The following is a 164,222-nucleotide window of genomic DNA, read 5'->3' as shown; positions in this document are numbered from 1 at the left end:
GGCAAGGTTGCGCTCTACCAGCTGAGCTAGTGTCGCATAAGTTAATCGCTAATGCGCTTAACTGTAATGTGGTTGCGGGAGCCGGATTTGAACCGACGACCTTCGGGTTATGAGCCCGACGAGCTACCAAGCTGCTCCATCCCGCGTCCGGATGCATCAATTAAGTTGATGAGTCTCTAATTTGGAGCGACACACGAGGTTCCCGATCTTCAAGGCTTAGGCGTGACCTCAACCTTGGCAAGGATTGCACTCTGCCAGAATGCTCTTCATGTTTCACTTTCAAAATGGAGCGACACACGAGGTTCGAACTCGTGACCTCAACCTTGGCAAGGTTGCGCTCTACCAGCTGAGCTAGTGTCGCATCATGGAAAGGTCTTTCACCTTCCGATTACCGTTTTCACGTTAATCTACAAATTGGAGCGACACACGAGGTTCGAACTCGTGACCTCAACCTTGGCAAGGTTGCGCTCTACCAGCTGAGCTAGTGTCGCATCACGGAAAGGTCTTTCACCTTTCGATTACCGCTTTCGCGTTAATCTACAAATTGGAGCGACACACGAGGTTCGAACTCGTGACCTCAACCTTGGCAAGGTTGCGCTCTACCAGCTGAGCTAGTGTCGCATTCTGAAAACGTCTTTCGCCGTTCAGGGCTGCGAATTATAAGAGCATTTTTTTGTGATGCAAGTCCTTAATGCAAAATTACGAAACTTTTTATTCAACTGCTGTAAAAGCACACAAATTTGCAAAAAAATTGGCTCTTATGTCCCTGAAAAGTTAGACAAACGTGATCAGTTTATCTGGCTAGATGTTAATAATTGTTTTTCGGTAGTACTGCAGCTCGGCAATTGACTCGCGAATATCGTCTAATGCTAAGTGGCTTCCTGACTTAGAAAAACCATCTAATACTTCAGGTTTCCAACGACGAGCTAGCTCTTTAAGCGTACTGACATCTACATAGCGGTAGTGGAAGTACTCTTCTAATTCAGGCATGTGCTTGTATAGGAAACGGCGGTCTTGGCCAATGCTGTTACCACAAATCGGCGATTTACCTTTTGGTACCCACTTTTCAAGAAACGCGATCGTCTGTTCGATAGCGTCTTGCTCAGTGATGGTACTTTCTTGAATTCGCTTCACCAGGCCACTGCCAGTGTGCGTCGTTGTGCACCATTCGTCCATTTTGTCTAATTCACTCTGAGGTTGGTGAATAGCCAAAACAGGTCCTTCAGCAAGGATGTTAAGCTCACTATCAGTCACGATAGTCGCAATTTCAATGATTTTATGAGTTTCAGGATCCAGTCCCGTCATCTCTAGATCTACCCAAATTAGGTTCTGATCGCTAAAGGACATAAGGCGTCGCCTATTTGTTTATGTTTAAAAGAGGTACTATACCCAAATAACTATACTCAAACTAGCTTTAGGGCCATCGAAATCAAATGGCACCAGCAACAGTAGTTTGAGTTCCCAATCATCAAGTTAGATGTGTTAAGTGAAAAATTGTGGCTAAGAAAAAGAAGTTAACTAAAGGTCAGGTGCGTCGCGTACGTAGCAACCAGAACAAGCGACTCAAGAAAGAAGACTCAATCCAATGGGATGAGAACATGCTTGGTAGTACTAAAAGCGGACTCGTGATTACGCGCTTTGGTCAACATGCTGATATCGAAGATCTTGAAACAAACGAAGTTCATCGTTGTAACTTACGCCGTAGTATCGAGACTTTAGTTTCTGGTGACCGAGTGACTTGGCGTGCAGGCCTAGAATCGATGGCTGGTATTTCAGGCGTTGTGGAAGCCGTTGAGCCAAGAACCTCAATGCTGACTCGCCCAGATTACTACGACGGTCTAAAGCCTGTTGCGGCCAACGTAGACCAAATGGTTATCGTGTCTGCTGTACTTCCAGAGCTATCACTTAATATTATCGACCGTTACTTGATTGCTTCAGAAACAGTAAAAATCGCACCGCTTGTGGTACTCAACAAGGTCGATCTACTGACTGAAGAGCAAATCGCTGAGTATCAAGAGACACTGAAGATTTACGAAAAGATCGGCTACAAAGTGATGTTCGTGAGTAAAAAGTCTGGCTACGGTATCAAAGAGCTCGAAGCTGAACTCAAAGGGCGTATCAACATCTTTGTTGGTCAATCTGGTGTAGGTAAATCCAGCCTAGTGAATGCGCTAATGCCGACACTTGACATCGAAGAGGGTGAAGTTTCTGAAAACTCAGGTCTTGGTCAGCACACCACCACAGCAGCTCGATTGTACCACTTCCCTTCAGGCGGCGACCTAATCGATTCACCTGGAGTTCGTGAATTTGGTCTATGGCACTTAGAAGCCGATGAAATCACTGAAGCCTTCGTTGAGTTCAAGCCTTACCTTGGCGGCTGTAAGTTCCGTGACTGTAAACACAATGACGATCCAGGCTGCATCCTGCGTGAAGCCGTTGAAGATGGCAAAATCAGTCGACTGCGCTTCGAAAACTACCACCGCATCATTGAAAGCATGGTCAATAACAAAGACAACCGTCAGTATTCACGAAACAAAAAAGCGGATCTTTAATCGCGTTTTTGTGAACAAATATGTGCATTTACTGACAACTGGCGCGAATTTAAGTAACATCTCGCGCCCTAAATCGTCATCGACAGATTGAATTGAAAAACACATAGCATTGGAAAATTAATACAATGGATAAGATTAAAGTTGGATTGCAGTACTGGATTCCACAACATGGACTAACTCGTCTAGTCGGCAAACTGGCGTCTGCTAAAGCGGGCGGCTTAACGACAGCGATCATCAATTGGTTCATCAAACAATACAAAGTAAACATGGATGAAGCGCTACATAGCGATCCAAAACACTTTAAAACATTCAATGAGTTCTTCGTACGTGAACTAAAAGACGGCATGCGCCCTATCGCTGAAGGTGACTCTGTTATCGTTCATCCAGCCGATGCTCGCGTAAGCCAATTTGGTCCAATTACTGACGGCCAACTGATTCAAGCGAAAGGCCACAACTACTCTGCACGTGAACTGCTAGGTGGTGACGCTGGTCTTGCTGAAGAGTTTAAAGATGGTGAATTCGCAACGCTTTATCTATCTCCAAGTGATTACCATCGCGTACACATGCCATGTGACGGTACACTGCGTCAGATGATCTACGTTCCAGGTGATCTTTTCTCTGTAAACCCGCTCACGGCAGAGAACGTTCCAAACCTATTCGCACGTAACGAGCGCGTGGTGTGTATCTTCGATACGGAATTTGGCCCAATGGCACAAATATTAGTTGGTGCGACTATCGTAGGTAGCATCGAGCAAGTATGGGCTGGCACAATCACTCCACCTCGTGGCAACTCGGTTTACAAGTGGGATTACCCAGCACAAGGTGACAAAGCAATCATCTTGAAGAAAGGCGAAGAAATGGGTCGCTTTAAACTGGGCTCAACCGTGATCAACTTATTTGCGAAAGATGCAATCAAGTTCGACGACACGATGCAAAATGGTGAGAAAACGGTTCTTGGTACGCCTTATGCGCACATCGCAGGTAACGAAGTTGAGACCGAAACTGTTGATTCAGTAGAGAACACAGCCCAACTTTGACATTTTAAGTACTCTGACGAAGTAGGCTCTGCTAACAGTCGAGCCTAGTTTATTGGGAACAGGGTGGAGAGAGAAAGAGCAACTTGTATTATAAGTTGCTCTTTTAAATTAATTTTCATCGCGTGTTTTATTTAAATCGATACACCGACACATTAAACTAGAATCGGTAGTAAGCTGCTACATACCCTGAGCCTAACGTAACATCCGCATCTCGGTAGTAATCATCTTCAAGCGTGAAGCCATCAGCCTCAATGGCAGCACGAAAAGTCATCGAAGGATAAAAGTCTGGCGTATAGTCGACACCGAACCCGAGGCGTAGAGCAGAACCACTATCTTCCCAAACCTTTGTTGACTGGTTTAATGTAAGCGCGGATAAACCAATAATACCAAACGGTCTGATACCGTTATCGAATGTATAACCGAGGTTCGCGGCAACTGAAAATGAAGTGGCTTTATCCCAACGATAACCTTTGACAGTGCTCAAACCTTTGCCTTTCACAGTGGCCTCCCTGAAATCCACCTTTCCATACGAAGTGTACTGGGCTTCTAGAGTGACGATGCGGTTAAATTGGTACCCACCGATAATCTTATATGTTGCGCCACTCTCATCAATAGTACTCTCATTAACATGATCGATGTCGGCTCCAGTTGTACCCAAACCAGCTCCTAAATAGAAGCCAGAAACATTATCGTTAGCATGCGCATCTGCCACCAATGACATTGCGACTAGACCGCTGCAAATTAAAACTTTGTTCATAATAACAACCTATAAATTAAACATTCTTAGTAAATTTTTCTTCGAGTATCAATCACACTTATGCCAAATTCAGTTTCCCTACGGTTTGTGTGACATTCTCTGCACCATTGTAAATTTCGTCCATTACTGCGGATATCTGAGTAATTCTATCTTTAACCTCATCCGTAATTTTGGCTACCTCCTCCATTGACTGCATAACATCTGCTGTTAATGCATTATTTTTCAATACCACACTTTCTATCTCACCCGTTGATTGCGCAGTCCTCGCCGCAAGCTGCCTTACCTCATCAGCCACAACAGCAAAACCTCGACCACTATCTCCTGCTCTCGCCGCCTCTATTGCAGCATTGAGAGCTAAAAGGTTAGTTTGTTCTGCGATAGCTTTAATGGTTCCGACAATTTCAGCGATGTCACTTGAACGTTGGTTAAGTTCGCTTGTTTGTATAACCGCTTGATTGACCTGAGAGCTAATAGAGTGTGAAACTTGCACACTGCTATCCAATAGCAGGATGCCTTCCTTGGCTATTTGTGCGGTTTCAACTGCAGTACTGTGAGCCACTTCTGACGCTCTTGAAACAGCGTCATTCCGCTCCACTTGATCGCTAACATCAGTAGCAAACTTAATCACTTTAAGGACACTGCCATCTTCTGATAATATTGGGTTGTAAGATGCCTCAAGCCACAGTGTTTGCCCGAATTTTGTCTTACGTTGGAATCTACCTACTTTTGGGTGACCATTACGTAAATCCCCCCAAAAAGTCACGAGTTCAGAATGGATTTCTTCAGGACAAAAAACCTTATGGTGTTGACCTTTAACTTCATCAAGATGATAACCAACCGTTGATAAAAAATTATCATTTGCAGTGATAACCTTCCCCTGCGGCGTGAATTCAATAGTTGCGAGTGAGCGGTCTAAAGCGTCGAGTATGCTGAGGCGAGATGTACTTTGTTGATGCTTCAGGGTCACATCACTGGCGATTTTCATAACTTTCACCACATTGCCACTTTTTACTACCGGGAAATATGTCGCTTCTAACCATACTTCATGGCCATCTTTATGCTTTCGTCTGAATCGTCCTTGCTTCTCCTGCCCACTAGCTAAATCTTTCCAAAAATTTTTATAATCGGGGCTGTTAGAAACCTCAGGAAAGCAAACATTCGAATGGTGCTTGCCCTGAACTTCATCAAGTGTATAACCAAGAATATCCAGTAATAACGTGTTTGCATTGAGAATATAACCATCAGGTGAAAACTCGATGATTGGAATGAATTTAGTAATAGCGCCAATTTGGCTAGATGTAACTTCCAACCTTTCCGACAAGTCTTTTATCTTCTTACTCTTACTTCCGAACATTTGTATGCCTTCTTCCATTAAAAAAAGTACAACTGACGATAAAACAATATTAGAAAGCTATTTATTACATAAAAAAAAAGCACACCTATAGGGGTATGCTTAATGCAATAAATAGGGGATGCATATAAGGTGTAAAATCTTTTTATATAAAGGTATTTAACAGATTTACAAAGTAATGGTAACACCCATCCAACGTATGAATTGAAATAGTTGGCTCGATATTCAGTGTTGTACCGCAAATCTAGCCAACAACCACAGATATTGACCAAAGAACACCAATCCCATAAACAAACGCAAGGATGAAACTATCATTTAAAACAAAAAGTGACCCTTTCATCGTTTGAAACTTACCTCCATCTGAAGATAGACTGTAGTTAACTTCTCTTATTAACAAATAACCTAAGACAAATGACTCATAGGCAACTTTATCAATATAAAATCTAAGAATTTAAACATTGACCAAAAACAAAACAGTTGCCGAAACCTTAAACAACTTTTTGATTTTCCAACCCGTCTCCAAGTACCAAAAAACCAGATAACTTACTCTATTTGAAGATATTTTATTCATAGGGTCTTTGTACATGCCTAAACTCAATATTGGCGTTCTGGTCAAGCTGTTGATTTGTTTTGCGATTCCCTTGGGCGTGTTATTCATGCCAATAGATTCAATACCTATCGATGACATGACGCTGATTCAACACCGCCTGCTAGCGATATTTCTACTTGCTGCCCTTCTTTGGGTACTTGAACCCGTACCGGTTTTCGCCACCTCGATATTGATCATTGCACTTGAACTGGTGATGATTTCCGACAAAGGCCTGCACCTATTTAGAAATCCACCAGCGGGACACGATCTCGGTGAGTTAATTCAATATACCGACATATTCGGTGCATTTTCATCACCAATCATCATTCTATTCATGGGTGGCTTTGCTCTCGCAATCTCAGCATCTAAGTACGAACTCGATAACAACCTAGCTCGAGTGCTGCTGAAACCATTCGGTACAGAACCGCGCTTCATCATGCTTGGCTTAATGCTGATCACCGCCGTGTTCTCAATGTTTATGTCGAATACCGCAACCACGGTCATGATGCTAGCTCTGCTTGGCCCTATCGTGGCTTCTGCACCAAAAGGCGATATGGGGATCAAAGCACTCGTATTGTGTATTCCGATTGCCGCTAATACTGGTGGTATCGCAACACCAATCGGGACGCCTCCCAATGCCATCGCACTACAATACCTAACCGGTGAAAACACCATCGACTTTCTCAGTTGGATGATGATGGGCTTACCCTTTGTTATCATCCAGCTCACCATAGCTTGGTTCCTTCTTCAGAAAATCTTCCCTTCCACCCAAAAAAACATGGTGCTTAAACTCGATGGGCAATTCAGAAAGAGCTGGCGAGCGATCGTGGTTTACGTCACCTTTGCCGCCACCATCTTGTTGTGGATGACCACCAAGCTGCATGGTATGAACACCTATGTGGTCTCTATCATTCCATTAGCGGTCTTCACCTTGACGGGCATCATGGGCAAAGAAGAACTCAAGCTGATTAACTGGGATGTGTTGTGGCTAGTCGCCGGTGGTATTGCGATTGGTATCGGCTTAGATAAAACAGGCTTAGCGTCTGCATTGGCACATGCGATCGACTATGAGTCGCTGTCCCCTGCAGCCGTAGTCATCACGCTATCGATCGTGTGCTGGTTAATGGCGAACTTCATGTCGAACACCGCGACGGCCAACTTGCTAATGCCAATAGCCGCGGCAATTGGCGCTTCTATGGAGAGCTTGGCAACAATTGGGGGCTTACAAGGGTTATTGGTTGTAGTTGCCTTCTCAGCATCACTCGGCATGATTCTTCCGGTATCAACGCCACCGAATTCACTGGCTTACTCAACCGGGCTTATCGAAAGCAAAGACATGGCGAAAATGGGGATGATCCTGGGTCTTGTCGGCTTGCTGTTGGTCTACCTAGCCCTGTTTATCATCACCTAGTAGACGCTAACCCTCCCTTTTGATTCTCTAGGGCGCTAAATTTACATTTAGCGCCACATTTAAATAAGCAGCAAATAACTGATACTAAAGTCAATTGTGAAAATGTGACTCTACTTCATTATTTATAAAAAAGCAGAATAGATATATTCAGTTTTTTGATATTAAACACATTTATTATCCTTCAGACAACGACACTATTCGGCCAACAAAGACACACCCATTTCCCCACTCAGCACGTCGCTACCAATAAGGTTTTGTCTAAAAAGAGGAGTGCACCTTGAGACACACAATCAAATTTAAAATTCAAATGGCAATTACAATTATCATTGCCACTGTGAGTGGCGCTCAAGCTTGGATATCAGTAAATCAGCTCACTCAAGAGACGGAAGTCGCGATCAATCAAGAAATGAAGAATGTAAGCGTAGGGATAAACAACTACATTGCAGATTGGATCTCGACTCGAAGTAATATGATGTTGGCCAATGAGCCGACCATAGCAAATAACAGTAACTCTGACCGTGAGCTATTATTGACTAAACAAGCTGGTCAATTCCTATCGGTTTATGCGGGATTTAGCGATGGTACGATCGCGTATGGTGATAAAACGGAAAGCTGGCCAGCAGACTACGACCCTCGTACCCGCCCTTGGTACAAGGATGCCAACGCCGCATCAGACCTGATCATTACTGAACCGTATCAAGATTTCGATGGCAGTATCGTCATCAGCTTTGCGAAAGCTTTCAGTGGCCAAAAGCAGGGCGTACTGGCTGCGGACTTAACCGTGACGAGCATTATCGATACAGTACTTAACGTAAAACTGGATAACGATGGCTTCGCCTTCTTAGTAGATGGTAACAACAACATCGTTGCGTACAGCGATGAAACGTTAAGTCAAAAGCCACTCACAAGTTTAAATCCAGAGCTGACCGCAAACCGAGTGTCACAACTGGTTCAAAACCAAACTATTACTCCATTAGCTTGGCCTGGTTTAGGTGAGCAGTTGATTTACATAGCTAAAGTTCCGAACACCGATTGGTCTCTAGGCATTGTTATCGATAAAGATCTAGCGTTCTCTGCAGTCACTGACGCAATTCAATTTATTACAATTACCTCACTGGTTTTGTATATCGTGATTTCAATCGTCAGCACCATGGTCATAACTCGATTGCTTTACCCATTACAAACCTTGTCAGAAGCGCTAACCCAACTTGCTCAAGGTAGAGGTGACCTTACTCAACGTATCGATATCACCCGCATGGATGAGATAGGTAAGCTTGCCGAGCTTGTAAACCAATTCTTAAGTCAAATGCAGAGCATGCTGAAAGGCGTCGTTGAGCACAGCCATGATTTAAACAACCATGCAGAGAAAGCCAACCAACTTGCGGCTCAGTCTTCGATGCGAGTAGAAAATCAACAAAACGATATAACCCAAATTGCGACTGCGATTCATGAGATGTCAGCAACCGCTGCAGAAGTCGCGAGTCATGCAGAATTGACCGCATCCGCTTCTCAGGCCTCTGCATCCGCCTGTAATGACGGCCAAAACGTAATTCAACAAAACCGCGATGCGATTACTGGCCTTGCAACTCAAGTGGAAGACGCGGCCAATGTGATCCGAGAGCTGGAAAACAACGCGCAAAGCATCAATCAGATCTTATCGACCATTCAAGGCATTGCTGAACAAACCAACCTATTGGCATTGAATGCAGCCATCGAAGCGGCACGTGCAGGTGAACAAGGTCGCGGATTTGCGGTTGTCGCCGATGAAGTTCGCGTGCTAAGCCAAAGAACCTATGGCTCAACAGAAGAGATCCGTGTGATGATCGATACCTTGCAGAAGAACACTGAACATGCGGTGGATAGCATGACCACCAGCACTCAGCTCGCAGAAAACAGTGTTGGCTTCGCAGAGCAAGCGCACGATAGCCTATCTAAAATCACGCAAGCCATCAGTGAAATCAACGACATGGCACTACAGATAGCCAGCGCAGCCGAAGAGCAACGAGCAGTCAGTGAAGACATCAGTCGTAATACACAAGGGATCAAAGATGCCTCTGACGACCTCGCTCAACAAGCAGAAAACAGCCGTAATAGCTCAAATGAGATGAGTAGCGCTGCTGAGTCGATGCGTCGAGATGTGGAGCGCTTTAAGGTATAAAGCCTCGCAACTCAAACAAGCGAACGGATACTTAGAGCAAACCTATCACTGAAAAGCAAAGCGGTGCATTTATTAAGAATCGCTTTGTTCTCAGTTCGGTTTGATGCATATTGATGAGCTAATTTATCCCAGACAGAAGGACTGTTAATCGATGGGGTTTGAATGGTTGGCTCTCGCCGCTGCTTTTCTTTGGGCTATCGCAAGCCTAATGTCCGTAAAGCCTGCTCAACACTTAGGTTCTTTTGCCTATAGCCGATGGCGCATGGGCTGCACTGCGGTCATCTTATCAAGCATGGCTTGGTTTACTGGTGGCTGGACAACCGTCGAAACAGAGCTAGTCACGCCAATGATGCTGTCTGGTCTGATTGGAATCTTCATTGGTGATACCGCTCTATTTGCCTGTTTGAACCGAATGGGTCCGCGTCAAGCTGGCTTACTGTTCTCTTGTCACGCCGTGTTCTCTGCAATTCTCGGTTATTTCCTGTTTAGTGAAAGCATGACCTCTGGCGAGCTTGTTGGCTCGGCCTTGGTGTTTAGTGGCGTATTAACTGCGATCTTCTTTGGTCGTCGAGGCCAAGCCAACAACCAGCTTGAAACCATCAAGGGCACCGTGTGGATTGGTGTTGCTCTGGGCATCACGGCCGCCATCTGCCAAGCATTGGGCGGTATTATTGCCAAACCTGTGATGCAAACTAGCATCGACCCGGTAGCTGCCTCTGCAATTCGAATGATCACCGCCTTTGTCGCCCACTCCGTATTTCGTTTAACGGGCGCTAAGCTTTCTCGCGCACTGAATCCGATGAATGGTCAAATATTCGCGATTACTGCAGTGAACGGTTTTCTTGCGATGGCAGTGGGTATGACGCTGATCCTATATGCACTGCAGGAAGGAAATGTCGGCATGGTTGCTCTACTCTCTTCAACCACACCTATCATGTTGCTGCCAATTCTATGGCTGTACACCAAGCAAAGACCAAACGCCTATGCTTGGATCGGTGCCATTGTTGCCGTCGTTGGCACTGGTATTCTTGTCAGCTAGTTGATCTGCTCGCTAACTTCTACTAGCTAACTAACATTAAGAACGTGGGAATGGGAAAGCGGTCACGTCGTCGATATGGTCGTAACCTAAAGCCAGCATGATTAGCCTATCGATACCCAATGCAACACCCGCACAGTCTGGTAGGCCCGCTTTTAGCGCCTCAATCAAATGATGGTCAATCGGTTGAGGCGATAAGCCCATCTCGATACGCTTAGCATTGTCATCTTCAAAGCGCTGCAATTGCTCTTGCGGGTTATCTAACTCATTAAAGCCATTTGCCAACTCGATGCCTTTGAAGTACACCTCAAAACGGTCAGCCACTCTCGAGTCGTTTGGATTAATTTTAGCCAGTGCCGCTTGAGACGCAGGGAAATCATAAACGAATGCTGGCACGGTTTGGCCAATTTTAGGTTCTACACCAATGCTAAACAGTAACTGCAGCAAAGTATCCCTGTCTTGTTCAGGGTCAGCAATATCGCCCAAACCTAATGTACCAGCACAAACCTTTAGCGCTTCCATTGAACCTTCTAATGGACACACACCCAGCACTTCAAGAAACGCGTTTTGGTAAGTCATTCGTTCAGCCGCCCGAGAATTCAGCACCAGCTGCAACAAGTCATCCATCTCATCCATCAACTGATGGTGGTCGAAACCAACACGATACCACTCCAACATCATAAACTCAGGGTTATGGTAACGGCCGTTCTCTTCGTTGCGGAATGCCTTAGCTATCTGATAAATACAGCCGCTTCCTGCCGCCAAAAGACGTTTCATATGGAACTCAGGGCTGGTCATGAAGAACAGCTTTTGCCCACCCGCATACCCTGGCCCTACAAACTCAGTTTTGAAAGTATGTAAGTGCACATCTGTCACAGTGGCATGGCTCATGGCTGGGGTATCCACCTCCAACACATCACGCTCAAAAAAGAAATCGCGGATCTGACGAATCAGTAAAGCACGTTGTTTTAACTGCTTGATCGGCGCAGCTGGCTGCCAGTTAGCTTGGTTCATGATTTTAGAATTACTCACTGAAATAACTGGATCGAAAGATACCGTTTGTTTAGCCAAAAATCATCTCTTCTTAAACTCGACCTACCACACTGAGATTGATAATTAGCGTCAATAGCAATTAACAACATCAACAACAATGCACTCAATATCGATACATTTATCGACACGTTTCTTAACTTTTCGCAACGAGCAAACTCTTGCTGTGATTAGCATCACATAACCTAGAATTTCTATGCCTCCACATGCATTACCGAAGCAAAAACCTAATTAAATCAATATTTGAAATTACACCCTCTCATACACTGAATCTACCACTTAAGGCTTAGAGGTGATAATCGGTTGATGCCGTTTACTGCGCTCTAAATAGGCTTTTAATAATAACAAGCGGAAGACTCCGCATCACACTGGAGAATAACTGTGAAGACAATTACCACAGATATCGCAGTCATCGGCGCAGGCGGCGCTGGTCTTCGTACTGCTATTGCGGCAGCTGAAGCGAATCCTGATTTGGAAGTAGCACTGATATCTAAAGTTTACCCAATGCGTTCGCACACGGTAGCAGCAGAAGGCGGTTCAGCAGCGGTAATTAAAGACGAAGATAGCCTAGACAACCACTTCAACGATACTGTTGGCGGTGGCGACTGGCTATGTGAACAGGATGTTGTTGAATACTTTGTTGAAAACGCGACTCGCGAAATGATCCAAATGGAACAATGGGGCTGCCCATGGAGTCGTAAAGAAAACGGTGAAGTAAACGTACGCCGATTCGGCGGTATGAAGGTAGAAAGAACGTGGTTCGCAGCGGATAAAACTGGCTTCCACATGCTTCATACTCTGTTCCAGACTTCGATGAAGTACGACCAAATCAAACGATTTGACGAGTACTTTGTGGTGGATTTGATCGTTGAAGAAGGCGAAGTACAAGGCCTTATCGCGATTCATATGTCTGAAGGGGAGCTTGTTACCATCAAAGCAAAATCGGTTGTTCTAGCAACGGGTGGCGCAGGTCGTGTTTACCACTGTAATACTAACGGTGGCATCGTAACTGGCGACGGTATGGCAATGGCTTATCGTCACGGTGTGCCACTGCGTGACATGGAGTTCGTTCAATACCACCCAACAGGCCTACCGGGCACTGGCATCTTGATGACCGAAGGTTGTCGTGGTGAAGGCGGTATCATCGTCAACAAGAACGGCTACCGTTACCTACAAGATTACGGCATGGGCCCTGAAACACCAGTGGGCGAGCCGAAAAACAAATACATGGAACTGGGTCCTCGTGACAAAGTTTCTCAAGCCTTCTGGCACGAGCAGCAGAAAGGCAACACAATCAAGCACCCGCTTGGTGATGTAGTACACCTTGACCTTCGCCACCTTGGTGAAGAGTATCTGCAAGAGCGTCTGCCGTTCATCTGTGAGCTAGCAAAAGCGTACGTGAACGTTGACCCAGCAAAAGAGCCAATCCCAATCCGCCCGACTGTTCACTACACCATGGGTGGTATCGAAACTAACGGTACTTGTGAAACTCGCATCAAAGGCCTATTCGCGGTTGGTGAATGTGCGTCAGTTGGCCTACACGGTGCAAACCGCCTAGGTTCAAACTCTCTGGCTGAGTTCGTGGTATTTGGCCGCGTTGCTGGTGAACATGCTGTGAAACGCGCAGCAGAGTTCAAAGGCTGGAATGAAGAATCTATCGCTAAGCAAGTCAAGGCGGTTGAAGATCGCATCGCAGCGCTGATGAACCAAGAAGGCGACGAAAACTGGGCTGATATCCGCACTGAAATGGGTCACACCATGGAAGCGGGTTGTGGTATCTACCGTCAAGAAGACTTGATGCAAGAGACTATCAACAAGATCACTGAACTGAAAGCGCGCTACAAGAAGATCAGCATCAAAGACAAAGGCAAGGTGTTCAACACTGACCTACTTTACGCTATCGAAGTCGGTTACGGCCTAGAAGTCGCAGAAGCGATGGTTCACTCAGCGATCCTTCGTAAAGAATCTCGCGGTGCACACCAACGTCTAGACGACAACTGCACAGAGCGTGATGACGTGAACTTCCTAAAACACTCACTCTCTTTCTTCAATGAAGATGCAGCACCAACCATCGATTACAGCGACGTTAAGATCACCAAGTCTCAACCAAAAGCACGTCTGTACGGTGAAGCAGCAGAGAAAGCCGCGGCCGCTGAAAAAGCTGCTGCAGCGAATGTCGCTCAAGATGAGAAGCGTGAAGAGGAGAAAGCGTAATGTCAGCGAATCGTATCCAAAAAGTAGACATTCTGCGCTACGACCCAGAGAAAGATGCAGAACCTTACATGCAGACTTTCGAAGTACCTTTCGATGAGACCATGTCGGTACTAGACGCGATTGGTTACATCAAAGACCACCAAGACAAAGACCTTTCATACCGTTGGTCTTGTCGTATGGCGATCTGTGGTTCTTGCGGCATCATGGTTGATGGCGTGCCTAAGCTAGCGTGTAAGAGCTTCTTACGTGACTACCCGAACGGCCTGACCATCGAGCCTTTAGCTAACTTCCCAATCGAGAAAGATTTGATTGTCGACATGACGCCGTTCATCGAGCGCCTTGAAGCTATCAAGCCTTACATCATTGGTAACGACCGTAAGCCTGAAGACGGCACTAACCTACAAACACCTGAGCAAATGGCTAAGTACAAACAGTTCGCTGGTTGTATCAACTGTGGCCTTTGCTACGCAGCGTGTCCTCAATTCGGTCTAAACCCAGAGTTCATTGGCCCTGCAGCACTCACGCTAGCTCACCGTTACAACCTAGATAGCCGTGACAACGGTAAAGATGAGCGTATGAAGCTTATCAATGGTGAAAACGGCGCTTGGGGCTGTACGTTTGTTGGTTACTGTTCTGAAGTATGTCCGAAGAAAGTAGACCCAGCAGCGGCGGTTAACCAAGGTAAAGTTGAGTCTTCAATGGACTTCGTTATCTCGATGTTCAAACCTGACGGTACATCTGTTAGCAAGAACCAAGTAAAAACTGCAGAGGAGGCATAAGATGAGCAATCGTAAGCCTTATGTTCGTGAGATGAAGAGAACGTGGTGGAGCAACCATCCGTTCTACCGCTTCTACATGCTACGTGAAGCAACTGTACTGCCTTTGATTCTGTTCACTGTATTCCTAACCTTTGGCTTGGGTGCGCTAGTGAAAGGCCCTGAAGCGTGGGCTAGTTGGTTGAGCTTTATGGCTAACCCTATCGTTGTCGGTATTAATATTTTGGCACTGCTAGGTAGCTTAATGCACGCTCAAACCTTCTTCAGCATGATGCCTCAAGTAATGCCAATCCGCCTGAAAGGCAAATTGGTTGATAAAAGAATCATCGTACTGACTCAATGGGCAGCGGTGGCTTTTATTTCTTTAATCGTTCTTGTTGTGGTGTAAGGAGCTTTCGTTATGAACACAAACTACAAAGTTAAGCCTATTAACCACAACCCTCAACGCTCTGATGAGCCAATTTGGTGGGGCCTATTCGGCGCTGGCGGTACTTGGTTCGCGATGATCACGCCAATCACGATTCTAGTGCTGGGGATCTTAGTGCCAATGGGCATCATCGATGCAGAAGCCATGAGCTACGAACGTGTGTCTGAATTTGCCACCAGCATTATCGGGGCACTATTCATCATCGGCACGCTAGCACTACCAATGTGGCACGCTATGCACCGTCTTCACCACGGCATGCACGACCTGAAGTTCCACGTCGGCGTTGCTGGTAAAGTGGGCTGCTACTTCTTTGCAGGCCTAATCAGCGCATTGTCTATTATTTTCATCTTTATGATCTAAAAGCAGATTCGGGATTCGAGTAATCGAGATGCGAAAAGCTTAAAAGCGAAAGCAGAGCTAGGTTATCCAGCTCTGCTTTTTTTGTTTTTCGTATCTCGCACCTCGTTTACGCGCACCTGACCTTTCCGCTCTTCGTATCCCGTATACTCGCATCTACCTCACAGCTTCATCGATTGCGATGAATAAGAGTACACGAACTAACGCACCACCGACCTCTTACAAAGACTTACACTCCTTCATTACACTAAGTGATACCGTTGCAACAAATAATACAAACAAATCACTCAATACCCATTCAATTAAATTAGTGAATATTATGAAGCCTATCTTTTTAGCATTACTTACCCTGGCCGTGGCGGGTTGTAATGGCTCATCTAGCAGCAACTCTTCGACTTCGACATCGACATCATCAGCAAAACCAAAGTCATTAGTCACCGTTTATTCATCTGTAGATAACTGCTCAACAGCAGCCGATGTACCAAACTGTAGCTTCGAGAAAGGCATTTACGTATTAAAAGCGAATTCAATCGTAACGGATGTACAGCACCAGCGTGTAATAAGCCAAGTAAAGAACTTCACGACATGGGCAAGTGAAGACGTTCAAAAGCAGTTGAACAAGAAAAGCCTAATCATTGGGGTCATGGAGACAGAACCTGATGGCTCTACAGCCGCTGACCAATTTGTTATTGCGCTTAGCCAAGCGAAGGATATTGTGGATGGTGTTGAGTTGGTGTATACCGATCTTAGCGGACAAGATGAGACAAAAAAGCCGAGGACATATCAAAAGCTGATGCAGCTTTTCGATTACTACGTTGATGATAACCAAAACAACCAGTTAGGATCTGATCTGAGTAACGCATACGATGCATTCCGATCTGCACTTGCTCATCAGGATGGTGTGGCTGCTGTCGCTGGTATGGAGTCACTACATTTCAACGAATGTAATTACGGAAATGGCAAACTAACAACTCAGCGAGTACTGGGGACACCAAACCCTTGTATAGAGGATGGCAAAACAACCGATGATGACGGAAATGACATTTCCAATGGCAAGATTGACCCTATACATGGAGGTACTAATCTAAACTTGAACCCAGGCTCACTACTTGGTTTAATTTACGAATACAAAGTTTCTCCAAAGTTGAGTGAAGGTGCTTCTGAACTGGTCGGTTCAAAAGGTACTAATTTCAAAATCGCTGGAGAAATCGGTTCTGGTAAATTAGATAGTGATCCAAGCTCTGTATATGTCTCTTGGGCTAACCCTGCATTCATACCATTAAGTAACTACCTAGAAAAATATTTTTTTACCAACAAATAACTGGCTAATTTAAAAGATAAAATAACAAAGCTGGCATTGGTGCCAGAAGTTTAAGTACGTCTAACCACTCTTGCCCAGATTCGGGTAAACCAGTCCCGAAGAGCTTAAAATCGAAAAGACTAGAAGCAGAGCGAGATTATCTTGTTCTGCTTTTTTGTTGCCATTATATGCGCTTACAAAGTGCAATTTCATCGGCTTACATAGCTCAAAATTATTAGTAACAATATCATTAATATAAATACAACAATGTCATTTGGCAGATGACGATCATGCTTTCATACAAGACATTACCGATAAAAAAGAGGCTGATAACTCAGTATCAGCCTCTTTGCTTTTCTAAATCACGGGGCACTTAGAGCTTTGGGTTACCCATGTTCTTATTGCTGTGTAACCTTCTTGGTTTGGTCCATTAACCCCAACGCTCCGAAGCCCGTAATGACATCGAGGTTGGTTTTCAAACCCGTTTCGTCACTGCCGCCGATGTAGTTTTGTGGCATCTGCACTTGGAAGTTCTGCAGGTTGTTATAGAGCGAGTTAGCGACCTCACGGTTCAGCTCGGCCAGATACACCTCGCGGTTGGCGCCTAGCGCGGCATATTTCGCTTTCAACACTTCCGCTTCCGCTCGACCTTTTTCAAGAATCGCTCTTGCTTCAAATTCAGCAGACAATGCATTGGCCTTTTGAATCGCCAAATTGGCTTCTGCGGTTGCCAGTTCCTTCTCTTTTTCAACTTCAGCTAATCGCTTAGTCTTCTCGACTTCGACAATTTCACGTTCAGCAATTTGACGAGCTATTTCCACTTCTTTCTGCTGGGAAATAATCGCTAACTCTTTGCCTCGCTGCGCGTCTTGGACTTCTCGAGTACGCTGAATCTCTTTACGGAGTTGCTCGGTCTCAGCTTGCGCTTTTGATGTTTCTTGCTCCTGAATCGCACGAATACGGTCGGCCACCAAACGCTTCTTATCCGCCAGTAACTGATCAAGTTGCTTCTCTGGCTGCGGATCACCAATCGTGACCTGGGTTACTTGAATGCCGTATTGTGATAGCGGATTGTCCTGACGGATAGGCTGACCCGTGTTATCCACCACCGGCACGGTCTTCCAAACCAGTTGATTGGTTCGTTGCAATTGATTCGAGTTCGATTGATTGACACCAACCGGCGCAAGATCTAACTCTTCCACTTCAACCTGACGACGTTCCGTCAGGTAAATGCCCTCGCGTAGCTGATCACCCAATTTAGATTTGAATTGGTTTAAGCCACCTTGGAAGAACTCCTCGCCCGTGTATTGAGTCGCCGTAATCACTGTCACATTACGCGCATTTTTAACTAACAACGCATCGATCAAATTACTGTTGTTGCGAAACTCCTTATGCATCTTTTCCACTGCCTTCGGGTCATTGCTGAGCTTAAAGCGGAATGTCACCGGAATCTCACCAATGTACGTATCAGCAAAACGCACCTGCACCGGATCTAACCTTTGATAAAAATCTTCCCCTTTGCTGTTGCCAAAAGAGACTGTAATCACCTGATCATACTGGGTTATCTTGGATAAAAACGGCATTCGAAAATGAATACCGGGCTCGGTAAAGACATCCAACTCACCAGTAATATTGTTTTGATGCACGTAGCTGTAACCGGCATCGGTCATCAAAACTGAGCTATTAATTGTTAAGCCTAAAGCCAGCAGTGGTACGCCGAATACTGCCGCTTTCAGCCCTTTATGTAGTAACTGACGTCGTTCTTCTATTTTCAAACCTCTTCCTAAGCCTCGATTTTCCATGTCATTCTCCTTTAGGGTTGTCATTGAGTTAAATCGAAATAAATCAAACTAATATGCAACTCGCTGACCACGAGAAATAATGTATCAAATTGTTACAATTCGGAACAATCGAAAGATTCATCAAATAAATAAGGTTTTATCGAACAATAAAAATAACCTCTACATTCACAAGCTTTGAATTTATGAACTTTGGCTGTTCAGAACGGTAGGAAAATTGAAGCGGTGATCAAAAGGAAAGACCGACACTACTTAGGAATAGAAAGGAGAAAAGTTACACTTTCCAAAGAACGGACTATTGATTGCTCAAGGCGCCATTTATGCGTTGATAGAGAGAAGCACCTATACTGTTAGATGCTAAATCGCGTTTGAGGATATCATTATGAGAATTGTTTCACTTGCCTGTATTCTGGCTCTATCTTTACCAACCACAGCCTTGGCTGTCGATGTCACGAAACTGGCAGAATCTGTAGACAAGGAAAAAGCCACTGAATCTGTTGATGTAGAAGAATTGAAATCATCGGTTGATGGGACCGACATTGATTATCAAAAAGCTTATGAAGCTATCGATAAAGAAAAGGCGAAAGAAGCCGTCGATGTCGATAAAGCAAAGGCAGCTCTGCTTGAATAACAATGCTAATCAGAGATAAAACAAGCAAAAGCAACCCCAGTGTTAGCACGCTTTATTCGCTGATATACGAGCGTGCTAACGCAGGAGTTATCTCATAATAACGAAATATCGGCGTACCCTACTTTTTATCCGTCACTCGCGTCATACCACTCAGAGTTTTTATCAGTTCAAACGTACACTCGCCCCTTCCTCTCATATCGGCCAAAACCCCAAAGATGACACCGAACATGAGCGTTCATAAATTGATAGTAAGATCACAAAAAGCCATTGAAACATCTTTTCCTGGTGAGTGGATATGAAGGTTAGGAACACGATCCCAGTCACTAATATGTAGCAAACCAGTGATATTTTTGCGATTGCCATAATCTCAACATATTGTTGAATTTGAAGTTATTTACAAATGAGATAGTATCCATTTTTTTCATACAAGTGGTCTCCTCATGCACCAACTAGATACAGCCTTAAATAATAAAAGCGGGCGCTGGACACAGCACGATACTCAATGGGTATTGAGTTTATTTGGTACAGCTGTCGGCGCTGGTATTCTCTTCTTACCGATCAACCTAGGCCTCAGTGGTTTCGTTCCATTGCTCATCATGGCAACCTTAGCGTTCCCTATGACTTTCTTAGCGCACCGTGGCTTTACTCGGTTCGTTCTATCTTCCAGCCAAAAAGACGCAGACTTTACCGATGTCGTTGCTGAGCACTTTGGAGCCACTGCGGGACAAATCATTTCACTGCTGTACTTTTTGTCTATCTTCCCGATTTTATTAATTTATGGTGTCGGATTAACAAATACCGTCGATAGCTTTATGGTTAACCAAGCTGGACTAGAGTCACTGCCACGACCTTTTCTGTCAGGAGCCTTAGTGACAGGGTTAATCGCAGTGATGATCGCTGGCGAGAAGATTATACTTCGTACACTCTCGTTGATGGTTTATCCCCTAGTCGCGATTCTGCTATTTTTGTCCGTATACTTGATTCCAAGCTGGCAAGCTCCTGAACTGACAATGCCTTCATTATCTTCTTTGGGCAGCACGCTTTGGCTATCTACGCCAGTAGTGATCTTCTCATTCAGTCATTTAGCAGCACTCTCTTCTTTTGCCCACGCTCAACGCAGCCATTACGATGACAGCGCAAGAGTAAAATCAGAGCACATCTTACAACGCACCAGCATCATGCTGATCCTGTTTGTGATGCTGTTTGTATTTTCTTGTGTTCTGACACTGTCTCCTGAACAGCTAGCACAAGCGAAGGAACAAAACGTGTCGATTCTGTCTTATCTGGCCAACGTTAAAGACAACCCGTTTATTGCGACACTTGGCCCGATTGTGGCTTTCCTAGCAATAACATCATCATTTATTGGCCACTTCTTGGGCGCGAGAGAAAGCATGGTCGGGATGCTAACCAAAAGTACATCCCTATCCACACCTTTGGCTCATAAAGTGACAATAATCTCGCTGTTTGCATCGATCTGGGTGGTAGCGATAGTCAACCCAAGCATTTTAGGGATGATGGAAGCCTTGTCTGGGCCTGTAATTGCGATGATCTTGTTCGTTATGCCTATGGTGGCCGTGTATAAGGTAGAGGCATTACGCCGCTATAGAAAGGATTTATCCTGCATCTTCGTCTTGTTGGTGGGTGTCGTCGCTGTAAGCGCTTTAGTGTTTAGCTTAGTTAAGCCATAGCGGGTTAGGGACTAAAAGCAGATACGGGATTCGAGTAAACGAGTATCGAAGAGCTTAAGAGCGAAAAGACTAAAAGCAGAACAATACCATTTTGTTCTGCTTTTTTTGTTTTTCGTATCTCGTATACTCGCATCTGCCCTTCAGCTCTTCGTATCCCGTATCTCGTTTACGCGCATCTGCTTTTTAAATGCAAAAAAGGCCGCATAAGCGACCTTTTTCATTTCATTGAACCACCTTAAATCAAGGTGAGCACAATCAAATTACTTTACACGACCAACGTATTCGCCAGTACGAGTATCTACTCTTACAACTTCACCGATAGCGATGAATAGAGGTACGCGAACTACCGCGCCAGTTGCTAGAGTTGCAGGTTTGCCACCAGTACCCTGTGTGTCGCCTTTTAGGCCAGGATCTGTATCAGTTACTTCGATCTCAACAAAGTTTGGTGGAGTTACTGTGATAGGGTTATCATTCCACAACGTTAGAGTACATACGTCGTTTTCAACTAGCCATTTAGCTGTGTCGCCAACTGCTTTTACTTCAGCCGCGATTTGCTCGAATGTCTCGTTGTTCATGAAGTGGTAGAATTCGCCATCGCTGTATAGGTAGCCTAGTTCAACGTCTACAACGTCAGCTAGTTCTACTGTGTCGCCTGACTTAAATGTTTTCTCTAACACTTTGCCTGACAGCAGTTTACGAAGTTTTACACGGTTAAACGCTTGGCCTTTACCCGGCTTAACGTATTCATTTTCGATAATTGAGCAAGGCTCGTTATCCATCATGAATTTTAAACCGCCTTTGAATTCATTGGTGCTTACTGACGCCATGATTTCCTCTTACACATCTTTGAGTTGATTTCAATGCCGCATATCATAACCCGAAAAGTCGAATCTGTTGAGCAAAACTGGCTCAAACAACTATCGAATGCGATCTCAGACCCGACAAAACTCCTTGAAGCATTGGAAATAGACCCAACACCATGGCAAGCAGGCTTTGCGGCACGCAACCTATTTTCGTTGCGAGTACCGTTAAGCTTTGTCGAGCGAATGGAAAAAGGCAACCCGCATGACCCGCTATTACGCCAGGTTTTGCCATTGAGCGAAGAGTTCGAAGTTCATGAAGGCTACTCGGCCGATCCACTAGAAGAGCAAGACAACGCGATCCCGGGTTTATTGCATAAATACAAAAGTCGCGCCTTGATGATAGTAAAAGGTGGCTGTGCGGTTAACTGCCGTTATTGCTTTCGACGCCACTTCCCGTATCAAGACAACAAGGGCTCAAAGTCGGTGTGGCAAACCAGCCTCGATTATGTCGCTCAACACTCTGAGATTAACGAGGTCATCCTTTCGGGTGGCGACCCACTGATGGCCAAAGACAGCGAAATCGAGTGGCTGATTCACGCTATCGAACAGATACCACATGTGAAAACCGTGCGTATTCATAGCCGTTTACCCGTCGTGATCCCAGCTCGTATCACTGACGAGCTGTGCCAAATCTTATCTAAGACTCGCCTCAATGTAGTGATGGTAAGCCATATTAATCATGCCAATGAAATCAATGTAGAGCTTAAACAAGCCTTCCATAAATTGAAGCTTAGTGGCGCGATGCTACTTAACCAAGGCGTGATGTTGAAAGGCGTGAACGACAGTGCTGACGCATTAAAAGCACTCAGTGAGAAGCTATTCAACGCTGGCATTCTACCGTATTACATGCACGTACTGGATAAGGTTCAAGGTGCCGCTCACTTCTATATCTCAGATGAAGAGGCGAAACATCACTTTAAGGGATTAATCTCTGAGGTTTCTGGCTACCTTGTACCTAAATTAACTCGTGAAATTGGCGGACGCAGCAGCAAGACACCACTCGACCTCCATATTGAGTGATAACGCACAATATTGAATAGTAGAACAGAAAAAAGGGCCAGCAACATCCGTTGATGGCCCTTTTAAGCAGAATAAAACAATAACCTTTGGCTACTGGCTACGAACAATACGCGATCAAACACATCATAAGAAGTAACGAATACCGAGCCCAAAAGCAATGTCTGCTGAGTTATCCATGTTGATAATGTTTTCAATCATACTGGCTTCTAGCATGGCGTTGCCAAGATTCAAACGATAGCCCAGAACCACTTCATTAGAGGCTTCAGAGAACGCCCCCTCATCTTCCAACAAACCTTGGTACCAGTGATATTCAACGAGCACTTCATGAAAATAGCCAAATTTGTAGCCATATCCAAAGGCGACCGCTCCGGTAAAATCGCGGATTTCAGTGCCTATCAACGCACTATTGTTGTCATTGTGCGTGACGCCAGCGCTTGCAAAAAATGAACTCGCCCCTCGGGCAAGGCTGTAATTCAACTGTACAGCTTGCTCAAAAGCACTTTTTTTGAATGGACCGCTGTCGACATTTTTGTAATAAACGCTTCCCCCGATGGCAAGTGCACTCGTATTCGAAGAAAAAAGCTGGTACTGAGTGTACCAATGCAAGGCTTTCGCTAACGCTTCCCCCTCGAAATCATCAATCGATACACCGTATTCATCACTGGATATATGGAATTGGTGTTTACCTGCTTCATCACGTCCGTTTTGTCCAATACCGAAAAAACTGTGGAAGTCCATGGTCAATGAGTCTAGGTGATTATTGGCCGCATAGGTGTATTGATATTTCACTTCGGTTTGCAATTGAGGGTTAACCTGCCAGTTCGCACCGACGAAAATATGATTCTGATAATAATCAAGGTCTGCCGTATCAGAACTTGCCCAAACACTCGCCATCGTGCCCGATGCAAACAGCTCTACGCCATGGTTCCCCACCGGAAAAGCTGAACGTAGCTCCGTGGTCAAATGAGTCGACTGCTCGGGAGATTGAGCATAAGTACGAAGCGGGGTGGGAGGTTGAGCTGCGATAGCCGAGAGTGAAGTAAAAGTCATTGTAGTCAGAAGCAACATCGATGAGACTTTATTAGGGATAATCTTAACCATTACACAACATCCTATAGTTATTAATTTAATGATAATTCAATAAATTAAATGCCTCTAGAAAATGTTGGACTTTCGAGCTTATTTTTGGGGCCTTAACAGTATTTCCACGCCAAGCGTGATAGCGATGCATAATATAACAATATCAATAACTTAGAAAATCATTCAAAGCAGTGACACCCTTGATACTCAAAGGAAAGATAGACAGCCAACGCGCTGATAGCTTACTGAAAAGAGCATGCCCAAAAGCCATCCCTATTTTGCTCTCACTGATCGCTCACGCCCCTCTTAGCCGTAGAATTGATAATGTTTACATGTCCCTTTTATCCATTGCGGGATCAACAAAGTTAATCGAGAAGACAACAAATATTTGTTCGATCGTCAGGCTGATTATCAGCATACTCGGCTCTATTCTAAATTTTTAGGAGGGGTGATATGTCACAATTTATAGAACAAACTTTAAACCTTGCCCCCTTTAGCTGGGCAGGGCTAGCTGTGTGTATGCTGTGTGGTTCGTTAATCGGTATCGAGCGACAAACACGCGGCAAACCAGTAGGTATCAGAACCTCGATTCTGATCATCAGCGGTACCTATTTCTTCCTTACCATGGCGATTAGCCTATCTCCAAACACACTCGATCAGGCTCGTGTACTTGGCCAGATCATTACTGGTGTTGGTTTCCTGGGTGCGGGTGTGATGATGACACTCGATGGCAAAATTCATGGTGTGACTTCAGCAGCCATCATTTGGGTATTAGCAGCATTGGGTATGATGATAGCGCTTGGTCACCTTTCACAATCGGTAATGATCACGCTGTTGGCATTAGCAATTTTACTGGGTGTTGATAAGGTGGAAAACAGTTTCCAAAGCCTACGTCGTGGTGTTCACCAGAAATGGATGAGAAAAGGCCGTGTGAAAAAATAAAGCTACACTCAGTTACCTATAAGGACGACTGCAAAGACGAAGAAGCCTAGTCATGCGACTAGGCTTTTTTGTACATCAATGAACGTGGATACACAGTTGATTTGTGCCCAAGGACTTTGCAATGCCCAGTTGTTTGTTTGAAGAACGGACACTCTGATTTTTCCATAGGTGTCCGATACTTTCGAACTTATGTAAAGAGTAGAGCACTGCTCCCCCAGAAACCGAAATAGCCACTTTCTCTCCTGTCGAACACTGGTAGTTCTGTAAACTAATATCGCTCTGGATTCGTTCAAATATTGAAGAAAGCAATTCTGACGACTCTCCTGCAATCGCCACCACGAACTCCCGACCATCAAATCTCGCCACGATATCGTGTTGCCTCACGCTGTTGACGATAAGTTTAGCAACGTGACAAATCACCCTATCACCAATCTCATTGCCATACCGATCGCAGATCGCCTTTAAATCATCGATTTCAAAGACACCAATCCCTAAAATTTTTCTCTCATCTTGCGCCAAAAATTGCGCTTCAAAGCCACTGCGATTGAGTAACCCTGTTAATGGATCGGTCATTGAAAGATCGTTTAAGCGGCGGTGTCTTTGCTCACGATAAAATCGCCATAGCCGCCATGCTGCAACCACATACAAGAACAAGAGTACCAATAACCCTTTGTAGTCCCTTTCCAATATGTGTAAGAAGTGCTCGCTCTTCGTTTCTTGAATGGTCAAATACAGCTGCGTATTCACCCCATCCACATACAAGGGTTGTGAAAAAGTGTAATCCAATAAGCCATATTTATTTCTGCCGCTGACACTGGTGATCTCATAGCCATGCTTCGCATTCGAAAATAAGCTAGAGGTATAGCCATCAATACCTAATACCCCTTTAAACTCACCGTTTATATAGATCCCTTTGGTTAAAGTCACCACTTTCTCACCAGTCAGGTAATCGTCGTATTGGCCAGTATAGACAACCTTATCTCTATTTTGAGATACGCCAAAGCGGATGGTATTGATCCAATAGGGCCGACGACTAACGATCGAGTCAAACGTATCGCCTTTCATATATTGGGCAATATCCGAGGGGGCCGAGATGATAAATTTATCTTTGGAAATAAAATAAATGGCAGAGACACTACTGATGGTGTTCGTAAAGTAAGCCATCGTTGGGGCAATAAACAGACGCTTGCTCGCTTCCGCATACAGCGCAGATTGAGAGTCACACATCTGAGTGGGGCCAGAGAACATAAAATCAAAAAGAGGGTCTTTCTGCCCTTCACTAATGAAATAGCAGCTATCGTCTTCCGTCTTTTTTTCATACGGAAAGGTATAAGTCTCACCATGCAATGGGTGGAGCGCTGTAATGTTGTACTCTAGCGCATTCAGTATCTGAGTGAGCTCTGTGAGTCCATGTGTTACGCCTTGATTTTCTGATCCATACTGTTTGTCTGATTCTTCCGCTGAATCAAAGAGCAACAAGCTCAAAACTACTAAAAAACTGGCGGTCAGGCCAAAGAAAGCCTTTTTAAAATCGATAGTATGGTGATTAATCAAAGCATATCAATCATCGTTGTGAATTTAGCGCACATTGTACTTATGAATTAACTTACTGCAACAATAAATATAAAACAACATGCTTATATTATTCAGCACGAGAGAGTTTGAACCTGGATCAGAAAATACAGAGTAGAAATAACGCCTAAGTAAGAAGCACTTAGGCGTTACGAATCACAGTAGTAACACTAAGCCTTACTTAGCAAAGTTCACAATTGGGAAGCACGGGAAGAAACCGTTATCGGCACAGTTGAGCAAGCCTATTTGTACACCTTCAATTTTTTTAGTTTTGTTGAAGAGACCAACTTGAACTGTTGAAGTGTCTGAAAGGTTCGCCGCACCCACATCAACCATAGTGTCGCCTTCAGAGTAGTTTACGAAACTCACGTTTGCGCCTTTTACATCGTTAGTGATGTTCACAGCGCCAAAGTTAAGGCCGGTCGTTTTACCCGTATTCCAGTTAAAGAAGCCCAACGACGCACCTTTCATCTCTTGATTCACTTTCGATGCACCAAAAATACCCAGGTTCACACCCGTTGTCGTTTGAGTCTCAGACATGCCCACAACCGCAAGGTCAAGACCTTTAACATCACTGACTTGCCCGTGTAGTACCGCCAAGCGTACGCCGCCAACACTATCAGAGTCTGGTGAGTTGTAACCATTTACCGTTGAAAACATAACAGGCGAAGAAGCGAATGCCGCTGGTGCCATTATTGCTGCCGATACGGCAAGTACTGAAAGTAGTTTTTTCATTGGGGAGTCTCCACTGACTTATTGTTAACTTGATTAATACATTATCAATCAAGCGTTTATTGTCCTTTATTCAACAGCTATCCATGTTATATCAATGTCATAACTGTACTGTTGAATATAAGACGGTAAATCAGAAAGAACAATATAAAGAAAGGGATACGATCAGAGGTAAGAGTAGCCATCGACACACATTTCGATGCATAACACTAAAGATTACCTATTACACTCGCATCTCGCTGTAGGGAATGACTATGTCAGAACATAAAAAAACGGAGACCGAAGTCTCCGTTTTCAAGGTGTTAGCATGGTTAAATAATGACGAGAGATGTGGAGATAGAAAAAGCCCCTTACCTCTTTAATAGAATCAAAGCCAAAACCACAAAGCCCACAACTATTTTTTCAAAATACCCACTACAGAATTATTCTCTACGACGATCAATGAGGTAATTCCTTTATTCTCCATTACCTCGTAAGCCTCTTGTACATGCGCTTCAGGAGATATTGAGGCTGGGTTGAGCGTAGCAATATCTTTTGCAACAAGATCAAAAGCATCTCGTCCTTTCGACTCCATCGCTCTTCGCAAATCCCCATCTGTGATAATAGCTAAAGACTCATCATTCAAATTAACCAATGTTAAGCCTAAATGGCTCGATGATATTTTATGGATGATAGATGTAAAATCGGCATTTGATGCAACACTAGGAAGGCTATCAGAGAGCATTTCATCTTGTACCTTAGACAGCAGTCTTCGACCTAAGCTTCCCCCAGGGTGGAAACGAGCGAAGTTTTCGGGTTGAAAACCACGAACGTCCATAAGGGCTACAGTCAAAGCATCCCCCATAACCAGAGTAGCTGTTGTTGAAGATGTAGGGGCAAGCTGCAAAGGGCACGCTTCTTTAGGCACAGCAATATCTAAATGACAGTGTGAGTTTACTGCTAGTGTAGAGCTTTCTCTTCCTGTAATAGCAATGATGAAGTTTCCATTATCTCGTAAGAAAGGTAATAGCTTCAAAACTTCATCCGTCTCACCTGAGTTCGAGATAGCAATAAATACATCTTCAGATTTGACCATTCCCAGATCACCATGAAAAGCTTCTCCAGGGTGCATGAAAAAGCTAGGAGTGCCAGTACTCGCAAAAGATGCAGCTATTTTTTTTCCTATAATTCCAGATTTTCCCATTCCACAGATAATGGTACGGCCCTTGGTATTAATAATAGCGTTTATAGCAACTTCAAATTCAGAGCCTAATCTCTTTGCCATATAATCCAAACCGTCAATTTCAGTCTGAATTACTTGTTTTGCGATATCAATTGAGTTAGCCATCGGTTTTTTCTTCCATTATTTTTCTAGTATTTTCATAGTCTTCAATAGTATCAATCCCATGAGGTACAGCCCCTTCAAACACTATTGCACCAATATTCATGCCATGGCTCAAGGCTCGCAATTGTTCTAGCTTTTCATAATTCTCAAGCTCATCTTCAGGATATGAACAAAATTGTTTTAGAGATGAAGCCCGATAAGCATAAATTCCGATATGTCTTTTGGCCAATGACAAATCATTTGGGGTATCACGGTTCATTGGCGATGCTGAGCGAGTAAAGTACAGTGCACGACCATTATGGCCAACAATAGCTTTGACCACATTGGGATTAACAAAATCATCAGCAGAAACCAAAGGAACGACAGCTGTTGTGATATCATATGAAGCATGTAACCGAGTAAAAGATACAATCCGTTGAATGAGTGTAGGAGGGATCATTGGTTCATCACCTTGCACATTCACGATGATAGTATCCTCACTCCAACCTTTAATGAAAGAAACTTCATTTATACGATCAGTACCAGATTGGTGCTCTGGTGAAGTTAAAACAACTTGAATATTTTCAGATTTTAATGCATCGACTATACGTTTATCATCAGTCGCAACAAAAATATCATTTGGATCAATACCAGCTTCTTTACAACGTTCGATCACATGCCACACCACTGGCTTTTCAAGCAACGTGAGTAGAGGCTTTCCTGGTAGCCTAGATGAACCATATCTTGCAGGAATTACTACTTTAACACTCATCTTTTATTGCTCCATTGTTGCTACATCATCAACGCGAATCTTATCAAGCAAAGGTTTGTAAACTTCTTTTAGTGGGAGGTTGAGTTGGTTTGTCAGTAGAAGATCGACAAACTCTCTGACCATCCCGTCTCCCCCCTTCAGGCTTGATACCCAATCAGCACTACTAATAGCTAGACTATGGGCATCAATAGGAGCGACGGCTAACCCAACTTTTTCGAAGATAGGGATATCTAGGACATCATCCCCCAAGAATGCAATTTGATCTGCTGATATTTTATATTTAGAGCAAATGTCAATCAAAGCAGGTAGTTTATTCTTACAGCCGGTAATTATTTCATCAAACCCCAATTGTTGACAGCGAGTATCTAAAGCAGCACTGGCTTTACCTGAAATAACACCAACAAGAATATTATGGCTACGTAATAACTCGATAGCTAAGCCATCTTTAACATTAAATGATTTAAAGAACTCACCGTCTTTATTGATATATATGGAGCCATCAGTCATAACACCATCAACATCAAGCAATACCATTTTTATATTTTTACAAACTAACTTATCCAACATAACTAGACCAATTTAGACTCAATAAATGCTCTTGCGATGAACGGCTTCATCGACTTCCGATAGTTCTTCCATATACTTACGTGGCAATATAGTTGAGCTATCACGCAATGCTTGTTCAAGCCCCTGAGAGCTCACATAAAACTCATGTGGTACATATTGCCGACTGATTGGGCAAAGTATGTGTTCCATACTTTTGAACATGGATTACCCTAAAAATTTGAGGGCTATGATAACACTCCTGTTGAATGTTGAGTACCCATGTATACAGTGCCACTTCATAGTCTTGTCGGAATTAATTATCAACTACGCTATTGAGAGCTTCATAGGACAATATTCAATTATTCCTATGACCTATAACAAAAAACGGAGACCGAAGTCTCCGTTTTCAATTTCACTATGAATAGCGAGGGATGATTACATCATACCACCCATGCCACCCATACCGCCCATGCCACCCATGTCAGGCATTGCTGGAGCGTCTTTTTGTGGTAGGTCTGTAACCATCGCTTCTGTTGTGATCATAAGACCAGCAACTGATGCAGCGAACTGTAGTGCAGAGCGAGTTACCTTAGTTGGATCTAGGATACCCATTGCGATCATGTCGCCGTACTCACCTGTAGCCGCATTGTAGCCGTAAGAACCTTCGCCGCCTTTCACGTTGTTCGCTACCACTGACTCTTCGTCACCTGCGTTCTTCGTGATTTGACGGATTGGCGCTTCCATTGCACGTAGCGCAACGCGGATACCAACGTTTTGCTCTTCGTTGTCGCCTTCAAGGCCAGCAACTTTAGAAGCAACGCGGATAAGTGCAACACCACCACCAGCAACTACACCTTCTTCAACTGCAGCGCGAGTTGCGTGAAGTGCGTCTTCTACGCGGTCTTTCTTCTCTTTCATCTCAACTTCAGTCGCAGCACCAACTTTGATTACTGCAACACCGCCAGCTAGCTTAGCTACGCGCTCTTGTAGTTTCTCTTTGTCGTAGTCTGAAGTTGCATCTTCGATTTGTTGACGGATTTGAGAAACGCGACCTTGGATCATTGCTTCTTCACCCGCACCATCGATGATGGTTGAGTTTTCTTTAGTGATCGTTACGCGCTTAGCTTGACCTAGGTCTTCTAGCGTTACTTTTTCTAGGTCTAGACCGATCTCTTCAGAGATAACCGTACCGCCAGTTAGGATAGCGATGTCTTGTAGCATTGCTTTACGACGGTCGCCGAAACCAGGTGCTTTAACAGCAGCAACTTTCACGATACCACGCATGTTGTTCACAACTAGAGTCGCAAGCGCTTCGCCTTCTACATCTTCAGCGATGATTAGAAGTGGACGAGATGCCTTAGCAACCGCTTCTAGAGTTGGAAGAAGTTCGCGGATGTTTGAAACTTTCTTGTCGATAAGAAGGATGAATGGGCTTTCTAGATCAACAGAACCCGCTTCTTGGTTGTTGATGAAGTAAGGAGATAGGTAACCGCGGTCAAACTGCATACCTTCAACTACGTCTAGCTCGTCTTGTAGAGCCTGACCTTCTTCAACCGTGATTACGCCATCACGACCTACTTTTTCCATCGCTTCTGCAATGATGTTACCTACTGTCGAGTCAGAGTTCGCAGAGATAGTACCTACTTGTGCGATAGCTTTAGTATCTGCACATGGAACTGAAAGTGCTTTTAGCTCTTCAACTGCTGCAACAACTGCTTTGTCGATGCCGCGCTTAAGATCCATTGGGTTCATACCAGCAGCAACGGCTTTTAGGCCTTCGTTCACGATAGCTTGAGCAAGAACAGTTGCCGTAGTCGTACCGTCACCAGCTGCGTCGTTCGCTTGTGAAGCGACTTCTTTAACCATTTGCGCGCCCATGTTTTGGAACTTGTCTTCAAGTTCGATTTCACGTGCAACAGAAACACCATCTTTAGTGATAGTTGGTGCGCCAAATGATTTGTCTAGAACAACGTTACGGCCTTTAGGACCTAGCGTTACTTTTACTGCGTCAGCCAGAACGTTTACACCTTCTAGCATTTTAACTCGTGCGTCGTTACCAAATTTAACGTCTTTAGCAGCCATCTTTATTTCCTTTAAATTCTTTATTCAGTCAGTTCAGTTTGTATAGCGCGGATTACTCAACGATCGCCATGATGTCGTTTTCAGACATGATCAGAACTTCTTTACCGTCGATTTTTTCAGACTTAGTGCCGTAGCCTTCAGCAAAGATAACAGTGTCGCCAACTTTAACGTCCAATGGTTGTACTGAGCCGTTTTCTAGGATGCGGCCTTTACCCACAGCTAGAATTACACCGCGAGTTGATTTTTCAGCGGCAGAACCAGTTAGAACGATGCCACCAGCAGATTTAGATTCAACTTCTTGGCGCTCAACGATAACTCGGTCGTGTAGAGGACGGATATTCATCGGTCTTATCTCCTGATAATTTCCATTTAATTTGATAGTTGCCACGATTGGCATAGGGTTAAAGAGTATGTTGGGGCGAAGTGAAAGATCCCAAGGGGTTAAAAGGAAAAATTGTGATCTAAGGGGCAGATAAGGGATGAGAGCAGATACGAGTAAACGGGATGCGAGATACGAAGAGCTTGAAGACTAGATACAAGTATATGAGAGACGAAAAGCAAAGAAGGCGGCACCTACTTTCTCCGCTTTTAGCTCTTCGATACTCGTTTACCCGCATCTGATCTTTAAACTTATCCCGTCATTCCAGAACTGAGGAACGAAGTGTCTGGAATCTCAAACAACACGTGGATAACTAGATAGTCGCCAGAGATTCCCTACTGCACTCGTGCCTCGCTATAGGGAATGACGTAGTACTTATTAACAACTAACCTCTCATCCCGATTACACGCATCTCGTAACAGTCCTTCCCGCTTTTCGTATCTCAAATCCCGTTACCCTCGTCTAGGCTTACCCGTCATTCCAGAACTGAGGAACGAAGTGTCTGGAATCTCAAACAACACGTGGATAACTAGATAGTCGCCAGAGATTCCCTACTGCACTCGTGCCTCGCTATAGGGAATGACGTAGTACTTATTAACAACTAACCTCTCATCCCGATTACGCGCATCTCGTAACAGCCCTTCCCGCCCTTCGTATCTCAAATCCCGTTACCCTCGTCTAGGCTTACCCGTCATTCCAGAACTGAGGAACGAAGTGTCTGGAATCTCAAACAACGCGTGGATAACTAAATAGCCGCCAGAGGTTCCCTACTACGCTCGTGCCTCGATATAAGGAATGACGAAGATTAACCTCATTACTCATTAACCTCAGATATATTTTCTTAAGCTTTTTGCATCTCGTTTACTCGAATCTCTCATCTGCTTTAGCTTTTCTTTCTTTCCAAGCCACATCTGTTTATCCTACACCTTTCGTTCCAACTGGCGTTTTACATGCAAGATAAGCACGGGCTATTAACCGCCCCCATTGCGAGTACATTACGTACCATGACCATTCCGACTATCTTCGGTATGGTCGCGATCTTGATGTTTAACTTGGTCGATACTTTCTTTATCTCACTGCTTGGCACACAAGCACTGGCTGCCGTGAGCTTTACCTTCCCAGTTACCTTCGCCATCAACTGCATCACAATGGGCATCGGTGTAGGGCTTTCCACCTGTATTGGGCGGTTACTAGGCCAAGGCTGCGCACAAAATGCCGCTCGCTTTACTTGTCATGGATTATTGCTTGCCGTGTTACTTGTTGGGTTTGCATCCACACTAGGGTTGATAACACTTGAGCCGATGTTTACCTTGTTGGGGGCAGAACCAGAGTTACTGCCACTAATATCTGAATACATGATAGTTTGGTACTTAGCCATTCCGCTGCTTGTTATTCCAATGGCAGGCAACAGCGCGATACGAGCGAGTGGCGATACCAAAACCCCCGCCAAGATCATGATGTTGGCGGGCCTGATTAACGGCATCCTCGACCCCTTGCTGATCTTCGGTTACGGGCCTTTCCCAGAACTCGGGATTCAAGGTGCCGCCATCGCCAGTGGTTTTAGTTGGTTTGGTGCGCTGTGTGGTGCACTGTATGTATTAATCAAACGAGAAAAGCTACTCGCTCCGCCCAATGCTCAAGAGGTCGTCCGCGACTGGAAACAAATCCTCACCATTGGAACACCCGCTGCACTTTCAAACGCATTAAACCCACTCGCGGGTGCCATCATTATGATGATGCTGGCCAATCAAGGAACCGAAGCCGTGGCGGCTTATGGCGCAGCTCAGCGTATTGAATCGATTCTTATCATTGTGTTGATGTCTCTGACCTCTGCTCTTACGCCTTTCATGGCGCAAAACTTTGGCGCAAACAACCCTCAACGCAGCTTTAAGGCGCTGTTTATAAGCATGCGCTTTGCCGTAATGTTCCAAGGTTTAATTTTCTTAATGATGGTGCCATTAAGCATTCCTTTAGCCGCCCTGTTCTCTCAAGAAGAGTCCGTGCGTGGCATCTTGTGGCACTACCTGTTAGTTGTGCCATTTAGTTACGGGTTCCAAGGCATTGTGATGATGCTGATAAGTGCAATGAATGCCATGCATCAACCACTCAAAGCCTTCCAATGGAGCTTCATGCGCCTATTCGTATTTACCCTGCCATTTGCCTGGGTCGGCAGCCAACTTGATGGTGTCGAAGGGCTGTTTATTGGCCTAGCACTAGGAAACATAATGGGTGGCATTTCAGGGTACTTGTTTGCGCTTCGTATAAGAGTTAAAGCGGATGCGGGGTACGAGTAATCGGGATGCGAAGAGCCTAAAAAATCAGGTGCGGGAGGCGAAAAGATTTAAGCGCTAAACAGTAGAAATGATAATAAGAACAAGTAAAGAGAATAGACCAACACCGCCTTTCAAGCGATAACATAAATCTGGGTACTAATTTACATATACCATACAAGTGTCTTATTATTGAGCCGATTCCCCTACTTTGACTGCGGATTTCAGTCATTTTTATAGTCACTTACAAGGATGTATAGGTTATATGACTCACCTTTCGTTTAAGAATAAACTCGTGTTACTGATCGTTGCGATCATCACCACAACGACACTTATCTCCTACCTCAGCGTCAACCACTTTATAAGTCATTACATTAATCAATCAGATATTAAGAACATCACCCATGTTATTGACATCACCCGCGAAAAGATCGAAGCCGAACTCAATAGCAAAGTGACGCAAGCCACCAATCTCAACTTCAGTATGATGGACATTGCGGATACCAAAGAGGCCTCTGGTTTTGCTCAAATTGTGAAAATCGTCAACGGTTACGCGTTCGATGATACGGGCAACATCAGTGAAGAAGAGGCTCAGTATTTTATTAACGCTGCTGAGACACAAACTGAGAAACTCAGTATTAGTCCAATCACTGTTAAAGACAGCACCTCATACATCACTTTCTCCATTAAAAGATTTGACGATTCTGTTGATTTTCTCACTTACGATCTAGCTGCATTGACAAAGATCATCGTTGGGCTTGCGGCAGAGGGAAGCTTCGCGGAACTGATAGGTGATGGGACTGTTATTTACAATAATACGCACGGCAGTGAATTAACGCCGATAAAGCGAAATATCTCATTCGGTAATAGCCAGTGGCAGCTCATTGGGTACATTGACCAAAGTAACATTCAAGCGAAAACAGACAAGCTAAATTGGATGATTACATTAGCGCTATTAATCACGGGTGTGACCATTATCCTGGGTAGTATTGTTTTGCTCCACTTTGCTTTTAGGCCTTTTGAGCAATTGAAGACATTAGTCGGTGACCTATCCAACGGCAACGGTGACCTAACGCAAAGGCTCAATATCGACAGCAAAGATGAGATAGGCCATATATCACAATCAATCGATCTCTTTATTGCTCAACTGCAGAAAATGTTTGTTGATGTGTCTCATTCATCTGCACATATCGACCACGCGGTTGATGAGCTTGCCAAACAGTCGCACAACAATAGTAGCACTCTAGATCAACACACCATTGAATCCGAACAAGCCATCACTGCTATTGAAGAAATGAGCGCAACGGCAGACTCTATTGCGAACAGCGCTGACGATGCCGCTAAGCTGACTGACCGCACAAATCGCTACGCAGAAGAATCGAAGCGTGCTGTTGGAAGCGCAGTACAAAGCGTCAGTGATATGGTCACACAAGCTGCCTCTATGTCTGAGACCATTGGAACAATGAACGAAGACACCAAGCAGATCAGCTCTGTGTTACAAGTGATAGGTGACATCGCAGAACAGACAAACCTGTTAGCCTTAAACGCTGCGATTGAAGCCGCTCGTGCCGGGGAGCAAGGACGTGGTTTTGCGGTCGTCGCTGACGAGGTACGTGCCCTCGCTGCTCGAACACAGCAAAGCACTTCTCAAATTAATGAAATGTTAGAGAAATTGAAGTCTACGACCGATAATGTCGTCAATGAAATGGCCTCAACGCACTCAAGTTGTCAACAAACGGTAGATCGTACTAACCAGGTCATGGACTCTTTAAACATCGTCACCGATTCTGTTGTCGAGATTAATGATCTTAACACCTTGATGGCGACATCGGCTCAAGAGCAGCGTCATGTGACTCAAGAAGTCAGCCGTAATATGAGCGCAATTCAAGAGCTCATTCGTAAGCTCAACGAAAACGCCTCGCAAACAACATCAGTCAGCGACGAACTGAAAGCCACCTCCACCGGTCTGGGTGATGTCATTTCACGGTTTAAAGTGCAATAACACGGGTGAACGACACACTAAAACGCCATCGTGACATACGATGGCGTTTTTCTTGGCGCAAATTTTTATTGGTGCAGAAAGGTGAGTGAATCAAACCTACCTAAGCTACCAGGCCGATTATTCTTAAATTGGCTGCGGAATCTCGCCCCACTCTTCATAACTTCTCATCCTGTTGACTCTAATCAAGCACTCGCTCTAAAGCTATTCTCATATCGTCTACTCGCACCTCGCATCTGCTCCTAAGCTTTTCTTATCTCGTTTACCCGTATCTCGCATCTATTCTTCAAGATCCAGATACAAAAAAACGGCCACACTCGCGTGCAGCCGCTCTGGTATTCGATGGCAGTTAAAAGTTACTTAACTAAAACATCACCTGACATTTCAGCCGGAATTTCTGTACCCGTTAGAGATAGCATTGTTGGTGCAAGGTCAGACAGTTTACCGCCTTCTTTGAACTCAACGTCTTTGTTACCTACGTAGATAAGTGGTACTGGTAGATTAGTGTGTGCAGTGTGGATGCCGCCCGTTTCTGGGTTAACCATCATTTCTGCGTTACCGTGGTCTGCTGTGATAAGCAGTTGGCCGTCAGCTTCTTGAATTGCTTCAACCACTTTACCAAGACATTCGTCTAGAGACTCTACGGCTTTCACTGCTGCATCGTAAACGCCAGTGTGACCAACCATGTCACAGTTAGGGAAGTTACAAACGATAGCGTCGTACTTGCCACCTTTGATTGCTGCAACTAACTTTTCAGTTAGCTCTGGCGCGCTCATTTCAGGCTGTAGGTCGTAAGTTGCTACTTTTGGAGAAGCAACAAGTTGACGCTCTTCACCTTCAAACTCATCTTCGATACCGCCATTGAAGAAGAAAGTCACGTGCGCGTATTTCTCTGTTTCTGAAATACGTAGCTGCGTTTTACCTTGCTTAGATAACCACTCACCGTAAGTGTTCTCTAGAGAAGCCGGTGGGAATGCACATAGCAGTGGGATATCAGCAGCGTATTGAGTCAGCATCACAAAGTCGATTGCTGGGAATACGTTACGCTCAAAACCATCGAAATCAGCAACGAATGTGCGAGTGATTTGACGAGCACGGTCGGCACGGTAGTTCATGAAGATAACCGCATCGCCATCAACGATAGCTGCAGACTCTTCGCCTTCTGCTTTAATCTCAGTCGCTTTAATGAACTCATCGTTTTCGTCACGAGCGTAAGCGGCTTCTAGGCCTGCAACTGCAGTGTCGAATGTGAACTCTGCTTTTGCTTCAGTTAACAGCTCGTATGCAGTTTGAACGCGATCCCAGTTGTTATCGCGGTCCATCGCGTAGTAACGACCAACCAAAGAAGCCACACGACCTTTGCCTAGTTTAGCGAACAGGTCTTGGAAGCGTTGTAGAGAGTTTTCAGCGCTACGTGGCGGCGTATCACGGCCATCTAGGAATGCGTGTAGGTAAATCTTCTCTGCACCACGCTCTGCTGCCATTTCAACGGCTGCGTAGATGTGATCTTCATGAGAGTGAACGCCACCTGGTGACATAAGACCCATGATGTGAACCGCTTTATCCGCTTTCACAGCTTTGTCGATAGCATTCACTAGCGCTTCAGTTTGACCGAATTCACCGTCTGCAATTGACTTAGTGATACGAGTAAGATCTTGATATACCACACGACCAGCACCGATGTTAGTGTGACCAACTTCAGAGTTACCCATTTGGCCATCCGGTAGGCCTACATCCATGCCAGAAGCAGAGATTAGCGTGTTAGGTTGGTTAGCAATAAGACCGTCTAATACTGGTGTCTTAGCGTTCGCGATAGCGTTGTCTTGGTTGTCTTCACGGTAACCGTAACCGTCAAGGATCACTAGAGCCATTGGCTTCTTAGCTGACATAGGACTGACCTCGTTCAATTCAAAATAAATCGGTATAAAAACAAATTAGCGTAATTTTACTACAGTTTACAGTCAAAACTGTAGTGGAAGATCAAGAAACGTCTCAGGTAGGCCGATCGGATGTGAAAAAAAATGTCATTTTAGGAGGGAGTAAAGTAGGGATATGAACGTTTATATCCCCACAATATAGATTCAGAAAGCTTAATAACAATAATTTGATAGCTCTTTAGTGCAGAAGGTCAACCTCAGTTTCATGCTCTTCATTCTCGTCATTTGGCTTAAGGTGACGTACCAAAGGCTGGTCTATCATTGTGGTTTTGTTAGTAAAATACTGAAAGCTAAAGTCATCCCACAATATTTGATCCAAGCTTTCCTCAATTTCTTGATTAGACGAAAGATCGATTATCATGAATACCGCCTCATATCTGAGTCATAGATCACAGTAATTATGGACAATAAACATAACGTTTTCGAAAGATTTGTGTAAAAAAACCGGCTAACAGGAGGTCATAATCTACATAACAGAATCCAATATCACCTCTAGACTCTAGGTTCGAGAAGGAACTCTTGCTTGTTTTGAGCAGCATTCCAAACCAAATCCCCAACGCCATCTGTCGGCTTAAAACCAGTTGGCGCATCAAGAAGAAGCTGACGAATCGTATCATGCTGTAGGTTGTGACAAGCGAAGTCCAAAGACTCAAGAAGCGTGTCATATTCGTTAATCGGTAAAAACACTTCTTGTGCTGTCATAATGCGCTCATGAGCGGTTGGAGATACGTTATCGCCAATCAACAACTCTTCATAGAGCTTCTCACCAGGGCGCAGACCTGAAAACTTAATCTCAATATCACCATGAGGGTTCTCTTCATTTTTAACAGAAAGCCCTGAAAGGTTAATCAAGTTTTCAGCCAGATCTGTAATTTTGACCGACTCCCCCATATCAAGAACAAATACATCGCCACCTTTGCCCATTGCACCCGCTTGAATAACCAGTTGTGCGGCTTCAGGAATGGTCATAAAGAAACGGGTGATGTCACGGTGAGTAACGGTTAATGGGCCACCAGCTTTAATTTGCTTTTTAAACAGAGGAATGACCGAACCTGAAGATCCAAGCACATTGCCAAAGCGAACCATACAGAAACGTGTGCCGTGCTCTTTTTGGTTCTCTCGCTCAGCCAAAGCTTGTAAGCCAAGCTCCGCCATACGTTTGGTGGTGCCCATCACATTGGTTGGGCGTACCGCTTTGTCTGTCGAGATCAGCACAAATGATTCAACCCCCGCCTCGATCGCAGCTTTAGCGGTATAGTAAGTACCGTAAACATTGTTGCGCACCCCCTCGACCACGTTGTACTCGACAAGCGGGACGTGCTTATAAGCGGCAGCATGATAAACCGTTTGTACACCAAATGACTGCATTGAGGTTAATAATCGATGTGGTCGTTGTACTGAACCTAGCAGCGGAACGATCTCGACTTCATAACCTTTTTCTTCTTTCACTAGGGAAAGCTCACGATCAATTTGGTACAAGCCAAACTCAGACACTTCAAAAAGCACTAATGTTTTTGGCTGTTGTTTGAGAATTTGACGACATAACTCAGAGCCAATAGAGCCGCCAGCACCGGTGACCATTACCACTTTATCTTTAATGTTAGCTTCCATCAGGGATTGCTGAGGAGTAACGGCATCACGGCCTAGCAAATCTTCAATAGGAACGTCGGTAAGCTCATCGATTTTCGCTTTGCCTGAGACAATATCCGCCATTTCTGGTACGGTTTGAATTTCTACGGGTAGTGGTGCCAACAAGTCCAACACTTGTTTACGACGAGCGCGAGAAGCACTAGGTATGGCGAGCAAGATCTTAGAGACGTCGTGCTTCTCAATCAACCCTTCCGCCTTACCTAAATCAATAACAGGCAGACCTAAAATCATTGTATTAGTCAGCGTTTTATCTTCATCAATGAACGCACGTACTCGATAGTGATCAGAAGCCCTAAGTGCGACAGCCAACTGCCGACCACCAGAACCCGCGCCGTAAATTAATACTTCCTCACGTGAATCTTTCAACGGAGACGTTGTCGCCACAAGGTTGCGAACGACCAAACGAGAGCCGCCGCACAACAAGGCTAAATACGCACAGTAAATAATAGGCACTGTGCGAGGGATTGGTTCTTGTAAGTAATAGGCAAAAACGGCCAATGATATTGCCGATAATAACGCACCAGCCGTTACTACAAACAGTGCCTGGAAAGTAAGGTAGCGAAGGACGGCACGGTAAAGCCCTGTTTTAGTGAAAATGGCTACCGTCGTTATTACTGTTAGTCCTATTAGTAATAAATTATCGCCATCAATCAGAAATTGAAAATCACCTAGCCTTGTCCACAAAGCAACATGCAGGGCAAGGACGATAAGCAATGTATCAATAGAAACGCTGATAACCCGCTTTTTAAAACGAGAAAGGTGCCATATGAAGTTTAGACGTTGCATGAATTTATTCTTATTAGTTAACACACCTATAACGACACAGGAGGTGTTGAGTTAGAGATATTGAATAAGCCTTTGTAGCGGTAGAGTTTGCACAGAGGAGGTGAACTTAGCCTTAAGTTTTCTTCCACTAATTTTTAATAGTATTTAGCGTTGGTAACTCATGGGGAAGAAAAATAAAAGCAGCTAAATAAAGAGCTTACAGTCAGGTGTATTACCTAACCAAACTGTAAGCTTTTAGTGAATAGCGCTAAGAGAGTATAGGGCTATCTAAATCACAAACACTCACACTGAGCTTCTAAAAGCACTTCTCGGATCACTTGAGCCGTTTTAGACACTTCTTCAGCCGTTAAGGTTGGGTGCACAAGGAACATCAAGCTTGTTTCGCCCAAAGTCACGGCATTGATCAATCGCTGCTCTGGTCGCCAAGGCGTATTGTCAAACGCCTTCTCTAGATACACTTCTGAGCAGCTTCCTTGATAAGCTGGAACACCACGCTCAACGATGGTTTCTACGATGCGATCTCGTGTCCACCCTTCAGCAAGGTTCTGAGGCTCGATAAACAAATAATGCTTGTACTCAGCATGCTCACTGTATTCCGGCACTTCAACTCGGCGAACCACACTAAGGTCTGCAACCGCTTCATCAATTTTTGCAGCATTCACTTGGCGCTGCGCTGTCCACGCTGGCATGCGAGAAAGCTGGATACGACCAATTACAGCTTGCATTTCTGTCATGCGCCAGTTAGTGCCGAAAGATTCGTGTAACCAACGAAAGCCCGGTGGGTGCTCGCGATTGTAAATCGCATCGAAACTTTTGCCGTGATCTTTGTACGACCACATGGTTGACCATAACGCCTTATCATTGGTTGTCACCATGCCGCCCTCGCCGCCTGTCGTCATGATCTTATCTTGACAGAAAGACCACGCACCAATATGACCAATAGTCCCTACACTACGGCCTTTGTATTTCGCGCCATGTGCTTGAGCACAATCTTCAATTACGTAGAAACCGTGCTGTTCTGACAGCGCCATAATGGCATCCATCTCTGCTGGCATACCCGCAAGGTGCACCACAATCACCGCTTTTGTTTTTGGCGTGAGCACCGCTTGTATCGATTCCGCCGTGATCGCTTGGCTATTTAGGTCTACATCCGCAAAAACAGGGGCGGCACCGGAAGTCACAATTGAGGAAGCGGAAGCAAGGAACGTTCTTGGGGTGGTAATCACTTCATCCCCCGCACCAACACCCAAAGCTTTCAATGCCACATCGAGTGCAAGTGTGCCATTACCAAGAGCAATCGCGTACTCGCAACCAGCCCACGCCGCGAACTCTTTTTCGAACTCACGACACTCGTTACCTGTCCAGTAGTTTACTTTGTTTGACAGTAGCACACGGCTCACTGCATCTGCCTCTTCTTGAGTAAAAGAGGGCCATAGAGAAAATGGTGTATTAAGCATGTTCACTTTCCAAATACTTACGCTCAGCTTTTAGTACAGCTTCGCTATCTCTTTTTTTCAATTCTTTTAGTTTGCCATCAATTACTGCGTAAACAGTCCAAGCTTTCAAGTTTTTACGAATAACAGCACCTGCACCTACCGCACATCCTTCACCAATAGTTACTCCAGGAAAGATAACACTGTTGGTACCAATTATTGCGTGACGACCAATCTCGACTTTACTAGATTTGACATTAGTGAAATCAGGATGAACTGTAGGGTTTGTTAAATATGGACCAGAAAAATCATCGCTGGCAGTAATTACACGGCAGCCTGCGCTTAAACCTGCAAAATCACCTATAACACACTCGCCACCACCAACAATTGTGGAAAAAGAAGCAATATGGACATTGCGCCCTATTTCAGTTTTTTTGCCCGCATTTATGAAGCAAAAGTCATCAACCTGGCTCTTTTCACCAAGAGATAAATTGTTTGAGCCAACTACCTTAGCTAAACTATATATTGTGCCTTTAATCATTATGAGTACCTTTAAATGCTTCTGCAGTTACATGCCCCTCGGAGGTAATACCTTCTTTGATAAAAACTTTTTTGACCGTTAGGCATAATATTTTGATATCCAGCCAAAGGTTACGGTTATCGACATACCACACATCGAGCTTAAACTTTTCTTCCCAACTGATTGCATTTCGGCCATTGATTTGAGCCCAGCCAGTTACACCAGGACGAACATCATGGCGTCTTGATTGTTCCTTACTATAAAGCGGTAGGTACTGCATGAGTAATGGACGAGGTCCCACTAAGCTCATTTCCCCTTTTAACACATTCCATAGTTCTGGAAGTTCGTCTAAGCTACTGTTTCTTAGCTTATCGCCAAAGGGAGTCATACGCTCAGAATCCGGAAGCGGATTCCCTTGTTGATCCACCGCATCCTTCATAGTCCGAAACTTCACCATTTCAAAAGGTTTTCCTTTTAAGCCCGGTCGGGTTTGACAGAATAGAACCGGAGAGCCAAGATTTTTATGAACCTTCCAAGCGACTAGAGCAATAATTGGGGATAACAGAATAAGCGCGACAAGAGACGCGAAAAAATCAAACAGTCTTTTCATCTTTTACCTCTGAGGCACGGCAATCTATCACATTCCCCCCTTCAGCATTAACGCCAGTCACCCAATCAACCCATTTATCAGCCAAAAGCGCGCGGTCAAATTGACTTTCTGCAAGTTGGCGTGCATTGGCTCCCATCAAGGTAAGGGCCTCTCTTTGATTGGCGGCTTTTTCTAAGGCATCAGCGAAAGCAATTGGGTCTTCTGGCTGAACCGCGAATCCGCATTGCGTTTGCTCAATCATTCCAGCCAACCAACCCGGGTAGTTGTTAATAACTGGTAGACCCGCAGAAATATAATCGAAAAACTTATTAGGCGATGTGCCGTAATAAAACGCAGGTATATTCGCCAGTACTTGCATGCCAACGTCTGCACTTGCCATCAAACCAGATAACTTCTGCTTATTTACAGGAGGGTGAAATACTACATTGTTCAATTCGAGCTCTTTAGCTCTTCTCTCCAATTCTGGCTTTAATTTACCTTGTCCCACTAAGGCTAGCTTAATGTCCTCTCGACCACGTTTCTGTAGCTCTACTGCGGTATTTAAAATGGCATCAAGGCCATTTGCAACCCCATGAGTTCCTGTGAAAACCGCCATCAAATCTGTTTCTTTCACACCTTCTGGGCGCCAAGGCTTAGTTGGTTGGCTGAAAATTGACAAATCACAACCATTCGGCACCATGGCTACTTTATTTTCGTCCACGCCACGCTTTTTGATGCCTTCAACAATGCCGGGCGATAAACCAATACAACGATGAGCGCTTCGGTAAGATGCCCATTCTAAAAACGACATCAAACTAAGAATGACTGGGTTTTTAATTACTCCCATTTCTTTGGGCAGTTCTGGCCATAAATCTCTCACTTCAAAGACAAATGGTTTGCCGCGCAACCAGCGAGCAAAGATACCCGGAATGCCCGCTGTCAGGGGTGTTGTGGTTGCAAACAACACATCGTATTTTTCAGTAAAGGCAAGGCCAATACTTTTCAAGGCAAATTTCACAAACGTCATGGTTCGCTTTAAAAAGCCATCTGAGTTTGAGTAAGCCAAATCAAACTCAATGATACGCATGCCATCGACGATACCTTCTCGTTTGCCAGAAACAAATGTCGAATCTAATCCAGTCTCCCCACCGCCGTAAGTACCGCAAACTATAGTCACATTATGTCCATGATGAACTAATCGCTTAGCCATCTCATAAGAACGAATTCCTATCATCCCTTTAGGGGTAGAAAAATGTTGATGGAAATATAGAACTTTCATCTAAATTACCCTACATAAATTGAGAAAATACGTTGGATTGTGCTGACCAAACAAACTCTTTTTTTGCTTCTCGCGTTACACATACATCCGAGTGAGTGAAGGCCAAAAACGCAGTTATTATATTTTCTGGTGAATTCCCTGAGTCACTTACAACAACACCACAAGATAACCTTTCAACTATATTTTTCATCGTAGGATTGTTCCCCACAATAACTGGACAACCACGCCCGATTGCCTGATATAATCTATTAGGCTCACAATATAAGGAGTTTACCTCTTTATCATCATAAAAAATCACACTAGCTTTAGCTCTTTCAATATAATCAACCAGACGTATCTGGTCGACCATGCCAACAAGAAAGAAGTAATCATCAAAATTTGAGTAAGAGCTTCTTAATTTAGAAATATATTCTGTGTCAAACCCGCCAACAACTACGCACTTAGCTTTGATCTTATTGCAAATAGCTGAAACCACGTTTGAAAAGTTCCTGGATTCATAGGCACCACTTTGCAACAAATAATACTCATCTTGACTAAGCCAACTGGCCACATCATTTTCAAGAGGCATAACTTCCTCACTGAGAAAATCTTCATCTATAAAATTACGTAGGACTTCATAGTCAAACTCTTTTTCAATTTTATTATTCAAATATAAAGCCCGCTCTTCGTTAGCGTGAATCTTTACATCAGCTAAGCTCATTGAAAACTTATATAAAGGCTGCAGGAGCTTAGAGTTTAAAAACTTTTCTGGAGGCAACTCATGTTGATCCCATACTATTTTATCAACAAGACCGAGCTTCTTTATAAAATAAAAATAAGGCACAAAAACAAACATAATCGGATCATGCAACCAAACTATTGTGTTCTTTTTTAAAGTTAAAGGAAGAACTCTAAAAAAAAGCTCAAGCATTTTCACAAACAAGAGTTTATTCCCAGGAATAAACCTTCTCGTAATTAAACTATGTTTTATATAGTTAATTCTTTCAGAGAATATAAATCCACTTCCTTTAGTGTTATCGTTTTCTACAACATTAATACAAACTTTATAACCAATTTTTTCTAAACTTAAAGCTTCTTTCCTAACTCTGTCGTCATACTTTAAACCATTACATTTTAGTAACATCAAAACATTCATATTATATAATTCCAAAATATCATTTAATTTTAGTCACATGACCATACTGATAATGTGAGCCTATATTTAGTGTTGATTTTTTTATCTCTAAATTAGATGAGTCAATCACCATGAATCCTTCATTTCTAAAAAATACACTTCTAGATAAATAAAAATCACCCAGTTTAATTGTGGCTTTTGCAGCACCAAAACTCATTTCAACATCAGCGGTAATATTATAACCATCAATGTAATCGACCAAGATACTAGATTTGTCTTTAGGGCCATTATGTTGTAGGTATGATTTATTTATATCATTTAATCTTTTGAAAGAGGAATACTCAAACGTCCCATTATCTTCAACCTCTATAGAATCAGAAAGTATAGACACTTGAAACAAATCATTATGGGAATGACACCCCATAAAATTTGTGTACTTAAAGTAAAGTTTGGCCTTAGATGTCGACATAACAATAATACCAGCATCGGGGAAATTCATCACTTTTATTAGCTTACTTCCTTCAATATAAATAAAATTTTCATTTGAAAACTCGAGAAGCGGCGTATTTAAAAAAGGTTTAGTAATATTATCTAAGTTTAATTCTGAAAAATCGATATTAGGTTTACAGGGAAACATAGATTCAAATATAGGTGAGTAGTCGTACTTAACCTCATTTTCACTGTCAAATCCAAGCCATTTTATTAGTGATTCTAACTCGGGTAAGTATCTTCTATCTTCTTTATTAATTAGTTCATTTTCTAGAGCAAGCGAAAAGATCACACCAGAATCATTATCCCCAAACATGGGGAGTTTACCATTGTATGAAAGCTCTATGTAATACACTACTGCCTTATATATTATCTTTTTTGAATCCTCACTTACAAAAACAATATCCTTATACTCTTGATTTATATTATAAATGATTAAGTAGGTGTACAGAACGCACTCTAAGGAAAGTCTGTGATAATATGAAGAACCCTCAAAACTTGAACCGTCTTGATTAAATTGCCTGCGCAACTCTCGTTCAAAGGATAGTGAAAACTTTTTAATACTCTTCAAACGACATTTAGTGGGCTTTGCAACGTATAAATAAGAGAATACACCCAAAACATTACATAGATAGTGGTTATTAGTCCTTCCCCTATAGTTTTCAAGATTATTAATCACATGATAATAACCGTGTGAAATCATTAATTTAATACTTTCTAATTCATTTCCACTTACACGATTGGATATCGTTTTCATCGAAACTAATAAATTAAAAATTCTAATTCCAACATCCATCGAATAATACCAGTTAATCCCGGTAAATGGTTTGTTACTATTATTAAAGCAAGAGACATAACTTAATAGTCCATTAAGTGAACTAATATTATTGTTTTGGTGATAATCTAATGCAAGTACAGGTAAGAAGTTAAATCTACTGACTTCCCACACTCTTTTTACATCGACACCTACTCTAGGTGGTATTTTATAATCCTTATACCACCGTTCATTTGACCATAAATATTGAGATTTATAGTCAAAAAACCAATCGTGAGGACTTTCACTAGGAGTTAAGTTATATTCCATCAAATAGAAAAACTCACCGTTTAGATAACTTGAAGCCTTACTACGTAAATCGCAACAATGGAATTCAAACTCCCCCCCCCCAGATGTATCAATACTATCAGTGAATCCACTAGATTTAGAATAAAGGTAGTCGGGGAATAATTTCCAAATTGTCTTTTTATAGAATCTGCTTAACTCTAATCTTAACCTTGGACATATCGCTTCAAAAATCCTAATGCTCATTATTCCTAAACCTAAGAGTTAGACCAACAAAAAAAAGAGAACCAACAATACCGAAATTAAAAAATGTAATGTAATTGAATGTTTGGAAAAGGCTACCATTACCTATTTCTACAATAAATACCGTCAAATATGCTGCTAATGCACAAATTACACAGTTTCCTTTATTAATATAAACTTCCATCACTTTGAAAATTAAGGCTATTATTGTACCAACAAAAAAGGTAATACCCGCAGCCCCGATATAATCAAAATTTAACATCAGGTTGCCGAAAAAATTTGTTGGTGCAGTACCAGTCATTCCTGCATCTATATTTTCAGCTTTTGCTATATAAAGATCAAAAATACGTCTAGTTTCCATAAACCTATCATATGGTAAAATCCCCCCATAATTGGGAACCGCTTTTCCCAGTAACCAATTATTTCCATCTAAATAAAACTGGGCATATGCAGATAGAACATCCATGTTTACAACAAATATCCGATTAAAAACATTAACAGGGGTGGTAAACAACCTATCCCAAACATACCCCTTATAGAAAATGACCAAACAAGATATTGCAACCACCCCAAAGAAAATAAGCATGACTAATTTAAAAAGTGATATTTTAACCTTTCTTGAAAAAACATAAGTAATAAAAATCATGATTAAAAACTGAACTATATAATATTTCTGCACAAGAAGAATAGAGGGCAAAATAGTAAAGGCAGTGACTAAAATGAATAGGTTTCTATATTTTATTTCTTTGTTTATTACGTAACATGAATATGCAATACAAGCAATTAATGGCCCCAAGAAACGAAAAGGAAAGGTAGCCAAAAACTGCCCCGAACCATAGTTGCTAGTTATATTTGTCCTGAGAAAATAAGCATTTACCATGTCACCAGACAGGGCATATTTAAGAGCTTGAAATGCGCCTGTCGAATATATATAACTAATTGTTCCCAAAATCATAAAAAGTGACAACATAGACAATAATTTATAATTAACAGTTATCATTAACTCATTTTTCACTTTCAATTGAACATTGTTAAAGACAAAAAATGGTATCGCAAATACTATATATGTAATCGATATCCAAATCACAGCCAAAACTTTTGCCTCAACTGACACGTCAATTACAGAAAGACTAGATAAAAAAATAGCACCTGGGAGAGTATGCAAACCATATGCTATTACAAAAAAAGTTGTCGGTGTGGTATAACTTAGTTTTTTAAATGTTACAGAAAATGCAAGAAAACAGAAAGATAGCAACGCTAGTAATGCGTACATAGCTTAGATCTCATATAAATAGAGTAGTTCAAAACAAAATAACTTATAAGATAAATCATACTAAAGCTTACGGCACTTCCCTTATCTAAAAACTTCAAAATAAAGCCAAGTAGGAACATTGTAGAAAGAGCCAACAGGCCAGAATAGAATAAATCTTTATACTTCAGGTGTTTTTGTAACACTTCAGAATACGGGCTTAATAATATAGAAAAGACACTTGAGGATAATAATATGAATAATGGCCACTTAACATTTTCGACATCTTTATTAATAATAAAACCTATATATGGCAGAATTAAAAATGTAAGCAAACTGAAAAAGGCTGCAATAGCTGTTATTTTCCATGTAACCTTTTTTATACCATTTATACACTCAGTATAAGATTTATTAGCCAATTCAGAAATAAAAACCTTTTTCATGGAGGCGACCATTAACATCGAAATGGTATATATATAAAAAGCCAAAGAAAAGTAGCCTTGTTCTTCGACACTAACACCAAACCTAAGAAACCATTGTGACGACTGCGACATAATGGGTATGATAATGAAGTATAAAGATAAATATGCATTATTAATAAATACCCCCTTCATCATACCAAACAAGCTTATTTCTTTCCTATTAACACTAGGAAGAAAAATAACATTAGCTAAAAGTAAAGAGAGAGCGATACTACTTAATGAACTTTCTGTTGTAAGCTGCTCCATAAAAAAAAGGAGGATGATAAAAAACAAAAAAGCTATAGACTTAAAAACCTGAGATACACCATATTTAGTGAAGTCTTGTTTTTTCTGGTAGTAGGTCCTATTAACTTCAAAAATAACCATATGCAGGCTAATTAGAATAGATATTATTATGATTTGTTTGTTATTTAAAAATACAAAAAATAATATTGCACTGATTAAATATACCCACCGATAACTAAACCTCACTATATTGTATGTATCGCTAAATACTATGTATCGATTAATAACATTGGCAAGGAATCCAGAAACAATTGCAGATAAACCTAAATAAAAACTGTAGTCTGCAAATTCATGTAGAGAAAGACTTCTAATTATGACCAAAGTTACAAGCATAGTCAAAAACTGAGCCACTACAGATGATGAGAGTACCTTTATAATATTTTTTGTCAATTTAAACTCTACATTAATGCTATTAGAGAAACAAAGGATAGCACTAAGTTATTTTAGTGCTATCGCTCTTATATTACCAAATGCCCTTAGTATCAATAATAATACCATTAGCCATCGATTTTTCTTTGAATTCCTTATGATCAACGAGGAGAACTTGAATATCAGCTTCTTTTGATGCTATTTCAAAATCTAGTAGTTCAACACTCTCAAGGCTTTTGGGAGCTGCTTTAATGTTAGGCTCAACGGCAACAACACGACCAGCATGCATTTCTGCAATCTTTTGTGTAATTGCCATTGCCGGGCTCTCACGAAGGTCATCAATATCTGGTTTAAATGCCAGACCGTAACAAGCAACTGTCACTTCACGTGCTGTTTTATCTGGGTTCGCTTGTAAGAACTCTGCAATCGCCAGTTGCACTTTGTTGATAACCCACTCAGGTTTGCCATCATTCACTTTACGTGCAGTGTGGATGATTTGTGCCTCTTCTGGTGTTTTCGATACGATAAACCAAGGATCTACCGCGATACAGTGGCCTCCTACACCAGGGCCAGGCTGTAAGATATTAATACGAGGATGACGGTTTGCTAATGAGATTAGTTCCCAAACATTAATATCCAGTTTGTCACAAATAACAGAAAGCTCGTTGGCGAATGCAATTTGAACATCACGACATGAGTTTTCTGTTAACTTTGCCATTTCAGCGGTGCGAGCATTGGTAATAACACATTCACCTTGAACAAAGGTTTTGTATAGCTCTACAGAACGCTCCGAGCAATGAGTTGACATGCCGCCAATAACACGGTCGTTTTCTACTAGCTCACGAACAACGTGACCAGGTAAAACACGCTCGGGGCAGTGTGCAACATTGATATCTGCATTTTCACCAGCAAGTTGAGGGAAAGTTAAGTCACTTCTTGCTTCAGCTAGCCATTCCGCCATTTGCTCTGTTGCACCAACGGGAGATGTCGACTCTAGAATCACTAAATCGCCTTTTTTTAGCACAGGAGCAATTGCTTTACTCGCAGCTTCAATAAACCTTAAATCGGGCTCTGGAATTTCGCCTTCAGCGCAATCTTTAAAGGGTGTGGGTACTGCAATCAAAAAAGCGTCAGCTGGCTCTGGAGTAGTCACAGCTTTTAAGTAACCTTCAGTTACTGCTGCGTGTACAATCATATCCAAATCAGGTTCTACGATGTGAATCTCACCTCGGTTAATGGTATCGACTGCGTGCTGGTTAACATCGACACCAATGACTTTTTTCTTACGGGATGCAAACATCGCTGCTGTCGGTAACCCGATGTAACCTAAGCCTACAACTGAAATTGTTTCAAAAGACATTATGATTTCCTAAAGTTTTATTTCGCTAATTCGTTCAAAATTCGTTGGCAAGCTTTGCCGTCACCGTAAGGGTTATGTGCAAAGCTCATTGTTTGATATGCGGCTTCATCGGTAAGTAACGTATGTAAACTCGTTGTAATCGTATTTACATCCGTTCCAACTAGCTTAACCGTTCCGGCATCAACTGCTTCAGGTCGCTCAGTTGTATCACGCATCACCAAAACAGGTTTACCTAAGGAAGGCGCTTCTTCTTGAATACCACCCGAGTCGGTCAAAATGATGTGCGCGCGGCTCATCAAGTAAATAAATGGTAGATACTGCTGTGGTTCGATAAGATGAATGTTATCAATACCAGCAAGAATACGATTTACTGGTTCGCGTACATTTGGGTTAAGGTGCATCGGATATAGAATTTGGGTCTCTGGATGTGCTTTTGCTGTAATAGCAAGCGACTCACAAATCCGCTCAAAGCCGCCCCCAAAACTTTCACGGCGATGGCCTGTAACCAAAATAAGTTTTTTGTTTTCATCTAAGAAAGGGAATTGAGCAGCAAGTGTTGCGTTCAGATCACTGTCTGAGTCAATTTTATCTTTTACCATCAACAACGCATCAATCACTGTATTGCCAGTAACACTAATGTCTTCTGGGTTAAAGTTCTCTTTTAATAGGTTTTCTTTAGACGTTTGCGTAGGTGCAAAATGGTATTTAGTTAACGCACCTGCTAATCGGCGATTACCCTCTTCAGGCCATGGCGAATAGATATTCCCCGTACGAAGCCCAGCTTCTACATGCCCTACAGCAACTTGCTCATAATAAGCCGCTAGGCTTGCCGCAAATGTCGTTGCAGTATCACCATGAACTAAAACCACATCAGGTTTGAATTCCTCAAGCACAGGTTTAAGCTCTAACAAAATACGGGCAGTAACTTCGTTAAGTGTTTGCCCTGATTTCATTAAATTCAAATCGTAGTCAGGTGTAATTTCAAATAACTCTAATACCTGGTCAAGCATTTCACGGTGCTGGGCAGTAACACAGCACTTTGCTTCAAAGCGCTCATCTGCCACTAACGCATGAACAAGAGGTGCCATTTTGATGGCTTCTGGGCGTGTGCCAAAAACCGTAAGAATTTTTTTCTTAGTCATTGATATGATTTCCAACCGAGAAGTGAGCCTCAGCTCTAGAGGTGTACTGAGGCATTTTTACTAATTTTGAGACAGTCGATTCTCGCCTATCCCTTGTAAACCTTGATATTGCTCACGTTCTTAAAACTGCTCCAATAGGCACCCAGAACACTATTTGTTCGCTTGAGCTTACAATGAATTCGCATTTGGGCACGCTACCGCCCTTAGGTTTGGCTCCTACAGGCAATAAATCAGGGATGTTCACCGTACTTTATGCTAATGCGGTTTTCATACGGTTTTTTGAAGGCCGAGATTGTAACAAAGTGTATGCATATTGACTAGTTTGAAATTTGAACCAAGGTCTCACCACGCATTCACCCAGCGAAAACATTGTACGTCTTGCAGGTATTGTGTCCCTATGTAGTATCGGTTTTCTTGTGCTGCGTCGCAGTAGCGCTTCTCTATGTCTATGAATATTTTGCCGTTACGGTACAAAGAAACAAAACTGGGGTTGGTGTTCACCGCCAGTAGTGCTTTGATTTCAGTGCGGGTTAAGCCTTGTGGGTAATGGCTCACCAGTAAATTTAAAAATTCACCAATTCGCCCTTCTACTCGTGCCACCTCTTTGGCCAAAAGCGTGGCTTGCTGTTCAGTGGTCAGTTTTTTTAAGCTTGTATCTTCCATGTTACGCTTTCCTCTATTTCTATTGCCTTCTCAATTATGTTGCTTGGTTTTGGTAGCTCCCTGCTTTGGTTGCGCCGAGCTTGGCTTCACTCAGTGTCATCTTTGATCTGCGCTTTCGATTGAATGAGCGCTTTAATGCGTGCTTCAAAAGGGTTGTGGGTGTTAGTACTTTGGTATTCAGCCAGAGCTTGGGCCACAGGCGTTGTGGCTGATTGGCTATGCTGGTGAGGTAAGTGGTTACTTCGCGGTTGTTCTTTCGTAAGGTTTGCTTGCGCCTGCTGCATTGGCAGTTTTCGCTTGATTGTCCTTGTCCCTTTGGTTCGCTTTATTGGTGTGAACGCTCCTTGCTTGGTTTTGGCTTTCGCACTTCTTCTTAGCCAGCCATTCACAAAGTGGCCAATGTGCTCAAACGGTTTACGTTTATCGGGGTTAATGTACAACCAGGCTTGCATGGCGTGCAGTTGTTGCAGTACGTCTAAGCTGGGGTAGGTGCTTTCTAATATGGTAAAGAACTCGTGATAAATCGGTGCACTTCCTTCTTGGGTAAGCAGGTGAATCACCGCGTCATCTGGGCTCTTGGTGTCCGAGCTTTTGGCGTTAGTGCTTGTGATCTTCGAACTGTGCGTATCCGCTGTGCTTGTATCTCCTAGTTCCACCACTGTGTTCTCTAAGGGACTCTTCTCGAGCGTGTTAGTTTTTAGGCTCAGCCCTGTTTTATGTTCTTTGTGAGAGATTATGTGTGCCAGGGGATCACTCTCCGTGTTGGATCGGTTGGCCTCCTGGTGGGTGTCGGATTGATCCGTATTAGGGTTGTGACTGGCTACTGGATCCATTACCAGTACAGTGGCGGGCTGTGAGGTGTCATGAGTTAAGTCGCGCTGTTCAATATGGCAACCTTCAGGCACACGCAGTTGGTACAAGTTGCTACGCTGGCGCCCTGAATCATCAAAGCGCTTTATCCGCTGTAAAAAACCTTGCTTTTCCAGCTCGTTAACATGTCTTGTTACGGTTCTTAGCGACACTTCGCAATATTGCGCTAAGTAATTTAATGAGGGGAAACACACGCCGCGCGCGTCGGCATTATCGGCCAATTTTAACAGTACCAATTTGCTAATTGGCGAGCCGGTTTTCAGTGGCATAAAAGAAAGAATGAGAGAAACACACATCATTAACGCTCCTTGTTATCGGTTGATTCATCAAGAGATCCATTGATAGTCAGAGCATTAACAACACTTTTTTAAGGATTGGGGGCGCAACGCCCGTGAGATAAGTTGTAAGAAAGGATGTTTAGTTAATTGGCTCGAACCAATATGCAACATCAAACCTATCAAGCAGGTGTTTTGGGAAACACCTCTCTCTTTTTATTTCCGTCTACCGAGGCAACATGGCCAGTGCAGAGTGCTGCTCTTACTCCCTCCCTTATCCGCAGTCTAACTCTCGCTGTTACTCAGATCAGAACTCGGCATATAGCGCACCACCTGCACCTTGTGGCTTCAACGCTGTTAGCTATGAGGATGTTTGTTGGGCGATAAGCCGAGCTAGCAAGCGCGAAACCCTTGGCTATTACATTACTTACCTTCGCTATGTGCGCTATCACGACGCTTACGCGAAAACAGTGGAACGTGCTTGGCTGAAACGTAGCAATTCGGAACTAAGCCAGGTAGCTGCATCCCAGCAATGGTTACAACAACATGAGGAAGCATTTTGTCACGCACTCCACCAGCAACTCATCGAACTCAATGGCCGCGATTAATGGGTCAATCTTCATCCCCTTGTTCCTTTTTGTGTCACCTTCCCGCCGGTTTGGCTTTCTCTTTTATTACCGTGCATTGCAGCGCCACGCCACCACAGCAAGACATAGGCGTGAATGACATTCGCCGCTGGCATAAAAAGAGAGGCTGGCGCGATGTGGGGTATCACTTTGTGATTCGTCGTGATGGCAAGGTAGAGCTAGGTAGGCCGCTATCGCAGACTGGCGCACATGTGAAAGGGCACAACAAAAGTAATATTGGGGTTTGTATGATCGGTGGCTGTGACGCAAAGCAGCAACCAGACGACAATTTCACGTTTTCGCAACGTAAGGCACTGTTTGGCTTGGTGGCGGCGTTGCAAGAACAGTTCTCTATTTCAGATAAAGCGGTAAAGGGCCATAAAGATTGGGGAGTAAATAAGGCGTGTCCGGTGATGAGATTAAGAGCAGATGCGAGATACGAGTAAACGAGATGCGAAAAGATTAGGAGCAGATGTGAGTGGCGCGAGAACGAGGAGCGAAGAGACTAAAAGCAGATTCCAGATACTTCGTTCCTCGCCTCTAAAGCAACAGAATGGCGGAATGACGGAGTCGTGGGATTATTAACTTAATAAAACTAGTCATCATTCCCTACAGTGAGGGACGAACGTGATAGGGAATCTAATTCAACGGATAAATGGTAGAGGAGAGGCCTCGCTAAGGTTGTCGAACTATAAGGTTAGTCAGTCAAAGGCCATACATGTGGTATATAACCATCAATGAACTAAGGAGCAGTATGACGTTGTTCGGGAGAATATTTGGAAGCCAGTCTTCCATTAGCAAAGGGTTAGATGCAATCACCAACACAGGAGATGCGATGTTTTTTACAGATGAAGAAAAGGCGAAGCACAAGCTAGCACTACTGAAAGCGTATGAACCTTTTAAATTGGTGCAACGCTACATTGTATTGTTGTTCACCATACCCTATGTCGCACTTCATGTGATGGTCATTCTAGGCTGCATGCACGGTTACGATTGGAAACCGTTGGGAGAAATGACCAATGAAGCGTTTGGTTATCCGGTGTTAGCTGCGATTGGATTGTATTTAACGGGAGGGGTGATTAAAAAATAGATGCGGGATGCGAGTAAACGAGATATCGAAAGAGCAGATGCGGGTGACGAGTATCGAGATTCGAAGAGATTAAAAGCAGATTCCAGATACTTCGTTCCTCAGTTCTGGAATGACGATTTCATTAATCGATAAACGTAATGATGAAAAAACGGGTGGCAGAGAGCAAGCAATATGAAAATCAAAGACAAAAGTATGCGAGTTTTGCTTTTAGCTCCTCCCCTTTATCACGATTGTTACTTGGCAAAAAATATTAATATAAGGGGAGGCAGGGAGGGGTTGGTTAGACACCGCTAGCATCCCCCTCTGACTCCCCCTTCTATCAACACCATTACTCACAATAGTCCAGTGTTCAAGGGGGAGAACCAAAAGCTAAGTCTTCGAATAATTTGAACTGCAGGTACGAGGGGATAAAAATAGGTACGAGTGACGTATAGCGAGACGCGAAGAGATTAAAAGCAGATTCCAGATACTTCGTTCCTCAGTTCTGGAATGACGATTTCATTAATCGATAAACGTAATGATGAAAAAACGGGTGGCAGAGAGCAAGCAATATGAAAGTCAAAGACAAAAGTATGCGAGTTTTGCTTTTAGCTCCTCCCCTTTATCACGATTGTTACTTGGCAAAAAATATTAATATAAGGGGAGGCAGGGAGGGGTTGGTTAGACACCGCTAGCATCCCCCTCTGACTCCCCCTTCTATCAACACCATTACTCACAATAGTCCAGTGTTCAAGGGGGAGAACCAAAAGCTAAGTCTTCGAATAATTTGAACTGCAGGTACGAGGGGATAAAAATAGGTACGGGTGACGTATAGCGAGACGCGAAGAGATTAAAAGCAGATTCCAGATACTTCGTTCCTCAGTTCTGGAATGACGGGGGTGGTAGCAACACCACCGTATTTTTTGAAATAGGATTGCAAGAATACTGGTACTGCTATTTAACGGTTATTTTTACGATTAGATAAAGAGATAAGATACAAGTAAACGGGATGCGAAGAGATTAAGAGCAGATGCGGGTGACGAGTATCGAGATACGAAGAGATAAAAAGATGAAGAGCGGATTCGAGTGGTGTTTTTCACTCTCGCCACTCGTATCTGCCTTTTAGCTTTTCGTTACCCGATTACTCGCATCCCGTTACCGCTCTTTATTTCTTGTCGCTCGAATACGCGTAGTTGTAGTAACCGTAGCCGTATGAGCTTGATGCTTTCTTCTCGATGGCGTTGAAGATAACGCCTTTCACTTCGATGCCTGATTGTTCGAAGCGGTTACGAGCAACGTCGATCTCTTTAAGGGTGTTTTGACCGTAACGTGCCACCATTAGTGTGGTGCCAGCAAACGCACCTACGATGCTCGGGTCGGTTACCGCTAATACTGGCGGAGTATCGACAATCACCAAATCATACTCTTTTGATGCCCACTCCATTAGCTCTGCAAAACGTGGGTGCATTAGCAGTTCCGATGGGTTTGGTGGCACTTGGCCGCGAGTAAGAATGTCTAGATTTTCTACTGGTGTTGCTTTTACTGATTGCGCAAACTCTTGTTTGTTGCTCAACACATCAGAAAGGCCGTTTTCCCATTTCACACCAAAGCTTTGCTGTAGGTAACCTTTACGCATATCGGCATCAATGATCAGCACTTTCTGGCCTGTTTTAGCCGCTACTGCCGCAAAGTTAGTCGAGATGAAAGATTTACCAATGCCTGGCGCCGGGCCAGAGATCATTAACACGTTGTTTTTGGCTTCAAGCATCGCAAAGTGCAAGCTGGTACGAAGGCCGCGCAGCGCTTCTACCGAAAGGTCTGCTGGGTTAGATTCTGCCAGCAGTGCCTGCGCGCCTTTGGTCTGTATTTTTTTCGATTTAAAGCGGTTGGTTAGCTCAATTTGTAAATCTGATTTTGGTACCGCTGCGTAAACCGGCAAACCAATTTGTTCAATTTGATCTGGGCTTTCCACACCGCGGTGGAACGCCGCTTTCACTAATACAAACGCCACACTCAACATGCCGCCTAGCAAAGTCGCTAATACTACGATCAGTGGCTTCTTTGGTTTAACGGCACGCTTATACGCTTGGGCGTCATCGAGAATACGAACATTACCTACAGTACCCGCTTTAATAATGCTCAGCTCTTGCACCTTGTTTAAAAGCTGAATGTAAATTTGTTGGTTCACTTCTACATCGCGTGTCATACGTAGCACTTCACGCTGTGTTTTCGGTAACTTTTGAATCTGCTTTTCTAAGCGAGCCTTCTCACCCAATAATGTTTTACGCTTATCAAGCAGAGATATATAAGCGGGGTGATCTTTGGTGAAGCGCTGGCTGATCTCGCTCTCTTTAAACGTCAGTTTATTCAACTGCGCTTCCAGCTCTACCATTACTTTTAGGGTAGATTGCGCTTCTAAGCCCAAATCGATCGATTCGTTCTTCTGGCGATAGTTGTTTAGCGTGTCTTCATAGCCCGTCAGCTCAGACTTGATGCCTGGCAGGTGACTTTCTAAAAATTCTAGGCTCTTTTCTGCTTCTGCTGAATTGCGCTTCACATTTTGTAAGAAGTAGATCTGACTGATGTGATTAAGGATCTCAGTGATCTGTTGTTTGTTTTCACCCTCAAAGCTCAGCTTCAAGATACCAGTCTGCTTACCTTGCTCAGACAGAGACAAGGATTTTTTCAACCATTCGATCGCTTCTAGTCGGCTTTGTTTAGCAATAGAGAATTCAAAACCGTTGTGAGATTCAAACCCAGCGACAAACAGGCTGTAGTCATCGGCCGTTGCTAACTCCCCCACTTTACCTTGTAGGATAACGCGCTCATCATCACGTACCAGTTGGTAAGTGCCTTGCTCGGCATCAACAATCTGGATGGTGTGACCATAAGCACTTGCATAACTTGGCAAGGTAAAGCGGCTGACCGCAATATGGTTGATGTCACCAGTTAAGCGTGCAAAGCCTTTACCGACGATGGGTGCGTAAATGGGTGCAGTCACCGTCGTTAGGTTAAATTTATCAACGGTTTCGCCTAAGATCATACGCGATTTGATGATCTCGACTTCGGTAGTTGCTGATGACTCCTGCGAGAATAACTCGCCCATATCGCCGACCATAGAAGAGATGCCGCCAGAGCTCTTCTCTTCAATTTGAATCAGCGCATCGGCTTTGTAGATCGGTGTTGAAAGCAGCGCAAACGCAATACCAAGCACAGCAAAGATGAATGTGGTGAGCATGATTAGCCATTTAGCATCTAATAAGATGCCAAGCAGTTTTCCTAAATCTATCTCATCAGAGTTATCTGTATGCGATGGCTGGGAGGGTTGTGTTGTCATTGGTTTGCTACTTCCTAAATTATTGCTATTCAAGAGGGTGAACGACGCACCTCTTGTCTATGATTCTGTTATTGTTGCCATTGTGACGGTTCGACGGCTCGACGCTTCGACGGTCAATGGCGTATACACGGATTAAACGCGAAACCTCAAGCTACAGCTTTTTTGCCCACGCTTGCGCAGCTTCGTCTATCAACTGATAAGCGTATTCAAATGCTTCTCGGCTTTGACGGTGCGGATCGGGAATGTCTTTCTGACCAATCCACTGACCGAACAACATGGTTTTACCGCGTGCTTCAGGTGAGATCTGAGTCAGCGCTTCTAAGTGGCCCTTCTCCATCACTAGGATCAAATCGTATTGAGCGCAAAGTTGAGGCGTCACTTGCTGTGCTTGATGGTTTTCCACATCTATACCATTTTCTGCTGCGATTAAAATCGCGGTCTCATCGGCTGGCTTACCGAGTAAACGGCTTTTTTCAGCCGCGATTCCGGCAGAGGCTATCACTTTGCCTGGAAGTAATTGTTGAAGAACGCGCTCCCCCGTAGGAGAACGGCAAATGTTGCCCACGCACACGACTAAAATTTTATTAAACATAACTGTCTCTAATTGTATTGGGCTTGTACTCCCAAGCGACTTCAATAGGCAGGATTCAAGCATCCCGAAGTGACCTGGGTATAAATATAAAAATCAGGCCGCATTTAACATGCGACCTGATTGCCATTGTCTCTTAGCCTATGGCCAAGTGCGAATACGCTCGACACCTTCAGTCAGGTTATTAAATCCGTTGATGGTCGGTAACAGTTGGCCAATTAAGCGGTTCCAACGAGTGATTGGTGCGGCCGTTACGTAAACCACATCGTAAGGTTTCAAATCAAATTCGGTGCCGATCACGAGCGCCGATGCATCGGCAATGTCTAGCTGGTAGATGTCGGCCATGCGTTCTGATTTATCATCAGAAGTACGAATCACAAACACACCGGTTGCGTCTGCCGTCAGTTCGTTAATACCACCGACATTGCTGAGCGCTTCCGTTAGGCTCATGCCAACGCGGTCCATCTTAAGCAATTTAGGCTCTTTCACTTCGCCCATCACGAAAACTTTCTGATTATCGTTACGCGGCACATGAACAATATCACCCGCTTGCAGTAGGCGGTTTTGCGTTAGATCACCACGCTGCATTAAGCCATACAGCGATAGGTTCTCTTCTACCCCGTTGCGGGTTAATGACACATTACGCCAATCGGCATCTTCTGAAAGACCACCGGAACGGTTAACCGCATCAAGTAGCGTTAATGGAATATTGGTGATCGGCTGCTGGCCCGGTTTAGACACTTCGCCAGTGATGTAGGTTTTTTTAGAACGGAACGCCGCCACGTTAACATCCACTTGCGGGCTTTCGATGTATTTAGCCAAACGTGTCGCGATGTCAGCTCGAATTTCACGAACCGTTTTTCCTGCCACTTCTACCGTACCGATGTAAGGATAGAAGATGGTGCCATCAGCATGTACCCAGTTACCGGCTTCGGTACTACTACGGTAAGAACCGGCTGGAATCGTCAACTCAGGATGATCCCAAATCGTAATATTTAAGATATCACCAACGCCGACTTTATATTCATACTTTGCGATGTCTACGTCTAACTCAGGGTTTGCTCTTGAAACCGACAGTTCGCCCGTTTGGTAAGTCGATACTGACTGTGCAGTCAGCGGGTAAACGTTCACCACTTCAGAAATATCAGACTCTTGCTGAACTTCAGAGGCCTGAATCACATTCTTGCCACCAGTAGATAGGTGACTACCTGGAGTCGTACAGCCTGCAAGTAATACAGGAAGGAGCGCCAAAAGGAGACGATTTTTATTAATCTTCATGTTAACCAAGTTCTAGAAACGGAATGTGTTGTGATACCCCAAAGGACACCCATAAGGAATTAAACGAATCATTTTATCAGTTACGCTGCATTCAAAAGAGCAAGGAGCAACACTAACTGTGACCTTGCTTCCAATTGGCATCAAAAGAATGAACCCCAAAAGACGCTACCGCCCCTTGGTACTCCGCGACACCACACTGCGTATAAAATGTATCCCCATCAATCTATGATTTATCTAGGGATTTTGAACTAAAACGTAGCAAATCGAGCGTTTACGTGACGTTTATTTAATCCGTATGCATTATCCACAAGATTGTGTTTATTATCAACCTAGTTGAATGGTTTTAAGGGGGGAAGAGCAGTAACGAGATGCGAGTAAACGGGATGCGAAAAGCTTAATAGCCCAAGAGCAGATGAGGGATGCGAGATACGAGTAAACGAAGAACTAAGAGCAAGAGCAAGAGCAAAAAAAGAGCCAACACACTTAGTGTTGGCTCTTCACTTTCTATTTCCGCTATTTAACGGCTTCTAAGTATTTTAGGTAAGCATTGCGTAAGCGCTGTCGGTTTTCATGATAGTAACTTGCACCAATGCGGTTACGGTTAAAGTACTGCCTTTCAATATTGTGTTGTAAGCCAGTATCGACACCTAAACCTGTGCTTAAATTATTATGGCTCTCACCAACACGAGTTTGCAACGCATAAACAAACTGGTCAGTACCACGTAATTGAATATAGTCAGGGCTCATATCACGCCACAATGTTAAAGGAATCGCGATAGAGAGCGTCACAAAGTCTTCCGCTTCATTGCTGCCTTCGGCTTTTGTGGTTTGGTATGAAGCATCAACTCTTACGTCGCCCAACCAGTGGCTGGTAGTCACACGCACCCCTTCATCGCCTTTCCAGAATTGGCCGGCTTGTACTTTGCCTTGCCAGTTCCAATCCGGTCTTGAGTAAGTGTAGTGGCCAATCATTGGCGTGGCATCGGCAATCGCTTTGCCTCTTGAATCGTACTTATCTTGAGGAGAAAACGTCGCGAATTCTGTTCCTAAAATATGACGGCCGCTGTTACTCGCATACTGGGTTTCGTTCACGCCACCCAAAAAGTTTCCATAAACTTGTCCGAGTGAGAATTGAGTGGTGAGGTTATAAGGCAGTTGAAATGCTTGATGGAAAAGAACCCTGTCGACTTCATTTTCAAAAGCATTATTACCCCAAATTTCGCCCTCTTCAAAGTCATCACTATTGGCTAACGGCATTAAGTGGCGAACATCCAAAGCCGCACCTTTCCAAAGTGGTGTGTACAAGTTAGTCGCCAGTGCTAATGAGTAATCAAACACACCATACTCTGTCGCGGTGTTGTGATATAGAGCCGGAGATACAATCACCTGTGTGCGGCCAAAACCAGAGCGGGTAACCTCTTCATCAAAGTTCGCTTTGGCGAAGCTCTTTTTCACATTAGATGTACGAACAAGAAGCGTTTTACAAGGCTCACCAGTTTTTACAAACTCACGGTAACAGGGTGCGCTAGTGATCACTTCCATCATCGGCATGTCGTTCACCAAGTTAAACAAGCGAATGTTTTGTTGCTGGTAGTCTTTAACGCCAAGCTCTTGAAGCATCTCTTCTCCTACATAAGAGGAGATGATACCCAGAGCCACACCCATGCCATCCACTGAGTTACGATTATAACGACGGTTTTCTAACGCGACGTTTAAACCAATATCGTCCGCAGAGATTCTCACGTTAAGGAAACCTTCATCGACCAGCGCTTTTTTAAGCTGAACCACGCCAGCGAATTTATGATGCGCTTGCTCTACTGCAATCTTGTCTTCTAGGGTTAGCTCATTCACTCGACGAGATTCAGAGAAGCCCATTAGGGGGGTTGATGCTGCTATCGACCAAATGTCGATATCGGCATTACCACTGGTGTAAAACTGGTATTGAAACGATAACTGCGTATCCAGTGGTAAGTAATGTTCTGGTGTGAACACCTTTAGGCCAGCATTAAATTGGTGGGAATCGTGCTCTGCAATCAGCTGAACAAAGTCCAGTGGCTGATACTCTAAACTAGCAAATGGCCCATTTAGAACACCATGACTAACTTCTGACTTGCCGTAACCCGCACTAAACCTTGCTGGTACAAAGTCAGGTTGGTAATCAGCAACCGCATAGTAAGTTTCAAAATTGCTGGCAGCACCACCTAAATCTTGAACACCGAGCGCCAAGTCAAACCCAGTCCACTCTTTGACAAAAGGAAGTTGGTATTTAAACGATGCAGACAAGTCACGGATGCCGTTACCACAATTTGGGTCGTAATTCGGTACATTGGTGTAAAGATGACAGTCGTAGGTTTTAGTAACAATTCGACCGGCAGCTTCAAAGCCTTCAAACAAACCAACGCTGAACAAAATATTGTCTAGCTCGCTGGTTTTTCCTTTGTAGGGTACGCCCTGACCATAGAGAAAAGAGATATCTCCGGTGTCCATCACTTGAGCATTGGGCACGATGATCGCGCCGGTATAGCTTTGGGATGACATTAAGTTATCAACAGCGTAGGCATTCGGGGCGATGGCAAATGCACTGAGGGATGCAATCAGCGCTGCGTTTTTAGAGTGACTGAGTATTTTCATTGGTATGCAATAGGTTAAAACTGTGTTCGCTAGTGGCTATGTGAAATAGTAACTATGCTCAATAATGACAGTGCTAAATAATGAGTATTACTAAATAGCGACTGCGTTTGATTGTGACGGTGTTGCTAGCAACAGCATGTAAAAAAGGCACCGACTGGTGCCTTTTTATTTCAATACTTAAATTAGCCGCCAGTACCGCCGCCGTTACTACCGCCACCAGAACCATTAGTACCGCCTGTACCGCCTGTACCACCAGTGCCGCCGTTATCTCCATCAGGATCTGGAACCGGTTCAGATGGTTTTTCTGCTGAAGGTGGAATGGTTACGTCCGCATCAGGGTTCGCAATAACATCTTCAATGAACGATGAATCTGCAGCAAGATCTAAGTAAATCTCACCGCCACCTGGTTTTTTAGGGTAATCAGGGTAGCTTTTGATCACTGCTTCGGTGATTTTAGCAGAAGCCTTAGAGATCTCAGCGGCTGATTTATCAGAGCTGACTACAAGCACATCAGACAGTACAGCCGTTGTCGCTGAAACTTGGCTCACTTCAGCTGCAGGAAGCGTCTTAATCACCTCTTCCGTATTGCGTAACAGGTCAGCCACACTGCTCACACTGCCATTGTTCAGTAAATTGCCAAGGCCAAGCGCAACAAGCACTTCACTACCCGTCGACTCATTGTAAGGTTGGCCATCTAGCTCTTTCTCAATCAGTGTTGAAAGCGGAGAAGCCGTCGCCGTTTTACCTAGTGTTGCCAAGCCTTTAGGGAACTTGTAGCTCACATTACTCATGTCTTTACCGTTAGATACATCAACGGCACCAGGCGTTTTATTGTAGGCAAACGCGCAAGTTTCAGGTGTATCAACAACCGTAGTCTCAGCTATTTTAGAAATACCTTTATAGCTTGTTGCTTCCAATAGGCCAGTTACACCGTTGTCACAGCTGAATGTGCCCTTCATACCCATAATTGCAGGGTCGTACGCCATCGTCTCATATGACGGAGCTGGAACACTGTTTGTGTTATCGCTACCACAACCACCTAGAATTGCGCCAACGACGGATAGAGCTAGAATTTTATATTTCACAATTTATCCCTAAAAATAATTAGAAAGAGTGAGACAAAGCAAGATTAAACGAGTCGATATTCACACCACCAATATCTTGATAGATTTGGTACTCTAGACCCACCTTCACTGCAGGTGTGATAGAGAACTCAGAACCGAAGGCAATTGTTGGTGCAATGCCAGAGTCGTCAGACTTAACACCTGCTCCGCTTGCTTTCCAATCATAAGCGGCCACACCAGCTTTTGCGTATAGCGCTAGGCTATCCGTCACATTGCCCGACGCTTTTAGAACAACATCAAAGCTGCTTGCTTCGTAACTGCCGCCGCCAGCCACATCTTTCAGAGCATACTCACCAAGGTAGTTATAGCCCCCTTCGATCGCTAGCGTGTCTACGATATGGTAACCAACAAATAAGCCGTAAGACGTATCTGAATCGTCGATAGACGTGCGGTTTTCGACTAACGGTCCAAAATTATCGGCCGTTACACTGCCGACTTTAGCGCCTACGTATAAGTTTTCTGCTCCGACAGCTGATGCTGATAACAACAACAACGGCGAAACCTTAGCTAACCACTGCATTTTCATATAATTATATCTTCCATATTTCAAACTAAACTGAGGCTGATTTTCCTAGCAAATCTGAGCTATAGGCAAATCATATCGATACAAATGAAGGACATATCAGTACACCTCACTTGTTAATGTATCGTGACACTTTAGCTGCACGGTTTTCCTTCACGAAAGTGACGGGGTGAAACACCGAACATCAACTAAGCGAGATATTTCGAAAGCGATATGAAAAAACACCATAAGCAAGAGAGGTAAAGCTATCCTAAAACCTCTTACTTATTAGACATCTCAAAATAAAGCACTCAGCTTAAACAACTAATTGAACAACATGATAGTTAATAACCACATTCAAGTAAATGGGTAAATCATAAACAATACCTTATAAAGCATCATATTAGAGCTCTCTAGTACGAAAAACTGTAAAAATTGGCACAGACATCATATATCGTGAGCCTTAAGCATCGCCACTCACACTCGATCACCAGTCCCTTTACCTAACACCGTTTGAATGATGTATTGAAAGTAAAGCTTAGTAGTTAAAGTCTTGAGCATACGTTGATCCCATTCCGCCAATAGCTTGGGGGCGACATATCGATATCGATGATTTGAGCCAGTCCTGTGACACCGGGCCTTACTGCCAGCACACCTCTCGACTCTCTTTCACTGAAGAGTTCTTGTTGGTTTAATAAGCCTGGAAGCTCAGTTTCCTAGCAATCTAGTTACTGATGTCCCATCATCAATGAATCAATTAGATATAAAAAAACCACTTTATGCTCTCACATAAAATGGTTTTAAACGCCCACAGACAAATTATCGAGTAGTTGTTACACCGCTTTCGTTAGAATCAACCGTTACTGCTGCCACTAGAGCCATCTTTTTCATAATGGTTCCCATTAATATACAAGTTTATATGAAAAAGGTGATTCTCCCTCCCACCCAAAAGATGCTCAGCTTAAACAACTGATTGGGCATGATGAATAATGACCACAGTCAAGTACATGTATAATTGATAAACGCTCCACGGCGATGCAAAATCATCAAGCTAGTATCATGGATAGTTAGATCTTCATTTACTATTGAAATCATAAGTAACTCAGCCTTATAGGGCGCGCACGCTATCGATGCAAAAGCTAATTTTCTTTCCTAAATACAAACCTTATAAGTACAAATGCGACACTAAAGAACCCACCAAACAAAGTGGCAAACAAAATTATCAGTACACGTTTGGGCTTGTCTTGAGTAACTGGCTGACTAACATTTTCAAGGTAGCGGAACGTTTGAAATTCAATATTTCTATCGACTTTGAAGTTAGCTAGCATTTCCAATTTAGCATTAATTTGTTGCAAACGAGGCTCTATGACACTTAGGTTTTGTACCGACTCCAAAACCTTAACTTTGGCTTGCAAACCTTTTGAACCTAAATCAATACTAAAGCGCTCTTTACCATCACCGGTTTGGATCGGTTTCTCTACCCCAGCAGCTAATGCTATGTTCATTGAGTATTTAGCTCGTGCTAATTCTACAGCAAGTTGACTTTTTGCATGAGTTTCAAGAACCTTTTTTTGCTGGGTCAACTCATTCCATTTACCGTTAATCATCGCCTGAAAATCATTAAATACGTCTTGATGTACTTTTGATTCCGTCATCAGGATGTAATCACCTAGCAAGTCGAAACTACTTTGTTTTGTCATGGCCTGAAAAGTCACATTGTAAGATGACTTTGAATTTCTTTTATCAACAGGAGATGCTTTAATTCTGTTAAACCATTCCACATACAATTTTCGTTCAGCGTCTTCAGAATTGTCAGCATTATCAATACGAGTCGTCTTAAATGCTATAAAATCTGCATTATCGTTTAAAAAAGCACGCTTGTTGTTATTAGAATTAAATGTATCCACGAAACGTTGAAACAATAGTTTGGGATCAACCAAAGTTTCTAGCTCATCACTAACTAACACAGTACCATCTTCCTGATAAACATTGAAAACAGGTTGAAGTTTAATCACTTGTTGCTGGTACGCCGAGATATCTTGAAGCTGAGCCTTAGCAACTTTTGCGCTAGAAGACCACCATTCCTGTGTTAAAAAAGCAAAACCAGTACCAACTACCGCAAACAAAGTAGTCGTCAGTATAATTATCAGTTTACTGGCCCACAGAGCTTTAAATAGCTCTCTAAAATCAACTTCATCATTTGGTGTGTACACCTGCTGGTTTTGTGGGGTATACGGCTGTGATTGAACCTGCTGCTTCACTATAAATCTCTCAAGATATCTAAATTAATGACGGTCGAATATTATCACATCAGTATACTGTTAGTACTGTTAACTTTGTAAAAACTCTTCCCATAGAAGTTGACCTTCATAACGTTTTATCTCAATCGAAGCCTTAATTACAAGACCAAATGAGATAGCAATTGCTGAAAATCAGAACATGTCAAGATCGACCTTCGCCTTCAAAATGTAACAATTAATATAACGTAAGCAGGGATATAAACCATACACCTAGAAGATACAACCATAACCACAACCGACCCATACCTATGCAAGCAGATTGATAGCTCAAAAAAACTTCCAAACGATAAAGAAAGATCACGTTGACTATTTATTCTTCTTTTATATCGAAGTCAAATGCATTAAAATCTACCCCAAATACATTATAAGGCTTACGCAGTGATCATTTCTTTCCTTGCCCTTTCTTTTCTTTTCTTCTTTTCTTTTGCAACGATTTTCATCATGCGTAAATTTGCAAAAAAAGTCGGGCTGGTTGACAAGCCAAATGCGAGAAAACTACATGATGGTGCAATCCCTTTAGTTGGAGGGCTATCAATTTGTATTTCTCTTCTCTATTTTTTATTCAACAACCCAAACATCCTACCACACACGGAACTTTACGCTGCATGTATCCTAATACTTGTTAGTGTCGGTGTTTTGGATGACAAATATGACATAAGCTTCAAACTGAGGTTTGCAGTCCAAGCTGGATTATCCGTTATCATGATGGTCGTTGGTGATATTGAACTAATTACTATCGGTGATGTATTTGGTACTGGCGATGTAATCACGCTGGGTTGGTTTGGCTTCCTTGTAACGATATTAGCGGTAGTTGGGGCCATTAATGCATTTAACATGGTAGACGGGATTGATGGTCTGCTCGGAGGTCTATCAATTGTTACTTTTGGCGGGCTCGGTATTATGCTTTACTTTGATGGACAACATAACTTAGCTTATATTTGTCTAGTCCTTGTCGTAACTATCGTTCCGTATATCTTACTTAACCTTGGCGCGTTCGGGCGTAAAAGGAAGGTATTTATGGGAGATGCTGGAAGTATGCTAATTGGTTTTACTGTCATATGGTTACTTCTACTTTCTAGCCAAAATGGAAGTAAGCCACCTCTACGCCCCGTGACTGCATTATGGTTAATTGCAATTCCTTTATTAGATATGGCCGCGATAATGATTCGTAGAATAAAAAGAGGGGACTCTCCTTTCAAGCCAGATCGCGAGCACTTACACCATATATTCCAACGCTTAGGGTTAAGTTCGACACAAACTCTAATCGTAATCAGTTCAATAGCATCTGTATTTGCAGCAATAGGTATTTCCGCTGAAATGCTTAACATTCCAGAATATGTCATGTTCTACGCTTTTGTGGCCTGCTTTGCAGTTTACCTTCTGCTATTAAGCAATATCTGGAGCATCACAGCCTATATTAGAAAGAATTTTTCAAGAAATTGATCCTAGTTTATAACAATATCTTTAATACTTTGTCTAAGGGCAGTTATCGGAATAATGAAGGACTGTCGCTTAGACTTAAGTAAAGAACCTACCAACCTAACCACTATGCCGACTATAAAAAGTAGCCTGGGCATATTAATCCTCGTAAATAGAACCGATAGGAATTAGTACAACCAAGCGCTAATTCATCTTAGTTGTCTGACCTTTTTAATTAATTAAAAATGATGAGTGATTGTAAAGTAAACCGGGTTAAGAGCTCAGTAAAAAATGAGAGATGCAATACAGCATTTTCTCATTGATATGCCTGTAGGGATTATGAATAGAAATTGACAAGGCACGATACAAGCTGTAAGGAAAAACAGCGTGTTGCGGTCGCTACAAGTCATGAGCTAAGTTTATCGAATCGTATCGATGGAAAAGTGCTTCCCCATTAACTCAAGAAAAATACAATCTTTTAGGAGTCTAACCCTCACCATTGACTGCCACTGTTATATGGTTCCCAAAAGGATTTAAAAGTAACAAAATGGTCACCCAAAACCTCTACTACCGGAAACAGTGATGTATAGAATTAAACCGTTGCTAGGAAACCGGCTAACTTTATAAAAATGATATTACATTGCTATGTAAGGCTTGTGCTGTATTCAATTGCTGATTGAAAGGTATTGTAGATTGAGCAATCTCTTTATCTAAAGTTAATAACTCAATAAAGTTTACCTAGTTTTGGTTTTCGATATTATTCAACCTCAGCCGTAGAACTTGACAGATCAACGTCCTTATTAGACGTAAAGCTATGTGGTACGCTGTTAGAACGTTCCCCCTGGACATTCCCGGGGCTTACCGTAACAACGCTAAGCGTTGCAAAATTACAGCTTACGCTGTAATTTTGGAATTGGCATCCATCCACGGGGAAGCCCGTATTTTCTGTGCTGACAGAATAAGCCACATATCTTAAAAGGACGAACGATACTTTTAATGATGACTAACCATTAGGTCTTCACATATTATCTATCAGATTATTCATGCTTTCTTACTTTCCTCATGATAAATCAATTTATTTGAAAAGTATCGACCTAACTTTATAAAAAACTTTTCAAAAGTAAAGAACACACAACTAGAAATCAATATAGAAAGAAATGTAAAGAAAAATAGCTTTGAGAAGCCACTAAACCCAGCGTAAAAAAACTCGAATCCAGGAAGTCTTCTTGAATAAAAAAGCATTTTAATAGGCATGTGGAACAAATATAATGAATAAGTAAGCGAACCTAAAATTATGAGCATTTTAGGTACTTTTAAACCTCCAAATTTCTCCCAAATCAGCATTGACATAACAATTACAGCACACCAAGGCCCTACTATTATCAACCTATTATATGGCATAGAAATCATAGTTAAATAGGACAAGCATAACAATATTAAAAATAAGCATATAGCACCGACAACATGGTTGTTTTTACTCGGTAAAACCATATAAACCTCAGCCAAGATCATACCAACAATAAAATAAAGCATCATCGGATTAGCAAGTACACCGTAAATAGATGTCAGTATTGATAGTTCAGGTAGACTTAGTTTTTCATGAGTATTTAAAGAAACAAGATCAGAAGAAAAATACTGTAATAATATTACTAGACTCACTATAGCAACAGAGCAAATAGCACTTCTATATTTACCATTTATAAGCATTGATATTGAAAATATTAGATAAAATGTAATTTCATATATCAAAGTCCAAGTAACGATTAGGAAACCATATCCATATGCAGGAGCTTGAGCTGATGAGTCAATAGGAATAAACAGCAAGCTTTTTATGAAATCAATATTATTAAAAAGATCTGATATGGAGTAACCGGAAGCAAGGCCATAAAATAACATAGCCATCCAAGCTAATGGCACTACACGGAAAAATCTTTTTATCAAAAATAGAGTTGCTACCTGTTCTTTTCTATTATCTGTCACATAAGTAATAATAAAACCAGATATGATAAAAAATATATCAACGCCTACAAACGCAAAAGAAAAAAGGTTCTTACCCATATTAGGATAAACATCGTCAACCCAGCTATAACTATGCGCCCATACAACAAGCAGCGCACATATCCCCCGAAGCATTTGTATACTATTAACTTGCTGATTGTTTCTCATACTTTCACTTTTGGTATTTTTGCTAGGATATTCGATTTGTATCCAGAGCTAGCTCATTTGAGCATGTTGAGTTAAAAATATAGGCATAAAAGTTATCAATAACTTGATCATGACAGAATTTTATATTGCCAAGTAATTTTAGAGCTTAACCAGATTAGCAGTCGCTTTTAGGAAAAAGTTTATGATAGTTACAGTGCGTTCAGGTAAATTACCAAGAAATTGGAGGAAAGTGGGTGCACAACTAAAACAAAGCAATTTCGTTTGGGCGAGTGAAGCAACTACCAAATCAAACTGTATAATGATAGGCCTTTGTGTGATAAATGCAGACACGAGAGTTTTCAACGAAGCTCTACGTGTTTATTGAAGAAAATAAAAATACTAACTTACACTTTAACCCACTTCATTTTTTCTTTATCATATACCTTCAAAACTTTTGCTGGATTACCTGCAATAACACAATAGTCTGGGTAAACTCCGCTAACAAACGAGTTAGCTCCAACAATACACTGCTCGCCTAAAACTGTTCCAGACTGTATAACAGCACCGAAACCTATAAAACAGTTTTTCCCAATGATTGTCTCTTTATAAATAGACTTTTGAGACAATACGTTCTCGCCAATAGATTGGTAGTCATTATCAAAATTATTAATAAATACATGAGGGGCTATGACTGTGCCTTCTGAAATACTGAGTTTACCACCAGAGATAATATGAGCATTTTGTCCTATGCCAACATTCTTTTCAATATTTATATATGAATCATCTCCGTGAACCTCAAATCTAGCCCCTGGAAAAATTCGAACCCACTTATCTATCGATATTTTACTCGGTTTGTACAGAAAAGTTGGCTTACCTATATATGACGGGAAGCCAACTTTTTTAAAGAACAATCGATACATAATTGCTCTTGCAATCCATATTACTTTATACAACATAAGAAAAGTTAAACCTTGGTTATCAAAAATAGGCGTAAATATGAGATACAGTGATTTTAAAAAGTGAGGTAATATACTAATTACCTCACTAATTCAGGAACTAATTATCTGCTCATAAAATCATGAATGAGATCACAAATATATTCAACATCTTCATTAGACATGGACTGATGGATAGGTAAGTTCAAAGTTGTCGCTGTCGCTTTCTCCGAGCCACTAAACTCAGGCATATTATCGTAGCTGAATAAATCAACTTTATGTAATGGCCAGTACCTAAAGGTACAGTAAACACCATTAGCCAAAAGGAATTTGGCAAGTTCATCTCGTTTTTCTGTTTGAACCCAAAAAAAGTAAAATGATGATTCATAATCGAAATCTGGCTTTGGAGGCAAAAGCAAGTCATTAATGGTGGAGAGTTTTTCTCGATATAAAGAATCAATCTCAGCTCTACGGGAGATAAAGCTCGGTACTTTATCGAGTTGCACCAACCCAATAGCAGCAGTAATGTCGTTCATTACAGCACGACGACCTGGCTTAGTGATATCAAACTCCCACCAGCCTGCTGAATTATCATCAGCTGACTTATCTAAGCCACTTTTTTCCTTTGCAGGTAAACCTAAATACAACCACTCAGATGCAGAAGTGCGATCATTTTCATCTTTAAAATAGATCATTGCACCATCGCCAGTAGTTAGTGTCTTCATTGCGTCAAAAGACCAAAATGCCATATCACCAAACGTACCACAACGTTTGCCCTTGTAACGACTGGAAATGGCACATGCAGAATCTTCGATCACTTTAATATTATGAGTACTACAAAACGACATAATATCGTCCATATCTGTTGGGTAGCCGCCATAGTGTGTAATAAAGATAGCTTTTGTATTCTCAGTCACTAAATGCTCAAAGTGTTTCAACTCGACATTCAAACTACGAGAGTCTATATCACAAAATACAATTTTTGCACCTGATTCTAATATGCTGCTAGCCACAGATGGAAATGAATTAGTTGGTACGATAATTTCGTCGTTTTGGCCAAAATCAAATATCTTTGAAGTCAAGAATATGGCCTCCGTACAACTTGTAGTACTAAGGACATGTTCTTTTGTTGAATCTAAGTGAAGGGCAAAGTTTTCTTCAAACTGTGAGGTTTTTGGGCCCTTTCCAATCCAGTTACTTTCGAATACCTTTGTCACTTCAGCTGCTTCTTCCTTTCCTAAGCAAGGCTGGAATAAATTAATTTTTCTAGTCACGTTTTTCACCATTATTATTTAGTATAACCATTAATGACATTATATATCCAATGATCTAGGTGGTTTGATTTGATTTTCTCATTGAACTCATTGTTAAATGGTGTCTCAAAAAAGCTCAAATCTACCTTAGGGTTCTTTCTATCCAATATGTATATATTATCGGGAGTATAGAAATCATACTTTGCAATTTCACTATTGGTTGTAATTAGTTTACAACCGGCTCCAAGTGACTCAAATGTCCTAGACGTTAACCCTTTTTGGCCAGGATGATTTATATCAAGAATAGCCTGCGTACAAGAGAAAACCTCAGCAATATCCGTACTTGAGATCTTAGCAAAGCTTAACTCAGATTTCTTCATGCTGAACATTGAGCGCGATGTAAATCGTCTAAAATAGTATAGGACACGACTAGGCATATACATGAACTTGTAAAATCTAACATTTCCTTTACAAAGTTCCGAAATGATTTTATATCTATCGGAGTGAACCGTACCTATAAAGGATATATCGTATTTGGTCTCTTTCCTTTCTAGAGAATAGCTTGACTCATAGAATAAAGGAAGAAATTCAACATTGTCATACCTTTGAGAATCTTCAAGATCAAAGGTTATTATACTATCTGCATAATCAAACAACTGAATAGAATCACGTTTGTTCGCTATCGAATCCCACATATAGATTACGATTTTTGAGTCTAATTTTGATCTTATTTCTTTTAAATATTCCTCTTGAATAGTCTCAGGACTAATCAACAAGATCACGTCAGGATTATACTCATCTAACTTATCGAGTACTTTACTATAGTACTTCTTAATTTTATTTTTTATTAAAAAATCGTATCGTAGCCTCAAGAGTGCTTTTGTTAAAAAATCATTCGCAGGGCGTTCATCAATAAATATTGCATCCCCTCCTTGCTTAACAATTGATTTAATTATCGCATCAGGGTAACCAAAAAAATCAGGCCCTAATATAGCAATTTTTTTATCTTTTAAATTCATGATATTAACCGAGTACTATTTTCAATTTTTTTGCAACTAACTTACTTACTGTTAAGGTATCATCTCTGTAATGACCTGGTAACAAGTAATTGTACACAAGTGAGCTTAAATACCTATCAACCATGTCATATTCAATCTTTGAGTTAATCACATTTTCGATAAAGCAATCTAAGTTATTCAGGCTTTCCACCTTAAAAACGCACGGAGCTTGATCATAATAAGAGTCACCAAGAACAATTACTTTTTTGTAATGTGATAGCGCATCCAAACCACTAGTGGAGTTGTTAACAACAACTATTTCCGCTTTTTTAAATGTATCCTCGACTGAAGCAGACTTGTCCAAGAATACATCATCAGAGCAAGATATAAAGTCATACAACTCTTTTTCATATCTCATTTTATAGAGTGGATGCTCCCTAACTAAAATTTTACTTTTGACAGGCTTGTTAGAATGAATAGTTCTAAGCATCTCAAAATGAGACGAGAAATGTGGATTGTGATGGGTAAAGTTTGCATCATGAGGCACTTGCAATATAAGTAATATATACTCAGAGTCTTTACTTATTTCTTTTATATCTTCATATTCTTTTACTGAAACCACTTTATTTAAGGAATACTCTCGATTTTCATATGGGTATACTTCATGTGTTCTAAAGAGCTTATCTATGATTTTGTCGAGCCCTCTATATATTGGGTTTCGTCTGAACTTTTTATTTTTATTAGGTTTCGAGAATTTCTTGCTGCAAGATTCATTTGATAACTGAAAATTACTTCTAAATGAACAATATGAGTTAACTCCTTGTTCATCTATAATCGTTGTTCCATAAGGCCCTTGCTCAAAATAAACAGTTTCTATATCATTTATTTTCGCCAAATCAATTATTATTCTTTCGAGCATGCGGCAATCACCGGGCATGACAACTAAATCAAATTTTTGGCTTTCAAAAACACTAGATATATAGCTGTAATAGTTACTAGCTTTTATAATTAGTTTCTCTTCTAAGGCCGGCGTTAATATCTCGCAAGATCTATTATATTTTAAATAGCTATCGTAGTCTATTTCAGTAAGAATCGGTTCATGCTTGTTAATACATGATTCAACATTTATCAAATGACAATTTTGTTTATGTACTTTACCATACAAGTAACCACTTAGATTAAAGTACCAAAATGTTGACTCTATACCTATAAGGTTTTTAAGTTCGTTTGATACTGAGGAATAAAACCTTGCATAGTCATCATAGAAACCTACAAATAACACTTTCTTCATTTTTCACTTGTCCTAAAAAACATTTAACAGTTTTCAGTAAAATATAAAATATCGAGGCCCATATTAGAATTTTAATATATGGGAATATACTATAAACCATCCATCGAGGAAAAAGAGTTATTGTTATCAATGGTATAAGCATTATTAATGTTGAATTTTTCCTAATTGATAACATTTTTCTAAACAAAAAAGAAAACAATATAACACCCAACGGACCTAAAAATAGATATGCATAAGTGGTAGTAAAACCACCATTGCCAGGAATAGGAGTATACTTCATAGCTTCTATATTGATAAATGTTTCATCTGGTGCCATTGAGGAAGGAATAAAAGCGGTTAAAAATTGTGATACAAAGCTTGTAAACCTAAAACTTGAATCAAACACGCCTTCTTTTATTAGACCTAAGTAAGCAACCGAAGCCGCTGTCACTCCACCTTGGTTGTTTGAGTATTGACCGTTTTCTTTTAAGCCAAATAATAGATAGTTTATTGTGAGAGTATATTCTGAATCTCTTACGACACCTAGTATTTGTACAGCAATCAAAGCTAATAAAACTAATCCTATCAACTTTTTTTTCGATAGCTTACTTTCGAGGAAAAAGAGATAAAATATCATCCCACACAATATGAAAGGTAACCTTTTCCCGTATAAAAGTGGCAATATCATAGAAAGGGCAATTGCAATAAATAAGAGAGATACTTCCAGCTTGCTTTTCGAATGACAATGAATGCAAGCAACCAATAGTGGGATAACAACATATTCTAGTAATATCGTACCTTCATTAAAGCTATTTTCATAGCCGACAGCTAATATTGTTCTACTAGAAATCACAGTTAAAAAATTAAAGGCAAAGGCCACCAATATTGACGCAAAAAATATATTAGCAGACTTGTTTTCATATACGCTTTTTATATTGATTGGTTTACATGTTTTCTCTGTAGTAATTAGACGCTGAAAGATCACCTGCATCAAGACGACCTGAGTAGTTAACTCAGATGTTTGGTAAGTGTCATAAATATGATAATGGATACCATAAATAAAAAAAGGAACGAGTGCCAACCAATAGGTAAATAAGAAAAGGTTAATTATAAGTAGTGAATTTTTGGACCTATATAATAATTGAATATTTGATATTATCGCTAAAGCTATAACAAATGTACTTATATCATATCCAGAGAAATGATTATAAGACAAGAGCATAATTGCAATTAAAACAAAAAATGAGTCCGTGATAGAACTAAATACAGTTTTATCTTTTATATTCATTGATTAATTCTCTAATGAGCTTCATATTAAACAAGATAGTTACAATAATTATGCAACTAATTATTGGTAGTTTAAAAACGATATCCTTGTATATGACAAACTCTTTGAGTGATATTATTTCAGATAATTTATAGCAAGCTAGGAAGGTGATAAGGTAGGTTAAAACCTTCAATAACGGTAATCCCAATGCCACTTTGAATTTTGATTTTACTATGTAGCTACTACTTAACTTTAAAAACACCAAGCTACTAATTGATGCTATTGCAGCCCCTTCACCACCAACAATAGGAATTAATACGATGTTTAATATTGCATTCAATCCAATAGCTATTGATGATATTAATATAACTGTTTTTCTTTTTTTATTCCACAATAAATATTCGGTTGGAACTCCAAATGCTGTAATAATCGTAAAACCACAAGTGAGTATTAACATCGCATAATAAATATCGACATATTCATTACCAAATATAAAAAGAATGTGCTTGCCATATACTATAAAAAATATAGATACTAATGAAGACAATAAAACTGAAATACTAACGTTCTTATTATACTTTGCAAATACCTCTGGTTTTGAAAGTTCTAATGCATTAGTTTCAGTTGATTTAATAAGAGCTAGTAATGGATAGAACGTGAATATACTCAACGAGTATGCTATATCATAAAGTGCAACATTCCTAACATCACTAAGTTGCCCTAGCATTATGGAATCTAGGTGTATCATCAAAACAGATGTCAGAGCAGTCAATCCAAATATGATAGATTCACTAACTTTATTAAAGTACCTTTTCGGTGAAATTTCATTATTCTCCGATGTAATATTCGATCTTATAACATAAAGAGAGATAATAACTAAAACTAATTGTGAAACCACATAGCCAAGGAGAATACCAATAGCGTTGGGATAAAGAAATACACAACCAATTACGATAGTGAATCTCAATATCCTCTGGATAACATTTGATATAAAAAATGATTCATTAACTTTATTTACAGCTCTTAATGCAGCATTTGAAATATTAAATGCCCCCCAAAGAGGAACCATTAGCAGTCCGAGGTAATATGTATAGTCCACCTCTAGGTTGACAAAAACACAAGAAATTAAAATTGAAAGAAAAAACAAAAAAGATATTGTTAGAAACACTTCTTCTAAAATTATTTTTTTTCCTTCTCTTTGATAAGACAGTACTAATATATTTTCTCGCCCCATCATAAATAACACTAATGCTATTGAAGCAACGTTTAAAGCATATTTAGCTTCTCCATATGCTTCAACAGTTACGGTCCGTGTAATATATACTGTTAATATTAACAATAATACACTGCCGACTATCGATGATACAAAGCCAAATAAGATGTTATTAATTTTCTTCAGCATGATGAGGCTCTATAGAAATGAAGGTATAGTAGCTTTATTTATCGAGGGTAAGACAAAAGCTTTTGAAGGTTTCTTGTAATGAGTCTTTACTTGAGATAATCGGTTTTTCTATTTTCCAATCAATATTCAAGGTCTCATCATTCCAAATGATACCACCTTCATCAGAAGGGTCATAAAAGTCTGTGCATTTATATTGAAAGTCAGCAACATCACTTAAGACACAAAAACCATGGGCGAAACCCGGCGGTACATAGAATTGAAGTTTATTATCCTCATTTAATATCACACTTTCATATTGGCCAAACGTAGGAGAATCTGGTCTCAAATCTACCGCAACATCTAAAACTTCACCACTGGTTACAGTTACGAGCTTTCCTTGGGGTTTAGTTTTCTGGAAGTGTAATCCTCGTAATACATTTTTTGTTGATCTAGATCTGTTGTCTTGAACAAAATCTAAATCGATGCCTATTTTTTTATACTTCTCACTTTGAAAAGTTTCCATAAAAAAGCCTCTATCATCACCAAACACTTTAGGCTTTATTATGATGCATCCAGCGAGACTCGTATGCGTTACTTCCATGATAGCTCCTTACTTATGCTCAGTTAATTGATATAAATATTGCCCGTATTCATTTTTTAACATCTTACTTGCTATCTTTTGTAATTGAGTATTATTAAGCCAACCATTCCGCCATGCTATTTCTTCCAAACAAGCAACTTTAAGGCCTTGGACATGCTCAATTGTTTGTACAAAAGAAGAGGCTTCGTGAAGGCTTTCATGAGTACCGGTATCTAACCAAGCAAAACCACGACCTAATAACTCTACGTTTAATGTGCCATCCTTGAGGTACATATCATTGAGAGTTGTAATTTCTAACTCTCCGCGATGAGATGGTTTGACTTGTTTTGCCATTTCAACCACTCGGTTATCGTAGAAATACAATCCTGTCACCGCATAGCTAGATTTGGGTGCGCTCGGCTTTTCTTCGATTGATATCGCTTTCATATCTTGATCAAATTCAACAACACCAAACCTTTCAGGGTCTTTAACTTGATAACCAAATACCGTCGCAACTCCTGCCTCTGTTAACTCGCGTGCGTTTTGTAACTGTTGGCTAAATGCCTGGCCATAAAATATGTTATCACCAAGAACTAAACACACACTGTCATCACCAATAAACTCTTCACCAATAATGAAAGCTTGAGCCAACCCATCAGGGCTTGGTTGAATTGCATATTCAAGGTTAATACCAAAATCAGAGCCATCACCTAGCAAACGCTTAAAACCTGCATTATCTTCTGGCGTCGTGATAATCAAAATATCTTTGATACCAGCGAGCATTAATGTAGAAATCGGGTAAAATACCATTGGCTTGTCATAAATCGGCAATAATTGTTTCGACACGCCACGTGTCAGTGGATATAAACGTGTTCCTGAACCACCTGCTAATACAATGCCTTTCATTATTTATCTCCTGCCATAACACCTAGACGCTCACGCTGATAGCTACCATCTTGTACATTTTGACACCACTTGGAGTTATCTAGATACCATTGAACCGTCTTACGAAGACCTGTCTCGAACGTCTCCTCTGGCGTCCAACCCAATTCACGTTGCATCTTAGATGAGTCAATGGCATAACGACGGTCATGACCAGGACGATCTTGAACATACGTTATTTGCTCTGAATATTTGGTCGCTTTCGGTACTAGCGTGTCAAGGATGTCACAGATAGTATTAACCACTTCAAGATTCTGTTTTTCGTTATGACCACCAATATTATAGGTCTCACCGACTTTACCCTCGGTCACGACTTTGTAGAGCGCTCGAGCATGATCTTCTACAAACAACCAGTCACGAATCTGGTCACCTTTACCGTAGATAGGAAGATCTTTTCCTTCTAAAGCATTCAAGATGACAAGTGGGATCAATTTTTCAGGGAAGTGATAGGGGCCATAGTTGTTTGAGCAATTAGTGACGATAGTCGGCAGGCCGTAAGTACGTAACCATGCACGCACTAAATGGTCACTTGATGCTTTTGAAGCAGAATAAGGGCTAGATGGCTCATAAGATGTCGTCTCCAGGAACATTGGGAGCTCAGTTCCCTCAGGGACTTCATCTGGGTGAGGAAGATCACCATAAACTTCGTCTGTAGAGATATGATGAAAGCGAAACTCTGCTTTCGCTCGATCTTCAAGATTATTCCAGTACTCGCGTGTCGCTTCCAATAACGTATATGTTCCAACTACGTTCGTTTCAATGAATGCAGCTGGGCCAGTGATTGAGCGGTCAACATGCGACTCAGCGGCTAAGTGCATTACTGCATCCGGTTTATGCTCAGCAAAAACACGGTCAAGTTCTGCACGGTTACAAATATCTACTTGTTCGAATGTATAACGTTCATTTGAATCAACATCGACAAGTGACTCTAAGTTACCTGCATAAGTGAGCTTATCAACGTTTACTACGCTATTCGATGTACTATTGATAATATGGCGAACAACTGCAGAACCGATAAAACCAGCACCGCCAGTGACTAATATCTTCACAAAAACCCCTAACCTAACTTTTTAACTCATGAACCGTGCACAGTGTAAACATCTTTACCAAGCACGCTACCGCCCATTGGTAACAAAGCGAAAACCACACTACGCATTAAAATTTAAAAATGTAAATAGGTCTATTATCTATCTAACGGAAAATATAATCAAAAAAAATCGTTAAACTTTGCTCCTGGTGCTGTTCAAAGATTCAGATCACTATGTACACAAAACTCCAAACCTCGCTATACTCCTACCTTATAATTTTCTGCCCAATAACGGATAAGAGTTCAAGACATGCAAGAGTTAGTTCCATTTGTTCAAGAGAATATGATTTTAGCCATCGTATGGATTGGCTTGGTTGTTGCCATCATTGCGAACGTAATCAAAACATCAAACGCAGCCTACAAAGAGATCACTGCGGCGCAAACCACACAACTGATTAACCGTGAGAACGGCGTTGTGGTTGATATTCGTACTAAAGATGAGTTCAAAAAGGGCCATATTACTGACGCACTTCACATTTTGCCGTCAGACATCAAATCAAATAACTTAGGTAGCCTTGAAAGCCGTAAAGCTGACCCAATCATCGTAGTATGCAAGACAGGTCAAACTGCTCAAGAAAGCGCTAACTTGCTGGTTAAAGCAGGCTTCGAAAACGTAAGCGTGCTGAAAAGTGGCCTAGTGGCTTGGAGCGAAGCTAACCTGCCTTTGGTTAAAGGTAAGAAATAGTAAAGGTAAAAAGCAAGCAGACCTAGTAAACTAACTTTCGGGTTTTGTTCAACAGATATTACGAACCAAACCTAATTTAAATTTTTAAGGACAAGAAAATGGCTGAAGCAGCACAACAAGACGCACAACAGAACTTCGCAATCCAACGTATCTTCCTAAAAGACGTATCTTTCGAAGCGCCAAACTCTCCAGACATGTTTCAAAAAGAGTGGAATCCAGATGTAAAACTGGACCTAGACACTCAAAGCCGCGAACTTGGTCAAGGTGTTTACGAAGTAATCCTACGCCTAACGGTTACTGTGAAGAACGCAGACGACACTGCATTCCTTTGTGAAGTTCAGCAAGGTGGTATCTTCTCTGCAAGCGAAATGGAAGCAGGTCAATTAGCACATTGCCTAGGCGCATTCTGCCCGAACATCCTATTCCCATACGCTCGTGAAACAATCTCTAGCCTAGTGGTTAAAGGTACGTTCCCACAACTGAACCTAGCACCTGTTAACTTCGATGCTTTGTTCATGAACTACCTACAAAACCAAGCTCAACAAGCTGAAGGCGAGCAGGCTTAAGTCTCAAAGTAGAACTTAACCCCAACGTTTCAAACGCTAGTTAACTCTTAAATGCACATCGTAACTTCTGCGATGTGCATTTTTTCTTTACACTGTACTAAGATAGAAAGCCTTCTGATTATTAGGAAGCTTTTCCTGAACTCTCCGATTTTCCTCATTATTTTTAGGTGGAAGCATGACAGATACTCGCCCGACTCACACGACAAGCGCTTTTGGTAAAGACAGCGCTTACGGCAAAGATATCGCCATGACTGTCATTGGCGCTGGTTCTTACGGGACCTCTTTAGCTATATCTCTCGCGCGTAACGGTGCAAATGTTGTTCTTTGGGGACACGACCCTGCTCATATGGCCCGCCTTGAATCAGAGCGCGCTAACAATGCATTTCTTCCTAATATTGACTTTCCAGAAAGCCTGATCATCGAATCAGACCTTGAAAAAGCAGTAACATCCAGTCGTGACCTCCTAGTCGTCGTTCCTAGTCACGTGTTTGGTATCGTTTTAAATAGTCTAAAACCTCATTTGTCAGCGAATTCTCGTATTTGCTGGGCTACGAAAGGATTGGAACCAGAAACTGGCCGACTACTTAAAGATGTCGCACACGATGTGCTTGGCGACAATTACTCTCTAGCGGTTCTATCTGGCCCTACTTTCGCCAAAGAACTAGCGATGGGTATGCCGACCGCAATTTCAGTCGCGTCACCAGATGAGACCTTCTTAGAAGAGCTTCAAGAAAAGATTCACTGTGGCAAGACATTCCGTGTATACGCAAACTCAGATTTCATTGGTATGCAGCTAGGTGGTGCAGTTAAAAACGTTATCGCGATTGGTGCTGGTATGTCGGATGGCATTGGCTTCGGTGCTAATGCGCGCACAGCGTTAATTACCCGTGGTTTAGCAGAAATGAGCCGACTGGGTGCTGCTCTTGGTGCACAACCAGAGACCTTTATGGGTATGGCGGGACTTGGCGACCTAGTACTGACATGTACCGACAACCAATCACGTAACCGTCGCTTTGGTTTAGCATTAGGTTCCGGTAAAGACGTTGACACCGCACAAGAAGAAATTGGCCAAGTGGTAGAAGGTTATCGCAACACTAAAGAAGTTTGGTTACTATCAGAACGTATGGGCGTTGAGATGCCAATTGTTGAACAAATTTATCAAGTGTTGTATCAAGGAAAAGACGCACACTTAGCTGCGCAAGATCTACTTGCTCGAGATAAGAAGTCAGAAAGATAAAGAAGCGGCTAAGAGATTCGAGTCAACGAGATGAGAACAGAGTAAAAGCAGATACGAGATTCTGCTCTTATAGTTCTTCGAAACTCTCATCTCGTCACTCGCATCTGCCCCTAAAAAATGGATGGAAAAATGAAACACTGTGAACAACAAAAAGTTTGGCAATGCATTGTAAAAGAAGCTCGACAGCAGTCTGAGCAAGAACCTATGCTTGCGAGTTTTTACCATGCCACGATTATCAACCATGAAAGCCTAGGGGCTGCACTCAGCTACATTCTTGCTAACAAGTTAAAAACGGCTTCGATGCCAGCAATGGCTGTACGTGAAGTGGTTGAGCAAGCGTTTGAAGAAGATGACTCAATCATTGATGCGGCCGCTTGTGATATCTGCGCGACAGTTACTCGAGACCCGGCTGTAGAAATGTACTCTATGCCATTGCTCTACCTTAAAGGCTACCACGCACTGCAAGGTTATCGCGTGGCCAACTGGTTATGGAAGCAAGGGCGTATTGCACTTGCCACTTACCTACAAAATCAAATCTCGGTCGCATGCCAAGTTGATATCCACCCTGCAGCGCGTATCGGCAAAGCTATCATGCTCGACCACGCAACAGGTATCGTTATCGGTGAAACTGCTGTGGTCGAAAACGACGTATCCATCCTTCAAGATGTTACTCTTGGTGGTACCGGTAAAGAAGGCGGTGATCGTCACCCTAAAATCCGTGAAGGCGTAATGATTGGTGCTGGTGCGAAAATACTCGGCAATATTGAAGTGGGTGAAGGCGCTAAGATTGGCTCTTGTTCTGTGGTACTGCAAGCTGTACCACCACATACTACAGTCGCTGGTGTTCCCGCTAAGATTGTTGGTAAACCAAAGACAGATAAGCCTTCTCTAGATATGGACCAAGGGTTCAACGGTCGCTCACAAAGCTTTATCCATGGTGATGGGATATAAAAACAGCAGTAACGAGATGCGAAGAGATTAAAAGCAAGTATGGATTCGATTCAGCGAAGTTCGAAAAATTAAGAATAGATGATTACAACTAAATGACGATAATGATGAAACATATTCGAGCTATCAGCCGAACTCTTCTTATATCAGTCAGCCTTAGTGCTGCGCTTTTACCAATATCGTCATTTGCCGCATCTCAAGGTGAATTAAAGGGTGTGTCTAGCGAGATCTCTCGCCAGCAAAAAGCCCTCTCTTCACAGCAAAAGAAGCTCGATAGTCTACAAGCGAGCCTAAAAAAACAAGAGCTATCAATAGCTGCACTGGGAAAAGCCATCCAAGACAGTAAAAAGCAGCTTAATACGGCGAATGCCAATATTGCTAGCTTAGATGCTAAGATCAAAGCTCTTACCGCTCAGAAAAAAGCTCATACCGATAAGTTGGAACAACTGATTCAAACTTACTATATGACAAGCCGCGCCAAAGCCTCATCTAACATTCTCAACACGGGCGTCGAAGAAGATCGTATCAGCCATTACTACCAACATCTTGCTAAAGCCCGTTCTGCAACAATCAAAACCATTGAACAAACACAACTTGAGTTAGAAGAAAGCCATAAACAGCGCCAACTTGAACAAGAGCAGATCGCAACTCTGTTAAAACAACAGACAACAAAACGCGACAAGTTAGCCCAGACTCAAACACAGCGTAAGAAAACCGTTGGCAGTATTAAGAAGAACATCTCAGGTGATAAAAATTACTTAGCCGAGCTGCAGCGCAATGAGACTCGCCTCAAGGCGGAGATTGCCAAAGCAGAGAAAGCCGCTCGAGAGAGACGTAATGCAGTGCCTATGGATGGCTTAGCAAAGCGTAAAGGAAAACTGCCTTGGCCAATCAAAGGAAAAGTTCTGCATAACTACGGTTCACGCCAAACCGGACAAGTTAATTGGAAGGGGATGGTGATCAATGCCAAATATGGTCAGCAGGTTAAATCAGTTTACTCAGGCACCGTTGTTTTTGCCGAGTATCTGCGTGGTTATGGCTTAGTGGTATTGCTTGATCATGGCAAAGGTGACATGACGCTTTATGGCTTTAACCAAGCACTACTCAAAAAGGAAGGCGACAAAGTGAAAGCTGGCGAGGCTATTGCACTTGCTGGAGACACCGGAGGTCAAACCCGCCCTTCCCTCTATTTTGAAATTCGTAGAAACAGCCAAGCTCAAAATCCAAAGAGTTGGTTGGTTAGGTAAAAGCAGATATGGGGTGCGAGTAACCGAGATTAGAAGTACAAATTAACTCATTGAGAAGATCTGTATTCGTATTTCTCAGACTTCGTCATTCCAGAATTGAGGTACGAAATATCTGGAATCTCATATGCTATTGCAAGCCTCAAGGATAACGAGAGATTCCCTATCGCGCTCGTCCCTCGCTGTAGGGAATGACGCCATTCTTCATATACCGCAACTCGAACCGGCTCTTCCCGGATCTTCGCATCTCGAATCTCGGTTACCCGTATCTCGCTTACCCGCATCTTTCTATTTAGAGTTCAACGCTCTGACACCATCTTCCAATAATGTCAGCTGTTCAAAACCTTGCGCGGTCGCAATCGGCTTAACGGTCGCGATCATCTGCAACATACCTTGATGAACAACCTGCTCCGTTATTTGCGCTTTTGGGGACATCGCAGACTGGTAAGCTAACCAGCCCGATGCAATCAAGTGAAGAGAGGTCACCATCGATTTCATCTCTGAATCTGTCGCTTTCAGCAAATTCAAGTCAACGAAAGCCCTCATAATATCAACAAGGTTAGTTTGCAATCTCTCTTGAACAGCCATGTAATCGAGGTGAAGTTGCTCGTCACGAGACAAGATTTCAGGAAGGTTTGCGTAGAAAAAACGGTACTTCCACATCAGAGTAAATATCGAATCTAAATAGTGTTTTAATAGCGTGAGGCTCTCTTTCTGACCTTGGATTGGGGTAAACCTTTCAAGCAATTCAGTAGAGTAGAGAGTAAAGATATCACGGACAATTTCTTGCTTGTTACGAAAGTGGTAGTAGAGGTTACCAGGGCTGATCTCGATGTGGTCAGCAATATGATTAGTCGTAATACTACGCTCACCATGCTCGTTAAAAAGCTCTAAAGCTGCGTAAACAATCTTGTCACGTGTTTTCATTATTTATTAGTATCCCTATCCGTTTAGTGGTTCAGTATATCGCCACTAAACAGATAGATCGAGCTGTTAACATCTGGTCTAATTAGCCCTAGCAAAAATAGAACCAAATCAATCACTACCAAACAGATCTCGAGTGTAAACCTTGTCTGCAACATCTGCGATCTCTTCAACCATTCTGTTAGAAACAATCACATCGGATACAGCTTTGAATTCCTCAATGTCAGAATAGACTTTCGAATTAAAGAAGTGCTCTTCTTTTAGTACCGGTTCAAACACAACCACTTCGATACCCTTAGCTTTCAAGCGCTTCATAATCCCTTGAATTGAAGAGGCACGGAAATTGTCCGAACCTGCCTTCATGATCAAACGATAAATGCCGACCACTTTAGGGGAGCGCTTGATGATTGAATCCGCGATAAAATCTTTGCGCGTACGGTTAGCATCAACAATGGCACCGACAATGTTGTTTGGTACATCCTGGTAGTTAGCTAATAGCTGCTTGGTATCTTTCGGTAGACAATAGCCACCATAACCAAACGAAGGATTGTTGTAGTGATTACCAATACGAGGATCTAAGCCCACCCCCTCAATGATCTGGCGAGAATCCAAGCCATGTGCTTCCGCGTAAGAATCAAGTTCATTGAAATATGCAACACGCATTGCTAGGTACGTATTAGAGAAAAGTTTTACGGCTTCCGCTTCCGTAGAATTGGTGAACAACACATCGATACTCTCTTTTTCAGCGCCTTCGACAAGCAGTTCTGCAAACACTTTAGCTCGATCAGAGCACTCGCCAACGATAATTCGAGAAGGGTTCAAATTATCATACAACGCTTTACCTTCGCGCAAAAACTCAGGGGAGAATATGATATTTTCGCAGTTCAGTTCTTGTTTGATCCGTTCAGTATAGCCAACAGGTACCGTTGATTTGATGACCATCACAGCTTTAGGATTTACAGCCATTACATCTTTGATAACAGACTCAACGGAGCTGGTATCAAAGTAGTTGTTTTTAGGATCATAATCGGTAGGCGTTGCAATGATGACAAACTCGGCACCTTGATACACTGATTTATCGGTCGTTGCCCTGAAGTTCAGTGCTTTATTTGCCAGAAAATGTTCTATTTCAGCATCAACAATAGGCGATTGCTTATTGTTAAGCATCGTCACTTTTTCATCGATGATATCCACCGCGATCACTTCATGATGCTGAGCTAACAACATCGCATTTGAGAGACCTACATACCCGGTACCGGCTACTGCAATCTTCATAATAATACCTATAGTTTTGAGCAATTAACTCAACAAAATTTATAACTTAGCTTGCCGTATCATACTCCGGTTGGGGAATTATTCCACTAGCCCGCCTTATCCATTCCTTGCTATACTCGTGTTAGTTTTGTATTCAAAAGAGTTAGAGAATTATGATTATCGTAACCGGTGGTGCTGGCATGATTGGCAGCAATATTGTTAAGGCGCTTAACGAAGCGGGCCACAACGATATTCTAGTCGTCGACAACTTAAAAGACGGTAAGAAGTTTAAAAACCTTGTCGACTTAGACATCACAGATTATATGGATCGTGATGACTTTCTAACTCAGGTGATGGCTGGTGATGACTTCGGCCATATTGAAGCAATCTTCCACGAAGGTGCGTGCTCTGCGACCACTGAGTGGGATGGCAAGCACATGATGCTTAACAACTATGAGTACTCAAAAGAGCTGCTTCATTACTGTGTTGAACGTGAAATTCCATTTTTATATGCTTCTTCTGCTGCGACATACGGTGAAACTGACACTTTCATTGAAGAGCGCGAATACGAAGGTGCATTGAACGTGTATGGCTACTCAAAACAACAGTTTGATAACTACGTTCGTCGCTTAACGGCTGATGCAGCAGCGCACAATGAGAGACTTTCACAAATCGTAGGCTTCAGATACTTCAATGTTTATGGACCGCGCGAACAACACAAAGGTAGCATGGCATCCGTTGCATTCCACCTGAATAATCAAATGAACGCTGGTGAAAATCCAAAACTGTTTGCAGGCAGCGAGACCTTTAAGCGCGACTTTGTTTATGTTGGCGATGTGGCAGCGGTAAATCTCTGGTTCTTAGAAAATGGCGCTTCTGGTATTTTTAACCTTGGTACCGGCAATGCAGAGTCATTTGAAGAAGTAGCAAAAGCGGTCATCAAACATCATGGCAAGGGAGAAATTGAAACCATCCCATTCCCAGACCACTTAAAAGGCGCTTATCAAGAGTTCACTCAGGCAGATTTAACGAAACTACGTAATACAGGCTGCGATATTGAATTTAAGTCTGTCGCCGATGGTGTAGCCGAATACATGAAGCTTATTAACGCATAATAAGTGAGCAAATACTAATTTAGTGATGGACTATCTTGATGGGTCCGTCACTGAAAAAATATAATCATGTCCTGAGTCGCGAGCTATTAGCCCGTTTCCCTAATAAAAATGTAGTGTATTAATGACCACACAACGCAATGACTTTGACCCAAAAGCATACAACCCTGAGTTTGAATGGGGCTTTTTAGCACCGAAGTACTGGGGTACCTGGATCGCAGTACTGCTATCTTCGTTAGTTAGCTTTTTGCCTAATAGCATTCGTTTAGCTATAGCTAAATTTATGGCTAAACAGGCCGTGAAAATCAAAAATAAAGCCAACCGTCGAGCTCGTGTAAACCTTGAGATGTGCTTTCCTGAGCAGTCAATAGAACAGCGCGAAGAAGTCCTTTATAAGTCTTACGTTACATCCATCTCATTTTTGATGGGCTTTGCATCCCTAACCCTCAAAAGCAAAGATTGGTTAGAGAGCAACACTTCAATTAATGGCCTGAGCAACCTAACCGATATTACGGATAGTGGCGAGAATGTTATCTTGTTAGTACCGCACACATGGGCTATAGATATCCCAGCAGTATTACTCGCGTCACGTAATCTCCCGGTATCTGCAATGGCGAAAGCCCAAAAAAACAAGCTCAGTGACTGGCTGATGCATCGTCAGCGCGTACAATACGGCGGCCGAGTTTATGACCGTAGCGGCGGTATAAAACCTTTTATCAAGTCTGTACGAGATGGTTACCTGGGTTATTATCTCCCAGATGAGGATCTTGGTCGCGAGCACAGCGTCTTCGTTGATTTTTTTGCTACACAAAAAGCCACTATCTCAGGACTTGGGCGCCTATCAAAACTAAGTAAAGCTAAAATTGTGCCCTTGTTTGCTCAATATGATAGTAATACTGGTCAATACACGTTGGATTTTTACCCTGCCCTGCCATTCCCAACAGGAAGCGAAGAACAGGATGCGCGTATGATGAATCAATGCATTGAAGACTACGTAAGCAAAAAACCTGAGCAATATATGTGGATCTTAAGACTGCTTAAGACTCGTCCTGAAAGCAATATTAACCCTTATACATAACATGTCAAACATGCAAAATTTAAATTTAAAAAAAATCACCGATATTATTATTTTACTTCCAATAATATGGCTATTTAGTGGCTTCCTAATAGTTCCTGGTGCCGATAAAAGTATAGTTATAATTTTTTTGATATCTATAATAGTATCTGTTGGATATTATAAACTTGATAATATAAAGAAAAATTATAAAAACCCTTATATACTAAGTCTCTTTGTGATTTCTATATTCAATGTATTATTTTATGAAACAATTGGATTTAGCTCTGGTGAGTTAAGGAGTTACTTAGCAGCTATGCTTTATCTTTTGGTATTACCTAAAGATATTTTAAATTTTAAAAATTTAAAATGGTTGTTATTGTTTGCTGCGTTCCTGTCATTTTTAATGCTGACTTATAACAGATATGGATTAGATATTGAGAGAGGAATTCGAACCGTCAACCCAATACCTTATTCGATAACTTTAACATTATATGCAATATCTGCACTATACCTATGTTTATTTAAGAAGTGTAAAATATCGATTGTGAGCTATACATTATTAGTTATGGGAATATTTATAACTGAAACCAGAGGCGCCATATTCCCACTAATAATAACATCTTCCCTTCTTGTTTTTTTATATTTAACAAATAACAAGAGTATAAAGCTGAAACACTTATTCGTTACAATCATTTCATTGTCTGTTATTTTTATGGCTTCGTTTGAAGTTATAAAAAACAGAACTGAAGTTACACTAGTTGAAATTCAGAGATTATCAGATGGTGACATGAATTCTTCGATCGGACTGCGTTTCCAATTTTGGAAAGCAGCCCAACAATTATATGCACTTAGTCCTATTTACGGATTAGGTGACTCTCATGCAGATGAGTTAAAGACATTAAATCGAAAAGGTAAAGTCTCTGATGCTGTAGCTAGATACTCGCCGACACATTACCATAACCAATATATAGATAAACTAGTGAAAACTGGGATACTAGGTTGTATATTATTACTAGCGATTCAGGTAATCCCATGCATAATATCCTTTCGTAAAAAAACAAAAACTAGAGTTCTTGTGTACACATTAACAATGTTAATCGCCTTAGCATGTTTAACTGATACACCAATGAGCCAACCTTTTTCATTGCTACCAATTTTACTACTCACTTATTTCTTGTTGAATTGTAATGAAGAGAGTGTAAATTATGATACTGAGATGAAACCTCACTAGCTAAAAACTTGTTAGGGAATGAACATTGAAATTCATCCGGTGAAAGAATTAGACTATCCATCATGTTAGATAGTTTTTCTGTATCATGATTAGGGGAGATAACATTTTCATTATCTCCTATAATTTCTCTAATACCTCCACTACAGTCAGTAGTAACTACTGGAGTATTCAGTGCAATCGCTTCGATCAATACAGTAGGAAGACCTTCAAAGTCAGAGCTTAGAACTAGACCTTCTGCTTTTTTTAAATAAGGATATGGGTTGTCTGTGAACCCTTTAAATATAACCCTATCTTGTAGACCTAAATCACTAACTAATTTTTCTGATTCTGACTTTAAACTTCCATTCCCAACAAGCAATAGCTTTACATCACTATTTTTAATTTTGGAAAATGCTTTAATCAACCGGTCATGACGCTTTTGACGGTTAAATCTTCCTATATGAATAAGATATCTAGCCTCTAGATCTTCTACTATTGAATTTGACAAAGCTTGAAGGTCAGACAACTCTGTTGGGTTATAGATAACTTGATTATCAAATGGTGAATAGAACTCCTCATTATATTCAATTTCTGCAGCTTGGGAAACGAATACTAGCGGGTGATTGCGATACAATCTATTGATATTATTTTTTATTTGAATTTTTTTAAAAAAACCTTTGCCCGATAAAAATGCTGTCTTATAGGAATTGTGTATTACGTGATGGACTTTTAGTTTACTCTCAGACATAATTTTATCAGAGAGTAACATATTACTCAGTATAAATGCATCTTGAGATATATTATTACGTATATAATCATCTACAGCTTTCGCTACATTTTTTTTATATATAAGACGCCTTAATCCTTTTTTTGACACATTACAAAAATCACTAACAAAGTGTACCCTGTATCCTTCAATATTATGCTCAACCGCTTTTTCTATAGAAACAATATGACATTCATAACCTTGATATTTTTCCATTGCTTTGTAAAGGTTAAGCACGAATTTCTCAGCACCACCACCACGTAGAGCTGATATTACAAAAACCATCTTTCTTATCAAAATAATGCCTCTAAACGTTTATTTAAGTCTAAAAAACTTTGCTTCCATTTATTATATATATCAGCCTGTATCTCAGCTTCATCATCCTTTATTAAGGTCACTCTACGGCAAAACCCTTCAAAGCCCATACCAGCGCTAGAGTAAACAGATAAGATCATAGGTGAACTTGAAGAAGAGAATACTAACAATTCCAATGGAATTTTACTTTTTATAAAATTTGACGTTGGGAATGCACTTTTGTACTTACATTCGTTTTCTCTAGGATGTACTTTAAAAGCATATGTCCAATTTTTAGCTTCAATATGCTCCACCATTCTTCGGTAAATATTGATATCATATCCCGAGTCACTCATTCCTGATATAGATATAGGTTGAGTTGCAATGATCACATCAGGAACATCAACACTCGAATTATCCAATTTAAATATTGAATATAAAAATGTATTGACGTTATTAGAATCGATAAATTCTATACGTTGTACTTTATTTTCAATCTGACTAGGTGCCAGTTCTGGCTGTAATAAGTAAATAATTTTACAACGTTTATCATCTCCAATATAACGCCGACCTTTTTTATTAGAGAAAAATCGATCTGTGAGACTTAACTCCGAGCCTGTATAATTAGATAACCCATCCTCTATAACCTCATAATAGGGAAAAGCCAAACGTATTAACCTGGAAATTCGGTTGCGGTCATTAAATAAAAATAAACGAGTTTTGTTTTTTGAAAATGGTTCACTCAATATGTCATTTTCATATAACTTTCTAGCTGTTCTTTTTTTGAAAAATTCATTCTGACAATTGGCAGCAGCAAAACATTTATGAATCATCCCTAAACTGCCTCTATATATTTCTTTAAGGCATTTTTTTCTACCTATAAATTTCACCGTAATGGTGCTAGGTAAAATAGATAAATCAAAGCTATCAGGCTCCAGACCTTGCTGGTCAGTAACAACTATTATTCGGCTTTCCTTCTCTACTTCTTTTAATGACCTCAACAAAGCAAATAGAAAGTGACGCAACGTAGAACACAAATACAGGTTCATAACTATCTACTCAACAATCTATAAAAAAATTCCAGGTGCTTTTTCACTGTTACTCGTGAGCTAAAGCTTTCATCTAGGCGCTTCTTGGCCGCTTCACTCATGGCTGTGCACTTGGCCTTGTCTTGTGCGAGCTTGTCCATAGCTTCGCCCAACGCTTTAGCGTCACCAGTTGGGACAATATAGCCCGTTTCACCATCCACAACGAGTTCTGGGGCACCGCCGGTGGTCGTAACTACAGAAGTAGTACCATTGGCCATTGCTTCGACAATGGTGCGTGGTAGTCCTTCTCCGCTGATCGATGGTTGAACTTGAAAGTCTGCCATACACATGATCGAAGGAATGTCAGTTCGGTGGCCTATGTAATGAATTCGCTCACTCATCGGGCTCGCTTTCATCTCATCAAAGTGAGGCTCATAACCGCTCCCAGCTAAAATCAGGTGGAAGTTGGGTGCCGTAATGTGTTTGGTCGCTTCGAGCAAAACGGAAATACCTTTACTTGGCCTTACGTGCGCTGCGGTAATCGCAACAACATCTTCTTCACTCAAACCAAATTCAGAACGCTCAGTTGGTGGTACTTTGTACCAATCCAATTCATGCCCTTTGTATATGGTAACAACGTTATCTTTGTTCTTCCAAACGCGCTTCACTACATCTTGTCGCACTGCTTCAGAAACACACACAATGCCATCTACACGAGGATGGAGCTGAGTTAGATAAGCACTTGGATCATGTCGATATAGCCCGCCAGTAGTACCTCGATAAACAACCAACTTAACGTCAAAACCAATACACGCAAAAGCTGCATTGGGGATTGTCTTAGAGTTAAAAGCATAGCAGATGTCGTAATTGTGCGTTTTTAACTCATGACGGATCTTTTTAATGGTATCAAAACAAATTTTACGTTTCGGGTAGCCATCGACCACTCGAATGCCGTGCTCTTCTAGCTTAGATACGTGCTCAGATTCTCCCTGAGTCATGATCGTCACTTGATGCCCTTGACGAGCTAGCTCGATAAAAATCGCAGCTTCTGGACGCAAACTGTTCCATGCATGTAAGTAAGATGCACAAACTAAAATCTTCATCTATCGGTTCCTATTTCGCTTGGTCTGTTGAACGGTTTTCAAGAATCCACAAACCGACATATTTATTGAAATTCACCTGAGCGTAAGTCATCGCCATAATGAAACCGACACTACCATCCATAAAGCCACGACGGATAATGTACACAAGGAAGAATGTCCACATCGCTCGTAGTAGAGCGAGGAATAAGCCGTGTGATTTCTTACCTTTACGGTGGTATTTTTGAGAACCAAGCCAAGCATATTGCGCCGCTTTATCTAAGCCGTGTCCATAATCTCGGTGAGTGTAATGGAGCAAGTAGCCTTTCAGGGTACCCGTCGTTCCTTGTTCCGGTACAACAGTTTCATGCACTTCATCCAAGGTATATCGAGAACCCTCTCTTTTGAAGAGCCTCAACACAGCACGAGCACTACGGCCATACTTAAGCGTTGTTCCATAGAGCGTTACTCCCCAAGGAAGTTTATAAGCGGTATGTTTGATTTGATCTTGTTTTAATAACTCAACAAGAGCCTTGCTCATTTCAGGGTCTAAAGCTTCATCCGCATCGATTGATAACACCCAATCACATGTCGCTTTATCTAGTGCTCTTTGCTTTTGCTTACCAAAGCCCGGCCAATCGGTGATGGTCACGTTGTCTGTGTATTTTTGGCATATCTCAACGGTTGCGTCCGTTGATCCGCTGTCTAACACAATTAGCTCATCGGCAATATCAACCACAGATTTTAGGCAAGTTTCAATTCGGTCTTCTTCATTCTTGGTAATAACAATGACAGACAGGGTATGTTTTCTCATTATTCAGCCCTAGAATTTCCAATAGTTTAATGATTTACGGATTTTAAAGTTACGAATCCAATTTTTTGGCTTTTTGTCCTGCCAGTCGCTTTCTAGTACATCCGTAATCGCACTCAAAACTCTAGCTGAGGATTGACCGTCCAAATATGGCGTTATTGACGGACCATAATTAGCAATGGCTTTATCTCTTGTTTCATCAGGCAGCATAGCTTGTTGAATTGCTGATTCTAACTGCTCTGCTTGGGTAATATTGATGAAGCTCGCTTGAGGATCTCGGTTATTTACCGTAACAACCGGCTTATTGAGCAACAAAAACTCCTGAAATATCGATGAGTTGTCACATACCATCACATCAGCACGATGCTGCATTTCAATCACTCGATCATTGTCGAAGAACAGAAGGTTGTCCCCTTCCAACGCCTGGTATTTTTCTCGTGTCTCTTGCTTCATTTTAGGATGCAGTGTGACTAACCATTGCCACTGGCTCAGTTTGCTTAGGCGCTTAAGCTCTTCATAAACCACTTCAGCACAGGATAAACTTGGCGAAAAAGTGGAAGCGAATAGAATTTGAGGTCTTTCAAAATGCTTGTGACTGATTTGGTAATTTAACAAGCTATCTAGCTTCAACCAGCCGGTCTCTTTGACTTGAAAGTAGCCGCGCTGTTTAGCTAATGGCGCCAATGAATTGGTTCTTTCATGGCCTTCTGTACAATACAAGTCAAATAGACCACGCTCAGGATATAAGTTCCCTCGTTTACTCTCATTCAAACCGTGAAACACTTGTACCTTCAAACCTGGGATAAAAGCAGGAACGCGATCACCGGGTACTAAAACAGCAGAAGGGTTATAGGCGACAGCTTCTGTCAAAGACACGCGCTGCTCTTGCTCTAATAAAAGATGTTCAGAAGCATCCTCACCAACGAGCAACCACTTTACGTCATGGCCAAGTTGCTTCGCGTAGTTATAAAATGGACGAAGGATAGCAAATGAGTAGTTTTGCTCGACATAGAGCAAAAAACGATAGGATTGATCGGTTTGAATAAGCGATGAGATAGAGTTCACCATTTCCGTTTGAAAGTGTCACTAAGCATTTAATTATAACGCTCTTTACTTTCGAGATTGAAGAAAATACTCTTCTGATTACTGATTTTACCCTCTGGTGTCACTGTTCTTATGCTTATACGACTTATATACACTCTTATATTGTCATTGGCCTCTCCACTGCTCCTCTATGGGCTTTATAAGAGCAAACCCGACAAACCAAGTTTCGGTAAGCGCTGGAAAGAGCATTTCGGTATTACACCGAAGATTCAAGGTAAAAGCCCGATCTGGATTCATGCGGTGTCGGTAGGTGAATCTATTGCTGCGATACCTATTATCAAGCAATTGAAGCAGCGAGCCCCAAATCAAGCCATCATCGTTACCACGACAACCAGCACAGGTGCAGAACAAATAGACAAACTTGGTGGTTTGGTCGAGCATCGCTACATGCCGATTGATTTTTCTTGGTGTGTACGAGGCTTCCTTAAATCAGTAAAACCAAAGCAGATGTTGATTATGGAAACAGAGCTTTGGCCAAACACGCTGCATTGCGTCGCGAAAGCTGGGATTCCTATTTCAGTGCTTAACGCTCGCCTTTCTGAACATTCATGCCAACGCTACGCTAAGTTCCAACCCGTATTTAACCTTCTAGCTAAAAAACTATCTCAGGTACTCTGCCAGTACCCTAGTGATGCGGAGCGTTTTGTTAGGCTAGGCCTAGATAAAGCATCTGTGCATGTGACAGGCTCTATCAAGTTTGATATTGAAGTCTCTGCTGAACAAGTTGAAAAAGGCAAAGCATTAAGGGCACAATTTGGCTCTAATCGTGATGTCTGGATTGCGGCTAGCACCCACCAAGGTGAAGACGATGTTGTTTTAGATGCTCATAAGCAACTTATAAAAGACAATCCGAATGCGCTACTGATCATCGTGCCTCGCCATCCAGAGCGATTCAACCAAGTGACAGAGCTAGCTAAGCAGCACGGCTTCAACACCGTCACTCGAACGAGTCAGCAAGTATTAACATCTGATGTTGAAGTCTATATAGCTGATACCATGGGCGAAATGTTGGTACTACTCGGCGGCGCTGATGTCTGTTTTATGGGCGGAAGCCTTGTTGGAGATAAAGTTGGAGGGCATAACTTGCTAGAGCCAGCATCCCTGAAGTTGCCTCTGCTAAATGGCCCTAGCTACTTTAATTTTAGCGAGATCACCGACAAACTGCTTGAAGCTCAAGCTGTCACTATTTGTCAAAACAGCAATGAAATTGTAGGCCAGCTAAAAGAGCTGTTCACACAGCCTAGCTTACGTAAAGATAAAGGCTTGGCGGCTTATCAAGTGGTTGAGCAGAATCGAGGAGCGTTAGATAACACCTTACAATACATTATTGATTAGGGCGTGTTGATCTTTTGAGCTGATTTTTGCAGCGAGTTGCTGGGTATTTATACAAGGCAGAGGCTTTGGTATGTAGCTAGCCTACATGATAAGCCGATAACGTAGTAGAAATGACCAGCAAACGCTGCCCGAAGGGTTCGAGCTGAGCGCCCCCGCAAAAAGCGCTTTACTCTTTGTTGAGGTAGATTTGCTTAGAATGACTAGGCTACTTCCCCCTCGCCGCGATTAAAACGCTTTTATCTCGAAGAAAATTTAACCGCAAAAGGTCAACACGCCCCAACAACCATTCGGTTTCGTTAGCCTTGGTAGCCTGTTAAAAGAGGCTCCCAATCCGACTCTTGCCATTGAATCTGGCGCTTGTTCACTTCTTTCAAGAACGAGCGCTTTAAGCGATTCAAGTTCCCTTCTTTCCAGTCATCACCCGCTTGCTGACCACACTTGTCAAAGTCAATAATCCACACCTTTTGTGAATCATCAAGCAGGATATTATGAATGTTGAGATCAGTGTGATTAACGCCAGCATCATGCATTTTACGTATCTCTTGACCAATTTTTTGATAAATGTCCGCACCTATCGGATTAGCTACCAAGACATCAACCAGATCTTTCGCATTGGGGATTCGCTCCGACATCAGATCTGCACGATAAAAGAATCCGCTTTTGGTCGCCCTCGCGGCAATCGGCTTGGGTACATTCACACCGGCATTAGCCAATACATTAAGAACATTAAGCTCCATCGCGCAGCGCGTGCTTTCCCAATCAGAAAATCGATATTGGTCTTCAACGAGTTTGCCAAATAGCCCACCACGGCGATAGTGACGCAACGCAGCTTGCAGTCCATCAAGCTGAATAAACCAGGTGGTGCCACGACCCTGTGCACTCCCTGAAATAGCTTCACGTTGCTGCCAATATTCTACCTCAAAGATCTGAACCATCTCACTCACCGGCACTTGAGCCAGAAGTTCAGAGTCATACCAAATTGTTTGGTTCTTAGTGTTAATCGTTTCCATCTATGAGGCCTTTGGGTCGCTTTTCGTCATTGCTATTTTACAACTAATGCGAGTATCTGCATAATTCTGATGTTATTCACTTTTTCGGACTCTGTATGTCACTGTTCTCAGCTGCACCTCAATCTCTTTGCATAATTCGCCTATCCGCGATTGGCGATGTTTGTCATGCTATTTCTGTGGTTCAAGCCATCCAGAAGCAGTGGCCTGAAACGAAAATTACCTGGATAACAGGGAAAATAGAAGCCATGCTGATCGGCGACCTGCCAGGTATTGAAGTCGTTATTTTCGATAAGAAACAAGGCTTCAAAGGAATGCGTGAACTATGGCGCCAATTGTCAGATCGCAAATTTGATGCGCTGCTACACATGCAAGCAGCACTCAGAGCCAGCGTCCTTTCCTGGGGAATAAAGGCGAAGTGTAAGGTAGGGTTTGGCAAAAACCGTACTCGTGAAATGCAGTCACTCTTTACTAATCGCCACCTGCCTATTTCAGACAAGTTTCATGTATTAGATAACTTTGCCGAATTTGCTCGCTACATTGGTGTGCCCTTCGATAAACCCCAATGGGATATTCCTCTAACACCGGAAGACGAACAACTAGCCATCGACACCATGGCTGGGAAACAAACCTTAGTTATCTCTCCTGCTGCAAGCAAAGATTCACGTAACTGGTTAACTGAACGATATGCCGCTATTGCCGACTATGCAGTAGAAAAAGGGATGCAAGTGGTACTGTGTGGCTCTCCTGCTCCACGAGAAGTAAACCTTGGTAAAGACATCGAAGCGCTATGCCAATCTCCAGTTATCAACTTAATTGGTAAAACTAACCTAAAACAGCTCACCGCAGTACTCAAGCATGCGACCGTGGTAATCGCACCAGATACCGGCCCAGCACATCTAGCGACGACACAGTCTACACCTGTCATCGGGTTATACGCACACAGTGATCCACGAAGAACAGGGCCCTACAATGACCTTGATATTGTGGTCAGTGTTTATCAACAGCACGTAGAGGCGCAACAAGGGAAACCGGTTAAAGATCTTCCATGGGGAACTCGAGCAAAAGGCGATGATTTAATGAAAGACATCACGCTCGACATGGTAAAGCAGACTCTCGACAAAGCCTTAAACTCTATTAAAACACCAAGCAAGGACAGCTAATATGACCACACACGTTATCTACCCAGGTACTTTCGATCCGGTAACCAATGGTCACCTCGATATTATCGTCCGTGCTGCTAGCATGTTTGATCATATCACGGTGGGAGTAGCCGCGAGCCCAAGCAAAAAGACCATGTTTAAGCTAGATGAACGAGTAGAGCTGTTGCGTGATGCTGTGTCTCACTTACCTAATGTATCTGTAGAAGGCTTTTCTGGTTTGCTTGTCGACTTTGCCAAAGAGCAGAAAGCTAACGTATTAGTACGTGGCCTAAGAACAACTATGGATTTTGAGTACGAATTTGGTCTCACTAGTATGTACCGCAAGCTCCTCCCCGGTCTTGAAAGCGTGTTCCTAACTCCTTCGGAAGAGTATGCCTTCCTATCTTCGACGATTGTTCGTGAAGTCGCGATACATGGTGGGGACATAAGTCAGTTTGTGCCACAGAAAGTTGCAGATGAAATCAAACTGAAAACAATGAAATAACCCTGTATTCAAAAACAAAAATAGCGCTCATTGAGCGCTATTTTTATTCGAAACTATCAATTAAAACCAGTCAGAAAAGAGAACAACCATTACAAAAACTCAAAGTGAGTGATAACATATCATTCTTGTATATAAACAAATACTGTTATGAAAGCATACTGCATTACTCTAAAAGGCAATAATAGCCGGCAAACTTCAACAACGTACGCTATTAATAGTGTTCTCGCTGATTTTGATTTCTTTATAGGTGTAGATGCTCGATCCGATAGGCACCCTCTATTGGCAAAAATTAAAAATAAAGCATTTTTATACAATATGGGAAGACCTCACGCGATAGGAGAGGTTGGGTGTTATGCAAGCCACTACCTTGTGTGGCAGAAATGTGTTGAACTCAATGAACCTATATTAGTCTTCGAAGATCATATTACCCTTAACGCTGATCTCTTTCGTAAGTCTTTAAATATTACTAAACAACATATCGAGAAGTGCGGTTTTATTCGCCTGCAAGATAGTAAAAACAAATTACTTTACTCAGTTGAAGAGTATGATACTCAACAACTTGTAAAATACTTAAAGGTACCTCAAGGGACTGCATGCTATGCTATAACTCCAGATGCAGCAAGAGCTTTCATTAAGCACAGTTCAACCTTCAAATACCCTGTTGATGTATTTTTGAGAAACACATGGATACATAAACAACCGATGTTCGGGGTTCGTCAAGCAGGCTTACAGCGAAGTCAGCAACCTTCAATTATAGGTGATCGTAAGCATAAAGGCAGAAAAAACTACTTTGTCGCTAGTATGAAAATCCTAAACAAAATAAAAAGCATGACACTCAATCTAGCGACTAATATTTATCACCTGCTTAGTTTAAGCATTGAATATAGACCTAAGTTAAAATGATAAAAAATAGCGCTCGTTGAGCGCTATTTTTATGACTGCAATTAGGTTTACAGTGAGTAGTAAGCTTTATACCAATCCGCGAATGCTTTGGCGCCTTCTTGGATTTTTACTTGTGGCTTGTAGCCAACCGCTTCAAACAAATCTTCAGTATCGGCGTAAGTCGCGTACACATCACCGGGTTGTATTGGCATGAAGTTCTTCTTGGCTTCGATGCCTAAAGCCGTTTCCAATGCTTCAACGTAATCCATCAATTTAACTGGGCTACCATGACCAATGTTAAACACTCGGTATGGTGCTGAGCTAGTTGCCGGTGAGCCTTGTTCTACTGTCCAATCTGGCTGTTTTGCTGGAATTCGATCTTGCACGCGAATAATACCTTCTACAATATCATCGATATAAGTGAAGTCGCGCATCATGTCGCCGTTGTTGTAAATATCGATCTCTTTACCCGCTACGATTAAATTCGCAAACTTGAACATCGCCATATCAGGGCGGCTCCAAGGGCCATAAACCGTAAAGAAGCGTAGACCTGTTGTCGGTACATCGTATAGATGAGAATAGGTATGCGCCATTAGCTCATTCGACTTCTTAGTCGCTGCGTACAATGAGATCGGATGGTCAACGCTGTCTGCCGTGTGGAATGGCATTTTCTGGTTCAAGCCATATACCGAGCTTGATGAAGCATAGACTAGGTGTTCAACCTTGTTATGACGGCAGCCTTCCAAAATAGCTAAGTGACCAACAAGGTTGCTGTCAGCATAAGCCATTGGGTTATCGATTGAGTAACGAACGCCAGCTTGTGCCGCTAAGTGAATAACGCGGTCGAATTTTTGCTGTGCGAAAAGCTCAGCGATACCCTCTCTATCAGCGAGATCAAGCTCGATAAAGGTAAGGTTTTCATGTTCGATTCGCTTAAGGCGGTCGTGTTTCAGAGAGACTTCGTAGTAGTCATTTAGGTTATCGATACCAATAACCTCATGCCCTGCCGCACATAGTCGCTCTGACACTGCAGAGCCAATAAAACCAGCAACGCCAGTTACTAAATATTTCATTCTACTATTCTCAATTCATATAATTAGTACAATTGTAGCTACTCGCTAGCCTATCGACTAGCAATAAAAAGTGAACACGAGTTCAGATTTTCTATACTTGGCACTCTTCGCAATAAAACGTATTACGTTGTCCGATTTTTAGCTCTTGAATCAGCGCTTCGCAGCTTGGGCATTTTTCACCTGCTTTACCATACACTTGCAGCTCTTGTGCGAAGTAGCCTGGTTTACCGTCAGCCTGAGAAAAATCTTTCAACGTAGTACCACCTTGCTTGATAGCCGTCGCGAGCACTTGTTTGATCTCATCGGTTAACAAGATCCATTCTGCTTTGGTTACTTTGTTTGCTGATCGTAACGGGTGGATTTTTGCAGAGAACAAAGCTTCATTAGCGTAGATATTCCCGACACCGACCACCACTTTGTTGTCCATGATGAACTGCTTAACCGCGACTTTACGCTTTTCTGCTTTTTCAGCGATATAGTCAGCGTTAAAGTCATCCGTTAACGGCTCAGGGCCAGAGCCAAGCAACACAGCGTGGACTTCATCAGGTGCTGACCACAACCAAGCACCAAAACGACGCGGATCGTTATAGCGCAGTACTTTGCCGTTAGTGAGCTTGAGATCCACGTGATCGTGCTTTGCTGCTGGGAAATCGGCATCTAATACGCGCAGTGATCCCGACATTCCAAGATGAACGATAGCAGTACCTGTATCAGTTTCAATCAACAGGTACTTAGCACGACGTGAGATCGCACGAATCACCTGCCCTTCTAGCTTTTTAAGCTCTTGTGGGATATCCCAACGTAGCTTTGGCGTACGAAAGGTCAGTGTCTTAATGGTCTCGCCGACTAAATGAGGCGAGATCCCCATGCGGCTTACTTCGACTTCGGGTAACTCAGGCATAATCTAATCGTCCGATGTTGAGGGATTGTCTTGGCTAAGACTTGGAAACAGGTAGCTCTCTTCAATAGACACCGCCAACCACTGATCATTCCAGTTTTTTAACAGCCAAAACTCAGGCAGCTGATAATAAGTAATGCGTTGCGGCTCTTCTTGGTCTTGATACCACACTTCTATGGTATGCGGAGTACTGAGCTGAGAAGCAAGGTCAGTATAGGTTTGCGAGTCAACCTTGGTGCCAACAAGTTGCTGCCAACGCTGAGCACGTTCTTGAGCGCTAATGCTTTGAGCTGGGGCGGAGCCTTTCAATTGATAGCTCCACTGACCATCTTCGAGTACCAATGACCACTTAGCGAAGTGCAACGCCTGAAGCTCGGCTCCAGGATTTAACAGGTAGGGGTAAGGACTACTAACCTGTTGCTCAGGTTCTGGCTCGATAAGATACGCTTTGATCAAAGTAGGAAGGTTGAGTACCCCAATAAAAGCGATCACGCTTAACATGAGTATGTTGTTCCACCTACGTCCACGATATCTCATCTGATTCTGCCATCTAACCTATTGAGTCTTCAGTATATCGTGAAAGTGGCGATACTTTCTATGTTGCTATTTGCACTGGTTAGATCCTTGTGAAGATTAAAAGATACGTGAGGCCACCAAATTGTAGGCATAAAAAAACCCAGCGATTAAGCTGGGTTTTTCAATTCTTTCTTCTACTGAAGAAGAGCCAAAAAAGCATCAATTACTTGATTTTCGCTTCTTTGTACATAACGTGTTGGCGAACTACTGGATCAAACTTTTTGATCTCAAATTTGCCTGGCATGTTACGCTTGTTCTTATCAGTTGTGTAGAAGTGACCAGTACCTGCAGAAGATACTAGACGAATTTTCTCACGAATGCCTTTAGCCATTGCTTAATTCCTCTTAAACGTTTTCGCCACGTGCACGAATATCAACAAGAACAGCATCGATGCCTTTCTTATCAATGATACGCATGCCTTTAGCAGTTAGACGTAGTTTAACAAAACGTTTTTCGCTCTCTACCCAGAAACGATGAGTTTGTAGGTTCGGCAGAAAACGGCGCTTAGTAGCATTGCGTGCGTGTGAACGGTTGTTACCCGTTACTGGACGCTTACCAGTTACTTGGCATACTCGGGACATGAATGTCTTCTCCAATCGTTTCAGCTCGATATCAACCTTGGTGGCCGAACCTCTCTATCAATTAAAATAGAAGGTAAAAACCGTTATGGAAAATCCATACAAGGCTATCAAAGGTCGCGCATTATACTAACTTGACACGCATTGCTCAAGACCCGAACAGATCCTTTTTGCGGATTTCGTGATCTTTTTTTGTGCAGCGCAGCTTGCTTGAGTAATCAGAGCTGATTTTAGGTCTAAAAATGTGGGCGGAATGATAGCAGATTTAACGTAGTTAACAACCTAAAATGTGATTCAAATCCATCCGCGCTCAGCAAAAGAGACAACTTCACCGTCTCCGACAACAAAATGGTCGAGAATTCGAATGTCCACCAGCGCCAAGGCATCGGTCAATCGGCGAGTTATTCGCCTGTCAGCTTGGCTCGGCTCTGCGATACCCGAAGGGTGATTATGTGCCAATATGAGGGCGGCAGCATTATGATGAAGTGCCCGTTTAACGACCTCTCTGGGGTAAACCGATGCAGCATCAATCGTCCCCTCAAACATCACTTCATCCTTTATTACCCTATTTTGATTATCAAGAAACAATATATAGAAGGCTTCTCGCTGGCGGTCGCGCAACATACTCGACAGATAAAGCTTAGTATGGCTCGGGCTGGTCAGAGCATCGCCTCGAGATAAGGTCTCCGCGAGGTAACGCTGCGTCATTTCCAGTACGGCTTGCAATTGAACATACTTCGCTTGCCCCATCCCTTTATGAGTACAAAACTCAGCTTGTGTTGCTGAAAACAGGTGTCTAAGTGAGCCAAAGTCCTTGAGCAGCTTATCTGCCAGCTCTAGAACGTTCATTCCTTGCGTGCCCGTTCGGAGAAAGATGGCTAGCAGCTCTGCATCACTCAAAGAATCAGGCCCTCGAGTAAGTAGTTTCTCTCTTGGCATTGATTCAGCTGGCATTTTATTTATCGGCATAGAAGAGCAAATCCATTGCTTATGAACATAACCCCTCAGCGTAACTAGCTAGTATCCAGAGATCCTTTAATAGAGATAAAGCCAGCCGAGTCACTAACAAAAACGTGTAATTGATAAGTTTGATAACGCCAATTTGATGAGCGTCAAGTCTGTTCAAGTTCTGCTTCTAGGCACTCATCCTTTGTTCTGATATCGTAAGTCGCAGAAAAATTAAGGAACAGAATCATGCAAACACAGGTTAATCCACTGAGTAACGCTGACCAACCAGGCCTAGCAGGGAAAAAAATTCTTCTTGGTATTAGTGGTGGTATCGCTGCTTACAAATGTGCCGAGCTAACTCGACGCTTGGTTGAACGTGGGGCACAAGTGCAGGTCGTCATGACCAATGCAGCTAAGGAGTTCATCACTCCACTGACCATGCAAGCGGTCTCGGGAAGGCCAGTGTCTGATAGTTTGCTTGATCCTGCTGCTGAAGCTTCAATGGGTCACATCGAACTCGCAAAATGGGCTGACTTAGTATTGTTAGCACCGGCGACTGCCGATCTTATTGCACGTATGACTGCAGGCATGGGCAACGACCTACTGACCACTTTAGTTTTAGCGACCGATGCGCCAGTTGCGGTATCGCCAGCAATGAACCAACAAATGTACAGCCATCCAGCCACTCAAGAGAACATCGCGACACTAAAACGTCGTGGTTGTGAGGTTTGGGGGCCAGCGTCTGGCGAACAAGCATGTGGTGATGTTGGTATGGGCCGCATGTTAGAGCCAATGCAGCTTGTACACTGCTGTGAAGACTTCTTCCAACCTAAACCACTTGCAGGTCGCTCTGTGCTTATCACTGCAGGACCAACTCGTGAGGCCATTGACCCTGTGCGTTACATCACCAACCACAGCTCAGGCAAAATGGGCTACGCGTTAGCTGAAGCCGCAGCTAAACAAGGTGCGACGGTCACGCTAGTGAGTGGTCCTGTGTCACTCGCTACTCCAGACAAAGTGACTCGCGTCGATGTCGATAGTGCTCAACAGATGTTTGATGCCGTTGCTGCTCACGCCGCTCAACACGATGTTTTCATCAGCTGCGCCGCGGTTGCTGATTACCGTCCTGAGACCATTGCAGACCAGAAACTTAAAAAAGTAGACGGTAAAGATGACATGGCGATTCACATGGTGAAAAACCCAGATATCGTCGCTTCTGTCGCAGCTATGACAGAAGGTCGTCCATTTACAGTAGGGTTTGCAGCTGAAACGCAAGATGTTGAGAAATATGCTCGCGGTAAGCTAGAGCGAAAGAACCTCGATATGATTTGTGCTAATGATGTATCTGTTGAAGGCCAAGGCTTCAATAGTAGCAGCAACGAATTGCACCTTTATTGGAAAGGTGGCGATAAATCTCTGCCATTGGATAGCAAAGGTGCGCTTGGATTCCAGATCCTTGAGCAGATCCAACAACTGCTAGAAAAGCATCACTAACTCACTGATTAGAGCAATATTGTCGGATAAATAGACAATTTTGAGCTGACAATCTGCTGACACCTCTCGATTCTGTTGACCTAGGGCTTACAAAACTAGGAAACAGAATTGAATGGTGTTTATAATCCTTCTTCACTCAATCCTCATCTTTAGGAAAGGAAGTAAATAGATGGCTGGTACTCGAAAATCAAACCGTCGTGAAGAAATCCTACAAGCTCTCGCACAAATGTTGGAATCGACCGAAGGTGCTTCTCGTATCACGACGGTAAAATTAGCCAAGCAAGTTGGCGTTTCTGAAGCAGCACTTTACCGCCACTTCCCTAGCAAAGCTCGCATGTTTGAAGGCCTTATCGAGTTTATTGAAGAAGCCTTGATGTCTCGAATCAACCGCATTCTGGATGAAGAGAAAGACACACTAGAGCGCATACGCCTAGTACTGCAACTGATCTTAGTTTTCTCAGAACGTAACCCAGGCCTGACTCGAATTTTATCTGGCCATGCTCTAATGTTTGAAAACGAGCGCCTACGTGACCGCATCAATCAACTGTTCGAACGCATTGAGACTCAACTTCGCCAAATTCTGCGAGAAAGAAAGCTTCGTGAAGGGAAATCATTCCCAGTTGACGAGAAAATCTTAGCGGCACAATTGCTCGGCCAAGTTGAAGGCAGCTTGAATCGATTCGTACGTTCTGACTTCAAATATCAACCAACAGAAAACTTCGATGCTTATTGGGCACTACTCAGCGCTCAGATTAAGTAGCAATCCAACTTTAAGTGATGGTTATGACGAAAACTTCTCCGACAAGCAGCACTGCACAACACGTTATTACTAAGCCGCCTTTTACGCTGGCACTGCTTCACCCAAAATATTGGGGAGTATGGTTCGGCTTTGGGCTGTTGGCGCTTATTGTTAACGTTCTCCCTTACCGCTTGTTATTACTGTTAGGACGCTCATTGGGCACTTTAGGCGCTCGTTATGGCAAAAAACGCGTCGCAGTCGCCACTCGCAATTTAGAACTCGCTTTCCCAGATAAGCCAGCAGATGAAGTTGCGGCTATGGTAAGCGAGAACTTTAAGAATACGGGTATGGCGCTGATCGAAACCGGCATTACTTGGTTCTGGCCAACATGGCGCTTTAAACGAATCTTAGTCGACAAAGACACCCAAATGCTACGTACGCACAAAGCCAATGGCAAAGGTGTTCTTCTCTGCTGTGTGCATGCCTTGAACTTGGAGATCACCGCACGAGCAATGGCTGTGCTCGGTATTCCTGGCCTAGGCGTGTATCGTCCACACAAAAACCCTGCTTATGAGTTCATTCAGTACCGCGGTCGTACCCAAAACGGCAACCGCCTCATTCACCGTAAAGATGTGAAGCGCATGATCCGAATCTTGCGTCAGGGTGAGATCCTTTTCTACCTACCAGATCATGATTACGGGCGTAATAAAGCGGCATTTGTACCTTTCTTCGCCGTGCCTGATGCATGTACGACGACTGGTACTAGTATTCTGGCTTATACTAGCCGCTGCGCGATTGTTCCAGGCTCTGGTTTTAGAAACGACAACGGCAAATATGAAATCATGGCCGATGAGTCCATCGAAGATAACTACCCGCAAAAAGATGAGAAAGCGGCAGCTGCTTACATGAATAGCTATCTAGAGAAAATCATCTTACGCGCGCCAGAGCAGTGGATGTGGCTGCACAAGCGTTTCAAAACCATGGAAGACCCAGAGGCTGAACGCGGCATTCGTTATAAGTAGAGTAGCCGCTATAAGTAATATTCTGAACCAAAAGAAAAGGGGCTGATGATTCATCAGCCCCTTGTGCATTCTATAGCTATAACAAATTGTATTAGATGCCGTACTGAGCGCGGTACGCTTTCACTGCTTCAAGGTGCGCTGCATCAGTCCCCTTCTCTTCAAGGAAAGTCACTAAGTCAGTCAGGCTAACGATAGAAATAATCGCACAACCAAAGTCACGTTCTACTTCTTGAATCGCAGATAGCTCGCCTTTACCTTTCTCTTGGCGGTCAATCGCAACAAGAACGCCCGCTAGATCAGCACCATTCGCTTGGATGATTTCCATCGATTCACGAATTGCAGTACCTGCAGTGATTACGTCGTCCACCAGCATGATGCGACCTTCCAGTGCGCTACCGACTAGGTTGCCACCTTCACCGTGGTCTTTTGCTTCTTTGCGGTTAAAGCAGTAAGGCGTGTCTACATCGTGGTGATCGGCCAGTGCAACAGCTGTTGTCGTTGCGATTGGGATACCTTTGTATGCAGGGCCAAACAGTACATCAAATTCAATACCAGAATCCGCCAGTGCTGCTGCGTAGAAACGACCCAAGCGCGCTAAGTCACGGCCTGTGTTAAACAATCCAGCATTGAAGAAGTAAGGGCTCTTACGGCCAGACTTTAAAGTAAACTCACCAAACTTAAGTACTTCTTTCTCTAGTGCAAATTCAATAAATTCACGTTGATATGCTTTCATGCTCATCCTCTATGTTTACTCAATAAAACTTAACTTACGCTCTGTACCACCCTTTCAGGTTTTACAGACAAAAAAATAGCCCCCAAATTGGGAGCTATTAAAATTGATTATTCTGCCAACGCCGACTTCTGCGCTTCAACAATATCGGCAATGCCCTTATTCGCCAGGGCTAAAAGCTTCATCAGCTCTTCGTGGCTGAACGGTTCGCCTTCTGCAGTACCTTGAATCTCAATCATCTTACCGTCTTCCGTCATGACAACGTTCATATCGGTATCGGCTGCTGAGTCTTCAACATACTCAAGGTCACACAGTGCTTCTGCACCAACGATACCCACTGAAACAGCCGCTACGTGGCCCTTCATTGGGTTCTTTTTCAACTTACCACTGTCTAGTAGGCTCTTGATTGCATCAGCCATTGCTACGCTTGCACCAGAGATAGACGCAGTACGTGTGCCGCCGTCTGCTTGAATAACATCACAATCAACCGTAATCATGATTTCACCCATCGCTTTAAGATCCACAACAGCACGTAGGCTACGAGCGATCAGACGTTGGATTTCCATCGTGCGACCACCTTGCTTACCGCTCGCCGCTTCACGACGGTTACGAGTGTGCGTTGCACGTGGCAGCATGCCGTATTCAGCCGTTACCCAACCCTTTCCTTGACCTTTCAACCAACGCGGTACGTTTTCTTCTACCGTCGCATTACATAGAACTTTAGTGTTGCCGAACTCAACTAATACAGAACCTTCAGCATAAGCTGTGTAGTTACGAGTAATTTTAATTGGACGAATTTGATCTACAGCGCGGTCATTTGGACGCATTGGTATCTACCTTATTAACAGTCTGAAGTGATTTACTATCGAAAGCGTGCATCACCTAAGAAAGGGGTGAGACATATTTGATTGGGGCGAGATTATATAGCAGTTTACTGTGCAAAGCTATTTACCATTGGAAGACACTGTCCATGAAAAGCGATTCCTTAGCGAAAGTACTGAGCTTCGGCTGTCACCCGTAACGTGATACTATGCGTGCGCGTTATTTTCAGAATGATAAAAGACAGGAAAATTCGATGATTTATAGTATGACCGCGTACGCACGCAAAGAAGTAAAAGGCGATTGGGGCAGCGCAGTATGGGAAATCCGTAGTGTAAACCAACGCTACCTAGAAACTTACTTCCGTATGCCTGAACAGTTCCGTGGTTTAGAGCCAATCCTACGCGAGCGTTTTCGTAAGCGCCTAGCGCGCGGCAAAGTAGAATGTAACCTACGCTTTGAAGCTAACCCAGCAGCAAAAGGCGAGCTAAGCATCAACGAAGGTTTAGCGCAGCAAGTGATCAATGCGGCGAACCAAGTGATGACCATGACAGGTGAAGAGAGCCGTCTTAACCCATTCCAAGTAATGAACTGGCCTGGTGTGATGGAAACACCTGAGCAAGACATGGATGCGATCAACAAAGACTTACTAGCAGCGTTCAACGATGCGATTGCAGAGTTCATTGATGCTCGTGCTCGTGAAGGAGAGAACATGAAGGCGCTAATCGTACAGCGCTTAGATGCGATCACTGAAGAAGTGGTAAAAGTACGTGCACGCATGCCTGAAATCCTAGAGTGGCAACGTGAGCGTCTGCTTAACAAATTTGAAGAAGCGAAGATTGAGCTTGAAGGTTCTCGCGTTGAGCAAGAGCTAATCCTACTCGCACAGAAGTCAGACGTAGCCGAAGAGCTAGACCGCCTAGACTCTCACGTGAAAGAAGCCAATGCAGTATTGAAGAAAGGCGGCGCATGTGGCCGTAAACTGGACTTCATGATGCAAGAGTTCAACCGTGAATCAAACACGCTAGCGTCTAAGTCTATCAGCACTGACATCACTGCATCAGGCGTAGAGCTGAAAGTTCTTATCGAACAGATGCGTGAACAGATTCAGAATATCGAATAAACCAACGCTGAGTTAATACAAGTAGCCCCTGTATCGAAAGATGCAGGGGCTTTTCTTTATTTTAGTAATAAAGGACCATCAACATTGATGCTCAGGTAAGTCTTTGGTTTTGTATAAATTGGCAATGTCGTGATTCTTGTCGCGATGCTTAGCTTCATCTTCTCTTATACGGAAAAGTACATCTAAGAATGTCGCGTCCTCAGGTAGGCCGTAATAAGTCATCGCAATTCTCGGCGCAGGATGATTGGGTAGACTACCCTCTTCAATTTTGGCGATATACTCTGAGTAACTGTTGCAAGCTTCCTCTTCAAAGTAACCGACAATCCGATGTGCGGTTTTAGAAGAAGCTAAGTAAATCACGCTATAGATAATTAAGAATAGGAATTGTAATAACATCACTAAGATGCGCTCTATGATGGACGGCTTGGTAACGGTTAAGAAGATCATCAAGTGCATCCGTTCATTGTCCGCTTCGTCCAGGAGCTCTTTGATCCAACCACCGTCATCTTTCATGCGACGTAATGCTTTAAGGTGATTAAATACCCCCGCGACTATGCCCGGAACAGCCGCAATGGTCTCCAATAACATTGCTCGTTTGGCTAAATGTTTCCCATAAAACAGATTAAGCGTTTTTTTTAGAAGTCGAGTCACGACAAGTGCAACCTTTTCGGAGAGAACTTCCGGTTGATAGTGGGTACTTTCAAAATGCATAGCGTGTTCCTTAATATGAGTCTAATACTCACCAATCAACATTCATGCCAGAAAACAAAGCCTTATATTTCAAGGAAAAGCCAGGCAAAAGAGTCATTAAGACACTTAAAACCGCCAAACTAATAAAACACTTAAGTGTCTTTTTGACACTATAAAGGTAGTAAAAAGCCCAGCGACATGGCTGGGCTCTTAAGTGACTTATAAGTCGACGGTTTACTCGTCTGGTTGCTTGGTTCGAAGATCAACATACGGCCAATAGTGATGCCCAACTCGAATCAGCAAGGTTGCGGCCGCCAAAATAAACGCGGCTAAAGATAACCAAACAATGAGAACCGCATCCAATTCCTTCATTCCAAGTGTAATGTAACGAGCAATCGCCATAATCGCGATATAGATAGGGTAACGTACCGGAATCTTACCGTTCGTCACAAATTGTTGGACCATAGCCAACACTTCTAAATAGATGAACATCAGAAGAATATCGGTCAGCCGAACTTGGCGCTCAACAAACAAATGCATGAACTCTTCAACCATCGCAAACACGGTAGCGAGAGTAATCGCCACCAACAGTACCGCTTCAAGAGTATGAAAAACTTTCAAGAAAGGCTTACTAAAAGATTTAGGTAAATGAGAAGGCATTGTCACTCTGCAAAAAAAATTAATCCAACCTCTACAATAGCATGCCTCAATATAAGTCGCTCACTCTCTGTCGGAGAACACCATCGATTGCACACCTTTTGTTGAAGCCCAGATACAAAAATGGCCCCACATTCACTGTAGAGCCATCTATTCATTCTTCGTTTCAGCTTAACGCAGCCGATTAGCCTTAAAGCAGAATCAGGTAGGTTAGGAACACCACACATAGTCCATAGATTAACGGGTGAACTTCTTTACCTTTACCCGCAACAACCATAGTGAATGCGTAGCTGATAAAGCCCATCGCCATGCCGTTTGCAGGTGAGAAGCTTAGTACCGTGAACATGATGGTGAAGAAGGCTGCAATGCGTGACTCTTTCTTCTCCCAGTTGATCTGACCAAGGCGGCCCACCATGTAGATACCTACCACGACCATTGCTGGTGCAACCATAGCTGCCGAGAAGATAGAGAAGATTGGGTACAGGAATAGCGAGATTAGGAACAAGCCTGCAACCATCACTGCCGCCAAACCTGTCTTCGCACCTTGAGAAGAGGCAATACCCGACTCAGAGAAAGCAGTAATCGATGTAGTACCAAGAATCGAACCAATCACCGTACCACCCGCATCTGCCACTAGAGCAGACTTCGCATTTGGTACCTTACCGTCTTTATCGATGATACCGGCATCACGGCCAACACCGACAATCGTGCTCAAACCATCAAAGAAGTCGACAATCAGGAAGATAAGTACGATAAACAATAGGTCGAACATTTTCTCAGCAGTAAACGCAGAGAAGTCGAAGATCGCGCCGAAGCTGCCTGCCATGCTCGGTGGCATCGTGACTAGCTGCTCTGGGATTGGCGCATTTGATGTACCCATGAATACGTCAGCCAGAATTGTCAGTGCAATCGCTAATACGAATGAGATAAAGGTCGCCAGCTTGATGTCACGCACCATACAGCCAAGGGCAATAAAGATACTGATGTAAGCGATGATCACTTGTGGGTCTGAGATATCCCCTAAGCCAACCAATACAAACGGGTTCGAAACGATGATGCCCGCGTTCTTAAGTCCCAAGAAAGCGATGAACAAACCGAGCGATACCGTAATCGCCAGCTTTAAGTCCTCTGGGATCGATTCAATCATCGATTTACGAATATTGGTCAGTGAGAACGCAAGATACAAAATACCAGAAAGGAAGATACCAAATAGCGCTTCATTCCACAGCACAGCAACAGAACCACTCAATAACAGGCCTTTGAAAAAGCCGTTCATGCTCATGCCCGGTGCTAGCATCACAGGGTAATTACCCCAGATGCCCATGATTAACGTCGAGATAGCCGCAGCCAAAGCCGTTGCAGTAAATACCGCACCTTTATCCATACCCGGGATACCACCCAAAATCGCTGGGTTAACCGCCAGAATGTAGCTCATTGCCAAGAAAGTAATGAAACCTGCGTACAGCTCAGTGCCGATCGTGGTCTTTCTTTCAGTGATTTTAAACATCGAATCAAGCGAACCAGAGGTGTTCTGGGCTTTCAGGGTGGAATCGGTACTCACAACAAAACCTTTGCAATAAATTAAGAATTTGGGGACTCAAATGCTGTGAGAATAGAGAGGTCTCTACACTAAAAACTGTAGTCACCAAGATAGGCTCGGTAGTAGAAACGTCTAGACCTTTTTACTAGACATATACAGCATTTAATCGTTTGCGCGAATTGTAAAGATTGAGATTAAAACTTCAATAAATTTTGTCGAGATCACATAAAAAACGGCAGTTGATGAGTAATTACATTTCTAGAACGATCTTTAAAAGGATCATTCGCTAATAAATAACGATCAAGCCAGTTGTTCTCAATCACCTAAATATGCTACTCTTCGCCTCCATTTTTCTGACCTAATTTTCACCAATTATCGCTATATACGCGCAATTACCGGAACGTAATTAAGGTCAGTGCTATCTTTTATAGTGTCGGTTTATCGCCTTCACTCAATCCAACCAACAGTGGAAATATACAGATGGGCAAAGGTACTCTTTACATCGTATCTGCACCTAGTGGCGCAGGTAAGTCGAGCTTGATCTCAGCAATGCTAGAAACCAATCCAACCTACGCAATGAAGGTATCTGTTTCACACACCACTCGCGGTATGCGCCCTGGTGAAGAAAATGGTGTTCACTACCACTTCGTAGAGAAGCACCACTTCGAAGACCTCATCAAGAAGAATGAATTCCTAGAGTACGCTGAAGTATTCGGCAACTACTACGGTACTTCACGCGTTTGGATTGAAGAAAACCTAGACCGCGGTATCGATGTATTCCTAGATATCGATTGGCAAGGTGCTCGTCAGATCCGTGAACAGATGCCTCAAGCGAAGAGTGTATTCATTCTTCCACCATCAAATGGTGAGCTAGAGCGTCGTCTAAACGTTCGTGGTCAAGACAGCGAAGAAGTTATTGCGAAACGCATGAACGAAGCGAAGTCAGAAATCTCTCATTATAATGAGTATGACTACGTGATCGTGAATGATGACTTTGATGCAGCCCTAATGGACTTCAGAGCTATCATTCGTGCGGAACGCTTAAAAGAAGATAAGCAAGCAGCAAAATACAGCGGCATGCTTACTGCACTACTGGCGGAATAATTTAGCAAGGCTAGATTTTCCATTGAGATAAGTATACGGTGATCTAGAAAGTCTCTAGTTAAACTTGTATACTTTCTCGTCATCAAAAATTTATTAGTTAATTACTATTTGGAGTCCTCATGGCACGCGTAACTGTTCAAGACGCTGTTGAAAAAGTTGGCAACCGTTTCGACCTAGTTCTTATTGCGGCTCGCCGCGCACGTCAAATGCAAACTGGCGGTAAAGATTCACTAGTGCCTGAAGAAAACGATAAGCCAACGGTTATCGCTCTTCGCGAAATCGAAGAAGGTCTTATCACTAAAGACGTACTAGATGCTCGTGAACGTCAAGAGCAACAAGAGCAAGAAGCGGCTGAACTTGCAGCAGTAAGCAGCATCGCTCACTCTCGTTAAGAACGTCATTCGAACTAATTAACCTTCCGGGCCTTTAATTTGTATCTATTCGATAGCCTCAAAGACGTTGCCCAAGAATACCTAACAGAGCCTCAAATTGAGGCTCTGCGTCAATCTTATGTGGTAGCGAGAGACGCCCATGAAGGGCAAACCCGCTCAAGCGGTGAACCATACATTATCCACCCTGTAGCTGTTTCAAGAATCCTGGCAGAAATGCGTCTGGATATCGAAACCCTACAAGCTGCTCTACTTCATGATGTGATTGAAGACTGTGATGTCACTAAAGAAGATCTAGAGGAAAAATTTGGCAATACCGTTGCTGAATTGGTAGATGGTGTATCTAAGCTGGATAAGCTTAAATTTCGTGATCGCAAAGAAGCGCAAGCAGAGAACTTCCGTAAGATGGTTCTCGCAATGGTGCAAGACATCCGCGTTATCTTGATCAAATTAGCTGACCGTACTCACAACATGCGTACGCTTGGGGCACTTCGTCCTGACAAAAAGCGTCGTATTGCTCGTGAAACCCTAGAAATCTATTCTCCACTAGCTCACCGTCTTGGTATTCATAACATCAAGACCGAACTAGAAGAGCTGGGCTTCGAAGCCCTCTACCCTAACCGTTATCGCGTACTGAAAAACGTAGTGAAAGCTGCGCGTGGTAACCGTAAGGAGATGATTCAACGTATCCATAGCGAAATCGAAGGCCGCCTTGAAGAAGTCGGTTTACCTGCTCGCGTACTTGGTCGTGAAAAGAACCTGTTCTCCATCTATAGCAAGATGAAAACTAAAGAGCAGCGCTTCCACACCATTATGGACATCTACGCTTTCCGCGTGGTGGTTGATACCCCAGATACTTGTTATCGCGCATTGGGTCAGGCACACAGCCTGTACAAGCCTCGTCCTGGCCGCATGAAAGATTACATCGCGGTACCAAAAGCCAATGGCTACCAATCTCTGCATACATCGATGATCGGCCCTCACGGGGTACCAGTTGAAGTTCAGATCCGTACTGAAGATATGGATCAAATGGCAGATAAAGGTGTCGCGGCGCACTGGTCATACAAAGGCAATGGCTCACGCAGCAGTAATGGCACTACCGCACAGGTTAAAGCACAACGTTGGATGCAGAGCTTACTTGAGCTACAACAAAGCGCAGGTAACTCATTCGAATTCATTGAAAACGTTAAGTCTGATCTGTTCCCAGATGAGATCTTCGTGTTCACGCCGAAGGGTCGCATTGTCGAACTTCCTGCAGGCGCAACAGCGGTCGACTTTGCTTACGCGGTACATACCGATGTCGGCAACATGTGTGTAGGTGCTCGTGTAGACATGAACCCTTATCCACTCAGCAAATCGCTGAAGAACGGTCAAACCATTGAGATCATCAGTGCTCCGGGCGCACGTCCGAATGCAGCATGGCTCAACTACGTGGTGACATCACGCGCGCGTACTAAGATCCGTCAGGTTCTGAAAACCATGCGTCGTGAAGAATCGATAACCCTAGGTCGTCGTCTACTGAACCACGCACTTGGCGAACACTCGATTGGTGATATCGGCCAAGAGAACGTTGAACATGTATTGTCTGATCTTCGTCTCGACAACATTGAAGACTTGCTAGCGTCAATTGGTCTTGGTGAGCTGATGAGTATCGTGATTGCTCGTCGCCTGCTAGGTGATGCTGACGAGCTGACTGAAGTGGAAAGCAACAGCGACACGCCTAGGAAGAAACTTCCAATCCGTGGTGCTGAAGGCCTACTACTAACATTCGCCAACTGTTGTCACCCGATTCCAGACGATCATATCATTGCCCATGTGTCTCCAGGTCGTGGTCTTGTGGTTCACCGTGAAACGTGTCCAAACGTTCGTGGCTACCAAAAAGAACCAGACAAGTACATGGCGGTGGAATGGTCTGACGATTACGACCAAGAGTTCACAGCTGAACTACAGGTTGATCTTCAGAACCACCAAGGTGCACTGGCTGAGTTAACTAACGTTATCTCGAAAACAGGCTCAAACATTCACGGTATTTCAACCGAAGAACGTGATGGACGCTTGTACACAGTGACAATCTTGCTGACTACCAAAGATCGTGTTCACCTTGCGAGCATTATGAAGAAGCTGCGTGTGATGCCACACGCGCTCAAAGTAAGACGCCGTAAGAACTGATCCAAGAGCAGATGAGGGATTCGAGATGGCGAGATGCGAAGAGCTAAAGACTTCGTGACTCACCATCTTGGCTCCACATCTGCTTTTAATCTTTGCGTATCTCGAATCTGCTGTAATTTTATGTATTGCTTTAATCTTTCCATATCCCGTTCACTCACACCCGATATCTGCTCTTAATCTTTTCGAATCTCGTTTACCCGTATCTCGCATCTGCTCTTATCCCTTCGCATCCCGTATCTGCTTCTAAGCTTTATCCTGTACAAAAATCCAGTAAAATGCTTGAATAGATTATCACTCTTACGTTTATGAGCCTTGTTATGTCACAGCTTTTATCTGCTATCCCTCTCAACTCTTTATCTGGAGTCGGCGCTAAAGTCGCAGAGAAACTGGAAAAGGTTGGACTTAACAACGTGCAAGACCTGCTGTTTCATCTACCTTTGCGCTATGAAGATAGAACACGTATCTATCCGATCATCAAGCTGTACGCGGGAATCTGGGCCGCAGTCCAAGGCAAGGTGATGAGCGTGGATACCATTTTCGGTAAACGTAAGATGTTGGCGGTAAAGATCAGCGACGGTAATGGCACTATTACACTGCGCTTTTTCAACTTCACCGCTGGTATGAAGAACAACTTTGCCGAGGGCAAGCAAGTTCATGCTTATGGTGAAATCAAGCGTGGTAATATGGGACTTGAGATCGTCCATCCGGATTACAAATTCTTTGCTCCAAGACAGCAACCAGACGTGGAAGCGAACCTAACTCCGGTGTACCCAACCACTGAAGGACTGAGACAAGTCACACTGCGTAACCTGACCGACCAAGCATTAGAACTGATCGACAAAGCAGCCGTCAATGAGCTACTACCATCTGGTTTGTACGACCACCAAATTACTCTCGCACAAGCACTGCATACCATTCACAGACCACCTCCGGGTATCGACCTCGAGTTATTTGATGAAGGTAAACACCCAGCCCAGCTGCGTTTGATTATGGAAGAATTACTGGCTCAAAACCTGTCGATGCTGTCTGTTCGCAGTAAAGGACAGCAAGATAAAGCGATGCCGCTTCCTCCGGTGAATACACTCAAAGATAAACTACTGGATCAGCTACCATTCTCGCCAACCAATGCTCAAGCACGCGTAACCCAAGAAATTGAAACTGACTTAGAAAAGCCGCACCCAATGATGCGCTTAGTACAAGGCGATGTAGGTTCAGGTAAAACCTTGGTTGCTGCGCTAGCGGCGGTTCGCGCACTGGAACATGGTCAGCAAGTCGCTTTGATGGCACCAACCGAACTATTAGCAGAACAGCACGCAATCAACTTCGCCAATTGGTTTGAAGCCATGGGCATTCAAGTCGGTTGGCTGGCGGGCAAACTCAAAGGTAAAGCTCGTGAGACTGAGCTTACGCGCATTGGCAGTGGTGAAGCACAGATGGTGGTCGGTACTCATGCTCTCTTCCAAGAACACGTCGAATTCAAAAACCTTGGCTTAGTCATCATTGATGAGCAACACCGATTCGGTGTCCACCAGCGATTAGAGCTGCGTGAAAAAGGCGCTAAGCAAGGTTACTATCCTCACCAATTAGTGATGACGGCAACGCCCATTCCACGAACACTAGCAATGACGGCCTATGCTGACCTCGAGACCTCAATCATTGATGAGCTGCCGCCGGGTCGAACACCTATTCAAACCGTCGCCATCCCTGACACCAAACGTGAGGACATTGTTGAACGAGTGCGTAATGCCTGCCTTAACGAAGGCAAACAAGCCTATTGGGTGTGTACTCTGATTGATGAGTCTGAGGTATTGGAAGCGCAAGCTGCTGCAGACACCGCGGAAGAGCTGCAACGCAAACTGCCTGATGTGAAAATTGGCTTAGTACACGGCCGAATGAAACCTGCCGAAAAACAGGCTGTGATGCAAGATTTCAAAGAGAACAAGCTGCACTTACTGGTTGCCACAACCGTGATTGAAGTGGGTGTGGACGTACCGAATTCGAGCTTAATGATCATCGAGAACCCAGAACGTCTTGGCCTAGCGCAACTACACCAACTGCGCGGTCGTGTAGGCCGTGGTTCGGTCGCCAGCCACTGTGTACTACTGTATCACTCTCCACTATCAAAAACCGCTCAGAAGCGCTTAGGGGTGCTGCGTGAAAGTAACGATGGCTTTGTGATTGCTCAGCGAGACCTAGAGATCCGCGGCCCTGGTGAACTGCTTGGTACTAAACAAACAGGCTTGGCTGATTTCAAGATTGCCGACTTAGTACGAGACCAACGTTTAATCCCTGAAGTGCAACGTATCGCACGCCATATTCATGATAGCTATCCCGATAACGCTAAGGCGATCATCAATCGCTGGCTAGGTGAACGTGATGTGTATTCGAAGGCATAATAGCCCAGATATTCAAGCTTACAATGTAAAAAGGCTTCCATTTAGGAGGCCTTTTTTACGCTACTTTTACTTTCATAGTGAAAGCAGTTCTGAATATCAGCTTATACAGTAAAGATTATGCAATATAGTTAGCAAAAGGTGTTTAGCTAAGCCTTCAATTAAAAATCTATGTTCATCTTTCTTGCTCGATCAAGAATCAAAACTGAGTACTTAGATGTAACATTTCCGACTCGAAAACACCTTTTGTACCTAGGAGAGTGTGATACCGACGAATAATTGCTTCTCAATCAATTGGACATCGACAAAACTCAATAATCTTAATTTGCTTTCATGGCTCTTTTAATGCCTGCAACAGATAACTTAGGTTTACTCACAGCGAACACAATAGACATTAAAATAAGCACAATGTTGAATGCGCCAAAGACAGCTTCATACTCAAGAGCCTCTAGAAATTTCAACTCATCAGTACCTAATGCCAAAGTCGATGTCACAATTGCCGGGTAAACAAAGAAGTAGGTATTAAGACAAATCAACATAAAGCTAAACAACTTGGCCCAAACCCAAAAAGATTTAGGTTTACCGCTTAAGACTAACCCAGTAAAACCTGTAGTACACATAGCCACTACAGTTAAGTAAGTCGTACTTTTTAAAACCCACTCTCGACTCAAAGCAAGCGCATGCATGTCAGTTTCTGGTGTGATTAAACCAAGAAATACATATGTCACTATGCTGCCAAAAAACACACATAAACTAATTAAATGAACAATTTTCATTAAGTTTTTCATTCTATCCTCTGCGAAATAGTTAGCGCGCTAACTAAATAGGTAAAATTTAATCCATATTATCTAGGATTCTTTTTAAATACATTTTCAGGATCTTTGTCTCTTCTGCATCAAAGTTCTTGAGTGCTTTTGTGTTCACGGCCATGGCCAAGTTGGGAAGCTCAATCATCAAGTCTTTTGCTGCACTCGTTAAATAGATCGTTATGATTCTTTGATCCTCAGACTGACGTCGTTTAACGATTAGACCTTTATTCTCCAGACGTTTTATGATTCCAGATATCGTTGGCTTATCAAAATATAATGACTTACCAATTGCGCCTATTGTTTGTCCCTCCTTTTCTGTTAGACGTGACAGAACTGACCATTGGCCAGGTGTCAGATTGAAAGGTCGTAGAGAGTTTTCAAATGCGTATTTCATCTCTCCGGCGGCTTTATTGATTAAAAAACCAAGGCTATCATCTAGTTTCATATTAAAAGGTTAGCATGCTAACAATATAAATGCACGCTCTTATAAAATTTTTATATCTCGATTTACATCGAAAGTAGGGGGTTTATGGATTAGATCTTTACCCCACATCCATATCAATTCAAAGCCAAGCATCGTTGGCCTCAATAAGCATTTCTAAAGAAAATAAACACCATTTGTGAGGTAGTTCACTTACAGGCGCCCCATATTTTACAATGCAGGATTTTTTAGATTAAGACCAACATTAATGTTACTGCAAGGAAAAGACCGAACTAGGAGGTTATTTTAATCCCCTCCCTGTAACTCATTATGACCTAAGGCTTAACAGGGAAACTGATCTGCACTTTTAAGCCGCCTTCACTACGGTTATTCACCACTACCGCACCTTGGTGTTGGCTAACAATACGTTTCACAATCGCCAAACCTAAGCCTGTTCCTTCACTGCCACGAGCCGTATCGCCACGAGTGAAGGGTTCAAATAGCTTGCCGATCTGGTCTTGTGGAATACCCGGACCGTTATCTTCTACTGTCACCCAAGCCAGTTTGTTATCCGCTGTCATACCCGTTGATACTTTCACCCAACCATTACCATAACGCAGCGCATTGACCACCAAGTTACTCACGGCACGCTTCATCGCGATCGAGTTGCCTAATGCAGGCTTCATGGTATCCGGAATATCAGTTTCAATCTGTACCTCGTAGCCACCTTCAGAGCTTGATACCTCGCGTGCAATATCATCGACAGCGACCGCTTCAAATGACTCTCGATCAACTGGCTTTAGGTAATCCATAAATTGGCTAATGATCTCGTTACATTCTTCCGTATCACTGATGATACCTTCGGCTAAATAACTGTCTTCCGGTGACATCATTTCTGTCGCTAAACGAATACGAGTAAGTGGGGTACGTAAATCATGACTCACCCCTGCCATCAACAACGTTCTATCTTCTTCTAACTCTTGGATATCCTTAGACATTTGATTAAAAGTCCGAGTCACTGAACGAATTTCCTTTGTTCCTCGCACCGTTAATGGCGGTGGAATTTCACCACGCCCAACCTCCTGCGCTGCTCTTTCTAAAGCGATCAATGGCCGATTTTGCAAACGAATAAATAACCATCCACCAGCAACGATCAACATTGCCATGATCAGACTATTGCGAAATAGTGGCATAAAGTCTTCTTCTTGAAGCTCTGATAACGGTATGCGAATCAGTGAATTAGGAAGTTTTGCAATATCCATCCACAACACATAGCTATCTTTGGCTAGAATCAGACGCACTTCAGTCTCAGATCCTAACTCTTTGGTCATCTCCTCACTCATCAAGTCAATCGAGACTGCGTGATAATATTCGTTCGCGACTTCGCTATCTTTAGCATGTACCGTCACCCCTAATTGCTCAAGCACGCGCTGGCGCATTGGGGCCTCAATCTCAATATTATTTCTTTGGTCTAGAACTAAATTCAGCTCATGAGCCAGTATCTTATTGAACTGCTGCAAACTAGGCATTAAAGCGTAATTAAATACTGCGTAGTAAGAAAAGATTTGGCTTGCGACCAATAACGTTAAGAAAAGTACTATCGACTGAGTAAAGGAACTACGTATACGCATGGGGCACCCAAGATGTTGAGAGAAAAAACAAAGCGTTATATGACTATAACCATAAACCTTCGCTCTGAATAGAAAACGGGCCATCACATATCAATGAGATGGCCCGCAAATAGAGAGCTCTGAATCGCAGAATCAATGAAACGGCTTTCGGGCTTTCAATACTAAATTACAACGCCTTACCATCAGGAACGAAGACATAACCTAAACCCCACACTGTTTGGATATAGCGAGGCTTACTTGGGTCTTCTTCCACTAGGCGACGTAAGCGAGAAATCTGCACGTCGATAGAACGTTCCATCGCTGAATACTCACGACCACGAGCCATGTTCATCAGCTTATCGCGAGACATTGGCTCACGTGCGTTGGTGACTAATGATTTAAGTACCGCAAATTCACCTGAAGTCAGCGGCATTGGCTCTTCACCACGGAACATCTCACGCGTACCCAAATTCAAACGGAATTCACCAAACTCAACCACTGATTCTTCTGTGCTTGGGGCACCTGGCGCTTCAATTACTTGGCGACGTAATACTGCTTTGATACGAGCAAGCAGTTCACGTGGGTTGAATGGTTTTGGTAGATAGTCATCAGCACCAACTTCCAAACCAACAATACGATCCACTTCATCACCCTTTGCTGTCAGCATCAAGATAGGCAAAGAGTTATTTGCATTTCTTAGGCGACGACAGATTGATAGACCATCTTCGCCCGGCAACATTAGATCCAATACCATTAAGTGAAAGTTTTCACGGGTTAACAGGCGGTCCATCTGTTCACTGTTTGCCACGCTACGTACTTGAAAGCCTTGCTCCGACAGATAGCGTTCTAGCAAAGAACGTAAACGAGCATCGTCATCGACCACTAAAATTTTGTAGTTTTCTTGCATGTAATGGTTCCACCAATTAAAGCTCAGACCTAAGGTTAAGCGTTCCTAGTAAATGTATTTTGGTATAAGACACTTAAAATGTAACAGCCTTAGAGAAAAAGTCGCCAAAAGAATTGTTAGCGTATGTTGCCTTCCTTATGGTAACTCATCACACTATACACCTAGGTAAAGTTGATAAAAGTTAAATCATTAATCTATAAGAATAATCAAACATGCTTAAGTAAACAATCAGCAAATCTTTGCATGCCATGGCAGACACTAACTAAGGGTCATTTGCTGTATTACGTATACTTTTATAACGATGCTAACAAGGGGGTGTGGTATTCAGTAGCGCACGCTAGAGGAAAGAGATTCGGTTGGTTGAAAAATGGGGGGAAGTCATCATGAAACGAAACAAAGCATCTAAGTGCCCTGTATTAGGCTAAAATACTGAACTCGCCCAAAGTATCATCATGCTGATTACTAATGCGGCCAGTAGATGTCGCTTCACAGTATGAAAACCTGACATCTACACAACCCACATTGCCATTGACAAGCACATGGCGCTTTAAAATATCACTATTAAGCTGATGAATAACACCGCTCCAAGAAAGATTATCTTTAAATAGATTAAATTTAATATTCATACTATTCCTACTTATTATTAGAAGTTTGTTTTTGTCTATTTTGTTGAAACCAAAAAAGCTTACGTCCGGTAGAACGAGACATATTTATTCCTTATTTATTTTCGTTAGATATAACGAACCTGTAATATTTTAAATATTACTTACAGTATGTGATGATTATTTTATTTATAAAAACGAAGTAAATAAGAAACGTAACGACAAATACAAAGAGTATGAGAGGAATGTTGAATATTTTCGCGAGGTGATATAAATATAATTTTTGTTACGAGGGAAGTGACGCAAGCAGTCATCGACTACTTGCGCCTACTTAAATCTTATGCAGCTACAACGTTTGCAGCTTGAAGACCTTTTTGGCCTTGCTCTACTTCGAAAGACACTTGCTGGCCTTCTCTAAGAGTCTTGAAACCTTCAGAAGCAATTGCACGGAAGTGAACGAATACGTCAGCACCGCCGTTGTCTTGAGTTAGAAAACCAAAACCTTTCTCTTCGTTAAACCATTTTACTACGCCGTTTGTTTTATTAGACATGTTGTGTCCCTTATATAAAATAAAAATTAATCGCAAGAATAGTGCGATGCGCTGAAAGCTTGAATTATTTAATGTATCTATGAAGCTAAGGGAAACACTGAGGACAACAACAATAACGAAGGAATTCTGAGGGCTTGACTTTTACAACTGGATGTTTCATTTAATAACTCTGAACAACAGAGCGAAGCCATTGTTAGTCATTATCGGTTCATTGTAAAGATATATTTTCATTTGATAAAAATAACTGTTTTTTTATTTAGCCAAAAATCATCGATTTTGACGTACAAGCCTTTCTCCATAAGGGTTTTTAGTTCTTAAAAAAGAATGATAAAAAATTTTATTTTTTGCAATGCCTTTTATCCCACGACATAAAAATGACGCTCAGTCCATAAAAATAGAAATTCAAATTAAGGTTTATCGTATGAGATGGAATTTATAAACCACTCTTTATCCCCATCCGGAGTACGAACAACAAACTCATCATCCACTTCTTTTTTGAGTAACGCACGTGCCATAGGAGAATCAATCGAAATGTAACCTTTAGCATCACCGTAAATCTCTTCAGGTCCAACAATGCGGAAGGTTTTAACATCACCCTCTTCATTTTCAATTTCGACCCAAGCCCCAAAAAACACTTTCCCTTCCTGTTGTGGTGAATAGTCGACAATAGTGACATCAGGCAAGAACTTGCGTAGAAAGCGCACACGGCGATCGATCTGACGAAGCAAGCGCTTATTAAATGTGTAATCTGCATTTTCAGAGCGGTCCCCTAGGCTCGCAGCCCAAGTCACGATCTTAGTAATCTCAGGACGTTTCTCGTGCCATAAATGATCATGCTCAGCTTTAAGCTTGTTGTAACCTTCTCGAGTGATTAGTTTCGTCTTCAATTCAATAACCTTGAGTATTCATAAATGCATTAAAGGCGTTAGTAACGTTTTGTTTATCAGAGATAACAAGCGGAAAGCATGATAATAAAGCCTGCTTTACATAATGTTCAAGCCTATCAGCACTTTTTAATCATACATTCGATTTGACTCGTCACCACACTATCACCAACAGTATGATAAATCGCGAGAGACGCTATACGAGAGGGCCTTGATACAATAGTAAGTGAGCAAGAGAACGAGGTATATCAAAGTGAATTCAGTATGTAGGATTCATCTTATCATCGTAAATGCTGAAGGAGCACTATAAGTCCTTTCCAAGATATTTGACGCAGATAAAAGAAAACCCCGCAAGGCTTTCGCCTAGCGGGGTTAAGTCTCTATCGCAGCAATCCGGCTACTGTTTATCTCTTCGAGATAAGGTGCTCCCTGCATCTTTCCTTGATAGTGGCTAAATCCTTTAACCAATTTCCTTTTTTGTTCATCGCCATCCTAGCGGTGTCCATTCTAGCCTGTCGTCCTGACTGGCGAATCTCATCCAGAGATTATCACTTCCTTGCTGACCACTCATCCTAAGTAATCAAATCTTCATCCTGAAGATACCTAGTCCATTAGGCTTTTTCCTGTTCCTGCCAACTCCCTGTCGACAAGTTAAATATTACGGGAAATGGCCGTGTTTCCTAGATAGTCCTAAAAAACATTTACTGTGGGAAATTCGCCCCAAAACATCAAAACCAATAAAATCATTAGCTTATGATTTTATTGGGACAATTTTCTGAGTTTAAAGTGACTTAGTCTCACATCACTTGTAAGAGATCTCGCACAAAGCGGGTATCACAAACGGAAATTCGACTTCTGACAGGATAATTACACAGTCAAAGCTAGAAAAAGCGTACGCTCACCCCCATGTATTTGTCACGATATTAAATAAGAGATTCATCGGATGAGCCAAGCTATCTGTCGACTGATCGCTGAAGAACTGAATGTTCGTTCTGAGCAAGTCACCGCCGCAGTAACCCTAATTGACGACGGTAATACCGTTCCCTTTATTGCCCGCTACCGTAAAGAGGTTACGGGAGGCTTAGACGATACCCAATTACGTAACCTTGATAGTCGCCTTTCTTACCTTCGTGAACTTGATGATCGTCGTCAAACGATTCTTAAGTCGATTCAAGACCAAGGTAAGCTCACGCCGGAGCTAGAGCGTGATATCACTCAAGCCGACAGCAAGACTCGTCTAGAAGATTTATACCTGCCTTACAAACCAAAGCGCCGCACTAAAGGCCAGATCGCGATTGAAGCAGGCTTAGAACCACTTGCTGACACACTGTGGAATGAACCACAGCACGATCCAGAAACGGAAGCGGCTAACTTCATCAGCACCGATAAAGGCATTACCGATACCAAAGCCGCGCTCGATGGCGCTCGTGCGATCATCATGGAACGCATTGCAGAAGACGCAAACCTACTAGAAAAAATTCGCCAACACCTAACACGCAACTCAGAGCTAGTCGCTCGTGTGGTGACAGGTAAAGAGCAAGAAGGCGAGAAGTTCAAAGACTACTTCGAGCACAACGAAACACTCAGCAAGGTGCCGTCTCACCGTGCACTTGCGATGTTACGTGGCCGAAATGAAGGCTTCCTAACACTGGCGATGAATGCCGATCCTGAACGAGAAGAAGGTGCTCGTGGTTCTTACTGTGAAAACATCATCTGTGATCACTACGGTATTACTCTGAGCAGTGCTCCTGCAGATGCATGGCGTAAGCAAGTGATCAGCTGGGCATGGCGTATTAAGGTTTCTATGCACATGGAAACTGAACTCATGGGCGCGATGAAAGAGCGTGCAGAGATCGAAGCGATTGAAGTATTCGCTACTAACCTAAAAGACCTACTGATGGCAGCGCCTGCTGGCCCTCGTGCAACGTTAGGCCTAGATCCAGGCTTACGTACCGGTTCAAAAATCGCGGTTGTCGATTCAACAGGTAAGGTCCTCGCGACAGAAACCATTTACCCTCACCCACCACAAAAGCAATACGACAAATCAGCACACGTTGTTGAGCAGATGGTTCGTCAGTTTAACGTTGACCTGATTGCGATTGGTAACGGTACCGCTTCACGCGAAACCGACAGCTTTGTGGCTGATGTGATTAAGCGTGGCAACCTAAAAGCGCAAAAGATCATTGTGAGCGAAGCCGGTGCATCGGTGTACTCAGCGTCTGAGTTAGCAGCGAAAGAGTTCCCGAACATGGACGTATCACTGCGTGGTGCTGTATCTATCGCGCGTCGTCTGCAAGACCCTCTGGCAGAGCTTGTGAAGATTGACCCTAAATCGATCGGTGTGGGCCAATACCAACACGATGTGAGCCAAACCATGCTTGCGAAACGCCTAGATGCGATTGTCGAAGACTGTGTAAACGCGGTGGGCGTTGATGTGAATACGGCTTCTGCTGCACTACTGACTCGTGTCGCTGGTCTCTCTAGCGCGATCGCTCAGAACATCGTCGACTACCGTGATGAAAATGGTCGCTTCGAAGCGCGTACGACACTGAAAAAAGTCGCTCGTTTGGGGCCAAAAGCCTTTGAACAGTGTGCTGGCTTCCTGCGTATCATGGACGGTAAGAACCCGCTAGATGCATCATCGGTGCACCCAGAAGCTTACCCAGTGGTGAAGAACATCGCTGAGAAAAACCAGAGAGACATCAAGTCTCTGGTAGGTAACACAGACTTCCTACGTGGCTTGCATGCGATTGATTACACCAATGAAAACTTTGGTGTACCGACAGTGACAGACATCATCAAAGAACTGGATAAGCCGGGCCGTGACCCTCGCCCAGAATTCAAGACCGCTACCTTCGCCGACGGCGTAAACAGCGTTTCAGACTTAGAGCCAGGCATGATTCTAGAAGGCGTGGTATCAAACGTGGCTAACTTCGGTGCCTTCGTCGATATTGGCGTTCACCAAGATGGTTTAGTACACATTTCAGCGCTTACCGATCGCTTTGTCTCTGACCCACGTGAAGTGGTCAAAGCGGGTGACATCGTGAAAGTGAAAGTGATGGAAGTGGATGTTCAGCGTAAGCGTATTGCACTCAGCATGCGTATGAAAGATGAGCCGGGACAAGACAACCGAGCTCAACGTTCAAGCGCTCCTCGCACGCAAAGCCGCCCGAATCAACACTCGCAAGGTGGCCAACGCCGTCGTGAGGAGCCACAACAAAATGGCGCGATGGGTGGAGCATTTGCCGCTGCTTTTGCTAAAGCGAAAAAGTAATCCAATAGCGCATTTGAAAAACAGATTCACCTAAAACAGAAAAACCTGCATCCCTTAGGGTATGCAGGTTTTTTATTATTTATTCAAAAAAGACATCGAAGCTTGATGGGGTCATAAGTTTTCGACTTACAACACGACCAGCATCTCTGATGGAGCATGAGGCGCAACAGCATGACCATAATGATACTTTATGACCTTACGTCGTTTCTCCATCTGTCCCTCCTGAATCGCCGCATCTAAAACATGCTTTGGCAGGCGGAAACGCATAGTATAGCCTTTTCCTTGGTCGGCACTGTATGTTCTCAGCGCCAACAAGCTGAACAGTCTATCAAAAGGATCTTGTGACTCTTCTTGGCTAACCGAATTAGCCTCTGACTCGTTCTCCATTTCATAACCTGGATGGTCTGAAGGGTCCCAAGCCGACTGCTGCCTTCGTTTATCGTCCGACTTTACCTTGCGCTCTGCATTGGTTCTCGCCAATGCTACTGCGGGAGCAACAGGTTCTCGGACTTTATTATCACGCGCAACCTGCTCTGTTTGCACATTAACGGACGGGGCGATTAGTGGCACACTCACTGCAGTTGCAGGTGACACAATCATCGCGAACTCTCCTCAAGAATCGCCCATCGCTGCTGCCATAACACTCTTGTACTGAGTTAGCACAACAGGTGTGGCCAAAGTACTGCACTCTGCTCAGGTGAGAGAGAGATGTCTGAGTATCATGCAGTGCATTGGTTAGATTATATATCGACCAAGATGGTGATAAATTTAGCAATTATTTTTGTGCGAAACTGACTAGCTCACTGCAGAAGGCATCGGCTTCCGTCATAAACGGTGCATGTGAGGATTGAGTGAAGATGTACTGCTCGGTGTGAGGCAGTGCATTGCCCAGATCTTTGGCTACCTTAATTGGTACCAGCCCGTCTAATCGACCATACAAGCGCAGCATAGGAACGGAAATCTCCGGTAATTGCTCTCTTAAATCGACATCAGACAACATCTTTAGTCCTGCCAATAAGGAATCAGGATTTGGTAATGGACGGGACAGCACCGCTTGCTTGAGCTGTTTTACGTCTTGCCTTGCCGAAGGGCTGCCCATGGCTTGCAGCGCCATAAAACGTTCGATGGTGGTTTGGAAATCTTCAACCAGTTGTTCGGTGAATGCGGTTAATACCTTGGGTTGGATACCGCGCCATAGCACCGGCTCTTTCGTGGCTGCGAATTTCGGTGAACTAGCAACCGTCACCAGCTTGCTTACATAATCGGGGTAATGAAGAGCCATGTGCGTCGCCACCAAGCCACCAAGTGACCAACCGACCCAAATCGCTTGCTTAGGTGCTTCAGCCAACAGTTGCTGGGCTATCTCTTCAAGATCTTGAGCGTGGCAATGAGAGCTATGACCGTAACCAGGCAAATCAACAACGTGAACTCGGAAATCAGCCTCTAACGCACTAACGGTTTGCTGCCATACAGCACCGTTCATTCCCCAACCGTGAACCAACACCAAATCGGGGCCCTGCCCTGAAACATGCCAATATAACGCGTCACTCATTCTCAAATTCCCTACTTTTTCCATCAGCGATAACCTGCACTTTTCAGTATGGTGAGCAAAAGGAACACCATAACCCAAAAGCATCGCGAGCTATGTTATCCGATTGGCTACAAAAACACACACCACGTCTGGTCACACCTCAATGTCACCTCTGCAAGCTAGATAAACAGCCTAATGATCATCACCCTCGATGGTGTAACAGCTGCCTAAAACTGTTCGAGCTCGTGCCTCGCTGTAAAAGGTGCGGATTGAAAACGGTCACAGCCGTCGAACAATGCGGTGAATGCTTAGCTAACCCGCCACCTTGGCATCGGCTCTATTGTGTCGGTGATTACACCTTTCCAACCGCTGGCTATATCCAACAGATGAAGTATGCCGATAAATTCTGGTTTGCCCGAGATTTGTCGACCTTGCTCGCGTCACGCATCGAAGAACCAGCACCTCTCATCACCAGTGTTCCCTTGCATTGGCGTCGATACTTTCATCGCGGTTTTAATCAGAGTCAGCTACTGGCGCGTTACACCGCTCAAGAACTCAAAATAGGCCATGCCGTTTTGTTCAAGCGCATTCGCTCAACCGCTTCGCAGCAAGGACTCACTAAATCAGCAAGAAAAAGTAATTTGAGAGGGGCATTCGCGATCAGAAACACCCATTTTTCAGCGATCGATTACTCGCATGTCGCGATAATTGATGATGTTGTAACCACAGGCAGTACTGTGTATCAATTATGCCAATTATTACTTGAAGTAGGGGTGAAAAGGATTGATATTTACTGCATCTGCCGCACTCCTGAGCCCTCTGGATAACTGGCGTGAGTCGCTACTTGTACAGCAATCCAACAAAAAAGGGCTGAATTACAAATCTGACAGGAGTAGAATGGCGCTAATAGCCTACAAATTTACTCAGGTATTCGTCGTGTCAAATATTACTATCACAGAAACAGCTCAAACTCATTTTGCCAATCTGCTGTCACAGCAGCCTGAAGGTACAAACATTCGTGTGTTCGTGGTAAACCCGGGTACACAAAACGCAGAGTGTGGTGTTTCTTACTGCCCAACAGATGCTATTGAAGCGTCTGACACAGAACTTAAATTTGAAGCCTTCTCTGCATACGTAGATGAGCTAAGCCTACCGTTCCTAGACGAAGCTGAAATTGACTTCGTTACTGACAAAATGGGCTCTCAGCTAACGCTTAAAGCACCAAACGCTAAGATGCGTAAAGTAGCAGACGATGCACCGCTTCTAGAACGTGTTGAATACGCAATTCAAACACAAGTTAACCCACAACTTGCTGGTCACGGCGGTCACGTTAGCTTGGTAGAAATCACTGAAGATGGCGCAGCTATCGTAGCATTCGGTGGTGGTTGTAACGGTTGTTCTATGGTTGATGTAACGCTGAAAGAAGGTATCGAAAAAGAACTTCTTCAACAGTTCGAAGGTGAACTGACTGCTGTTCGTGATGCAACTGAGCACGATCGTGGTGAGCACTCTTACTACTAATCTCTAATTTAGAGTTAATCGCTATTTGAAAGGTTGATGCGCAAGCGTCAGCCTTTTTTGTTATATGGATAAGCAAGTTAGGACTATCTAATTCTCTCTATACTCCTTTGTTATCCCGTAAAATTTCACCTCGTTACCATCTTGAGTAAGGTATTCAAGTGATCGTAATCGATTCCTGCTTCAATAATTTTCGGATATGAAAACTCGGATCTAGGAACTCAAGGTCATTTCCCCTATATTAGAATGACTTTATAAGAAAGAATTCCAATGAGCTAAGGAGCGAGCGCAATGACAAAAAGGACCAAGCCAGAGATTTTGGCTAAACAAACTGTCGCTCAATCAAGACTATTCTCTATCGAGTCTCTCGACTTACGCTTTTCAAACGGTGAAGAGCGCACTTACGAACGCATGAAGCCTAGCGGGCGCAACGCAGTGATGATGGTTCCGATTACTGAGCAAGGCGATATTCTATTAGTCCGTGAATATGCAGCGGGAACTGAACGCTACGAACTCGGCTTTCCAAAAGGGCTGATTGATCCAGGTGAACAGCCAAATGACGCTGCGGTTCGTGAACTCAAAGAAGAGATTGGCTTTGGTGCTAACAAACTCACTCCACTCAAGGAAGTGATTCTCGCTCCCTCTTATTTTTCTAGCAAGATGACTCTGTTTATCGCAGAAGACCTCTACCCAGAGAAGCTAGAAGGTGATGAACCTGAACCACTGGACATTGTGCGCTGGCCGCTTGCTCAAGCCGAAGAGCTATTAACGCATCTCGACTTCTGTGAAGCTCGCAGTATTACCGCCCTACTATTGACCCTTCGCTCGCTAAATAATAACTAAAGCTATAAGCGCTAACGAAGAGTAAGAGAATATTTATGCCAACAACAAAAGATTTGTCTCACCTCCTACCCTCTGTGATTGAGGTTGCTCGCTCTGCAGGCCAACTCATTTTAGAGATCTACGAAAAGAAAGATTACGAAGAGTTCACCAAGAGTGACGACACGCCTGTCACCAGTGCCGATCTAGCTGCGCATAAACTGATCTCGAAAAAACTGAGTGAGCTCACGCCAGATATCCCTGTACTATCTGAAGAGGCCGCTGACATTAGCCTAGAAAAGCGCGCACAATGGGACCGCTACTGGCTGGTTGACCCACTAGACGGAACGCAGGAGTTCATCGCAAGAAGCGGTGATTTCGCGACAATTATCGCCCTAATTGAGCACAACAAGCCGGTAATGGGTGTGGTGTATGCTCCAGTTTCTGGTGTGAGCTATTACGCCTACAGCGGTAAAGGGGCATGGAAGATTCCAGACCTTAACGATAGCGTCAAAATCAAAACGCATCGTCATGAGCTACCAAACCAATCTATTGCAATGGCGATCAGCCGTCGCCAAGACATCAATCGTATTACTAGCCGTATGAGTCCTGCTTGGAACTATGACTTAGTACCATTAGGCTCAGCAGCTTTGAAAGCCTGTTTAGTCGCTGAGGGTGCTGTCGATTGTTACTTACGCCTTGGGCCTACTGGCGAGTGGGATACCGCTGCGACACAGTGCATTGTTGAAGAGGCGGGTGGACGCATCTTAAGCACTCAATTAGAGCCACTCTCTTACAATGAAAGAGAGACGCTTGAGAACCCGAACTTCATTGTGCTGGGTGATGCAGACTTACCATGGGCCGAGATCTTACAAAGTAAAGATTAGGGTCTGTTAACCTTTCGAGCTGATACAGTATTCAAACAAAATGGGCACCTCGATGAGGTGCCCATTTGTTATATCTTGTTATCAGATAACCAGCAGAACTTAGTTATCTAACTAGAAGCGACCTTGGTAGCTAAACTGGTACTTACCTTGGCTATCTGGATTACCAAGCCACTTAAGCTGACTTTGCATAGCTGACGGGAATTCTGCACCCGGTTTAAACCATGCTGCCGAGGTGTAGCTTTGATTTGGTGTGACACTCGCAGAGAACTCACTATCCACTTGAGCACTCTTCTGGGAGCCCTTGGCTGCCAGTGTATTATCTTCGCAAGTGATGTCAGCAATCACAGGACCAAGGTCCAACGAACCCACCGGCGAGTCGACTGCAGCACCAGACCAAGCCACAGTGCCTTCTCCAGACTGACACCAAGGTTGAGAATGCACCGCATGCTTGATCGTCAGCTCAACTTGTCCACCAATTGAAACCGGGACAGGAATCGCTGGCGCATACTTCATCACATTCGCAGCAGGCATTGATGCGACTAAGTTTTCCGCATACGCACCGCTCATGCTGTACCCAACGCGCCCTTTTCCTGACAAGTTCATGTCGCTATTACGGCCAAAGCGCACCGCTAATTCAGCTTTGGCTTGGAAGAGTTTAGAGAACTGAAAATCCCACTGCACTGAACCGTAATTAACACGCTGCCAAGAAATATTGTTAGCGCTGCCTTGCCAAACCGTTCCTTCAACACCTTCAATATTCAAACCGCGCACGACAGGTGCATGTTTGAGCACAAAAGAGGCCGGTAGATGCAGCAACAGACTAACCGAGAAAAAGACAATAAAGATGCCGCCAAAGAGTAAACCTAACTTCAAAGATAAACCGCGTTTCACATTAACCTCGTTTAAACTGTAGTCGGTTGACCTCAATAACCCCTGGGTTATCGGAGCGATCAATGTCCATAAACTCAACCTCGACACCCTGCTTCTCTTTCAAGTATGTCAGCCAATCGACGAACTGATTAAAAGGCACAGGTTTCACCCAGACTTGTAGCATCTCGCCACGCGGCTGAACTCGAATTAATTCAATCTTAAAACGACGCATAGAAGCAGGCACAGATTGGTTTAAAGGCTGGCTAGCAACAATCCCACCACTTCCTCGAAGCTCCACCACTTCGTTGGCTTTGTTGGTTACCCAAGCCAGTAGTTGCTTCTCGCTTTGAATACGGTTTTGCGCCATCTCAGCTCGCTGACTAAGCGGCTGCAATAGCCCCCAGTACACGATACCTACCACCAATAGAATGGAACAACCGATCACTAATCGTTGCTCTCTTTGACTTATTGAAGTCCACCACGCTTGGAGTGGCTCAATCATACTTCTCATCACTGATCTCCTTACGCAGTTTATTGACGGGGTTTAAGGGTAAAGCTACCAAATACGGCATCACCATTACGATTCAATGGCCCTTGCTCAACGGTAAACTTCTCTTCTAGTTTCACTCGCGCAGTCTCGAAATGTTGGAAGTCAGAACTCTTCGCTTCCAATCTCACTTCAGAGCGGTTGCCGTCGTAGCGAATACTATTCACTTCGATGGCTTTCACTTGTCCTAAAGTTTCTGGCAGTAACGCTAGCCATCCAAGTAAGGAATCACCACCACCCGAGCCACCATACTTCTTAGCTTCGTCGTTCATCTGGCGCTTAAGGTAGCTGACCGTTGGAATACGTTGCTTGCCCGGAAGTACGCTTCTAAAAATACGTTCACTCTCCGTTCGGTACGCTTCGGCTTGTGCTTCGTACTGCTGAACCTTTAAGACTTGCTGAGTGACGATCACCGCCACCAGCAAACAAGCTGCGATCGCTACTTTTTGCCATACACGCCAGTACTTACTGAATGAAGATTTGGTTTTAAAGGTGCCAGTCAGTAAGTTTACGCCACTTGTGATGGCTTGTTGGCTCAGTAAAGACATCACCAGTTCAGCAGGCTTAGCTTGCCACTCAATGCCACTTTGCTGTTGAATGTCATCACTTGGCAGTGCGGTGTAGCTAAAAATCGTTGGTGACTGCTCTTCATCATCCAAGGCAACCCAATCACTTTGTAAGAACATCGCTAGCCACGCCTCATTGATCGACACTGCTTGATAGTTGCTTTGACGCAATAACCAATGTTGGTCGATCTGCAGCGCACTGATGCCCTGATCTTCTAAAGGCAAGGCTAAGGTATCAGGCAATACTTTACGAAAGATAATGTTAGCTTCGCGGAAAGTATCCAGCGCCTGCTTCAGCCACTCGCGTTCCACACCACACACGGTGGCATGCGTTGCGTCTTTATCCAAAATAGTCAGATGTAAATCTTCGATATCTTGCGCAACTTCGTCTTCTAATAAAAACGGCAGCATAGAATCGAACTGGCGAGCAGCACCCTTCGGGATCTCAACACGCTTAATTAAGCACTCATTTCCCGGCAATAAAGCGATACAACTGCGTTTTTCAGCGTAAGGGGTTAACTCATCCAGCTGCTCCCAGCTAGACAGTTCGCCACTTGCTATCACTTCTTGTTGGCTTGTCGACCAAACTAACCACTGCACTGGGCTCTGTGGTTCGCTACTCAGTCGAACGGTCAGAAACTCGCTCACTGATTCCTCCAAAACGACGGCGTACCACCGTCACTGTTTCTCGATTACTACTATAGAAAAGCGTTCGTATACGTACACGAGATTGCTCAACTAAAACCTCTGCATCTAGCTCAAAATAGGCACTATCTACAGTTAAATATGCTTTTGCTTTTTTGCTGACGTCAGCACTGACCGCGGTAATGGCGCCCTCGGCCATAAAATCATCCACAGTGTCCCAGCCATCAAACGGGCGCTTATCAATCAGTTGTTTCGCATCCGACTCACTCAAGCCTGGTGCAAACATCGCTTCCAATAATGGCGCTTGTTGCTCCGTCAAGGTATTCACATTCAGTCGAAAATCATCGGTCGGTAAGGCACACACAAAAGGGCGAACTTTATTCATGACCTCACCAGTCACCTGATACACCGCTCTAAGCTCAGACTCATCCGCCATTAAACCATTTGGCGTAACATAAGGTGGCTTCATCGCCTCATAGGTGCTGTCCTCGACGCCTGCTGAAGAAGTGGCTCGAGTATCGCTATCGACAAACTCCCAGCTTGAATGCGCGATAACCTCAGCCTGATAAGGCTCAACGTCTTGGTTTTCCAATAAGGTTTGCCAAACCGTCACTAAATAAGGTGTCTGGTTGCTGGAAGTGGTTGCCACTCCCGCTAATGCATTGAGATTAAAACAAGATTGCGCGTCAATAATACGCCCTTTAACTTGCCCATAATCTAATGGATATACCTGCTCTTCCAATGCCCACGGCTGACTTAGGTTGACCGTATCACTGTCTTTGTAGCTTTGCCTAATACCATCTTGTACGAGCGCTTCAACGCCAATGCTATACCAATAAGCTTGCTGGTAATTCAGCTGGTTACCAACCCGTTTGAATTGAGTAAACAAGCGTTCCGACATGCTGCCTGCAATGGTTGCCATTATCGCCAGTAACATCAGGATAATGATCAGTGCGACACCACGTTGCTTACGACCTGGCGCTCGTCTTGTTAATACAAGCTGATTAGTTCGACGCATCACCGTCCCCCTCGCTACTATCTGAGGAGTCACTGCTTGAAGAGTCACTGTTTGAATCACCACCAACCTGATCTAGAGTGCCACTTGGTGTCAGATAAATTCGCTCTATCTCACCATAATCTTTTAACGTCAGCTTAAGTCTCACCGCCTTTGGTAACGACTTATCGCCTTGCCACTCTTTACCCCAACGCTTTCCGTCGTAGAACTCAAACTCCAAGGCCTCAACCTCATCAAGCAAAGGGGTGATGACCGCTTCCTGCCCAGCTGGTGTATCAGGGTAGCGCCACCACACACGTTCAAGCGTCTCTTCTTTAAGACGGTAGCCCACTTTCGTCACTTCACCACGAGGAAACTGCTGCTGTGGGTTATGCCAACCAAGACGAGTAAATACGACACCAATGCTATCGGAGTCCAATAAATACTCTTTCACTATAACCAGCTTAGATGATGCTTCTTCACCATCAGTACGAAATTGTCGCACTGCCATCTGGCGAAAATCATTATCTAAGATAACTAAACTGCGCTGTAGTTGGTTCAAACGAGCACTGCGCTCTGTTGAAAGCTCGTTGCTTCGCTGCACTTGATTCACTACTTGATAGGCCGCCATACTCAGCGTGGCAAAAATAGCAATCGAAACGAGCACCTCAATTAAAGTAAAGCCTCTCCCTTTTGAAGATAGACCTTGCTTGCGAGGCATGCTGTTGTTTACTGTCATGCTTTTAACTAACCGCATTCTCTTAGTTGACCACACGCTTTTAGTTGACCACATAGCTGCGCACCGTAACGACTGGAGAAGCCTGTTTGCTGGTTGCCACACTCACATCAAACGCTTTTAGCATATTATCGGCCGTATCGATTGGGGTAACTTTCCAAAACCACTCTCGGCCTGCTAGCTCTTGTGTACCTTGTGTCTTTTTCAGCTTCTCCGGGTGTAACATCACCAAAGCCATTTGATTATCAACGACCATAGCCGCGAAGGTTTTTTCTTCTAAATAACTCAATGTATTGATGTGCTGAGTTACGGCGCGAATCACACTGATCGCAGCAGTAGCAAAGATCGCAAGCGCAACCAACACCTCAAGCAGCGTCATACCACGAGAGCGATAAGGAGAACGGTTATTCCTCTTCATCTTCTTCTCCTGGTTCTAACAATCGAATCACACCATTATCTGATACTTTAATGCGCCAACCATCTTGTATGGTATCGCCAGTATTGGGATAGAAAGAGAGTGTAAATGGTGTCACTTCAGCACTCGACAAGATAAAAACCTGTGGTGGCTTAGGCTTCTTTTCTTCTTCAAGATCAGCAAACATATCTTCATCAAATAAGCTTCCTGGGTTGAATAACCGATCATCGTCGGCCCATGCGCCACCGCCTAAACTGAGTGATAATGCGAGATCTTCTGGTAATTCTGTTGAAGAGGGTATTTTTTCGAATTCGACTTCCTGCCAGCCTTCAGACTTAAGCGTCATCAGAACATAGGTCGATTTCTTTTCATCGATGCGAATACCAAAATCCAGACCACTCAAAATCGCTTCTTCGCTGAGTAGTTGAATTCGTTGATAGAAACTTTGAGCGTATTTTTTGGCGACGTCTTTACTATTGGTAGGAATGGTCGCAATCACAGCGACCGCCGTAACTGATAGTAATACCAACACCAAAAGAATCTCAATCAAGGTGAAACCTGGCTGTTTGTGCGTAGTTTTCACCTTGCAGACTCCATATGTTTACGTCCGACCATCAAATAACGGCATCAAGCGACAATAAGCCTAGGCTTACTGAAAATCTTGCATGTTCCAGTTACCGATATCCGCAGCAATACCTTCACCGCCTTCTTGACCATCTGCGCCAAGAGTAAAGATGTCGATAGTGCCGTTATCACCAGGGCTTAGGTATTGGTACTCGTTGCCCCATGGGTCGTTAGGTAGGCGCTTGATGTAACCACCATCGCGGTAGTTACGAGGCTCTGGGCTGCTTGGCTTAGAAACCAGTGCATCCAAACCTTGATCCGTTGTTGGGTAAACGCTGTTATCCAGTTTGTACATATCTAGCGCATTCTCTAGCGCCACGATATCTGTGATGGCTTTCTGTTGATCAGCCTTCTCTTTGTTACCCAATAGGTTAGGTACAACAAAGCTCGCCAACACACCAAGGATAACCACAACCACCATCACCTCTAGTAGGGTAAAGCCTGATTGTTTCTTCATTTTATTTTTCATTATTTTCTCCAAATTACAGACAACGAGTTGAGGGGGAATGTTGTCCTTCTTCTCGATAATCCAAAAACGTTCTATGAACAGTATTAGCCGCTCATTAAGTTGTTCATTTCAAGCATTGGCATCAGAGTCGCCATCACAATAAACAGTACCAAACCTGCCATCAGAGCGATAAGTGCCGGGGTAAAAATGCCTAACGCAATATTTACCGTCGACTCAAAGCTTTGGTCTTGGTTATCGGCTGCACGAGTCAGCATTTGCTCTAATTGACCACTCTGCTCACCACTGGCAATCATATGCAGCATCATCGGCGGGAAGAGCTTAGTGTGATCAAGCGCTTTACGCAGGCTTGCCCCCTCTCTCACGCTATCTGATGCTTGTAACACTTGTTGTTTCACATGGTGGTTCGACATCACGTCAACCGCAACCTTCATCCCCTCAAGGATTGGAATCGCACTTGATGTACAGATTGAAAGTGTACGGGCAAAACGAGAAGTATTGATGCCTTTCGCTATCTTGCCGATCAGCGGGATACTCAACAATTTTCGATCCCAACTTAGACGAACACTCGGTCTTTTGAGCGCAGTCTTAATCAACACAATCACACCAATGATCAGCAACAGTAATTGGATACCCCAATCCTGGATAAATTCACTCGATGCCAATAAAAATTGAGTTGATTGAGGAAGCTCTTGTCCCATCTGAATAATAGGTTCAACAATCTTAGGTACTACCGTTGCTAATAGGAACGAAACGATGGTCACCGCAAACACCACCAGCACAACAGGGTAGATCATCGCTTGCAGCAGCTTAGAGCGCATCTTCTGGCGGTTTTCAGCATAATCGGCTAATCGTTCTAGTACCGCATCCAAGTGCCCAGATTTCTCACCAGCCGCGACCATGGCTCTAAACAGCTCATCAAAGATATGTGGGTAATCAGCCAAGCTATCAGCCAGCGAGTAACCTTCCGTCACTTTAGAGCGAACCGCCAGTAACATAGTTCGAATACGAGGCTTTTCCGATTGCTCCGCTACGGCCTTCAAACACTCCTCTAACGGCATGCCAGATTGTACTAGAGTGGAAATTTGGCGAGTAATCAAAGCAAGGTCTGGTGTACTGATGCCACGCTTAAAGCTGGTCGATGGCGCTGAGCCTTTCGCTGTTTTCGCTTTAGCTTCGGTCATCTCAACCGGCATTAAGCCTTGCTCTTTTAAGCGCTGGCGAGCCTGACGAGCGTTATCCGCTTCAATCGAGCCCTTTTTGCTTTTGCCTTTGGCATCCAGTGCTTTGTATTCAAATGCCGCCATACTAGACTTCCTTGGTCACACGCATCACTTCTTCTAGTGAAGTGATACCTTGACGAACCTTAGCTAGGCCATCATCGCGAATACTTGGGGTTGTGCTACGAACCGATTTTTCGATCGCTTGCTCACCGGCTTCACTGTGAATTAACTCTTGTACCGACTCATCAACCATGAGCAACTCATGAATACCAGTTCGGCCACGATAACCCTTATGATTACACGCCTCACAACCTTTCGCATGATACAGCGTTAGGCTATCTTTCTTCTTCAAATCAAATAGCTTTTTGGTCTCTTTGTCCGCTTCGTACGGTTCTTTACAGTCGTTACACAAAGTACGAACTAAGCGCTGCGCCAACACACCAAGCAGTGAAGAGGAAATAAGAAATGGTTCGATACCCATATCACGTAGACGCGTAATGGCACCTACTGCTGTATTGGTATGGAGGGTCGACATCACTAAGTGACCCGTCAAAGAGGCTTGAACCGCAATCTCAGCAGTCTCTAAGTCACGAATCTCACCAATCATTACCACATCCGGGTCTTGACGAAGAATCGCACGTAAACCGCGAGCAAAGGTCATATCCACCTTAGGGTTTACTTGTGTTTGGCCGATACCATCGATATCGAATTCGATTGGGTCTTCAACGGTAAGAATGTTACGTTCGTTGCTGTTTAGCTCTTGCAGGCCTGCATACAAGGTTGTGGATTTACCCGAACCTGTAGGACCCGTAACCAAGATAATGCCGTGTGGACGCTGAATCAGTTTACGGAAGTTCTCGTGGTTCTCTTCAGTCATACCTAAACTGTGCAGGTCTAGGCGAGTCGCGTTTTTATCCAAAAGACGCATTACCACACGCTCACCATGCGATGAAGGCATGGTTGATACACGAACGTCGACGGCTCGACCACCAATACGCAGTGAAATACGACCATCTTGTGGCACGCGCTTTTCCGCAATGTCTAACTTCGCCATAACCTTTACACGCGACACGAGCAGCGGCGCAAGTTTACGGCTTGGCGCGAGAACATCACGCAACACACCATCAATACGGAAACGAATCGAAAGCGACTTCTCAAAGGTTTCGATATGGATATCCGAAGCACCTTCTTTGATCGCCTCACCCAACATCGCATTAATCAGCTTAATGATTGGCGCATCGTCTTCAGACTCAAGTAAGTCCTCATCTTGTGGCAGCTCTTCTGCCAATGAGAAGAAGTCATCACTGTCGGCGCCAATATCTTCCATCAATTGGCGCGCTTCTGAAGAGTCGCGCTGGTACGCGTCGGTCAGTTTTTTATCAAACTCGTCTGCAGTGATCGCTTGTGGCGTGAAACCATTTTTCACAACACGACTCACCTCGATGATCGCCGCCGATTTCAGTGGCTCAACATAATAAAGTATCGGTGCGCGCTCTGGATGCTGAGACTCCAACACCATCTTGTAGCGATTCGCAAAGCTAAACGGCAAGCGCTGATAAGTACGTGCCGCCCCTATCAACTCAGCCATTATTCTTGTTCCATTTGATCGATGAAGGCTTGGATCTCAGCCGGATGATTCCTCTCTGAACCGAATTTAGGCAACACTGGGATGTTGTCGTTATCCATCAATTTCAGGCCTTGCTCTGACTTATACAGCTGTTCAGCACGGATGAAGTTGTATTTACGCTGAGTGATACCATCGGCTGTCATACCATCACGAATGATGGTTGGCTTGATGAATACCATTAGATTCTTTTTCTCAACCTGAGTACTGGTTGATTTGAATAGATGACCGAGCACCGGGATGTCGCCCAATAGTGGCACCTTAGACTCACTCTCTAATGCACGCTCGTCAATCAGACCACCAAGTACCAACATTTGACCGTCTTGAACAATCACTGAAGTATTTAGCTGACGCTTAGCAAAACGGACATCAACCGCACCGTTGGCACCTAATACGTTCGATACTTCTTGTTCAATATTCAACTGAACGGAATCGCCTTCGTTGATTTGAGGCACCACTTTAAGCTTAATACCCACTTCTTTACGTTCAACCGTTTGGAATGGGTTATCGTTGTTTGAACCAGCTGAAGAGCCAGTGAGAACCGGTACTTCTTCACCAACGATAAACGACGCTTCACCGTTGTCCATCACGGTAATGCTTGGAGAAGATAGGATATTTGAGTTTGAATCAGTCGCAACTGCACTGATCAAGGCTGTCCAGTCGCCCATCACCACACTCATTGCGGCACCGTTTACGCTAGACAATGCAGAGGCTAATGTCGAATAATCCCCTTTTTCTGTTGTGGTTTCATTTCGCAAGAAGTTATTGTCTGAGTCGTAAACCGCTTTCGTGGTTGTCGAGTCTTTTGCTTCTTCTATACCAACCATAACCTGACCGATCGATGCGCCAGTGTTACTGTATTGAATCATGGCACCCGTTTCTAGGTTACCCCACTGCACGCCAAGGTTAACGCCGTCACCCTCTGCCATTTCAACAATCAAGGCTTCAATCAATACTTGAGCACGACGAATATCCAGCTGAGCAATCACATCTTGTAGCGCGTTCATGATATCTGGCTGTGCGGTAATCACTAACGAGTTCGTATCGCTGTGCGCTGAAATCACGACTTTATCGCGTTGAGATGAGCTGCCTTTAGTTGAAGTTTGCTTCTCTGATTGCAGGTTGTCCGACACGCCTTTCAGTACATCGACTAAGTCTTCTGCTTTTGCATATTTAAGGTAGATAACTTGGTTATTACCCTTAGTTGCCATCTCGACATCAAGTTGCTCAATCAGCTTTCTTAAACGGCTACGCACCTTAGGGTCACCAGAGATAAGAATTGCATTGGTACGCTCGTCGGCCACCAGCTTAGGTTGTAGGAATGCTGGTGTGTTCTTCGCGTCGGTGGTTTTGTTCAACGCATCAACAATACGCACCATTTCCGCGGCTGAAGCGTTTTTCAGCTCTACTACTTCAATCTCTTTATCACCGGCTTGGTCAACACGCTTGATGATTTCAGCTAAGCGATTTACGACCGCAGCACGGCCAGTAATTAGGATGATGTTCGCTGGGTCGTAGTGAACAACGTTACCCGCACCCGCATTGTCATTCAGCTGACGTAGCAATGGCGAAAGCTCACGAACCGAAACATTACGAACCGTCACAACGCGAGTGACCACACTGTCGCCTTTAATATTTTCACGATCGCCAACCACAGGAATCGCAGAAGTCTTAGAATCCTTAGCCTTGATGATCTTCAGAACACCCGAGTCCATTTCGACGACGGCATAGCCGTAAACCTCTAAGACGTTTAGGAAGAAGCTGTAATATTGTTCTTCATTGAGCACGTCATAGCTGCGCACATCAATTTTTCCGCGTACCGATGGGTCAACGATGATCGTTTTCTCAAGGTTACGGCCAACAATATTAATAAACTCTTGAATGTCAGTGCCTTTAAAGCTGGCACTAAAATCATTAGCGATGGCTGCGGGTGTGCAGATTAAGCTTCCTGCCAGTAACCATGCACTTTTCTTAAACCAATGCTTCACGTACTTCTCCTACACTTTCGTCTTTTATTAGACGCAAAGTTTTAAAATTCAATAAATACTTCATGTTGTTGCCCATCTCTCTCGACGACCAGATTTAATTCTGTCAGTTCTGAGATTGAACGGAATATGTTGCCCATAGCGGCTGGGTCTGTCAGGTCTTGACCATTTAACTGAGTCGCAATATCTCCGTTTTGGAGCCCAACAGAGTTAAAAAGTTCTGAATCTTTGCCAGGGCTCACACGATAACCAATCACACTGTCATCGCGCTTCACCTGAGATAAACGAACATATTGGAAGATTTGCTGTGGATCTTTCATTATCTTCGCTTTAATTTCATCGAGCTTCTCTTCTGCAGAAGCTGGATTGTTACCACGCACTGAAGAAGAAGCGCGGCGTGGTGCAGGTTCAGATACTGCCAGACGCTTATACTCAATACCTTCTAGCATCAGGGTTTCATCACGACCTGAGTTATCAATGATCACGCGATCAATTAATACGGCTTTGAGTTTGGCTCTGGTGCCTTCTATCTGTTCATTAATCCCGTAGGTCGCTTGCGTACCACGGTTGGCAATCACGGCTAAGCTCAATTCCGGATTAGAACTGGCAACCGCACCGACTAACACTAAGTTAAGACGAGTCTTAGGCGCATCCTGAATCACCTGTTGTTCAACCACTGCAGGCTTGCTTGGGTTGTAAGCGCCAAACATGTTGCTCTTTTGCAAAGAAGAGATATCTAAGGTTGATTGAGGGGGCGTAGACGATGAGGCTGTTGCTTTCCAAGGCACGACGGTTTGCTCGGCCGGTTCAATAAACCAGACAAGCTGCCCTAAAATCCATGCAGAGGCTGCAATAAGCACACAACAAATAGCGAGGCTCAGTTTCTGCTGAAGCACAAATCCATTATCTAATAAGCGGCTCAGCAGCGGGGAATTCCCCATACGACTTTTGAGCTCTAAAAAGTTCACTTTAACTGACCCATCCATAACTAAGAAAACTGTAACTTACTAAACTTTCAGCTTTTTATGCTTAAATCCTGTCCATGCTTTCTTGAAAGCATAAGATCTTAAACTATATCATAGAGAATCTATAAATCTTCATTACCTAAGCTATTTTGTAATCTTCCTTGAAAAAAAAGCACGTTGCCTCCACATAACCTTCTAACAAATGCGATAAGCATCATCAAATAAAACAAGTCGCATAGTGTTGATACTGTTCAACGCTACTCACTTCTCAAAAAAAGGCACAGCCCTATATGAAAACTTCTAATGAAGCTGTCAGACTCGATAAATGGTTGTGGGCAGCGCGCTTTTACAAAACTCGCTCTATTGCTCGCAATATGGTCGATGGTGGCAAAGTCCACTATAATGGTCAGCGCAGCAAGCCAAGTAAGATTGTCGAACTTGGTGCAGTTATTACACTGCGCCAAGGTAATGAAGAAAAGACGGTAACGATCGAGAAAATTTCAGCCCATCGTGGCGGAGCGCCGATCGCTCAAACCCTCTATGAAGAAACCACCGAAAGCTTGGCGAAACGAGAAGAGTTTGCGAAACAACGCAAGCTACACGCACATAACCCAGCTCCAGAGCGTCGCCCTGATAAAAAGCAACGTCGTGACATCATCAAGTTCAAGCATCAATAAGCTAGAAGGAATAGCCAAATGGCAAACAATGTTTTAAATCGCTACCTATTTGAAGACCTATCAGTACGTGGTGAATTGGTACAAATGGATGAAGCGTACCAACAGATTATTTCTAGCAAGGAATACCCAGCTCCAGTACAAAAGCTGCTGGGTGAGCTATTGGTTTCAACCACGCTACTGACTGCGACCCTAAAATTTGAAGGCTCTATCACTATGCAGCTGCAAGGTGATGGCCCAGTATCTCTAGCAGTTATCAATGGCGACCATAACCAAAAGATCCGTGGTGTTGCTCGTTTTGAAGGTGATATTGCCGACGACGCTGGCCTACACGACCTAATGGGCAAAGGCCACCTAGTGATCACTATCGATCCTAAGAAAGGCGAACGCTACCAAGGTATCGTTGGTCTTGAAGGCGATACTCTAGCTCAAGTACTTGAAGGTTACTTCGCGAACTCTGAGCAGCTTAAGACTCGTCTATGGCTACGTACTGGTGAGCACGAAGGCAAAGCACACGCTGCTGGCATGTTGCTACAAGTTATGCCTGACGGCACTGGCACTCCAAATGACTTCGAGCACCTAGAGCAGCTAACAGACACAGTGAAAAACGAAGAGCTATTCTCTCTAGAAGCAAACGAACTGCTTTACCGTTTGTACAACCAAGAGAAAGTACAACTTTTCACACCACAGCCAGTTGAATTTTTCTGTGGTTGTTCTCGTGAACGCAGCGCAGCAGCGATCATTACCGTTGCTAAAGAAGAGATTTACGACATCCTAAGTACTGAAGGTAGCGTTGCTCTTCACTGTGATTACTGTGGTACGAACTACTCGTTCGACAAGAACGACGTTGATGCACTGTATGCAGAAGCAGCAGATAAAGGCAGCAATACGGTTCATTAATTTACGTCGTGCCAAAAACACGTAATTTACCCCAAAAAGGTCAGCACTAAGCTGGCCTTTTTTGTGATCAAAATAGCGCAAACTTCGTAACATCTCGTAATAAAATCACCGCTTAATTTTAATCAATTAATAATGTTCCCGCCCCTAGCGCAAAGGTTTGCGTACAGGATAGACTAGTTAGGCCAATATGTGACGAGACACTTAAAACCCCATGGTTAATATGGATATTTTTTGAGCTGTATCCCTGTTTCCCCCGAGTCTCGTTGCTAGCATGGTGAGCAGATAACAATAAAAAATTAATACAAAATCCCTACAAAATATCCTACAAGGAGCACCTATGACCGTTATGGAACATACTAAGGCTGCACAAATTGATCTAACTAAGCACGGACTTACTGGCGTTACCGAAGTTCTTCGCAATCCTAGCTATGAGCAGTTATTCGTTGAAGAAACACTGCCAGGTTTGGAAGGCTACGAAAAAGGCGTAGTAACGGAGCTAGGTGCTGTTGCTGTTGACACTGGTATCTTTACTGGCCGCTCACCGAAAGATAAGTACATTGTTAAAGATGACACGACCCGCGATACCATGTGGTGGTCAGATCAAGGCAAAAACGATAACAAACCGATCACAACTGAAGTATGGAATGAGCTAAAAGAGCTTGTAACAACTCAGCTATCTGGCAAGCGCCTGTTTGTCATTGACGGTTACTGTGGTGCTAACCCAGATACGCGCTTGAGTGTACGAATTATCACTGAAGTAGCGTGGCAAGCGCACTTCGTTAAGAACATGTTCATTCGTCCAACTGACGAAGAGCTAGCAACGTTCGAACCTGATTTCGTGGTAATGAACGGTGCTAAAACAACCAACCCTAACTGGGAAAAACAGGGCCTAAACTCTGAGAACTTCGTAGCATTCAACCTAACAGAGCGTGTTCAAATCATCGGTGGTACTTGGTACGGCGGTGAGATGAAGAAAGGCATGTTCGCAATGATGAACTACCTACTTCCTCTGCAAGGTATCGCTTCAATGCACTGTAGTGCAAACGTCGGCGAGAAAGGCGATGTAGCGGTATTCTTCGGCCTATCGGGCACAGGTAAAACAACGCTATCAACAGACCCTAAACGTGAGCTAATCGGTGATGATGAGCACGGCTGGGATGATGACGGTATCTTCAACTTTGAAGGCGGTTGTTACGCGAAGACGATCCGTCTATCTAAAGAAGCAGAACCAGAAATCTACAATGCAATCCGTCGTGATGCACTGCTAGAAAACGTAACGGTTCGTGGCGATGGTTCTATCGATTTTGATGACGGTTCTAAAACAGAAAACACTCGTGTTTCTTACCCAATTCACCACATCGACAACATCGTTAAGCCAGTATCAAAAGCAGGTCACGCTCAAAAAGTTATCTTCCTGACTGCTGATGCATTTGGTGTACTACCACCAGTTTCTAAACTGACTCCAGAGCAAACGAAGTACCACTTCCTATCTGGTTTCACAGCGAAACTAGCAGGTACAGAGCGCGGTATCACAGAGCCGACTCCAACCTTCTCCGCAGCATTTGGCGCGGCGTTCCTAACGCTTCACCCAACTCAGTACGCTGAAGTACTTGTGAAACGCATGGAAGCAGCAGGCGCTGAAGCTTACCTAGTAAACACAGGTTGGAACGGTACTGGCAAACGTATCTCTATCCAAGATACGCGTGGCATCATCGACGCTATCCTAGATGGTTCTATCGACCAGGCTGAAACTAAGGTTATCCCTATGTTCAACCTAGAAGTACCTCTAGCGCTGCACGATGTTGACCCAGCGATCCTAGACCCACGCGACACGTACACAGACCCACTACAATGGGAAAGCAAAGCGAAAGATCTAGCAGAGCGCTTCATCAACAACTTTGATAAGTACACTGACAACGCTGAAGGTAAGTCACTGGTTGCGGCTGGTCCACAACTAGACTAATCCAAGCATCTGCTCGGGCTAAGCCAAAAGCGAACGCCCATTTAAAACGATATTTTTGTAGCAAGCCCCTCTTTTGAGGGGCTTTTTTGTTGATGCTTGCCCCTTTTTGTTCCACTCTGTTTTAAGACTATTGAAATGTAAGGCTTTCAGGGAATGAAAAAGGTATTCATGGTGTTCGGCATTGTGTTGGCTATCGCCGTTGCGGTTATCGCAGCGTTGCTATTAAGCCTAAAGACTCAATACCGTGCGGATGTTGCTAACTTTTTTATCGAGCACACGGTTGATCAACCGGTGGTCATTGAAGATGTCGAGTATCAAGCGCCTTATCACATCACCCTCATGGGAATCACCTATACCCAACCAGAAAAGCAAACACCTCTGTATATCGATAAGGTCGATCTCTGGTTCAGCCCTGACTCTCTCATTGAAGCCAAACTCGTTTTAGACTCTGTATTAATCAGTGGTATCCAGTTGGAAGCGAGCGATCTAGAAACGCTCTCACCACTGTTAACCGAGCAAAACCTCAAGCTCCGCCAGTTGGCGATCAATAGTCTGGATTTTTCGACCAGCAGCTTTAATGTTCGAGGCATCGATCTACAGATCGCCGAGCCAATCTTTAACAACAATCAAACGCTGCTACCGTATGGCAAAACCCAACTTTCCGCTTCGCAGCTCTATTGGCAAGGTGAAGCCTTCGATAATCTTCTGATCGACCTTGACCTTAAACCGAGCGACAGCACCCTTTATGGCGCTTCGTTTGAATGGCGCGGTGCCAAAATTTCAGGACAAGCAGAACAGTATAAGCATGATTGGTCACTAGTGAATGTCACTGTAGATGGCTTACGCCTCAACCAGCAGCAAAGTCAGAGCCTATTAAGCAAAGAATGGGACGTAGCGGGTACTCGTATCAACCATATCAACAGCTTAGACATTTTACGCAGTGACATCGAATGGCCAAGCGGGCACCTTGCGGCCTTTGATGCTTCACTAGAAAACATCAAATTGCCTTTCGAGCTTTGGCGACAACAGAAAGCGCTTTTCTCGCTGCAAGCCGAAGGGGTCACTGTTGATGATGACATATTCATCGAGCCAAATATCAAGCTACGCCTAGAGCCAAACCAAATAATTATTGAAGATTTCTATACTCAATTTTTGCAAGGCACCGTTCAGCTCAATGGTGAGGTCACCCCTAGCAGCATTAGATTGGCGCAGCTCGACCTACAGGGCATTAAATGGGTCACGGAAAACCAAAATAAAACCCAGCCAGTAGCGCGCCTCTCACCCTGGCTTAAAGAGCTTCAACAAGCCTCTATAGAGCGGTTGAATGTAGAACGCACCCAGCTCATCCAACTTGCACAAAAACCTTACTGGCAAGTCTCTGGGCTGCACATTGAAGGACATCAAGTTAAACTGCTGCAAGATAGGAAGCTAGGGTTGTGGCAAGGAAAACTGATGGCCAGTGCGAACGACGCTAGCTATCAAAGTATTCTCAGCGCTCAACCTGTGATTGAAATGAACAGTGACCAAGGAAAATGGACACTAACACGCCTGTTTGCTCCACTTAAGCAGGGTTATATCGAAGCTAATGCGACACTCGATTTTAATCAAATCAGCAAACCGTGGAGTATCGACATCTCAGCAGATGGCTTACCTATCTCGCCAATGCTGCAGCAATTCGACTTACCACTCGATGCCACAGGCTATGGTGAATTTGAGCTGCAAGCTTCTGGTCTATATGGCGATTCACTTATGCTGGGGTATTCAACCACTGGCCAACTGAAAGGCAGCGTTCGTCAAGGTGTGATGACCTTTAACGATACGCTTTCTGAAACCTCGACCGATAACGTGTTTGAAATCCCTGAGTTCAACGCGAGTTTTGACCGTGGTCGCTTCACACTTCAACCGATGCACATTATTGGTGCATCCGCTGCAGAGGAAGGTTCACAGAGCGTTCAAACGCTCAATGGCGAAGTTTCTGGAGAGCTAGACTTACTTAAAACTGAACAACACACTCTCTCAATTATGCTGTCCGACCCATGTAACCAAATCTCTGGCAAGCTTGATCAACCAGAGTACACAGCGATTAATGACTGCCAACAAAAAAGCGCCACTCCACAGGAGTAGCGCTTTCAATCCACAACTCAACCTATCCGAGCAAGCGTGAAATTATTCGCTCACCTTGCTATCACTCGACAGGATCTTCTTATAGTCAGGGATCAGCATGTAGGTGCCAGTAAACTCCACCGCTTCCACGTCACCGCTGTGGATGGTCACGTGAATAATGATACGAGCCTTTCTTCCTGATGCGAGGCGATCCAAGTCACCACTGATACCATCTAAAGAAGTAGAGGCGACAGGGTTTTGCTCCACGGGATGGCGGTAACGAATATTACTGTCTGCTAGAACGATGTCGCCCGTCAGACCGCGCTCTTTCATCAATAGCCATGTCATTCCCCAACCAGTCAGTGTTGCTAGCGTAAAAGCAGAGCCTGCAAACATGGTGTTGTGTGGGTTCAGATTCGGGTTTAGCTGAGCACTACACTCGAACTGATAACCTGTGTACTGGTTTATCTTGATACCCATCTTATCGCTGATAGGGATCTGGTGCTCCCAACGCTGCTGAAGCTCATTACACCACTCAGGCTTACGCAGAACATCAGCCATTGGATCAAGCGGCTTCACCATCTGTTGGTGACGAACAGGACCACGTTGGTCGTTAATCTCACCACGACGCTCGAAGCTATTCTTCTCATAGAATGAGATCGCATCTTCTCGCGCGTTACATACCAAGCGCTTAGCACCCTCTTGGCGAGCCAGCGACTCTAGTGCGACTAAAATCAGCGAGCCCATGCCTTTGCTACGGCGAGAGTTTTTTACCGCCATGTAGCGGATCTGACCTTCGAGATCTGGGGTGATATACAGACGACCAATCGCCATCGGACGACCTCGACCATCTACAATCATACGATGGTGACTCATGCCATCGTATTCGTCACGCTCAGAACCTACAGGCATTCGCCAAGGTTCACGCAACATCTGCCAACGAAAATGGTAATACTTGTTCAGTTGATTTTCGGTGGTTGGGGTTATGAGTTTAAACATGCTTATTCCTTTAAGCTTAAACCTGCAGCCAGAATGTTACTGGGCCATCATTAACCAGAGACACTTTCATGTCGGCTGCAAATCGGCCACGTTCCGTTGGCAATACTGATTCACATTGGTCAGAGAAATAATTGTAAAGACGCTCGGCATCTTCTGGATGAGCACCACGAGAAAAACCTGCTCGTGTACCTTTTTTGGTATCGGCTGGCAGTGTGAATTGAGAAACTACTAGCACCTTGCCATTCACCTGCTTCACGTTGAGGTTCATTTTATCGTCTTCATCTCCAAAGACACGATAAGTCGTCACTCGTTCCATCAAACGTTTCGCTTTGGCTTCGTCGTCACCTTTTTCTACGCCTAATAATACTAATAAGCCTTGTTCAATCTCACCAACTACTTCGCCATCAACACGGACGGCAGCTTCACTTACTCTCTGAATCAGTGCTATCACTGTTGTTTCCTTGCTCTGTGATTTTGTCGTTATCCGTGGAGTGTACCATTATTTTTTGCGTCCCACTCCACTCTTCCTTCTCACCAAGCGCAGCCGTCACCTCAGCACCCACTAGCACGATCAACCAACATAAATAAACCCAAACAAACAGAATCGGAATCGCCGCCAATGCACCATAGATCACCTGATATGAAGGGAACTGAGTGATGTAAGCAGCGAAGCCTTTCTTACTAAGTTCGAACAGTAATGCAGCCACCAAAGAGCCAGCGGCTGCATGAGAAAAGTGGATTTTCTTATTAGGTACCAATAGGTATAAACCAAAAAACGCAAAAAAAGAGAGAATCAGAGGGAGTTTGCGAATCAGAGTATTAAAGGCACCAGACACCACTTCGTTTTGTAGCAAGCTTAATGATGTCACATATGAGGTGGCTGCAATGCTAGCCCCAACCAAGATTGGCCCGAGAGTGAGCACCATCCAGTACATCGAGAACGACAGTACGGCACGTCGCTTCTCAGTGACACGCCAGATGTAATTTAGGTTCTTATCGATGTTAGAGATAAGCATTAGCGCAGCGATAAATAAGAACGCACCACCAACCGCCGTCATTTTTCCCGTGTTAGCGACAAACTCTAACAAGGCGCCATGCACCGCATCCCCTGATGCTGGAACAAAGTTAGTAATGATGAAGTTTTGAATCACGATACCCACATCCGCGAACACGGAAAATGATGACAAGATAGAGAGCAAAACCGTCAACATGGGTACGATTGAAAGTAAGGTAATGTACGCCAAATAGCCCGCATTCACATTGACTCGATCATGCGTCATACGCGCTAAAAGGTAGCGAAAATACTGGATACTAAGTATGCCGACCTTTGTTATCTTCAACTTGTATCTCCCTGGTAACTCGTTCATAGTTTTAATTAATAATCCGTTATACCAACCAAAGTGAGTAAGTGATTTACTACGGTTGATATTATTTAACTATAGGAAACAAGGATGCCTTATTTAATAGTTATAGTCCTCTCTATTTTTACTCTTACTGGATGCCAATCCGCTTATTACTCTGCAATGGAACAAGTGGGTTATCACAAACGTGACATCATGGTCGACAGAGTAGAAGATGCAAAAGAGTCGCAGCAGGATGCTCAGGAAGAGTTTACCAGCGCGCTTGAAGCACTCAGCAGCCTGACTAATTTCAGTGGCGGCGACCTAGAAGACATGTACAACAAGATAAACGATAAATACCAAGACAGCGAAAAAGCGGCGCAAAATGTGACTGACCGAATCGCTGCGATTGAAGATGTATCTGATGCACTGTTTGAAGAGTGGCAAACCGAGCTCGATCTCTACACCAGTAATTCCCTACGTCGTTCGAGTGAGCAGAAACTACGTGAAACTAAATCGTCTTACCAAACCATGCTGTCAGCTATGAAGCGTGCAGAGAAGAAGATGGATCCTGTGCTCAATACTCTGCGCGACAACACCCTTTATCTAAAACACAACCTCAATGCGAGTGCGGTTGGTTCACTGCAAGGTGAGTTTATGAGTCTAGAAAAAGACATCGCGTACGCGATCAAACAGATGAATGCAGCGATTGCTGAGTCGGATAAGTTCCTTGATCAACTCAATCAGAAGTAACGCCTAAAAAGACAAAACAAGATAAGCCCGTATGAATCCAATCATTATAACTGGCGGCCCTGGCGCCGGAAAAACCACTCTGATTAATGCATTGGCTGATGCGGGTTACCCCACCTTCGCAGAGTCCTCTCGTCAGTTAATAGAACAGCAAAGTCAGCTTGAAGACGGTATATTACCTTGGGTTGACCTTCCCGGCTTTGCTGAGCTTTGTCTAGGTGTGATGAGCAAGCAAAAAGACCAAGCAAATCAACATCCGATTGCCTTTCTCGATCGCGCTATTCCGGACATTTGTGGCTATTTGGCTCAGACAAATCTAGAGATAGATGCGACCTACCGAGAGGCAAGCCAAGGCTATCACTCTCAAGTGTTGTTCTGCCGCCCTGAGGCTTCGATCTATGTTCAAGATGAAGTACGCCCTTACCCATTCGAAGAAGCGTTAGAGATTCACCACGCGCTATTCAAAGTCTATCAAGAGCTTGGTTATGAAGTAGTTGAAGTGCCGTTTACGTCGGTAGATGAGCGAGCTCAGTTCGTTAAAAGTCACCTGGGAATCAAAAGCTAGATTCCAGACATCTCGTCTCTCAATTCTGGAATGACGACTCGATGATAGGAAATGGATAAAAAAGAACAGGCGACGAAGACACTCACCCTCTTAGTATCTGGCTATCCCCAGTCTAAACAAGCTTTTCGTATCTCGCTTATTCTCAACCTACCCAACAGACTCCCGTCATTCCCTACAGCGAGGCACGAGCGTGATAGGGAATCTCTTCCATGCCATAAAAAGATTCCTGATATCTCGTTCCTCGACTCTGGAATGACGACTCGATGACAGGAAATGGATAAAAGAGAACGGTTACCAAAGACACTCTCTCTCTTAGTATCTAGCTATCTCTAGTCTAAACACGCTCTTCGTATCCCGCATCTCGTTTACTCGGATCTAAACCAACCAAAAAACAAAAGCCCCGAGCAGCGTCGCTACTCGGGGCTTTTTTAACTCAATCAGTTAAATCTGATTATTTCGCTGCACGTGAAGCACGCTTACGATCCGATTCCGTTAGGAACTTCTTACGGATACGGATGCTTTCAGGTGTTACTTCTACTAGCTCGTCGTCATCGATGAATTCTAGAGCTTGCTCAAGAGTCATGATGATTGGCGGAGTAAGAACCTGTGCGTCATCAGTACCAGATGCACGAACGTTCGTTAGCTGCTTACCTTTCAGTACGTTAACTGTTAGGTCATTGTCACGGCTGTGGATACCAACAACCATGCCTTCGTACACTTCAACACCGTGACCGATGAACATGCGACCACGCTCTTGTAGGTTGAATAGTGCGTTAGTTAGCGCTTTACCCATACCGTTAGAGATTAGTACACCGTTAACACGCTGGCCGATTTCACCGCCTTTGTGTGGACCGTAGTGATCGAATGTATGGTAAAGAAGACCAGAACCTGAAGTTAGTGTCATGAACTCAGTTTGGAAACCGATTAGGCCACGAGATGGCATAACGAAGTCCATACGTACACGACCTTTACCGTCTGGAGACATGTCAGTCAGCTCACCTTTACGTAGGCCGATGTTCTCCATGATGCCGCCTTGGTGCTCTTCCATAACGTCGATAGTTACAGTCTCGAACGGTTCCATTAGCTGACCATCTTCTTCTTTGATGATTACTTCTGGACGAGATACTGCTAGCTCGAAGCCTTCACGACGCATGTTTTCGATCAAGATAGATAGGTGAAGTTCACCACGGCCTGATACGCGGAATTTGTCTGGATCGTCTGTTTGCTCAACACGTAGTGCAACGTTGTGTACCAGTTCTTTCTCTAGACGCTCTAGGATGTTACGTGAAGTTACGAACTTACCTTCTTTACCCGCGAATGGAGACGTGTTTACTTGGAACGTCATTGTTACTGTTGGCTCATCTACAGACAGTGCTGGAAGCGCTTCTACTGCGTTTTGCGCACAGATAGTGTCAGAGATTTTTAGCTCACCAAGACCAGTGATCGCGATGATGTCACCGGCGTTCGCTTGGTCAACTTCGTGACGCTCAAGACCTAGGTAGCCCATTACTGTGCCAACTTTGCCGTTACGAGTTTTGCCGTCTGCGCTTACGATAGTTACTTGCTGGTTTGGTTTAACAGAACCACGAGTTACACGAGCAACACCGATAACACCAACGTAAGAGCTGTAATCTAGCTGAGAAACTTGCATCTGTAGTGGACCGTCTAGGTCAACTTGTGGTGCTGCTACTTGTTCAACGATAGTTTGGAATAGTGGTTCCATGTCTTCGCCAGTTTCGCCTTCTTCTAGGCAAGCCCAACCGTTCAGTGCTGAAGCATACACGACTTTGAAGTCTAGCTGTTCATCAGAAGCACCTAGGTTGTCGAATAGGTCAAATACTTGGTCCATAACCCAATCAGGACGTGCGCCTGGGCGGTCAATCTTGTTGATTACAACGATTGGCTTAAGGCCGTGTGCGAATGCTTTTTGCGTTACGAAACGAGTTTGAGGCATTGGGCCATCTACTGCGTCAACGATCAGTAGCACAGAGTCAACCATAGACATGATACGCTCTACTTCACCACCGAAGTCTGCGTGCCCCGGAGTATCTACGATGTTGATGCGGTGATCGTTCCAATCGATTGCTGTGTTCTTAGCAAGGATAGTAATGCCACGCTCTTTCTCGATGTCATTCGAGTCCATTACGCGCTCTTCAGTCTCACCACGAGATTCTAGTGTGCCTGATTGTTGTAGCAGTTTATCAACCAGCGTTGTTTTACCGTGGTCAACGTGCGCGATAATCGCGATATTTCTTAACTTATCAATCTGTGGAGTAGACATGGATTCTCGATTCACTCATAAAAGTAGCCGCACATCACCTCTACAATCAGGGTAAGTGCCACTAGCTTGATTAAAAAAACGGTCAATAATATACCAGATTCTAGCAAAAACCCCAGAAATATGTGATCTGAACCAAAGCCTTTTTATCAGTTAGCGATTCACATTGGCTTAACTTTGATTCAGTACAGTGTTGACTAGCAAAATCTGTAGGATTCTAAAAAGTCTCGTACGCGAGTAACTCGCCAAAACTCCGGCTAAATGACAAAAGTGGATTGACAATGTCTGCAATTCAATGCTGAATGGTATTCGCTTTTGTCTCATATTGGTGCATCGACAAATAAACGCACCAATTCAGTGCAACCAAGGATCATTTTGGTGCAAAACTAGAGGTAGGCGAAACAGCAAAACAAGTAAAACATTGAAATTAATGGAATAATTTTTTTGGCACGCTTTTGGCAATAGGTAAATCAGCATCGATTAATGCACTTGTTAGACATTAATCAATGCTAGTTTCAACCGAATCGAGCTAATACCAAATTAATAACACTGGAGGTTATCCAAGATGTCAGTAGAAAACGTACTATCGCTGATCCAAGAGAACGAAGTTAAATTTGTAGACCTACGCTTTACAGATACTAAAGGTAAAGAGCAGCATATCTCTATTCCTTCTCACCAAGTTGACGCAGACTTCTTCGAAGAAGGTAAAATGTTCGACGGCTCTTCAGTAGCCGGTTGGAAAGGCATCAACGAATCTGACATGGTAATGATGCCAGACGCATCATCTGCTGTTCTAGACCCATTCACAGAAGACGCAACGCTAAACATCCGTTGTGACATTCTAGAGCCTGCAACTATGCAAGGCTACGACCGCGACCCACGCTCAATCGCAAAACGCTCTGAAGAGTACATGCGCTCTACAGGTATCGCAGACACAGTTCTAATCGGTCCTGAGCCAGAGTTCTTCCTATTTGACGACGTTAAATTTGCAACTGACATGTCAGGTTCTTTCTTCAAGATCGACGACATCGAAGCAGCATGGAACACAGGTTCTGACGTAGAAGGCGGTAACAAAGGTCACCGTCCAGGCGTTAAAGGCGGTTACTTCCCAGTAGCTCCAGTTGATTCATCTCAAGACATCCGTTCAGCAATGTGTCTAGTAATGGAAGAGATGGGCCTAGTTGTAGAAGCGCACCACCACGAAGTAGCAACTGCGGGTCAAAACGAAATCGCAACTCGCTTCAACACGCTAACAACGAAAGCTGACGAAACTCAAATCTACAAGTACGTTGTACACAACGTTGCTCACGCATTTGGTAAAACAGCGACATTCATGCCTAAGCCACTAGTTGGTGATAACGGTTCTGGTATGCACGTTCACCAATCTCTAGCAAAAGACGGCGTTAACCTGTTTGCTGGTGATAAGTACGGCGGCCTATCTGAAATGGCACTTTACTACATCGGTGGTGTTATCAAGCACGCTCGCGCTATCAACGCATTTGCTAACCCATCAACTAACTCGTACAAGCGTCTTGTACCAGGCTTCGAAGCTCCAGTTATGCTTGCTTACTCTGCACGTAACCGTTCTGCTTCTATCCGTATCCCTGTGGTACCAAGCCCTAAAGCACGTCGTATCGAGCTACGTTTTGGTGACCCAGCAGCGAACCCATACCTATGCTACTCAGCAATGCTAATGGCTGGTCTTGACGGTATTAAGAACAAGATCCACCCAGGCGAAGCTATGGATAAAGATCTATACGACCTACCAGCTGAAGAAGCGGCAGAAATCCCAACAGTGGCTTACTCACTAAAAGAAGCTCTAGAGTGTCTGGACGCTGACCGTGAGTTCCTAACAGCTGGCGGTGTATTCTCTGACGACTTCATCGACTCTTACATCGACCTTAAGTCTCAAGATGTAGAGAAAGTAAACATGACAACTCACCCACTTGAGTTCGAACTGTACTACTCTGTTTAATCTCTGGTAGATAAGCTTTCTTACTGCAATCATGTAAGAATCGCTGATTAAATATTAGGCTCGCCTCGCAGGCGGGCCTTTTTTATATTCTCTCAACCTCTCCTTCTTCGTAACATGCCTTAGATAATAGACAAAAGCCCCCAGAAGCAGTCGGACTAAATACAATAAAATCAATAACAAACCAACGCCAAACGTGAAATAACCTAACGGTGAAAAGAGGCCAACCATATGAAAAAAATACTGTTCCTGATCGGGTTAACAGTCGTATTCTCATGCTCTGCTCAAACGGTTTATACCTGGGTAGATGAAGATGGCGTACTTCATTTTAGTGATACACCGACAGGCGAAGGCGCTAAGTCTCTTGAGCTTCCGGATGTTCAAGCTTCAGCACCCGCACCTAAATTCGAGCCATCGAAACCCGTTGACGACCAAGCCTCTTCAACCCTTCCAAGCCAAGAGCTACCAAAAACACAACAGACCGAGCGAGAAGTCCCAGCTCCGTTAGCCCTTACTATGCTCACTCCCATTCACGACCAAACTATCCGCAGTAATCGTGGCTTCATCTCTATTCAAATCGAACTCAACCGTAAACTAGGCATTGGTGAACAGCTGCAATTGATGCTCGATGGGCGACGTTATGGCGCACCACAAACCCAGCCTAACTGGCAATTGAAAGATATCGATCGCGGCACTCACACCATTGCAATTCAAGCACATAGAAGCGGCAAGCTTATTGCATCTACTAGTCCAGTCACCGTGTATTTACATCGAGCGACGATCAAGTAGGCCAATGGGTTAAAAGAGACTGAATAACATCAATTTTTGCCTGTTCTCAGCAGCTTTTCGCGACTTTTATGAATTATCTTTAGCTTCTGATTGATATGCGCCATACTTGAACTTAGCTACGCACCAATTTGGTGCAGTGAGAAAAACACCAGTTCAAGGACGAAACAGTGAATCGATCAGCCAAAAGCGACAGCATAGATACACACCATCTTTCCAACGCCATTCTCGATAATATGGTGACATCGACCTTGATGCTCGATGAACAGTTATACGTGCGATACGCCAACCCGGCAGCTGAACAGCTCTTTTCACAAAGTGCGAGACGCATTGTTGATCACCCACTGAGTCAACTTATCCAACATGCCTCGCTCGACTTAGCACTGCTTACTCAACCCCTACAAAGCGGTCAAAGCATTACCGACAGTGACGTGACTTTTGTTGTCGATAACCGCCCATTGATGCTTGAAGTGACGGTAAGCCCGATCACCTGGCAGCGCGAGACCCTATTGCTCGTTGAGATGCGCAAGATCGACCAACAAAGGCGCCTCAGCCAAGAGTTAAACCAGCATGCACAACAACAAGCAGCGAAGCTGTTAGTGCGTGGCTTGGCGCATGAAATCAAGAACCCGTTGGGTGGCTTAAGGGGGGCGGCACAACTGCTTGGAAAGATGCTTCCCGATCAATCGCTGAATGAATACACCCAGATCATTATTGAACAAGCCGACCGCTTGCGTGCCTTGGTCGACCGTCTGCTTGGCCCGCAAAAGCCAGGAACCAAGTCAGAAGAAAACCTCCACCAGATACTCGAAAAAGTCAGGCAGTTGGTCGAGCTCGAATCTGGCTCAACATTAGCTATCGAGCGAGACTACGATCCAAGTCTGCCACCCATTGTGATGGACTCAGCGCAGGTTGAACAAGCAATGCTCAATATCGTGAGCAACGCAGCGCAGATTTTAAAAGAACAGGATTCAGGCAAGATCACCATTCGCACCAGAACGGTGCATCAAGCCAATATCCATGGTCAGCGACACAAACTCGCGGCACGCATTGAGATCAGCGATAACGGTTCGGGCATCCCCGATGAATTAAAAGACACCCTGTTTTACCCCATGGTCAGTGGGCGTGAGGGCGGTACAGGATTGGGGCTATCGATATCTCAAAACCTAATCGACCAGCACAACGGAAAAATCGATGTCGAGAGCTGGCCGGGAAACACCACATTTACGATTTACTTGCCCATTTAAACGAAGCAGCTCCTCTCGATGGAGAAACCAAGCTTCAGGCAAGGAACGAATACAGAACAATAAAAACAATGATTATCACAATAGATTTGGCTGCAAAGGAATTGAATTATGAGTAAGGGATACGTTTGGGTCGTCGATGACGACAGCTCTATCCGCTGGGTAGTAGAAAAGACACTTTCATCTGCAGATATAAAGTGTGAAACATTTGCTGATGCAGAGAGCGTACTGCTTGCGCTTGAACGAGAGACACCCGATGTGCTGGTGTCAGATATCCGCATGCCCGGCATTGACGGGATTGAGCTATTGCATCAAGTGCACCAACGCTCTCCCGATCTACCAGTAATTATTATGACAGCGCACTCCGACTTAGATGCTGCGGTGAATGCTTATCAAAAAGGCGCCTTTGAATATCTACCAAAGCCATTTGATATCGATGAGACACTTACCCTTGTAGAGCGAGCGATCGCTCACAGCCAAGAGCAAAAGCGCGAACAAGCTAACGAAGCTTCTGAAGAGACCAACGCCCCTGAAATTATTGGTGAAGCGCCAGCAATGCAGGAAGTATTTCGTGCCATCGGTCGTTTGTCTCGCTCATCGATATCGGTATTGATTAACGGTGAATCGGGTACTGGTAAAGAGCTGGTTGCTCACGCTTTACATCGCCACAGCCCAAGAGCAAAGAAGCCTTTCATTGCCCTAAATATGGCGGCAATACCGAAAGACCTCATCGAGTCCGAACTGTTTGGTCACGAGAAAGGTGCGTTTACCGGTGCTAACAGCGTTCGCCAAGGACGCTTTGAACAAGCCAACGGCGGCACCCTATTTCTGGATGAAATCGGTGACATGCCACTCGATATTCAGACTCGTTTGTTGCGTGTACTTTCTGATGGTCAGTTCTATCGTGTCGGCGGCCATTCTGCAGTTAAGGTAGACGTTCGTATCGTTGCCGCTACCCACCAAGATCTAGAACGACTAGTGCATGAAGGCGATTTCCGTGAAGATTTGTTCCACCGACTCAACGTTATTCGGATTCACATTCCTGCCCTACGTGAACGTAAACAAGATATCGAAAAGCTGACTCAGCATTTCCTAGCCTCAGCGGCTGAAGAGCTTGGTGTGGAAGTGAAAACACTGCACCCGGAAACCATAATCAAGCTGAACCAGCTAAATTGGCCGGGTAACGTGCGTCAGCTGGAGAACATTTGTCGTTGGCTGACCGTGATGGCAAGTGGCAGTGAAATTCTTCCTTCAGATCTACCACCGGAGCTGTTGGAAGAGAAAACCGTCGCACCATCAGGTACTGGTGATAACTGGCAGCAGCTGCTTGCGAATTGGGCAAAATGTGCACTTGATTCAGGAGAAAAAGAGCTGCTCACTTATGCTCTGCCGGAGTTTGAACGTATACTGCTAGAGGCTGCACTCAACCATACGAATGGTCACAAGCAGGACGCAGCCAAGGTTTTGGGCTGGGGAAGAAACACCCTAACTCGTAAGCTCAAAGAACTGTACTAGGCCTCTTAGGATACAAAAATGCCAGCATGATGCTGGCATTTTTTATGTTTTTATTCTCAATCGAGTAATTAGATAACGCGAGAGAATTGCTGTTGGCGAGCTTTAGCACGCAAGTATTTATCAAAACACATACAGATGTTACGAATCAGCAGACGACCACGAAGCGTTACGCGGATTTCTTTGTCGTCTACTTCAACCAAGTCATCGTTAATGAAGGTTTGTAGAAGCTCTAAGTCTTCTTTGAAGTAACGATTAAAATCAACAGCGAACTCAGATTCAATCATCGTCTTATCGAGTTTGAAGTTGCAGATCAGCTGCTTAATCACTTCACGACGCAGTAAATCATCGTTATCTAGTGCTACACCTTTCCAAAGCGCATGGCGAAGGTCATTCACTTGAGCGTAGTATTTCTTAAGTTCTTTTTGGTTTTGCGCGTAAGAGTCACCCACCATAGAGATAGCCGACACACCAAAGCCTACTAGGTCACACTCGCCCTGAGTCGTGTAGCCTTGGAAATTACGGTGCAGTACACCTTCACGCTGTGCCACTGCTAGCTCATCTTCAGGAAGCGCGAAGTGGTCCATACCGATAAACTGGTAACCAGCACCTGTCAGAGTCTCGATAGTATCTTGCAAGATAGCCATCTTCTCTTCAGCTTTTGGCAGGTCTTCATCTTTGATCTTACGCTGCGCCGCAAACAGTTGTGGCATGTGAGCGTAGTTAAATACCGATAGACGACCCGGTTTCATCTCAAGTACTTGCTTCAACGTTTCAGCGAATAACGCTTGAGTCTGCTTAGGCAAGCCGTAAATCAAATCTAGGTTAGTTGAACGGAAGCCAAGCTCTTTAGCACGCTGAACCATAGCTACGATGAACTCTTCATCTTGCTCGCGGTTCACCAGCTTTTGCACTTCTTTGTTGAAATCTTGAACACCGATACTCAGACGGTTGAAGCCTTCGTTACGTAGGTGATCCAGTACGTCGAGTTCAATTTCACGTGGGTCAACCTCGATACTGATCTCAGCGTCAGCAGTGAAGTTAAACTCATCACGTAGAATCATCATTAGACGCGTGATTTGTGCCTTGCTTAGGAAAGTTGGCGTACCACCACCGAAGTGCAGTTGAGTCACTTCGCGGCCATTCAATAAAGAAGCACGTTGGCGAATTTCATGTTCAATCACATCTAGGTACTCATCCGCTTTGTGCGAGTGACGAGTAATCACCTTGTTACAACCACAGTAGTAACAAAGCTTGTGGCAAAACGGGATATGTACGTAAAGCGACAGTGGACGCTCTGGGTATTGCGT

General features: G+C 43.4%; 146 protein-coding genes, 4 tRNA genes, 1 pseudogene and 1 riboswitch (1 of these 152 running past the window's edge). Of the genes and pseudogenes, 55 read left to right on the top strand and 96 right to left on the bottom strand.

The window, feature by feature from the left end:
- Positions 1–69: 69 nt before the first annotated feature.
- The 5 genes from BTO10_RS21315 to orn all read right to left on the bottom strand — a co-directional run bounded on the left by BTO10_RS21315 (position 70) and on the right by orn (position 1,347).
- Positions 70–146 (bottom strand) — tRNA-Met (locus tag BTO10_RS21315).
- 139 nt (positions 147–285) lie between these two features.
- Positions 286–361: transfer RNA gene (locus BTO10_RS21310), tRNA-Gly, on the bottom strand.
- A gap of 54 nt (positions 362–415) precedes the next feature.
- Positions 416–491: transfer RNA gene (locus tag BTO10_RS21305), tRNA-Gly, on the bottom strand.
- A gap of 54 nt (positions 492–545) precedes the next feature.
- A tRNA-Gly gene (locus tag BTO10_RS21300) sits at positions 546–621 on the bottom strand.
- A gap of 180 nt (positions 622–801) precedes the next feature.
- The gene (gene orn / locus BTO10_RS21295; RefSeq protein ID WP_004741326.1) at positions 802–1,347 is read right to left on the bottom strand and encodes an oligoribonuclease; all 546 of its coding nucleotides are present in this window, start codon (positions 1,345–1,347) and stop codon (positions 802–804) included.
- A gap of 149 nt (positions 1,348–1,496) precedes the next feature.
- On the opposite strand from orn, the gene rsgA reads away from it, so the two are divergent.
- Together rsgA and asd are read left to right on the top strand one after the other, a co-directional pair.
- A complete protein-coding gene (gene rsgA / locus BTO10_RS21290) occupies positions 1,497–2,552 on the top strand; it encodes a small ribosomal subunit biogenesis GTPase RsgA (protein WP_105025759.1) in 1,056 nt (351 codons plus the stop codon).
- Between the two features lie 125 nt (positions 2,553–2,677).
- Positions 2,678–3,589 carry an archaetidylserine decarboxylase gene (asd, locus tag BTO10_RS21285; RefSeq protein WP_105025758.1) on the top strand — a complete coding sequence of 304 codons (912 nt, stop codon included), beginning with the start codon at positions 2,678–2,680 and terminating at the stop codon, positions 3,587–3,589.
- 157 nt (positions 3,590–3,746) lie between these two features.
- Here asd and BTO10_RS21280 read toward each other — a convergent pair whose 3' ends face one another.
- Together BTO10_RS21280 and BTO10_RS23880 are read right to left on the bottom strand one after the other, a co-directional pair.
- Positions 3,747–4,346: an outer membrane beta-barrel protein gene (locus BTO10_RS21280; RefSeq protein WP_105025757.1), complete on the bottom strand. Its 600-nt coding sequence runs from the start codon at positions 4,344–4,346 to the stop codon at positions 3,747–3,749.
- A 58-nt stretch (positions 4,347–4,404) separates the two neighbouring features.
- Positions 4,405–5,700, bottom strand: coding sequence for a methyl-accepting chemotaxis protein (locus BTO10_RS23880; RefSeq protein ID WP_105025756.1), 1,296 nt, complete (start codon positions 5,698–5,700; stop codon positions 4,405–4,407).
- A gap of 581 nt (positions 5,701–6,281) precedes the next feature.
- On the opposite strand from BTO10_RS23880, the gene BTO10_RS21270 reads away from it, so the two are divergent.
- The 3 genes from BTO10_RS21270 to BTO10_RS21260 all read left to right on the top strand — a co-directional run bounded on the left by BTO10_RS21270 (position 6,282) and on the right by BTO10_RS21260 (position 10,894).
- Positions 6,282–7,697: an SLC13 family permease gene (locus BTO10_RS21270; RefSeq protein ID WP_105025755.1), complete on the top strand. Its 1,416-nt coding sequence runs from the start codon at positions 6,282–6,284 to the stop codon at positions 7,695–7,697.
- Positions 7,698–7,974: 277 nt separating this feature from the next.
- Positions 7,975–9,855: a methyl-accepting chemotaxis protein gene (locus tag BTO10_RS21265; protein ID WP_105025754.1), complete on the top strand. Its 1,881-nt coding sequence runs from the start codon at positions 7,975–7,977 to the stop codon at positions 9,853–9,855.
- Between the two features lie 151 nt (positions 9,856–10,006).
- Positions 10,007–10,894 carry a DMT family transporter gene (locus BTO10_RS21260; RefSeq protein WP_105025753.1) on the top strand — a complete coding sequence of 296 codons (888 nt, stop codon included), beginning with the start codon at positions 10,007–10,009 and terminating at the stop codon, positions 10,892–10,894.
- Between the two features lie 36 nt (positions 10,895–10,930).
- Here BTO10_RS21260 and epmA read toward each other — a convergent pair whose 3' ends face one another.
- A complete protein-coding gene (epmA, locus tag BTO10_RS21255) occupies positions 10,931–11,905 on the bottom strand; it encodes an elongation factor P--(R)-beta-lysine ligase (protein ID WP_105025785.1) in 975 nt (324 codons plus the stop codon).
- Positions 11,906–12,322: 417 nt separating this feature from the next.
- On the opposite strand from epmA, the gene frdA reads away from it, so the two are divergent.
- The 5 genes from frdA (at position 12,323) to BTO10_RS21230 (ending at position 17,036) form a co-directional block, all read left to right on the top strand.
- Positions 12,323–14,155 carry a fumarate reductase (quinol) flavoprotein subunit gene (gene frdA, locus BTO10_RS21250; protein ID WP_105025752.1) on the top strand — a complete coding sequence of 611 codons (1,833 nt, stop codon included), beginning with the start codon at positions 12,323–12,325 and terminating at the stop codon, positions 14,153–14,155.
- Positions 14,155–14,934, top strand: coding sequence for a succinate dehydrogenase/fumarate reductase iron-sulfur subunit (locus BTO10_RS21245; protein ID WP_105025751.1), 780 nt, complete (start codon positions 14,155–14,157; stop codon positions 14,932–14,934). The genes frdA and BTO10_RS21245 overlap by 1 nt, the downstream gene beginning before the upstream one ends.
- 1 nt (position 14,935) lies before the next feature.
- Positions 14,936–15,319, top strand: coding sequence for a fumarate reductase subunit FrdC (gene frdC / locus BTO10_RS21240; protein ID WP_105025750.1), 384 nt, complete (start codon positions 14,936–14,938; stop codon positions 15,317–15,319).
- A 12-nt stretch (positions 15,320–15,331) separates the two neighbouring features.
- Positions 15,332–15,718 (top strand): fumarate reductase subunit FrdD, encoded by a 387-nt coding sequence (gene frdD, locus BTO10_RS21235; RefSeq protein ID WP_105025749.1) that lies wholly within the window; start codon positions 15,332–15,334, stop codon positions 15,716–15,718.
- Positions 15,719–16,034: 316 nt separating this feature from the next.
- The gene (locus BTO10_RS21230) at positions 16,035–17,036 is read left to right on the top strand and encodes a histidine ammonia-lyase (RefSeq protein WP_105025748.1); all 1,002 of its coding nucleotides are present in this window, start codon (positions 16,035–16,037) and stop codon (positions 17,034–17,036) included.
- Positions 17,037–17,413: 377 nt separating this feature from the next.
- Here the strand turns inward: BTO10_RS21230 and BTO10_RS21225 are convergent, their stop codons facing one another.
- Positions 17,414–18,817 (bottom strand): SPFH domain-containing protein, encoded by a 1,404-nt coding sequence (locus tag BTO10_RS21225; protein WP_004741339.1) that lies wholly within the window; start codon positions 18,815–18,817, stop codon positions 17,414–17,416.
- Between the two features lie 379 nt (positions 18,818–19,196).
- Between BTO10_RS21225 and BTO10_RS21220 the strand changes: the two genes are divergently transcribed.
- Both BTO10_RS21220 and BTO10_RS21215 read left to right on the top strand, forming a co-directional pair.
- Positions 19,197–19,445, top strand: coding sequence for a hypothetical protein (locus BTO10_RS21220; RefSeq protein ID WP_004741340.1), 249 nt, complete (start codon positions 19,197–19,199; stop codon positions 19,443–19,445).
- Positions 19,446–19,885: 440 nt separating this feature from the next.
- Positions 19,886–21,133, top strand: a complete 1,248-nt coding sequence (locus BTO10_RS21215) for an aromatic amino acid transport family protein (protein ID WP_105025747.1) — start codon at positions 19,886–19,888, stop codon at positions 21,131–21,133.
- 260 nt (positions 21,134–21,393) lie between these two features.
- Here the strand turns inward: BTO10_RS21215 and efp are convergent, their stop codons facing one another.
- Positions 21,394–21,960: an elongation factor P gene (efp, locus tag BTO10_RS21210; protein WP_004741343.1), complete on the bottom strand. Its 567-nt coding sequence runs from the start codon at positions 21,958–21,960 to the stop codon at positions 21,394–21,396.
- A gap of 33 nt (positions 21,961–21,993) precedes the next feature.
- Between efp and epmB the strand changes: the two genes are divergently transcribed.
- On the top strand, positions 21,994–23,016 hold the full coding sequence (gene epmB, locus BTO10_RS21205) for an EF-P beta-lysylation protein EpmB (protein ID WP_105025746.1): 1,023 nt from the start codon (positions 21,994–21,996) through the stop codon (positions 23,014–23,016).
- Positions 23,017–23,139: 123 nt separating this feature from the next.
- Here the strand turns inward: epmB and BTO10_RS21200 are convergent, their stop codons facing one another.
- Positions 23,140–24,117: a DUF3187 family protein gene (locus BTO10_RS21200; RefSeq protein ID WP_004741345.1), complete on the bottom strand. Its 978-nt coding sequence runs from the start codon at positions 24,115–24,117 to the stop codon at positions 23,140–23,142.
- A 432-nt stretch (positions 24,118–24,549) separates the two neighbouring features.
- Between BTO10_RS21200 and BTO10_RS21195 the strand changes: the two genes are divergently transcribed.
- Positions 24,550–25,038, top strand: a complete 489-nt coding sequence (locus BTO10_RS21195; RefSeq protein ID WP_063525564.1) for an MgtC/SapB family protein — start codon at positions 24,550–24,552, stop codon at positions 25,036–25,038.
- A 75-nt stretch (positions 25,039–25,113) separates the two neighbouring features.
- Here BTO10_RS21195 and BTO10_RS21190 read toward each other — a convergent pair whose 3' ends face one another.
- The 7 genes from BTO10_RS21190 to BTO10_RS21160 form a co-directional block, all read right to left on the bottom strand.
- A complete protein-coding gene (locus BTO10_RS21190; RefSeq protein WP_105025745.1) occupies positions 25,114–26,592 on the bottom strand; it encodes a sensor domain-containing diguanylate cyclase in 1,479 nt (492 codons plus the stop codon).
- 195 nt (positions 26,593–26,787) lie between these two features.
- Positions 26,788–27,345, bottom strand: a complete 558-nt coding sequence (locus tag BTO10_RS21185; protein WP_105025744.1) for a VC2662 family protein — start codon at positions 27,343–27,345, stop codon at positions 26,788–26,790.
- A 391-nt stretch (positions 27,346–27,736) separates the two neighbouring features.
- Positions 27,737–28,669 carry a KpsF/GutQ family sugar-phosphate isomerase gene (locus BTO10_RS21180; protein ID WP_105025743.1) on the bottom strand — a complete coding sequence of 311 codons (933 nt, stop codon included), beginning with the start codon at positions 28,667–28,669 and terminating at the stop codon, positions 27,737–27,739.
- Positions 28,662–29,417, bottom strand: a complete 756-nt coding sequence (gene kdsB, locus BTO10_RS21175; RefSeq protein WP_004741350.1) for a 3-deoxy-manno-octulosonate cytidylyltransferase — start codon at positions 29,415–29,417, stop codon at positions 28,662–28,664. The genes BTO10_RS21180 and kdsB overlap by 8 nt, the downstream gene beginning before the upstream one ends.
- Positions 29,418–29,420: 3 nt before the next feature.
- Positions 29,421–29,984 carry a KdsC family phosphatase gene (locus BTO10_RS21170; RefSeq protein ID WP_032554355.1) on the bottom strand — a complete coding sequence of 188 codons (564 nt, stop codon included), beginning with the start codon at positions 29,982–29,984 and terminating at the stop codon, positions 29,421–29,423.
- Positions 29,985–30,398: 414 nt separating this feature from the next.
- A complete protein-coding gene (groL, locus tag BTO10_RS21165) occupies positions 30,399–32,045 on the bottom strand; it encodes a chaperonin GroEL (protein WP_105025742.1) in 1,647 nt (548 codons plus the stop codon).
- A gap of 52 nt (positions 32,046–32,097) precedes the next feature.
- Positions 32,098–32,388 (bottom strand): co-chaperone GroES, encoded by a 291-nt coding sequence (locus tag BTO10_RS21160; protein ID WP_004741353.1) that lies wholly within the window; start codon positions 32,386–32,388, stop codon positions 32,098–32,100.
- Positions 32,389–33,374: 986 nt separating this feature from the next.
- On the opposite strand from BTO10_RS21160, the gene BTO10_RS21155 reads away from it, so the two are divergent.
- A complete protein-coding gene (locus BTO10_RS21155; RefSeq protein WP_105025741.1) occupies positions 33,375–34,718 on the top strand; it encodes an MATE family efflux transporter in 1,344 nt (447 codons plus the stop codon).
- Positions 34,719–34,959: 241 nt separating this feature from the next.
- Positions 34,960–36,696 carry a methyl-accepting chemotaxis protein gene (locus BTO10_RS21150; RefSeq protein WP_105025740.1) on the top strand — a complete coding sequence of 579 codons (1,737 nt, stop codon included), beginning with the start codon at positions 34,960–34,962 and terminating at the stop codon, positions 36,694–36,696.
- A 353-nt stretch (positions 36,697–37,049) separates the two neighbouring features.
- Here BTO10_RS21150 and gpmM read toward each other — a convergent pair whose 3' ends face one another.
- The 15 genes from gpmM to BTO10_RS21075 form a co-directional block, all read right to left on the bottom strand.
- On the bottom strand, positions 37,050–38,582 hold the full coding sequence (gene gpmM / locus BTO10_RS21145; protein WP_105025739.1) for a 2,3-bisphosphoglycerate-independent phosphoglycerate mutase: 1,533 nt from the start codon (positions 38,580–38,582) through the stop codon (positions 37,050–37,052).
- A 226-nt stretch (positions 38,583–38,808) separates the two neighbouring features.
- Positions 38,809–38,991, bottom strand: a complete 183-nt coding sequence (locus BTO10_RS21140) for a hypothetical protein (protein WP_105025738.1) — start codon at positions 38,989–38,991, stop codon at positions 38,809–38,811.
- A 131-nt stretch (positions 38,992–39,122) separates the two neighbouring features.
- Positions 39,123–41,066, bottom strand: a complete 1,944-nt coding sequence (locus tag BTO10_RS21135) for a polysaccharide biosynthesis protein (protein ID WP_105025737.1) — start codon at positions 41,064–41,066, stop codon at positions 39,123–39,125.
- Positions 41,067–41,338: 272 nt separating this feature from the next.
- Positions 41,339–42,523 (bottom strand): DegT/DnrJ/EryC1/StrS family aminotransferase, encoded by a 1,185-nt coding sequence (locus tag BTO10_RS21130; protein ID WP_105025736.1) that lies wholly within the window; start codon positions 42,521–42,523, stop codon positions 41,339–41,341.
- Positions 42,516–43,040, bottom strand: coding sequence for an acyltransferase (locus BTO10_RS21125; protein ID WP_105025735.1), 525 nt, complete (start codon positions 43,038–43,040; stop codon positions 42,516–42,518). The genes BTO10_RS21130 and BTO10_RS21125 overlap by 8 nt, the downstream gene beginning before the upstream one ends.
- Entirely contained in the window at positions 43,033–43,629 is a 597-nt protein-coding gene (locus tag BTO10_RS21120; protein WP_105025734.1) for a sugar transferase, read from the bottom strand. The genes BTO10_RS21125 and BTO10_RS21120 overlap by 8 nt, the downstream gene beginning before the upstream one ends.
- A complete protein-coding gene (locus BTO10_RS21115) occupies positions 43,613–44,887 on the bottom strand; it encodes a glycosyltransferase family 4 protein (RefSeq protein WP_105025733.1) in 1,275 nt (424 codons plus the stop codon). Before BTO10_RS21115 ends, BTO10_RS21120 begins: the two co-directional genes overlap by 17 nt.
- A 10-nt stretch (positions 44,888–44,897) precedes the next feature.
- Positions 44,898–46,022 (bottom strand): glycosyltransferase family 1 protein, encoded by a 1,125-nt coding sequence (locus tag BTO10_RS21110; RefSeq protein ID WP_105025732.1) that lies wholly within the window; start codon positions 46,020–46,022, stop codon positions 44,898–44,900.
- Positions 46,023–46,041: 19 nt separating this feature from the next.
- Positions 46,042–47,796: a hypothetical protein gene (locus tag BTO10_RS21105; protein WP_105025731.1), complete on the bottom strand. Its 1,755-nt coding sequence runs from the start codon at positions 47,794–47,796 to the stop codon at positions 46,042–46,044.
- Positions 47,786–49,066 (bottom strand): O-antigen polymerase, encoded by a 1,281-nt coding sequence (locus tag BTO10_RS21100; protein WP_105025730.1) that lies wholly within the window; start codon positions 49,064–49,066, stop codon positions 47,786–47,788. Before BTO10_RS21100 ends, BTO10_RS21105 begins: the two co-directional genes overlap by 11 nt.
- Positions 49,051–50,199: a lipopolysaccharide biosynthesis protein gene (locus BTO10_RS21095; RefSeq protein WP_146106824.1), complete on the bottom strand. Its 1,149-nt coding sequence runs from the start codon at positions 50,197–50,199 to the stop codon at positions 49,051–49,053. The genes BTO10_RS21100 and BTO10_RS21095 overlap by 16 nt, the downstream gene beginning before the upstream one ends.
- Positions 50,200–50,272: 73 nt before the next feature.
- Positions 50,273–51,538 carry a UDP-N-acetyl-D-mannosamine dehydrogenase gene (gene wecC, locus BTO10_RS21090; protein WP_105025728.1) on the bottom strand — a complete coding sequence of 422 codons (1,266 nt, stop codon included), beginning with the start codon at positions 51,536–51,538 and terminating at the stop codon, positions 50,273–50,275.
- Positions 51,539–51,555: 17 nt separating this feature from the next.
- Entirely contained in the window at positions 51,556–52,680 is a 1,125-nt protein-coding gene (wecB, locus tag BTO10_RS21085; RefSeq protein WP_105025727.1) for a non-hydrolyzing UDP-N-acetylglucosamine 2-epimerase, read from the bottom strand.
- A gap of 342 nt (positions 52,681–53,022) precedes the next feature.
- Positions 53,023–53,343 carry a hypothetical protein gene (locus tag BTO10_RS21080; protein ID WP_105025726.1) on the bottom strand — a complete coding sequence of 107 codons (321 nt, stop codon included), beginning with the start codon at positions 53,341–53,343 and terminating at the stop codon, positions 53,023–53,025.
- 86 nt (positions 53,344–53,429) lie between these two features.
- Positions 53,430–54,509 carry a helix-turn-helix domain-containing protein gene (locus BTO10_RS21075; RefSeq protein WP_105025784.1) on the bottom strand — a complete coding sequence of 360 codons (1,080 nt, stop codon included), beginning with the start codon at positions 54,507–54,509 and terminating at the stop codon, positions 53,430–53,432.
- A gap of 218 nt (positions 54,510–54,727) precedes the next feature.
- Here BTO10_RS21075 and BTO10_RS21070 point away from each other — a divergent pair, with 218 nt between their 5' ends.
- The 3 genes from BTO10_RS21070 to BTO10_RS21060 all read left to right on the top strand — a co-directional run bounded on the left by BTO10_RS21070 (position 54,728) and on the right by BTO10_RS21060 (position 56,204).
- Complete coding sequence (locus BTO10_RS21070; RefSeq protein ID WP_105025725.1) at positions 54,728–55,096, top strand: hypothetical protein; 369 nt, start codon at positions 54,728–54,730, stop codon at positions 55,094–55,096.
- On the top strand, positions 55,096–55,560 hold the full coding sequence (locus tag BTO10_RS21065; protein ID WP_105025724.1) for an N-acetylmuramoyl-L-alanine amidase: 465 nt from the start codon (positions 55,096–55,098) through the stop codon (positions 55,558–55,560). The genes BTO10_RS21070 and BTO10_RS21065 overlap by 1 nt, the downstream gene beginning before the upstream one ends.
- A gap of 308 nt (positions 55,561–55,868) precedes the next feature.
- Positions 55,869–56,204, top strand: coding sequence for a hypothetical protein (locus BTO10_RS21060; protein ID WP_004741381.1), 336 nt, complete (start codon positions 55,869–55,871; stop codon positions 56,202–56,204).
- Positions 56,205–57,348: 1,144 nt separating this feature from the next.
- Here BTO10_RS21060 and BTO10_RS21055 read toward each other — a convergent pair.
- The 8 genes and pseudogenes from BTO10_RS21055 to BTO10_RS21020 all read right to left on the bottom strand — a co-directional run bounded on the left by BTO10_RS21055 (position 57,349) and on the right by BTO10_RS21020 (position 67,905).
- Positions 57,349–59,520: a polysaccharide biosynthesis tyrosine autokinase gene (locus BTO10_RS21055; RefSeq protein ID WP_105025723.1), complete on the bottom strand. Its 2,172-nt coding sequence runs from the start codon at positions 59,518–59,520 to the stop codon at positions 57,349–57,351.
- 151 nt (positions 59,521–59,671) lie between these two features.
- Positions 59,672–60,112: a low molecular weight protein-tyrosine-phosphatase gene (locus tag BTO10_RS21050; RefSeq protein WP_105025722.1), complete on the bottom strand. Its 441-nt coding sequence runs from the start codon at positions 60,110–60,112 to the stop codon at positions 59,672–59,674.
- Positions 60,113–60,250: 138 nt separating this feature from the next.
- The gene (locus BTO10_RS21045) at positions 60,251–61,387 is read right to left on the bottom strand and encodes a polysaccharide export protein (RefSeq protein ID WP_105025721.1); all 1,137 of its coding nucleotides are present in this window, start codon (positions 61,385–61,387) and stop codon (positions 60,251–60,253) included.
- Positions 61,388–61,900: 513 nt separating this feature from the next.
- A complete protein-coding gene (locus tag BTO10_RS21040; RefSeq protein ID WP_105025720.1) occupies positions 61,901–64,018 on the bottom strand; it encodes a YjbH domain-containing protein in 2,118 nt (705 codons plus the stop codon).
- Between the two features lie 182 nt (positions 64,019–64,200).
- Positions 64,201–65,103 (bottom strand): serine/threonine protein kinase, encoded by a 903-nt coding sequence (locus BTO10_RS21035; RefSeq protein ID WP_105025719.1) that lies wholly within the window; start codon positions 65,101–65,103, stop codon positions 64,201–64,203.
- 19 nt (positions 65,104–65,122) lie between these two features.
- A complete protein-coding gene (locus BTO10_RS21030; protein ID WP_105025718.1) occupies positions 65,123–65,668 on the bottom strand; it encodes an outer membrane beta-barrel protein in 546 nt (181 codons plus the stop codon).
- A gap of 453 nt (positions 65,669–66,121) precedes the next feature.
- Positions 66,122–66,348, bottom strand: a pseudogene (locus BTO10_RS23820) (sugar transferase); the annotation flags it as partial.
- A 435-nt stretch (positions 66,349–66,783) separates the two neighbouring features.
- Positions 66,784–67,905 (bottom strand): LPS O-antigen chain length determinant protein WzzB, encoded by a 1,122-nt coding sequence (locus BTO10_RS21020; RefSeq protein ID WP_105025717.1) that lies wholly within the window; start codon positions 67,903–67,905, stop codon positions 66,784–66,786.
- Positions 67,906–68,322: 417 nt separating this feature from the next.
- On the opposite strand from BTO10_RS21020, the gene wecA reads away from it, so the two are divergent.
- On the top strand, positions 68,323–69,387 hold the full coding sequence (gene wecA / locus BTO10_RS21015) for a UDP-N-acetylglucosamine--undecaprenyl-phosphate N-acetylglucosaminephosphotransferase (protein ID WP_004741391.1): 1,065 nt from the start codon (positions 68,323–68,325) through the stop codon (positions 69,385–69,387).
- A gap of 1,017 nt (positions 69,388–70,404) precedes the next feature.
- Here wecA and BTO10_RS21010 read toward each other — a convergent pair.
- From BTO10_RS21010 to rfbB, 10 genes are all read right to left on the bottom strand, one after another.
- Entirely contained in the window at positions 70,405–71,529 is a 1,125-nt protein-coding gene (locus BTO10_RS21010; protein WP_105025716.1) for an acyltransferase family protein, read from the bottom strand.
- A 383-nt stretch (positions 71,530–71,912) separates the two neighbouring features.
- The gene (locus BTO10_RS21000) at positions 71,913–72,464 is read right to left on the bottom strand and encodes an acyltransferase (protein WP_004741393.1); all 552 of its coding nucleotides are present in this window, start codon (positions 72,462–72,464) and stop codon (positions 71,913–71,915) included.
- A gap of 104 nt (positions 72,465–72,568) precedes the next feature.
- Entirely contained in the window at positions 72,569–73,717 is a 1,149-nt protein-coding gene (locus BTO10_RS20995; RefSeq protein WP_157999317.1) for a DegT/DnrJ/EryC1/StrS family aminotransferase, read from the bottom strand.
- A 14-nt stretch (positions 73,718–73,731) separates the two neighbouring features.
- Complete coding sequence (locus BTO10_RS20990; protein ID WP_105025714.1) at positions 73,732–74,715, bottom strand: hypothetical protein; 984 nt, start codon at positions 74,713–74,715, stop codon at positions 73,732–73,734.
- A gap of 4 nt (positions 74,716–74,719) precedes the next feature.
- Entirely contained in the window at positions 74,720–75,985 is a 1,266-nt protein-coding gene (locus tag BTO10_RS20985; protein WP_105025713.1) for a capsular polysaccharide export protein, LipB/KpsS family, read from the bottom strand.
- The gene (locus BTO10_RS20980; RefSeq protein WP_105025712.1) at positions 75,954–77,252 is read right to left on the bottom strand and encodes a hypothetical protein; all 1,299 of its coding nucleotides are present in this window, start codon (positions 77,250–77,252) and stop codon (positions 75,954–75,956) included. Before BTO10_RS20980 ends, BTO10_RS20985 begins: the two co-directional genes overlap by 32 nt.
- Positions 77,236–78,633: an oligosaccharide flippase family protein gene (locus BTO10_RS20975; protein WP_105025711.1), complete on the bottom strand. Its 1,398-nt coding sequence runs from the start codon at positions 78,631–78,633 to the stop codon at positions 77,236–77,238. Before BTO10_RS20975 ends, BTO10_RS20980 begins: the two co-directional genes overlap by 17 nt.
- A 34-nt stretch (positions 78,634–78,667) precedes the next feature.
- The gene (gene rfbC, locus BTO10_RS20970; RefSeq protein WP_004741399.1) at positions 78,668–79,213 is read right to left on the bottom strand and encodes a dTDP-4-dehydrorhamnose 3,5-epimerase; all 546 of its coding nucleotides are present in this window, start codon (positions 79,211–79,213) and stop codon (positions 78,668–78,670) included.
- Positions 79,214–79,222: 9 nt separating this feature from the next.
- On the bottom strand, positions 79,223–80,098 hold the full coding sequence (gene rfbA / locus BTO10_RS20965) for a glucose-1-phosphate thymidylyltransferase RfbA (protein ID WP_105025710.1): 876 nt from the start codon (positions 80,096–80,098) through the stop codon (positions 79,223–79,225).
- Positions 80,098–81,183 (bottom strand): dTDP-glucose 4,6-dehydratase, encoded by a 1,086-nt coding sequence (gene rfbB, locus BTO10_RS20960; protein ID WP_105025709.1) that lies wholly within the window; start codon positions 81,181–81,183, stop codon positions 80,098–80,100. The genes rfbA and rfbB overlap by 1 nt, the downstream gene beginning before the upstream one ends.
- A gap of 288 nt (positions 81,184–81,471) precedes the next feature.
- On the opposite strand from rfbB, the gene BTO10_RS20955 reads away from it, so the two are divergent.
- The 5 genes from BTO10_RS20955 (at position 81,472) to BTO10_RS20935 (ending at position 85,904) form a co-directional block, all read left to right on the top strand.
- Positions 81,472–81,906 (top strand): rhodanese-like domain-containing protein, encoded by a 435-nt coding sequence (locus BTO10_RS20955; RefSeq protein ID WP_004741402.1) that lies wholly within the window; start codon positions 81,472–81,474, stop codon positions 81,904–81,906.
- 98 nt (positions 81,907–82,004) lie between these two features.
- Positions 82,005–82,472 (top strand): protein-export chaperone SecB, encoded by a 468-nt coding sequence (gene secB, locus BTO10_RS20950; RefSeq protein WP_004741403.1) that lies wholly within the window; start codon positions 82,005–82,007, stop codon positions 82,470–82,472.
- A gap of 175 nt (positions 82,473–82,647) precedes the next feature.
- Complete coding sequence (gene gpsA / locus BTO10_RS20945) at positions 82,648–83,709, top strand: NAD(P)H-dependent glycerol-3-phosphate dehydrogenase (protein WP_105025708.1); 1,062 nt, start codon at positions 82,648–82,650, stop codon at positions 83,707–83,709.
- A 129-nt stretch (positions 83,710–83,838) separates the two neighbouring features.
- Positions 83,839–84,660: a serine O-acetyltransferase gene (cysE, locus tag BTO10_RS20940; RefSeq protein WP_102424919.1), complete on the top strand. Its 822-nt coding sequence runs from the start codon at positions 83,839–83,841 to the stop codon at positions 84,658–84,660.
- A 92-nt stretch (positions 84,661–84,752) separates the two neighbouring features.
- Positions 84,753–85,904 (top strand): murein hydrolase activator EnvC family protein, encoded by a 1,152-nt coding sequence (locus tag BTO10_RS20935; protein WP_105025707.1) that lies wholly within the window; start codon positions 84,753–84,755, stop codon positions 85,902–85,904.
- Between the two features lie 285 nt (positions 85,905–86,189).
- On the opposite strand, the gene BTO10_RS20930 is transcribed toward BTO10_RS20935, so the two are convergent.
- Both BTO10_RS20930 and BTO10_RS20925 read right to left on the bottom strand, forming a co-directional pair.
- Positions 86,190–86,828: a TetR/AcrR family transcriptional regulator gene (locus BTO10_RS20930; protein WP_004741409.1), complete on the bottom strand. Its 639-nt coding sequence runs from the start codon at positions 86,826–86,828 to the stop codon at positions 86,190–86,192.
- Positions 86,829–86,936: 108 nt separating this feature from the next.
- Entirely contained in the window at positions 86,937–88,100 is a 1,164-nt protein-coding gene (locus BTO10_RS20925) for a nucleotide sugar dehydrogenase (protein WP_105025706.1), read from the bottom strand.
- A gap of 152 nt (positions 88,101–88,252) precedes the next feature.
- On the opposite strand from BTO10_RS20925, the gene rfaD reads away from it, so the two are divergent.
- The 3 genes from rfaD to BTO10_RS20910 all read left to right on the top strand — a co-directional run bounded on the left by rfaD (position 88,253) and on the right by BTO10_RS20910 (position 91,479).
- The gene (rfaD, locus tag BTO10_RS20920; protein WP_004741411.1) at positions 88,253–89,194 is read left to right on the top strand and encodes an ADP-glyceromanno-heptose 6-epimerase; all 942 of its coding nucleotides are present in this window, start codon (positions 88,253–88,255) and stop codon (positions 89,192–89,194) included.
- Positions 89,195–89,315: 121 nt separating this feature from the next.
- The gene (lpxM, locus tag BTO10_RS20915; protein ID WP_105025705.1) at positions 89,316–90,269 is read left to right on the top strand and encodes a lauroyl-Kdo(2)-lipid IV(A) myristoyltransferase; all 954 of its coding nucleotides are present in this window, start codon (positions 89,316–89,318) and stop codon (positions 90,267–90,269) included.
- Between the two features lie 10 nt (positions 90,270–90,279).
- On the top strand, positions 90,280–91,479 hold the full coding sequence (locus tag BTO10_RS20910) for an O-antigen ligase family protein (RefSeq protein ID WP_181144011.1): 1,200 nt from the start codon (positions 90,280–90,282) through the stop codon (positions 91,477–91,479).
- Here the strand turns inward: BTO10_RS20910 and BTO10_RS20905 are convergent.
- From BTO10_RS20905 to BTO10_RS20885, 5 genes are read right to left on the bottom strand one after another with little or no spacing between them, the layout of a single operon-like run.
- Positions 91,412–92,521, bottom strand: a complete 1,110-nt coding sequence (locus BTO10_RS20905; RefSeq protein WP_105025703.1) for a glycosyltransferase — start codon at positions 92,519–92,521, stop codon at positions 91,412–91,414. The two genes, BTO10_RS20910 and BTO10_RS20905, sit on opposite strands and share 68 nt — an antisense overlap.
- Entirely contained in the window at positions 92,518–93,567 is a 1,050-nt protein-coding gene (locus tag BTO10_RS20900; RefSeq protein ID WP_004741414.1) for a glycosyltransferase family 52, read from the bottom strand. The genes BTO10_RS20905 and BTO10_RS20900 overlap by 4 nt, the downstream gene beginning before the upstream one ends.
- A gap of 2 nt (positions 93,568–93,569) precedes the next feature.
- Complete coding sequence (locus BTO10_RS20895; RefSeq protein ID WP_004741415.1) at positions 93,570–94,649, bottom strand: glycosyltransferase family 4 protein; 1,080 nt, start codon at positions 94,647–94,649, stop codon at positions 93,570–93,572.
- A 10-nt stretch (positions 94,650–94,659) separates the two neighbouring features.
- The gene (locus BTO10_RS20890) at positions 94,660–95,439 is read right to left on the bottom strand and encodes a glycosyltransferase family 2 protein (RefSeq protein WP_004741416.1); all 780 of its coding nucleotides are present in this window, start codon (positions 95,437–95,439) and stop codon (positions 94,660–94,662) included.
- A gap of 9 nt (positions 95,440–95,448) precedes the next feature.
- The gene (locus BTO10_RS20885; protein WP_105025783.1) at positions 95,449–96,480 is read right to left on the bottom strand and encodes a UDP-N-acetylglucosamine 2-epimerase; all 1,032 of its coding nucleotides are present in this window, start codon (positions 96,478–96,480) and stop codon (positions 95,449–95,451) included.
- 132 nt (positions 96,481–96,612) lie between these two features.
- On the opposite strand from BTO10_RS20885, the gene waaA reads away from it, so the two are divergent.
- Complete coding sequence (gene waaA / locus BTO10_RS20880; RefSeq protein WP_105025702.1) at positions 96,613–97,875, top strand: lipid IV(A) 3-deoxy-D-manno-octulosonic acid transferase; 1,263 nt, start codon at positions 96,613–96,615, stop codon at positions 97,873–97,875.
- A gap of 296 nt (positions 97,876–98,171) precedes the next feature.
- Here the strand turns inward: waaA and BTO10_RS20870 are convergent, their stop codons facing one another.
- The gene (locus BTO10_RS20870; protein ID WP_105025701.1) at positions 98,172–98,885 is read right to left on the bottom strand and encodes a 3-deoxy-D-manno-octulosonic acid kinase; all 714 of its coding nucleotides are present in this window, start codon (positions 98,883–98,885) and stop codon (positions 98,172–98,174) included.
- A gap of 95 nt (positions 98,886–98,980) precedes the next feature.
- On the opposite strand from BTO10_RS20870, the gene BTO10_RS20865 reads away from it, so the two are divergent.
- The 3 genes from BTO10_RS20865 (at position 98,981) to BTO10_RS20855 (ending at position 101,432) form a co-directional block, all read left to right on the top strand.
- A complete protein-coding gene (locus BTO10_RS20865; protein WP_105025700.1) occupies positions 98,981–100,045 on the top strand; it encodes a glycosyltransferase family 9 protein in 1,065 nt (354 codons plus the stop codon).
- A gap of 1 nt (position 100,046) precedes the next feature.
- On the top strand, positions 100,047–100,529 hold the full coding sequence (coaD, locus tag BTO10_RS20860; protein ID WP_004741421.1) for a pantetheine-phosphate adenylyltransferase: 483 nt from the start codon (positions 100,047–100,049) through the stop codon (positions 100,527–100,529).
- Between the two features lie 147 nt (positions 100,530–100,676).
- Positions 100,677–101,432 (top strand): glycosyltransferase family 25 protein, encoded by a 756-nt coding sequence (locus tag BTO10_RS20855; RefSeq protein ID WP_105025699.1) that lies wholly within the window; start codon positions 100,677–100,679, stop codon positions 101,430–101,432.
- A gap of 47 nt (positions 101,433–101,479) precedes the next feature.
- Here BTO10_RS20855 and BTO10_RS20850 read toward each other — a convergent pair whose 3' ends face one another.
- From BTO10_RS20850 to radC, 6 genes are all read right to left on the bottom strand, one after another.
- Entirely contained in the window at positions 101,480–102,484 is a 1,005-nt protein-coding gene (locus tag BTO10_RS20850) for an NAD-dependent epimerase (protein ID WP_004741423.1), read from the bottom strand.
- 91 nt (positions 102,485–102,575) lie between these two features.
- Positions 102,576–103,385, bottom strand: coding sequence for a bifunctional DNA-formamidopyrimidine glycosylase/DNA-(apurinic or apyrimidinic site) lyase (mutM, locus tag BTO10_RS20845; RefSeq protein WP_105025698.1), 810 nt, complete (start codon positions 103,383–103,385; stop codon positions 102,576–102,578).
- Positions 103,386–103,388: 3 nt separating this feature from the next.
- Positions 103,389–103,919: a hypothetical protein gene (locus BTO10_RS20840; RefSeq protein ID WP_080566574.1), complete on the bottom strand. Its 531-nt coding sequence runs from the start codon at positions 103,917–103,919 to the stop codon at positions 103,389–103,391.
- A gap of 202 nt (positions 103,920–104,121) precedes the next feature.
- Positions 104,122–104,289: a 50S ribosomal protein L33 gene (gene rpmG, locus BTO10_RS20835; protein ID WP_002535344.1), complete on the bottom strand. Its 168-nt coding sequence runs from the start codon at positions 104,287–104,289 to the stop codon at positions 104,122–104,124.
- Between the two features lie 13 nt (positions 104,290–104,302).
- Complete coding sequence (gene rpmB / locus BTO10_RS20830; protein ID WP_004728407.1) at positions 104,303–104,539, bottom strand: 50S ribosomal protein L28; 237 nt, start codon at positions 104,537–104,539, stop codon at positions 104,303–104,305.
- A 291-nt stretch (positions 104,540–104,830) separates the two neighbouring features.
- Complete coding sequence (gene radC, locus BTO10_RS20825) at positions 104,831–105,505, bottom strand: RadC family protein (RefSeq protein ID WP_102424638.1); 675 nt, start codon at positions 105,503–105,505, stop codon at positions 104,831–104,833.
- Positions 105,506–105,730: 225 nt separating this feature from the next.
- Between radC and coaBC the strand changes: the two genes are divergently transcribed.
- The 3 genes from coaBC to lpxL all read left to right on the top strand — a co-directional run bounded on the left by coaBC (position 105,731) and on the right by lpxL (position 108,739).
- Positions 105,731–106,978, top strand: a complete 1,248-nt coding sequence (gene coaBC / locus BTO10_RS20820; protein ID WP_004741427.1) for a bifunctional phosphopantothenoylcysteine decarboxylase/phosphopantothenate--cysteine ligase CoaBC — start codon at positions 105,731–105,733, stop codon at positions 106,976–106,978.
- Positions 106,979–107,147: 169 nt separating this feature from the next.
- Positions 107,148–107,738 (top strand): nucleoid occlusion factor SlmA, encoded by a 591-nt coding sequence (gene slmA, locus BTO10_RS20815; protein ID WP_004741428.1) that lies wholly within the window; start codon positions 107,148–107,150, stop codon positions 107,736–107,738.
- A gap of 17 nt (positions 107,739–107,755) precedes the next feature.
- Positions 107,756–108,739, top strand: a complete 984-nt coding sequence (gene lpxL / locus BTO10_RS20810) for an LpxL/LpxP family Kdo(2)-lipid IV(A) lauroyl/palmitoleoyl acyltransferase (protein ID WP_105025697.1) — start codon at positions 107,756–107,758, stop codon at positions 108,737–108,739.
- A 91-nt stretch (positions 108,740–108,830) separates the two neighbouring features.
- Here the strand turns inward: lpxL and pyrE are convergent, their stop codons facing one another.
- Positions 108,831–109,472, bottom strand: a complete 642-nt coding sequence (gene pyrE / locus BTO10_RS20805; protein WP_004741430.1) for an orotate phosphoribosyltransferase — start codon at positions 109,470–109,472, stop codon at positions 108,831–108,833.
- A 107-nt stretch (positions 109,473–109,579) separates the two neighbouring features.
- A complete protein-coding gene (gene rph, locus BTO10_RS20800; RefSeq protein WP_004741431.1) occupies positions 109,580–110,296 on the bottom strand; it encodes a ribonuclease PH in 717 nt (238 codons plus the stop codon).
- A gap of 248 nt (positions 110,297–110,544) precedes the next feature.
- Here rph and BTO10_RS20795 point away from each other — a divergent pair, with 248 nt between their 5' ends.
- Complete coding sequence (locus BTO10_RS20795) at positions 110,545–111,411, top strand: YicC/YloC family endoribonuclease (RefSeq protein WP_061033127.1); 867 nt, start codon at positions 110,545–110,547, stop codon at positions 111,409–111,411.
- A 78-nt stretch (positions 111,412–111,489) separates the two neighbouring features.
- Here the strand turns inward: BTO10_RS20795 and BTO10_RS20790 are convergent, their stop codons facing one another.
- The 3 genes from BTO10_RS20790 to BTO10_RS20780 form a co-directional block, all read right to left on the bottom strand.
- The gene (locus tag BTO10_RS20790) at positions 111,490–112,122 is read right to left on the bottom strand and encodes an alternative oxidase (protein ID WP_105025696.1); all 633 of its coding nucleotides are present in this window, start codon (positions 112,120–112,122) and stop codon (positions 111,490–111,492) included.
- A gap of 213 nt (positions 112,123–112,335) precedes the next feature.
- A complete protein-coding gene (locus BTO10_RS20785) occupies positions 112,336–112,761 on the bottom strand; it encodes a phosphate-starvation-inducible protein PsiE (protein WP_105025695.1) in 426 nt (141 codons plus the stop codon).
- A gap of 187 nt (positions 112,762–112,948) precedes the next feature.
- Positions 112,949–114,319, bottom strand: a complete 1,371-nt coding sequence (locus tag BTO10_RS20780; protein ID WP_105025694.1) for an NCS2 family permease — start codon at positions 114,317–114,319, stop codon at positions 112,949–112,951.
- A 58-nt stretch (positions 114,320–114,377) separates the two neighbouring features.
- Positions 114,378–114,477, bottom strand: a riboswitch (purine riboswitch).
- 301 nt (positions 114,478–114,778) lie between these two features.
- On the opposite strand from BTO10_RS20780, the gene gmk reads away from it, so the two are divergent.
- From gmk to recG, 4 genes are all read left to right on the top strand, one after another.
- Positions 114,779–115,402, top strand: coding sequence for a guanylate kinase (gmk, locus tag BTO10_RS20775; RefSeq protein WP_004741436.1), 624 nt, complete (start codon positions 114,779–114,781; stop codon positions 115,400–115,402).
- Positions 115,403–115,521: 119 nt separating this feature from the next.
- Positions 115,522–115,794, top strand: coding sequence for a DNA-directed RNA polymerase subunit omega (rpoZ, locus tag BTO10_RS20770; RefSeq protein WP_004741437.1), 273 nt, complete (start codon positions 115,522–115,524; stop codon positions 115,792–115,794).
- 39 nt (positions 115,795–115,833) lie between these two features.
- Positions 115,834–117,960 carry a bifunctional GTP diphosphokinase/guanosine-3',5'-bis pyrophosphate 3'-pyrophosphohydrolase gene (spoT, locus tag BTO10_RS20765; protein ID WP_105025693.1) on the top strand — a complete coding sequence of 709 codons (2,127 nt, stop codon included), beginning with the start codon at positions 115,834–115,836 and terminating at the stop codon, positions 117,958–117,960.
- 317 nt (positions 117,961–118,277) lie between these two features.
- Positions 118,278–120,356, top strand: coding sequence for an ATP-dependent DNA helicase RecG (recG, locus tag BTO10_RS20760; RefSeq protein WP_105025692.1), 2,079 nt, complete (start codon positions 118,278–118,280; stop codon positions 120,354–120,356).
- A 317-nt stretch (positions 120,357–120,673) separates the two neighbouring features.
- Here recG and BTO10_RS20755 read toward each other — a convergent pair whose 3' ends face one another.
- The 7 genes from BTO10_RS20755 to greB all read right to left on the bottom strand — a co-directional run bounded on the left by BTO10_RS20755 (position 120,674) and on the right by greB (position 126,140).
- On the bottom strand, positions 120,674–121,141 hold the full coding sequence (locus BTO10_RS20755; protein WP_241210128.1) for a hypothetical protein: 468 nt from the start codon (positions 121,139–121,141) through the stop codon (positions 120,674–120,676).
- Between the two features lie 46 nt (positions 121,142–121,187).
- A complete protein-coding gene (locus BTO10_RS20750; protein WP_008218405.1) occupies positions 121,188–121,607 on the bottom strand; it encodes a MarR family winged helix-turn-helix transcriptional regulator in 420 nt (139 codons plus the stop codon).
- Positions 121,608–121,918: 311 nt separating this feature from the next.
- Positions 121,919–123,214, bottom strand: a complete 1,296-nt coding sequence (gene envZ, locus BTO10_RS20745; protein ID WP_105025691.1) for a two-component system sensor histidine kinase EnvZ — start codon at positions 123,212–123,214, stop codon at positions 121,919–121,921.
- Positions 123,215–123,380: 166 nt separating this feature from the next.
- Positions 123,381–124,100: an osmolarity response regulator transcription factor OmpR gene (gene ompR, locus BTO10_RS20740; protein ID WP_063525472.1), complete on the bottom strand. Its 720-nt coding sequence runs from the start codon at positions 124,098–124,100 to the stop codon at positions 123,381–123,383.
- A 416-nt stretch (positions 124,101–124,516) separates the two neighbouring features.
- The gene (locus BTO10_RS20735) at positions 124,517–124,726 is read right to left on the bottom strand and encodes a hypothetical protein (protein WP_063525471.1); all 210 of its coding nucleotides are present in this window, start codon (positions 124,724–124,726) and stop codon (positions 124,517–124,519) included.
- 314 nt (positions 124,727–125,040) lie between these two features.
- Positions 125,041–125,253, bottom strand: coding sequence for a transcription antiterminator/RNA stability regulator CspE (gene cspE, locus BTO10_RS20730; protein WP_063525470.1), 213 nt, complete (start codon positions 125,251–125,253; stop codon positions 125,041–125,043).
- 407 nt (positions 125,254–125,660) lie between these two features.
- The gene (gene greB / locus BTO10_RS20725; RefSeq protein ID WP_063525469.1) at positions 125,661–126,140 is read right to left on the bottom strand and encodes a transcription elongation factor GreB; all 480 of its coding nucleotides are present in this window, start codon (positions 126,138–126,140) and stop codon (positions 125,661–125,663) included.
- Positions 126,141–127,080: 940 nt separating this feature from the next.
- Between greB and BTO10_RS20720 the strand changes: the two genes are divergently transcribed.
- Entirely contained in the window at positions 127,081–129,411 is a 2,331-nt protein-coding gene (locus BTO10_RS20720; RefSeq protein ID WP_105025690.1) for a Tex family protein, read from the top strand.
- 126 nt (positions 129,412–129,537) lie between these two features.
- Here the strand turns inward: BTO10_RS20720 and BTO10_RS20715 are convergent, their stop codons facing one another.
- Both BTO10_RS20715 and bioH read right to left on the bottom strand, forming a co-directional pair.
- Positions 129,538–130,011, bottom strand: coding sequence for a hypothetical protein (locus BTO10_RS20715; protein ID WP_004741446.1), 474 nt, complete (start codon positions 130,009–130,011; stop codon positions 129,538–129,540).
- A gap of 175 nt (positions 130,012–130,186) precedes the next feature.
- Positions 130,187–130,963, bottom strand: coding sequence for a pimeloyl-ACP methyl ester esterase BioH (gene bioH / locus BTO10_RS20710; protein WP_004741447.1), 777 nt, complete (start codon positions 130,961–130,963; stop codon positions 130,187–130,189).
- Between the two features lie 92 nt (positions 130,964–131,055).
- Between bioH and BTO10_RS20705 the strand changes: the two genes are divergently transcribed.
- The 4 genes from BTO10_RS20705 (at position 131,056) to cysQ (ending at position 134,166) form a co-directional block, all read left to right on the top strand.
- Complete coding sequence (locus tag BTO10_RS20705) at positions 131,056–131,769, top strand: ComF family protein (protein ID WP_181144010.1); 714 nt, start codon at positions 131,056–131,058, stop codon at positions 131,767–131,769.
- 109 nt (positions 131,770–131,878) lie between these two features.
- Positions 131,879–132,463 carry a Fe-S biogenesis protein NfuA gene (gene nfuA, locus BTO10_RS20700; RefSeq protein ID WP_004741449.1) on the top strand — a complete coding sequence of 195 codons (585 nt, stop codon included), beginning with the start codon at positions 131,879–131,881 and terminating at the stop codon, positions 132,461–132,463.
- A gap of 288 nt (positions 132,464–132,751) precedes the next feature.
- The gene (gene nudE, locus BTO10_RS20695; RefSeq protein WP_004741450.1) at positions 132,752–133,303 is read left to right on the top strand and encodes an ADP compounds hydrolase NudE; all 552 of its coding nucleotides are present in this window, start codon (positions 132,752–132,754) and stop codon (positions 133,301–133,303) included.
- 35 nt (positions 133,304–133,338) lie between these two features.
- Positions 133,339–134,166 (top strand): 3'(2'),5'-bisphosphate nucleotidase CysQ, encoded by an 828-nt coding sequence (gene cysQ / locus BTO10_RS20690; RefSeq protein WP_004741451.1) that lies wholly within the window; start codon positions 133,339–133,341, stop codon positions 134,164–134,166.
- A gap of 111 nt (positions 134,167–134,277) precedes the next feature.
- On the opposite strand, the gene BTO10_RS20685 is transcribed toward cysQ, so the two are convergent.
- From BTO10_RS20685 to gspC, 12 genes are all read right to left on the bottom strand, one after another.
- Complete coding sequence (locus tag BTO10_RS20685; protein WP_105025688.1) at positions 134,278–135,057, bottom strand: type II secretion system protein N; 780 nt, start codon at positions 135,055–135,057, stop codon at positions 134,278–134,280.
- Between the two features lies 1 nt (position 135,058).
- Positions 135,059–135,547, bottom strand: coding sequence for a type II secretion system protein M (locus BTO10_RS20680; RefSeq protein ID WP_105025687.1), 489 nt, complete (start codon positions 135,545–135,547; stop codon positions 135,059–135,061).
- 20 nt (positions 135,548–135,567) lie between these two features.
- Positions 135,568–136,797 (bottom strand): type II secretion system protein GspL, encoded by a 1,230-nt coding sequence (gene gspL / locus BTO10_RS20675; protein ID WP_105025686.1) that lies wholly within the window; start codon positions 136,795–136,797, stop codon positions 135,568–135,570.
- On the bottom strand, positions 136,766–137,812 hold the full coding sequence (gspK, locus tag BTO10_RS20670) for a type II secretion system minor pseudopilin GspK (protein WP_181144009.1): 1,047 nt from the start codon (positions 137,810–137,812) through the stop codon (positions 136,766–136,768). The genes gspL and gspK overlap by 32 nt, the downstream gene beginning before the upstream one ends.
- Positions 137,799–138,581, bottom strand: a complete 783-nt coding sequence (gspJ, locus tag BTO10_RS20665) for a type II secretion system minor pseudopilin GspJ (RefSeq protein WP_032554364.1) — start codon at positions 138,579–138,581, stop codon at positions 137,799–137,801. Before gspJ ends, gspK begins: the two co-directional genes overlap by 14 nt.
- Entirely contained in the window at positions 138,568–138,942 is a 375-nt protein-coding gene (gene gspI, locus BTO10_RS20660) for a type II secretion system minor pseudopilin GspI (RefSeq protein ID WP_004741457.1), read from the bottom strand. The genes gspJ and gspI overlap by 14 nt, the downstream gene beginning before the upstream one ends.
- The gene (gene gspH / locus BTO10_RS20655) at positions 138,929–139,522 is read right to left on the bottom strand and encodes a type II secretion system minor pseudopilin GspH (protein ID WP_004741458.1); all 594 of its coding nucleotides are present in this window, start codon (positions 139,520–139,522) and stop codon (positions 138,929–138,931) included. Before gspH ends, gspI begins: the two co-directional genes overlap by 14 nt.
- 66 nt (positions 139,523–139,588) lie before the next feature.
- On the bottom strand, positions 139,589–140,032 hold the full coding sequence (gspG, locus tag BTO10_RS20650; protein WP_004741459.1) for a type II secretion system major pseudopilin GspG: 444 nt from the start codon (positions 140,030–140,032) through the stop codon (positions 139,589–139,591).
- An 83-nt stretch (positions 140,033–140,115) separates the two neighbouring features.
- Positions 140,116–141,336 (bottom strand): type II secretion system inner membrane protein GspF, encoded by a 1,221-nt coding sequence (gspF, locus tag BTO10_RS20645; protein ID WP_105025684.1) that lies wholly within the window; start codon positions 141,334–141,336, stop codon positions 140,116–140,118.
- Position 141,337: 1 nt separating this feature from the next.
- Entirely contained in the window at positions 141,338–142,840 is a 1,503-nt protein-coding gene (gene gspE, locus BTO10_RS20640; protein WP_004741461.1) for a type II secretion system ATPase GspE, read from the bottom strand.
- Positions 142,840–144,864 (bottom strand): type II secretion system secretin GspD, encoded by a 2,025-nt coding sequence (gene gspD, locus BTO10_RS20635; protein ID WP_004741462.1) that lies wholly within the window; start codon positions 144,862–144,864, stop codon positions 142,840–142,842. Before gspD ends, gspE begins: the two co-directional genes overlap by 1 nt.
- 41 nt (positions 144,865–144,905) lie before the next feature.
- The gene (gspC, locus tag BTO10_RS20630) at positions 144,906–145,802 is read right to left on the bottom strand and encodes a type II secretion system protein GspC (protein ID WP_032554373.1); all 897 of its coding nucleotides are present in this window, start codon (positions 145,800–145,802) and stop codon (positions 144,906–144,908) included.
- A 314-nt stretch (positions 145,803–146,116) separates the two neighbouring features.
- Here gspC and hslR point away from each other — a divergent pair, with 314 nt between their 5' ends.
- The 4 genes from hslR to BTO10_RS20610 all read left to right on the top strand — a co-directional run bounded on the left by hslR (position 146,117) and on the right by BTO10_RS20610 (position 151,487).
- Positions 146,117–146,503, top strand: coding sequence for a ribosome-associated heat shock protein Hsp15 (gene hslR / locus BTO10_RS20625; protein WP_004741464.1), 387 nt, complete (start codon positions 146,117–146,119; stop codon positions 146,501–146,503).
- A gap of 18 nt (positions 146,504–146,521) precedes the next feature.
- Positions 146,522–147,400, top strand: a complete 879-nt coding sequence (hslO, locus tag BTO10_RS20620) for an Hsp33 family molecular chaperone HslO (protein ID WP_105025683.1) — start codon at positions 146,522–146,524, stop codon at positions 147,398–147,400.
- 337 nt (positions 147,401–147,737) lie between these two features.
- Positions 147,738–149,363: a phosphoenolpyruvate carboxykinase (ATP) gene (pckA, locus tag BTO10_RS20615; protein ID WP_004741466.1), complete on the top strand. Its 1,626-nt coding sequence runs from the start codon at positions 147,738–147,740 to the stop codon at positions 149,361–149,363.
- 153 nt (positions 149,364–149,516) lie between these two features.
- On the top strand, positions 149,517–151,487 hold the full coding sequence (locus BTO10_RS20610; protein WP_105025682.1) for an AsmA family protein: 1,971 nt from the start codon (positions 149,517–149,519) through the stop codon (positions 151,485–151,487).
- 42 nt (positions 151,488–151,529) lie between these two features.
- Here the strand turns inward: BTO10_RS20610 and BTO10_RS20605 are convergent, their stop codons facing one another.
- The 3 genes from BTO10_RS20605 to BTO10_RS20595 are packed head-to-tail and all read right to left on the bottom strand — an operon-like array spanning position 151,530 to position 153,832.
- On the bottom strand, positions 151,530–152,465 hold the full coding sequence (locus BTO10_RS20605) for a bifunctional GNAT family N-acetyltransferase/hotdog fold thioesterase (RefSeq protein WP_004741468.1): 936 nt from the start codon (positions 152,463–152,465) through the stop codon (positions 151,530–151,532).
- Positions 152,466–152,481: 16 nt separating this feature from the next.
- Entirely contained in the window at positions 152,482–152,916 is a 435-nt protein-coding gene (gene dtd / locus BTO10_RS20600; RefSeq protein WP_004741469.1) for a D-aminoacyl-tRNA deacylase, read from the bottom strand.
- Entirely contained in the window at positions 152,888–153,832 is a 945-nt protein-coding gene (locus tag BTO10_RS20595) for a virulence factor BrkB family protein (protein WP_105025681.1), read from the bottom strand. Before BTO10_RS20595 ends, dtd begins: the two co-directional genes overlap by 29 nt.
- Positions 153,833–153,916: 84 nt before the next feature.
- On the opposite strand from BTO10_RS20595, the gene BTO10_RS20590 reads away from it, so the two are divergent.
- Together BTO10_RS20590 and BTO10_RS20585 are read left to right on the top strand one after the other, a co-directional pair.
- Positions 153,917–154,558, top strand: coding sequence for a DUF2959 domain-containing protein (locus tag BTO10_RS20590; protein WP_105025680.1), 642 nt, complete (start codon positions 153,917–153,919; stop codon positions 154,556–154,558).
- Positions 154,559–154,589: 31 nt separating this feature from the next.
- Positions 154,590–155,120: an AAA family ATPase gene (locus BTO10_RS20585; RefSeq protein ID WP_105025679.1), complete on the top strand. Its 531-nt coding sequence runs from the start codon at positions 154,590–154,592 to the stop codon at positions 155,118–155,120.
- Positions 155,121–155,571: 451 nt separating this feature from the next.
- On the opposite strand, the gene typA is transcribed toward BTO10_RS20585, so the two are convergent.
- On the bottom strand, positions 155,572–157,401 hold the full coding sequence (gene typA, locus BTO10_RS20580; protein WP_004741472.1) for a translational GTPase TypA: 1,830 nt from the start codon (positions 157,399–157,401) through the stop codon (positions 155,572–155,574).
- 562 nt (positions 157,402–157,963) lie between these two features.
- Here typA and glnA point away from each other — a divergent pair.
- The 4 genes from glnA (at position 157,964) to glnG (ending at position 162,915) form a co-directional block, all read left to right on the top strand.
- Positions 157,964–159,373 (top strand): glutamate--ammonia ligase, encoded by a 1,410-nt coding sequence (gene glnA, locus BTO10_RS20570; protein ID WP_004741473.1) that lies wholly within the window; start codon positions 157,964–157,966, stop codon positions 159,371–159,373.
- Positions 159,374–159,601: 228 nt separating this feature from the next.
- Positions 159,602–160,159, top strand: a complete 558-nt coding sequence (locus tag BTO10_RS20565; RefSeq protein WP_004741474.1) for a DUF4124 domain-containing protein — start codon at positions 159,602–159,604, stop codon at positions 160,157–160,159.
- Positions 160,160–160,326: 167 nt separating this feature from the next.
- Positions 160,327–161,403 carry a nitrogen regulation protein NR(II) gene (gene glnL / locus BTO10_RS20560; protein ID WP_181144008.1) on the top strand — a complete coding sequence of 359 codons (1,077 nt, stop codon included), beginning with the start codon at positions 160,327–160,329 and terminating at the stop codon, positions 161,401–161,403.
- Between the two features lie 108 nt (positions 161,404–161,511).
- A complete protein-coding gene (gene glnG / locus BTO10_RS20555) occupies positions 161,512–162,915 on the top strand; it encodes a nitrogen regulation protein NR(I) (protein ID WP_004741476.1) in 1,404 nt (467 codons plus the stop codon).
- Positions 162,916–162,983: 68 nt separating this feature from the next.
- Here glnG and hemN read toward each other — a convergent pair whose 3' ends face one another.
- A protein-coding gene (gene hemN, locus BTO10_RS20550) for an oxygen-independent coproporphyrinogen III oxidase (RefSeq protein WP_004741477.1) crosses the window boundary here: on the bottom strand, positions 162,984–164,222 show its 3' portion. It continues 153 nt past the right edge of the window; 1,239 of the gene's 1,392 nt are visible here — the last part of the coding sequence; its start codon lies off the right edge, out of view — the gene reads right to left on this strand; the stop codon is at positions 162,984–162,986.

It is taken from the genome of Vibrio chagasii (assembly GCF_002954585.1).
In the GTDB taxonomy this organism is placed as follows: domain Bacteria; phylum Pseudomonadota; class Gammaproteobacteria; order Enterobacterales; family Vibrionaceae; genus Vibrio; species Vibrio chagasii_A.
The sequence above is the reverse complement of the archived record's forward strand: the minus strand, read 5'-3'. Positions and strand labels throughout refer to the sequence as shown.

Coding starts and splice junctions, on each gene's coding strand:
- glnA (WP_004741473.1), top strand. CDS start 157,964: ATGTCAGTAGAAAACGTACTATCGCTGATCCAAGAGAACGAAGTTAAA.
- BTO10_RS20590 (WP_105025680.1), top strand. CDS start 153,917: ATGCCTTATTTAATAGTTATAGTCCTCTCTATTTTTACTCTTACTGGA.
- efp (WP_004741343.1), bottom strand. CDS start 21,960: ATGGCGTCAGTAAGCACCAATGAATTCAAAGGCGGTTTAAAATTCATG.
- BTO10_RS20935 (WP_105025707.1), top strand. CDS start 84,753: ATGACGATAATGATGAAACATATTCGAGCTATCAGCCGAACTCTTCTT.
- BTO10_RS21245 (WP_105025751.1), top strand. CDS start 14,155: ATGTCAGCGAATCGTATCCAAAAAGTAGACATTCTGCGCTACGACCCA.
- hslR (WP_004741464.1), top strand. CDS start 146,117: ATGAAAACTTCTAATGAAGCTGTCAGACTCGATAAATGGTTGTGGGCA.
- coaD (WP_004741421.1), top strand. CDS start 100,047: ATGACCACACACGTTATCTACCCAGGTACTTTCGATCCGGTAACCAAT.
- nudE (WP_004741450.1), top strand. CDS start 132,752: ATGACAAAAAGGACCAAGCCAGAGATTTTGGCTAAACAAACTGTCGCT.
- epmA (WP_105025785.1), bottom strand. CDS start 11,905: ATGAACCAAGCTAACTGGCAGCCAGCTGCGCCGATCAAGCAGTTAAAA.
- BTO10_RS21080 (WP_105025726.1), bottom strand. CDS start 53,343: ATGGAAGATACAAGCTTAAAAAAACTGACCACTGAACAGCAAGCCACG.
- groL (WP_105025742.1), bottom strand. CDS start 32,045: ATGGCTGCTAAAGACGTTAAATTTGGTAACGACGCACGAGTTAAAATG.
- BTO10_RS21280 (WP_105025757.1), bottom strand. CDS start 4,346: ATGAACAAAGTTTTAATTTGCAGCGGTCTAGTCGCAATGTCATTGGTG.
- rpmG (WP_002535344.1), bottom strand. CDS start 104,289: ATGGCTAAAGGCATTCGTGAGAAAATTCGTCTAGTATCTTCTGCAGGT.
- BTO10_RS21195 (WP_063525564.1), top strand. CDS start 24,550: ATGTCACAATTTATAGAACAAACTTTAAACCTTGCCCCCTTTAGCTGG.
- BTO10_RS20985 (WP_105025713.1), bottom strand. CDS start 75,985: ATGAAGAAAGTGTTATTTGTAGGTTTCTATGATGACTATGCAAGGTTT.
- BTO10_RS21010 (WP_105025716.1), bottom strand. CDS start 71,529: ATGAGAAACAATCAGCAAGTTAATAGTATACAAATGCTTCGGGGGATA.
- bioH (WP_004741447.1), bottom strand. CDS start 130,963: ATGAGTGACGCGTTATATTGGCATGTTTCAGGGCAGGGCCCCGATTTG.
- lpxM (WP_105025705.1), top strand. CDS start 89,316: ATGACCACACAACGCAATGACTTTGACCCAAAAGCATACAACCCTGAG.
- BTO10_RS20980 (WP_105025712.1), bottom strand. CDS start 77,252: ATGAATATAAAAGATAAAACTGTATTTAGTTCTATCACGGACTCATTT.
- BTO10_RS21220 (WP_004741340.1), top strand. CDS start 19,197: ATGAGAATTGTTTCACTTGCCTGTATTCTGGCTCTATCTTTACCAACC.
- epmB (WP_105025746.1), top strand. CDS start 21,994: ATGCCGCATATCATAACCCGAAAAGTCGAATCTGTTGAGCAAAACTGG.
- BTO10_RS20900 (WP_004741414.1), bottom strand. CDS start 93,567: ATGAACCTGTATTTGTGTTCTACGTTGCGTCACTTTCTATTTGCTTTG.
- orn (WP_004741326.1), bottom strand. CDS start 1,347: ATGTCCTTTAGCGATCAGAACCTAATTTGGGTAGATCTAGAGATGACG.
- rpoZ (WP_004741437.1), top strand. CDS start 115,522: ATGGCACGCGTAACTGTTCAAGACGCTGTTGAAAAAGTTGGCAACCGT.
- gspG (WP_004741459.1), bottom strand. CDS start 140,032: ATGAAAAATAAAATGAAGAAACAATCAGGCTTTACCCTACTAGAGGTG.
- gmk (WP_004741436.1), top strand. CDS start 114,779: ATGGGCAAAGGTACTCTTTACATCGTATCTGCACCTAGTGGCGCAGGT.
- BTO10_RS21260 (WP_105025753.1), top strand. CDS start 10,007: ATGGGGTTTGAATGGTTGGCTCTCGCCGCTGCTTTTCTTTGGGCTATC.
- BTO10_RS21040 (WP_105025720.1), bottom strand. CDS start 64,018: ATGAAAATACTCAGTCACTCTAAAAACGCAGCGCTGATTGCATCCCTC.
- gspC (WP_032554373.1), bottom strand. CDS start 145,802: ATGGGGAATTCCCCGCTGCTGAGCCGCTTATTAGATAATGGATTTGTG.
- hslO (WP_105025683.1), top strand. CDS start 146,522: ATGGCAAACAATGTTTTAAATCGCTACCTATTTGAAGACCTATCAGTA.
- rfaD (WP_004741411.1), top strand. CDS start 88,253: ATGATTATCGTAACCGGTGGTGCTGGCATGATTGGCAGCAATATTGTT.
- BTO10_RS21130 (WP_105025736.1), bottom strand. CDS start 42,523: ATGCTTAATACACCATTTTCTCTATGGCCCTCTTTTACTCAAGAAGAG.
- frdD (WP_105025749.1), top strand. CDS start 15,332: ATGAACACAAACTACAAAGTTAAGCCTATTAACCACAACCCTCAACGC.
- BTO10_RS21030 (WP_105025718.1), bottom strand. CDS start 65,668: ATGAAAATGCAGTGGTTAGCTAAGGTTTCGCCGTTGTTGTTGTTATCA.
- BTO10_RS23880 (WP_105025756.1), bottom strand. CDS start 5,700: ATGTTCGGAAGTAAGAGTAAGAAGATAAAAGACTTGTCGGAAAGGTTG.
- BTO10_RS20610 (WP_105025682.1), top strand. CDS start 149,517: ATGAAAAAGGTATTCATGGTGTTCGGCATTGTGTTGGCTATCGCCGTT.
- BTO10_RS21045 (WP_105025721.1), bottom strand. CDS start 61,387: ATGAAGATTAATAAAAATCGTCTCCTTTTGGCGCTCCTTCCTGTATTA.
- pckA (WP_004741466.1), top strand. CDS start 147,738: ATGACCGTTATGGAACATACTAAGGCTGCACAAATTGATCTAACTAAG.
- rph (WP_004741431.1), bottom strand. CDS start 110,296: ATGCGTCCAAATGACCGCGCTGTAGATCAAATTCGTCCAATTAAAATT.
- BTO10_RS21070 (WP_105025725.1), top strand. CDS start 54,728: ATGGCCAGTGCAGAGTGCTGCTCTTACTCCCTCCCTTATCCGCAGTCT.
- rfbC (WP_004741399.1), bottom strand. CDS start 79,213: ATGGAAGTAACGCATACGAGTCTCGCTGGATGCATCATAATAAAGCCT.
- BTO10_RS21135 (WP_105025737.1), bottom strand. CDS start 41,066: ATGCAACGTCTAAACTTCATATGGCACCTTTCTCGTTTTAAAAAGCGG.
- BTO10_RS21050 (WP_105025722.1), bottom strand. CDS start 60,112: ATGTTTAATAAAATTTTAGTCGTGTGCGTGGGCAACATTTGCCGTTCT.
- BTO10_RS20870 (WP_105025701.1), bottom strand. CDS start 98,885: ATGGAAACGATTAACACTAAGAACCAAACAATTTGGTATGACTCTGAA.
- cspE (WP_063525470.1), bottom strand. CDS start 125,253: ATGTCTAATAAAACAAACGGCGTAGTAAAATGGTTTAACGAAGAGAAA.
- BTO10_RS21000 (WP_004741393.1), bottom strand. CDS start 72,464: ATGTTGTATAAAGTAATATGGATTGCAAGAGCAATTATGTATCGATTG.
- BTO10_RS20715 (WP_004741446.1), bottom strand. CDS start 130,011: ATGATTGTGTCACCTGCAACTGCAGTGAGTGTGCCACTAATCGCCCCG.
- BTO10_RS20720 (WP_105025690.1), top strand. CDS start 127,081: ATGAGCCAAGCTATCTGTCGACTGATCGCTGAAGAACTGAATGTTCGT.
- ompR (WP_063525472.1), bottom strand. CDS start 124,100: ATGCAAGAAAACTACAAAATTTTAGTGGTCGATGACGATGCTCGTTTA.
- BTO10_RS20930 (WP_004741409.1), bottom strand. CDS start 86,828: ATGAAAACACGTGACAAGATTGTTTACGCAGCTTTAGAGCTTTTTAAC.
- BTO10_RS20865 (WP_105025700.1), top strand. CDS start 98,981: ATGTCACTGTTCTCAGCTGCACCTCAATCTCTTTGCATAATTCGCCTA.
- BTO10_RS20735 (WP_063525471.1), bottom strand. CDS start 124,726: ATGAATATTAAATTTAATCTATTTAAAGATAATCTTTCTTGGAGCGGT.
- BTO10_RS21115 (WP_105025733.1), bottom strand. CDS start 44,887: ATGAAAGTTCTATATTTCCATCAACATTTTTCTACCCCTAAAGGGATG.
- BTO10_RS20750 (WP_008218405.1), bottom strand. CDS start 121,607: ATGAAACTAGATGATAGCCTTGGTTTTTTAATCAATAAAGCCGCCGGA.
- BTO10_RS20785 (WP_105025695.1), bottom strand. CDS start 112,761: ATGCCTTCTCATTTACCTAAATCTTTTAGTAAGCCTTTCTTGAAAGTT.
- BTO10_RS20855 (WP_105025699.1), top strand. CDS start 100,677: ATGAAAGCATACTGCATTACTCTAAAAGGCAATAATAGCCGGCAAACT.
- gspE (WP_004741461.1), bottom strand. CDS start 142,840: ATGGCTGAGTTGATAGGGGCGGCACGTACTTATCAGCGCTTGCCGTTT.
- BTO10_RS20565 (WP_004741474.1), top strand. CDS start 159,602: ATGAAAAAAATACTGTTCCTGATCGGGTTAACAGTCGTATTCTCATGC.
- BTO10_RS21155 (WP_105025741.1), top strand. CDS start 33,375: ATGCAAGATAAGCACGGGCTATTAACCGCCCCCATTGCGAGTACATTA.
- gspF (WP_105025684.1), bottom strand. CDS start 141,336: ATGGCGGCATTTGAATACAAAGCACTGGATGCCAAAGGCAAAAGCAAA.
- BTO10_RS20910 (WP_181144011.1), top strand. CDS start 90,280: ATGCAAAATTTAAATTTAAAAAAAATCACCGATATTATTATTTTACTT.
- BTO10_RS20605 (WP_004741468.1), bottom strand. CDS start 152,465: ATGTTTAAACTCATAACCCCAACCACCGAAAATCAACTGAACAAGTAT.
- BTO10_RS21225 (WP_004741339.1), bottom strand. CDS start 18,817: ATGGAAAATCGAGGCTTAGGAAGAGGTTTGAAAATAGAAGAACGACGT.
- BTO10_RS21215 (WP_105025747.1), top strand. CDS start 19,886: ATGCACCAACTAGATACAGCCTTAAATAATAAAAGCGGGCGCTGGACA.
- BTO10_RS20680 (WP_105025687.1), bottom strand. CDS start 135,547: ATGAGAAGTATGATTGAGCCACTCCAAGCGTGGTGGACTTCAATAAGT.
- cysE (WP_102424919.1), top strand. CDS start 83,839: ATGAAACACTGTGAACAACAAAAAGTTTGGCAATGCATTGTAAAAGAA.
- BTO10_RS20840 (WP_080566574.1), bottom strand. CDS start 103,919: ATGAGATATCGTGGACGTAGGTGGAACAACATACTCATGTTAAGCGTG.
- BTO10_RS20990 (WP_105025714.1), bottom strand. CDS start 74,715: ATGAATTTAAAAGATAAAAAAATTGCTATATTAGGGCCTGATTTTTTT.
- recG (WP_105025692.1), top strand. CDS start 118,278: ATGTCACAGCTTTTATCTGCTATCCCTCTCAACTCTTTATCTGGAGTC.
- BTO10_RS21055 (WP_105025723.1), bottom strand. CDS start 59,520: ATGACAACACAACCCTCCCAGCCATCGCATACAGATAACTCTGATGAG.
- BTO10_RS21100 (WP_105025730.1), bottom strand. CDS start 49,066: ATGTACGCATTACTAGCGTTGCTATCTTTCTGTTTTCTTGCATTTTCT.
- BTO10_RS20755 (WP_241210128.1), bottom strand. CDS start 121,141: ATGAAAAACTTAATGAAAATTGTTCATTTAATTAGTTTATGTGTGTTT.
- BTO10_RS20795 (WP_061033127.1), top strand. CDS start 110,545: ATGATTTATAGTATGACCGCGTACGCACGCAAAGAAGTAAAAGGCGAT.
- coaBC (WP_004741427.1), top strand. CDS start 105,731: ATGCAAACACAGGTTAATCCACTGAGTAACGCTGACCAACCAGGCCTA.
- BTO10_RS20705 (WP_181144010.1), top strand. CDS start 131,056: ATGTTATCCGATTGGCTACAAAAACACACACCACGTCTGGTCACACCT.
- BTO10_RS21185 (WP_105025744.1), bottom strand. CDS start 27,345: ATGAAAAAACTACTTTCAGTACTTGCCGTATCGGCAGCAATAATGGCA.
- wecB (WP_105025727.1), bottom strand. CDS start 52,680: ATGACTAAGAAAAAAATTCTTACGGTTTTTGGCACACGCCCAGAAGCC.
- BTO10_RS21110 (WP_105025732.1), bottom strand. CDS start 46,022: ATGAATGTTTTGATGTTACTAAAATGTAATGGTTTAAAGTATGACGAC.
- BTO10_RS21140 (WP_105025738.1), bottom strand. CDS start 38,991: ATGATAATCGATCTTTCGTCTAATCAAGAAATTGAGGAAAGCTTGGAT.
- BTO10_RS21270 (WP_105025755.1), top strand. CDS start 6,282: ATGCCTAAACTCAATATTGGCGTTCTGGTCAAGCTGTTGATTTGTTTT.
- glnG (WP_004741476.1), top strand. CDS start 161,512: ATGAGTAAGGGATACGTTTGGGTCGTCGATGACGACAGCTCTATCCGC.
- BTO10_RS20925 (WP_105025706.1), bottom strand. CDS start 88,100: ATGAAGATTGCAGTAGCCGGTACCGGGTATGTAGGTCTCTCAAATGCG.
- frdC (WP_105025750.1), top strand. CDS start 14,936: ATGAGCAATCGTAAGCCTTATGTTCGTGAGATGAAGAGAACGTGGTGG.
- gpmM (WP_105025739.1), bottom strand. CDS start 38,582: ATGTCAGCTAAGAAGCCAATGGCTCTAGTGATCCTTGACGGTTACGGT.
- BTO10_RS21105 (WP_105025731.1), bottom strand. CDS start 47,796: ATGAGCATTAGGATTTTTGAAGCGATATGTCCAAGGTTAAGATTAGAG.
- BTO10_RS21180 (WP_105025743.1), bottom strand. CDS start 28,669: ATGGCTAACTCAATTGATATCGCAAAACAAGTAATTCAGACTGAAATT.
- BTO10_RS20975 (WP_105025711.1), bottom strand. CDS start 78,633: ATGCTGAAGAAAATTAATAACATCTTATTTGGCTTTGTATCATCGATA.
- BTO10_RS20595 (WP_105025681.1), bottom strand. CDS start 153,832: ATGAACGAGTTACCAGGGAGATACAAGTTGAAGATAACAAAGGTCGGC.
- BTO10_RS20895 (WP_004741415.1), bottom strand. CDS start 94,649: ATGAAGATTTTAGTTTGTGCATCTTACTTACATGCATGGAACAGTTTG.
- pyrE (WP_004741430.1), bottom strand. CDS start 109,472: ATGAAAGCATATCAACGTGAATTTATTGAATTTGCACTAGAGAAAGAA.
- gspK (WP_181144009.1), bottom strand. CDS start 137,812: ATGCGTCGAACTAATCAGCTTGTATTAACAAGACGAGCGCCAGGTCGT.
- BTO10_RS20850 (WP_004741423.1), bottom strand. CDS start 102,484: ATGAAATATTTAGTAACTGGCGTTGCTGGTTTTATTGGCTCTGCAGTG.
- BTO10_RS21125 (WP_105025735.1), bottom strand. CDS start 43,040: ATGATTAAAGGCACAATATATAGTTTAGCTAAGGTAGTTGGCTCAAAC.
- BTO10_RS21075 (WP_105025784.1), bottom strand. CDS start 54,509: ATGTGTGTTTCTCTCATTCTTTCTTTTATGCCACTGAAAACCGGCTCG.
- mutM (WP_105025698.1), bottom strand. CDS start 103,385: ATGCCTGAGTTACCCGAAGTCGAAGTAAGCCGCATGGGGATCTCGCCT.
- BTO10_RS20890 (WP_004741416.1), bottom strand. CDS start 95,439: ATGAGAAAACATACCCTGTCTGTCATTGTTATTACCAAGAATGAAGAA.
- BTO10_RS20955 (WP_004741402.1), top strand. CDS start 81,472: ATGCAAGAGTTAGTTCCATTTGTTCAAGAGAATATGATTTTAGCCATC.
- asd (WP_105025758.1), top strand. CDS start 2,678: ATGGATAAGATTAAAGTTGGATTGCAGTACTGGATTCCACAACATGGA.
- BTO10_RS21170 (WP_032554355.1), bottom strand. CDS start 29,984: ATGTTGGATAAGTTAGTTTGTAAAAATATAAAAATGGTATTGCTTGAT.
- secB (WP_004741403.1), top strand. CDS start 82,005: ATGGCTGAAGCAGCACAACAAGACGCACAACAGAACTTCGCAATCCAA.
- BTO10_RS21150 (WP_105025740.1), top strand. CDS start 34,960: ATGACTCACCTTTCGTTTAAGAATAAACTCGTGTTACTGATCGTTGCG.
- BTO10_RS20790 (WP_105025696.1), bottom strand. CDS start 112,122: ATGCATTTTGAAAGTACCCACTATCAACCGGAAGTTCTCTCCGAAAAG.
- BTO10_RS20585 (WP_105025679.1), top strand. CDS start 154,590: ATGAATCCAATCATTATAACTGGCGGCCCTGGCGCCGGAAAAACCACT.
- BTO10_RS21065 (WP_105025724.1), top strand. CDS start 55,096: ATGGGTCAATCTTCATCCCCTTGTTCCTTTTTGTGTCACCTTCCCGCC.
- BTO10_RS21160 (WP_004741353.1), bottom strand. CDS start 32,388: ATGAATATCCGTCCTCTACACGACCGAGTTATCGTTGAGCGCCAAGAA.
- waaA (WP_105025702.1), top strand. CDS start 96,613: ATGCTTATACGACTTATATACACTCTTATATTGTCATTGGCCTCTCCA.
- envZ (WP_105025691.1), bottom strand. CDS start 123,214: ATGCGTATACGTAGTTCCTTTACTCAGTCGATAGTACTTTTCTTAACG.
- gpsA (WP_105025708.1), top strand. CDS start 82,648: ATGACAGATACTCGCCCGACTCACACGACAAGCGCTTTTGGTAAAGAC.
- slmA (WP_004741428.1), top strand. CDS start 107,148: ATGGCTGGTACTCGAAAATCAAACCGTCGTGAAGAAATCCTACAAGCT.
- rfbA (WP_105025710.1), bottom strand. CDS start 80,098: ATGAAAGGCATTGTATTAGCAGGTGGTTCAGGAACACGTTTATATCCA.
- radC (WP_102424638.1), bottom strand. CDS start 105,505: ATGCCGATAAATAAAATGCCAGCTGAATCAATGCCAAGAGAGAAACTA.
- rpmB (WP_004728407.1), bottom strand. CDS start 104,539: ATGTCCCGAGTATGCCAAGTAACTGGTAAGCGTCCAGTAACGGGTAAC.
- typA (WP_004741472.1), bottom strand. CDS start 157,401: ATGTCTACTCCACAGATTGATAAGTTAAGAAATATCGCGATTATCGCG.
- BTO10_RS21060 (WP_004741381.1), top strand. CDS start 55,869: ATGACGTTGTTCGGGAGAATATTTGGAAGCCAGTCTTCCATTAGCAAA.
- lpxL (WP_105025697.1), top strand. CDS start 107,756: ATGGTTATGACGAAAACTTCTCCGACAAGCAGCACTGCACAACACGTT.
- gspJ (WP_032554364.1), bottom strand. CDS start 138,581: ATGTGGTCAACTAAAAGCGTGTGGTCAACTAAGAGAATGCGGTTAGTT.
- BTO10_RS21200 (WP_004741345.1), bottom strand. CDS start 24,117: ATGGTTAAGATTATCCCTAATAAAGTCTCATCGATGTTGCTTCTGACT.
- BTO10_RS21230 (WP_105025748.1), top strand. CDS start 16,035: ATGAAGCCTATCTTTTTAGCATTACTTACCCTGGCCGTGGCGGGTTGT.
- wecC (WP_105025728.1), bottom strand. CDS start 51,538: ATGTCTTTTGAAACAATTTCAGTTGTAGGCTTAGGTTACATCGGGTTA.
- BTO10_RS21120 (WP_105025734.1), bottom strand. CDS start 43,629: ATGAAAAGACTGTTTGATTTTTTCGCGTCTCTTGTCGCGCTTATTCTG.
- cysQ (WP_004741451.1), top strand. CDS start 133,339: ATGCCAACAACAAAAGATTTGTCTCACCTCCTACCCTCTGTGATTGAG.
- kdsB (WP_004741350.1), bottom strand. CDS start 29,417: ATGAGTGTTAAAGTAGTAATTCCTGCAAGATATGGTTCATCTAGGCTA.
- gspI (WP_004741457.1), bottom strand. CDS start 138,942: ATGAAGAGGAATAACCGTTCTCCTTATCGCTCTCGTGGTATGACGCTG.